General features: G+C 62.9%; 202 protein-coding genes and 5 pseudogenes. 112 read left to right on the top strand and 95 right to left on the bottom strand.

Annotated elements, in window-relative coordinates:
• Positions 1-377: 377 nt before the first annotated feature.
• Positions 378-926 (bottom strand): cysteine hydrolase family protein, encoded by a 549-nt coding sequence (locus tag L1O02_RS03465; RefSeq protein ID WP_060841320.1) that lies wholly within the window; start codon positions 924-926, stop codon positions 378-380.
• A gap of 102 nt (positions 927-1,028) precedes the next feature.
• Between L1O02_RS03465 and L1O02_RS03470 the strand changes: the two genes are divergently transcribed.
• Complete coding sequence (locus L1O02_RS03470) at positions 1,029-2,024, top strand: GlxA family transcriptional regulator (protein ID WP_129406571.1); 996 nt, start codon at positions 1,029-1,031, stop codon at positions 2,022-2,024.
• 101 nt (positions 2,025-2,125) lie between these two features.
• Here the strand turns inward: L1O02_RS03470 and L1O02_RS03475 are convergent, their stop codons facing one another.
• A complete protein-coding gene (locus tag L1O02_RS03475) occupies positions 2,126-6,409 on the bottom strand; it encodes a DEAD/DEAH box helicase (protein WP_235759526.1) in 4,284 nt (1,427 codons plus the stop codon).
• Between the two features lie 243 nt (positions 6,410-6,652).
• On the opposite strand from L1O02_RS03475, the gene L1O02_RS03480 reads away from it, so the two are divergent.
• Together L1O02_RS03480 and L1O02_RS03485 are read left to right on the top strand one after the other, a co-directional pair.
• Positions 6,653-7,537 carry a sugar nucleotide-binding protein gene (locus L1O02_RS03480; RefSeq protein ID WP_060841317.1) on the top strand — a complete coding sequence of 295 codons (885 nt, stop codon included), beginning with the start codon at positions 6,653-6,655 and terminating at the stop codon, positions 7,535-7,537.
• Positions 7,530-8,459, top strand: coding sequence for an NAD-dependent epimerase/dehydratase family protein (locus L1O02_RS03485; protein WP_108546134.1), 930 nt, complete (start codon positions 7,530-7,532; stop codon positions 8,457-8,459). Before L1O02_RS03480 ends, L1O02_RS03485 begins: the two co-directional genes overlap by 8 nt.
• A 60-nt stretch (positions 8,460-8,519) precedes the next feature.
• Here L1O02_RS03485 and L1O02_RS03490 read toward each other — a convergent pair whose 3' ends face one another.
• The 5 genes from L1O02_RS03490 to L1O02_RS03510 all read right to left on the bottom strand — a co-directional run bounded on the left by L1O02_RS03490 (position 8,520) and on the right by L1O02_RS03510 (position 12,596).
• Positions 8,520-9,218 carry an OmpW family outer membrane protein gene (locus L1O02_RS03490; protein ID WP_108546135.1) on the bottom strand — a complete coding sequence of 233 codons (699 nt, stop codon included), beginning with the start codon at positions 9,216-9,218 and terminating at the stop codon, positions 8,520-8,522.
• A gap of 186 nt (positions 9,219-9,404) precedes the next feature.
• Positions 9,405-9,923 carry a DUF3299 domain-containing protein gene (locus L1O02_RS03495; protein ID WP_173655963.1) on the bottom strand — a complete coding sequence of 173 codons (519 nt, stop codon included), beginning with the start codon at positions 9,921-9,923 and terminating at the stop codon, positions 9,405-9,407.
• 25 nt (positions 9,924-9,948) lie between these two features.
• Complete coding sequence (locus L1O02_RS03500; RefSeq protein WP_060841313.1) at positions 9,949-11,214, bottom strand: ABC transporter permease; 1,266 nt, start codon at positions 11,212-11,214, stop codon at positions 9,949-9,951.
• Between the two features lies 1 nt (position 11,215).
• Positions 11,216-11,926 (bottom strand): ABC transporter ATP-binding protein, encoded by a 711-nt coding sequence (locus tag L1O02_RS03505; RefSeq protein ID WP_060841312.1) that lies wholly within the window; start codon positions 11,924-11,926, stop codon positions 11,216-11,218.
• Positions 11,927-11,987: 61 nt separating this feature from the next.
• On the bottom strand, positions 11,988-12,596 hold the full coding sequence (locus L1O02_RS03510; protein ID WP_235759528.1) for a DUF2796 domain-containing protein: 609 nt from the start codon (positions 12,594-12,596) through the stop codon (positions 11,988-11,990).
• Positions 12,597-12,730: 134 nt separating this feature from the next.
• Between L1O02_RS03510 and L1O02_RS03515 the strand changes: the two genes are divergently transcribed.
• Positions 12,731-13,078 carry a hypothetical protein gene (locus L1O02_RS03515; protein WP_060841310.1) on the top strand — a complete coding sequence of 116 codons (348 nt, stop codon included), beginning with the start codon at positions 12,731-12,733 and terminating at the stop codon, positions 13,076-13,078.
• Positions 13,079-13,170: 92 nt separating this feature from the next.
• Here L1O02_RS03515 and trxA read toward each other — a convergent pair whose 3' ends face one another.
• Genes trxA through L1O02_RS03530 form a run of 3 tightly spaced genes read right to left on the bottom strand, consistent with a single transcriptional unit; the run spans position 13,171 to position 15,240 of the window.
• The gene (trxA, locus tag L1O02_RS03520; RefSeq protein ID WP_235759530.1) at positions 13,171-14,043 is read right to left on the bottom strand and encodes a thioredoxin; all 873 of its coding nucleotides are present in this window, start codon (positions 14,041-14,043) and stop codon (positions 13,171-13,173) included.
• A gap of 31 nt (positions 14,044-14,074) precedes the next feature.
• A complete protein-coding gene (locus L1O02_RS03525) occupies positions 14,075-14,785 on the bottom strand; it encodes a 50S ribosomal protein L11 methyltransferase (protein WP_235759533.1) in 711 nt (236 codons plus the stop codon).
• Positions 14,782-15,240, bottom strand: coding sequence for a hypothetical protein (locus L1O02_RS03530; protein WP_060841307.1), 459 nt, complete (start codon positions 15,238-15,240; stop codon positions 14,782-14,784). Before L1O02_RS03530 ends, L1O02_RS03525 begins: the two co-directional genes overlap by 4 nt.
• Before the next feature lie 129 nt (positions 15,241-15,369).
• On the opposite strand from L1O02_RS03530, the gene nrdR reads away from it, so the two are divergent.
• The 12 genes from nrdR to L1O02_RS03590 all read left to right on the top strand — a co-directional run bounded on the left by nrdR (position 15,370) and on the right by L1O02_RS03590 (position 24,040).
• Complete coding sequence (gene nrdR / locus L1O02_RS03535) at positions 15,370-15,834, top strand: transcriptional regulator NrdR (RefSeq protein ID WP_060841306.1); 465 nt, start codon at positions 15,370-15,372, stop codon at positions 15,832-15,834.
• Complete coding sequence (gene ribD, locus L1O02_RS03540; RefSeq protein WP_108546142.1) at positions 15,831-16,964, top strand: bifunctional diaminohydroxyphosphoribosylaminopyrimidine deaminase/5-amino-6-(5-phosphoribosylamino)uracil reductase RibD; 1,134 nt, start codon at positions 15,831-15,833, stop codon at positions 16,962-16,964. Before nrdR ends, ribD begins: the two co-directional genes overlap by 4 nt.
• A gap of 46 nt (positions 16,965-17,010) precedes the next feature.
• Positions 17,011-17,673, top strand: a complete 663-nt coding sequence (locus L1O02_RS03545) for a riboflavin synthase (RefSeq protein WP_060841304.1) — start codon at positions 17,011-17,013, stop codon at positions 17,671-17,673.
• Between the two features lie 16 nt (positions 17,674-17,689).
• Positions 17,690-18,781 (top strand): bifunctional 3,4-dihydroxy-2-butanone-4-phosphate synthase/GTP cyclohydrolase II, encoded by a 1,092-nt coding sequence (ribBA, locus tag L1O02_RS03550; protein ID WP_060841303.1) that lies wholly within the window; start codon positions 17,690-17,692, stop codon positions 18,779-18,781.
• A 91-nt stretch (positions 18,782-18,872) separates the two neighbouring features.
• Positions 18,873-19,349 (top strand): 6,7-dimethyl-8-ribityllumazine synthase, encoded by a 477-nt coding sequence (gene ribE / locus L1O02_RS03555; protein WP_016968455.1) that lies wholly within the window; start codon positions 18,873-18,875, stop codon positions 19,347-19,349.
• The gene (gene nusB / locus L1O02_RS03560) at positions 19,346-19,846 is read left to right on the top strand and encodes a transcription antitermination factor NusB (RefSeq protein ID WP_047306286.1); all 501 of its coding nucleotides are present in this window, start codon (positions 19,346-19,348) and stop codon (positions 19,844-19,846) included. Before ribE ends, nusB begins: the two co-directional genes overlap by 4 nt.
• Positions 19,847-19,864: 18 nt before the next feature.
• Positions 19,865-20,830, top strand: coding sequence for a thiamine-phosphate kinase (thiL, locus tag L1O02_RS03565; RefSeq protein WP_108546143.1), 966 nt, complete (start codon positions 19,865-19,867; stop codon positions 20,828-20,830).
• Complete coding sequence (locus L1O02_RS03570; RefSeq protein ID WP_060841301.1) at positions 20,827-21,330, top strand: phosphatidylglycerophosphatase A; 504 nt, start codon at positions 20,827-20,829, stop codon at positions 21,328-21,330. The genes thiL and L1O02_RS03570 overlap by 4 nt, the downstream gene beginning before the upstream one ends.
• 10 nt (positions 21,331-21,340) lie before the next feature.
• Complete coding sequence (locus L1O02_RS03575; RefSeq protein WP_108546144.1) at positions 21,341-22,096, top strand: transporter substrate-binding domain-containing protein; 756 nt, start codon at positions 21,341-21,343, stop codon at positions 22,094-22,096.
• 113 nt (positions 22,097-22,209) lie between these two features.
• On the top strand, positions 22,210-22,827 hold the full coding sequence (gene ribA / locus L1O02_RS03580; RefSeq protein WP_060841299.1) for a GTP cyclohydrolase II: 618 nt from the start codon (positions 22,210-22,212) through the stop codon (positions 22,825-22,827).
• Positions 22,824-23,243, top strand: a complete 420-nt coding sequence (locus L1O02_RS03585; RefSeq protein ID WP_047306283.1) for a hypothetical protein — start codon at positions 22,824-22,826, stop codon at positions 23,241-23,243. Before ribA ends, L1O02_RS03585 begins: the two co-directional genes overlap by 4 nt.
• Positions 23,243-24,040, top strand: coding sequence for a cobalamin-binding protein (locus L1O02_RS03590; protein ID WP_060844754.1), 798 nt, complete (start codon positions 23,243-23,245; stop codon positions 24,038-24,040). The genes L1O02_RS03585 and L1O02_RS03590 overlap by 1 nt, the downstream gene beginning before the upstream one ends.
• A gap of 67 nt (positions 24,041-24,107) precedes the next feature.
• Here L1O02_RS03590 and L1O02_RS03595 read toward each other — a convergent pair whose 3' ends face one another.
• The 9 genes from L1O02_RS03595 to L1O02_RS03635 all read right to left on the bottom strand — a co-directional run bounded on the left by L1O02_RS03595 (position 24,108) and on the right by L1O02_RS03635 (position 36,552).
• Positions 24,108-26,000, bottom strand: a complete 1,893-nt coding sequence (locus L1O02_RS03595) for a TonB-dependent receptor (protein WP_108546145.1) — start codon at positions 25,998-26,000, stop codon at positions 24,108-24,110.
• Positions 26,001-26,101: 101 nt separating this feature from the next.
• The gene (dxs, locus tag L1O02_RS03600; protein WP_060841296.1) at positions 26,102-28,000 is read right to left on the bottom strand and encodes a 1-deoxy-D-xylulose-5-phosphate synthase; all 1,899 of its coding nucleotides are present in this window, start codon (positions 27,998-28,000) and stop codon (positions 26,102-26,104) included.
• 101 nt (positions 28,001-28,101) lie between these two features.
• The gene (ispA, locus tag L1O02_RS03605; protein ID WP_060841295.1) at positions 28,102-28,989 is read right to left on the bottom strand and encodes a (2E,6E)-farnesyl diphosphate synthase; all 888 of its coding nucleotides are present in this window, start codon (positions 28,987-28,989) and stop codon (positions 28,102-28,104) included.
• Entirely contained in the window at positions 28,986-29,228 is a 243-nt protein-coding gene (locus tag L1O02_RS03610) for an exodeoxyribonuclease VII small subunit (RefSeq protein ID WP_011063724.1), read from the bottom strand. The genes ispA and L1O02_RS03610 overlap by 4 nt, the downstream gene beginning before the upstream one ends.
• A 190-nt stretch (positions 29,229-29,418) precedes the next feature.
• A complete protein-coding gene (locus L1O02_RS03615) occupies positions 29,419-30,588 on the bottom strand; it encodes an MFS transporter (protein WP_235759534.1) in 1,170 nt (389 codons plus the stop codon).
• A gap of 21 nt (positions 30,589-30,609) precedes the next feature.
• Positions 30,610-31,548: a LysR substrate-binding domain-containing protein gene (locus tag L1O02_RS03620; RefSeq protein WP_060844752.1), complete on the bottom strand. Its 939-nt coding sequence runs from the start codon at positions 31,546-31,548 to the stop codon at positions 30,610-30,612.
• A 78-nt stretch (positions 31,549-31,626) separates the two neighbouring features.
• Positions 31,627-33,633, bottom strand: a complete 2,007-nt coding sequence (locus L1O02_RS03625; protein WP_235759536.1) for a CocE/NonD family hydrolase — start codon at positions 33,631-33,633, stop codon at positions 31,627-31,629.
• A 49-nt stretch (positions 33,634-33,682) separates the two neighbouring features.
• Entirely contained in the window at positions 33,683-34,984 is a 1,302-nt protein-coding gene (locus L1O02_RS03630) for an OprD family outer membrane porin (protein ID WP_235759538.1), read from the bottom strand.
• Positions 34,981-36,552, bottom strand: a complete 1,572-nt coding sequence (locus tag L1O02_RS03635) for a BCCT family transporter (protein WP_235759540.1) — start codon at positions 36,550-36,552, stop codon at positions 34,981-34,983. Before L1O02_RS03635 ends, L1O02_RS03630 begins: the two co-directional genes overlap by 4 nt.
• 597 nt (positions 36,553-37,149) lie before the next feature.
• Here L1O02_RS03635 and L1O02_RS03640 point away from each other — a divergent pair.
• From L1O02_RS03640 to nirK, 7 genes are all read left to right on the top strand, one after another.
• Positions 37,150-37,941 (top strand): DUF2135 domain-containing protein, encoded by a 792-nt coding sequence (locus L1O02_RS03640; RefSeq protein ID WP_060844747.1) that lies wholly within the window; start codon positions 37,150-37,152, stop codon positions 37,939-37,941.
• A 37-nt stretch (positions 37,942-37,978) separates the two neighbouring features.
• Complete coding sequence (locus L1O02_RS03645; protein WP_108546150.1) at positions 37,979-39,691, top strand: DUF2138 domain-containing protein; 1,713 nt, start codon at positions 37,979-37,981, stop codon at positions 39,689-39,691.
• The gene (locus tag L1O02_RS03650) at positions 39,676-40,335 is read left to right on the top strand and encodes a DUF1175 family protein (RefSeq protein WP_060841286.1); all 660 of its coding nucleotides are present in this window, start codon (positions 39,676-39,678) and stop codon (positions 40,333-40,335) included. The genes L1O02_RS03645 and L1O02_RS03650 overlap by 16 nt, the downstream gene beginning before the upstream one ends.
• Positions 40,332-44,909 carry an alpha-2-macroglobulin gene (locus tag L1O02_RS03655; protein ID WP_281063661.1) on the top strand — a complete coding sequence of 1,526 codons (4,578 nt, stop codon included), beginning with the start codon at positions 40,332-40,334 and terminating at the stop codon, positions 44,907-44,909. The genes L1O02_RS03650 and L1O02_RS03655 overlap by 4 nt, the downstream gene beginning before the upstream one ends.
• Before the next feature lies 1 nt (position 44,910).
• Positions 44,911-46,554: a DUF2300 domain-containing protein gene (locus tag L1O02_RS03660; RefSeq protein ID WP_060841284.1), complete on the top strand. Its 1,644-nt coding sequence runs from the start codon at positions 44,911-44,913 to the stop codon at positions 46,552-46,554.
• 3 nt (positions 46,555-46,557) lie between these two features.
• Positions 46,558-47,376 (top strand): DUF2135 domain-containing protein, encoded by an 819-nt coding sequence (locus L1O02_RS03665; RefSeq protein WP_060841283.1) that lies wholly within the window; start codon positions 46,558-46,560, stop codon positions 47,374-47,376.
• Between the two features lie 113 nt (positions 47,377-47,489).
• Positions 47,490-48,581, top strand: coding sequence for a copper-containing nitrite reductase (gene nirK, locus L1O02_RS03670; RefSeq protein ID WP_235759544.1), 1,092 nt, complete (start codon positions 47,490-47,492; stop codon positions 48,579-48,581).
• Between the two features lie 53 nt (positions 48,582-48,634).
• Here the strand turns inward: nirK and L1O02_RS03675 are convergent, their stop codons facing one another.
• The 3 genes from L1O02_RS03675 to L1O02_RS03685 form a co-directional block, all read right to left on the bottom strand.
• Positions 48,635-49,711, bottom strand: coding sequence for a dienelactone hydrolase family protein (locus L1O02_RS03675; protein ID WP_235759547.1), 1,077 nt, complete (start codon positions 49,709-49,711; stop codon positions 48,635-48,637).
• Between the two features lie 137 nt (positions 49,712-49,848).
• Positions 49,849-50,304, bottom strand: a complete 456-nt coding sequence (locus L1O02_RS03680; protein WP_060844742.1) for a DUF3828 domain-containing protein — start codon at positions 50,302-50,304, stop codon at positions 49,849-49,851.
• Positions 50,305-50,314: 10 nt separating this feature from the next.
• Positions 50,315-50,686, bottom strand: a complete 372-nt coding sequence (locus tag L1O02_RS03685) for a hypothetical protein (protein ID WP_060841280.1) — start codon at positions 50,684-50,686, stop codon at positions 50,315-50,317.
• Between the two features lie 1,617 nt (positions 50,687-52,303).
• Between L1O02_RS03685 and L1O02_RS03690 the strand changes: the two genes are divergently transcribed.
• The 9 genes from L1O02_RS03690 to L1O02_RS03730 all read left to right on the top strand — a co-directional run bounded on the left by L1O02_RS03690 (position 52,304) and on the right by L1O02_RS03730 (position 59,370).
• Positions 52,304-53,080 (top strand): ABC transporter permease, encoded by a 777-nt coding sequence (locus L1O02_RS03690; protein WP_108546154.1) that lies wholly within the window; start codon positions 52,304-52,306, stop codon positions 53,078-53,080.
• Complete coding sequence (locus L1O02_RS03695) at positions 53,077-53,781, top strand: ABC transporter ATP-binding protein (RefSeq protein WP_108546155.1); 705 nt, start codon at positions 53,077-53,079, stop codon at positions 53,779-53,781. Before L1O02_RS03690 ends, L1O02_RS03695 begins: the two co-directional genes overlap by 4 nt.
• Before the next feature lie 77 nt (positions 53,782-53,858).
• Positions 53,859-54,620 (top strand): glycosyltransferase family 2 protein, encoded by a 762-nt coding sequence (locus L1O02_RS03700; protein WP_108546156.1) that lies wholly within the window; start codon positions 53,859-53,861, stop codon positions 54,618-54,620.
• A 1-nt stretch (position 54,621) separates the two neighbouring features.
• Positions 54,622-55,245, top strand: coding sequence for a phosphodiesterase (locus tag L1O02_RS03705; protein ID WP_235759549.1), 624 nt, complete (start codon positions 54,622-54,624; stop codon positions 55,243-55,245).
• A gap of 27 nt (positions 55,246-55,272) precedes the next feature.
• A complete protein-coding gene (locus L1O02_RS03710) occupies positions 55,273-55,920 on the top strand; it encodes an HAD family phosphatase (protein WP_108546158.1) in 648 nt (215 codons plus the stop codon).
• Positions 55,917-56,651, top strand: a complete 735-nt coding sequence (locus L1O02_RS03715; RefSeq protein ID WP_108546159.1) for a glycosyltransferase family 2 protein — start codon at positions 55,917-55,919, stop codon at positions 56,649-56,651. The genes L1O02_RS03710 and L1O02_RS03715 overlap by 4 nt, the downstream gene beginning before the upstream one ends.
• Complete coding sequence (locus L1O02_RS03720) at positions 56,648-56,974, top strand: hypothetical protein (RefSeq protein ID WP_181321641.1); 327 nt, start codon at positions 56,648-56,650, stop codon at positions 56,972-56,974. The genes L1O02_RS03715 and L1O02_RS03720 overlap by 4 nt, the downstream gene beginning before the upstream one ends.
• A 3-nt stretch (positions 56,975-56,977) precedes the next feature.
• The gene (locus tag L1O02_RS03725) at positions 56,978-58,753 is read left to right on the top strand and encodes a hypothetical protein (RefSeq protein WP_235759551.1); all 1,776 of its coding nucleotides are present in this window, start codon (positions 56,978-56,980) and stop codon (positions 58,751-58,753) included.
• Complete coding sequence (locus L1O02_RS03730; protein WP_235759553.1) at positions 58,750-59,370, top strand: hypothetical protein; 621 nt, start codon at positions 58,750-58,752, stop codon at positions 59,368-59,370. Before L1O02_RS03725 ends, L1O02_RS03730 begins: the two co-directional genes overlap by 4 nt.
• A 2,389-nt stretch (positions 59,371-61,759) precedes the next feature.
• Here the strand turns inward: L1O02_RS03730 and L1O02_RS03735 are convergent.
• A pseudogene (locus tag L1O02_RS03735) lies at positions 61,760-61,975 on the bottom strand (IS5/IS1182 family transposase); the annotation flags it as partial.
• Between the two features lie 71 nt (positions 61,976-62,046).
• Between L1O02_RS03735 and L1O02_RS03740 the strand changes: the two are divergent.
• Positions 62,047-62,538: pseudogene (locus L1O02_RS03740) on the top strand (IS3 family transposase); the annotation flags it as partial.
• Between the two features lie 702 nt (positions 62,539-63,240).
• On the opposite strand, the gene L1O02_RS03745 reads toward L1O02_RS03740, so the two are convergent.
• Complete coding sequence (locus L1O02_RS03745) at positions 63,241-64,203, bottom strand: WavE lipopolysaccharide synthesis family protein (RefSeq protein WP_235759555.1); 963 nt, start codon at positions 64,201-64,203, stop codon at positions 63,241-63,243.
• A gap of 88 nt (positions 64,204-64,291) precedes the next feature.
• Between L1O02_RS03745 and L1O02_RS03750 the strand changes: the two are divergent.
• Positions 64,292-64,476: pseudogene (locus L1O02_RS03750) on the top strand (IS5/IS1182 family transposase); the annotation flags it as partial.
• A 276-nt stretch (positions 64,477-64,752) separates the two neighbouring features.
• Here L1O02_RS03750 and L1O02_RS03755 read toward each other — a convergent pair.
• From L1O02_RS03755 to L1O02_RS03810, 12 genes are all read right to left on the bottom strand, one after another.
• Positions 64,753-65,733, bottom strand: coding sequence for an IS5 family transposase (locus tag L1O02_RS03755; protein WP_235760233.1), 981 nt, complete (start codon positions 65,731-65,733; stop codon positions 64,753-64,755).
• A 65-nt stretch (positions 65,734-65,798) separates the two neighbouring features.
• Positions 65,799-66,137 (bottom strand): hypothetical protein, encoded by a 339-nt coding sequence (locus tag L1O02_RS03760; RefSeq protein WP_235759557.1) that lies wholly within the window; start codon positions 66,135-66,137, stop codon positions 65,799-65,801.
• Positions 66,138-66,710: 573 nt separating this feature from the next.
• Positions 66,711-67,238 carry an inorganic diphosphatase gene (gene ppa, locus L1O02_RS03765; protein WP_011063696.1) on the bottom strand — a complete coding sequence of 176 codons (528 nt, stop codon included), beginning with the start codon at positions 67,236-67,238 and terminating at the stop codon, positions 66,711-66,713.
• A 239-nt stretch (positions 67,239-67,477) separates the two neighbouring features.
• On the bottom strand, positions 67,478-68,290 hold the full coding sequence (locus L1O02_RS03770) for a M90 family metallopeptidase (protein WP_235759559.1): 813 nt from the start codon (positions 68,288-68,290) through the stop codon (positions 67,478-67,480).
• Positions 68,291-68,295: 5 nt separating this feature from the next.
• Positions 68,296-68,952 (bottom strand): DedA family protein, encoded by a 657-nt coding sequence (locus L1O02_RS03775; RefSeq protein WP_060841277.1) that lies wholly within the window; start codon positions 68,950-68,952, stop codon positions 68,296-68,298.
• Positions 68,953-69,189: 237 nt separating this feature from the next.
• Entirely contained in the window at positions 69,190-69,648 is a 459-nt protein-coding gene (locus L1O02_RS03780; protein WP_016966085.1) for a GNAT family N-acetyltransferase, read from the bottom strand.
• Positions 69,649-69,755: 107 nt separating this feature from the next.
• Positions 69,756-70,580, bottom strand: coding sequence for an ethanolamine ammonia-lyase subunit EutC (gene eutC, locus L1O02_RS03785; RefSeq protein ID WP_235759561.1), 825 nt, complete (start codon positions 70,578-70,580; stop codon positions 69,756-69,758).
• A gap of 11 nt (positions 70,581-70,591) precedes the next feature.
• Positions 70,592-71,986 (bottom strand): ethanolamine ammonia-lyase subunit EutB, encoded by a 1,395-nt coding sequence (locus L1O02_RS03790; RefSeq protein WP_060844739.1) that lies wholly within the window; start codon positions 71,984-71,986, stop codon positions 70,592-70,594.
• A gap of 51 nt (positions 71,987-72,037) precedes the next feature.
• Positions 72,038-74,233: an ethanolamine ammonia-lyase gene (locus L1O02_RS03795; protein ID WP_235759563.1), complete on the bottom strand. Its 2,196-nt coding sequence runs from the start codon at positions 74,231-74,233 to the stop codon at positions 72,038-72,040.
• A 29-nt stretch (positions 74,234-74,262) separates the two neighbouring features.
• The gene (locus tag L1O02_RS03800) at positions 74,263-75,699 is read right to left on the bottom strand and encodes an ethanolamine ammonia-lyase reactivating factor EutA (RefSeq protein ID WP_235759565.1); all 1,437 of its coding nucleotides are present in this window, start codon (positions 75,697-75,699) and stop codon (positions 74,263-74,265) included.
• A 25-nt stretch (positions 75,700-75,724) separates the two neighbouring features.
• A complete protein-coding gene (gene eutH, locus L1O02_RS03805; RefSeq protein ID WP_060841272.1) occupies positions 75,725-77,005 on the bottom strand; it encodes an ethanolamine utilization protein EutH in 1,281 nt (426 codons plus the stop codon).
• A gap of 177 nt (positions 77,006-77,182) precedes the next feature.
• On the bottom strand, positions 77,183-78,703 hold the full coding sequence (locus L1O02_RS03810; protein ID WP_060841271.1) for an aldehyde dehydrogenase family protein: 1,521 nt from the start codon (positions 78,701-78,703) through the stop codon (positions 77,183-77,185).
• A gap of 377 nt (positions 78,704-79,080) precedes the next feature.
• Here L1O02_RS03810 and L1O02_RS03815 point away from each other — a divergent pair, with 377 nt between their 5' ends.
• The 4 genes and pseudogenes from L1O02_RS03815 to L1O02_RS03830 form a co-directional block, all read left to right on the top strand.
• Positions 79,081-81,000: a sigma-54-dependent Fis family transcriptional regulator gene (locus L1O02_RS03815; RefSeq protein ID WP_235759567.1), complete on the top strand. Its 1,920-nt coding sequence runs from the start codon at positions 79,081-79,083 to the stop codon at positions 80,998-81,000.
• Positions 81,001-81,121: 121 nt separating this feature from the next.
• On the top strand, positions 81,122-82,471 hold the full coding sequence (gene mpl, locus L1O02_RS03820) for a UDP-N-acetylmuramate:L-alanyl-gamma-D-glutamyl-meso-diaminopimelate ligase (RefSeq protein WP_060841269.1): 1,350 nt from the start codon (positions 81,122-81,124) through the stop codon (positions 82,469-82,471).
• Positions 82,468-83,100, top strand: a complete 633-nt coding sequence (gene ubiX / locus L1O02_RS03825) for a flavin prenyltransferase UbiX (protein ID WP_016966094.1) — start codon at positions 82,468-82,470, stop codon at positions 83,098-83,100. Before mpl ends, ubiX begins: the two co-directional genes overlap by 4 nt.
• A pseudogene (locus tag L1O02_RS03830) lies at positions 83,093-83,377 on the top strand (YceK/YidQ family lipoprotein); the annotation flags it as partial. The gene ubiX and the pseudogene L1O02_RS03830, both read left to right, overlap by 8 nt.
• Before the next feature lie 61 nt (positions 83,378-83,438).
• Here the strand turns inward: L1O02_RS03830 and L1O02_RS03835 are convergent.
• The 3 genes from L1O02_RS03835 to L1O02_RS03845 all read right to left on the bottom strand — a co-directional run bounded on the left by L1O02_RS03835 (position 83,439) and on the right by L1O02_RS03845 (position 86,387).
• The gene (locus L1O02_RS03835) at positions 83,439-84,080 is read right to left on the bottom strand and encodes an oxidoreductase (protein WP_060842018.1); all 642 of its coding nucleotides are present in this window, start codon (positions 84,078-84,080) and stop codon (positions 83,439-83,441) included.
• A 29-nt stretch (positions 84,081-84,109) separates the two neighbouring features.
• Entirely contained in the window at positions 84,110-85,828 is a 1,719-nt protein-coding gene (locus L1O02_RS03840; RefSeq protein WP_060841267.1) for a C13 family peptidase, read from the bottom strand.
• 103 nt (positions 85,829-85,931) lie between these two features.
• On the bottom strand, positions 85,932-86,387 hold the full coding sequence (locus L1O02_RS03845) for a MaoC family dehydratase (protein WP_060841266.1): 456 nt from the start codon (positions 86,385-86,387) through the stop codon (positions 85,932-85,934).
• A gap of 178 nt (positions 86,388-86,565) precedes the next feature.
• Here L1O02_RS03845 and L1O02_RS03850 point away from each other — a divergent pair, with 178 nt between their 5' ends.
• From L1O02_RS03850 to L1O02_RS03860, 3 genes are read left to right on the top strand one after another with little or no spacing between them, the layout of a single operon-like run.
• A complete protein-coding gene (locus L1O02_RS03850) occupies positions 86,566-86,928 on the top strand; it encodes a CidA/LrgA family protein (protein WP_060841265.1) in 363 nt (120 codons plus the stop codon).
• Entirely contained in the window at positions 86,925-87,641 is a 717-nt protein-coding gene (locus L1O02_RS03855; protein WP_060841264.1) for an LrgB family protein, read from the top strand. Before L1O02_RS03850 ends, L1O02_RS03855 begins: the two co-directional genes overlap by 4 nt.
• A 10-nt stretch (positions 87,642-87,651) precedes the next feature.
• Complete coding sequence (locus L1O02_RS03860) at positions 87,652-88,242, top strand: LON peptidase substrate-binding domain-containing protein (RefSeq protein ID WP_060841263.1); 591 nt, start codon at positions 87,652-87,654, stop codon at positions 88,240-88,242.
• A 36-nt stretch (positions 88,243-88,278) separates the two neighbouring features.
• On the opposite strand, the gene L1O02_RS03865 is transcribed toward L1O02_RS03860, so the two are convergent.
• Both L1O02_RS03865 and L1O02_RS03870 read right to left on the bottom strand, forming a co-directional pair.
• Entirely contained in the window at positions 88,279-89,595 is a 1,317-nt protein-coding gene (locus L1O02_RS03865) for a bifunctional DedA family/phosphatase PAP2 family protein (RefSeq protein ID WP_235759569.1), read from the bottom strand.
• 48 nt (positions 89,596-89,643) lie between these two features.
• Complete coding sequence (locus L1O02_RS03870; RefSeq protein WP_235759571.1) at positions 89,644-90,330, bottom strand: DNA-3-methyladenine glycosylase; 687 nt, start codon at positions 90,328-90,330, stop codon at positions 89,644-89,646.
• Positions 90,331-90,505: 175 nt separating this feature from the next.
• Here L1O02_RS03870 and L1O02_RS03875 point away from each other — a divergent pair, with 175 nt between their 5' ends.
• The 13 genes and pseudogenes from L1O02_RS03875 to L1O02_RS03935 all read left to right on the top strand — a co-directional run bounded on the left by L1O02_RS03875 (position 90,506) and on the right by L1O02_RS03935 (position 102,931).
• Positions 90,506-91,771, top strand: a complete 1,266-nt coding sequence (locus L1O02_RS03875) for a glutamate-5-semialdehyde dehydrogenase (RefSeq protein WP_060844727.1) — start codon at positions 90,506-90,508, stop codon at positions 91,769-91,771.
• Positions 91,771-92,415: a nicotinate-nucleotide adenylyltransferase gene (nadD, locus tag L1O02_RS03880; protein ID WP_060844726.1), complete on the top strand. Its 645-nt coding sequence runs from the start codon at positions 91,771-91,773 to the stop codon at positions 92,413-92,415. Before L1O02_RS03875 ends, nadD begins: the two co-directional genes overlap by 1 nt.
• Positions 92,416-92,493: 78 nt before the next feature.
• Positions 92,494-92,898: pseudogene (rsfS, locus tag L1O02_RS03885) on the top strand (ribosome silencing factor); the annotation flags it as partial.
• A 9-nt stretch (positions 92,899-92,907) separates the two neighbouring features.
• Positions 92,908-93,375, top strand: a complete 468-nt coding sequence (gene rlmH, locus L1O02_RS03890; RefSeq protein ID WP_011063671.1) for a 23S rRNA (pseudouridine(1915)-N(3))-methyltransferase RlmH — start codon at positions 92,908-92,910, stop codon at positions 93,373-93,375.
• 12 nt (positions 93,376-93,387) lie between these two features.
• Positions 93,388-95,283 (top strand): penicillin-binding protein 2, encoded by a 1,896-nt coding sequence (gene mrdA, locus L1O02_RS03895; RefSeq protein WP_060841258.1) that lies wholly within the window; start codon positions 93,388-93,390, stop codon positions 95,281-95,283.
• Between the two features lie 31 nt (positions 95,284-95,314).
• Positions 95,315-96,418: a rod shape-determining protein RodA gene (gene rodA, locus L1O02_RS03900; protein ID WP_047306242.1), complete on the top strand. Its 1,104-nt coding sequence runs from the start codon at positions 95,315-95,317 to the stop codon at positions 96,416-96,418.
• 17 nt (positions 96,419-96,435) lie between these two features.
• Positions 96,436-97,446, top strand: a complete 1,011-nt coding sequence (gene mltB / locus L1O02_RS03905; RefSeq protein ID WP_060841257.1) for a lytic murein transglycosylase B — start codon at positions 96,436-96,438, stop codon at positions 97,444-97,446.
• Entirely contained in the window at positions 97,446-98,447 is a 1,002-nt protein-coding gene (locus tag L1O02_RS03910) for a septal ring lytic transglycosylase RlpA family protein (RefSeq protein ID WP_060844725.1), read from the top strand. The genes mltB and L1O02_RS03910 overlap by 1 nt, the downstream gene beginning before the upstream one ends.
• A 186-nt stretch (positions 98,448-98,633) precedes the next feature.
• Positions 98,634-99,791 (top strand): D-alanyl-D-alanine carboxypeptidase family protein, encoded by a 1,158-nt coding sequence (locus L1O02_RS03915; protein WP_060841255.1) that lies wholly within the window; start codon positions 98,634-98,636, stop codon positions 99,789-99,791.
• Positions 99,792-99,872: 81 nt separating this feature from the next.
• Positions 99,873-100,148 carry a DUF493 domain-containing protein gene (locus L1O02_RS03920; protein ID WP_011063665.1) on the top strand — a complete coding sequence of 92 codons (276 nt, stop codon included), beginning with the start codon at positions 99,873-99,875 and terminating at the stop codon, positions 100,146-100,148.
• Positions 100,148-100,795: a lipoyl(octanoyl) transferase LipB gene (gene lipB, locus L1O02_RS03925; protein WP_235759573.1), complete on the top strand. Its 648-nt coding sequence runs from the start codon at positions 100,148-100,150 to the stop codon at positions 100,793-100,795. Before L1O02_RS03920 ends, lipB begins: the two co-directional genes overlap by 1 nt.
• Before the next feature lies 1 nt (position 100,796).
• Positions 100,797-101,819 carry a lipoyl synthase gene (lipA, locus tag L1O02_RS03930; protein WP_016964512.1) on the top strand — a complete coding sequence of 341 codons (1,023 nt, stop codon included), beginning with the start codon at positions 100,797-100,799 and terminating at the stop codon, positions 101,817-101,819.
• A gap of 164 nt (positions 101,820-101,983) precedes the next feature.
• Positions 101,984-102,931 carry an LD-carboxypeptidase gene (locus tag L1O02_RS03935; RefSeq protein WP_108546167.1) on the top strand — a complete coding sequence of 316 codons (948 nt, stop codon included), beginning with the start codon at positions 101,984-101,986 and terminating at the stop codon, positions 102,929-102,931.
• 39 nt (positions 102,932-102,970) lie between these two features.
• Here the strand turns inward: L1O02_RS03935 and L1O02_RS03940 are convergent, their stop codons facing one another.
• The 5 genes from L1O02_RS03940 to leuS all read right to left on the bottom strand — a co-directional run bounded on the left by L1O02_RS03940 (position 102,971) and on the right by leuS (position 109,011).
• A complete protein-coding gene (locus tag L1O02_RS03940; protein WP_108546168.1) occupies positions 102,971-104,293 on the bottom strand; it encodes a lytic murein transglycosylase in 1,323 nt (440 codons plus the stop codon).
• A gap of 63 nt (positions 104,294-104,356) precedes the next feature.
• A complete protein-coding gene (gene arfA, locus L1O02_RS03945) occupies positions 104,357-104,518 on the bottom strand; it encodes an alternative ribosome rescue factor ArfA (protein WP_015637164.1) in 162 nt (53 codons plus the stop codon).
• Positions 104,519-104,633: 115 nt separating this feature from the next.
• Positions 104,634-105,671 carry a DNA polymerase III subunit delta gene (gene holA, locus L1O02_RS03950; RefSeq protein WP_060844722.1) on the bottom strand — a complete coding sequence of 346 codons (1,038 nt, stop codon included), beginning with the start codon at positions 105,669-105,671 and terminating at the stop codon, positions 104,634-104,636.
• A 39-nt stretch (positions 105,672-105,710) separates the two neighbouring features.
• Complete coding sequence (lptE, locus tag L1O02_RS03955) at positions 105,711-106,316, bottom strand: LPS assembly lipoprotein LptE (RefSeq protein WP_060841250.1); 606 nt, start codon at positions 106,314-106,316, stop codon at positions 105,711-105,713.
• 88 nt (positions 106,317-106,404) lie between these two features.
• A complete protein-coding gene (leuS, locus tag L1O02_RS03960) occupies positions 106,405-109,011 on the bottom strand; it encodes a leucine--tRNA ligase (protein ID WP_060841249.1) in 2,607 nt (868 codons plus the stop codon).
• Between the two features lie 261 nt (positions 109,012-109,272).
• Here leuS and L1O02_RS03965 point away from each other — a divergent pair, with 261 nt between their 5' ends.
• Positions 109,273-109,590 (top strand): hypothetical protein, encoded by a 318-nt coding sequence (locus L1O02_RS03965; RefSeq protein WP_060841248.1) that lies wholly within the window; start codon positions 109,273-109,275, stop codon positions 109,588-109,590.
• Positions 109,591-109,714: 124 nt separating this feature from the next.
• Positions 109,715-110,476 carry a YdcF family protein gene (locus tag L1O02_RS03970; protein WP_108546170.1) on the top strand — a complete coding sequence of 254 codons (762 nt, stop codon included), beginning with the start codon at positions 109,715-109,717 and terminating at the stop codon, positions 110,474-110,476.
• A gap of 45 nt (positions 110,477-110,521) precedes the next feature.
• Here L1O02_RS03970 and lnt read toward each other — a convergent pair whose 3' ends face one another.
• The 5 genes from lnt to miaB all read right to left on the bottom strand — a co-directional run bounded on the left by lnt (position 110,522) and on the right by miaB (position 116,095).
• Complete coding sequence (lnt, locus tag L1O02_RS03975; protein ID WP_060842017.1) at positions 110,522-112,045, bottom strand: apolipoprotein N-acyltransferase; 1,524 nt, start codon at positions 112,043-112,045, stop codon at positions 110,522-110,524.
• 185 nt (positions 112,046-112,230) lie between these two features.
• Complete coding sequence (locus L1O02_RS03980; RefSeq protein WP_016965481.1) at positions 112,231-113,070, bottom strand: HlyC/CorC family transporter; 840 nt, start codon at positions 113,068-113,070, stop codon at positions 112,231-112,233.
• Positions 113,071-113,112: 42 nt separating this feature from the next.
• A complete protein-coding gene (ybeY, locus tag L1O02_RS03985) occupies positions 113,113-113,571 on the bottom strand; it encodes an rRNA maturation RNase YbeY (RefSeq protein ID WP_108546171.1) in 459 nt (152 codons plus the stop codon).
• Positions 113,564-114,583: a PhoH family protein gene (locus L1O02_RS03990; RefSeq protein ID WP_060841245.1), complete on the bottom strand. Its 1,020-nt coding sequence runs from the start codon at positions 114,581-114,583 to the stop codon at positions 113,564-113,566. The genes ybeY and L1O02_RS03990 overlap by 8 nt, the downstream gene beginning before the upstream one ends.
• A 183-nt stretch (positions 114,584-114,766) precedes the next feature.
• The gene (gene miaB, locus L1O02_RS03995; RefSeq protein WP_060844717.1) at positions 114,767-116,095 is read right to left on the bottom strand and encodes a tRNA (N6-isopentenyl adenosine(37)-C2)-methylthiotransferase MiaB; all 1,329 of its coding nucleotides are present in this window, start codon (positions 116,093-116,095) and stop codon (positions 114,767-114,769) included.
• A 134-nt stretch (positions 116,096-116,229) separates the two neighbouring features.
• On the opposite strand from miaB, the gene L1O02_RS04000 reads away from it, so the two are divergent.
• The gene (locus tag L1O02_RS04000) at positions 116,230-116,556 is read left to right on the top strand and encodes a DUF1820 family protein (protein WP_007927079.1); all 327 of its coding nucleotides are present in this window, start codon (positions 116,230-116,232) and stop codon (positions 116,554-116,556) included.
• Positions 116,557-116,634: 78 nt separating this feature from the next.
• Here the strand turns inward: L1O02_RS04000 and L1O02_RS04005 are convergent, their stop codons facing one another.
• From L1O02_RS04005 to L1O02_RS04020, 4 genes are all read right to left on the bottom strand, one after another.
• The gene (locus L1O02_RS04005; protein ID WP_016965755.1) at positions 116,635-117,189 is read right to left on the bottom strand and encodes a tetratricopeptide repeat protein; all 555 of its coding nucleotides are present in this window, start codon (positions 117,187-117,189) and stop codon (positions 116,635-116,637) included.
• A gap of 219 nt (positions 117,190-117,408) precedes the next feature.
• Positions 117,409-118,692, bottom strand: a complete 1,284-nt coding sequence (gene hemL / locus L1O02_RS04010) for a glutamate-1-semialdehyde 2,1-aminomutase (protein ID WP_060844716.1) — start codon at positions 118,690-118,692, stop codon at positions 117,409-117,411.
• Positions 118,693-118,710: 18 nt separating this feature from the next.
• Positions 118,711-119,334, bottom strand: a complete 624-nt coding sequence (thiE, locus tag L1O02_RS04015; RefSeq protein WP_060841242.1) for a thiamine phosphate synthase — start codon at positions 119,332-119,334, stop codon at positions 118,711-118,713.
• An 18-nt stretch (positions 119,335-119,352) separates the two neighbouring features.
• Positions 119,353-120,150 carry a hydroxymethylpyrimidine/phosphomethylpyrimidine kinase gene (locus tag L1O02_RS04020; RefSeq protein ID WP_042941299.1) on the bottom strand — a complete coding sequence of 266 codons (798 nt, stop codon included), beginning with the start codon at positions 120,148-120,150 and terminating at the stop codon, positions 119,353-119,355.
• Positions 120,151-120,442: 292 nt separating this feature from the next.
• On the opposite strand from L1O02_RS04020, the gene L1O02_RS04025 reads away from it, so the two are divergent.
• The 4 genes from L1O02_RS04025 (at position 120,443) to L1O02_RS04040 (ending at position 126,820) form a co-directional block, all read left to right on the top strand.
• Positions 120,443-122,809 (top strand): hybrid sensor histidine kinase/response regulator, encoded by a 2,367-nt coding sequence (locus tag L1O02_RS04025; protein ID WP_235759575.1) that lies wholly within the window; start codon positions 120,443-120,445, stop codon positions 122,807-122,809.
• Positions 122,810-122,884: 75 nt separating this feature from the next.
• On the top strand, positions 122,885-124,537 hold the full coding sequence (locus L1O02_RS04030; protein ID WP_235759577.1) for an acyl-CoA dehydrogenase family protein: 1,653 nt from the start codon (positions 122,885-122,887) through the stop codon (positions 124,535-124,537).
• 97 nt (positions 124,538-124,634) lie between these two features.
• A complete protein-coding gene (gene amn / locus L1O02_RS04035) occupies positions 124,635-126,107 on the top strand; it encodes an AMP nucleosidase (protein WP_161799194.1) in 1,473 nt (490 codons plus the stop codon).
• A 146-nt stretch (positions 126,108-126,253) separates the two neighbouring features.
• Complete coding sequence (locus L1O02_RS04040; RefSeq protein WP_162492861.1) at positions 126,254-126,820, top strand: rRNA large subunit pseudouridine synthase E; 567 nt, start codon at positions 126,254-126,256, stop codon at positions 126,818-126,820.
• On the opposite strand, the gene L1O02_RS04045 is transcribed toward L1O02_RS04040, so the two are convergent.
• Positions 126,815-127,024, bottom strand: coding sequence for a DUF2788 domain-containing protein (locus L1O02_RS04045; protein WP_060841238.1), 210 nt, complete (start codon positions 127,022-127,024; stop codon positions 126,815-126,817). The two genes, L1O02_RS04040 and L1O02_RS04045, sit on opposite strands and share 6 nt — an antisense overlap.
• 177 nt (positions 127,025-127,201) lie before the next feature.
• On the bottom strand, positions 127,202-127,681 hold the full coding sequence (locus L1O02_RS04050) for an Lrp/AsnC family transcriptional regulator (RefSeq protein ID WP_016963825.1): 480 nt from the start codon (positions 127,679-127,681) through the stop codon (positions 127,202-127,204).
• A gap of 413 nt (positions 127,682-128,094) precedes the next feature.
• Here L1O02_RS04050 and L1O02_RS04055 point away from each other — a divergent pair, with 413 nt between their 5' ends.
• The gene (locus L1O02_RS04055) at positions 128,095-129,189 is read left to right on the top strand and encodes a DUF6515 family protein (protein WP_235759578.1); all 1,095 of its coding nucleotides are present in this window, start codon (positions 128,095-128,097) and stop codon (positions 129,187-129,189) included.
• Here the strand turns inward: L1O02_RS04055 and L1O02_RS04060 are convergent.
• Positions 129,183-130,079, bottom strand: a complete 897-nt coding sequence (locus L1O02_RS04060; RefSeq protein WP_060841236.1) for a cation diffusion facilitator family transporter — start codon at positions 130,077-130,079, stop codon at positions 129,183-129,185. The two genes, L1O02_RS04055 and L1O02_RS04060, sit on opposite strands and share 7 nt — an antisense overlap.
• A gap of 27 nt (positions 130,080-130,106) precedes the next feature.
• Positions 130,107-130,526, bottom strand: a complete 420-nt coding sequence (locus tag L1O02_RS04065) for a hypothetical protein (protein ID WP_047306214.1) — start codon at positions 130,524-130,526, stop codon at positions 130,107-130,109.
• A 130-nt stretch (positions 130,527-130,656) separates the two neighbouring features.
• Between L1O02_RS04065 and hrpB the strand changes: the two genes are divergently transcribed.
• A complete protein-coding gene (gene hrpB / locus L1O02_RS04070; protein WP_108546174.1) occupies positions 130,657-133,176 on the top strand; it encodes an ATP-dependent helicase HrpB in 2,520 nt (839 codons plus the stop codon).
• 10 nt (positions 133,177-133,186) lie between these two features.
• Here the strand turns inward: hrpB and L1O02_RS04075 are convergent, their stop codons facing one another.
• Together L1O02_RS04075 and L1O02_RS04080 are read right to left on the bottom strand one after the other, a co-directional pair.
• Positions 133,187-134,263 (bottom strand): endonuclease/exonuclease/phosphatase family protein, encoded by a 1,077-nt coding sequence (locus L1O02_RS04075; protein ID WP_108546175.1) that lies wholly within the window; start codon positions 134,261-134,263, stop codon positions 133,187-133,189.
• 87 nt (positions 134,264-134,350) lie between these two features.
• Positions 134,351-135,013, bottom strand: a complete 663-nt coding sequence (locus tag L1O02_RS04080; protein ID WP_108546176.1) for a YciC family protein — start codon at positions 135,011-135,013, stop codon at positions 134,351-134,353.
• A gap of 180 nt (positions 135,014-135,193) precedes the next feature.
• Between L1O02_RS04080 and L1O02_RS04085 the strand changes: the two genes are divergently transcribed.
• The 3 genes from L1O02_RS04085 to L1O02_RS04095 all read left to right on the top strand — a co-directional run bounded on the left by L1O02_RS04085 (position 135,194) and on the right by L1O02_RS04095 (position 137,219).
• Entirely contained in the window at positions 135,194-135,961 is a 768-nt protein-coding gene (locus L1O02_RS04085; RefSeq protein WP_108546177.1) for a DUF2076 domain-containing protein, read from the top strand.
• 139 nt (positions 135,962-136,100) lie between these two features.
• Complete coding sequence (locus L1O02_RS04090) at positions 136,101-136,580, top strand: NYN domain-containing protein (protein WP_060841231.1); 480 nt, start codon at positions 136,101-136,103, stop codon at positions 136,578-136,580.
• Positions 136,581-136,607: 27 nt separating this feature from the next.
• Positions 136,608-137,219: a 3'-5' exonuclease gene (locus tag L1O02_RS04095; protein ID WP_108546178.1), complete on the top strand. Its 612-nt coding sequence runs from the start codon at positions 136,608-136,610 to the stop codon at positions 137,217-137,219.
• A 15-nt stretch (positions 137,220-137,234) separates the two neighbouring features.
• Here the strand turns inward: L1O02_RS04095 and L1O02_RS04100 are convergent, their stop codons facing one another.
• A complete protein-coding gene (locus tag L1O02_RS04100) occupies positions 137,235-137,687 on the bottom strand; it encodes an Lrp/AsnC family transcriptional regulator (protein WP_060841229.1) in 453 nt (150 codons plus the stop codon).
• A 160-nt stretch (positions 137,688-137,847) separates the two neighbouring features.
• Here L1O02_RS04100 and yedA point away from each other — a divergent pair, with 160 nt between their 5' ends.
• Positions 137,848-138,756 carry a drug/metabolite exporter YedA gene (gene yedA / locus L1O02_RS04105; protein WP_060841228.1) on the top strand — a complete coding sequence of 303 codons (909 nt, stop codon included), beginning with the start codon at positions 137,848-137,850 and terminating at the stop codon, positions 138,754-138,756.
• Here the strand turns inward: yedA and L1O02_RS04110 are convergent, their stop codons facing one another.
• The 3 genes from L1O02_RS04110 to L1O02_RS04120 form a co-directional block, all read right to left on the bottom strand.
• Entirely contained in the window at positions 138,757-139,812 is a 1,056-nt protein-coding gene (locus L1O02_RS04110; protein WP_235759580.1) for an alpha/beta fold hydrolase, read from the bottom strand. It abuts the gene before it with no gap.
• 178 nt (positions 139,813-139,990) lie between these two features.
• A complete protein-coding gene (locus tag L1O02_RS04115) occupies positions 139,991-143,197 on the bottom strand; it encodes a discoidin domain-containing protein (RefSeq protein ID WP_235759582.1) in 3,207 nt (1,068 codons plus the stop codon).
• Between the two features lie 338 nt (positions 143,198-143,535).
• On the bottom strand, positions 143,536-145,965 hold the full coding sequence (locus L1O02_RS04120) for a discoidin domain-containing protein (protein WP_235759584.1): 2,430 nt from the start codon (positions 145,963-145,965) through the stop codon (positions 143,536-143,538).
• A gap of 274 nt (positions 145,966-146,239) precedes the next feature.
• Here L1O02_RS04120 and L1O02_RS04125 point away from each other — a divergent pair, with 274 nt between their 5' ends.
• Positions 146,240-147,574, top strand: a complete 1,335-nt coding sequence (locus L1O02_RS04125; RefSeq protein ID WP_108546181.1) for a DEAD/DEAH box helicase — start codon at positions 146,240-146,242, stop codon at positions 147,572-147,574.
• A 59-nt stretch (positions 147,575-147,633) separates the two neighbouring features.
• Here the strand turns inward: L1O02_RS04125 and L1O02_RS04130 are convergent, their stop codons facing one another.
• A complete protein-coding gene (locus L1O02_RS04130; RefSeq protein WP_108546182.1) occupies positions 147,634-148,881 on the bottom strand; it encodes a TIGR03862 family flavoprotein in 1,248 nt (415 codons plus the stop codon).
• Positions 148,882-149,468: 587 nt separating this feature from the next.
• On the bottom strand, positions 149,469-150,389 hold the full coding sequence (locus tag L1O02_RS04135; protein ID WP_108546183.1) for a histone deacetylase: 921 nt from the start codon (positions 150,387-150,389) through the stop codon (positions 149,469-149,471).
• A gap of 75 nt (positions 150,390-150,464) precedes the next feature.
• On the opposite strand from L1O02_RS04135, the gene L1O02_RS04140 reads away from it, so the two are divergent.
• The 3 genes from L1O02_RS04140 (at position 150,465) to L1O02_RS04150 (ending at position 152,596) form a co-directional block, all read left to right on the top strand.
• Entirely contained in the window at positions 150,465-151,034 is a 570-nt protein-coding gene (locus L1O02_RS04140) for a GNAT family N-acetyltransferase (protein WP_108546184.1), read from the top strand.
• A gap of 102 nt (positions 151,035-151,136) precedes the next feature.
• A complete protein-coding gene (gene tesB / locus L1O02_RS04145; protein WP_060841220.1) occupies positions 151,137-152,006 on the top strand; it encodes an acyl-CoA thioesterase II in 870 nt (289 codons plus the stop codon).
• On the top strand, positions 152,003-152,596 hold the full coding sequence (locus L1O02_RS04150) for an HAD family hydrolase (RefSeq protein ID WP_060841219.1): 594 nt from the start codon (positions 152,003-152,005) through the stop codon (positions 152,594-152,596). The genes tesB and L1O02_RS04150 overlap by 4 nt, the downstream gene beginning before the upstream one ends.
• Positions 152,597-152,682: 86 nt before the next feature.
• Here the strand turns inward: L1O02_RS04150 and L1O02_RS04155 are convergent, their stop codons facing one another.
• Both L1O02_RS04155 and L1O02_RS04160 read right to left on the bottom strand, forming a co-directional pair.
• Entirely contained in the window at positions 152,683-153,654 is a 972-nt protein-coding gene (locus L1O02_RS04155; protein ID WP_108546186.1) for a hypothetical protein, read from the bottom strand.
• Positions 153,655-154,542, bottom strand: a complete 888-nt coding sequence (locus L1O02_RS04160) for a neutral zinc metallopeptidase (RefSeq protein ID WP_235759586.1) — start codon at positions 154,540-154,542, stop codon at positions 153,655-153,657.
• A gap of 139 nt (positions 154,543-154,681) precedes the next feature.
• Between L1O02_RS04160 and pcaQ the strand changes: the two genes are divergently transcribed.
• From pcaQ to pcaG, 3 genes are all read left to right on the top strand, one after another.
• Positions 154,682-155,611 carry a pca operon transcription factor PcaQ gene (pcaQ, locus tag L1O02_RS04165; RefSeq protein ID WP_235759589.1) on the top strand — a complete coding sequence of 310 codons (930 nt, stop codon included), beginning with the start codon at positions 154,682-154,684 and terminating at the stop codon, positions 155,609-155,611.
• 103 nt (positions 155,612-155,714) lie between these two features.
• Positions 155,715-156,434, top strand: coding sequence for a protocatechuate 3,4-dioxygenase subunit beta (pcaH, locus tag L1O02_RS04170; RefSeq protein WP_060841215.1), 720 nt, complete (start codon positions 155,715-155,717; stop codon positions 156,432-156,434).
• Positions 156,435-156,444: 10 nt separating this feature from the next.
• Positions 156,445-157,050, top strand: coding sequence for a protocatechuate 3,4-dioxygenase subunit alpha (pcaG, locus tag L1O02_RS04175; RefSeq protein WP_235759591.1), 606 nt, complete (start codon positions 156,445-156,447; stop codon positions 157,048-157,050).
• 70 nt (positions 157,051-157,120) lie between these two features.
• Here pcaG and L1O02_RS04180 read toward each other — a convergent pair whose 3' ends face one another.
• Entirely contained in the window at positions 157,121-157,969 is an 849-nt protein-coding gene (locus L1O02_RS04180) for an aldo/keto reductase (protein ID WP_060841213.1), read from the bottom strand.
• Between the two features lie 311 nt (positions 157,970-158,280).
• On the opposite strand from L1O02_RS04180, the gene L1O02_RS04185 reads away from it, so the two are divergent.
• From L1O02_RS04185 to L1O02_RS04200, 4 genes are all read left to right on the top strand, one after another.
• A complete protein-coding gene (locus L1O02_RS04185) occupies positions 158,281-159,060 on the top strand; it encodes an IclR family transcriptional regulator (protein ID WP_060841212.1) in 780 nt (259 codons plus the stop codon).
• 571 nt (positions 159,061-159,631) lie between these two features.
• The gene (locus L1O02_RS04190; RefSeq protein WP_108546190.1) at positions 159,632-160,684 is read left to right on the top strand and encodes a Gfo/Idh/MocA family oxidoreductase; all 1,053 of its coding nucleotides are present in this window, start codon (positions 159,632-159,634) and stop codon (positions 160,682-160,684) included.
• A gap of 7 nt (positions 160,685-160,691) precedes the next feature.
• Positions 160,692-161,507, top strand: coding sequence for a sugar phosphate isomerase/epimerase (locus L1O02_RS04195; RefSeq protein ID WP_060841210.1), 816 nt, complete (start codon positions 160,692-160,694; stop codon positions 161,505-161,507).
• A 102-nt stretch (positions 161,508-161,609) separates the two neighbouring features.
• The gene (locus L1O02_RS04200; protein ID WP_108546191.1) at positions 161,610-162,488 is read left to right on the top strand and encodes a DMT family transporter; all 879 of its coding nucleotides are present in this window, start codon (positions 161,610-161,612) and stop codon (positions 162,486-162,488) included.
• A gap of 6 nt (positions 162,489-162,494) precedes the next feature.
• On the opposite strand, the gene L1O02_RS04205 is transcribed toward L1O02_RS04200, so the two are convergent.
• Together L1O02_RS04205 and L1O02_RS04210 are read right to left on the bottom strand one after the other, a co-directional pair.
• A complete protein-coding gene (locus tag L1O02_RS04205; RefSeq protein WP_108546192.1) occupies positions 162,495-164,117 on the bottom strand; it encodes a methyl-accepting chemotaxis protein in 1,623 nt (540 codons plus the stop codon).
• A gap of 88 nt (positions 164,118-164,205) precedes the next feature.
• Positions 164,206-165,540 carry an MFS transporter gene (locus L1O02_RS04210; protein WP_060841207.1) on the bottom strand — a complete coding sequence of 445 codons (1,335 nt, stop codon included), beginning with the start codon at positions 165,538-165,540 and terminating at the stop codon, positions 164,206-164,208.
• Positions 165,541-166,067: 527 nt separating this feature from the next.
• Here L1O02_RS04210 and quiC point away from each other — a divergent pair.
• The 3 genes from quiC (at position 166,068) to L1O02_RS04225 (ending at position 169,084) form a co-directional block, all read left to right on the top strand.
• Entirely contained in the window at positions 166,068-167,978 is a 1,911-nt protein-coding gene (gene quiC / locus L1O02_RS04215; RefSeq protein WP_108546193.1) for a 3-dehydroshikimate dehydratase QuiC, read from the top strand.
• Between the two features lie 104 nt (positions 167,979-168,082).
• Complete coding sequence (locus tag L1O02_RS04220) at positions 168,083-168,760, top strand: TetR/AcrR family transcriptional regulator (protein WP_060844695.1); 678 nt, start codon at positions 168,083-168,085, stop codon at positions 168,758-168,760.
• A 99-nt stretch (positions 168,761-168,859) separates the two neighbouring features.
• The gene (locus tag L1O02_RS04225; RefSeq protein WP_060841204.1) at positions 168,860-169,084 is read left to right on the top strand and encodes a hypothetical protein; all 225 of its coding nucleotides are present in this window, start codon (positions 168,860-168,862) and stop codon (positions 169,082-169,084) included.
• Positions 169,085-169,205: 121 nt separating this feature from the next.
• Here the strand turns inward: L1O02_RS04225 and L1O02_RS04230 are convergent, their stop codons facing one another.
• Together L1O02_RS04230 and aroQ are read right to left on the bottom strand one after the other, a co-directional pair.
• The gene (locus tag L1O02_RS04230) at positions 169,206-170,060 is read right to left on the bottom strand and encodes a shikimate dehydrogenase (protein WP_235759593.1); all 855 of its coding nucleotides are present in this window, start codon (positions 170,058-170,060) and stop codon (positions 169,206-169,208) included.
• Positions 170,057-170,506, bottom strand: coding sequence for a type II 3-dehydroquinate dehydratase (gene aroQ / locus L1O02_RS04235; RefSeq protein ID WP_016967261.1), 450 nt, complete (start codon positions 170,504-170,506; stop codon positions 170,057-170,059). The genes L1O02_RS04230 and aroQ overlap by 4 nt, the downstream gene beginning before the upstream one ends.
• Positions 170,507-170,846: 340 nt before the next feature.
• Between aroQ and L1O02_RS04240 the strand changes: the two genes are divergently transcribed.
• The 6 genes from L1O02_RS04240 to L1O02_RS04265 all read left to right on the top strand — a co-directional run bounded on the left by L1O02_RS04240 (position 170,847) and on the right by L1O02_RS04265 (position 176,964).
• Positions 170,847-171,269 carry a DUF4160 domain-containing protein gene (locus L1O02_RS04240; protein ID WP_235759595.1) on the top strand — a complete coding sequence of 141 codons (423 nt, stop codon included), beginning with the start codon at positions 170,847-170,849 and terminating at the stop codon, positions 171,267-171,269.
• Positions 171,266-171,724 carry a DUF2442 domain-containing protein gene (locus L1O02_RS04245; RefSeq protein WP_235759597.1) on the top strand — a complete coding sequence of 153 codons (459 nt, stop codon included), beginning with the start codon at positions 171,266-171,268 and terminating at the stop codon, positions 171,722-171,724. Before L1O02_RS04240 ends, L1O02_RS04245 begins: the two co-directional genes overlap by 4 nt.
• Before the next feature lie 110 nt (positions 171,725-171,834).
• Complete coding sequence (locus tag L1O02_RS04250; RefSeq protein ID WP_060841202.1) at positions 171,835-172,356, top strand: RNA polymerase sigma factor; 522 nt, start codon at positions 171,835-171,837, stop codon at positions 172,354-172,356.
• A gap of 63 nt (positions 172,357-172,419) precedes the next feature.
• The gene (locus L1O02_RS04255) at positions 172,420-173,427 is read left to right on the top strand and encodes a FecR domain-containing protein (RefSeq protein WP_235759599.1); all 1,008 of its coding nucleotides are present in this window, start codon (positions 172,420-172,422) and stop codon (positions 173,425-173,427) included.
• Between the two features lie 131 nt (positions 173,428-173,558).
• Positions 173,559-176,264 carry a TonB-dependent receptor gene (locus L1O02_RS04260; protein ID WP_235759601.1) on the top strand — a complete coding sequence of 902 codons (2,706 nt, stop codon included), beginning with the start codon at positions 173,559-173,561 and terminating at the stop codon, positions 176,262-176,264.
• Positions 176,265-176,346: 82 nt separating this feature from the next.
• Positions 176,347-176,964, top strand: coding sequence for a heme acquisition protein HasA (locus tag L1O02_RS04265; protein WP_235759603.1), 618 nt, complete (start codon positions 176,347-176,349; stop codon positions 176,962-176,964).
• A 236-nt stretch (positions 176,965-177,200) separates the two neighbouring features.
• On the opposite strand, the gene trmA is transcribed toward L1O02_RS04265, so the two are convergent.
• Positions 177,201-178,280: a tRNA (uridine(54)-C5)-methyltransferase TrmA gene (trmA, locus tag L1O02_RS04270; RefSeq protein ID WP_060841198.1), complete on the bottom strand. Its 1,080-nt coding sequence runs from the start codon at positions 178,278-178,280 to the stop codon at positions 177,201-177,203.
• Positions 178,277-179,569, bottom strand: a complete 1,293-nt coding sequence (locus tag L1O02_RS04275; RefSeq protein WP_060841197.1) for an NCS2 family permease — start codon at positions 179,567-179,569, stop codon at positions 178,277-178,279. The genes trmA and L1O02_RS04275 overlap by 4 nt, the downstream gene beginning before the upstream one ends.
• Before the next feature lie 207 nt (positions 179,570-179,776).
• On the opposite strand from L1O02_RS04275, the gene L1O02_RS04280 reads away from it, so the two are divergent.
• Positions 179,777-180,226 carry a DUF4879 domain-containing protein gene (locus L1O02_RS04280; RefSeq protein WP_235759605.1) on the top strand — a complete coding sequence of 150 codons (450 nt, stop codon included), beginning with the start codon at positions 179,777-179,779 and terminating at the stop codon, positions 180,224-180,226.
• A 62-nt stretch (positions 180,227-180,288) separates the two neighbouring features.
• Entirely contained in the window at positions 180,289-180,840 is a 552-nt protein-coding gene (locus tag L1O02_RS04285) for a DJ-1 family glyoxalase III (protein WP_235759607.1), read from the top strand.
• Between the two features lie 3 nt (positions 180,841-180,843).
• Here the strand turns inward: L1O02_RS04285 and L1O02_RS04290 are convergent, their stop codons facing one another.
• The 3 genes from L1O02_RS04290 to L1O02_RS04300 all read right to left on the bottom strand — a co-directional run bounded on the left by L1O02_RS04290 (position 180,844) and on the right by L1O02_RS04300 (position 182,882).
• Positions 180,844-181,134 carry a HigA family addiction module antitoxin gene (locus tag L1O02_RS04290; RefSeq protein WP_016966170.1) on the bottom strand — a complete coding sequence of 97 codons (291 nt, stop codon included), beginning with the start codon at positions 181,132-181,134 and terminating at the stop codon, positions 180,844-180,846.
• Between the two features lie 15 nt (positions 181,135-181,149).
• On the bottom strand, positions 181,150-181,428 hold the full coding sequence (locus L1O02_RS04295; RefSeq protein ID WP_060841194.1) for a type II toxin-antitoxin system RelE/ParE family toxin: 279 nt from the start codon (positions 181,426-181,428) through the stop codon (positions 181,150-181,152).
• Between the two features lie 215 nt (positions 181,429-181,643).
• Positions 181,644-182,882 carry an MFS transporter gene (locus L1O02_RS04300; protein ID WP_235759609.1) on the bottom strand — a complete coding sequence of 413 codons (1,239 nt, stop codon included), beginning with the start codon at positions 182,880-182,882 and terminating at the stop codon, positions 181,644-181,646.
• A 573-nt stretch (positions 182,883-183,455) separates the two neighbouring features.
• Here L1O02_RS04300 and L1O02_RS04305 point away from each other — a divergent pair.
• The 3 genes from L1O02_RS04305 to L1O02_RS04315 all read left to right on the top strand — a co-directional run bounded on the left by L1O02_RS04305 (position 183,456) and on the right by L1O02_RS04315 (position 186,149).
• The gene (locus L1O02_RS04305; protein ID WP_011063588.1) at positions 183,456-184,895 is read left to right on the top strand and encodes a cytochrome ubiquinol oxidase subunit I; all 1,440 of its coding nucleotides are present in this window, start codon (positions 183,456-183,458) and stop codon (positions 184,893-184,895) included.
• Between the two features lie 3 nt (positions 184,896-184,898).
• The gene (gene cydB / locus L1O02_RS04310) at positions 184,899-185,906 is read left to right on the top strand and encodes a cytochrome d ubiquinol oxidase subunit II (protein ID WP_060841191.1); all 1,008 of its coding nucleotides are present in this window, start codon (positions 184,899-184,901) and stop codon (positions 185,904-185,906) included.
• 75 nt (positions 185,907-185,981) lie between these two features.
• Positions 185,982-186,149, top strand: a complete 168-nt coding sequence (locus L1O02_RS04315) for a DUF2474 domain-containing protein (RefSeq protein ID WP_082729298.1) — start codon at positions 185,982-185,984, stop codon at positions 186,147-186,149.
• A 66-nt stretch (positions 186,150-186,215) separates the two neighbouring features.
• On the opposite strand, the gene L1O02_RS04320 is transcribed toward L1O02_RS04315, so the two are convergent.
• Positions 186,216-187,340 (bottom strand): methyltransferase, encoded by a 1,125-nt coding sequence (locus L1O02_RS04320; protein WP_235759611.1) that lies wholly within the window; start codon positions 187,338-187,340, stop codon positions 186,216-186,218.
• Between the two features lie 214 nt (positions 187,341-187,554).
• Between L1O02_RS04320 and L1O02_RS04325 the strand changes: the two genes are divergently transcribed.
• A complete protein-coding gene (locus L1O02_RS04325; protein WP_060841190.1) occupies positions 187,555-188,331 on the top strand; it encodes a ferredoxin--NADP reductase in 777 nt (258 codons plus the stop codon).
• Positions 188,332-188,380: 49 nt separating this feature from the next.
• Here the strand turns inward: L1O02_RS04325 and mscL are convergent, their stop codons facing one another.
• The gene (gene mscL / locus L1O02_RS04330) at positions 188,381-188,794 is read right to left on the bottom strand and encodes a large-conductance mechanosensitive channel protein MscL (protein ID WP_060841189.1); all 414 of its coding nucleotides are present in this window, start codon (positions 188,792-188,794) and stop codon (positions 188,381-188,383) included.
• Between the two features lie 287 nt (positions 188,795-189,081).
• Here mscL and L1O02_RS04335 point away from each other — a divergent pair, with 287 nt between their 5' ends.
• The 4 genes from L1O02_RS04335 (at position 189,082) to L1O02_RS04350 (ending at position 193,426) form a co-directional block, all read left to right on the top strand.
• On the top strand, positions 189,082-190,623 hold the full coding sequence (locus L1O02_RS04335) for a catalase (RefSeq protein WP_060841188.1): 1,542 nt from the start codon (positions 189,082-189,084) through the stop codon (positions 190,621-190,623).
• Between the two features lie 67 nt (positions 190,624-190,690).
• Complete coding sequence (locus L1O02_RS04340) at positions 190,691-191,251, top strand: ankyrin repeat domain-containing protein (protein ID WP_060841187.1); 561 nt, start codon at positions 190,691-190,693, stop codon at positions 191,249-191,251.
• A 45-nt stretch (positions 191,252-191,296) separates the two neighbouring features.
• On the top strand, positions 191,297-192,664 hold the full coding sequence (gene radA, locus L1O02_RS04345; protein WP_011063580.1) for a DNA repair protein RadA: 1,368 nt from the start codon (positions 191,297-191,299) through the stop codon (positions 192,662-192,664).
• Positions 192,665-192,703: 39 nt separating this feature from the next.
• Positions 192,704-193,426 carry a hypothetical protein gene (locus tag L1O02_RS04350; RefSeq protein WP_108546243.1) on the top strand — a complete coding sequence of 241 codons (723 nt, stop codon included), beginning with the start codon at positions 192,704-192,706 and terminating at the stop codon, positions 193,424-193,426.
• A 16-nt stretch (positions 193,427-193,442) separates the two neighbouring features.
• On the opposite strand, the gene L1O02_RS04355 is transcribed toward L1O02_RS04350, so the two are convergent.
• The gene (locus L1O02_RS04355) at positions 193,443-193,811 is read right to left on the bottom strand and encodes a PilZ domain-containing protein (RefSeq protein WP_060841185.1); all 369 of its coding nucleotides are present in this window, start codon (positions 193,809-193,811) and stop codon (positions 193,443-193,445) included.
• A 239-nt stretch (positions 193,812-194,050) separates the two neighbouring features.
• On the opposite strand from L1O02_RS04355, the gene L1O02_RS04360 reads away from it, so the two are divergent.
• From L1O02_RS04360 to yjiA, 3 genes are all read left to right on the top strand, one after another.
• Positions 194,051-196,117, top strand: a complete 2,067-nt coding sequence (locus tag L1O02_RS04360; RefSeq protein ID WP_060841184.1) for a carbon starvation CstA family protein — start codon at positions 194,051-194,053, stop codon at positions 196,115-196,117.
• A gap of 15 nt (positions 196,118-196,132) precedes the next feature.
• Positions 196,133-196,330, top strand: a complete 198-nt coding sequence (locus L1O02_RS04365) for a YbdD/YjiX family protein (protein WP_007937254.1) — start codon at positions 196,133-196,135, stop codon at positions 196,328-196,330.
• A gap of 113 nt (positions 196,331-196,443) precedes the next feature.
• The gene (yjiA, locus tag L1O02_RS04370; RefSeq protein ID WP_108546206.1) at positions 196,444-197,415 is read left to right on the top strand and encodes a GTPase; all 972 of its coding nucleotides are present in this window, start codon (positions 196,444-196,446) and stop codon (positions 197,413-197,415) included.
• 23 nt (positions 197,416-197,438) lie between these two features.
• On the opposite strand, the gene L1O02_RS04375 is transcribed toward yjiA, so the two are convergent.
• The 5 genes from L1O02_RS04375 to L1O02_RS04395 form a co-directional block, all read right to left on the bottom strand.
• A complete protein-coding gene (locus L1O02_RS04375) occupies positions 197,439-198,152 on the bottom strand; it encodes a GntR family transcriptional regulator (protein ID WP_108546207.1) in 714 nt (237 codons plus the stop codon).
• Between the two features lie 37 nt (positions 198,153-198,189).
• Positions 198,190-198,903: a FadR/GntR family transcriptional regulator gene (locus L1O02_RS04380; protein ID WP_060844681.1), complete on the bottom strand. Its 714-nt coding sequence runs from the start codon at positions 198,901-198,903 to the stop codon at positions 198,190-198,192.
• Between the two features lie 79 nt (positions 198,904-198,982).
• Positions 198,983-200,296 carry a C4-dicarboxylate transporter DctA gene (locus L1O02_RS04385; RefSeq protein ID WP_108546208.1) on the bottom strand — a complete coding sequence of 438 codons (1,314 nt, stop codon included), beginning with the start codon at positions 200,294-200,296 and terminating at the stop codon, positions 198,983-198,985.
• Between the two features lie 353 nt (positions 200,297-200,649).
• Positions 200,650-201,903 carry a serine hydroxymethyltransferase gene (glyA, locus tag L1O02_RS04390; RefSeq protein ID WP_060841179.1) on the bottom strand — a complete coding sequence of 418 codons (1,254 nt, stop codon included), beginning with the start codon at positions 201,901-201,903 and terminating at the stop codon, positions 200,650-200,652.
• A gap of 201 nt (positions 201,904-202,104) precedes the next feature.
• Positions 202,105-205,953 (bottom strand): bifunctional diguanylate cyclase/phosphodiesterase, encoded by a 3,849-nt coding sequence (locus L1O02_RS04395; protein ID WP_060841178.1) that lies wholly within the window; start codon positions 205,951-205,953, stop codon positions 202,105-202,107.
• A 282-nt stretch (positions 205,954-206,235) separates the two neighbouring features.
• Here L1O02_RS04395 and ettA point away from each other — a divergent pair, with 282 nt between their 5' ends.
• Together ettA and gdhA are read left to right on the top strand one after the other, a co-directional pair.
• Complete coding sequence (gene ettA / locus L1O02_RS04400) at positions 206,236-207,900, top strand: energy-dependent translational throttle protein EttA (RefSeq protein ID WP_016967012.1); 1,665 nt, start codon at positions 206,236-206,238, stop codon at positions 207,898-207,900.
• 322 nt (positions 207,901-208,222) lie between these two features.
• Entirely contained in the window at positions 208,223-209,560 is a 1,338-nt protein-coding gene (gene gdhA, locus L1O02_RS04405) for an NADP-specific glutamate dehydrogenase (protein WP_060844679.1), read from the top strand.
• Positions 209,561-209,566: 6 nt separating this feature from the next.
• On the opposite strand, the gene L1O02_RS04410 is transcribed toward gdhA, so the two are convergent.
• The 4 genes from L1O02_RS04410 to L1O02_RS04425 form a co-directional block, all read right to left on the bottom strand.
• Positions 209,567-210,061 carry a GreA/GreB family elongation factor gene (locus L1O02_RS04410; protein WP_060841176.1) on the bottom strand — a complete coding sequence of 165 codons (495 nt, stop codon included), beginning with the start codon at positions 210,059-210,061 and terminating at the stop codon, positions 209,567-209,569.
• 70 nt (positions 210,062-210,131) lie between these two features.
• Complete coding sequence (locus L1O02_RS04415) at positions 210,132-210,488, bottom strand: hypothetical protein (protein ID WP_060841175.1); 357 nt, start codon at positions 210,486-210,488, stop codon at positions 210,132-210,134.
• A 99-nt stretch (positions 210,489-210,587) separates the two neighbouring features.
• Positions 210,588-212,441 carry a DUF4105 domain-containing protein gene (locus tag L1O02_RS04420; protein WP_060844678.1) on the bottom strand — a complete coding sequence of 618 codons (1,854 nt, stop codon included), beginning with the start codon at positions 212,439-212,441 and terminating at the stop codon, positions 210,588-210,590.
• A gap of 92 nt (positions 212,442-212,533) precedes the next feature.
• Positions 212,534-213,022 carry a DUF3015 domain-containing protein gene (locus L1O02_RS04425; protein WP_016967017.1) on the bottom strand — a complete coding sequence of 163 codons (489 nt, stop codon included), beginning with the start codon at positions 213,020-213,022 and terminating at the stop codon, positions 212,534-212,536.
• A gap of 276 nt (positions 213,023-213,298) precedes the next feature.
• Between L1O02_RS04425 and L1O02_RS04430 the strand changes: the two genes are divergently transcribed.
• Complete coding sequence (locus L1O02_RS04430) at positions 213,299-215,737, top strand: AAA family ATPase (protein WP_060841173.1); 2,439 nt, start codon at positions 213,299-213,301, stop codon at positions 215,735-215,737.
• A 213-nt stretch (positions 215,738-215,950) separates the two neighbouring features.
• A complete protein-coding gene (locus L1O02_RS04435; protein ID WP_060841172.1) occupies positions 215,951-216,274 on the top strand; it encodes a hypothetical protein in 324 nt (107 codons plus the stop codon).
• Between the two features lie 21 nt (positions 216,275-216,295).
• Here L1O02_RS04435 and L1O02_RS04440 read toward each other — a convergent pair whose 3' ends face one another.
• Positions 216,296-218,128: a hypothetical protein gene (locus L1O02_RS04440; protein WP_108546210.1), complete on the bottom strand. Its 1,833-nt coding sequence runs from the start codon at positions 218,126-218,128 to the stop codon at positions 216,296-216,298.
• A gap of 162 nt (positions 218,129-218,290) precedes the next feature.
• Here L1O02_RS04440 and L1O02_RS04445 point away from each other — a divergent pair, with 162 nt between their 5' ends.
• The 3 genes from L1O02_RS04445 to L1O02_RS04455 all read left to right on the top strand — a co-directional run bounded on the left by L1O02_RS04445 (position 218,291) and on the right by L1O02_RS04455 (position 219,964).
• Positions 218,291-218,779, top strand: coding sequence for a TIGR00645 family protein (locus L1O02_RS04445; RefSeq protein WP_108546211.1), 489 nt, complete (start codon positions 218,291-218,293; stop codon positions 218,777-218,779).
• Between the two features lie 134 nt (positions 218,780-218,913).
• Entirely contained in the window at positions 218,914-219,219 is a 306-nt protein-coding gene (locus L1O02_RS04450) for a DUF6482 family protein (protein WP_060841170.1), read from the top strand.
• A 127-nt stretch (positions 219,220-219,346) separates the two neighbouring features.
• Positions 219,347-219,964 carry an FKBP-type peptidyl-prolyl cis-trans isomerase gene (locus tag L1O02_RS04455; protein ID WP_044465159.1) on the top strand — a complete coding sequence of 206 codons (618 nt, stop codon included), beginning with the start codon at positions 219,347-219,349 and terminating at the stop codon, positions 219,962-219,964.
• Positions 219,965-220,054: 90 nt separating this feature from the next.
• Here the strand turns inward: L1O02_RS04455 and L1O02_RS04460 are convergent, their stop codons facing one another.
• The 3 genes from L1O02_RS04460 to L1O02_RS04470 all read right to left on the bottom strand — a co-directional run bounded on the left by L1O02_RS04460 (position 220,055) and on the right by L1O02_RS04470 (position 221,953).
• A complete protein-coding gene (locus L1O02_RS04460; RefSeq protein WP_016967029.1) occupies positions 220,055-220,324 on the bottom strand; it encodes a hypothetical protein in 270 nt (89 codons plus the stop codon).
• Positions 220,325-220,528: 204 nt separating this feature from the next.
• Complete coding sequence (locus L1O02_RS04465) at positions 220,529-220,870, bottom strand: zinc ribbon domain-containing protein YjdM (protein WP_016967028.1); 342 nt, start codon at positions 220,868-220,870, stop codon at positions 220,529-220,531.
• A 114-nt stretch (positions 220,871-220,984) separates the two neighbouring features.
• Complete coding sequence (locus L1O02_RS04470) at positions 220,985-221,953, bottom strand: polyprenyl synthetase family protein (protein WP_108546212.1); 969 nt, start codon at positions 221,951-221,953, stop codon at positions 220,985-220,987.
• Positions 221,954-222,216: 263 nt separating this feature from the next.
• On the opposite strand from L1O02_RS04470, the gene rplU reads away from it, so the two are divergent.
• The 5 genes from rplU (at position 222,217) to L1O02_RS04495 (ending at position 226,023) form a co-directional block, all read left to right on the top strand.
• On the top strand, positions 222,217-222,528 hold the full coding sequence (rplU, locus tag L1O02_RS04475; RefSeq protein ID WP_003228361.1) for a 50S ribosomal protein L21: 312 nt from the start codon (positions 222,217-222,219) through the stop codon (positions 222,526-222,528).
• A gap of 35 nt (positions 222,529-222,563) precedes the next feature.
• Positions 222,564-222,821 (top strand): 50S ribosomal protein L27, encoded by a 258-nt coding sequence (rpmA, locus tag L1O02_RS04480; protein ID WP_003228360.1) that lies wholly within the window; start codon positions 222,564-222,566, stop codon positions 222,819-222,821.
• 194 nt (positions 222,822-223,015) lie between these two features.
• Positions 223,016-224,239, top strand: a complete 1,224-nt coding sequence (cgtA, locus tag L1O02_RS04485; protein ID WP_016967026.1) for an Obg family GTPase CgtA — start codon at positions 223,016-223,018, stop codon at positions 224,237-224,239.
• Positions 224,240-224,423: 184 nt separating this feature from the next.
• Positions 224,424-225,542, top strand: coding sequence for a glutamate 5-kinase (gene proB, locus L1O02_RS04490; RefSeq protein WP_060841168.1), 1,119 nt, complete (start codon positions 224,424-224,426; stop codon positions 225,540-225,542).
• A gap of 19 nt (positions 225,543-225,561) precedes the next feature.
• Positions 225,562-226,023, top strand: a complete 462-nt coding sequence (locus L1O02_RS04495) for a CreA family protein (RefSeq protein WP_060841167.1) — start codon at positions 225,562-225,564, stop codon at positions 226,021-226,023.
• Positions 226,024-226,071: the final 48 nt, after the last annotated feature.

A 226,071-nucleotide genomic window follows, 5' to 3' on the forward strand; every position in this document is an offset into this window, starting at 1 on the left:
AACAACATGTTCCTGCTTGCTATATGTTTTATTTCTTTTTGTTATATGTGGTTCAAGTAACTCTTGGAAGTAAGTGTGGGGGCTTTTATGCAGTTGTTATGGGACGAAAGTACAAGGTTAAAAGTCTTGGGCAGTATTCCAGATAATGCGCGGGTTAATTGTTTTTATTAGTCAGCTATTGAGTAGTCGGCTTGTTAGTGACGTTGGTTATTGGGTTCTCATGGGTTGTTTGATGGGCGTTATTGCAACAAGTAATGATTTAAAAGTTAATCGGAATCATTCGTAACTATTCGCAGTTGTGGTACTTGCCGCGTCATGCCGTGAGTGATTGCGGTGGGGCGCGCCCACCGCCAGGCCGAAGGGCTTCAAGCCATTCGTTACGCCGCCAGAAACTCGTCAGTGGACAACACGCTGGCGTAGGCGAAGGCCAGGGCCGCCATCACCGCGCTCTGCACTTGCGCCGCGGCCACGCGCTGACCATTGAATTCCAGGTCGAGGGTGGCGCAGGCATCGTGGATCACCTTCACCGGGTAGCCCAGGTCGGCCGCGGCACGGGCGGTGCCCTCGACACACATGTGGCTCATGTTGCCGACGATCACCAGCTCCGCGATGCCCTGCTGCTCCAGGATCGACTGCAGTTCGGTGTCGCGGAATGAATTGACGAAGTGCTTGAGCACCACCGGCTCGTCGCCCTGGTTCAGCACCTTGGGGTGCAGGCGTGCGCCCTCGGAGCCCGGCGTGAAGAACGGCGCGCTGTCGGAGGTGAATTCATGGCGGACATGCACCACCGGATCGGCGTTCCGGCGAAAGGCCTGGATCAGCCGGGCGGCGTTGTCCGCCGCCGCGTCGACGCCGACCAGCGGCCACTTGCCGCCGGCGAAGTAGTCGTTCTGGATATCGATTACGATGAGCGCCTGTTTGGCCATGGGTGTTGCCTCCAAGTGAGTGTTTGCTGTGGGAGCCAGTATCGGCACCCGCTGTCCCTTGGAGGATTGGCCGCAACGACATTAACGGGGGGAAAACTGACAGTGGGCATTCAAGGCACGGTCGTTGAGCTTGGCGTACTGCTGTATCCCGGGGTGCAGATGGCGGCGGTGCACGGCCTGACCGATCTGTTCGAGGTGGCCAACCGGATCGCCGCAGAGCAGCCGCAGGCCGCGCTGCCGCGCTTGCGCGTGAGCCATTGGCAGGGCGACGACCTGCACGCGCCGAGGCGGGTCCATGACAGCCTGCCAGGGCCGGACAACGGCTTGCAGGCCGTGGTGATACCCCCGTCGCTGGCGGGATTTTCCGCCAGTCAGGCGTCTGCCGCCCTGGTGACCTGGCTGCGCCAGCAGCATGCCGCCGGCGCCACCCTCGGCGGCGTGTGCGTGGGTTCGATCCTGCTGGCCGAAAGCGGCCTGCTCGACGGCCGCAGCGCGACCACCCACTGGACCTCGGCCCGGGCTTTTGCCGCGCGTTATCCCCAGGTGCGGCTGGAAGCCGACCAGCCCATCGTCGATGACGGCGACCTGATTACCACCGCCGGATTGATGGCCTGGGCCGAACTGGGGCTGCGCCTGGTGGACCGCATGCTGGGGCCGAGCATTGCCAGCGCCACCGCGCGCTTTCTGGTGATGGAGCACAGCGCCAGTGCCAGCCAGTGCGGCAGCAATTTCGCGCCGATCCTCAACCATGGCGACGGCGCGATCCTCAAGTTGCAGCACTGGTTGCAGGCCAATGGCGCGGTGGATGTGTCGCTGCCGGTGATGGCGCAACAGGCGGGGCTGGAGGAGCGCACCCTGTTGCGGCGGTTCCGCGCGGCCACCGGCCTCAAGCCGACTCAGTACTGCCAGCACCTGCGGGTGGGCAAGGCCCGGGAGTTGCTCGAATTCACCAAGGGCACCATCGATCACATCGCCTGGACCGTGGGGTATCAGGACCCGGCGACCTTTCGCAGCCTGTTCCGGAAAATCACCGGTCTGGCGCCCAGCGAATACCGCAGTCGCTTTGGCGCGGCGCCCGGTGCCAGCAGCCGCAGCTAGTGCGGGCTGCGTTTAACGCAGCAGTTTTCACACCGCCCGGGCCCTGGACCTTGCACCGGGCTCGGGAGGCCAACGGCCGGCAATGAGAGTGTCAGCAAGACTCAGCGCTGTACCAGCTTGTTGCGCAAGGCTTGGGCTTCATGGGGCGCCAGTTCCATCCACAGCTGCTGGGTGCCGGCGATCTCGGCGGCGGCGGGCAGGCCGTCGCGATACACCAGGCGATTGCCGCTGAGGGCCGCTACCTTGGGCCCGGGCAGCAGCGTGCCCGCCAGGTTCAGCGGATCGACTCCGCACACGGCGACCAGGCTGCCGTCATGGGGACGCCGGCGGACTTCCCGCAGCAAGGGGATGGCCTCCGGCAAGGCGAACTGTTCGCCGGCCAGGCCGCTGACAAAGCGTCCACCGCGGATGTCCCCCCGGGCCTCCAGGCGATGGAAGGTGCGCAGCAGATCGCGCCAGCTGGGCAGCCAGTCCGCCTCGCGCTCCAGCAGGCGCCAGAACACTACGCCGTAACGCCGCAGCAAGGTCATGGCCACCTGTTCCAGGGTGGCGGCCGGATCCTCGGGCGTGGCGCGCCGCAGCAGGGCCCAGCGTCCGGCATCGTCCATGCCGCCGACGAAGGCGCCACGGCCGCGCCGGCTGCTGCGGTTCTGACGTTTGCTCGCCGGGGTGATCAGGGCGCGCAAGCCGGCGAAGCTGTCGGCGTTGACCAGACCGGCCCCCACCAGCTCCTGCAGGACGCTTTCCAGCTCGCTGCGCAGCAGGTGGGTTTCATGCAACAGCTCATCGAAAAACAAGGCGCCCTGCTGGCTCAGTACGGCGTGGACCTTCTGGGCCTTGGGCGAGAGTTCGTGCCGCTCGACCGGACAGGTCAAGGCGCTCCAGAGCGCCACCCGGGCACGTGGCAGCAGCACGATCGGTGTGCTGCGCAAGGCACTGCTGGCGGCCTTGCCGGTGCTGTTGATCCGACTCCAGACCACCTTGCCGCTGCGGCACAGTTCATCCAGCCAACTGGCGGAGTAGTCCTTGATCCGTGCTGGCAGCAGGTCGCTGTCCCAGGCCGAAGCCGCGGCCGGGTAGCCTTCGAGTTGGCCGACCACTTCGGCGAGCATGGCGCTGCCCCGGCCCTGGGTGGCGGGTGACAGGTGCTGCCAGTCGAACAGGAAGCGCATGAAGTCCTGCAGCGCCACCGGCTCGATTTCCCGGCGCAGGCGCTTGACCGTGTAGCGATGAATCCGCGCCAGCAGGTGGCGTTCGCACCACTGTTCTTCGCTGGCGCCGGGGGTGAAGTGGCCGCGCAGCACGTAGCCTTGGCTTTCCAGCTGAACCAGGGCCTGGCTGACCTGGGCGCCGGGCAGCGCCAGGGGCGCGGCGATCTGCGTCAGGGTCTGGGGGCCGAAGCCGCTGAGGCGGGCGCGGATCAGCTCCACCTGCGCCGATTCCGCGTCCCAGGCCTGGTCGAAGCCGGGCACCGGCTGCAAGGCCGGTCGCAAGGGGGCCTCGGGGTACAGCGCGCGCAGGCAGGTGATGCGCTCCAGGGCCAGCCACAGATCGCCGGCCGCGCTGTGCAAGCGGCAGGCGCGGCCCTGGGTGGCCAGGGTGTCGAGCCATTGGGGCCAGCGGGGATCGGCCCGGGCTTCGGCCTCGCTGATGGCGGCGAGGCTCATCAGCGCCTCGTGCATTTCATCGGCGCTGGACGGGTTGGGCCAGGCTTCTTCGGCCACCGCGGTTATGGCGTCCGCGTCCAGGGCCGCGAGGTCGTCGCTGGCTTGTGGGTCGCTCCAGCGTCGCGCCAGTACCGCCTGGGTGCGGCGCTCTTCCAGGGGCGCGTCATCGAGAAAGGTGTAGGGCTTGGCGCTGAGAATCTCCGCAGCCAGTGGCGAGGGCGCCGGCAGATCGCGGCTGAGCAGGCGCACCTGCCCCTGTTCCATGCGCCGCAGCAGGTGCAGCCAGCCTTCGCTGTCCATGGCCTGGTGCAGGCAGTCATCGAGGGTCTGCTGCACCAGGGGGTGGTCGGGAATCTCGCGCTCGCCGGCGAGGTTTTCCAGGCAGGCGATCTGATCGGGGAACACGCTGGCGATCAAGTCTTCGCTTTTCATCCGCTGGATCTGCGGCGCCACTTTGCGTCCGCCGCTGTAGCGCGGCAGGGCCAGTGCCACTCCGGCGTTCCAGCGCCAGCGCACGCCGAACAGCGGAGCGTCCAGCAGGGCCTGGATCAGGATGTGTTCGGCACTCTGGCTGTGCAGGTAGCGCCAGACTTCGTCCAGGGCAAAGCTGTGGCTGGTGGACAGCGACAGGACGATGGCGTCTTCGCTGGCGGCGGCCTGCAGTTCGAAATTGAAGGTGCGGCAGAAGCGTTTGCGCAGGGCCAGGCCCCAGGCGCGGTTGATGCGGCTGCCGAAGGGGCTGTGGATCACCAGCTGGGTGCCGCCGGACTCGTCGAAAAAGCGCTCCATGATCAGCGTGTCCTGGGACGGCAGCGCGCCCAGGGCCAGGCGCGCCGGCGCCAGGTAGTCCACCAGTTGCTCGGCGCTGGCCGGGTTCAGCCCCAGTTTGTGATGCAGCCAGTGGATGGCCGGTTGCAGGTGCCCGGGCGTGGCGCCAAGCAGCTCGTCCAGTTGGGCCAGCAGGCGCGCCACTGCGCTGGACAGCTCGGCGCTGCGGCCCGGGGCCTCGCCGAGCCAGAAGGGGATGTTCGGCGGCTGGCCCTGGGCATCCTCGACCCGCACCTTGCCGGTTTCCACCCGCAGGATGCGATAGGACGTGTTGCCCAGCTGGAACACGTCGCCGGCAATGCTTTCCACGGCGAAGTCTTCATTGACGCTGCCGATGTTCAGGCCCTGGGGTTCGAGCAGCACGCTGTAGTCGGCGTTGTCGGGGATGGTCCCGCCGCTGGTGACCGCCGTCAGCCTGGCCCCGCGACGGCCGCGCAGGGTGCGGGTCAGGGCGTCGCGATGCAGATAGGCGCTGCGCAGGCCCTGACGGCCGTTGAACCCTTCGGCAAGCATCTGCAGCAGGGCCTGATAGTGGGCCTGATCCAGATCGGCGTAAGGCGTGGCCCGGCGCAGCAGGCTCAGCAGGGCGGCTTCCGACCACTCCTGGCAACTGACCTCGGCGACGATCTGCTGGGCCAGCACATCCAGTGGCGCATGGGGGATCAGCAGGCTGTCCAGCTCGCCGCGGCGCACGCAGTCCAGCAGGGCGGCGCATTCGATCAGGTCGTCCCGGCTCAGGGCGAACAGCCGGCCTTTCGGCGTGCCGCCCACCTGATGGCCGGAGCGCCCGACCCGCTGCAAAAAGGCCGAGATCGAACGGGGCGAACCGATCTGGCACACCAGGTCGACATCGCCGATATCGATTCCCAGTTCCAGGGACGCCGTGGCGATCAGCACTTGCAGCTCGCCGGCCTTGAGTCGTTGCTCGGCGTCCAGGCGCTGTTCCTTGGCCAGGCTGCCGTGATGCGCGGCCACCGCCGGCTTGCCCAGGCGTTCGCTCAGGTGCCGGGCCAGGCGTTCGGCCAGGCGCCGGGTGTTGACGAATATCAGCGTGGTGCGGTGCTCGCGAACCAGTTCGGCGAGGCGTTCGTACAGCAGTTCCCAGACATCGTTGGCCATGACCGCCGACAGCGGCACGGGCGGTACTTCGATGTCCAGATCCCGCGGGCGGGCATGACCGATGTCGACAATTGCACAGGGCCGCTCATGGCCCACCAGGAACCGCGACACGGCCTCGATGGGTTTCTGCGTGGCGGACAGGCCGATGCGCAGCAGAGGCTCGCTGCACAGGGCCTGCAAGCGTTCCAGGCTCAGGGCCAGGTGGCTGCCGCGCTTGCTGCCGGCCAGGGCGTGGATCTCGTCGACGATCACCGTGCGGGTGCTGGCCAGCATGCTGCGGCCGGAGTCCGAACCCAGCAGCACATAGAGGGATTCCGGCGTGGTGACGAGAATCTGCGGCGCACGCTTGCGCATGGCGTTGCGGTCTTTTTGCGGGGTGTCGCCGGTCCGCACCGCGGTGCTGATGGACAGGTCCGGCAAGCCCATCCGGCGCAGCTGCTCGGTGATGCCGAGCAGCGGCTGCTGCAGGTTGATCTGGATATCGTTGCTCAGGGCCTTGAGCGGCGAGACGTAGACCACCAGGGTGGCGTCCGGCAATCGCCCCCCGGCGGCCAGGCCCTGGCGGACCAGATCATCGATCACGGCGAGAAAGGCGGTGAGGGTCTTGCCTGAACCTGTAGGGGCGGCGATCAGGGTCGAGCGGCGCTGGGCGATCAACGGCCAGGCGCGGGCCTGGGCCGTGGTCACGGCGGCAAAGGTGCGCTTGAACCAGGCGCTGACGGCGGGGTGAAAACCGTCCAGGCCCGGGCTCACGGATTCGGCAAGGTTCATGGAAGGTTTTATGCGGCCGCTACGGCCAACTTGCAAGTACCGCGCGCCTTGCCGCCGCTGCCGTCGCCGTGGACAGCAACTAGAGTTGAGGCAGGGGATGCATCGGCGCGCACCGACACTTTCTCAGTGACGGTTGCGCCACAAACCCGCAAAATGCAACGATTCCGGCAATTCTCGACGGTCGAAACCACGGGATTGGCCGATCCAAACCATCGTTCTGAACAGACTGGGCCTGCTGACTCTATGCGAATGCGCCTTATGTTACTGGGCGGCGGAAATGCCCTTGGGCAGGCGCTGATTCGCCTGGGTGCGGAGGAAGACATCGGTTTCCTCGCTCCCCGTCCCCCGCAAGACGGTTGGGACGCCGCGAGCCTCACGCAACTGCTTGATGACACCCGTCCGGATGCCTTGATCAATCTGGCTTACTACTTCGACTGGTTTCAGGCGGAGACGGTGGGCGAGACCCGCTTGAGCGGCCAGGAACGTGCGGTCGAGCGCCTGGCGGAGCTTTGCCAGCATCACAACATCATTCTCCTGCAGCCTTCGAGCTACCGAGTGTTCGACGGCTCTCGAGCCACCGCCTACAGCGAGAAAGACGAGCCGGTGCCTCTGGGGCTGCGCGGCCAGGCGCTGTGGCGGATCGAACAGAGCGTTCGCGCCACTTGCCCTCAACACGTGCTGCTGCGCTTCGGCTGGTTGCTGGACGACAGCGCCGAGGGCATTCTCGGGCGTTTCCTCGCCCGGGCCGAGTCTGCCGAAGAGCTGTTGATGGCGGACGATCGTCGGGGCAACCCGACCCCGGTGGACGACGCCGCGCGAGTGATCATCTCGGTGCTCAAGCAGCTCGATTGCGCCGCGCCGCTGTGGGGCACCTACCACTATGCCGGCCAGGAAGCGACCACCCCCCTGGCCCTGGGGCAGGCGGTGCTCAGCGAGGCCCGGCAACTGCACCCGCTGGCCATCGAGGCCCCCACCGCCCAGGCCCACGCGGCCTGTGCCGATGCCGCCGAAGAACCGCAGCACGCGGTACTGGCCTGCAAGAAGATCCTTCACACCTTCGGGATCAAGCCGCGCGCCTGGCGTGCCGCGCTCCCGGCCTTACTGGATAGGTTTTATCGTCATGGCTGATGGCCCTGTACTGATCACCGGCGGTGCCGGATTTATTGGCTCGCACCTGAGCGATGCGCTGCTTGCCCAGGGCTACTCGGTGCGGGTGCTGGACGACTTGTCCACCGGCAAGCCGAGCAACCTGCCACTGGACAACCCGCGGCTGGAGCTGATCGAGGGCGATGTCGCCGATGCGGCGCTGGTGAACCGTGCCATGCAAGGCTGCAGCGCGGTGGCGCACCTGGCGGCGGTGGCTTCGGTGCAGGCTTCGGTGGACGACCCGGTGCAGACCCACCAGAGCAACTTCATCGGCACCCTGAATGTCTGCGAGGCCATGCGCCTGCATGGCGTCAAACGGGTGCTGTTCGCGTCCAGTGCAGCGGTGTACGGCAACAACGGCGAAGGCCAGTCCATCGATGAGGACACGGCCAAGGCGCCGTTGACCCCTTATGCCTCGGACAAGCTGGCCAGCGAGCACTACTTCGATTTCTACCGGCGTCAGCACGGCCTGGAACCGGCGATCTTCCGGTTCTTCAACATCTTCGGTCCACGCCAGGACCCGTCGTCGCCTTATTCCGGGGTGATCAGCATTTTCAGCGAGCGGGCCCAGCAGGGGCTGCCCATCACCGTGTTCGGCGATGGCGAGCAGACTCGGGACTTCGTCTACGTCGGTGATCTGGTGGAGGTGCTGGTACAGGCCATCCAAGCGCCGCAGCTGGAAGTGGGGGCGGTCAACGTCGGCCTGAACCAGGCCACCACCCTCAAGCAGATGCTTGCGGCCCTGGCCGAGGTGGTCGGCGAGTTGCCGCCCATCAGCTACGGTCCGGCCCGTGCCGGCGATATCCGTCATTCCCGGGCCAGCAATCAGCGGCTGCTGCAGCGCTTCAGGTTCCCCGAACCCACGCCGATGAGTGTCGGCCTGGCGCGCCTGATGGGGCGTTGAGGGGCATTGCAGACATGAAAAAGGCGCCTTGCAAGGCGCCTTTTTTCATGACTGACGGGCTTAGAACTTGTAGCCCAGACCCACCATGTAGACCATCGGGTCGACGTCAACGTTGACCTTGGCGCGAGTGCCGGGAGCCACGCTGTTGTTGTCCACGTAGGCGGTGGTGTTGATGTCGATGTAACGCACTTGGGCGTTGAGCATCAGCTTGTCGGTCAGCATGTAGTCTGCACCCACCTGCCAGGCCAGGCCCCAGGAGTTCTTGGCGCGGAAGTTATCGAAACCGGCTGCGTTGGCACGGCTGCCGACGTGTTCGTCGTAGATCCAGGTGTAGTTGATACCGGCGCCGACATAGGGTTGGAACACCGACTTGGAGTCCAGCGGGTAGTAGACCACGCTCAGGGTTGGCGGCAGGTGCTTGAGGGTACCGAGCTTGCCGTTGGCCGCGGCCAGGGAGGTGTCCTTGAGCTTCACATCGTGTTCGAACGGAGTGGCGGCCAGCAGTTCGATACCGACGTTGTTGGTGAGCATGTAGGCGAAGTTCAGACCCAGCTGAGTGTCGCTGCTCATGGTGGCCTTGCCACCCAGGTTGGTGCCTTCTGCCGGGCCGCGGTCCACTTTGACGCTGCCGCTGTCGGCTTTCGGATTGACGGTGATGGCACCGGCGCGGACGAGAATGTCGCCCGCTTCGTGGGCGTTGGCAATCGGGGCGGCGATGGCGAGCGCGATCAGGGAAGCGCTAAGCAGAGACTTGTGCATGGGAGCTCCAAAGGACGATTCAAATTGGCTATGTCCAATGGTAAGGATCGTCAAGTTGACCGCCTTGACTCAGCTCAATGAAATGACAAACCCCGGTGGCAGGGCTGAACTATTCTTTTGTTCTGCACTCTTTTGGCCTCGTGCCCAGGCCCTGTCGGCGCCGACTCGCCGGCGCCGCTGCCGCTTTCACTCCTGCAACTCATAGACATAGATCTTCTGCGCCGCCATCTGGTAACCGGCGTCCGCCAGCTCGCTGCTAGAGGGCTTGACCTGCATGTCGCCCTCGATCCAGTAAGGCTGATACAGCTCGTCGAGCTTGACCCCCAGCTCGCTGGTGACGTGGACGATCTGGTTCGACGGCGGTGGCGGCACGTGGATGCAGGCGCCGAAGTAGGGCACCAGGAGAAACTCGGTGGTGCGGCCGTCCTCGTTCACTTCCAGGGGCACGATGTAGCCGGGCAGGCGCACCGACTGGCCGTCCAGGCTCTTCACCACCGGTGCATTGGGCAGGTCCTGCTTGGCGGCGGGGGCCGATTCGGCGGCCAGTGCATCGCTCATCTGCGACAGGTCGTGCAGCGGCTTCATGTTCGGCACTTCCGGCGGCGCGTCCGGCGGGATCATTTCCGACCAGGTCAGATCCTTCGGCGCCGCCGCCCACAGCGGCGAGCTGAACAGCAGCGACAGGGCAAGCAGGGAGCGCAGCAAGCGTTGGGTCTTCATAAGGCAGGGCTCATAAACGAATCGACAGGCCGTCGGCCAGGGATTGCCGGTAGGCGCGCCAGGCCGGCACGCTGCCCATCAGCAAGGCGGCGATCAGGATACCGCCCAGCAGCGTCCACTCATATTGGCTGGGCCAGGACAACGGCAGGTACAGGCCGTAGTTCGATTGCACATAGCCCTGGGCCAGGGCGATGCCCAGGTACAGCAGGCCAAGCCCGGCCAGAACCCCGGTCAGCGCCAGGGCGAACGCCTCCAGTACCAGCAGGGTCGCGATATGCCAGGGCCGGGCCCCCACCGAACGCAGAATGGCCATCTCCCGACGGCGCTCGTTGAGGCTGGTGAGGATCGCCGTGAGCATGCCGATCAGGCCGGTGAGCACCACGAACAACGACACCACGAACAGGGCCTTCTCGGCGGTGCCCATCAGGCTCCAGAGCTCCTGCAGGGCCACGCCGGGCAGGATCGCCAGCATCGGCTCGCCGCGGAACTCGTTGATCTCGCGCTGCAGGGCGAAGGTCGAGATCTTGCTGTTGAGGCCGAGCATGAAGGCGGTGATCGCCTGGGGCGTCAGGTCCATGTTGCGCGCCTGATCGGCACTGATACGGCCATCGCCACGGGCCGGCACGCCGTTGTGCCAGTCGATGTGGATCGCTTCCATGCCGCCCAGGCTGATGTGCAGCGTGCGGTCCACCGGAGTGCCGGTGCGCTTGAGGATGCCGACCACGGTGAAGGGCTTGTCGTCATGCTTGACCAGGCTGATGGCCGCAACGCCATGGGCCAGCACCAGCTGGTCCCCCAGCTTGTAGTGCAGGGCTTCGGCGACTTCGGCACCCAGTACCACCTCGAAAGGGTCGCTGGCGAAAGCCCGGCCCACGGCCAGTTGCAGGCTTTGCTGATGACCGTACTGGTAGTGCTGGAAGTAGGCCTCGGTGGTGCCCATGACCCGATAGCCGCGGTGGGAGTCGCCCAGGGAAATCGGGATCGCCCACTTCACCTTCGGGTTGCTGGCGAAATGCTCGAAGCTGTCCCAGCGGATGTTGTTGGTGGCGTTGCCGATGCGGAACACCGAGTACAGCAGCAGATTCACCGAGCCGGAACGGGCGCCGACGATCAGGTCGGTGCCGCTGATGGTGCTGGCGAAGCTGGCTCGGGCTTCGGTGCGTACCCGTTCCACCGCCAGCAGCAAGCAGACCGAAAGGGCGATGGCAAAGGCGGTGAGGATCGCGGTGAAGCGGCGGTTAGCCAGGCTGGCCATGGCTAGACGGAACAGATACATCTCAGACCTCTGCAGGCTTGGCGGCGCGATTGAGTTCGGCCAGCGACAGGTTGCGATCGAACAGCGGCGCCAGGCTCTGGTCGTGGCTGACGAACAGCAGGCTGGCCCCGGCCTCGCGGCATTCGGCGAAGAGCAGTTGGATGAAGGCTTCGCGGGCGTCGTAGTCCAGCGCCGAGGTTGGCTCGTCGGCGATCACCAGCTCCGGCTGGCCGATCAGCGCCCTGGCCGCGGCGACCCGTTGCTGTTGGCCGATGGACAAAGAGTCGGCGCGACGGCCGAGCAGATCGGGGTCCTTCAGGCCCAGGTGGGCCAGCAGGGTGGACGCGGCCTGATCGACGCTGCCGTGGCGCTGCAGGGCGCGACTGGCCCGCAGTTTGGAGAAGTGGCAGGGCAGTTCGACGTTCTCGCGCACCGAGAGAAATGGCAGCAGGTTGAACTGCTGGAAGATGTAGCCGGTGTGATCGACACGAAAGCGATCGCGGGCCCCGGCGGACAGCTCGGTCAGTTCCTGGCCCAGCAGGCGGATGCTGCCGTGACTGGGTTTCTGTACCCCGCCGAGCAGGCCCAGCAGGGTGGTCTTGCCACTGCCGCTGGGGCCCTTGAGGAACAGCGTCTCGCCGGCTTCCAGGCGGAAGGCCGGGATGTCCAGCAACTGAGGGTGGCCGGGCCAGCTGAAAGTCAGGTCGGACAGTTCGATAAGTGCTTGGGTCATGTTGGGCCGATCATGCAGTGAGTGGTGTAGCCGCCACCGCGGGCGGCTACAGGTGCAGCGCTCAAAACTTCAGGGTGGCAGCCTTGGCCGTGGCTTCGACACCTTGCTGGCCGCTTGGCGAAATCAGTTGTACCTGAATTTTCTGGGTGGCGGGGAAGGTCTTGAAGATCTGCCCCAGATCGAGGCTCTTCAGGGCGTCCGGCTTGGCGCAGGTGAACTGGTAATGAGCGTGGATCTCGCTGTGCTCATGGTGATGCTCATGGCCGTTGGCGCCCTTGGCCTCTTCGTCGTGGTCGTCGTCATCGTGATCATCGGCATCGGGCTTGTCACCGAACAGCGGGCTCTGCAGTTCCTGCTTGGCTACCACGCACGCGGCCGCCTTGGGCAGGCTGAACAGCGCCAGGGGTTGTTCCAGCTGGGCGCGGGCGGCCGCTACCTTGGCCTTGTCGGCGTCGGTGCTGGGTGCGTGCTCGAAGCCCACCAGGTTCATCGCCGGGCTTTCCAGCTCCAGCTCCAGGGCCTGGCCGTCGAGCACCGCGTTCAGGCGGGCGACCCCATGTTCATGGGCGCCGAGGCTGCCGTGTTCATGCTCGTGTTCATGGGCTTGCACGGCCTGAGCAACAGCCAGTGGCAACAGGGCAAACGGCAAGGCGAGGAGCAGACGGCGCATAGCAAGTCTCCAGGGCGAGGATGAAAAAAATGTTATGTGATCTTATAACAGTGGGCCGCAGAGTTTGACCGTCTGCTTGGCGTTGCGCAAGACGCGTGGGAGCATGCTCGTCAGAAAAAATCGGGAGTGCAGCGATGTTGCGAATTCGTGGAAGCATCGGCGACTGGCCGGTGGATTTGACCCTGGAACTGGACGAGGGCGATTGGGCGCAACTGGGCGCGCAGTTGCAGGCGGCCAGGCCTGAAGCGGCGGCACCGACGCCGGTGAGCAAGCCGGCCAGCCAGGACGATGCCTTGTGGCAGACCGCCAAGGATCTGTTGCGCAAGGCGGGCCAGATTAGCGGGCCCGAGTTGCTGGAGCAGTTGGAGGGGCTGACCGGCAGCGCCGCGTCGGGCAAGCGCCTGCTGGTGCGCTTGCGCCACTGCACCGAGGTCAAGGTGGTCAGCGGCGCCGATACGCCGATCTACAGCTGGGTGCAGTGAGCCTGTAGGAGCCAGCTTGCTGGCGAACGCGTTAGGTCTGTCAGAACGCTTTCGCTGGTAAGCCAGCTCCTACACACGCCGGCACATCCTGCTCAGTACAGGGCGGCGAACAGTTTGCGGCGGTAGGCGGTTACCAGCGGATGATCGTTGCCCAGCAGGTCGAATACCTGCAGCAGGGTCTTGTGGGCAATGCCTTCGTTGTAGCTGCGGTTGCGCATGAACAGCTTGAGCAGGGCCTCCAGCGCCGCTTCGTATTGCTGGCGGGCCAGTTGCTGGATCGACAGTTGGTACGTTGCCTCGTCGTCCAGCGGGTCCTTGGCCAGGCGCGCCTTGAGGTCGGCGGCGTCCGGCAAGTCTGCGGCTTGCTTGAGGAAGGTGATCTGCGCCTTGGCGCCGGCCAGGGCGGCCTTATGCTCATCGCTCTTGACCGCGTCGAGCACGGTCTGGGCTTCGTCCAGTTCGCCGCGTTCGGCCAGGCAGCGGGCATAGAGAATCAGCGCCCTGGCGTTGCTGTTGTCTTCACCCAGCAGCACTTTGAGGAGGGCTTCGGCGTCGCCGATACGGCCTTCGCCAAACAGTGCTTCGGCCTGTTCCAGCGGGTCGGCAGCGGGCGGTGGCGGCATCTGCACATGGGGTTCGAGCATGGCCCGCACCGCGGATTCCGGCTGTGCGCCGGCAAAGCCGTCCACCGGCTGGCCGTCCTTGAACAGCACCACGGTGGGCAGGCTGCGGATGCCGAAGCGGGCGACGATGTCCTGCTCGACATCACAGTTGACCTTGGCCAGCAGCAGCTCGCCCTGATAGCTCTCGGCGATCTGTTGCAGCATCGGCATCAGCGCCTTGCAGGGCGCGCACCATTCGGCCCAGAAGTCCACCAGGACCGGCTTGTGGAAGGAGTTCTCGATGACCGACTGGTCGAAGTCGGCGGTGCGGGCGTCGAAGATATACGGCGTGTCCTGACTCATGGGGTATCTCGAATAAGCGGGAATGGAAGCACTATAAAGTTGCCCGGGACAGATCGCTATCGCCTGCGGGCGCCGGTTTGCCGGCCAGTGGCCGCTGCGCGTGATACAGGCTCACCTTGCGAAACTCCCAAGGCTCGGCCAGGTCCGGCAGGGTCAGGGCATTGAGCGTTTCCAGGCGCTGATACAGCGGGTGCTGGAAGTCCCTGACCCGGGAGTCCGCCACCAGGGCCTGGCGGCCACGGCTGAGAAACTGGTCCAGTAGCGGCAGGTTGGCCCGGTCATAGAGCACATCCGCCACCAGGATCAGGTCGAAGCGATCGGCCTCGGCGAAAAAGTCCGTGGAATAACTCAGCTCGACGCCGTTGAGTTCGGCGTTGGCCCGGCAGGCGGCAATGGCCAGCGGGTCGAGGTCGCAAGCCACCACTTCCAGGGCTCCGGCCCAGGCTGCGGCAATCGCCGCCACCCCGGAGCCGGCGCCGAAATCCAGCACCCGCTTGCCTTGCACCCAGTGCGGGTGTTCGGCCAGGTAGCGGGCCAGGGCCAGGCCGCTGGCCCAGCAGAAACTCCAGTAAGGCGGCTCGTGGAGAATGCGCCGGGTTTCTTCCGGGGTGAAGGCGCGGTCCATGTTCCGGGCGTCGATCAGCCAGAGTTTCAGTTGGGTATCGGGCAGCTCGCAGGCCACCAGTTGCGCGTCCCCCAGCAGTTCGCTGAGGGCGTCTTGCAGGTCGAGCGGTGGGTTCATGGGGCTTTGACGAATTGCAGTGGTCCCAGAGCCTGGGTGGTGGGTTGGTCGATGCGTACCGCCGGCAGGTGCAGGATCAACTGGCCGGATTGGCTGGCGCGGCCACGCAGTTCGACCCGGGCTCCGCTCGGGAACGCCTCGGCGGCGAAACGCAGGCGAAACGGCAGAGCCTGACTGGTGCCGTTGAGGTTGCTGCTGGCCAAAAGGCGTTGCGGGCGACTGCGTTCATCGATCACCAGCAGCGCCAGTTCCACGTCGGCGCCGGCTGGCACGCCCTCAAGGGTGCCGCTCAGTTCGCGCTGATAGGCCGGCAAGGGGCCGAGATCGACAGGTTGCTGATTTTTTTTCACCGTCTGTGGCGAGGAGGAGACGGGGGCCGCAGGTTTCGGGGCATCGCTGCTGCAGGCGACCAGCAGGCTGACAAGACTGAGCAAAACGAGCGGTCTGAGCGGCATCTGAAGCTCCAACAAGGCGAATTTCCGTGTGCGAAACATAATAGTCGGTCTGTATACCGTAAAGGCTATGGCTTGTCTTGCCAGTGGGATGCGCTACCATGGCCCTCCCTTTTTATGTTGCCTGCCACCATGCACTGTCCCTTCTGCGGTGCCAACGACACCAAGGTCATCGACTCGCGTCTGGTCGCCGAGGGCGAACAGGTGCGCCGCCGGCGTGAATGCCTGGCCTGTGGTGAGCGTTTCACCACCTTCGAAACCGCCGAACTGGTGATGCCGCGCCTGATCAAGACTGACGGCAGCCGTCAGCCCTTCGACGAAGAAAAACTGCGCGCCGGCATGCAGCGCGCCCTGGAAAAACGCCCGGTGAGTGTCGAGCGCCTGGAAGCGGCGCTGGTGCACATCAAGCACAAGCTGCGGGCCACCGGCGAGCGTGAAGTCAAATCCCTGGTCGTGGGTGAACTGGTGATGACCGAGCTGCAGAAGCTCGATGAAGTCGCCTATATCCGTTTCGCGTCGGTGTACCGGCGCTTCCAGGACCTCAACGAATTCCGCGAAGAGATCGACCGCCTCGCCCGCGAGCCGGTCAAGCCATGAGCCTGTCCCCGGAGCAAGCGGTGCTCGACGCGCACTACATGGCCCGCGCTCTGGAACTGGCGCGCAAGGGGCGCTACTCCACCCATCCCAATCCCCGGGTCGGTTGCGTCATCGTGCGCGACGGCCAGGTGGTGGGTGAGGGCTGGCATGTACGGGCCGGCGAACCCCACGCCGAAGTCCACGCCCTGCGCGCGGCCGCTGACCAGGCCCGTGGCGCCACGGCCTATGTGACCCTGGAGCCTTGCAGTCATCACGGACGCACGCCGCCTTGTGCCGATGCCCTGGTCAATGCCGGAGTGGCGCGGGTGGTCGCGGCGATGCAGGACCCGAACCCGGAAGTCGCCGGGCGTGGCTTGCAGCGCCTGGCCCAGGCCGGTATCGACACCCACAGCGGTGTGCTGGAGGCCGAGGCCCGGGCGATCAACAAGGGTTTTCTCAAGCGCATGGAACACGGCCTGCCTTATGTGCGGGTGAAGCTGGCCATGAGCCTTGATGGTCGAACAGCGATGGCCAGTGGTGAAAGCCAGTGGATCACCGGACCTGCGGCGCGCTCTGCTGTGCAGCGCCTGCGGGCCGAATCGTCCGTGGTGCTGACCGGTGCCGATACGGTGCTGGCCGATGATGCGCGGCTGACCGTGCGCGCTGCCGAACTGGGCCTGGACGCCGAGCAGACGGCCTTGGCCATGAGCCGGCCGCCGCTGCGGGTGTTGATCGATGGTCGCCTGCGAGTGCCCCTCGATGCACCGTTCTTCAAGGCCGGCCCCGCCCTGGTAGCGACCTGCGCGGCGGTGGAGGAGCAGTACGCCAACGGTCCGGAATGCCTGATCGTGCCCGGCCCCGATGGCCTGGTGGATCTGCGTCGGCTGTTGCTGGAGCTCGCCGCCCGAGGTGTCAACGAGGTGCTGGTGGAAGCCGGTCCGCGATTGGCCGGAGCCTTTGCCCAGCAGGGCCTGGTGGACGAGTACCAGATCTTCGTCGCCGGCAAGTTCCTCGGCTCCTCTGCGCGGCCGCTGCTGGACTGGCCGCTGGCGCGGATGAGCCAGGCGCCCTTGCTCAAGATCATCGAAATGCGCGCGGTGGGCGATGACTGGCGAGTCACTGCCATCCCGGCCCCACCAGCGAGCGTATAATTCCCGACTTTCGCCTACCCGGCGGCCCGTTCTCGAGGAGGACTCCATGTTCACCGGCATCATCGAATCCATCGGCAGCATTCGCGCATTGACCCCAAAAGGCGGAGATGTGCGGGTCTATGTAGAAACCGGCAAGCTTGATCTGGCCGACGTCAAACTGGGCGACAGCATCGCGGTGAACGGCGTCTGCCTGACCGCGGTCGAGCTGCCGGGCGATGGTTTCTGGGCCGATGTCAGCCGCGAGACCCTGGATTGCACCGCCTTCCATCAGTTGAAAACCGGCAGCCGGGTCAACCTGGAGAAAGCCCTGACCCCGACCACCCGCCTGGGCGGTCACCTGGTCAGTGGTCACGTCGACGGCGTCGGCGAAGTGGTGGCGCGGGAGGAAAATGCCCGGGCCATTCAGTTCCGTATCCGCGCACCGAAGGAGCTGGCCAAGTACATCGCCCATAAAGGCTCGATCACCGTCGACGGCACCAGCCTGACGGTCAACGCGGTGAATGGCGCCGAGTTCGAGCTGACCATCGTGCCCCACACCCTGGCGGAAACCATCATGGCCGACTACCGGCCGGGTCGGCAGGTCAACCTCGAGGTCGACCTGCTGGCGCGCTACCTGGAGCGCCTGCTGCTTGGCGACAAGGCGGCCGAGGCCACTGGCGGCACCATTACCGAAAGTTTTCTGGCCGCTAACGGCTATCTCAAATCCTGACTCAAGGGGGTGCCGCGTGGCGCTCAACAGCATCGAAGAACTGGTTGAAGACATCCGCCAAGGCAAGATGGTCATCCTCATGGATGACGAAGACCGCGAGAACGAAGGCGACCTGATCATGGCCGCCGAGTGCTGCAAGGCCGAGCACATCAACTTCATGGCCAAGCACGCCCGTGGCCTGATCTGCATGCCCATGAGCCGCGAGCGTTGCGAGCTGCTCAAGCTGCCGCTGATGGCGCCGCGCAACGGTTCCGGCTTCGGCACCAAGTTCACCGTCTCCATCGAGGCCACCGAAGGCGTGACCACCGGCATCTCGGCCGCCGACCGTGCGCGCACCGTGCAAGCGGCGGCCGCCAAGGACGCCAAGCCCGAGGATATCGTCAGCCCGGGCCACATCTTCCCGCTGATGGCGCAGCCCGGCGGGACCCTGGCCCGTGCCGGCCACACCGAAGCCGCCTGCGACCTGGCGCGCATGGCCGGATTCGAGCCAAGCGGGGTGATCTGCGAGGTGATGAACGACGACGGCACCATGTCCCGTCGCACCGAGCTGGAAGCCTTCGCCGCCGAGCACAACATCAAGATCGGCACCATCGCCGACCTGATTCACTACCGGATGATCCACGAACGTACCGTTCAGCGGATTGCCGAGCAGCCCCTGGACAGCGAACTGGGCCAGTTCAACCTGGTGACCTATCGTGATTCCGTGGAAGGCGACGTGCACATGGCCCTGACCCTGGGGGACATCTGCGCAGAGGAACCGACCCTGGTGCGGGTGCACAACATGGACCCGCTGCGCGACCTGCTGATGGTCAAGCAGCCGGGCCGTTGGAGCCTGCGCGCGGCCATGGCCACCGTGGCCGAGGCCGGCAGTGGTGTGGTGCTGTTGCTGGGGCACCCGCTGGATGGCGATGTACTGCTGGCGCACATCCGTGAAACCGCGGAACACCAGCCGGTGAAGAAACCCACCACCTACAGCATCGTGGGTGCCGGTTCGCAGATCCTCCGCGACCTGGGCGTCCGCAAAATGCGCCTGATGAGTGCGCCGATGAAGTTTAATGCGATATCCGGTTTCGACCTGGAAGTTGTAGAATACGTGCCCTCCGAATAACAGCCGGTCGTTTGCGGCTTGAAATTCGCGGTTCAAATATCACTGAAGAGCGTGTGCTAGACACGCTCTGGCTCTTTAAGAGATTTGTCGAATGACCCTGAAGACCATCGAAGGTACCTTCATCGCCCCTAAAGGCCGCTATGCCCTGGTGGTCGGCCGTTTCAACAGCTTCGTCGTCGAAAGCCTGGTCAGTGGCGCGGTTGACGCCCTGGTTCGCCACGGCGTGAGCGAAAGCGACATCACCATCATCCGTGCCCCTGGCGCCTTCGAAATTCCGTTGGTTGCACAGAAAGTCGCACAGAAGGGTGAATATGCGGCGATCGTCGCCCTGGGCGCGGTCATTCGTGGCGGCACTCCGCACTTCGAATACGTGGCCGGCGAATGCACCAAGGGCCTGGCCCAGGTGTCCATGGAGTTCGGCGTGCCAGTGGCCTTCGGCGTGCTGACCGTTGATTCGATCGAACAAGCCATCGAGCGTTCCGGCACCAAGGCCGGCAACAAAGGTGCTGAAGCTGCCCTGTCCGCCCTGGAAATGGTCAGCCTGCTGGCGCAGTTGGAGGCCAAGTGATTAGCGACGAAAGCGATCGTTTCAACCCGCGCGATCCCAAGCCTGCCAACGCCGGCAAGCCATCCAAGAGCGCCAAGCGTCGCGAAGCCCGTCAGCTCGCGACCCAGGCGCTGTACCAATGGCACATGGCCAAGCATTCGCTGAACGAGATCGAAGCGCAGTTTCGGGTCGACAACGATTTCACTGATATCGACGGCGCCTACTTCCGGGAGATCCTGCACGGGGTTCCGGCCAACAAGAACGAGATCGACACCGCGCTCGTGCCTTGCCTGGACCTCGCCATCGATGAGCTGGATCCGGTTGAACTGGCGGTTCTGCGCCTTTCCACCTGGGAACTGCTCAAGCGCGTCGACGTGCCTTACCGCGTTGTGATCAACGAAGGTATCGAACTGGCCAAGGTCTTCGGTTCCACCGATGGCCACAAGTTCGTCAATGGTGTTCTCGACAAGCTGGCACCGCGCCTGCGCGAAGCTGAAGTGAAGGCGTTCAAGCGCTGATCCGCGCTTGCAGCTGCCATGGGCGAGTTTGAGCTGATCCGTCATTACTTCGCTGCCGCGCCCTGTGCGCAAGGCGGCGAGGGTATTGCCCTGGGGATTGGCGATGACTGCGCCTTGCTGGCGGTTGCACCTGGCGAGCAGTTGGCGATTTCCACCGACACCCTGGTGGCGGGTGTGCATTTCGCCGATCCCTGCGAGCCCTTTCTTCTAGGCCAACGCTCTCTGGCGGTGGCTGTCAGCGACCTGGCCGCCATGGGCGCCACGCCGCTGGCCTTTACCCTGGCCCTGACCCTGCCGACGGTGAGCACCGATTGGCTGCAGGCCTATGCCCGCGGCTTGAACCTCATGGCCCAGGACTGTGGCGTGCGCCTGATCGGCGGCGACACCACCCGCGGTCCGCTGACCTTGACCCTGACCGTGTTCGGACGGGTTCCCGGCGGCCAGGCCCTGACCCGCAGCGGCGCCCGTGCCGGCGACCTGCTGTGTGTCGGTGGCGAGTTGGGCAATGCGGCCGGCGCCTTGCCGCTGGTACTGGGGCAGCGCCGCGCCGAGGCGGCGGTGGCCGAGCCGTTGCTGGCCCACTACTGGTCGCCCCGACCACAGTTGGCCCTGGGTCAGGCCCTGAGAGGCAAGGCCAGCGCCGCCCTGGACATTTCCGATGGCCTGCTGGCCGATTGCGGGCATATCGCGGTCGCCTCGGCGGTTGCCGTGCAACTGGACCTGGAAAAACTGCCCCTGTCTCCGGCGCTGCTCAGCTTCCTGGGGCTGGAAGGCGCTCGCGCCGCCGCCCTGAGCGGGGGCGACGACTATGTCCTGGCCTTCACCTTGCCGCCTGCCGAACTGGCGCCGCTGCGGGCGGCGGGGTGGCCGGTGCACGTGGTGGGGCGAGTGCTGGCGGGGCAGGGGGTGACCCTGCTGGATGCCGGCGGCCAGGACATCACCCCCGGTATCCGGGGTTATCAACACTTTCCGGAGACACCGTGACAGATCATCCCAAGCAGGTCCCGGCGGAGTTCGTCCCGCCGTCGGTCTGGCGCAATCCCTGGCACTTCCTGGCTTTCGGCTTCGGCTCCGGCACCTTGCCCAAGGCGCCCGGCACCTGGGGCTCGCTGGTTGCGCTACCCTTTATCCCGCTGTGGCAGATGCTGCCGGACTGGGGCTACTGGCTGATGCTCGGCATCACCATGCTGTTTGGCTTCTGGCTGTGCGGCAAGGTGGCCGATGATCTGCGGGTGCATGACCACGAAGGCATCGTCTGGGACGAAATGGTCGGCATGTGGATCACCCTGTGGCTGGTGCCTGAAGGCTGGTACTGGCTGCTGGCGGGTTTCCTGATGTTCCGCTTCTTCGACATTCTCAAGCCATGGCCGATTCGCTGGGTCGACCGGCATGTGCACGGCGGTGTCGGCATCATGCTCGACGATGTGCTGGCCGGTGTGTTCGCCTGGCTGGCGATGCAGGGGTTGGTGTGGTGTTTCAGCTGAGAGGTTAGGCATGGATGTGCGCCGCGTGCTGCTGGTATTGCTGGTTGTCTGGAGCTGCGGCGTCCGGGCCAATGAGTTGCAGGCGCAACCCCAGCAGATCCGCATCGCCAGTGAAGAATGGAGCCAGTACACCGAAGCCAATGGCGAAGGCCTGGCCTGGGACATTCTGCGGGAAGTGTTCGAGCCCCAAGGGGTGCGCATCGAGCGCAGCAGCGTGCCTTACACCCGCTCGGTGGGCCTGGTGCAGCGTGGTGAAGCGGATGCGCAAGTGGGCGCCTATCGCGACGAATCTCCCGGGTTGCTTTACCCGCGCTGGAACTACGACACCGACCACATCTACTCCCTGGGGCTGGCCAGCCATCCCGAGCTGACCCTGGCCAACCTCGGCAGTTACCGTCTGGTCTGGGTGCGTGGCTACAAGTACCAGGACTACCTGCCCAATGCCCGGCGCTACAACGAGATTCGCCGGCGCATCGGCATCCTGCCAATGTTGCAGTACGGCCGGGCCGACTATTACATCGACGCCCAGACCGAGATCAGCTACGTGCTCGCGCAAGCCCAGGACCCGAGTCAGTTCAAGATCAGCCACCTGGCCGAGCTGCCCCTGTACCTGGGCTTTGCCGACAACCCCCGCGGTCGTACCCTGCTGGCCCTGTATGACCGGCGCATGGAGCAGTTGGTGAAAGACGGGGTCCTGCGCCCGATCTTCCAGCGTTGGAAGCAGCCTTATCCCTTTGACGAGAGCCGGCAGCCGGCGGTCCGTTGATCAAACTTATCGATCTTTATCTCCGATAATTCAGCCTAAGCGTGCAGTAGAGGCTGCTGTTACAATGCCGCCTCTGCGAATCTCCAGTCCTCATACAGATCAGGAGCACAACAGTGCCCGTCGTTTTTGTTGCCGCTTCCAAGCTGCCTACGCCTTTTGCGCAATTCACCATGCATGGTTTTCTTGATGAAGCCACCGGTCGCGAGCACGTGGTGCTCAGCCTGGGGGACATCGCCGATGGCGCGCCGGTTCTCGGCCGCCTGCACTCCGAATGCCTGACCGGCGACGCCCTGTTCAGCCAGCGTTGCGATTGCGGCTCGCAACTGGAAGCCGCGCTGCGGGCCATCGCCCGGGAAGGTCGCGGGGTGCTGCTGTACCTGCGTCAGGAAGGTCGCGGCATTGGCCTGCTGAACAAGATCCGCGCCTACGAGCTGCAAGATGGCGGCGCCGATACCGTGGAAGCCAACGAGCGTCTGGGCTTTGCCGCGGACCAGCGTGACTACGCCATGTGCCTGCCGATGCTCGAGCATCTGGGGGTCAAGTCCCTGCGGCTGATGACCAACAACCCGCGCAAGGTCAAGGCGTTGACCGACATGGGCATCCAGGTTGCCGAGCGGGTGCCGCTGCACACCGGGCACAACCCCCACAACAAGCTGTACCTGGCGACCAAGGCCAGCAAGCTCGACCACATGATGGGCAACGAGCATCAGGGCGAGGTCGACCGCGCGTGACTCGGGGCCAAGTCAAGCGGCGCCTGGCCGTCAGTTGGTGGCAGTACCTGGCCCTGGCCTTGCTGCCGCTGTTTGTGATCAACCTGGTGTTTGGCCAGGGCGAGGCCTTGATGCCGGTGCTGGCGATGCCATTCTTTATCGCCGGTACGGCCTCGATGTTCGTCAGCCTGCGTTTTTTCAATGGCTACAAACATGCCTTGATCGCCGCCGGCAAGGCCCTGGATACCCCTGAGGAGCCTGCCGCCTGGATCACCTTGGCGGCCCGTCGTCGTGCCGCCTTCCTGGCGGCATCCTTGCCAGCCTGGATCGGTGCCCTGGCGGTGTTCGTCGGCCTGGAAGCGGTGCCGCTGATGCTCCTGGCCCTGTCCACCGCCGTGCTGTTCTACCTCTACCGTATTCCTCGTCAGCTCGGCTGATGTGGCGCTGGCTGGCGGTCCTGTGCCTGCTGGTCGGCACACCGGCACTGGCGGCGCAGCGGGTGGTCAGCCTGGCGCCGTCGCTCTCGGAAATCGTCGTCGAGCTGGGGGCTTCCGACTTGCTGGTGGGCGTGCTGGATGCCGGTGAGCGGCCGGCACCGCTCAAGGACCTGCCTTCGGTAGGGCGTTATGGCCAGTTGGATATCGAGCGTCTGCTGAGCCTTCGACCGGATTTGCTATTGCTCTGGCCGGGCAGCGTCGGCCCGGCCCAGCGCGATCAGCTGGCGCGCCTGGGGATCCCCACTTATGTCGCCGAGCCTCATGATTTCAAGCAGCTGACGGCGCAGATCGCCGAAATCGGCGAGCGTCTGGGGCGCTCGGCGGCCGCTCGTAAACTGGCCGCCGAGTTGGACGGGCAACTGGCCGGTTTGCGTGCCCGCTATCACCGCGAACCGGCGTTGCCGGTGTTCTACCAGGTCTGGGACCGGCCGCTGTATACCGTGGGCGGTGGCCAGATCATCAGCGAAGCCCTGAGCGTCTGTGGCGCCCGCAATGTGTTTGCCGACCAGTCGTTGCCGGCCCCCCAGGTCAGCATCGAATCGGTGTTGCAGCGCAATCCGCAGGCAATCCTGGCCACCGCGCAAGGGCAGTTGGATGCCTGGAAAGCCTGGCCGCAGATTGCGGCGGTGCAGCAGGGGCGGTTGTTGTTGGTGAGGGACAAGGGGCTGGAGCGACCCAGCGGGCAGATGATCGCGGCGACGGCCAAGCTCTGTGCGTTGATCGCGCCTGAGCGCTGAGCCCCTTCGCCGGCAAGCCGGTTCCTACGGGTTCTGCAGGAGCCGGTGTGTGGGCGAGGGCGGGGGGTTACAACTCGGGCGACCAGGTCACGCCGAACATCCAGGCGCGGCCTTCGGTGCGGTAGCCATAATCGTTGCCGTCGTACTCGTAGAGCGCGCGGCTATAGGCCTTGTCGAAGAGGTTGTCGAGCTTCAGGTCCAGCTTGAGTTCCTGATTGACTGCCCAGCTACCGCGCAGCCCGAACACGCCGTAGCCGCCCACAGGCACCTGTTTCTTCACGCTCAGGTCTTCATAACTCCTGCTCACCAATTGCCAGCTGGCGCCGAACGCCAGGTCGCCGAATTGCCGGTCCAGATCCAGATTCAAGGTACGGCGGGCTCGACGTGGCAGTTGATGGCCATCCTGACGATTGCGCGGGTCGATGAGCGCGGCACCGAGGCTGCTTTGCCAGCCGAACAGTGTTTGTTTCAGGGTTGCCTCGAAACCGTTGATCCTCGCGGCGCCGACGTTTTCCGGGCGCTGGGCGACGCGGTCATAAATAATCGCGTCCTTGATATCGGTACGGTAGATCGAGGCTTCCAGGCGGCTGTCTGGCGTCAGCTCGCTGCGCCACTGCAACTCATAGCTTTTTGAGTGTTCCGGCTTGAGGGTCGGGTTGCTGAAACCCGGGTAATACAGGTCGCTGAAATTCGGCGCCCGAAAGCCTTCGCTGTAGGACAGCAGCAGGTCGTTGTCCGGATTCAGCGGCAGAGTGAAGGTGCCGCTCCAGGTGTTCTGGCTGCCGTACTGCTGGTTCTGGTCGCGGCGCAGACCCAGTTCGGTGGAAAAACTGTCGCCGTGAAAACGATGCTGAATAAAGGCGGCGCGGTTCCAGCGGCTGCCTTCGGCAAAGCGGACCGGGCTGGTGTTGAGTCGATCCTCGTACCAGTCCGCCCCCAAGATCAGGCTGTTGTCTTCATCCAGGCGCAGATCGTTCTGCCAGTTCAGCGAGTCGCGGTAGGTGTTGAACACGCTGCGCTCATCACTGAGCTTGTCGCGCTTGAGGTCACGGTTTTCGCTGTGTCCGAGCTCGACCCGCGATTGCCAGTTGTCATGGATATTCGCGTCGAGATAGCCGCTGAGGCTGCTGACACTGAAGTCGGTGTAAGGGTCTTGGGCGAAGACGTTGTAGTTGGAGTCGTAGCGTCCGAAAGGGTTGTCATAGCGGCTGCGACCACGGTTATCCAGCAGGTTGAAACCCAGCTCCAGGTCATCGCTCAAGGCGTGGCTGAGGGTCAGGCTCAGGGACCTGTTGCGATAGCCATCGTGGTCGGCATCGCTGGGAAACGACGGGTGAGTCCAGTCGATGCCGGCACTTTCATCCAGGTTGGCGCCGAGGCTGAAGCGGGTCTGGGCGTCGCCGCCGGACAGTCCCAGGCTGCGCTCCCAGGTCTGGTTGCTGCCAGCGGCGACGCGCATGCGCCCGTGCAGTCCCGAGTCGGCGCCGCGCCGGGTGAAGATCTGGATTACCCCGCCAATGGCATCGCTGCCGTAGATCACCGAGCGCGAGCCGCGCAGCACTTCCACCCGCTCGATCTGCTCGACGCTGATGAATTGCAGGTTGCTGTCGCCGGAGGATGAACTGCTGATGCGCTGGCCATCCACCAGCACCAGGCTCTGGGCCGAGTTGGTGCCGCGAATGAAGATGTTCGGCAGGTTGCCGCGTCCGCCGCTCTGGGCAACCTGCACCCCGGGCACCCGTTGCAGCAGGTCGGTCAGGCTGGTGGGTTGCAGGCGGTCGATATCTTCCCGGGTGAATACCGTGTTCGCCGCGCTGCTGTCGTTGCGAGCTTCCACCTGTCGGTTGGCACTGATCAGCATCTCGGGCAGTTTCAGGGCCTGATCGCGCTCAAGGGGCTCGGCCAGAAGTTCGGTACAAGGCAGGAGGCAAAGGGGCAGGGCAAAGCGAGCAAGTTGCATGGCTATTCCATTAGCGCACTGCGGCCTTGGCCGCGGGCAGCGAAAGGGCAGGTCGTGCAGCGGACGCCCGCGTGGCGGGCGTCCGCAGTCGCGTGTGGCGATTACAGGCCCAGCAACTCCAGGCGCTGGCGCACCGAGGCTTCGATGCCGGCTTCGTCGAGCCCGCATTCGGCAAGCATCTGCGCCGGTTTGGCGTGCTCGACGTAGGCGTCGGGCAAGCCCAGGTGCAGGATCGGCTTGAGGATGCTTTCGCGGGCCAAAAACTCGCTGACCGCGCCACCGGCGCCGCCCATGATGGCGTTCTCTTCGATGGTCACCAGCAGTTCATGGCTGCCGGCGATCTCGCGCACCAGAGCTTCATCCAGGGGTTTGACGAAACGCATGTCGACCACGGTGGCGTCGAGCTTCTCGGCCACTTGCAGGGCTTCGGCCAGTTGCACGCCGAACACCAGCAACGCGACCTGTTTGCCCTGGCGACGGATCACGCCCTTGCCGATCTCGATCGGTTCCAGGTCCTTGTCGATCGGCGCGTTGGGGCCGGTGCCGCGCGGGTAGCGCACGGCGGCGGGGCCGTTGTACAGGTGCCCGGTGCTGAGCATCTTGCGCAACTCGTTCTCGTCGCTCGGCGTCATCACCAGCATGCCGGGGATGCAGCGCAGGTAGGACAGGTCGAAGCTGCCGGCGTGGGTCGGGCCGTCTTCGCCCACCAGTCCGGCGCGGTCGATGGCGAACAGCACGTCGAGGTTCTGCACCGCCACGTCGTGGATCAGTTGGTCATAGCCGCGCTGCAGGAAAGTGGAGTAGATCGCCACCACCGGCTTGGCGCCTTCGCAGGCCATGCCGGCCGCCAGGGTCACCGCATGCTGCTCGGCAATCGCCACGTCGAAATAGCGCAGCGGGAAACGCTCGCTGAAGGCCACCAGGTCCGAGCCTTCCTTCATTGCCGGGGTGATGCCCACCAGGCGCGGGTCGGCAGCGGCCATGTCGCACAGCCACTCGCCAAACACGCCGGAGTACTTCGGACCGCCGGCCTTTTTCGGCGCGGCCGCCGGAGCATCCAGGGGTTCCAGCTTGGTGATGGCGTGGTAGCCGATCGGGTCGACTTCCGCCGGGGCGAAGCCCTTGCCCTTCTTGGTCACCACATGCAGGAACTGCGGGCCCTTGAGGTCGCGCATGTTGCGCAGGGTGGCGATCAGGGTCGGCAGGTCGTGGCCGTCGATGGGGCCGATGTAGTTCCAGCCCAGCTCTTCGAACAGGGTGCCGGGCACCAGCATGCCCTTGGCGTATTCTTCGGTGCGGCGGGCGATCTCCCAGGCACCGGGCAGGCGCGACAGCACTTTCTTGCTGCCTTCGCGCATGCTGGCGTAGGTGCGGCTGGAGAGAATCTTGGCCAGGTAGTTGGACAGCCCGCCGACATTGCGCGAGATCGACATGTCGTTGTCGTTGAGGATCACCAGCATGTTGGCGTCCACTTCCGGCGCGTGGTTCAGCGCCTCGAAGGCCATGCCCGCGGTCAGGGCGCCGTCGCCGATCACCGCGATGGCCTTGCGCTCGCTGTGCTGCAGGCGGGCGGCGATGGCCATGCCCAGCGCGGCACTGATGGAGGTGCTGGAGTGGCCGACGCCGAAGGTGTCGTACTCGCTCTCGGAGCGCCGCGGGAAGGCCGCCAGGCCGTCTTTCTGGCGCAGGGTGGCCATCTGTTCGCGACGACCGGTGAGGATCTTGTGCGGATACGCCTGGTGACCCACGTCCCACACCAGCCGGTCGTCCGGGGTGTCGAACACGTAATGCAACGCGATGGTCAGCTCGATGACGCCGAGGCCGGCACCGAAGTGCCCGCCGGTCTGGCCGACCGTGTAGAGCAATTCCAGGCGCAATTCATCGGCCAGGGTTTCCAGCTCGGCTTCACCTAACCGGCGCAGGCCGTCCGGCGTCTGGGCACGGTCGAGCAGCGGCGTGGTCGGGCGTTTGCGGGGAATCTCATGAAACGTCGTGGGCATCAGGCGAATCGTTATAGGTATAGAAAGAGGCGGCAGTTTACCTTATGCATCGCAAGCTGCCCACGCAGAGCGCCGAACTTGGCCGATATGCGGCGCGTCGATCAGTGGCGGCGCTCGACGATATACCGCGCCAGCTCGCGCAGGGGCTCGGCCGCTGCGTCAAACGGACGCAGCGCATGCAGCGCCTGGTCCCGCAGCTCCAGAGCGTATTCCTTGGCCGCAGCGAGACCCAGCAGTGCCGGGTAGGTCGGTTTGTCCCGGGCGATGTCGGCGCCCTGGCGCTTGCCCAGGGTGGCGGTATCGCTTTCGACGTCGAGGATGTCGTCCTGCACCTGGAACGCCAGGCCGACAGCCTGAGCGTAGGTCTGCAGGGATTTGAGCTCGTCTTTCTCGGCCCGGCCGCTGGCCAGGGCGCCGAGGATCACGCTGGCTTCGATCAGCGCGCCGGTCTTGTGCCGATGCATGTATTCCAGGGCTTGCTGATCGAGCTTGAGGCCTACCGAGCCCAGGTCGATGGCCTGGCCGCCCACCATGCCCGCCGGGCCTGCGGCCTGGGCCAGGGTGGTGACCATGCGCAGCCGGATCTCGGCGCTGGCGTCGCTCAGGCCCGGGTCCAGCAGGGCACTGAACGCCAGGCTCTGCAGGCCGTCGCCGGCGAGAATCGCGCAGGCTTCGTCGAAGGCTTTGTGGGTGGTGGGCTGGCCGCGCCGCAGATCGTCATCGTCCATGGCCGGCAGGTCGTCGTGGACCAGGGAGTAGGCGTGAATCAGTTCCACCGCGCAGGCCGCGCCGTTGGCTTGTTCGGGCCGGCCGCCCAGGGCCTCGCAGGCGGCATAGGCCAGCAGCGGGCGCACGCGCTTGCCGCCATTCATCACGCTGTAGCGCATGGCTTCATAAAGACGGGCAAGTTCGGGGCTGGGAGCGGTGAACAGGGTGTGCATTGCAGCGTCGACGCGGGCCTGGCTGGCGGCCTGATAAGCGGCAATCATTCTGGCTGTTCCGCATCGAAGGGTTGTTCGGCCAGTTCGCCGTCGCGTTCCAGCAGGATCTGCACCTTCTGCTCGGCCTGGGCCAGGGCGGCCTGGCAATCACGGGTCAGGCCGATGCCTTGTTCAAAGGCGGTCAACGAGTCTTCCAGCGACAGCTCGCCGTTCTCCAGACGCTCGACCAGGGTTTGCAGGTCGGCGAGGGATTGTTCGAAATCTAAGGCAGCTTTTTTGCGGGCCATGGCGGCTATCCCGGTTGACGTTAAACCGGCGCGACACTAGCAGACACCGGGGTTTCGGGCAAATGAGAAGCGCTCGCTGGCACACCCGGACCCGGGTGGCGCCAGGCGCCCTGCGGGCCGGTGCAAGGAGGCGTTTTGGAGGGGCTTTGGCGAGCGATCCGGCTTGACCTTCACTTGCACCGCGGCGGTATCAGGGGGAACCGGTATCGGCCTCGCCCCGAAATTCCTCGCTGACCTTGCTCGGTTGTACCCGCCAGGCCAGCAACAGGGCGAACGCCGAAAACATCAGGTAGAAGACGTGGTGCCCGTAGAGGTCCATCAGGGCGCCGCTGAGCAAGGGACCCAGGCAGGCGCCAACACCGTGGGTGGCCAGGAGCATGGCGCTCAGGGCCACGCGTCGGGATTGTTCGATGTGCTCGTTGGCCAGGGCGACCGCCAGTGGGTAGAGGCTGAACAGCAGCAGGCCGCTGAGGCAGGCGAACAGCAACATCCAGGTGAACGACAGGCTGAACAGCCCCCACAAAGGCACGCTCACCAGGCACAGCAGCAGTGCGCAGGCGCGGATCAGCCGCGCGCGGTCGAGGCGATCCGAAAGCCAGCCGAGCGGCCACTGGCCGCACAGGCCGGCGAGAATCGCCACGGCGACAAAGGTGCCGGCCTGGGCCGTGTCCAGGCCGCTCAAGGTGATGAACACCGGTGCCAGGGCATAGAACGAACCCACCAGCAGCCCGGTGACAAATACCGTGCTCAGGGCTTGCGGCACCCGCTGCCAGAAAAAGCCGATCTGCAGCGGCGCCGCCTCCAGTCTGGCCGGGTGCAGGCGCCGGGTCAGGGCGACGGGCAACAGGCAGGCGGCGAAACACAGGGCGACGATCAGTAGCGGCTTGAAGTCCAGCTCGGGGCGCCAGATCAGCACCCCCTGGCCGAGGATCAGGCCCAGGGACACCGCCACCATGTAGCCGGCGAATACCGCGCCACGCTGCTGGTTGCCTGCCTGCTCGTTGAGCCAGCTTTCGATCACCATGTACTGGTTCATCATCACCAGGCCGGTGATGAAGCGCAGCGCCAGCCACAGCCACAGCGCCTCGAACAGCATGTGCAGGAGCACGATCATGGTCGCGGCACCTGCGCAGGCGACGTAGGAACGGATGTGGCCAACCGCGGCGATCATCCGATGGCCGAACTTGGCGCCGCCGACCATGCCGGCGTAGTAGGCCGCAGTCAGGCCGCCGATCCACAGTTCACCAACCCCGTCGCCGGTCAGGCGCAGGCCGATATAGCTGAAGAACAGCCCGTTGCCGGTGAGCATCAGGAGGGTGGCGCAGTACAGCGCGGGAAATGTCAGCAGGGTCAGGTTCATGAAGTCGTCAGGTCTGGGCGGTCAAGGACCGGTTTCGTGGGCCAGCTGGGCATGCTCCAGCAGCCATTGGCGAAAGCGGCGCACGGCGGTGGGCGGATTGCGGTGGTGCGGTTGCATCAGGTTCAGGCGCCCGCGGCTGGGCATGCGCTGCGGTAGCGCGCGTTGCAGGCGTCCGGCGGCGAGTTCGTCCTGCAACAGGCTTTCCCAGCCCAGGGCCACGCCCTGGCCCATCACCGCCGACTGCATCAGCAACTGGTAGCTGTTGGTGCGCAGGGCGTGTTGCGGGGAGTGATAGGTCGCGCCCACGGCGCTGAACCAGTCGGACCAGGTCAGCCAGTCGTGATAGTGGTCTTCGACAATCAGCAGCCGGTGTTCCTGCAGCAGGTGTTGCGGGTCGCGAATCGGCCCCTTGCGGCTCAGGTAGTCCGGGCTGCAGACGCAGATCACCTGCTCTCCGGCAAAGACCGGGGTCAGCTCCAGGCCCAGGGGCGCCGGCAACTCGTCCAGGTGATAGAACAGTCCCAGGTCGTACTCGCTGACATCCAGGTGCAAGGGGCTTTCACTGCAGAGGATGCGGATGTCCAGCTCCGGATACAGGCTCTGGAACGCCGGCAGCAGGCGCGCCAGCCAGATCGAGCTGATGGTCGGGGTGCTGGCCAGGGTCAGTTGGCGCTCGGCGCCGCGGCGGCGCAGTTCCGCGGACTCACGGTCCAGCTCGCGCAGCAGGCGCTGGATGGTGCGAAAGTAGCGCTCGCCCGCCGGGGTCAGGCTGATACCCAGGTTGTGGCGGTGGAACAGCGGCCGGGCGAGGTTTTCCTCCAGCCGCTTGATCTGGCGGCTGACCGCGCTCTGGGTCAGGTTCAGTTCCTGGGCGGCCCGGGTAAAGCTCAAATGACGGGCCACGGCCTCGAAAGGCTGCAGGCAGTTGAGAGGGGGCAGATCGACGTTTCGATGCGACATGCGGGTACCAGTCTGCAGGGGGCGGGCGCTGTGTCCTGCGTCCCGCCGTGTCTCGGAGATTGGGCATCCTGCCACGCTTTACAGCGTGGATCGGGCGATCCGTTTGTGCCACTGGCGTTGATGGATCTGCCGGCCATCGAGTCGCGCAATCTGGGTGGCGCGCAGGTAGAACCATTGCGCGTCGGCGTGCAGGCCCAGGGTGCTGTCCACCTCCACCGACCAGGTGCCGCGGCCGGCCCGGTAGTGCCATTGGATGTCGGCCCGGGTCGACAGCGGGTCCCAGGGCAGGGTGCGGTATTGCTCGGTGCAGCGCTGGTCGACCCACAGGCCGTGATCGAGCAAGCGCAGGGCGCCCAGATCGTCATCGATACGCACGCAGACTTCGCCGCTGGCCACGTCTTCGCTGAGGGTGCGCTTGGGGGCGGCGGCGCGGATGATTTCCAGGTTGGCCGGAGGCGCGCTTTGCGGGGCTTCGAACGGACACGCCACGGGTTTGCCGATGAACACCGGCAATTGCACGCTCTGCAGCTCGGGCAGCAGGGTCAGGGTGGTCAGCTCCCGGGCTGGCCACAGCAAGGGGAAACTGGCGGTGCTCAACGCCAGGCGCAGGCGATAGCCGGCCGGCAGGCGATAACCGACATGGTCGAGGTTGAAGCGCACCTGCAGGGGCGCGCCGGGCTCGGGTGGGCTGGCCACGGCGAAGTCGTCGCGCAGCGACAGGTTCAGGGTGCCGTAGGAGATCTGCGCCACCTGACCGTCCGGGGCCACGGCATTGAGCCGGGCGACGATCTGCCCGCAAGGCCGGTCCGAGGTCAGGCGCAGATCCAGGCGCACATCACCCAGCAAGGCCAGGGGCTCGCTCAAGGGCTGGCTGTCGAAGCACAGCGAGTGGGCGTCGTCCCGGCGCTGGTCGGTGGGGCCGTCCGGGCCGAACCAGATGGCGCAGTACTCGCCCTGATGCAGGCCGGTGGTCAGGGGCGAGCAGATGCTGCGTCTTTCGCTCAGCGCTTGCTCTCCTGCGCTGAGCCCGCTGGCGCTGAGGCTGAAGCTCTGCCACTGGATCTGTGGATCGGGCCAGCCGGCAGTCCGGACCCAGACGCCCGGGCGTTCGGCGTAGCTGGCCTTGGGCGGCACGGCGTCCTGCAGGTAGAAGGTGCAGGCGGGCTCGTCCATCACCCCGTTGTCGATGCCCTTGAGCCAGTGGTCCCACCAGCGCTTGGCCTCCTGGAGAAAACCAATGGCCGGGTTGGGCACGGCAAAGTGCGGGTACTTGTGGATCCAGGGCCCGAGCAGGGCTTTCTTCGGGCCATTTAGGTGCTGCATCAGGCGCGGCACGCTGTTCTTGTAGGCATCGCCCCAGCCGCCGATGCAGTACACCGCGGCCTTGATTGCCGCGTAGTCCTCGCACACCGAGCCCTGGCGCCAGTAGTCGTCACGGGTCTGATGCTGCAGCCAGGTTTCCGCCAGCAGCGGCATGGCGTCCAGGCGTTGCTGCCATTGCGCCTGCCAGTCCGGTACCAGCAGCGGGTCGGGTACGGCGGCGCTGAAGTTGAGCATGGTGGCGGCCCAGCCCTGGTTCTCCATCAACAGGTTGCCGCCCTTGTAATGAATGTCGTCGGCGTAGCGGTCGTCGGTGGAGCACAGGGTAATGATGGCTTTCAGCGCTGGGGGTTGATGGGCGGCCACCTGCAGGCCGTTGAAGCCGCCCCAGGAGATGCCCATCATCCCCAGGTTGCCGTCGCACCAGGGTTGGGCGCAGAGCCAGTCGAGCACTTCCAGGGCGTCCTGTTGTTCCTGCGGCAGGTACTCATCGGCCATCAAGCCCTGGGACTCGCCGTTGCCGCGCATGTCCACGCGCACGCAGGCGTAACCCTGGCCCGCCATCCAGGGGTGGGTCAGGGCATCGCGCACGGCGGTGCCGTCGCGCTTGCGGTAGGGCAGGTATTCGAGGATCGCCGGGTAACGCCGGGTGCCGGCATCGGCCGGCAGCCAGATACGCGCGGCCAGTTGGGTGCCGTCACGCAGAGGGATCAGGCAGTGCTCGATCTCGCGGATCGGATGGGGAAAGTCGCGGATGACGTCCATGGGCTACTCCAGTCGAAAAAGGGGCCGGCACCGGGCCGAGCGCGGTGGATCACAGCAGGCTGAAGGGGTATTCGGTGACCAGGCGGATGTGGTCGACATCGCCGTTCGAGGTTCCGTGGATGCGGTAGGTGCCCTGGCGCAGGCTCAGGGACAGGTCCCTGGCGATGCCGCTCTGCACCCGGTAGCTCAGGTCGATGTCCCGCTCCCAGTGGCGCTCCTTGTCGGCGTAGTAGCGGTAGGGGCTGTCCCGGGGGATCCGCCGGCCGTCGACATGGCTGCCACGGATGTAGCGGGTGCCCAAGGACAGGCCGGGCAGGCCCAGGTGCTCCAGGTCGAGTCGGTAACCCAGGCTCCAGGAGCGCTCGCCGGGGCCGTTGAAGTCGGCGATCAGCGAGGCGTTGGCCAGGTAGATCGAGCTGTGGAAGCCGCCGCCACTCAGGGCCAGGTAGTCGAAGGGCTGCTGGCCATGGATGCGTTGGTGGGCCAGGGTCACGGTGTGCGGACCCTCCTTCAGGGCCAGCGCCGCCGACCAGGCCGTTACCGCGATGTCTCCGGCCAGGGCCTTGCCATCGTCCAGGGAACGATAGAGCCGCAAGTCCAGGTTCAGGCTGCGCCGATCCTCGGCGTCCAGGGGCTGGTCGAGGTTGAGGTTGAAGTAATGCTGGCGCCACAGGTCCTGGTAGCGCGAGCTGTAGAGCCCCAGCTCGACCTGGGGATGCAACTGGTAGGTGCCGCCCAGATAGCTGGCGTCGCCGCCCTCGACCCTGGCGTAACCGGCGTGGAAACCGCCCCGATGACCGGTCTGGTTGAAGTCCCGGGAGGCGGTGAAGTGTCCGCCCTCCAGCAACAGGCCTTCCACCTCGCGGCTGCTGAAAGCCAGGCCGGTGGCGGTCGCCGGCATCAGCCGGTTGTCGGCCAGGGCCAGCACCGGGGTCTGTGGCCGCAGGTCGCCGTACTTGAGCTCGGTATTGGACAGGCGCATTTTCAGCGCTGCCCCGGCGGTGGCCGATTCCCGGCGGCTGCTGCCGTCGCTGTCGCTGACCAGCATCATGGTGCGCGCCCGGCCGCCGCCGCTGTCGAGCCGGGTGGCGAAATAGGCATGGGCATCCAGGCCCCAGCCCAGGGTGCCTTGGGTGTAGCCGGAGGCGTAGTCCAGCTGCAGGCCCTGGCCCCATTCGCGGGCATCCAGGTCCAGCTGGCGATGGTCGTTGTTGCGGTAGTTGTTGCGCACCAGGCCGTTGATTCGGCTGTCTTCGACAAAGCCCCGGGATTGCGCCTGACTGGCGTGGGCCAGCGCCGGGCAGAGCAGCGTCAGGCCCAGGCCGCCCAGGATCAGGAGACGGACGTTCATGGGGTAGGCCCTCGTGGCGAGTGGCTTTCCCCGAGCTCGTCCGCTGGCAGCGGCGGCGTCAGCAAGGATGGGTTTTTCATCCAGATGATCAGTGCGCTGCTGGAGAGCAGGACGATCAGCATGCCCGGCAGCCCGCCCAGGTTGGAGAGCATCTTGACCCCGTCGATGCCGACGTAGGCCACCATCACCCAGGACACGCAGCCGATGATCGCGCCCCAGATCACCTTGAGCAGCGGGCTGCCGTCCAGATCGGAATCGGCAGTGACCCCGCGACTGCACAGATTGCCGATGACGTCGGTGCTGGAGTCGGCAGCGGTGACAAAGGAAATGAAGGCAATGAACAGCAGGAAGGCAATGATCAGGCCGCTCGCCGGCAACTGCTGGAACACCTGGTACAGCACGTGCTCCACCCCTTGCTCGTTGAGCACGCGGTTGAGTACCCCATCACCCTGGGCGTCGAAGTACAGGCTGCTGCCGGAGAAGATGCAGATCCACAGGGCGGTGAACAGCGCCGGGTAGAGCATGGAGATGTGGATGAACTCGCGCACGGTGTAACCACGGCCGATCTTGCCGAGGAACATGGCGCTCACCGGGGCCCAGGCGAACCACACCGACCAGTAGAACACCGTCCAGCTCTGGGGCCAGTGGTCGCCACTGGCCGCGCCGGTGAACAGGCTGCGGCCGAAGAAGGTCTGCAGGTAGGTGCCGAAGGACTCGATGCCGAGGCTGAAGATGTACAGGGTCGGCCCGCAGACCAGAACGAACAGCCCCAGGGCCAGCATGATCCAGGTATTGAAGGTGGAGAACTTGACGATGCCCTTCTGCAAGCCGCTGGCGGCGGAGAACACGAAGGTGGCGACGATCACCGCGATGATCAGTCCCAGGCGCAGCGGTGTGGTTTCTCCGCCGATGTACTGGCTCAGGCCGCCGGACAGGGTCAGGGCGCCGGTGCCCAGGGAAGAGGCCATGCCCGCCACCAGGGCGAACATCGCCAGGGTGTCGATCAGCCCGGCATGGCGCTTGACCCATGCCTGGCCGAGCAGGGGCTGCAGCATGGCGCCGATGGAGAAGTGGCCGCGCAGGTTGTAGAAAACCAGGGCGAACACCAGTGAGGGCACCAGATAGATGGCGTAGGGCGTCAGGGTCCAGTGCAGGAACATGCTGGACATGGCGAAGTGCTTGGCTTCGCTGCTGCCGGCTTCGATGTTCAGGCTCGGGGGCGGGCCATACAGGTGATAGAGCGGCTCGGCAGTGGTCCAGAACAGCACGCCGACCGCCAGGGTGGTGCACAGGGCCACCATGAACCAGCGCGGCTTGCTCAGCAGGGGCTTGGCGTCTTCGCCACCGATGCGCACCCGCCCCAGGGGCGAAAAGTAGACGATGGCGGTCAGTACCAGGAGGAAGAAGCTGCCGGCGCTGAACAGCCAGGAAAAGTTGTCGAGGATGATCCGGTTGAGCTGCCTGCTCACCGCCAGGAAGCCCTGCAGATCAAGGTGACTGGCAATCACCGCTGCCAACAGAATCAGGAAGGTGGGCCAGAAGACCCAGGCTCTTAACGGATACTTCATCAGTGAGGCACTCCCGTTGCTTATCTTTTTTATGGCCAGGCGAGGCCGCAGTTGCAGGGCGCCGCCGTGCAGCGCTGCGACGGTCCTAGATAAGCGTTGAGCGATGCGCGGTGGCAATCGACTAATGGGTATGGGGTCATTCCTTGAGGGAATGGGCGATGGCACCCGGCTGCCAGGGGCGATGGCCGGGTCGATGGGCGCAACAGGCATTCCAGAGCGCTTGCCGCAGGGGCCAGCGGCAAGCCTTCGGTAGTTGATGGCCGGACGCCTGCGGGGGCTGAGGAGGCGGACGCTCCGGGGCAGATTCGTACTTGAACTAAGGGCGGAGCTTGGCGGCCTGTGAGGCGGGCAAATAATGGCTTAAAGCCACCTTTCTGCAGGGGTGTGATGTCGCCGTAGTGGCACTTGCGGGGCGGAATTCGGCGGGGTGTCGATTGCCCTGCAAAATCCCTTTTCGCCAATTGTGTAACAGGCACCAAATCGCTAATCTGCGGCCTTTCCAACGCCCGTTGTCGCCGGGCGCTCCCATTGTGAATATTTGCAGCCGCGCCGAGGATCTGGCGCCAGGGTTTCCCCATGCATGGCAGGACGCATTACATGCGCGTTTTCTCCTCCCTTCTGCTGACCTTGCTGCTGGCCGGCACGGCCCTCGCCGAGCCTTCCGCCGAGCTGCAGGAACCCCTGGCCGGCTGGCGCTATTCCGGCTTGCTGGACCGCACCGAGCAGGACCGGGTGGCCTACCCGACGCCACCTATCGACCGCGGCGTCCAGCGCAATCGCACCCTGATCGAGGGCCAGCTCAAGGCCATCGGCCATTTGCGCCAGCCCCACAGTCTGTCGGTCAACGGCAATCCGCTGAATCTGTACACCGACGAACAGGGCCGCTTCGCCCGCCCTTATGCGTTTGGCGCCGGCTCCAACAGCGTCGAAGTGCGCAGCTCAGAGGGCAAGTCCCTCAAGCGCGTGCAGTTCTACGAGGCCAACCCGAACAAGACCCCGCCGCGGATCCGCGTGGTGCTGGGCTGGGACGATCCCAAGGCCGAGCTGGACATGCACATCATCACCCCCGACGGCCAGCACGCCTTCTTCGGCCATCCCGGCCTGACCAATGGCGGCGGCCTGGACCCGGACGGCGTCGACGGCCCGGGCCCGGAGATGTTCACCATGACCGCGCCGCTGCGGGGCACCTATCTGATCTACGTCAACTACTGGGGCAACTTCGGCAGTGGCGGGTACAACTTCGACGAAGGCAGCAATCAGAACGAGGTGATCACCTCGCAGATCAACCTGATCCTTAACGAAAACACCGTCGATGAGAAACGCGAGACCTTTATCGTGCCCATGCGGGCCATCGGCGACCTGTTGCTGGTCAAGTCTTTCAACTATTGAACATCCCGCACCACGGATGAATTGGGCTTTGTGAATCATGAGCGAAAACACCGCATCCCCGGTGGCCGGCGTGCCCGGCCCTGAACAATCCGGCAGCAAACGGCGCTGGCCGGCTCTGGTCGCGGGCCTGTGCCTGGTGGCGGCCGCCATCGCGGGCGTGGGCTGCAAGCCCAAGACCCCGCAGGCCGATCTGGCCGGCGACAAGCTGGGCCTGAGTCGTCCTGACGGGCTGCTGGAAACCCATTCCCTGACGCAACTGCCCAAGGACCTGCTGGCGGTGCCTTTCCTCAAGGAAACCCTGACCGAGGACTTCGTCTTCTACTACCAGGCCCATGCCGACCGCCTGGGGCTGATCGGCAGTCTGCGGCGGATCATCTACGAGCATGACCTGAAACTGCAGGACAACCTGATCGAACAACTGTTCGACCAGCCGGCGGACGTGGCGTTGTGGCGCGGTGCCGACGGGCGCCTCAAGGACTTCCTGCTGGTGATGGACCGCGGCGGCCTGGCCAAGCTGCTGGAGCCTCTGGCCAAGGTCGCCCTGGACGACACGCAACTGAGCAAGCTGGCCGAGCTCAAGGTCGGTGGCGATGCGGTGACGCTGTACCAACTGAACTACAACGCCGGCAAATCCCTGGCGTTCGCCTCCCACGGCGACAAGCTGGTGGTGTTGTCCAACCCGAGCAAACTGTACGACCTGAGCCAAGGTGCCGACGATCAACACGGCGCCGTCTCCACGGCGGCCCTGGAGGCGCTGCTCAATGGTGACAAGCTGTTCCCCGAGGCGTTCGGCCTGGAGGCGCGCAAGCCCGAGGTGCAGCAGCGGCTGGCGGTCAACGCCGGTGTCCTGGCCATGGGTTACCAGCGGTTCATCCCCAACTTCGCCGGTCTGCGTTTCGACATGGACGACAAGGGCTGGCACAGCTATCTGGCCCTGCAGGAGCAGGACAACCAGCCGGACTTCGACTTCAAGCCGATCTGGCAGGCCATGCCCATGGGCGCCAGTGCCTGCGTGGCGCTGCCTCTGGCGGCGGAGCAGCAGAAGCCCTTGCTGGTCAAGCTCGGTGCCGAAGAAGCGATGGCCACGACCCTGACCGAGCACATGGCCGGCACCGCCGGGCTGTGCTGGTACGCCGATTCCCGGCTGTACACGCCGCTGCTGGTGGCCAGCCTCAAGGACAAGGACAACACCCGGCTCGATGGAGAACTGGGCAAGCTGTTCGGCTCCATGGTCGGGGCCCGGGAAAGCAAGGTGCCGGAGCGCCTGTTCCCGGTGGTCGAGCAACACAATGGCGAGGTGCACCAGTGGCAGCGCCAGGTCAGCTCCAACTTCGGCCAGTACCCGGCCAAGGAGGCCAAGGACCCGCAAGCCATCACCGGCCGCGCCTTCATGCAGGTCAGCCTGGCCCGCCACGGTTCGACCCTGGTGTTCTCCCTGGACGACAAGCTGGTGACCAAGGCCCTGGGCACCCTGGACAAGCGCTTCCCGCCCCTGGCCGACGTGGTGCCCAAGGATGCGCTGATGCCGGTGTACCTGGGCCCGCAGTCCCTGGCGCAGCTGATCCAGCAGGAAACCTTCGACAGCCTGCCCCAGGACATGGAGCCGGTGTTCAACAACGCCGCGCAAACCTACCTGGTGCCCAAGCTGCGCACCCTCGGCGGTTATGGCAAGTACGCCCTGACCCTGCCTGAAGGCAGCGAGCCCAACGGCCACTGGCAATGGCTGCCCCTGCAATGGCGCGCGCTGTGAGTGCATGGCGCAAGAGTCTGTCCAGCCTCGGCCTGTTGGCCCTGTTGCTGAGCAATGCCGTGGGCGCGACCCAGGTGCCGCCGCTGGACGTGCAGCAGTCCCAGGTGTTCCGTGCCTGGTTCGTGCGCATTGCCCAGGAGCAACTGAGCCAGGGGCCGAGTCCGCGCTGGTATCAGCAGGACTGCGCGGGGCTGGTGCGCTTTGCCGCCAACGAAGCGCTCAAGGTCCACGACAGCAAGTGGCTGCGGGCCAACGGCTTGTCCAATCGCTACCTGCCGCCGGAGCTGCAATTGAGCGAAGGCCAGCGTGGCCTGGCCCAGCAGTGGCAGCAGGGCGGCGGCCAGACCGGGCCCTACGTCAATGCGATCAAGCTTATCCAGTTCAACAGCCACCTGGTCAGCCGTGACCTGGGCCAGGCGCGCCCCGGCGACCTGCTGTTCTTCGACCAGGGCGACGACCAGCACCTGATGATCTGGATGGGCCGCAACATCGCCTATCACACCGGCACCACCACCCCCACCGACAACGGCATGCGCTCGGCCAGCGTGCAGCAACTGATGACATGGAAGGACACCCGATGGATACCCGACCCCGCCAACCCCAACTTCATCGGCATCTATCGACTGAACTTCCTCACCCAATGAGCGAATCGCGTATGTGGCGTTTTCTGTTTCGACTGACTGTTGTTCTGACCCTCGCGGCCCCCGCGAGCCTGGTCAATGCCGAAGACTCGGTGCCGTCCAGCGATTACGCGGCGGTCTCCGGCGAGAGTTTCTTCCTCCTGGCCGACAGCAGCTTTGCCAGCGACGAGCAGGCCATGGTGCGCCTTGAGGCCCCGGGCCGGGATTACCGGCGCTTTCGCATGGAACCCTACGGCGGCGCGGACATCCGGGTGTACCGGATCAACCAGCCGCTGGACTTCCTCAAGCGCCAGAAGAACCTGCACCGGGTAGTCAGTGACGGTCAGTTCAAGGGCGAGGGCCTGTCCAACACCCTGGCCTACCTGTGGGACAACTGGTATCGCAAATCCCGCCGGGTGATGCAGCGCGCCTTCTCCTACGAGTCGCGCAAGCAGGTGACCGAGGAGGTGCCGGAACTGAAGGTCGGCAACTCCCTGCTGGCGCCCACCCCCTATGACGCACAGCCGCAGTTCGCCCTGATCCCGGGGCTGCCGCTGGTGACCCAGTTCCGTTATCCGCTGTGGCAGGCCAAGCCGATCCAGCCGCCGGCCGGGGTTGACCTGTCCGGCTCCTCCAGCCAGTTCATCAACGTCGCGCCGGGCAACGTCTATATCCCGCTGGGGCAACTCAAGCCGGGCCTGTACCTGGTGGAAGCCTTGGTGGGCAAGTACCGCGCCACCACCATGGTCTTTGTTTCCAATACCGTGGCGGTGAGCAAGATCGCCGGTGATGAACTGCTGGTCTGGGCCGCGGGCAAGCATGAAGGCAACTCGGTGTCCAAGGTCAACGTGCTGTGGACCGACGGCCTGGGCGTGATGAACAGCGGCGCCACCGACGAACAGGGCCTGGTGCGCCTGAAACACGTCAGCCCCGAGCGCTCCTACGTGATCGGCGAGGACCAGGAAGGCGGGGTATTCGTCTCCGAGAACTTCTATTACGACAGCGAAATCTACGACACCAAGCTCTATGCCTTTACCGACCGGCCGCTGTATCGCCCGGGGGACTGGGTATCGCTGAAAATCGTCGGCCGCGAATTCAAGAATGCCCGGGATTCGGTGCAGCCGGGGGCCGGCACGGTGAATGTCAGCGTGCTGGATGCCGCCGGCACCGCGCTGCAGAACCTGACCCTGAACCTGGATGCCAAATCCGGTACCCAAGGCCGCTTCCAACTGCCGGAAAATGCCGTGGCCGGTGGTTATGAGCTGCGTTTTGCCTACAAGGACCAGGTCTACAGCAGTGCCTTTCGCGTGGCCGAATACATCAAGCCGCATTTCGAGATTTCCCTGAGCCTGGCCAAGCCGGATTTCAAGACCGGCGAGCCGGTGAAGGGCAATCTGGTGCTGCTCTATCCGGACGGCAAGCCGGTGGCCAATGCGCGCCTGCAGCTGAGCCTGCGGGCCCAGCAACTGTCGATGGTGGACAACGAGTTGCAGTACATGGGCCAGTTCCCGGTGGAACTGACCAGCGCCGAGCTGACTTCTGACTCCAAGGGCAGTGCCACCCTCGATCTGCCCGCGGCCAGCAAGCCGAGCCGCTACATGCTCACCGTGTTCGCCAGTGACGGCGCGGCCTACCGGGTCAAGACCACCAAGGAAATCCTCATCGAGCGCGGCGCTGCAAGCTTCAGCCTGAGTGCGCCACAGCGCTTCAGCGCCGCCGGCGACAAGGTGCAGTTCAGCTACGTCAACCAGAACACCGGCGAGCAGAGCCAGAAGGTTTCCCCCAGCCGCTACAGTTGGGTGCGCCTGGAAGACCAGTCCACCGGCGAGGGCAAGCTGGGCGAGGCCGACAAGGGCTTTGCCCTGGCCTTCGAGCGTCCCGGCACCTACAACCTGACCCTGAAGGACGAACATGATCGGGTCCTGGGCGGCACCAGCCACTCGGTCACCGGCGAAGGGGTGAAAGCGGTGCCGGGCACCGTGGAAATCGTTCTCGACAAGCCCGAGTACCAGGCCGGTGACGAAGCCCTGGCGCTGATCACCTTCCCCGAGCCGATCAACGATGCGCTGCTGTCGCTGGAGCGCGACAAGGTCGAGGCCACGGCGCTGCTGTCCAAGGGCGGTGACTGGCTGAAGGTGGAAAAACTCAGCCCCACCCAATACCGCGTGCGGGTCCCGGTGAAGGATAGTTTCGCGCCGAACCTGACCTTCTCCGTGCTCTACACCAAGGGCGGGGAATACAGCTTCCAGAATGCCGGGATCAAGGTGCTGACGCCGCAGATCGATGTGGCCATCCACACCGACAAGGACAAGTACCAGCCGGGTGACCTGGTCACCGTGGACCTGTCCACCCAGTTCGCCGGCAAGCCGGTGCCGGCGCACCTGACAGTCAGCGTGGTGGACGAAATGGTCTACGCCCTGCAACCGGAAGTGGCGCCAAGCATCGACCAGTTCTTCTATCACCCACGGCGCAACAATGTGCGCACCAGCGCCAGCCTGTCGTTCATCAGCTACGACGTGGCCCTGCCGGGCAGCCCCACCGCACCAGGCAAGGCCAACCGCAGCGAACGCGGGGTCAAGGTGCTGGAGCGACCACGGCGCGAAGACGTTGACACCGCTGCCTGGCAGCCGGAGCTGGTGACCGATGGCAGCGGCAAGGCGCGTTTCACCTTCCGCATGCCCGACTCCCTGACCCGCTGGCGCATCACTGCCCGGGCCATCGCCGATGACGGCCAGGTGGGGCAGAAGAAGCAGTTCGTGCGCTCGGAAAAAGCCCTGTACCTGAAGTGGAGCGGCCCGACCCGCTTCCGCAGTGGCGACAAGCCGGAGCTGGGGGTGTTTGTCTTCAGCCAGTCCGAGCAGACGGCCAAGGCCGAGCTGGTGGTTCGTTATGCCGGGGAGTCCCAGCGTCTGCCGCTGACCCTCAACAGCGGTATCAACTACGTGGCCCTGCCGGCCATTGCCCCGGGCAACGGCGAGTGGAGCGCCGAGCTGGTGCAAGGCGGCAAGACCGTGGATGCCCTGGCCGTGCGCCTGCTCAGCAGTGCCGCCGGTTGGCAGACGGTGCAGACCCAGAGCCTGGACGTGGCCGGCACCAGCACGCCGTTGGGCCTGCCGGCCGATGCCGCGCAGATCCGCCTGCGCCTGGACGACAGCCCGCAAGCGCTGTTCCGTTCGGCCCTGGACGACCTGCTGGAATACCCTTATGGCGGCGTCGAACAGACCGCCAGCCAACTGCTGCCGTTGAGCGTTGCCTACCCGGCGCTGGCCAGCAACCCGCAGATTCGCGATCGCTTGCGCCTGATCATGCAGAACAGTCGCCTGCGCCTGGTGCACATGGCCGGGCCGGAAGCGGCGTTCACCTGGTGGGGTGAAGACGCCGATGCCGATGCCTTCCTCACTGCTTACGCCTATTACGCCGATTGGCATGCCAGCAAGGTCATGGACCTGAACCTGCCGCCGGAGCACTGGCAGCGGGTGCTGGAGGTCTACGCCAAGCAGGCCGGCAATACGCCGTTGCTGCAACGGGCGCTGATCCTGTCCTTCGCCCGTGAGATGAACCTGCCGATCGCGACGCTGGTCAGGGGCCTGATGGATGATCTGGCCAAGGTCGGTAGCGGTCCGGCTGACAGCGTGGACGCTGGCAGCAGCGACAGCCTGGTGATGGCGGATGCGGATTCGGCCCTCGGTCTGGCCGCTGCCCGGGTGTTGACCGCGGCCCTGGCGCGGGACGCCAAGGTCACCCCGCCACCGGCCTTCGTGGCGCAGTTGGACGCGGCCCAGCAACAGCTCGACCTCAGTTCGCAGCCGTTCGCTCAGGCCCTCAACCTGTCCTTGAAGCCTTTCGATCAAGCGACGGCGCGCGCCCTGCTGCAACGCCTGCTGCCATCGCAACCGACCCTGGACCGGGCCCTGGCCCTGACCTGGCTGCAGCGCAGCGTGGCTCAGGCCGCACCGGCCGTGGCCCTGAACCCGGGGCAGGGCTGGCAACAGCAGCAAGGCGCCAGCGGCGAACGCTACTGGCTGTGGCAGGGGCCGCAGGTGCCTGCGGTGCTGACCCTGGACCCGTTGCCGGAGCGGCCGTTGCGTGCGTCGCTCAGCTACCAGAGCCAACTGGAGGCGGGTACGCCCTTGCCGGTGAACATCACCCGTCGTCTGTTGCGCCTGGTGCCGGGCGACGAGGCGTTCACCTTCAAGCTGGAACCGGTGGGCAACAAGCCGATCGCCAGTGACGGCCTGTACCTGGACGAAGTGATCATCGCCAACGAGAGCAAGCGGCCGCTGCTGTACGGCATGCTGGAAGTGCCGCTGCCGCCGGGTGCCGATGTCGAGCGCACCACCTGGGGGATCAAGCTGGCCGGTCCTGCGGGCACGGAAGCGGCGTCCCTGGAGAAGGCCCGCTTCGAACCCGGGCAGATGAGCTACGCGGTGCCGCTGGATGCCTTGAACGACAGCAGCGAAGTGCGTCTGCGGCACTTGATCCGCTTCTCCCAGAAGGGCCAGTTCAACCTGCCTGCGGCACGTTTCTATCAGGTCTACGCGCCGGAGCATCAGGCTCGGGAGCGCACGCCGGCACTGGGTCAGGTCACGGTCAAATAACATGACGCGGTGTTGGGCCTGGTTGTGCCTGTGTCTACTCCCTGGGCTGGTGACAGCCCAGGACGAGCCTCTGCGCCTGGCCTGGAAAACCGCCCCGGACAGCGAGCTGGTGAGCCTGAGCAAGACCCAGGTGCTGGCTCGCGAGCCGTTGCCCCAGGACCTGCAGGCACCCCTGGGCAGTGTCTGGAAGCTCTTTGTCTATGCCTGGTTGGCGGACACCGGCGCGCAAGAGCCGGCCTATGCCTGCCAGGGCAAATCCAAGGACGAGGTCTATTGCTGCACGGCCGGTGGCAGCATCGCCCGGGATCAGGCCCTGGTCCGTTCCTGCGGGTTGTACTTCGAGCCGCAACGCTTGCAGCTGTCCAGCGCCGACTGGCGCCAGTACTGGCAAGCCCGCCATGCGCCCGAGTGGTTGCGCGATCTCGACCGCCTGCAGCCGCAGACCCGGGTGCCGGTGGCGGAGCTGTTGCAGGTGCTGGCGCAGTTGCCGGCTCAGGAGACGGCACGCCGGGTGCTGCTGGATGTGGTGCTCAACGCCTCCGATGGCGCGGTGTTGGGAGCCTTGGGCGGGCGCCTGCGGGTCAAGACCTGGAGCTGGCTGGCGGACCAGGACCCGCAGTCGCGCCAGGGCGGTTTTGCCGGTTGGCTGGTGGACGGCACACCCCTGTGGGTGGGGGGACGAGGCACCAGTCAGCGGGTGTTGAAGGATTACGCCCAGGTTCTGGACCAGGTACTGCCGCAGCGTCCGGCCCTGGACAAAGGCCGTTGCGTGGAGGTCAGCCTGTTCTCCCGCTATCCGCTCAAAAGCGTCAGCCAGAATGCCCGGGCCGCCAGGCCAGGTGCCCTGCAAGGGGATTACCAGGTGGAATTCGCCAATGGCAATCAATTGGATATCCACAGTGGCGGCGAGCTTTTCCTGCAAGCTGACGCCTCGGCCCTGCAACTGGTGGCCCGCCTGGACCGCGAGGAATACGTGGCCCGGGTGCTGCAGCGCGAGGCCTCCAGCGAACCCCGGGAAGCCGCCAAGGCCCTGGCTGTGGCCATACGTACCTATCTGTTGCAGAACGCCGGGCGCAGTGGTGAATGCCTGAGCATCGATGACAGCAGCAACCGCCAGCGGGTCGCCCCGCGTCCGGCCACCGCCGAGGCGCGGGCCATCGCCGCCTGGACTGCCGATCTGGTGCTGGCCGGAACCCAGGTCACCTACCATTCGGATCTGCAGGCGCCGGACAAACTGTCGTGGCAACAGGCGGTGGAACAGGCCCGGGCCGGCCAGGGCTACGACGCGATCCTGCTCCACGCTTACCCGCGGGCCAGCCTCAGTCGCTGGGACAATCCACAGGCTTCCTGTGAGCCCTTGCCGGCCGCTCAGGACTGGCTGCTGAACCAGCGTCGGCGCTGGCGCCAGCCCCTGGAACAGGAGGTCGGCTACAACGAAATCAGCCAGTTCGCGGTGTGCCGCCTGAGCTTCGGCCGGCCCTACGTCGACCGTGAACGGCAGCGCATCTACGTGCGTGGCGTGCTCTCGCTGCAAGACCGCCTCGACCTGACTCACGAATACCTGCACCTGGCCTTTGAAGCTCATCCCAACGGCCAGGATGAAACCTACATCGAAGGGCTCGCCCGTCATCTTTTATTGGAATAGGCCATGAAACTTCCTGCTCCCCCGGTCCTCCTGTTCCTTTGTGGAATGTTCAGCCTGCCCATGGCTCTGGCCGACAGCGGCATTCGGCTCGACACGCCCAAAGGCGGCTGGCGGACCCGCGCCGTCGATGGCGAGCAATACATGCAGGAGGTCAATTACCCGGCCTCCTCGGTGAACACGCCCCAGGGCCAGGCCGATAGCGCGCGCATCAGCGGGCAGATAAAAGGCGCGCCGAAGGCCAACAAGGCGCCAGGCAAGCTGATCGTCAACGGCGTCAGCATGCCGCTCAAGTTCGATGAACAAGGCGGTTTCGACCGGCCTTACGCCTTCCCCAACGGCAGCAACAGCGTGGAGGTGCGCAGCCCCGACGGTCAGCAGCGCAAGCGCGTGCAGTTCCTCAATACCGGTGGTGGCGTGACCCCGCCCAAGTTGCGCGTGCTGCTGTCCTGGGACAGCGACAACACCGACCTCGACCTGCACCTGGTGACCCCCGATGGCGCGCACATCTGGTACGGCGATCGCGTGGCCCCCAACGGCGCGACCCTGGACGTGGACGTGACCACCGGCTACGGCCCGGAGATCTTCTCCATGCCGGCGCCGCTCAAGGGCCAGTACCTGGTGTATGTGAACTACTACGGTGGCGGCTATCGCAGTGACGAGGATGCAGACGGCGGCCAGGAAAACGCCGTGCAGCCGCTGACCACGGCCCAGGTCACGGTGATCACCGAGGAGGGTACGCCGGATGAGAAGAGCGAATCCTTCATCGTGCCGATGCGTGCCCCCGGAGAGCTGACCCTGGTGCGCAGTTTCAGCTATCCATGATCGGGCTCAATCGCTGCGTCTGCCCGGGCATTGCTTCATTGCCCTGAGACAATACGAGCGCCCGGCGTTTGCCTTGCAATGAAGCACCATTCATTGGCAGGGAAATGCGCAACATGGGTGCTTTTCAATCGTGGTTGAAGTGCTGTGTGATGGCCGGCAGCTGTGTCTCCGGCCTGGTGTTGGCCGCGGGCGCCGACGGGTTGCAGCGGGTCAAGGTGGATCTGGTGACGCCGCCTCAGGTGCATGCCCATGAACAGGTGGTCAGCGGGCCACCGAAGGTCGTGCAGTTCCACATGCAGGTGGAAGAGAAAAAGATGGTGGTCGATGACCAGGGCACCACGCTGCAGGCCATGACCTTCAACGGCTCCATGCCCGGTCCGACGCTGGTGGTGCACGAGGGCGACTACGTCGAACTGACCTTGAGCAACCCGGCCAGCAACAGCATGCCCCACAACATCGATTTTCACGCCGCCACCGGCGCCCTGGGCGGGGCCGCGCTGACCCAGGTCGTGCCGGGCCAGGAGGTAGTGCTGCGGTTCAAGGCCGATCGCAGCGGCACCTTTGTCTACCACTGCGCGCCGTCGGGCATGGTGCCCTGGCACGTAGTCTCGGGCATGAGCGGAACCTTGATGGTGCTGCCGCGCGATGGCTTGAAAGACCCTGCCGGCAAGCCCTTGCACTATGACCGGGCCTACACCATCGGTGAGTTCGATCTGTATATCCCCAAGGACAAGGACGGGCATTACAAGGACTACCCGGACCTGGCCTCCAGCTACCAGGACACCCGTGAAGTGATGCGCAAGCTGACCCCGAGCCATGTGGTGTTCAACGGCCGGGTCGGGGCTCTGACCGGGGCCAATGCGTTGACCGCCAAGGTCGGGGAAAGCGTGCTGTTCATCCACTCCCAGGCCAACCGCGACAGCCGTCCGCACCTGATTGGTGGCCATGGTGACTGGGTCTGGACCACCGGCAAGTTCGCCAATGCCCCTTTGCGCAATCTGGAAACCTGGTTCATCCCCGGCGGTTCGGCGCTGGCCGCGCTCTACAACTTCAAGCAGCCCGGCACCTACGTGTACCTCAACCACAACCTGATCGAGGCCATGGAGCTGGGGGCCCTGGCTCAGGTCAAGGTCGAAGGCACCTGGGACGATGACCTGATGACCCAGGTGAAGTCCCCGGGGCCCATTGTTCCGGCCAAGCCTTGACCTGAAGCCGCGCCGTGGCCGCGGGGTTCAGGCCGTAGCGCCGAAACCTTGCATCAGAGGTTCAGGGCGAACTTCAGGTAGCCCGGGTACGCCTGGCGCCAGTCGTCCTGGAAGGTATGGCCCTCGGCATGCTCATGGCTCTGGACCTGGTTGCCGGGCGCCAGGGCCTGCTGCGTGGTGGCGGTGAGCTTCTGGTTGCTTTCGTGCTCCTGGGCGCCGTGGACGATGACGATGCGCTTGTCCCGGGCCCGGGGTTCGCCGAACGGAATCCGGTAGCCGCCGGGGGACAGCAGCAACGCGCCGCTGTATTGCTGCGGGTACTCGGCGATCAGGTGCGAGGCATGCTCGGCGCCTTGGGAGAAGCCCATCAGGGCGATGCGCGAGCGGTCGATGCGGGTCTGCTTTTCCAGCTTCTTCAGGGCGGCGCTGACCGCCTCCTGGGTGCTGTCCACCGAATGCGGCTGCCACATGAACTGATGCTCGTCGCGCTTGAGGGTGCCGTTGATGCCCACCAGCACCGCCTGCTCGCCCACAAGGTCGGCGCGCATGTCGATGCCGTCGCTGCCTTCGGTGCCGAATCCCGACAGCCAGACCACCACCGGCCAGCCTTCGGCGGGGGCCTTGCCCTGGGGAATGCTGAAGGCCGCCAGGCCGGCATCCTTGGCCTTGGCCGGGTAGTTCTTCTCGGCGCCCTGCAGCAGCTTCTGGTAGGCCGGGGTCTGCTGCAGTGATTGCAGTTCGTCGTCTTCCTTGAGGATCACCCACTGCCAGAAGCCACGCTCGCGGGCCTGATCGAGGAACTCGGCGGCGCGCGTGTTCTTGTTCATGGCGGCCAGGCTGCCAGCTGCCTGGTAGGCGGCGTAGGCATTCTTCGGGTCGAGACGGGCGGCGGTCAGGTAGTAGGCGAGGGCGCCGGCGTAGTTGTCGTGCTGGCTCTTTTCGTTGTCCCCGGCTTCGATGAAATCGGCCGGCGTGGCGTCGTCCAGGTACAGATTGGCCATGGCCGCCAGGCCTTGCCAGCGGCCTTTGGCGACGTCCTGCTGGTCTTCGGCGTGGACGTTGGTGAGGCTGAGGGCGGTAAATAGGCAGAGGAACGACAGCGGCAGGCGTACAGCGGCCGGCAACGACATGACTGAGAGTCCTTTTTCAGTGGAAGACGCCTCGGGCGGGTGCCCGAAACGGCGCGCAGCTTAACATGGCAGGTCGCGTCCCTCGACGACCTGCGCATTTGCCGTTGTCAGTCTTGCAGCGGGGCAGAGCTCGTCGTTCAGTCGCTCTGATCGGTGGTGGAAAGCACTTCGTCGATCTTCCAGCAGCCCTTGTCCTTGATCATCCGTACATCGACGATCTGGGTGGTATCCGGGGTGCTGCCCAGCGTGACCTGTTCCTTGGCGCTGGAACCCTTGATCTGCGGCTCGCTGACCTTGATCTGGGTCAGCCACTCATCCATGTAGTCCTGGGCCTTGAGGAAGTAGTCCTCTTCCAGGCCATCGGGGCTGGCCATCTGCTTTTTGATCTTGGCGATCAGCGAGTCGGAGACGTACTTCTTCATTTCCGGGACGCTGTCGGTGATCGGGTCCTTGTCTTCGCTGAAGGTTTGCAGGTACCAACTGTAGAACGCCTGGGTGACAGGCTTGGGCGAACTGGCGCAGTCGGCCAGGGCCAGTGGCTGATGCAGGGCGACGGCGGCCGCGGCCAGCAGCGAGCAGAACAGCATTCTCATGGAGGACCCCTTACGGATGGCGATAGATTTTGTAGTCGGGCTTGTGCACCCGATAGGAATGCCCTGGGTAGAAACCGTGCAACTGCTTGAAGTCTGACACCCAGAGTGAACCGTTGAACATCGCCATGTGCCCATGGGGATGGCCGGGAATCGGCTGAATGATCACTACATCACCGGCCTGAGGCGTCTGGCCAGCGGGTTGCTCGACGAATCCGGCCGAGGTCAGGGATGAGCCGAAGTCCTTGGCCGAATGCTTCCTGTGCAGAATCACCCCACCGCCGCCAGCCTCGATCGCCTGGCGGGTGTAGGCGGCACAGCGTCCGGTACTGCCGGCGTGAGCATGCGCGTTCAAGTGATCGATAGCGGCTTGTTTATTCCACATTCCTTGTCATCCGAGAGTCCTTGAGAGCGGCGATTTTATTCTTGCGCGGGGATGCCGGAAATACTGGCTAAGTGCCTTGGCTTCGGGCTTTGGGCACGAGGGGGGCAGTTACGTATCCGATTTGTGAAACGCGACGTTCCAACGGCATGCGCATACGCTTGCTGTTTAGGGGCTGCGTTATGAGATTGTTGAAAGCGACCAGTCGTCAGTCTGCGATTTGATTGCTAAAGGTATTTTTGAGTCTTTTGAAATACTCTAGTTCGAACGGACGCAATGAGGCCAACTGCTATCGATGCCTCCATTCGAAATACCTATGAGGTGAATTTATCGAGATCGACAGTATGAAGGATAAGAGTGGGGGGCTTAAGTCATATCATTAATAGCTTTTTTCAGACTCGTGCTCTGATCGATGATGGGGCGTATGTTCTAGAAATTGAGAGGGGACAAGGAGCGTGTGTTGTTGTGAACCCTCTCGTCGTTCAGTTTTGTGCGGCATTGAGGCGAGAATTCACCTTGCCGAAAATCTCAGAAATAGCATGCATATCCTTTTGTAACGCGACTAACAGCATCATGCTGTACAGATGTATCAACGAATACTGCAGATTTTTTGAATAAAAGTAATGAGGGGCGGCAGTCTCTGTGGGTAGAAAATTAAGGCGAACACCATAAGGGGACGGAGATGTGTATGGAATTTCCTAAGTTTTCGCATGCGCCTGGCTCAGGGCGGAGGGTTCATGTTTGTTTCACAAAGAAGGAGCGTAAATGATGTTGGAAGGCTGTACGTTAAATTATAAGCTATTTATATTTTTGTATTTTGAAAAAGCTCGAATAGAATAATGTCTGAAGCTTTTCAGTAAAGGCACAGGGCAGTGGTTGGTTAGAGGAGTCGCCTGCGGATCACATTATCCTAATAATTGTTGTCATTAAATGAGAGCTTCAAACTGGTTATGGCCCTTACTAGATGAAGTCGGTTACGGGTTCAAGGGGGGGGATGAGTCAGGTTCGACATGGAGTTTTATCGATGTGAGGCTTCATTCTAGATGAGGTGCAGCTTGCCTCTCTTGCCTCGAGGTGTCCCCTCCGAATCGCGTTTGCTCGCGCTGGTCTTGGTCGGATTGAGATCACAGAGAATGATGGTATCCACGAATGACGGTTCGGCGCAGCGAGAGTCCTTTTCAATAAAGCTAGCTGTGCATGGGGCAGGCCCGCAGCTTCATTTCCTACGAGTATCGTTCTCTACATCGAGATAGAGGGGGGCGATGAGCATGTGCTGGCAAGGTCGCGTTGGAGGCTTATCTGCTTATGCTTGCTGTGCATTCGTGGTCGGAAAAGCTCATTTGGCTCATGGACGGCCCGGATCAGCTAGTCAGTCGTATCACAGCACGCCTGCGGACTTGATTGGAGAGTTCTTAGGTCTATATGATGACACCCCTGCAGTTTTTGGTGCGTCTCTCAACTGGAGTTATGGATGATCCATCTCGCAGCAATCCGCATCATTGCTGGAGCTAATCCTCCCGGCAAATGTCGCCGCCTCAAATAGCTTGCTTGGACTTAAAATGTTTATGCAGTTATTTTCTAGTGCTGAGTTTATATGGCTCGATCAAGGTTTATAGAATTATGATTAATTATAAATTTTCTGATTTGTTTAAGTGGCGAGATCTTGTTTTTAATCTCGTCGCGAAGGAAATCAAGATTCGCTACATGGGGGCTGCTCTCGGTTTTGCCTGGTCTCTCGGGAATCCGCTGGTTGTGACTCTTATCTATTATATAGTATTTACCTATATTCTTCCTAGTAGTCAAGATCGCTTTGCCTTGCACCTGGTGACTGGCGTATTTCACTGGATGCTTTTTAGTCAGATTGTATTGCAAAGTAGCGATTGGTTGATTGGGAACAGTAGTTTGATAAAGAAGCTACGTTTTCCACGTATTCTATTGCCTCTTTCGGGCGCTATAACGGTCGGCTCATTTTGGCTTGTTGCAATGGCGGTATATGCCGTTTTGTATAAGTTTCTAGGCGGTATCGTAAGTGGTGCCCTCTTTTGGTATCCGCTAGTATTGATTCCGTATGTTGCGATGATATTGGGTCTTGGTTTTGCGGTAAGTGTCTTGCAGATTACCCATCGTGATATTAAGCATGTTACTGAGGTTTTTGTGCCTCTTTTGTTCTGGCTTACGCCGATTGTTTGGGTTACCTCAACCTTGCCGCAAGAAGTCGTGAGAGTGGTGTCATTTAACCCGCTTGCACCATTTTTTAATTGTTTTACCGCGATACTGCATGAAGGCGTCCGACCTTCGTGGGCTGATCTAATGCTTTGCTGGGGTATTGGGTTGTCAACAATTGCGGCAGGGTTGATTGTGTTTAAACGTACTGACAAAGTGGTCGAGCTCCTATGAACAATATTGTCCTTAAAGTTCAAAATCTGAGTAAGGAGTTTACTTTACGGCACAATCGGGGCGGTATGAAACATAAAATTGCGGGTTTTTTTAATCCGAATTTTAAAGAGCGCGTGGAAAGGCTTAGTGCGGTTAGTGATGTATCTTTTACCCTTTGCAAGGGGGAGTCGATTTCATTGGTGGGTCATAATGGGTCAGGGAAAAGTACGCTCTTGCAGTTGGTTAGTGGAATATTGCTTCCGACAAGTGGCTCTGTTGTTTCTTATGGTCGCATTGCGCCACTTATTGAGCTGGGGGTCGGGTTTCATCCGGAGCTTACCGGTGAGGAAAATATATATCTTAATGCCAGTCTTTATGGGTTGAGCAATAAAGAGACGCGTGCTCGTTTCAATGATATTGCGGACTTTTCGGGGCTTGGCGATTTCATTGATACGCCAGTTAAGAATTACTCATCGGGCATGTACATGAGGCTTGGTTTTTCGGTGGCTGTGCATGTGGATCCGCAGGTCCTACTCGCTGATGAGGTTCTTGCTGTAGGTGATGAGGAGTTCCAAAATAAATGTTATCAAAGAATTCGCGATATGCAGGATGATGGTATGGCTTTGATTCTAGTTACTCATTCGAAGGATCAAGGGCAGCTCTTCTGTAAGCGTTATATTCATCTCGAAAAAGGACGTGTTGTCGGTGAAGGGTGCTATTAGTTTGTTTGTGAATTAACGCAGATCCAGTTTGATGTCCATAATACTGGTAAACCCAACTAGACCTTAAAGGTGATCCTGTGCTCCAAATTATTGTCCCCATGGCCGGAGCTGGCAGTCGATTTGCAGTAGCTGGTTATAAAGATCCTAAACCACTTATCCCTGTACATGGCGTCCCCATGATCAAGGTTGTCATCGACAATCTCACTCCACAACGCGAGCACAAGTTTATTTTTATTTGCCAGGCTACGCACGTCGAACAATACGGCCTGCGTGAGAAGCTTGGCGCTTGGGCTCCTGGCTGCCAAATTGTAGAGCTTAATGGGATCACCGAAGGTGCAGCGTGCACCGTCCACGCGGCCAAAGCGCTGATCGACAACGAAAATCCCGTGATGATCGCCAACAGTGATCAGTACGTTGATCTAGATATCAACGACTATCTGGATGCAATGGATAGCGCGTCTGCTGACGGGATCATTATGACCATGAAGGCCGACGATCCTAAATGGTCCTTTGTCGGCTTTAATGAGGCGGGCACGATCAATCGTGTTGTTGAAAAAGAAGTTATTTCTGACGAAGCGACCGTTGGGATCTACAACTTCCGCAGCGGTCACCAATTGATCGAGGCTGTCGAGCAGATGTTCGAGAAGGATCTGCGAGTCAATGGCGAGTTTTACGTCGCGCCTGCTTACAACGAGATTATCGACAAGGGGGCTCGTATTATCCATTACACAGTGGGCTCCGAAGGTCAGGGTATGTATGGTCTTGGAATCCCTGCTGATCTTGATTACTTCCTTTGTAATCCGATCAGCAAGCGGGCTGTCGCCGGCAGGAGCCGCTGATATGGAGATCATCAGTCACCGCGGTTACTGGCTGGAGCCCCATGAGCGAAATCAGCCAGTTGCATTCCACCGATCATTCGATCTGGGTTACGGCACCGAAACCGATGTGCGTGATTGTGCTGGTCGTCTCGTCATTTCCCATGATATGCCCACTGGTCAGGAGATGACCCTAGACGACCTGCTCGATATCATGGGGGGGCGTAACCTTCCCTTGGCAATCAATATCAAGGCAGACGGGCTGGCGCAGGTTTTGGCAGCAAAGTTTAAAGATCGCAACCATACTAATTGGTTTGTATTTGATATGGCTGTTCCGGACATGCGTGGTTACTTCAATGAAGGGGTATGCACTTATACCCGCCTGAGTGATGTCGAGCCCATGCCTGCTTGGCTTGATCAGGCTGCTGGCATCTGGCTGGATCATTTCTCTCATGGCCATTATCCCAACTGCGAGATTGTTAAGTACCTGAGTCATGGCAAGAAAATCTGTGTGGTCTCACCGGAACTGCATGGGCGTGATGTTGCTGATGCTTGGGGTTCGCTGCGCCAGCTGAATACTTTGCCTGGGCTTATGCTTTGTACGGACAAGCCAGAGCAAGCGGATTGTTTTTTCAACAACGCTGGCTGAACAAGAGTTATCTAAAGGGGTGATGATATGATTTCGGCTGTTATTTTCGATATGGATGGAGTCCTGATTGAGGCAAAGGATTGGCACTACAATGCCTTGAACAAAGCACTCAACCTCTTTGGCTACAACATCAGTCGGCATGATCATTTGACTAGCTATGACGGCCTGCCTACGGCTCACAAGCTGAAGATGCTGACTGTTGAGCATGGGCTGCCCATGGTTCTTCATCCGTTCATCAACGAGATGAAACAGGCTTATACGATGGAAATCGTCTACGCCCAGTGTAAGCCCACATTCATTCACCAGTACGCTCTATCTTCGTTAAAAAACCAGGGCTATAAACTTGCGGTGGCATCAAACTCAATTCGCAATACAGTCGAGGTGATGATGGAGAAGTCTTGCCTCAGTCAGTATCTGGACTTAAAACTGTCCAACCAAGATGTGGCCAAAGGTAAGCCAGCGCCCGATATCTATATCAAGGCCATACATGATCTTGGGCTGCAGCCTGAGCAATGCTTGATCGTTGAGGATAACGAGAATGGTATTCGCGCTGCTTGTGCGTCGGGGGCTCATGTCTTAGAGGTCGCTGAAACCACTGACGTGAATTTGGAGAACATTCTCAATAAAATAGCAGAAATAAACGCCCTGTGTAATGCCAAGGAGAGTGCCCAATGAGCAAGAAACTCAATATTGTCATTCTGGCCGGGAAGACTGACGAGTCTTGCCAAGAAGGTGATTTCCCTTACTACCTGTCTGAGTCTGATGGCGTTCCACTTATCCAGGCGCTTATCGAAAAGAGTGCTTCCCTGAATCCCAGCAAAACTATCTGCATGCTGCCCAATTCGGATGTGAGCAAGTATCACCTGCGTAATATGGTCTCTCAGATGCACCCGGCAGCAGTTGCTCACCCTGTACACGAGGCGACTAAGGGGGCGGCCTGTACAGCGTTGCTGGCGAGCGAAGTCATTGATAACGATGCAGAGCTTGTGATTATCAGCGCAAACGAAATTCTTGATGAGCCCTTCGAAAGGATTGTCAACGAATTCCGTAGCCAGGGCCGCGACGCCGGCGTGGTTATTTTCAGATCCTTGCACCCTCGTTATGCCTTTGTACGCCTTACTGATACCGGTGATGTGGTCGAGGCTGCCGAAAAGAACCCGATCAGTCCTCATGCTGTTGCTGGAATGTACTGGTTCAAAAGTGGGGCAATGTTCGTCGAGGCGGTGAAAAACATGATCCGCAAAGACGCAAAGGTAAATGACGTCTTCTATATCGCCCCCGCGCTGAACGAACTGGTCCTCCTGCACAAGAAAGTCGGTGCATACCGTGTTGAGGCATCTCAGTACCGCCCGCTGAAAAGCGCGTCGCAAATCTACGCTTATGAAGTTCAAGGGGGGCGGTCATGAATACTGCGCACTTAGGCAATATGATCAAAGGCTGGTTTGTCGGTGGCTTCAAGCCGACCGCTTTTAGCACCGAAGCGTGCGAGGTCGGGGTTAAAGTCTACAAAGCGGGGGATAGTGAGGTCGCTCACTACCACAAGATCGCTACAGAGATCACCCTGATCTTATCCGGCAGCGTTTCCATGTGCGGTCAGACTTGGACTGAGGGGGATATCATTACTCTTGAGCCGGGGGATGTTACCGCCTTCGAGGCCCTTACCGATGCCACAACGGTTGTGGTCAAGGTGCCTGGTGCTCTTAACGATAAATATGTTGTTGACGAGTAATCGATGAAAACCACTCTTCTCAAGCATCACCGATCACTCGGCTATCTCACCACGCCTAAGCTCATGGAGCTCCCAGGCGAGCTTCAGTTGCCGCACGAATGTTCGACCTTGGTCACCTTTAGAGGTGGAGGGAAGACAAAGCCCAGTGAAGTGATTAGAAACCTGCACGCCGCTGTGCGTCCGGTCAGCATGTTTGGAGGAGGGTCATACTGTTTCTTTGGCATCCAGAGCGACTCCCCGCTTGCACCCCTTTTGCTCTGGGACGGTGCTCACTTCCTCGAGGTCGGGCAAAAACTGACCGTCTTCGAAGACACCGCAATTCCGTGTTACCTGGACAGGGAATATTTCAGGTCCGCCCTTGTTGCTGTGTCGCGCACTCCTACTACAGTGACCTACGAGAAAGTCGCCAAGCTGGCCGCTGAGACTGACGACGACCTCGACAGCTGGACATTCGGTATTCCAGTAGGGCCTGAGGATGCCACTGTGCTGAACGCTGTGGTTAAACGCATCCTGGAAATCGACATCCCCAACAAGGAAATCATTCTCTGTGGTTCACCGGGCGAAAACTTCGCCTACTTCGATCAGGTTCGTATTGTCGGTGAGGATATCACTGCCCCGCCAGTACAAATCTGCAAGAAAAAAAATCGCCTGGCGCTTGAGGCCAAGTACAACAACCTGGTCATTCTCCATGACCGGGTGTTCCTGCCCAAGCATTTCGGGGAAATGGTTCGGCGTTTTGGCCCGCGCTACCCTCTGATGACGCTGCAGAGCATGTTTTTCGATAATCGTATGTCAATGCACCCGCGGCGCTATTCCGATTACCATCTGGCGATGGGCGAAATTTCTCGTGGCCTACAGGGGTTGCATCGGACCTCTGGCGCGGCGGTATCCATTGCACCTTCGATATTCACCGAAGTCGAGCGCACAGGCTTCTGCTTCGCCAATCCTATGCGTTTTACCAACGATTTAAGCTACCCCACTGGTAGTCTCTATGTGTGCCGCAAAGAGGTCTGGAATGCCTTTCCGCTGGATGAAGCGCTCTTCTGGGTGGAGTTCGAGGACATTGAGTTGGGCACTCGTGCAGGAAAAGCAGGTGTGCCGAGCCGGGTGAATCCGTTCGGGATTAGTCAGTCTGTCACATCTAGGGCGCTGTTTGGTGTGCGCATGCCCATTGAAAAGGTGAATGGAAAGCTGGGCTATACTTTTCCGAATTTCTTCTCGATGCTGAGCAAGAAACCTCTGTTAAAGTTATCTACTGTTTTGGCGCTTAGAAAATTGCGCACCTTTGCCAATAAGTATGTCGCTAATCACGAAGGTTTTAGTATTCCGACAGGGGCAAGGAGCATATCGGCCAGTGACTGGGTGAGACTGCTCAATCTCGTTGTTCAGCAGTCCACCTTCGGTAATGATATTGAATCGGTTCGTGAGTTCATCGCGGATTACGAGAAGTTAGTTCTGCTCGATCAGTTATCGAATAACGAGCAGGAAGCCATCATCCATCAGTTCCTTCTTGATCCAGTTGCTGCCAAAGAAAAACTGATCATCAGCAGCCGTGCAATTCGCTGGATGCTCTACCAGCGACCTTATGAGAGCTGGTTCTATGAGAACTTGGCGGACTACTTTCATCACAACTGGCTTTCGTTGCCAGGTATCGTTGTTTCCGCTGTCAGAGCTTATACTGGCAATGGCAAGGTTTTCTATTTCGAAAGCTTATCGGCAGCCGTGAAGGCTATCTATAATTCGACCCCCTTCCGTTCGTATATCGAGAGAGCCAAGTGAAAATCTACGTTGTATCAAACGCAGTTCACGAAGCTAGCGACCTGTTCGTAAAACAGCTCGCCCGAATGGTGGTTCAGCCAAGTAAGGCGTTTCCAGTGATCGTGGTAGATGATCGTTGTAATCTCGATCAGCTTTCCATCGATGATGTTCCTGTGGCGTGCACCTCATACTGCCTTGAAAGCTTTCTCTATGCCAGATATAGCATCGAAGACGGCTTGGTGCTAGTTGATGTCAATGAGGTCGCGAACAGGCTCAATACGCTGTCCACGGAATGGGTGTGCTTCATGTTAGGCCAGAGTGATCTAGCGACAGGCATTGATTTTGTGCGCAAGCTGGCTCGATATAACTATATGACGCCAAAGCTGCGTAATAAAAATGTCGTTTTCTCGGTGCCGGAAATGTATCTCGCATTCTTTGCTCGAACACTGAATGAATCATTCAATAATCTTCCTAGCAGTCACACGGTGTTGGCACGGTCCGGCTCGCTCAGGAGATTGTTTTTATCCATTAGAATCGAAAGGCTACTTCTGGGTTTTCTTGTGTTCGCTAAACCGGTAATTAGAGTGAGGCGAGTGCTATTACTTATGTATAGGCGGCTCAGGAAAAGCGCAAAGTGATCTAGGGTCAGTGCTGCTTACGATTTGGTTTGGGTTGTCAGCTCATCGGAGCGATAGCTCTCGGTGTGGAGATTAATAAGTCGCGAGGGCGTTCTCTCTCATGAGTGTGGTCTCGACTTTTTTGGCTTTAGATATTTATTGTTCCGTAGTGAGATATTGCATAAGGTCCATAAGGCGCCGGTGAGTTTTTGATTTTATGATTTGTGCTGTCGTCATCTAGCGCTTGTCACTCTCTCTCCATTGCTTTTGTTCATGGGTAAGTTTGTCGGTGTTGGAGCTAAATGTTTTGATCGATCTACGTGCGATGGAAAGTAATTCTCTGTGGGTCTTGTAAGAAAATTACTCAAGCTATTAACGATTTATGCGGATATGAGTCTGCGTGCTATTAAAGGCTACTTTCTCCGGTCGGTAACCCTGAGTGCTTTCTGGGGTTGGCTGATGCTATTTAATTGCACTGTTGAGAGCTATAATTCAGCCTGGCTGAATGTTTTTTGTTTTGTAAGGGGGCTTGTGTTTGAACAGGTCGTGGGCAGGTTGAGGCGAAGCATCATACATGGATGTTGAGTTAGGTTCTGATTGAAGTGTTCTTTGATTTTTTGTGTCTCTCCTTATCGATCATTTGAGGCCTTCCAGTGATAAGCGAAAAATGGATTTACTATCTATATGTCTTAGAGTTTCGCGCATTGCTTAACACTGATATATCGATTGTGGGAGCTCGACAACGCTCTACGAAGGACCTGTGTTGACACAAAACTAAGCCCTGCACAGAGGTCCACCTCAGGGAACTGTGCGGGTCGGAGATTGCGTTCAGCTTGCTGGGTTTTCTGGCTTTGTAAAATTGGCCTTGGTCAATGCCTTGGATGTTCAGCCTGCCTAAAGGGGGGACGAGACGTTTCTACTGGATAGTGATAACCTTCATCGAGAGTTATGTAATGACTTTGGAGTGTGCGAACCCGGCCGTAGTGAGAACATCCGATGAGCGGGTGAGGTTGCCAGTAGATGGTCGAGTCTGGCCTCATTTCTCTCTGCTTTTTATTTTTTCCTGCGAGTGGGATAGAAGCATCGCACGCAGATTATTTAGCGAGTTAAAAGTTATTTAGCTCTATATGGCTAAGAATAATATGGTATATGGGGCGGTATCACTAAAAAATTTATCAAAAAGTGTTCGGAAAGGAACTGTCACCAACTTTTCCGGCATTGACTCACTCTACGAGTAGCCTTTACGCCTTGTGTTGAAGGTTGACAAAAATACGCAGTATGTCGACACAGATTCGAGCAACTGTTTTCCCTTATCCAAGTCGAGGCCTGACGACATGCAGTCAAGACTGACACCAGTTCCTTCTGAGCAGATTTCAGTAGTTATTCAAGGCCCTCTGTACCGAGCGTTGGCCCCAGCCAGGGGGATAGAAGCATGTATTTCATCGGTTCGAGCGCATTTGCCCCACGCGGAAATCATTATCTCCACATGGGCTGACGAGGATCTGAGTGGGATTGATGTCGATTTAGTCGTGACACCCACTGATCCGGGCGTCTTGGTCGATTTCAACGGCAACCGACACAACACCAATCGGCAGATCGTATCTACGCTTACCGGGATACAAGCATCTTCTCGTAAGTACACCCTCAAGTTGCGATCTGATCTCGTTTTATCTGGCTCACAGATTGCTGTGCTCGGTGACTACGACGCTACAGTGCCCCCTGCTGACCGCCTATTAAACCAGCCCATCACTCTTACGACGCTGTTCATTCGTAACCCCGCAAAGGTGCCACTGCTGTTTCACCTCTCAGACCTAGTTCAGTTTGGCGCCCGCGAAGACATGCTTAGGTTTTGGGATCAAACTCTCAAGCTTCAGCATGAGGTGTTCAACACGGAGCCTTACAGAAACCCCATTGGGAATTATGTCGGTTACAGCGCAATGCGGAGTACCCCGGAGCAATGCCTGATGCTCGGCCTCATGTCTAAGAAAGGCTATGACATTCAGCTGAAAACCCCGGGGGAAATTTCCCCCGAGCTTGTGAGACTGTCGGAAAAATTGTTGGCCGAGAACTTCACCGTGCTCGATTGGGAGTCCTGCGAGGTAGATTTCCCTGAGCGCTTCCGTAAAACCGGATACTCGCTGAAAACGATCTACAAGGCGAGTGAACTGGCCGACGTAGGGAGGTTGAGTCCAAAAGAGCGGCAGAGTCGCTACAGGCGGATCTGGCTGAACAAATACGTTTTCAATTACGGCCGACTAGCCTGGTGGATTGCGTTGATCTCGATCATTCTGACCTTGGTGTCACCTAGCATCGCCAAGTCTGCGCGGGCGAGAATGCGTAGATTGAGGGGACTTGAGCATCCAAATAAGGACAGAGTTTGAGAGGCTGACTTAAAGCTTCTGTGTAGTGCAGCGTAGCCGAACCAGTTCTGCACCAGATGGACGCGCAGCATCGCCATCAACGGATAGGTCGGACGGCCGCCTTCGTCCTTGGGGTAGTGCGGCCCGATCAGGGCAATCAAATTTTTCCACGGCACCACCTGATCCATCTCGATAAGGAACAGCTCCTTGCGGGTTTGCTTACGCTTGCCGGCGTACTCGGCATCGGTGAAAGTCATCTGCCTCATCGGGAAACTCGGGCAACGGGGTCGGCTTATTTCACCAGAAACGGGAAGTCTTCTTCAGGGCTTCCTTAGGCCCCAACAAAGTTTGGGTCACTGACATCACCTACATTCGTACATACGAGGGCAGGTTGTATTTGGCTGTGGTGCTGGATCTGTTTTTTCGTCAGATTGTTGGCTGGTTAATGAAGTTGCAGATGACCAGTGACTTGGCTATTGATGCGTTATTGATGGCGGTTTGGAGGCGTAAACCGAAACAGGAGGTGATGGTTCACTCCGACCAGGGCAGCCAATACAGCAGCTCCGATTGGCGCAGCTTTTTGAAGACGAACAATTTAGTTGCCAGCATGAGTCGCCGAGGTAACTGCCATTATAACGCCGTGGCTGAGAGCTTTTTCCAGCTTCTAAAGCTGGAACGGATCAAGCGGAAAATCTACACCACATGGCAAGATGCTCGCAGCGATGTGTTCGATTACATCGAGGTATTCTACAATACAAAACGCTGGCATGCTTTCAACAATCAGCTGTCACCGATAGAGTTTGAAAAGCGTTACGCAATGACCTTGTAAGGTGTCTAGAGCCCCCGGGGCGATTCAGTTGCCAGCGCAGGCGACGAAGCTCGGCGCTCTCGCCGCGCTGCTTGCCATTACCCGGAAAGGCATCATCTTGCTGTTCGTACTGGCACTTCCATTTACCCACCAGACTTTCAGCGATGCCCAGTGTCTCGGCTAAATGACGAAGCGAAGTACCAGCAAGCACTTGGCCTAGTGCCTGGCGTTTGAGGGATTCGGGAAAACGTTGTCTGGGCATTATCCACCTAAAGCCCGTGTCCACTCAGACCGGGACTGCCCGTGCCGACAGTTGCTGACGAATGCAGAATAATAGTCGCCGCAAGGTCATCGTGGCAGCCAGAAGTACTGAAATGGGCGGGCAACCTGATCATTCCTGATCAGGTTGCAACTTTCAAAAAACGGCGGAGGCTGAAGTCGGGCCGAGATAGCCCTGTATTTCAGACCATCCTTAGCCGAGAAAGTGATAGCAATACGCCCGCTCTCCAATACCGAACATTTACTCGATGCGTACTTCTGCCACCAGTTGCTTCGAAGCATTGATCTGAACAGCCACGGCTACGGCCAAGGATGTGTCAAACGTGCCCCACACATGTGTCCACCATGTCTCCGGCCCGTACAATATTCCCAGCGACTTTCCGGCGCTCTACTACTGTATATGGCCTACACGAGCAAATCTTAAGTCCCAATCTGCTCCCCGCCTCACAACATACGCCTAACAGATCCTAGCTTCTCGTAAGCGTAATGCAATATTGAATCTAAAGAAACTGCGCCCTCAAGAAGGCCATAGGTTCCATTTGAGAATTTTTTATAATCCTTGAGCCATACAATGTGGCGATATAAACCATGCCACTCATCATTACTGAGTCGCCATTGTTTAAACTCGTATTTTGGCATATCAAAACGCCACTGCCCCTGATCAATGGATATGAAGTTATTTGCAAAAATACTTTCAGAAAGAAGTGCAAGAGACTCGACATTGTCATTCTTGTGCTTGAAGTCAATCTGCATAAATTTCTTTACAAATTGCAGAAATATCCACTGTTCTGGAGGATGGCGCCAAACATGCTCTGGCCAAGGATCTCCTGTTAGCTCGTGAAATCTACCATCAAAATATTGCTGGTCACTTTCAGTCTTTAGTGGGATATCAAAAAGAGAATAGATATCTTTGCGCAAGCCAAAATAAATCCAGTCACCCGGATGAAATACTACCGGCTTACGCTTACTTGCACCGTAATATTTTCTGGAATAGCATGCCGGAACCAAAACTCTTTCAGAAAAAAGAGAGTGCTGGGGGTTTCTACAAGGGAATTTCTTGTAAAAATTTAGAAAATTATTTGATCGCAACACAATATCACTTCTTATCTTTAAGATATACTCCCTGTCACAAGCATTAATTCCGCTAAACGTTGAGACTATTTGCCTGTTTGTATTGTCCATCATATTCTGATGAACATGCGAAACTAGGCCCCCCGGATCATTATTGAGAACAGCCTTATCAAACAATGAATCGCTAAAGCCAGGATCTGACCACGTAGAAATAACAACTTGTGCATCAGGCAGGTAAGTCTTTATTGATTTCAAGCATAAATTCGTGAGCTCTGGAACAATAGGGCCCTGAACTACGACACTTATATTTCCTGAATTTATCGGAGATGCTTTCATAGAAGACTCTTAGGGTAGTTCTGCAAAATTTGCCAACCTAGCTGGCAGTTGTGAGGCAATATCTGCCTGGTATAGATCAGCCTGAGTTACAAGCAGACTCGAGCGCAGGAGCAAGAGGGCGCGCAAGCGCAAGTTTCTCGATGAAATGAACCGGGTTGTACCCTTGTCTGAGCGAGTCGCACTGATTAGCCACATGCTTCAGAGCGCAGCGTCAAGGGCGTTCGCCCTGTATTTTCTTTGGATAACGCACTTATCATCTATTCTTTGCAGCCGTAATTCAACCTGTCGGGCTCTGCGATGAAAGAGGTGTTGTACGACACGCCGATGTTTCGCTAGTGTTCTGTCTCAAAAATATACTTCTCATTTGAACTACTCTTCCATGGTCCGTCTCGACCCGGATTAGGGATGGTCTGAAGTAGTCCGATATTTTTGACCGACTTCCGCAACTGCCGTTTTTGAAAGCCGGGAGTCGATCTAAAACGACCAAATCACCCGCTCACTTCTGTGTTTTTAGCCGCCGCAAACACCTCGCGACGGCTAACAACTGCATCACAGGCACATCTCTCCCGTATTCGTCAGCAGGTGCCGGCGCGCCATCCACAGATTTGAAAGAGCGAATAGCGTGACCAACTGCGCGGTATTTTTTACCAGCCCACGGAAGCGAACCTTGGTGTAGCCGAACTGGCGCTTGATCACACGAAACGAGTGCTCGACCTTGGCGCGCGTCTGCGCCTTGGCTCTCTCGATCTTGCGCTTCATTCGGTACAACAGGCTGCGTTTTTCGTGCTTCTTGTAGGTGCTGCGACGCGCCGCAATCTGCCAGATGACTTGGCTTCCTTCGTGCTCGGGCCGCTTCTCCACCCCGGTGTAGCCAGCATCGGCATGCACCGCCTTCTCTTTGCCATGCAGCAGTCGGTCGACTTGAGTGACGTCCGCCGCGTTGGCCGCTGTGCCTACCACGCTATGCACCAAGCCGGACTCGGCATCCACGCCGATATGGGCCTTCATGCCAAAGTAATACTGGTTTCCTTTCTTCGTCTGGTGCATTTCCGGGGCGCGTTTACCGTCCTGATTCTTGGTCGAACTCGGCGCGTGGATCAGCGTGGCATCGACGATAGTACCTTGGCGCAGCGACAAATCTCGGTCGCCGAGATAGCCATTGATGACGGCCAGGATGCCGGCTGCCAGCTCATGTTTTTCCAGCAGGCGACGGAAGTTGAGAATGGTGGTTTCGTCGGGAATGCGCCCCAGGCGCAGGCCGGCGAATTGGCGCAGGATGGTGGTCTCGTACAGTGCCTCTTCCATCGCCGGATCGCTGTAGCCGAACCAGTTCTGCATCAGATGGACGCGCAGCATCGCCATCAACGGATAGGCCGGACGGCCGCCTTCGCCTTTGGGGTAGTGCGGCTCGATCAGGGTAATCAAACCTTTCCACGGCACCACCTGATCCACCTCGATCAGGAACAGCTCCTTGCGGGTTTGCTTAGGCTTGCCGGCGTACTCGGCATCGGTGAAAGTCATCTGCTTTATCGGGAAACTCGGGCAACGGGGGCGGCGTATTTCACCAGAAACGGGAAGTCTTCTTCAGAATTTCCCTAACGGAAGCTGCCGCACAGCGCATTGCCCTGATAGCTGTGCATAAGAGGGGCGAGGAACATGAAGGGGCCGCAGGCGTAGAAGTCCGAGTCGATCTTCTGGCTTGAGTACAGCAGCGGGCTTTCCACGCCGTCGATGTCTTTGCCATAGAAGGCGGCTTTGTCATAGGACTCGCACACAGGCAGTTTCAGGGGAATGGGCACTATCACCGCCCAGAGGGTGGTACCGCACCATTGCCGCTGGGGCGCGGTCTGTTCCGTGCGGGTGATGACCGGGAGCCTGGAGTGCTCAATGAGCTGCTGATGGGCGGCGGTTTTCGACTCTTGCTTGACTGGCATGTCGACCCAGGCACCGACGCAGCCACCCAGGCCAAGCAGAAGGGGCAGCAGTGCTGCCTTCAGGACAGGCCCGATTGGCTTGAAGGCTTTGTGCTTTAGGGTGAGCGGGGCTCTGGGCTTGACTGAATCGTGCATCCTGCACCTGCCGTTGGAATAAAGGAGTATCCGGATTTCAGGCATTAAAAAGCCGGCTTGTGGCCGGCTTCTCGGGGACTGGCTTGGTTCATTTTTGGTAAACCGCACCAGCCTTCAAAACGTACACCCAGCTCTTGCGGCTGGCTGTGGGACTGGGCGGGAAAGTCATCCGCTTCGTCGGGCGATCTGACCGCAGAAAGGGTCGATGCGCAAATGTGGGGCGCAGCATACGCAGGTTCGCCGGGAATTCCCAGTGCAAAGCGCGATCCAGAGGCCTTGAGGGTGAAAATAGTGCGTGGGAATGTGTTGCGCGATGCGTATTTGGTGCAAGCCCGTTCGCCGGCAAGCCGGTTGCTGCGGGAAATCGCGGGCACAAAAAAGCCCCGATCACTCGGGGCTTTCTCTTGAAGCTTGTCGCTCGAAGCCTGCAGCTGCTTCTCAGCCTTTATAGGCCGCGACCGACTTCAGGATCTCGGCACGGGCCGCGTCAGCGTTGCCCCAACCGTCGATCTTCACCCACTTGCCTTTTTCGAGGTCTTTGTAGTTCTCGAAGAAGTGCTTGATCTGTTCCAGCAGCAGGGCTGGCAGGTCGGTGTATTCCTTCACGTCGACGTACAGCTGGGACAGCTTGTCGTGAGGAACCGCGATCACTTTGGCATCGCCGCCGCCGTCGTCGGTCATGTTCAGGATGCCCACTGGACGGGCGCGGATTACCGAGCCTGGCGCTACTGGGTAAGGGGTCACGACCAGCACGTCGAGGGGGTCGCCGTCGTCAGCCAGGGTGTTGGGGATGAAGCCGTAGTTGGCCGGGTAGAACATGGGGGTGGCCATGAAACGGTCAACGAACAGGCAGTCGCTGTCTTTGTCGATTTCGTACTTGATCGGCGCGTGGTTGGCCGGGATTTCGATAGCGACGTAGATGTCGTTCGGCAGGTCTTTGCCCGCCGGAATCTTGCTGTAGCTCATTGGGCGTTGCCCCCGTTAGTTGACCAAATGACTTGGCCGGATTGACCAAAAAGTGGCGGCGATTATAGACACACTCCGCTACCGATGCCACGTGCCAAGGGTCGTAGAACCTTGGTTGTACTGTCGCGCAGAGCGGTTCGGCTGTACCGCGCGACCGGTGGTTTTACCATCGGTCGCCAGGCGGGGAAGTTGTCTTTCAACCGGCCTGCAGATGAACAACGTAATAGCGCGACAGGAACTTAGTGGTGCGTTTGATAGACCGGGTCTTCAGCCTGAAGTTGCTGTAGCCGGGCCAGGGGATTCTGCCGATAAAACAGCTGCAACTGTGCATAGACTTTCGGATAGGCCGCCACCAGCAAGTCCGGGGCGCTGAAGAAGTATTCGCTGGTGACGGCGAAGAACTCGGCCGGGTTTTCCGCTGCGTAGGGATCGATGGCGGTTTCGGCGTCCGGGTCCTGGTCGAGCTGGCGGTTGAGGTCGTCGTAGGCGTTCTGCATCACTTGCGCCCAGTCGCTGACTCGCATGTCGCTGTGCAGTGGGGGCAGGCCATTGGCGTCGCCATTGAGCATGTCCAGCTTGTGGGCCAGTTCGTGGATCACCAGGTTGTAGGCTTCCCAGCCGCCGCTGGCTTGCACCCCGGGCCAGGCAAGGATGATCGGTCCCTGTTGCCAGGCTTCGCCACTGTGCTCGCCATCCCACTCATGCTCGATACCGCTGGCATCGCGGTGGCGCTGGGGGCTGAGGAAGTCGTCGGGGTAAAGGATGATTTCGTGGAAGCCCTGGTACCAGTTCAGGTCGCCCAGGTGCAGCAGCGGCAGTTGCGCCTGGGCCGCCAGCAGCAGGCGCTGTTCCTGATGCAGTTCCACGCCGGGCAGGGTAGTGAGGTGCTTGTCGTCCAGGAACAGCACGCTGGCTTCGCGTAGCCACTGGTCCTCGGCGGCGCTGATGCCGTCGAGGAACGGTAGTTGCTGGCGTACCCGCTGCCAGGTGTCATCGCTGACCGGATGCTTGGCCAGCCGGCGCTTGCGGCGCCAGGCGCTGAGGGACCACATAAGGTTTAGCGGGTTTCGACTTTTTCAGCACTGCGGGCCAAGCGGCTGCGCAGCACGCCAATGATCATCGGTACCAGGGACAGGAGGATGATGGCGACCACCAGCAACGAAAGGTTTTTCTTGATGAACGGCACGTTGCCGAAGAAGTAGCCCAGGGTCACCAGGCCGCCGACCCAGAGGATGGTGCCGGCCACGCTGAAGGCAAAGAACCGCGGGTAGGGCATGCGGGCCACGCCGGCGACGAAGGGCGCGAAGGTGCGGATGATCGGCAGGAAGCGGGCCAGGGTCACGGTCTTGCCACCGTGTTTCTCATAGAAGTCGTGGGTTTTCTGCAGGTAGTCGCGGCGGAAGATCTTCGAGTTGGGGTTGCTGAACAGGCGTTCGCCCGCCGTGCGCCCGATCACGTAGTTGGTGCTGTCGCCAAGGATGGCCGCCAGCATCAGCAGGCCGCCCAGCAGCACCGGGTCCATGCCGCCGCCCGCAGCGACTGCACCGGCGATGAACAGCAGGGAGTCGCCCGGCAGGAACGGCGTCACCACCAGGCCGGTTTCGCAGAAAATCACCAGGAACAGGATGGCGTAGATCCAGGGCCCGTAGTTGGTCACCAGCATGTCGAGGTAAACATCGAGATGAAGGATTAGGTCGATCGGGTTGAAATCCATGGGGGCACCTGTGGTGACAGCCTGGCTCTGCAGGCCTGTGCGATGACTCGAAGAAAGGGACTACAAGGGGGATGTAGCTTTTCTTACGATCCGAAAAGTTCGGCATTATAAAGGCTGACAGGTGAAATGCGCGTTCAGATTGTAGCCGGGCGTTTCGGTTTGCGAGGGGGAGCAAACGCAGAGGATTTGATGTTCGCCGCAGCTGATAAAGCGGCCCGGAGGCCGCTTTTTTGTGGGTCAGTCATCGCTCAGCGGCAATATGTAGTTCTTGAATTCGGTGTCTTCGCGAAACCCCATGGACTCATAGGTTTTCTGTGCCACAGCGTTGTTGCTGCTGGTGGAAACCCGCAGCCGCACGGCATTGGATTCCTTGGCCATTTTCTTCGCGGTGCGCATCAGGTTGTCGGCCACCAGCTGGCGGCGGGCGTCTTCGGCGACGTAGATGTCGTTGAGAATCCACACGCGCTTGAGGGACAGCGAAGAAAAACTCGGGTACAGCTGGCAAAAGCCCAGCAACTTGCTGCTGTCATCATCGGCCAGGGCCAGGTAGATCACCGATTCCTTGCGTCGCAGGCGCTTTTCCAGAAAGGCCCGGGACGAGTCCGGATAAGGCAGGGCGCCATAGAATTCACGGTATTTGACGAAAAGCGGGGTCAACAGATCCAGGTGCTCGAGGGTTGCTTGAGTAATCCGCATGGGTAGCTCTCAACTTCAAGTGGATGTGACGGCACAGGTTGGATGACTCGGGCAGCCGTGTCCCGATGCTGCCCAAAGCGCTGAAAAAGCGCAATCGTCTTGCAACGTCACGCTTGAGGTGGGTCCAACAGGAAATTGCCCTTCATATTCGCCGGAGAATCGCTGTCCAGGGTCTGTATCTGTGCCTCGTCCTTGAGATTCACCCCCGACAGTTGCCGACGGCAGGCTTCGCGCATCAGGTACAGCAGGCGGTGGGCGGCCATGCCGTAGCTCAGGCCCTCCAGGCGCACGTTGGAGATGCAGTTGCGGTAGGCGTCGGTCAGGCCGACTTTTGGCTGATAGGTGAAATACAGCCCCAGGCTGTCGGGCGAGCTGAGGCCGGGGCGCTCGCCGATCAGGATCACGGTCATCTTGGCCCCTAGCAACTCGCCGATTTCGTCGGCCACCGCCACCCGGCCTTGCTCCACCAGGATCACCGGCGACAGCGACCAGCCCTCGGCGGCGGTCTGCTCTTCCATGCGCGCCAGGAATGGCAGGGTGTGGCGATGCACCGCCAGCGCCGACAAGCCGTCCGCCACCACCACCGCCAGGTCGACCCCGCCGGGATGGGCACTGGCGTAGTCGCGCAGGCTCTGGGCCGATTCATCACTGAGTCGGCGCCCCAGATCGGGGCGTTGCAGGTAACTGTGGCGATCCGTGGCGGCGCTGTGCACCAGCAGGCTGTCACGGCCGCGCTCGGCCAATTGGGAGCGCAGGTTCGCGTGGTCGAAAGGCAGGTGCACCGCATCCCGGGCCTGGGCGTGGGCGAACTGGAAGTCCAGCTGGGCGCCGGTGGGCAGGCTGGTGCCGGTACGGCCCAGGGCAATGCGTGCCGGGGTCAGGCGGCGCAGCTCCAGCCAGGGGTTTTGCGAGTCGCTCGGATGTTTTTGCATGAGCCTGTTCCTTATCCCAACTGGGCCAGCGCCTGGCGGAACGCCGGCGGCAGGTTGTTGCCGAAATGCACCTTGCCATCGGCCTGGGTGAAGATGCCGGTCCTGGCCAGCCACTGCTCGAATTCGGGGGCGGGTTTCAGGCCGAGGGTCTGGCGGGCGTAGAGCGCGTCGTGGAAGGACGTGGTCTGGTAGTTGAGCATGATGTCGTCGGAGCCGGGGATGCCCATGATGAAGTTAATCCCGGCCACGCCCAGCAGGGTCAGCAGGGTGTCCATGTCGTCCTGGTCGGCCTCGGCGTGGTTGGTGTAGCAGATGTCGCAACCCATGGGCACGCCCAGCAGCTTGCCGCAGAAGTGATCTTCCAGCCCGGCGCGGATGATCTGCTTGCCGTTGTACAGGTATTCCGGGCCGATGAAGCCGACCACGGTGTTCACCAGGAACGGCTTGAAATGCCGGGCCACGGCGTAGGCGCGGGTCTCGCAGGTCTGCTGGTCGACGCCGAAGTGGGCGTTGGCCGACAGGGCGCTGCCCTGGCCGGTCTCGAAGTACATCAGGTTCTGCCCGAGGGTGCCGCGGTTCAGGCTCAGGCCCGCTTCGTAGCCCTCCTTGAGCACGTTGAGGTTGATGCCGAAACTGGCGTTGGCCGCTTCGGTGCCGGCAATCGACTGGAACACCAGGTCCAGGGGCACGCCGCGGTTGATGGCTTCGATGGAAGTGGTGACGTGGGTCAGCACGCAGGCCTGGGTCGGGATTTCGTAGCGCTGGATGATGGCGTCGAGCATTTCCAGCATGGCGCAGATCGAGGCGATGCTGTCGGTGGCCGGGTTGATGCCGATCATGGCGTCGCCGTTGCCGTACAGCAGGCCGTCGAGAATGCTTGCGGCAATGCCCGCCGGCTCATCGGTGGGGTGGTTGGGCTGCAGGCGGGTGGACAGGCGCCCGCGCAGGCCCAGGGTGCCGCGAAACTGTGTCACCACGCGAATCTTCTGCGCCACCAGGACCAGGTCCTGCACGCGCATGATCTTCGACACCGCGGCGGCCATCTCCGGGGTCAGGCCTGGGGCCAGGGCCCGCAGGCTCTGCTCGTCGGCGGCGTCGCTGAGCAGCCAGTCGCGAAAGCCGCCCACGGTCAGGTGGCTGACCGTGGCGAAGGCCTGTTTGTCATGGCTGTCGATGATCAGCCGGGTGACTTCGTCGGTTTCGTAGGGAATCAGCACCTCTTCGAGAAAGTGCTTCAAGGGGATGTCCGCCAGGGTCATCTGGGCGGCGACCCGCTCGCCGTCGTTGAGGGCGGCAACCCCGGCCAGAAAGTCGCCGGAACGGGCCGGGCTGGCCTTGGCCATGACGTCCTTGAGGCTGTCGAAGCGATAGGTCTGAGAACCTACGCTGTGGGAAAATTGGGCCATCTCAGTCTCCGTTTCAACGATATAGGGGCGTTGCCGAGTGCTGGCGGATCATCAGGATGCCACCTTCTTCAGCAGGTTTTCCAGGCGGTTGCCGGCAGCCCTGTGCTGGAGGATGGCAAAGGCCTTTTCCGCCACCAGGCTGCCGCCTTCCAGCGGTGGCAGGCCACCGCGGTAGATGTTCGAGATCACGGTGTATTCGTAGCGAATGTCCGGGTTGCCGCTGAACTGCGCGGCGGCGCGGCGGGCCTGGTCGTCCGGCAGGCGGTAGCCCAGGTAGGCGGACATGCTGCGCGAGGCCAGGGCATCACCGCCGGGGCGCTCGCCGATCAGCACGATGATCAGTTGCGGTTGCAGCGCTTCGCCCACCGATTCCGCCAGCTTGACCCGGCCATAGGGCGCGAGGATCGGCTGGCCGATGCGCAGCTCGCGGCTCTGCAGGCCATCCAGCAGCACCGGCAGCAGTTCGGGAATGTTGTGGTGGATGGCTTCGGCGCTGAGGCCGTCGGAAATCACGATCTGCACGTCGTTGTATTCCGGTTGCAGGCGCTGCAGCACCTCCTCGGTCAGCCGCGCGCCCAGCTCCGGGTCTTGCAGGTGAGCCAGCTTGTCCGGGGCCGCGGTGCGCAGCTCGCGCAGAGCAATGGCGGCGATTTCGGCGGGGCGCAGGTCGACGTAGATCGCTTCCCGGGCCACCGCCAGGTTGGCCCGCACCGTGCGCGACACCCTGTTGGCCGGCCGCGGGCCGGCGTTGTCGAAGCCGTAGGTGGCCGGGGTGGATTCCAGCAGGCGCAGGAAGTCGATGTCCGACGCGCAGAAGATCCTCGGATTGCCCCAGTTCGGCCCGCGCTCCACGTTGCCGTGGGCATCCTCCTTGAAAATCCCCTTGCCCAGGGCCCAGCGCAGGTATTCCGGGGCCGGTGCCAGGTCGTGGACTTCGCGCAGGGTCTGGTTGTCGTGGGCGCTGGTGTCAAAGTAGGCGAGCATGCGATCGGTGCTCAGGTACACGTCCATGAAGAAGTTGGCGCCGGCGGCGGTCAGCAGTTCGGTGGCCATCTGCTGGCCTTCCAGGGTCACCTGGGAGTGCAGGGTGTAGCAGGGCGCCATGCCCATGGGCAGCCCCAGCAGCTTGCCCATGAACTGGTCCTGCAGGCAGGAGTAGGTCATCTCGAAGTTGTCGAGGTGGGTTTCCGGGCCGATGAAGCCGGTGACGTTGTTCACCATGTACGGTCGATAACGCCGGGCCAGCCCGTAGCACAGGGCCTCGCAGGTGGCCATGTCGATGCCCTCGTGCTTGCCGTAGGTCAGCTCGCTGCCCTGGCCGGTCTCGAAGTACATGAAGTTTTCCGCCACCTCCCGCAGCGGGCCGCGCTCGGCCATGGTCTGCCAGGCCTGGTCGAGCAACTGCACGGTGACGTCGAATTCGTCGGTCAGGGTGCGTTCGGTGCCGGCCAGGCTCTGGAACATGATCTCCACCGGCGCGCCCTGGTCGAGGCAGGCCAGTTGGGTCTTGATGTGGGAGAGCACGCAGATCTGCGTCGGCGCCCCGGTTTCCCGGCGCAACTTGTCCAGGTGGTGCAGGGTGGCGCTGATGTTCTCCACAGTGTCGATGGCCGGATTGAGGCCGATCAACGCATCCCCCGAGCCCATGCTCAGCCCGGTGTAGACCAGCAAGGTGATGCCGCTGAGGTTGTCGGTGGGATGGTTGGGCTGCAACCGTGACGACAGGGTGCCGGGCAGGCCCACCAGGGTGCGGGCCTTGGCCGCCGCGCCGCTCTTGAGTTTTTTCGACAGCAGGATCAGCTCGTGCACATCCAGCAGCTTGGCCAGGGCCGCCGCCATCACCCCGGTCAGGGCCGTGCCGATACGGCGTATTTCGGTGCCGTGGCTGCGCAGCAGGCGATCTTTCAGGGCGCCCAGGGTCAGTGGGGCGATCTCGTCGAAGACGCCGTGGTCGATGTCGTAGTTGACCTGCATGACGCTGTCGATGCGCCCGTGGCGATCGGTCAGCGGATGCTGGAAGTAGTGATCCAGGGTCAGCTCGGAGAGCACCTTGCGCGCCGCCTCGCGGGTGATTTCATCAGCCGCCGCGAGCCCTGCCACCCGGTCGCCGGCCTTGCTGATGTCGGCGGCGCCGAGCACCGCCTTGAGGCTGCTGAAGGCGATCTCGCGATCCAGCACCCGGGTGCTGTAGCCACGCTCGGCCGGGACGGCGGGAAGGCGGATGTGCTGCAGTTCGGTGAGTGACATGGCAAGAGGCTCCTTGGCCGGCATCGGCATCAGTGCACGCCGTAAAAGGCGACGGGCACGATGTGCCGATGGGGTGTTCCCAGATTGATGAAATGCGCCGAACGCTCGCGCACTTCATCGATGACGATCAGGTTGCAAGAACTGCGCCCCCAATCCGTGGCGTAGTTGCCCAGGACCTTGCCGACGTTGCTTTCCAGCAACAGCACCAGCGGCCATTGAGGTTCGGGTTGGGCGGCGCCCAGGGCCCGGCACAGCAGGGCCCCCAGTTGGCGGATTTCCTCCAGGTCCGGCGCCTGGCCGCTATCGAGCAGTTGCAGGCAGGCACCGTCGCGGCTGCTCAAGGCCAGGGCCAGGGCGTCGTCCAGTTGTTGCCGTGAGGCGTTCATCGGCAGGCGGGCGACGATGGGCAGGTCCTTGAGCGGCAGCACTTCGGGCCGGGGCAGGAACAGGGTGCTGCCGGAGATTTCGGTGTTGTGCAGGGTCAGGCCGTAGACCGTGGCCCGGCCGCGGTTTTCCGGCTGCAGGTGGCCGGCATCCCGGACCAGTCGTGGGTGGCGGGCGATGGCCAGGGCCAGATCGATGCCCAGGTCGCCGTAATAGGTAATGCCCGGCATGGGTTCGCCTTGCAGGTGGCGATAGAGCAGTTCGCCCACACCACCGGAAAAGGTCAGGGCCGGGTGGGCGTTGTGTTCGGGGAGGATCAACGGCAGTTGCTCGGTCAGTTGCCCCAGCGGGCCGGCAAAGAAGGTGCGATCACCTTCGGCGATGGCGACCAGGGCGTCGACGTACCAGCTGACCACCGCATCCCGCTCCGGGTTGTCGAGCGGCTGGCCAACAGTCTTGTGGATCTGCAGGTGATCGAGCAGCGCCCGGCCGAATTCCGACAGCGCGCTGAGGCGATAACCACCCGGCTCGAACTGCAAGTGCCGGGCGCCGATGAAGTGGCAGCCGCTGGCCAGGACATTGCCGTCCAGGCCCCAGGCTGTGTTGGTGGTGCCGCCGCCGATATCCAGGTTGAGCAGCGGTTGCCCCGGATGACAGCGGCTCAGGGTCGAACAGCTGCCCATGAACGCCAGCCAGGACTCCAGCCCGCCGTCGTCGGCGCGGGAGACCAGTACGTTGCCGATCAGTTGCTCCACCCGTCGTGTCAGGGCCTGGGCGTTGTGCCGCCGCGCCGCCAGGCCGGTAATGATCACGCCGGCGGAAAACAGCTGTTCCGGGCGCACCCCGGCCTGCTCAAGCCAGCATTCGATCAGGCCCTGGATCGCCGCTTCATCGATGATCCGCTCCTTGAACGGGGTAAACACCGGCTCGCCGCGAAACAGCACCCGGGGTTCGTTGAGGGCCATGCGTCCGGTGACGCAATGGCTGCTCAGGCTGGCCTGGGCGATCAGCGCGCTGCTGGTGGTGGAGCCGAAGTCCAGCCCCAGCAGCAACACCGATGTGCCGCCCGTGATGGCTTGCATGCTGGCGTTCCTCGCCGCGCCGGAATCAGGCCGTGGCCTTCTGGCCCGCAGGCTCCGGAGTTTCCAGTGCGGTGCCGCCCAGGTACTCGCCCGGGGCGATGATCCCCGCTGCCCGATCCTGGGCTTCCAGTTGCAGCGCCTTGGGCACCGACAGCCAGTAGGCCAGGCCGACGGCGACGAAACCGGCGCTGATCTTGCCGATCAGCACCGGCAGGATGATGGTCGGCTGGAAGTTGGCGGTGAACGACAGGTGGTCCCCCAGCAGGAAAGCGGCGCAGACCCCGAAGGCGATGTTCACCACCTTGTCCTTGGGCGGCATCAGGCGCACCAGGCGGAACATGGCGAGGATATTGGCGATGGTCGCCAGCATGCCGGCACTGCCCACGGCGCTGAGGCCGATCTTGCCGCCGAGGTTTTCCAAAGGCTTGCCCAGGTATTTGCGCAGCAGGTAGACCATGGGGAAGGCACCGGCCAGCATGATGCCGATGTAGCCGGCGGTTTCCAGGGCGCGGGTCTGGTCTTGGGCGTCGGCGATGATCGGGTGGAAGCCCCAGCTGCCGAACACTGCGGAGAAGGCCCCGGTGAAGTACTCGACGATGGAGAACACCAGCACCAGCTTGATCGCCGCGTCCATGGCGCGGCCGAAGATGATGAAGCCCTTGATCATCATGTCCGGCAAAAAGCGCAGGCCCAGGGCCAGGGCCACGACGAAGATCAGGATCGGCAGCAGGTTGGCGAAGATGCTGCTCAGGCCCAGGGCCAGTTGGTAGCTGGCTTCACCGTTGGTGCTCACCAGTTCGCGTACTACCGGGTTGCTGAAGGCCAGGATCAGGCTGGCGATCATCACCCCGACAGGGATGGTGAGGATGCCGGACATGATCCCCAGGGCCATGTACTTGTGGTCGCGCTTGTCGAGCATCGCCAGGCCCATGGGGATCGAGAAGACGATGGTGGCGCCGCCCATGAAGCCGGTGATCAACGCCATCACCAGGGCTTCCTTGCTCGCGGCCAGGGCCGAGGCCAGCTGATAGCCGCCCATGTCCGAGGCGATGATCATGGTCGCTGCCAGGGCCGGGTCGGCGCCCAGGGAGTTGAAGAACGGCCCGAAGACGGTTTCGATGACCACGGTGAGATAGGGGATGGAAGCCATGATTCCCGCCGCCGGCACGAAGATGTAGCCGGTGGCGTGGATGCCTTCCATGAATTCTTTGCCCAGGCCCCGCTCGCTGTCGTAGATGGCGGCGAAGGCGCCGAGTACGGCGCAGAGCATGATGAGGTAGAGCACGTAGTTGCCGATCTGATCCATTGCGTTTGTCCCTTGTTATTGTTTTTCAAGCAGGGTCTGTGCACGACTGGTTTGGCGCAGAACTTCCGACAGCAGTGTCCCGTCCGGCCAGCCTTCGGCACCGGATCAGAGCAGGTGAACAATTGCGGCAAGGCCGCGAAAAGGCCTCCCGGCGACCGGGGTCGCCGGGAGGATCGATCAGAAGAAGCCCAGTGGGTTAATGTCGTAGCTCACCAGCAGGTTCTTGGTCTGCTGGTAGTGGTCGAGCATCATCTTGTGGGTTTCACGGCCAACGCCGGACTTCTTGTAGCCACCGAACGCGGCGTGGGCCGGGTACAGGTGGTAGCAGTTGGTCCACACGCGGCCGGCCTTGATCCCGCGGCCCATGCGATAGGCGCGGTTGATGTCGCGGGTCCAGACCCCGGCACCCAGGCCGAACTCGGTGTCGTTGGCAATCGCCAGGGCTTCGGCTTCGTCCTTGAAGGTGGTGACGCTGACCACCGGGCCAAAGATCTCCTCCTGGAACACGCGCATCTTGTTGGTGCCCTTGAGCAGGGTCGGCTGAATGTAGTAGCCGCTGGACAGGTCGCCTTCGAGTTTTTCCACCTTGCCGCCGGTGAGCAGCTGCGCGCCTTCGTTCTTGGCGATGTCGAGGTAGGAGAGGATCTTGTCGAACTGCTGCTCGGACGCCTGGGCGCCGACCATGGTGTCGGTGTCCAGCGGGTCGCCGCGCTTGATCTGTTCGATCTTCTTCATCACCACTTGCATGAATTCGTCGTAGATCGACTCCTGCACCAGGGCGCGGGACGGGCAGGTGCAGACTTCACCCTGGTTGAAGAACGCCAGCACCAGGCCTTCGGCGGCCTTTTCGATGAACTTGGGTTCGGCCTGCATGATGTCTTCGAAGAAGATGTTCGGCGACTTGCCGCCCAGTTCCACGGTGGACGGAATGATGTTCTCGGCGGCGCATTTCATGATGTGCGAGCCCACCGGGGTCGAGCCGGTGAAGGCGATCTTGGCGATGCGCTTGCTGGTGGCCAGGGCCTCGCCGGCTTCGCGGCCGAAACCTTGCACCACATTGAGCACGCCCGGTGGCAGCAGGTCGCCGATCACTTCCATCAGTACGGTGATGCCCAGCGGCGTCTGCTCGGCGGGCTTGAGCACCACGCAGTTGCCGGCGGCCAGGGCCGGGGCGAGTTTCCAGGCGGCCATCAGGATCGGGAAGTTCCACGGGATGATCTGTCCGACCACGCCCAGGGGCTCATGGATGTGGTAGGCCACGGTGTTGCCGTCGATTTCCGCGGCGCTGCCTTCCTGGGCCCGCAGGCAACCGGCGAAGTAGCGGAAGTGGTCGGCGGCCAGCGGGATGTCGGCGTTCAGGGTCTCGCGCACGGCCTTGCCGTTGTCCCAGGTTTCGGTGATGGCCAGCAGTTCGAGGTTCTGTTCGATGCGGTCGGCGATCTTCAGCAGGATCAGCGAGCGGGCCTGCACCGAGGTGGCGCCCCAGGCATCGGCGGCGGCATGGGCGGCGTCCAGCGCCTTGTCGATGTCTTCGGCAGTGGAACGAGGGAATTCGGCAATCGGCTGGCCATTGACCGGCGACGTGTTGGTGAAGTACTGGCCTTTGATCGGCGCGACGAATTCGCCGTTGATGTAGTTACCGTATTTGCTCTTGAACGAAACGATGGCGCCTTCAGTACCGGGGTGTGCGTAACGCATGGTGGGTATCTCCTGGCTTCTTATGCTTATGGGGGAGGACGCGCTTGAGCGCATGTCAAGCGTAGAGCAAAGGTCGGGCCAGCGTGGTGGGGGCCATGTGCATCAAGGGTTTGCGGATGTTTCACCGGCGCGGCGCAGGCACGCTGTGGCGGAACTGGTACAGCGCGAAGTGACAGTTTGTAACCTTTATGGCACAGCCTGTGACTTGCGGGTCAAACCGGCATTGCAATGCAACAGTGGCTGGAGGATGCTGGTTCGCGTGTCGATTCTTGTCAGACAAATCTGATGAGCATTCACCCTTTTGCGGTCGCTGGCAGTCCGGCTGTGGCGATCGAGTTCCGTCTGAGCGTGACAGCGCAGCAGGAGAATAATAAGAAATGCACAGCAGTAATCACTTGAGCCGACACGCCCAGCAGGTGTTGACGGTGGCCCGGGGCAAGGCCCATCTGCAGGGGCCGGGCAGCGATCCTTCCATCGCCCGTTCCTGGTTGCGTTGCCTGGAGGACTATCACCTGGATCCGGCCCAGGTCATGGCACCCACCGTGCTGGAGCACGGTCGTCTGCTGGAGAGTCGCGAGCGCCTGCAGGATGTCCTGCAGATCGCCGGCACCGAGATGACCAACCTGCATCAGCAATTGTCCGGCGCCGGGCACGCGGTGCTGCTGACCGACGCCCGCGGGGTGATCCTCAACTGCATCACCGCCCCCAGCGAACGCAAGATCTTCGAGCATGCCGGGCTCTGGCTCGGCGCCGACTGGAGCGAGGCTCGCGAAGGCACCAATGGCATCGGCACCTGCCTGGTGGAGCGCCAGTCGCTGACCATTCACCAGGGCGAGCATTTCCGCGGCCGGCACACGGGCCTGACCTGCTCGGCGAGCCCGGTGTTCGATCCCCATGGCGAGTTGCTGGCGGTGCTCGATGTGTCCTCGGCGCGCCAGGATGTCTCCCGGCAGAGCCAGTTCCACACCATGGCCCTGGTCAACCTCTCGGCGAAGATGATCGAGAGTTGCTATTTCCTGCGCTATTTCGAGAACCAGTGGCTGCTGCGCTTTCATTTGCAGGCTGAGTCGGTGGGGCTGTTCAGCGAGGGCTTGCTGGCGTTCGATGGCGAGGGACGGATCTGTGCGGTGAACCAGAGTGCCCTGAATCTGTTGGGGCATATCCGCGGGGGGCTGCTGGGTAAGCCGGTGGATAGCTTTTTTGACTGCTCGCTGGATGAGTTGCTCAGTCGCGCCAGTATCAATGCCAGCGCCAGTTGGCCACTGCGCACCCGGGATGGGCGGCGTCTGTTTGCGCTGTTGCGCGGCCAGCCACCAGCTGCCGCGCAGCCGGTGCTGCGGGCGCCGGTCGGGGTTACGCTGCCGCGCCCTGCGGGTATCTGCCTGGGGGATGAGGGGCTGCAGAACGATTTTCGCCGGGCCTCGCGGGTATTCGAACGGGATGTGCCGTTGCTGATCAACGGCGAGACCGGTTCGGGCAAGGAGGCTTTCGCCAAGGCGGTGCATCAGGGCAGTGCCCGGGCCGAACGGGCCTTTGTCGCGCTCAATTGCGCGGCGATTCCGGAGAGCCTGATCGAGAGCGAATTGTTCGGTTATCGCGGCGGCAGTTTTACCGGGGCGCGCAAGGAAGGCATGCGCGGCAAGTTGCAACAGGCCGATGGCGGCACCCTGTTCCTGGATGAAATCGGCGATATGCCCCTGGCCTTGCAGACCCGCTTGCTGCGGGTACTGGAGGATCGCCTGGTGGTGCCCATTGGCGGCGAGCCCCAGGCGGTCAACGTGCGCATCATCAGTGCCACCCACCGGGATCTGCTGGAACGGGTGCGTGACGGCAGTTTTCGCGAGGACCTGTATTACCGGCTCAATGGCCTGGAGATCGCCTTGCCGGCCCTGCGCGATCGCAGCGATAAATCCCGGTTGCTGGATTTTCTCCTGGCCGAGGAGGCCGGCGAGCAAAGCGTGGTGCTGGACGATGGCGCGCGCCAGGCCCTGCTGAGCTATTCATGGCCAGGCAACGTGCGCCAGTTGCGCAACGTGCTGCGGACCTTGGCGGCCTTGTGCGAGAACGGTCGCATTGCTCTGGAGGATCTGCCGCCGCTGATCCGCGACAACCGCCCGGCGCCGATCAGCGAGCCGGTTGCCGAGGTGCAGGAGCGGCCCCTGGAAGACGCCGAGCGAGTGGCGCTGCTGGCGGCCCTGGAGCAGCAGCGCTGGCACATGACCCACACCGCCGAGCAGTTGGGGGTCAGCCGCAACACCCTTTATAGAAAGCTGCGCAAGCACGGCATCGCGCGCTAAGCCCGGCCCCTCGCCGCTGGTACAGGCTGCCGCCCGCAGGGGCGGCAACCACTCGCTCAGCTAATGGGTGCGATTTGCAGCCCTCTAGGCTAACCTGCGCCGATGTTTTTCGAGGTCGACTATGCACATCCATATTCTCGGTATCTGCGGCACTTTCATGGGGTCGATGGCGGTTCTGGCCAAAGAGCTGGGCCATCGCGTAACGGGCTCCGACGCCAACGTCTATCCGCCGATGAGCACCCAGTTGCAGGCCCAGGGCATCGAACTGACTCAAGGCTATGATCCTGCGCAACTGGATCCGGCGCCGGATCTGGTGGTGATCGGCAATGCCATGTCCCGGGGCAATCCGGCGGTGGAATATGTACTGAACAAGGGCCTGCCCTACGTGTCCGGCCCGCAGTGGCTGGCGGATCACGTGCTGCAAGGGCGCTGGGTGCTGGCAGTGGCCGGCACCCACGGCAAGACCACCACCAGCAGCATGCTGGCCTGGGTGCTGGAGCATGCCGGCATGAGCCCGGGCTTCCTGATCGGCGGCGTGCCGCAGAACTTCGCGGTGTCGGCGCGCCTGGGCGGCACACCGTTCTTCGTGATCGAGGCCGATGAATACGACAGCGCTTTCTTCGACAAGCGCTCGAAGTTCGTCCATTACCGCCCGCGCACGGCGATCCTCAATAACCTTGAGTTCGATCACGCGGACATCTTTCCCGACCTGGCGGCCATCGAGCGGCAGTTCCACCATCTGGTGCGGACCATCCCCAGCGAAGGCCTGGTGATTCATCCCACCACCGAACCGGCCTTGCAGCGGGTGATCGAGATGGGCTGCTGGACCCCGGTGCAGACCACGGGTGCCGGTGGCCAGTGGCAGGTCAAGTTGCTCAGTGCCGACGGTTCGGCCTTTGAAGTGATGTTCGAGGGGGTGAGCCAGGGCGTGGTGGAGTGGGAGCTGACCGGGCAGCACAACGTGGCCAACGCCCTGGCCACCCTGGCCGCCGCGCGTCATGTCGGCGTGGTGCCGTCCATGGGCATTGCCGGCCTGAGTGCGTTCAAGAGCGTGAAGCGGCGCATGGAGAAGGTCGCGCAGGTGCACGGCGTGACCATCTACGACGACTTCGCCCACCACCCGACGGCCATTGCCACCACCCTGGACGGCCTGCGCAAGCGGGTCGGCGATGCCCCGGTGATCGCCATCATCGAGCCGCGCTCCAATTCCATGAAGCTCGGCGCGCATCGTGACGGCCTGCCGGAGAGCGTCAATCAGGCCGATCAGGTGATCTGGTATGCGCCGGCCAACCTGGGCTGGGACCTGGCGGCCACGGCGGCCTTGTGTACGGTGCCGTCGATTGTCAGCGACTCCCTGGAGGGCATCATCGAACGGGTGAAAAGCCAGGCCAAGCCGGGCACTCAGGTGGTGATCATGAGCAACGGCGGCTTCGGCGGCCTGCACGGCAAACTGGCCGAGGCACTGCAATGAGCAACGGCCCGGAACGCATCACCCTGGCCATGACCGGTGCCTCCGGCGCCCAGTACGGTTTGCGCCTGCTCGATTGTCTGGTGCGCGAGGATCGGGAAGTGCACTTCCTGATCTCCAAGGCCGCGCAACTGGTGATGGCCACGGAAACCGACGTCAGCCTGCCACCCAAGCCGCAGTTGATGCAGGCCTTCCTCACCGAGTACACCGGTGCGGCGGCGGGGCAGATCCGGGTTTACGGCAAGGAAGACTGGATGTCGCCGGTGGCCTCGGGTTCCGGCTCGCCGGCGGCGATGGTGGTGGTGCCCTGTTCCACCGGCACCTTGTCGGCGATTGCCACCGGGGCCTGCAATAACCTGATCGAACGCGCGGCGGACGTCACCCTCAAGGAGCGCCGGCAGTTGATCCTGGTGCCGCGCGAGGCGCCGTATTCCAGTATTCATCTGGAGCACATGCTCAAGCTGTCCAACATGGGGGTGACCATCCTGCCGGCCTCGCCGGGCTTCTATCACCAGCCGCAGACCATCGATGACCTGGTGGATTTCGTGGTGGCGCGGATTCTCAATCTGCTGAACATTCCCCAGGACATGTTGCCGCGCTGGGGCGAGCATCATTTGAGCAGCGATGAATAAATCCCTGTTGATCCTGCTGGCTGTCCTGCAACTGGCGGGATGCGCCACGGTGCGGACCTTGAACGCCGCGCAACCGGGCGCGCCGGTGGTGTATTCGGGGACGCGCCTGGACCTGTATGCGATGCAGGGAGGCTGCTGCGCCATGGACCGCTTTGGCGCCGAGGCACCGAGCTATCCGGGGGTGGATCTGCCGGCCAGCGCTGTGCTCGATACCCTGCTGCTGCCGTTGTCAGTGCTGACGGTGTTGGGGGTGGGGTTTCAGGCGACGGGCGGGTTGTACGCCTCGGTGGCAAGCCGGATCCCACAGGCGTGTGCGGGAGCGGCTTGCCGGCAATGATTCATTTACCCAGCTTGCGCAGCTCGTCGGATTCGACGACCCGCGTGCCGTTCTGCTCTTCAAGCGCCAGGCGCCACATGGCCCGGGCCAGCTGGCAGGCTTCGATGCCGCGGTATTTCCCGGGGATCAGTCGAGACAGCGGCCCGGCCAACTGCTCGCCCAGGCGCGGCTCGATACGATCCCCCAGCAGCAATGACGGCCGGCAAATGGTCAGTTGTGGCCAGCCCTGCTGTTTCAGGGCTTCTTCCATTTCACCTTTGACCCGGCTGTAGAAAATCGACGACTTGGGATCGGCGCCCAGCGCACTGATCACTATCAGGTGCCGTGCCCCGAGTTCCCGGGCGCGCTTGCCGAAGGCCACCACCAGATCCAGGTCCACCGCGCGGAAGGCCGCTTCGGAGCCGGCCTGCTTGATGGTGGTGCCCAGGCAGCAAAAGGCGATCTCCACCTTGCCGCTCAATTGCGGCAGGACCACTGCCGGATCGCCAACGGGGTTTTCCAGGCGAGGGTGCTCGCTTAACGGGCGTCTGCTGGGTGCCAGGACGCGAACCACGGTGGGCTCGTTGAGCAGGCGGTCGAGTAGTTGCTCTCCGGTCAGGCCTGAGGCGCCGGCGAGCAGGATGTGCTGAGGCGTCAAGTACATGGTCATTCCCCCCTTGATACGGTTCCAGCTTAGTTGCTCTGTGCTTCCTTGCTGCCTATAGAGACACTTTGCAGCGCTTTTCGTGCCTGCTGTTTACGCAGTTGTTGCCAGTGGGCGATGACCCCCTTGGGGGCCCAGATTTGGGGTTCCGACGCCTCGAAGCCATCTGCCTGTTCGCGCTCGGCGACGGTGGCCCTGGCCAGTTTGAAGGCATGCTCCAGATCGTCCGTCTGGTTCAGCGCCTGGGCGAACAGCGCGTCGCCGAAATAGGTGAAGTCGGCTTCTTCCGAACAGCCGAAGGAGACCCGGTCGGCTTGGGAGGCGGTCATGATCAGGGTTCGCTCATCCTTCAGCGCGGGGATGAAGCCGCCGGAATAGCAGGACGAGATGACGATGATCTTGTCGCGATTTTTCAAGGGGGCCAGGACGCTGGCCAGCTCGTCGGCGGGCAGGTCCGCCAGCTCCAGGCGGGGTTGATCCAGCACCAGTTCGTGTTCGCTGGTGCCGTGACTGGTGAGGTAGATGAACACCAGGTCCTCGGGGCTGCTGCGTTCGGCCAGGGTCTGGGCGGCGCGGCGCAGGTTTTCCCGGGTGGCCATCGGCCTGCTCGTCAGGTGGTCGCGGTGGTTCACCAGGCGGATCTGGCCATAGGCGCCGAAGCGGCTGGCGAGCATGTTGCTGACGTAGTCGGCTTCGCGCAGGAACACGCTCTGCTTGCCGTCGCCGGCCAGGGTCAGGCTGTAGAGCTTGATGCCTGGGGTGGAGGCGGGCACCTCGTCCAGGGCTTTTTGCAGCAAGTGGCCCTGGACCAGCAGGGCGCTTTCCAGCGGGTCGGGCAAGAGCTTGCCGTCGGCATCACGAACCCGCAGGCCGTTGTTCCACACGCCGCTTTGCACGCTGCCATCGCGCAGCACCAGCACGCCACGGCCTTGATAGTTGTCGCTGTCGAAGCCGCCAATGTAGAAGCTGCCGTCACTGAGGTTGAGGCGTCCCTCGCCGCTGAAGCGCCAGTCGCTGAAGCCGCCGATATAGTGGCTGCCGTCGGCACCGATCAACTCGCCCTTGCCGCCCAGGGCGCCTTCCTTGAATTGGCCGATCCACACGTCGCCGTCGGAGTTTTCGTAACGGCCCTTGCCATTGAGCTGATTGTGTTTGAAGCCGCCGACGTAGATGTCGCCCTCGGCGCTGTTGAAGGTGCCGTTGCCTTCCAGCTGGCCGTTGACGAAGTGGCCGGTGAACTGGTTGCCGTTGCCATCGCTGCGCTGGCCCTCGCCATTGGGTTTGCCCTTGGCGAACTGCCCCTGATACTGGCTGCCGTCTTCCAGCTCCAGGCGACCCAGGCCTGAGTACAGGTCGGCCTTGAATTCGCCGCGATAGGTCATGCCGTTTTCTTTGAGGGTGCCTTCGCCGTCCCGGCGGCCGAGCTTGAAGCCGCCGCTGTAGCTGCTGTCCTTGGTGGTCAGGGTGCCTTGGCCATGGAACAGGCCCTGCTGGAACTGGCCGCGATAGACCTCGCCATTGCTGCCGTGCCATTCCCCCTGGCCGTGCCATTGGCCCTTGTCGAACTGGCCGGCGTACCAGCTGCCGTTGGGGTAGTCGATACGTCCCTGTCCCTGGAGCAGTCCATTGACCAGGTCGCCACGATAGCGTCCGCCGTCCGGCAGTCGGGCGTCGGGCGGCAACAGGGATTCACCGTCTCCGCAAGCGCTGAGCAAAAGGGTCAAAACCAGGGGTACAAGTGGGCGCATAACGGGTTCCGGATAATTAGGGGACCGAGTATGCCGCAGCGGTGTGACTTATATATAGAGAGGTTGAGCGAAACAGCGTGAGCTGTTTCGCATCAGGAGCGTTTCAGACGAAGCAGAGCGACAGGGGCTCGGCGATGTAGGCGGGTTTTTCCTCGCCCTCGATCTCCAGGGTGGCGGTGGCCTTGAGCAGCCATTGGCCTGGCTTTTTTTCGGTGACCTCGGTCAGTTCGACCTTGAGCCGTACCTTGGAGTCGACTTTCACCGGCTGGATGAAGCGCACGCTGTCCAGGCCGTAGTTGACCACCATCTTCAGGCCTTCGGGCAGCACGAGGATGTCTTCCATCAGTTTGGGGATCAGCGACAGGGTCAGGAAGCCGTGGGCGATGGTGGTGCCAAACGGGGTCTTTGCCGCCTTGACCGGATCGACGTGAATGAACTGGAAGTCGCCGGTGGCTTCGGCAAACAGGTTGATTCGCTCCTGGTCGATGGTGAACCACGGGGAGCGTCCGAGTTCCTTCCCGACATAATCTTTGAGCTCTGCAACAGGAACATGGGGCATTGAGACTCTCCTTGGATCAACGTTTTTTTAGTATTGGGCGCAGTACTTTGCGCTCCGAAATATCCACTTTAGATCATCATGGCGATCCTTCCCGGTAAACATCCATGCTTTTGGCGAATGCCGGTTCATAGCGCCTGCGTGCTTATAATGCGCGACGGGATCTGGCTGGAGAGGCGGTATGTTGTTACGCGGTTTGACATGGCTGGTGCTGTTCCAATTGCTTGGCACGGCGCTCAATCATCTGCTGTTGCCCGTGCTGCCCGGACCCATCATTGGCCTGTTGCTGCTCCTGGTGTTCCTGGTGCTGCGCGGTGAAGTGGGAGAGCCGTTGAGCCAGGCGGCCAGCAGCCTGCTGCGTTATCTGCCGCTGCTGCTGGTGCCGCCTGCCGTGGGGGTGATGGTCTATGCCCGGGATATCGCCGCGGACTTCTGGGCCATCAGTGGCGCGCTGGTGTTGTCGCTGGTCATCTCCATGGCCTTTGTCGGCGTGCTGATGCAGCGCCTGGTCAAGCGCCAGGCTCGCCGGGAGGACCGCCAATGACCTTCGATTGGCAAGGGGCCTGGGCAGCCGTGATTCATCATCCCCTGTTCGGCATCGGCATCACGCTGGGGGCCTATCAACTGGTGCTCGCGGCTTTCGAGAAGACTCGCTGGATGTTCCTGCAGCCGGTGCTGGTCTCCATGCTGCTGGTGATCGGTGTGTTGCTCGGCTGTGGCCTGAGTTACGCCGAGTACCGCAAGAGCACCGAGATCCTGAGCATTCTGCTGGGCCCGGCCACAGTGGCCCTGGCGGTACCGCTGTACCTCAACCTGCGGCGCATTCGTCAATTGTTCTGGCCAATCTTCACTACGCTGGTGGTGGGTGGGCTGCTGGCCACCAGTCTGGGGGTGGCGCTGGGATGGTGGTTCGGCGCCGAGCACATGATCCTCATGACCATGGCGCCCAAGTCGGTGACTTCGCCCATCGCCATGCTGGTGGCCGAACAGATCGGCGGGGTGGCGGCATTGGCGGCGGTGTTCGTGTTGATCACCGGGGTGATCGGGGCGATCTTCGGCCCGGCCATTCTCGATCGCCTGGGGGTGCATGGTCCCGAGGCGCGGGGCATGGCGCTGGGCATGACCGCCCACGCCGTGGGCACTTCGGTGGCGTTGCAGGAAAGTGAGGAGTGCGGCGCCTTTGCGGCGCTGGCGATGAGTCTGATGGGCGTGGCCACGGCGGTGTTGCTGCCGTTGGCGGTGTCTTTGCTGGTTTAAGGATGGGTGTATGAGCCTGGCACTGTTTCCCCTGAATACCGTGTTGTTTCCCGACTGTATCCTCGATCTGCAGATTTTCGAGGCGCGCTACCTGGACATGATCGGCCGTTGCATGAAGCAGGGCTGCGGTTTCGGGGTGGTGTGCATTCTGGAGGGCGAGGAGGTCGGCCCTGCAGCGCCCGGCTATGCCCTGGTGGGCTGTGAGGCGCTGATCACCGATTTCCACCAGCAGGACAATGGATTGCTGGGCATCAGGGTCAAGGGTGGCCGGCGTTTTCGCGTGCTCAGCAGTGAAGTGCAGAAGGATCAATTGACCGTGGCCCAGGTCCAGTGGCTGCAAGAGGCCAGCGAGCAGCCGCTGAAGGAGGAGGACGCCGACCTGATCGCCCTGCTCAAGGCCTTGGCCGAGCATCCGATGGTGGAGGCGCTGGACATGGGCAGCGAGGCCGAGGGGCAATTGTCCCTGGCCAATCAACTGGCCTACCTGCTGCCCTTCTCCGAGCAGGACAAGATCGACCTGCTGCAACTGGATGATCCGCAGCAGCGGCTCGATGCCATCCAGCAATTGCTGGACGAGCTGCAGGGCGAGCTGTTCGCCTGAGCCGGCACCGGTCGCGGCAGGTGGCGCGCCGATTCGTCAATAGGCGTAGCGCAACAGCGCGTGGGGCAGGTGCCGGGTGGCCATGAAGCCGCACATCAGCAGCATCACCGGCAGCACTATCCACCAGGCCCTGGCCGGCATCGGCCTGAGCGGGGCCTGCCATTGAATCAGGGTCAGGCTGGCGGCACAGACGCAGGTCGCCAGCATCGCACCGGCGAGGATGTCGCTGGGCCAGTGAGCCCCCAGGTACACCCGCGACAGGGCAATCGAGGCCGCCGGCAGGCAACCCAGCAGTAGCCAGGTCAGGCGCATCCTGGGCGGCTGGCCGCGTCCGGCCAATACCGCCAGGGTCAGGAACAGCGCAAAGGAGCCCGAGGCGTGGCCGCTGGGCATGCTGTAGCTGGTGAGCGGATCGCTCAGGACTTCAGGCCGCAGGCGGGCGAAAAACCATTTGCTGCCGGTATTGGCCAGGGCGGTGCACATCAGGGTCGCCCCAGCGAATACCGCGTGGCGCCATTGCCGCAGAGCCAGAAGCAGCAAGGTCAGCACGGCGCTGGTGATGAACATGGCGCGAAACTCGCCGACCTGAGTGATCATCACCATGATCTTGTCCAGGGCCGGGTCCCGGTGTTCCTGCACCAGCGCGATCAGCCCCTGGTCGAATGCCGTGAGATAGGGATAGCCGATGAACAGTCCCGCCAGGACCAGCAGGCTGGTGCCGGACATCAGCAGGGTCGCACGGTGGTGGCGCCGCAGGCTGCTGGTGATGCTCAAGCCGATCAGCAGTGCCAGGCTGCCGGCGACGACACCGGCTTGTGGCCAGAAACCTTCGGGCAGTGGCAGGCGGATCGCCGCACCGGTGGCCCAGCCTGGCAGCAGGTAAGCCACGGACCAGCCCGCCGCGGCCAGCAGGCTGACGGCTATGAAGCGCGGGAAGGGCATGTCGAACATGCCTGCCACCATGGGGAGCATGGGGCGCAGAGGACCGATGAAGCGTCCCACCAACAGGCTGGCGATACCGTAGCGCTGGAAGTAGTTCTCGGCGCCATTGATCCATTCCGGGTGCTGCCGCAGGCCCGGCAGGCGGCGGATGCTCTGATGAAAGTGGCGTCCCAGCAGGTAGGACACCAGGTCCCCAAGCAGGCCGCCGAACAGGCCCAGCAGCAGGGTTTCCCCCAGTGACAGCGCGCCGTTGCCGGCCAGCACGGCAATCGCGAACAGCAGCACCGTGCCCGGGACAATCAGGCCGGCAATGGCCAGGCATTCCACGCAGGCGACGATGAACACAGCGGCGGCCAGCCATTGCGGGTGGGTGGTCAGCCAGGCAGTCACGCTGTCGAGCCATGGGCCCATAAATTCAACTCCATTGTGGTTGGCGGCGGGGAGGCGGATGCCGTTGCTTCAGCCGAGGATCAGGTAGTCGCGCCCTTCGACCTGACCGCGTCGCAGCGGGTTCCGAGTGCAGTAGGGGGCGAAGGCGGCATCGACGAAACGGTACATCAGGTGTTCGTCACGGCCATGGGGAATGCCCAGGCGCGTGGTCTGGATGATGCGCGGCACAATGCTGCCGACGTCCTCGACGAACAGGATTTCATGATCGAAACGTTTTGCATCCCAATTCGGGACTTTGAGGCCCATGGCCTTGCACAGCAGGGTCTGGCCGGCGCAGAGCTTTTGCGCCGGGCGCGGATGACCGCTGGCGTCCGGGTTGTTCAGTTGCATCTGCGCCAGGCTGGCAGGGCCGGAGAGCGGGTCGACCCAGGGGTAGCCGGATTTGATCAGCACCGCGTTGCCGGGGCCCTGGGCGCTGAAGTTCAGCGAGTCGCCGCCACGGGCGTAGTACATATAGATGTGGCCGCCATCTAGAAACAAAGCCTTACGTTTTTCTGTGTAGCCGAGGGAGGCGTGACTGCCTTTTTCCTCGCAGTAATAGGCTTCGGTTTCGATAATGCGCGCGGACAACCAGAGTTCGCCGACCTTGTGGCGGATGACTTTGCCCAGCAGTTCACGGGCGAGCAACTGTGCATCACGGTCGAAAAAGCCGTCAGGCAAGGCTTTGGGCGGCTGCACGGTGGTTGGAATGGGCATGGCGGCGAGGGTTATGGCGAAAAAAGTGACGCAATGGTAACAACTCCAGGCTTAATTCAGGCTGAAGCACGAGTATTTACACTCCATTTCGACCATCCGCCCGTGACCGCTGTCCGTGAACGGGCGCGACAGCTATAATCAGCCGCTTTCCTCTTTGCCAAGACCACACCAGACCATGACTGAGTCCGTTCTTGACTACATGACCCGTTTGGGTCGCGCTGCCCGCCAAGCTTCCCGGGTGATCGCCCGTGCCACCACCGCGCAGAAGAATCGTGCGCTGCTGGCGGCTGCCGATGCCTTGGACGCCGCGCGACCGGAGCTGACCGCAGCCAACGAGCAGGACCTGGCCAACGGCCGGGCCAATGGTCTGGAGCCGGCACTGCTGGATCGTCTGGCGCTGACGCCCGCGCGTATCGACGAGATGATCGAAGGCCTGCGTCAGGTGGCCAAGCTGCCTGACCCCATCGGTGAAATCCGCGACATGCGCTACCTGCCTTCGGGCATTCAGGTGGGCAAGATGCGCGTGCCCCTGGGGGTGATCGGCATCATCTACGAATCGCGTCCGAACGTGACCATCGATGCTGCCAGCCTGTGCCTGAAGTCCGGTAACGCCACCATCCTGCGTGGCGGTTCCGAGGCAATCCATTCCAACCGTGCCATCGCCACCTGCATTCAGCAGGGCCTGGCGGCGGCCGACTTGCCGCCCCACGTGGTGCAGGTGGTGGAAACCACCGACCGCGCCGCGGTGGGGGCGCTGATCACCATGCCCGAATTCGTCGACGTGATCGTGCCCCGTGGTGGCAAGAGCCTGATCGAGCGGGTCAGCCGCGATGCCAAGGTGCCGGTGATCAAGCACCTGGACGGCGTCTGCCACGTGTATATCGATGTGGCGGCGGACCTGGACAAGGCGATTCGCATTGCCGACAACGCCAAGACCCAGCGCTACGCCCCGTGCAACACCATGGAAACCCTGCTGGTTCACGCCGCCATTGCCGAGCGTGTATTGCCGCCGCTGGCCGCGATCTATCGCGACAAGGGCGTCGAACTGCGCGGCTGCGAGCAAACCCGCGCGATCCTGGGGGCCGACGTGCTGCAAGCGACCGAAGAAGACTGGCGCACCGAGTACACCGCGCCGATCCTCTCGATCCGGGTGCTGGACAACCTGGAGCAGGCCATCGAGCACATCAATACCTATGGCTCGCACCATACCGACTCGATCGTCACCGAGAACTTCAGTGATGCCCGGCGCTTCCTCAACGAAGTGGATTCCAGTTCGGTCATGGTCAACGCCTCGACGCGTTTTGCCGACGGCTTCGAGTACGGCCTGGGCGCGGAGATCGGCATCTCCACCGACAAGCTGCATGCCCGCGGCCCGGTGGGCCTGGAAGGCCTGACTAGCGAGAAATACGTAGTCTTCGGCGACGGTCACGTGCGCACTTGATGGGCAAACGTATCGGTCTGCTGGGCGGCACCTTCGATCCAGTGCATATCGGCCACTTGCGTGGCGCACTGGAGGTGGCGGAATCCCTGCAACTCGATGAGCTGCGTCTGGCCCCCAGTGCCAGGCCGCCGCATCGGGATACACCGCAGGTGTCGGCGCTCGATCGTCTGGCGATGGTCGAATGTGCGGTGGCGGGCGTTTCCCCCCTGGTGGTGGACGACCGTGAGCTGAAGCGGGACAAACCGTCCTACACCATCGACACCCTGGAACAGATGCGGGCCGAGTTGGCCGCGGATGACCAGTTGTTTCTGTTACTGGGCTGGGACGCGTTTTGCGGCCTGCCCACCTGGCATCGCTGGGAAGAACTTCTCCAGCATTGCCACATCCTGGTGCTGCAACGCCCGGATGCCGACAGCGAGCCGCCGGATGCCTTGCGCAACCTGTTGGCGGCGCGCTCGGTGAGCGACCCACTGGCCCTGCAAGGGTCGGGGGGACACATTGCATTCGTCTGGCAGACGCCGCTTGCGGTGTCCGCCACCCAGATCCGTCAACTGCTGGCCAGCGGTAAGTCGGTACGTTTCCTGGTGCCTGACGCGGTCCTGGCCTATATCGATGCTCACGGACTTTACCGTGCGCCGAACTGAAGGAACGCTGCCGGCCTGTGCTGAGCGGCGCTCCAAACATACGAGCTGAACGAGTTTTATATGACTAACCAAGTAATGAAAGGCGAAGATCTGGTCAAGGTGGCTGTCGCCGCGCTGGAAGACGTCAAGGCCCAGGACGTCCTGGTGATCGATGTTCGCGACAAGCAGAGCATCACCGACTACATGATCATCGCCACCGGTACTTCCAACCGCCAGATCGGCGCGATGCTGGAAAAGGTCCGCGAAATGGTCAAGGCCCAGGGCGTGCGTCCACTGGGTGAGGAAGGCAAGGGCGACAGTGACTGGGTGCTGCTGGACCTGGACGACGTGATCGTGCACATGATGACCGCCTCGGCGCGCCAGTTCTACGACCTGGAACGCCTGTGGCAGGGCGCCGAGCAGAGCCGCGCGGCCGATGGCAAGCACCACAGCCCGGAGCATGGCCACGAGCACTTCACCAAGCTCAACAAAGACCAGCAATAAGGGACGGCTGTGCGCCTGCGTCTGATCGCTGTCGGTTCACGCATGCCCAAGTGGGTGGAAGAGGGTTGGCACGAATATGCCAAGCGTCTGCCCTCCGAGCTGGCGCTGGAACTGGTGGAAATTCCGCTTAATACCCGGGGCAAGAACGCCGACGTGGCTCGCTTTATCCGTCAGGAAGGCGAGGCCATGCTGGCCAAGGTCGGGCATAACGAGCGCATCGTTACCCTTGAGGTGCATGGCAAGCCCTGGAGCACCGAGCAACTGGCGGTGGAACTGGATCGCTGGCGCCTCGATTCGCGCACGGTGAATTTCATGGTCGGCGGCCCGGAAGGGCTGGCGCCGGAGGTTTGTGCGCGGGCCGATCAGCGCTGGTCGCTGTCGCCGCTGACCCTGCCGCACCCGCTGGTGCGGATTCTCATCGGTGAACAGCTGTATCGCGCCTGGACCGTGCTGTCCGGGCACCCTTACCACAAGTAGCCCGCGCCCCTAATGTCCCAGCCGATCCGTATCAAGGACCACGAAAAAGACGCCCGTCTGGTGCGTGGCCGGGTCGTGTTCGGCGCCATTATGGTGATCTGCCTGATTGGCGTGCTGATTGCCCGGCTGTATTACCTGCAGGTGATCCAGTACGACTATCACTCCACGCTTTCGGAGAACAATCGGGTGCATGTGCAGCCGATTCCTCCGACTCGCGGGCTGATTTTTGACCGCAACGGCGTGGTGGTGGCTGACAACCGGCCCAGCTTCAGTCTGAGCATGACCCGGGAGCGTTCCGGTGACTGGCAGAAGGTCCTCGATGTGATCGTCGAGGTGCTGGAGCTGACTCCGGAAGATCGAGTGCTGTTCGAAAAGCGCATGAAGCAGGGGCGGCGTCCCTTCGAGCCGGTGCCGATCCTGTTCGAGCTGACCGAAGAGCAGATCGCCCGAATCGCGGTGAACCAGTTCCGTCTGCCCGGGGTGGAAGTGGTAGCCCAGCTGGTCCGGCATTACCCTCAGGGCGCGCACTTTGCGCATTCCGTGGGCTACATGGGGCGGATCAACGAGAAAGAGCTGAAGTCCCTGGACCCGGTGAACTACAGCGGCACCCACCACATCGGCAAGACCGGCATCGAGCGTTTCTACGAGCCGGAACTGCACGGCCAGGTCGGCTACGAAGAGGTGGAAACCAACGCTCGTGGGCGGGTGCTGCGGGTGCTCAAACGCACCGATCCGATTCCCGGCAAGGACATTGTCCTGAGTCTGGACATCAAGCTGCAGGAGGCTGCGGAACTGGCCCTCGGCGGGCGCCGTGGTGCGGTGGTCGCGCTGGATCCGAACACCGGTGAAGTGCTGGCGATGGTCAGCCAGCCGAGCTTCGATCCCAATCTGTTCGTGACCGGCATCAGCTTCAAGGCCTATGCCGAGTTGCGTGATTCGATCGACCGGCCACTGTTCAACCGGGTGCTGCGCGGCCTGTATCCACCGGGCTCGACCATCAAGCCCGCGGTGGCGATTGCCGGGCTGGATGCCGGGGTGGTGACGGCGGCGTCCCGCGTCTACGACCCGGGTTACTACCAGTTGCCCAACTACGATCACAAGTACCGTAACTGGAACCGTACCGGTGACGGTTATGTCGACCTGGATACCGCGATCATGCGGTCCAATGACACCTATTTCTACGACCTGGCCCACAAGCTGGGCATCGATCGGCTCTCGGCCTACCTGAGCAAGTTCGGGATTGGCCAGAAGGTCTCCCTGGATATGTTCGAGGAGTCCCCGGGGCTGATGCCGACCCGTGAATGGAAGCGTGCCACCCGGCGTCAGGCCTGGTTCCCGGGGGAAACCCTGATTCTCGGGATCGGCCAGGGCTACATGCAGTCCACGCCGCTGCAGTTGGCCCAGGCCACTGCGCTGGTCGCCAGCAAGGGCAAGTGGAACCGGCCGCACCTGGCCAAGACCATCGAAGGCGAGAAGCCGGTGGATCACAACCCGATGCCGGACATCGTCCTGCGTGATCCCTCGGATTGGCTGAAGGTCAATCACGGCATGCAGCAGGTGATGCACGGTGCCCGGGGCACGGCGCGCAAGGCGGCAATCGGATCGCCGTATCGCATTGCCGGCAAGAGTGGTACGGCCCAGGTGGTGGCCATCAAGCAGGGTGAGAAGTACGACCGCTCCAAGGTTCAGGAGCGGCACCGCGACCACGCCCTGTTTGTCGGTTTCGCCCCGGCGGAAAACCCGAAAATCGTGGTCTCGGTCATGGTCGAGAACGGTGAGTCGGGGTCCGGTGTTGCCGCTCCGGTGGTGCGTCAGGTGATGGATGCCTGGCTTCTCGGCCAGGACGGCCAGCTCAAGCCTGAGTTCGCCAGCCCTATCAGCGCGGAGGCTACGGCCCGTGAAGAGTAATTTTGACCGCATCCTCTCCAGCGAGGATGTGATGCGTCGCCGCGCGACGCTGCTGCAGCGCCTGCATATCGATGGCCCCTTGCTGGTGCTGCTGCTGACGCTGGCCGCCGGCAGCCTGTTCGTGTTGTATTCGGCCAGCGGCAAGAGCTGGGACCTGTTGGCCAAGCAGGCCACGTCCTTTGGCATCGGCCTGGTATCGATGATTGTCATCGCCCAGTTCGAGCCGCGTTTCATGGCGCGCTGGGTGCCCCTGGCTTATGTGTTCGGGGTGGTGTTGCTGGTGGTGGTGGACGTCATGGGCCACAACGCCATGGGGGCGACCCGCTGGATCAACATTCCCGGGGTGATCCGCTTCCAGCCGTCGGAGTTCATGAAGATCATCATGCCGGCGACCATCGCCTGGTACCTGTCCAAGCGCACGCTGCCGCCGCATCTCAAGCATGTGGGGATCAGCCTGATCCTGATCGGCATTCCGTTCATCCTGATCGTGCGCCAGCCGGACCTGGGGACGGCCTTGCTGATCCTGGCCGGTGGCACTTTCGTACTGTTCATGGGCGGCCTGCGCTGGCGCTGGATCCTCAGCGTGCTGGCGGCCGCGGTGCCAGTGGCGATCGCCATGTGGTTCTTCATCATGCATGACTACCAGAAGCAGCGGATCCTGACTTTCCTCGACCCTGAAAGCGATCCCCTGGGTACTGGCTGGAACATCATCCAGTCCAAGGCGGCGATCGGTTCCGGTGGGGTTTTCGGCAAGGGCTGGTTGCTGGGCACCCAGTCGCACCTGGACTTTTTGCCTGAGAGCCACACCGACTTCATTATTGCGGTCATGGGCGAGGAGTTCGGCCTGGTGGGCATCTGTGCGCTGCTTTTGATCTATCTGCTGTTGATCGGGCGCGGGCTGGTGATCACCGCCCAGGCGCAGACGCTGTTCGGCAAGTTGCTCGCAGGCAGCCTGACCATGACGTTTTTTGTTTACGTTTTCGTCAACATCGGTATGGTCAGTGGCTTGTTGCCGGTGGTGGGAGTGCCGTTGCCGTTCATTAGCTACGGAGGAACTTCGCTGGTGACACTACTGTCAGCGTTTGGGGTTTTGATGTCGATCCATACCCATCGCAAGTGGATCGCGCAGGTTTGATTAAGGTGAAGAATTCAATGCAAGCAATGCGTGGCTGGGCCGCTCGGCAAGCGCCGTGGGTCGGTCTGGTAAGCATCCTGGGTGCAGCGCAAACCGCGTTCGCCGGTGATTACGAAGGTTCGCCGCAAGTGGCCGAATTCGTCGGCGAAATGACTCGGGACTATGGCTTTGCCGGGGAACAGCTGATGGGCGTGTTCCGCGAGGCCGAGCGCAAGCAGTCGATTCTTGACGCCATTTCGCGGCCTGCCGAGCGGGTCAAGCAATGGAAGGAATACCGGCCGATGTTCATCACCGACGCGCGCATTGCCCGCGGGGTGGATTTCTGGCGTCAGCATGAGGCGGTCCTGGCCCGCGCCGAGCAGGAATACGGCGTGCCGGCCCAGGTCATAGTGTCGATCATTGGCGTTGAAACGTTTTTTGGCCGCAATACCGGGAATTACCGTGTAATCGATGCCTTATCGACCCTGGGTTTCGATTATCCGCCGCGGGCCGAGTTCTTCCGCAAGGAACTGCGCGAGTTCCTGCTGCTGGCCCGCGAAGAGCAGCTCGATCCGCTGAGCCTCAAGGGGTCCTACGCCGGGGCCATGGGGCTGCCGCAGTTCATGCCCAGCAGTTTCCGCGCCTATGCGGTGGATTTTGACGGAGATGGGCACATCAATATCTGGACCAACCCGGACGATGCCATTGGCAGTGTGGCCAGTTACTTCAAGCGCCATGGCTGGGTCGCCGGCGAACCGGTGGTCAGTCGCGCCGATGTGCGTGGCGATCGCGTGGACGAGGGCCTGACCACGGGCATCGAACCGACCAAGACGGTGGGGGAGTTGCGAGCCCTGGGCTGGTCGAGTCATGATGCGCTGCGCGATGATATGCCGGTCACCGCTTTCCGCCTGGAAGGTGACAATGGCCCGGAATACTGGATGGGCCTGAAGAATTTTTACGCGATCACTCGCTATAACCGCAGCGTGATGTATGCCATGGCCGTACATCAGTTGTCTGAACAGCTGGTCCAAGCACGGGGCGTCAAGTAATGCTGGCAATGCCAATCCGCAAACCCCTGAAGCTGCTGGCTTTTGCCACGTTGTCCTTGCTGGTGGTCAGTTGCTCGACGAGCCGCTCGCCGCAGCAGAAATCCTCGAATGCCGTGCGTTCCATGCCTGGGCTGGACGTCAACCGTGCCCACAAGGATGGCGCGCCCTGGTGGGATGTCGACGTTTCGCGGATCCCCGATGCGACTCCGACCCTGCATACCGGCCCGTACAAGGCCAATCCGTATACGGTACTGGGCAAGACCTACTTCCCGATCCAGGAGTCGAAGAACTACGTGGCTTCCGGCACGGCGTCCTGGTACGGCACCAAGTTCCATGGCCAGAACACTGCCAATGGCGAGGTCTATGACCTGTATGGCATGAGTGCCGCACACAAGACCCTGCCATTGCCCAGTTACGTAAGGGTCACCAACCTGGACAACAACCGCAGCGTGATCCTGCGGGTCAACGACCGCGGTCCGTTCTATTCCGACCGCATCATCGACTTGTCCTACGCGGCGGCGAAGAAACTCGGCTATGCCGAAACCGGCACCGCCCGGGTCAAGGTCGAGGGCATCGATCCGCAGCAATGGTGGGCTCAGCGTGGCCGTCCGGCGCCGTTGATGCTCAACGAGCCGCAAGTGGCGCAAAATAGCGCGCCGGTGGTCACGGCTTCCACCGGTACTGTCGAGCAATGGACCCCGCCGCCTCAGCAACACGCGGCCGCAGTGGTTCCGGTACAAGTGAAAAACACTCCTGCAGCTGCCTCAGGCCAGTATTTGCAGGTGGGCGCCTTCGCTAACCCCGATGCTGCCGAGCTGTTGAGGTCGAAATTGAGCAGCATGGTGAGCGCTCCGGTGTTCATCAGCTCGATCGTGCGCAACCAGCAGACGCTGCACCGGGTTCGCCTGGGGCCATTCGGCACGCCGGGTGAGGCCCAGCAAGCGCAGAACAGCGTGCGCTTGGCTAATCTGGGTCAGCCCAGTGTGGTCACCGCCGAGTAGGAACATTGAAGATTGAAGGTCCGCTCGCGGTATTGGGGGGGGGACCCTGGTTGTTGGCTCGTCGAACAACAAAAGCCCGGCAAGGGTCAGTGAGTGAACAACTGCATACGCGACAGCTCGTCAGAAGGCTGTCTGAAATAGTTTTGCCCTCCGGGGCAAGTTTCCATTAGCAACTTCGAGAGACGGATGAACATCACCACCTTTGCCAAACGCCTGTGCCTGCTTGTCCCGCTGATCATCACGCCCGCCGCCTGGGCGGTCGAAGCGATGCCGTCGCCACCGCAACTGGCCGCCAAATCCTATGTGCTCATGGACGCCAGCAGCGGTAACGTGCTGGTGGAGAACAATGGTGACCAGCGCCTGCCGCCAGCCAGCCTGACCAAGCTGATGACTGCCTACATCGCGACCCTGGAGATCCGTCGCGGTCAGATCGGTGAGAACGACCCGGTGACCGTCAGCGAAAACGCCTGGCGTACCGGCGGTTCGCGGATGTTCATCAAGGTGGGATCGCAGGTCACCGTCAGCGACCTGCTGCACGGGATCATCATCCAGTCGGGTAACGATGCCAGTGTCGCGGTTTCCGAGCACATTGCCGGCAGCGAGGACGCGTTCGCCGACATGATGAACAAGACGGCGGCCGACCTGGGCATGAGCAACAGCCACTTCATGAACCCTACCGGTCTGCCGAATCCCGAGCACTATTCGTCGGCTCACGACATGGCGCTGCTGGCGCGGGCGATCATCCACGAAGACCCGGCCCACTACGCCATCTACTCGCAGAAAGAGTTCTTCTGGAACGGTATCAAGCAGCCCAACCGTAACCTGTTGCTGTGGCGCGACAAGACCGTCGACGGTCTGAAAACCGGCCACACTGACGAGGCCGGCTACTGCATGGTGTCTTCGGCCGTGCGTGATGGCATGCGTCTGATCGCCGTGGTGTTCGGCACCAACAGCGAGCAGGCGCGCGCCGCCGAAACCCAGAAGCTGCTGACCTATGGCTTCCGCTTCTTCGAAACCCAGACCTTCTACCAGAAGGGCACCGAGCTGGCCCAGGCCCAGGTCTGGAAAGGCACCACTCATCAGGTCAAGGCCGGTCTGGCCGAAGATCTGACCATGACCATGCCTAAAGGCCAGCTGAAAAAGCTCGCTGCCAGCATGACCATGAACCCGCATCTGGTTGCGCCGATCGCCAAGGGCGACGTGATTGGTAAAGTCGAAGTGAAGCTGGACGATAAGGTGGTGCACAGCGCCGACCTGATCGCTCTGGAAGCGGTCGACGAAGGTGGTATCTTCCGCCGCATGTGGGATAGCATCCGCCTATTCTTCTACGGTTTGTTCAACTGATATTGTCGACCTGCGTGGCCCTCGCTCCGAAGTGGAGCGGGGGTCATGTCCGTCGCCACGGCTTACGAGGCCGTTACTGCCATGACAGACACTGACGTTAAGTCGCACAAGATTGAATTTCCCGTCGATGACTACCCGATCAAGGTGATCGGTGACACGGTTGTCGGCTTCAAGGACACCGTGATCGAGATCCTTGCCAAGTACGCGAAGCTGGACATCAAGTCCCTGGCCGAGCGTCAAAGCAGCAACGGCAAGTACACAACGGTACAACTGCACATCACCGCCACCGGCGAAGACCAACTGCGTGATATCAATAGTGCCCTGCGTGCTACCGGTGTCGTCCACATGGTGCTGTGATGCCGCAAACGCTGGGCTTTCGTGAGCTTGGCCTGATGGCCTACGAACCGGTCTGGCAGGCCATGCAGCGCTTTACCAATGAACGCGGCGCCAGCGCGGCAGACGAAGTCTGGCTGGTGCAGCATCCTCCGGTGTTTACCCAGGGCCAGGCGGGCAAGGCCGAGCATCTGTTGCTGCCGGGAGATATTCCGGTGGTGCAGGCCGATCGCGGCGGACAGGTGACTTATCACGGTCCGGGCCAGTTGGTGGCCTACTTGCTGCTGGATGTGCGCAGGCTGGGATTCGGTGTGCGTGATCTGGTCAGTCGCATGGAGCAATGCCTGGTGGAGTTGCTGGCCAGCTATGGCGTGCCGGCGGCGGCCAAGCCCGATGCACCGGGGGTCTACGTCGACGGGGCGAAAATTGCCTCGCTGGGCCTGCGGATCCGGCACGGATGCTCCTTTCACGGTCTGGCCTTGAACGTGGACATGGATTTGCAGCCGTTTCGACGGATTAACCCCTGTGGTTATGCCGGGTTGGCGATGACCCAACTGAGCGACCATGCAGGGCCGATTGAATTTGCCGAGGTAAGTGCCCGGCTGCGTGCGCAGCTCGTCAAACACCTCGACTATGCTGAGCAGACGACCCTAACGGGCGGAATCGACTGATATGACTACTGCGCAAGACGCTGTTGAAACCCTGATCCCGACGCTGGATGTTTCCGAGCGGGCGGCCCGTCCGAAAGTTGAAACCGGCGTCAAATTGCGCGGTGCGGAAAAGGTCGCGCGCATTCCGGTGAAGATCATTCCGACCACCGAGCTGCCGAAGAAGCCTGACTGGATTCGTGTACGCATTCCAGTCTCGCCGGAAGTCGACCGGATCAAGCAGCTGCTGCGCAAGCACAAGCTGCACAGCGTCTGCGAAGAGGCGTCCTGCCCGAACCTGGGCGAATGTTTCTCCGGCGGTACCGCGACCTTCATGATCATGGGTGACATCTGCACCCGTCGCTGCCCGTTCTGTGACGTTGGCCATGGCCGTCCGAAGCCTCTGGATGTCGATGAGCCGATGAACCTGGCGGTGGCCATCGCCGACCTGCGCCTGAAGTACGTGGTGATCACCTCGGTGGACCGTGATGACCTGCGTGACGGTGGTGCCCAGCACTTTGCCGACTGCATTCGCGAGATTCGCAAACTGTCGCCGAACGTTCAGCTGGAAACCCTGGTTCCCGACTACCGCGGTCGCATGGACGTCGCCCTGGAAATTACCGCCGCCACGCCGCCGGATGTGTTCAACCACAACCTGGAAACCGTGCCGCGCCTGTACAAGGCAGCGCGTCCGGGCTCGGACTACCAGTGGTCGCTGACCCTGCTGCAGAAGTTCAAGCAACTGGTACCCCATGTACCGACCAAGTCCGGCCTGATGCTGGGTCTGGGCGAAACCGACGACGAAGTCATCGAAGTCATGAAGCGCATGCGTGAGCACGACATCGATATGCTGACCCTCGGCCAGTACCTGCAACCGTCGCGCAACCACCTGCCGGTTCAACGCTTCGTGCACCCGGACACCTTCGCCTGGTTCGCCGAGGAGGGTTACAAGATGGGCTTCAAGAACGTCGCTTCCGGCCCGCTGGTACGTTCCTCGTATCACGCCGACGAACAAGCGAAGCTGGCCAAAGAAGGCCTGGTTTCCTGATATACCCCGCCCGCAAGGTCCAGGCCTTGCGGGCAGCTTTGCCGCTGTTTGGTACGCCTTCTGCGCTGCGCCTCCCTTGTATTCTCCGTGGGTGATTTCCCCTCTTCTGTTTGGTGGCATTCATGGCTACTGTGCTGGGGTGAATTCACACAGGGAGAATCTGCATGCCCATCCAACCCACTGCTGCTCTTCACGCTCATCTGCCGGTGCCGGCATTGGCGGCGGAAGGTGTCATTGGCCTTATCGCCCCCGCCGGTCCTGCAGCTCTGGATACCGAAAAAGCCTGCCAATGGATGCGTTCCAGGGGCTATACGCTGCGGATCTTCCCTGGCGTAGGTCAACAGGATGGTTACCTGGCAGGCAGTGATCAGGTCCGTCTCGATGACTTGCACGGGGCTTTTGCCGATAGCGAAATCGACGCCATTGTGTGTCTGCGCGGGGGCTATGGCAGTCCGCGCCTGCTGGACAAGATCGACTTCGAGTTGCTGCGACGCCATCCCAAGCCATTTGTCGGCTACAGCGACATCACCGCCTTGCACCTGGCGATCAATCGTTATGCGGGCTTTGTCAGCTTTCACGGGCCGATGCTCAATGCCGACCTGCTGGGCGGCAAGCAGGCGCCAACCGAGGCGTCGTTTTTCAATATGCTCAGAGGGCAGGTCAAGAGCGGCAGCCTGCTGCCCCATCCGGTAGCCTTTCCCTTGACCACGGTGGAGCCGGGTATCGCCCAAGGGCCGCTGGTGGGCGGCAACCTGTCACTGATTGCCAGTACCTTGGGTACGCCTTACGAAATCAATACCGGCGGCGTCATTCTGTTTATCGAAGACGTCAACGAGCCGCTGTACCGCATCGACCGCCTGCTCAATCACTTGCGTCTGGCCGGCAAGCTGGAGGGGGTGCGCGGGGTCCTGGTCGGGGATGTGGCCGGTGTGGATTTCACCGCGTTGTGCGCGTTGCTCAAGCAGGTCTTCGAGCCCTTGCAGATTCCGGTGCTGGCGGGATGGCGCAGCGGTCACTGCGATCCGAACCTGACCTTGCCGGTGGGGGCGCTGGTCAAGCTGGATGCAGGGGCCAGGGAGTTGACCCTGGCTCAGGACGTGGTGTTCAGGTAAGGCGCTGGCGAAGGAGCCAGCTCCTTCGCACACGCGTGTCTAGCGGCTGCGCAGGCTTTCCAGCAGCTTGTGGGTTGGGTAGCCATCTGCGGGCCAGCCCAGTGCCTGCTGGGCACTGCGAATGGCCTTGCGGGTATTGGCACCGATGATGCCGTCGGGGTTGCCGGCGTCATATTGGTGGGTGCTGAGCAGGGTCTGCAATTCGATGCGTTCGGAGCGGCTCAGGGGAAGATCGTCCTTGGGCCAACTGCCGTTGATCTGACCAGCGCCGCCAAACCGCTCGGACAGCAGATTGACTGCCAGGGCGTAGGACGATGAGTTGTTGTATTTCAGCACTGCCCGGAAGTTATCCAGAATCAGGAACGCCGGCCCTCGGTAACCCGCAGGCAACAGCAACGAAGCGGACAATTGCTCGGAGCCGTATGGCAGGGCCTTGCCGTTGCTCGTTGTCATGCCCAGGCTCAGCCACTCGGCCACGGTCTTGCGGGTGGAGGCGTCGGCCAGGGCGTAGTCGAAACCGCTCTTGAGCTGGACCTCAACGCCCCAGGGCTGGCCTTTTTGCCAGCCTGAGCTCTGCAGGTAATGGGCTGTGGAGGCCAGAGCGTCGGCCGGGCTGTTCCAGATATCCCGGCGACCGTCGCCGTCGAAGTCCACGGCGTGGGTGTTGTAGGTGGTGGGAATGAACTGGGTCTGGCCCATGGCGCCGGCCCACGAGCCGAGCATCTTCTCTGGCTGGATGTCGCCGTGCTGGATGATCTGCAAGGCGGCAATCAACTGGCTGTTGGCGAAGGCCGGGCGGCGTCCTTCATAAGCCAGGGTGGCCAGGGAGCGGATCACCGACTTGTTACCCTGGAAGTCGCCGAAATTGCTCTCCATGCCCCAGACCGCCACCAATGCCTGGCGATCCACGCCATAGCGCTGTTCGATCCGCTGCAGGATGTCGCTGTACTGGAGCAGCAGGGCCTGGCCCTTGCGTACCCTGACCGGAGACAGGGCTCCATCCAGGTATTCCCAGACCGGGCGGGTGAACTCCGGCTGGCTGCGGTCAGCCTTGATGACGCTCATGTCCGGGGTGACACCGGCGAAGGCTCGGTCGAAGACGTCGGCGCGAATGCCGGCGTTCAGGGCTTCGGTACGGAATGCGTTCAGCCATTCATCGAAGGTCTGTGCGGGCTGGATGTCCAGATTGTCGGCGGTCAATGGTGCGACAGTAGCGGGTGCGGCGAGGGGGGCTGCCTGGAGGGTGGGCAGCGGCTGGGCGTCGGCGGCGGTAGGTTGTTCCGCGCAGGCGACGAGCAGAACGAGGCTGGAGGCAGCGATCAGTTGGCGCATGTGCCAACGACGGGAAAGACAAAAGGGCATGCACAGGTCCAGAGAGAATAACTATCAGGTGCAGACCTTATCATGCCGACGGGGTTCAGGGCTTCAGGCGGCCAGAAAGTAAGAAGCCTCCCAGCTTTTAGACTGGAAGGCTTCGCGGCGGTAGCTGCCTTTGCCCTTGGCCGGGCGTTCCTGACGGCTGCGGAACAGTGGCTGGGCGACAATGGATTTGGCCTTGTTGGGGCCATGCTTGGATGGCTTGCTCATAGTTTTGTACTCGCGGTTTGTAGAGAGAGGCTGCGGCGCGAATCATCGGCCAGAGTGGAGCGGCTGTCCAGCACTCTGCAGCAGGAAGATGCCAGTCGTGAGATGAGCGGCGTGCTTACTCGGCCGGCAGGGCCAGGCGTTGGCCGGCCATCAGCAGCGACAGGCGGCTCAGGCTGCTCCAGGGCGAACCGCTGGCCTGCCCCTTGATCTGCGCATCGATACGCTGGGCATCCAGCAGCAACTGCCCCCAGCGCTGTGCAGAGTAACGTTGCAGCGCCTTGCTCATCAGCGGCTTGCGTTTGTCCCAGACCGGAGGGCGGGCCTGACTGAACACTTTGTCCAATGGCACGCCCTGGCTGAATTGCAGGGCCAGGTTGGCCAACAGCCGCAGTTCTCGGGACAGGGCCCAGAGAATCACGGGAGGTTCGACGCCTTCACCGCGCAACCCTTCCAGCATGCGCAGGGCGTGGGCGGCTTCACCGTTGAGAATGGCATCCACCAGCCCGAACACATCGAAACGCGCACTGTCGGCCACTGCGGCCTGGACCGTTTCGACGGTGATCTGTCCACCTTCAGCCATCAGCTTGAGTTTTTCGATTTCCTGGGCCGCGGCCAGCAGGTTGCCCTCGACCCGCGCGGCGATCAGCTCCACCGCGTCCTGGCTGGCGGACAGCCCGGCTTGGGACAGTCGCTGACGAATCCACTGTGGAAGCTGGTTGGCGTCCACCGGCCAGATCTGTACGAACTGGGTCTGGGCACCTTCCACCAAGGCCTTGCCCCACTTGGTCTTCTGTGCGCTGCCGTCGAGCTTGGGCAGGCTGATCAGCAGCACTGTGTCCTCGGCCGGACGCGAACAGTACTCGATCAGCGCTGCGGCGCCCTTGTCTCCGGGCTTGCCCGAGGGCAGGCGCAGTTCCAGCAGGCGTTTTTCCGCAAACAGCGACATGCTGGCCCCGGCTTGCAGCAGGGTGCCCCAGTCAAAGCTGGCATCGGCACTGAATACCTGGCGCTCGTCGAATCCCTGCTGGCGTACGGCAGAGCGGATGGCGTCGGCGGCTTCCTGGCAGAGCAGGGGATCATCGCCGCTGATCACATAGACCGGCGCGAGTGGACCTTGCAGGTGTTTGCCGAGTTGGGCGGGTGCGAGTTTCATAGGCGGGGGCCAATGGGGCGCGTGAGCGCCCCACACGGCTTACTGGTTCGGCAGTTCCAGGGGGGACTGCTGCGGAGTTTCCGCCTCAGCCTTGCGTGCAGCTTCCAGCGCCTGGGCTTCGGCCTTGGCTTTGGCTTCGGCTGTGGCTTGCAGTTGAGCAAGCTGGTCCGGGGTCAGCAACTGCAGACGGATCAGCATGCGCTGGATCAGGTCGCGGCGCATTTCCTTGCGTGTTTCAGACGATTCCTGATCGGAGCCGGTGATGTTGTTGCCGTCATGCACGAAGACCTTCTGCACTTCCAGCTTGTCGTCGAGCAGATGCAGGTTGTCGTGCGTCAGGATTTCGTACCTGAGTGTTGTGCCGATCTCGTATTCGGCCGAGCTGCCACCGCCGGTGTAACTGAGGGTGCGCTGGGAGTTTTCCTCGTTCAGCAGCACCAGTTTGTAAGGCGCGCCGGCATGGACCCGTACACCGCTGCTTTCCAGTTGTTGCTGGAGCATTTTCACGGTGGGGCCGTAGGCATCCCGGGCGCTCAGGTCGAGTTCCTTGATGGTCAGCTCATGGGTTCCCGTTCCGCGCAACTGGAAGCCACAGGCGCTCAGCAGCACGGCCAGACCCATCACCAGCAGGTTACGTTTGATCATGTATTGCTCCCCTTGAAACCATATGGACCACCTTGTGGCCCTGGAGGTTTTGTTCGGCGCCCGATCCCGGACCGGGCGCCTGATCCAATTAGCTGGCGACGATATTGACCAGTTTGCCCGGCACCACGATGACCTTGCGGATGGTCAGGCCTTCGGTGAAGCGCAGCACGTTCTCGTTGCTGCGAGCCGCGGCTTCGACTTCTTCACGGCTGGCGCTGGCCGGCATTTCGATCTGGCCACGCAATTTGCCGTTGACCTGGATGACCAGTTGCAGGCTGTCTTGAACCAGGGCGCTTTCGTCCAGAACCGGCCAGCCGGCATCGATGATGGCGCCTTCCTGACCCAGCTGCTTCCACAGTTCGTGACTGATGTGCGGAGTGATCGGAGCCAGCAGCAGGGCTACGGTCTGCAGGCCTTCCTGCAACAGGGCACGGTCCTGGTTGCTGCCTTGCGGGGCTTTTTCCAGGACGTTCATCAAGGTCATCACTTGGGCGATGGCGGTGTTGAATTTGTGGTGCTGGCCGACATCCTGGCTGGCCTGCTTGATGGCCAGGTGGATGGCGCGGCGAATGGCTTTCTGTTCGTCGCTCAGGGTGGCGATATCCAGTGCCTGCGGCAGCCCTTGGCTGACATGGGCCTGGGCCAGGCGCCAGACGCGCTTGAGGAAGCGGTGCGCACCTTCGACACCCGAGTCGGACCATTCCAGGCTCAGCTCGGGCGGCGATGCGAACATCATGAACAGGCGGCAGGTATCGGCACCGTATTGCTCGATCATCGACTGCGGATCAACGCCATTGTTCTTCGACTTGGCCATCTTCTCGGTGCCGCCGATTTCCACCGGCAGGCCGTCGCTGATCAGTTTGGCCCCGATGATCTTGGCCTTGCTGTCGCGCTCCAGCTCAACGTCCGCCGGGTTGTACCAGGTGTAGGCGCCATTGGCCTCACGGCGATAGTAGGTTTCGGCAATCACCATGCCCTGGGTCAGCAGGTTCTTGAACGGCTCGTTGGAGCTCACCAGGCCTTCGTCACGCATCAACTTGTGGAAGAAACGTGCGTAAAGCAGGTGCAGGATGGCGTGTTCGATGCCGCCGATGTACTGATCCACCGGCAACCAGTGGTTGGCCGCCGCCGGGTCCACCAAGCCGCCTTCATAATGTGGCGAGGCGTAGCGCGCGTAGTACCACGAGGACTCGACGAAGGTGTCCATGGTGTCGGTTTCACGCTTGGCAGGCTGGCCGCATTTCGGGCAGTTGCACTCGTAGAACTCGGGCATGCGGGCCAAAGGCGAACCGGCACCATCGGGTACCACGTCTTCCGGCAGCACCACCGGCAGCTGGTTTTCCGGGACCGGAACGTCGCCGCAGCTGTCGCAATGGATGATCGGGATCGGGCAGCCCCAGTAGCGCTGGCGGCTGATGCCCCAGTCCCGCAGGCGGAACTGGGTGCGTGATTGACCGAGGTTTTTCTTCAGCAGGGCCGCTTCGATAGCGTCGAACGCGCCAGGGAAATCCAGGCCGTCGAATTCGCCGGAGTTGATCAGTTCGCCGTGCTCGCCGTAAGCGTCCTGCCATGGCGCAGGGGTTTCATCGCCGGCGCTGGTGCGTACCACGGCCTTGATCGGCAGGTTGTACTTGCTGGCGAATTCGAAATCGCGCTCGTCGTGAGCCGGGACAGCCATGACCGCGCCATCGCCGTAGTGCATCAGCACGTAGTTGGCCACCCACACCGGGAGCTTTTCGCCGGTCAGCGGGTGTTCGACGAACAGCGAGGTGGCCAGGCCTTTTTTCTCCTGGGTCGCCATGTCCGCTTCGGCGACGCTGCCGCCTTTGCATTCGGCGATGAACGCCTGCAACTCGGGGTTGTTGCGTGCGGCCAGGGTTGCCAGCGGGTGCTCGGCGGCGACGGCGACATAGGTCGCGCCCATCAGGGTATCCGGACGGGTGGTGAACACCTTCAGGGTGCCGGTTTCGCCGATCGATGCCTGATCGTAGGGGAACTGCACTTCCATGCCGCGGGACTTGCCGATCCAGTTGCGTTGCATGGTCTTGACCTGCTCGGGCCAGCCCGTCAGTTCGTCGAGACTCTCCAGCAGCTCATCGGCATAGGCGGTGATCTTGAAATAGTACATCGGGATTTCGCGCTTCTCGATCAGCGCGCCGGAACGCCAGCCGCGGCCGTCGATCACTTGCTCGTTGGCCAGGACGGTCTGGTCGACCGGGTCCCAGTTCACGGTGCCGTTCTTGCGATAGATCACGCCTTTTTCGAACAGGCGGGTGAACAGCCACTGTTCCCAGCGGTAGTAGTCCGGCTTGCAGGTAGTGACCTCGCGGGACCAGTCCACCGCCAGGCCCAGGCTGCGCAGCTGGGTCTTCATGTAGGCGATGTTTTCGTAGGTCCACTTGGCGGGAGCCACGTTGTTCTTCATCGCGGCGTTTTCCGCCGGCATGCCAAAGGCATCCCAACCCATGGGTTGCAGGACGTTCTTGCCTTGCATGCGCTGGTAGCGGGAGATCACGTCGCCGATGGTGTAGTTGCGCACGTGCCCCATGTGTAGCTTGCCGCTGGGGTAAGGGAACATCGATAGGCAATAGTAGGTTTCCTTGCCTGGCTGTTCACTGACTTCAAAGGACTTTTGCTCGTCCCAGAACGACTGGGCGGCGGCTTCGATTTCACGGGGCTGATAGTGTTCGTGCATGGCTACTTTTGTACTGAATAGGGGTGGCCTAATCCTCTTCAATGCAACCACGGGGAGCGATGACGCCAAATACGGCGATTTTCAGTGCCCGATGGAGCTGGAAGTGGAGTTACAGGAAGCGCCGTAGCATACATGACCGCACTCTGCCGAGGGAAACCTTGATTGCTCGGCCGGGCCGTTGGTCGCAGCGGCGCGACGCTTTCGGTCGTCCGACTAAGCTCAAAAAGGGGAGTGAGTCTTATTCTTCGATGAGGTGAACGGATGCTTGAATCGCAGCGAAAAGTAACAGAACCAGAGGTGTATGAAAGGCTGCTGAATCGACTGGCTCTGGCCCTGGATGCACTGAAGACTGCGGATCGACTGCGTGATGAGCGGCCTGTCGAGTTGGAGCTGCGGGGCTTGAGCAGTGCTGAGTTCGAATTGATCCGGGCCTATCTGGCTCGTAGCCAGCGTGAAATGCAGATCAGCATGCCGGGTGATCGGCAGCAGGAAATGCCCCGTTCAGCCAAGATCATTTGGTTGAAGGATCAGGCGCCCGTCAAGGAATCGGTGAAAGTCCGATCGCATCAGTGCAAGTAGTCTCCGGACTGCGTTTGGGGCCCATGAGGTCGTTGCCGAGGCGTTCATGAGCAAAAGTACTCGGCACTGGTTGTTGCAGCAGGGCTTTGACCTTTAGGCTTCGGGCATCTTTTGGAGATGCCCGATGCCTTTTCGTTATTTCATCAAGCAGTTGTTGTTGCCCCCCGGCATTCTTTTGCTGCTGCTCCTGTTTGCCTGGTGCCTGCGTCACTCCCGTCCGCGGCTGGCGCGATGCTGCTTTGTTCTGGGTTTGGGCGGTTTCTGGCTGATGAGCTTGCCGGTGATGGTGGAGTGGGGCGCGCGCGGGTTGGAGCAGTTGCCTCCTTTGCCTCAGGGGGAGTGGGCGAGCCTGGCCCAGCAGGCGGATGCGATTGTGGTCCTGGGTTCAGGCCGCGAGCGCGGCGATCTGGCCTGGGGTTCTGATCAGCCCACCGGCGTGGGGCTGGAGCGTGAGCGCTACGCCGCGCGTTTGGCCAAGGCATCCGGGTTGCCGTTGCTGACCAGTGGTGGCTTGCATTACGGCACGCCGCCCACCGAAGCGGCGCTGATGGCCGAGTCCTTGCTCAATGACTTTGGCGTGACGGTGCGCTGGCAGGAAGGTCGCAGTCGTACCACCTGGGAGAACGCGCAATTCAGCGCCGAAGTCTTGCAACCCTTGGGCATCAGGCGCGTGGTGGTGGTGACCCAGGCCTGGCACATGCCTCGCGCTGTCTGGAGTTTCGAGCACGCGGGGTTTGACGTGGTACCGGCCCCGGTGGGCTTTCTCGGGGTGGACAACGCCCGTCCGCTGGGCGGCTGGATGCCGGAGTTCAAGTCGATCTGGCAGAGCGGCCAGCTGCTTAACGAGGCGGTGGGACAACTCGGTTACCGAGTCTTCTATCGCTGAGTGGCGCGCCGGCTCCCGCAGGAGCCGGCTGGCCGGGGAAGGGCTTCAAACGGTCTTGGCAATGCGACTGGCCAACAGGGCCCAGCCGAACAGCAGGGTGCAGAGCACCACCAGCGGCCACGAGCGCCACTTCAGGTAAGGCGTCAGATTGTGCATGGGCACCACTTCGCCATACAGGATGCCGCGCTCGAACTGTGGAATCTGCACGGTGATCTTGCCGAACGGGTCGATCAGCCCGGTGACGCCGTTGTTGGTGGCGCGGATCATCCAGCGTCCTGCCTCCAGGGCGCGCATCTGTGCCATCTGCAGATGCTGCAGGGGGCCGATGGAGGTGCCGAACCAGGTGTCGTTGCTGATGGTCAGCAGCAGGTCGCTGCGGGCCGAAAGACCGGCGGCGAACTCGGGATAGACCACTTCGTAGCAGATGAAGGGGGCAATCTGATAGCCCTTGGCCTGCAGCAACGGCTGGTCCGCCGGGCCACGGGCAAAGTCCGACATCGGCAGGTTGAAGAAGTCGATCAGGCCGCGCAGGACTTCCTGCAGGGGAACGTACTCGCCGAAGGGCACCAGTTTTTGTTTCAGGTAGGTGCCGTCGCCTTCGCCGGTCACGGTAATGCCGTTGAAGTAGCGTTTTTCATGGTGCACCAGCTGGCGCACCGGAACCCCGGTAATCAGTGCGGAATGACGGTCGGCGGCAAAGTTGCCCATCATCGTCAGGTAGCCTTCGGCGGATTCCTTGAGCACCGGAACCGCGGTTTCCGGCCAGACCAGCAGGTCCACCCGCTTGCTGCTGAAACTCATGTCGCGGTACAGGGCCAGTTGGGCATTGAGCTGGGCGGGGTCCCATTTCATGCTTTGTTCGATGTTGCCCTGGATGGCCGCTACCGACATGGGGTCTCCCGACGGGCTGGTCCAGGCATGGCCTTTGAGCGCCAGGCCGATCACCCAGGGAGCTGCCAGCAGTAGCAGGCCGGCGACAATGAACCCTTTGCGCCCGGCCTTGATCAGGCGCGGCAGGTTGTAGAGCAGCGCGGCGGTCAGGGCCAGGGAGAAGGAGATCAGCCAGATTCCGCCCACTGGCGCGAGCCCGGCCAGGGGGCCGTCGAGCTGGCTGTAGCCGGAGTAAAGCCAGGGGAAACCGGTGAGGAACCAGCCGCGAAACGCCTCCTGGCCTAGCCACAGGGCAGCAAACGCCAGAGCATCCGCCAGCGGTGCTTCATTGCGCCGCAACCAGCGGGCCCAGAGCCAGGCGGGCAGGGCAAAGAACCAGGCAATGGCGGCGATGAAAGCCAGCATCAGCAGGCCGGCGAGCAAGGCCGATGCGCCGCCGTAGGTGTGGATGCTGACGTAGATCCAGCTGGTGCCGGCGCCGAACAGGCCGAAGCCGAAGCACCAGCCCCGGCCCAGGGCCTGGCGTGGCGTCAGTTCTCGCAGGCCGGCATAGAACAACCCTACCGCCAGCAAAGCCAGGGGCCAGATGTTGTAGGGCGCCAGCGCCAGGGTGGTGATGGCGCCGGCTGCCACGGCCAGCAGGTTGCCGGGCCAGCCGGGTCGGGTTGAGCGCTGCAAGAGGCGTTTCATCAGCTCTTTCCTGTTTCGCACCGGGCAGGGCGCGAGGAGATGGGTGGGTTGGATTCAGGTGGGCATCGCGCCGTGCGGCTCAGCGGCCTGTCCCCGAGAGCCGTCGCCCCGAGCCCGGGGTTCCGGTTTCGGGGCGACGTTTCGTTGTGCAGGAGAGCTGATGCCCCTGGCCCCTAGCGGGAGACGGGAGTCAGGCGCAGCAGATGAATCCGCCGGCTGTCGGCATTGAGCACGCGGAAGCGATAGGCGCCGATTTCAGTGATTTCGTTGCGTTTTGGCAAGTGGCCGAAGGCGCTCATGACCAGTCCGCCGACGGTATCGAACTCGTCATCGGAGAAGGTGCTGTCGAAGAACTCGTTGAAGTTCTCGATCGGCGTCAGCGCCTTGATCAGGAAGTCGCCGCTGGGCAGGGGCTTGATGTAGCTGTCTTCCTCGACGTCATGCTCGTCTTCGATGTCGCCGACGATCTGTTCCAGCACGTCTTCGATGGTCACCAGGCCGGCCACGCCGCCGTACTCGTCGATGACGATGGCCATGTGGTTGTGATTGGCGCGGAACTCGCGCAGCAGCACGTTCAGGCGCTTGGACTCCGGGACGAAGGTCGCCGGGCGCAGCAGGTCCTTGATATTGAAGCTGTCGCCGTTCTCCTTGAGGATCAGCGGCAGCAGGTCCTTGGCCAGCAGGACGCCCATCACGTCGTCATGGCTTTCGCCGATCACCGGGTAGCGCGAGTGCGCGGAGTCGATGACGGCGGGCAGGAACTCCCGGGGTGTCTGGGTCGCCTTGATGCTGATCATCTGCGAGCGCGGCACCATGATGTCCCGGACTTGCAGGTCAGCCACCTGGATGGCGCCTTCGACGATGGCCAGCGCTTCGCTGTCCAGCAATTTGTTCTGATGGGCTTCGCGCAGCAGCTCCAGCAGCTCCTGGCGGTTTTTCGGCTCATGGGCAAAAGCCTGGGTCAGTTTGCCCAGCCATGACTTTTGCCCGTTGCTCGATCGATCTTCGCTCATAGCGATTGCTCTGAATCCTTGGTTGTTACAGGGGGTTGTTGATCAGTTTTCGTCGTCTGCATAGGGGTCGGGATGACCCAGTTCTGCAAGCAACGTTCGTTCCAGTGCTTCCATTTCTTCGGCTTCGTCATCATCTATATGGTCGTAACCCAACAGATGCAAGCAGCCGTGAATCACCAGATGGGCCCAGTGGGCCTGAAGTTCCTTGCCTTGTTCGGCGGCCTCGCGTTCGACCACTGGAACGCAGATCACCAGATCCCCCAGCAAGGGGATATCCAGCAGCTCATCCGGCACGTCGGCAGGGAATGACAGCACATTGGTGGCGTAATCTTTGTGACGCCAGGTGTGGTTCAGCTCGCGGCCTTCGGCTTCGTCCACCAGACGAATGGTCATTTCCGAGTCGGCGGTTCGCTGGCGCAGGGCCAGTTCGCACCACTGGCGGAACTGTTCGTCGCTGGGGGCCGGCTGCTGGCTGGCGCGCTGCAGATCAAGCTCAAGCATCGTGGCGCTGGCCTCTGTCGGCGGAAGCCTTGGCGGTCTCGTCGTCGGCTCGCAACTCGAAGCGCTCGTAGGCTTCGACGATGCGTTGCACCAGCGGGTGGCGCACCACGTCCTTGGGCATGAAGTGGGTGAAGCTGATGCCGGGCACATCCTTGAGCACGTTGATCACCTGGGCCAGGCCGGACTTGGTGCCCTTGGGCAGGTCGACCTGCGTGATATCGCCGGTGATCACCGCGGTGGAGCCGAAGCCGATCCGTGTGAGGAACATCTTCATTTGTTCCACGGTGGTGTTCTGGCTTTCGTCGAGGATGATGAAGCTGTTGTTCAGGGTTCGGCCACGCATGTAGGCCAGGGGCGCGATCTCGATGACCTGGCGCTCGATCAGCTTGGCCACTTGTTCGAAGCCGAGCATTTCATACAGCGCGTCATACAGCGGGCGCAGGTAAGGGTCGATCTTTTGCGCCAGATCACCGGGCAGGAAACCGAGCTTCTCGCCGGCTTCCACCGCCGGACGCACCAGCAGGATGCGTCGCACCTGCTCGCGCTCCAAGGCGTCCACCGCGCAAGCGACGGCCAGGTAGGTCTTGCCGGTGCCGGCCGGACCGATGCCGAAGTTGATGTCGTTGCCCAGGATCTCCTTGACGTAGCGCTGCTGATTCAAGCCACGAGGGCGAATCATGCCTTTCTTGGTACGCAGGGCGATGGCGGCATCAGCCACCGAGGGGTTATCCAGCTCTTCCACAGCGGACTCCTGAAGGAACAGGTGCACCAGGTCCGGCGACAGCTCGGTTCCCTTGGTTTCCCGGTAGAGACGGCGCAGAAGATTTTCCGCGGAGGTGGTGTGCTTGGGTTCGCCGATCAGTTCGAACTGATTGCCGCGATTGCGGATCTGGATCGTCAGGCGCTGTTCGATCAAGCGCAAATGCTCGTCGAATTGCCCGCACAGATTGGCGAAGCGGCGAGCCTCAAAGGGCTCGAGGATGAAACGATGAGGTTCTATGGGTGCGTTCAAGGTCGTTTTTTAGCCGCCCAACGGCAATTAAGATGAATTCAAGGATAACGCCAGCGGCCTGGGTGCGAAAGCTCTTATGCGGAGCGTGGACCGGTGATGCTTTCTTCGTAGGAGCCGGCTTGCCGGCGAAGGCGGTTCTGAAGGCCCCTTCGCCGGCAAGCCGGTGCCTACACAATCCAGTTCTTACGATAACAGCGAGCCGCGCAGCGAGTGGGGCTGCGCCGAGTCGATATGCACGTCGGCGAATTGGCCGATCAGTGTGGGATCGTCGCAACGGAAGTTGACGATCCGGTTGTTCTCGGTGCGGCCCTGCAATTCGCCCGGATCTTTCTTGGAGTAGTCGGTCACCAGGATGCGCTGGGTCGACCCGACCATTTGTCGGCTGATTTCAAACCCTTGCTGGTTCAGGCGGTGTTGCAGCGCGTTCAGGCGTTCCTTCTTCAGTGCTTCCGGCGTGTCGTCGGCCAGGTCGGCGGCCGGAGTACCCGGGCGCTGGCTGTAGACGAAGGAGTAGGAGAAGTCGAAACCGACGTCTTCGATCAACTTCATGGTCTGCTGGAAGTCTTTTTCCGTCTCGCCAGGAAAGCCGACGATAAAGTCCGAGCTGATGCAGATTCCCGGTACCGCCGCTCGCAGCTTGCGCAGCTTGGACTTGTACTCCAGGGCCGTGTGATTGCGCTTCATCGCCGCCAGAATCCGATCCGAGCCCGATTGCACGGGCAGGTGCAGGTGCTTGACCAGCTCCGGCACTTCGGCGTGGGCCTGGATCAGGCTGTCGGAGAACTCCAAAGGGTGCGAAGTGGTGTAGCGAATCCGCTCGATGCCGTCCACCGCGGCAACTACGCGGATCAGCTCGGCCAGGTCGGCCAGGCGTCCGTCGTGGGTCTGGCCCCGGTAGCCATTGACGTTCTGGCCCAGGAGGGTGACTTCGCGCACGCCGTTTTCCGCCAGGTGGATGATTTCGGCAATCACGTCGTCAAACGGCCGGCTGACCTCTTCGCCCCGGGTGTAGGGCACGACGCAGAAGGTGCAGTACTTGCTGCAGCCTTCCATGACCGAGACATAGGCACTGGGGCCGTCGATGCGCGGCTCGGGCAGGTGGTCGAATTTTTCGATTTCCGGAAACGAGACGTCCACTTGCGGCAGCTTGCTGACGCGCGCGGCATCGATCATTTCCGGCAGGCGGTGCAGGGTCTGCGGACCGAAGACCACGTCCACATAGGGCGCGCGATCGCGAATGGCCGCGCCTTCCTGACTGGCCACGCAGCCGCCGACGGCAATCACCATGTCCGGATTGGCCAGTTTCAGCTCGCGCCAGCGACCCAGCTGGGAGTACACCCGATCCTGGGCGCGCTCACGAATGGAGCAGGTATTGAGCAGGATGACATCCGCGTCTTCGGCACGTGCGGTGACTTCCAGGGCCTGATGTTCACCCAGGAGGTCCACCATGCGCGAGCTGTCGTACTCGTTCATCTGGCAACCGTGGGTTTCGATGTAAAGCTTCTTGGCCATGGACCTCAGTCTCACGTGATTCAAAGAACCGCGCATTATAGGGTCCATGCCCACAGGTTCCTAGCGTTGTGCATCGGGTAGCTATGCTATAGTTCGCGCCCTATTTTTATCCCCCGATGTGTTGCCCGCCCACCATGACCAAACGTGAAGCCCCAATCTACAAGGTGATTTTCCTCAACCAGGGCCAGGTGTTCGAGATGTACGCCAAGCAGATCTACCAGAGCGATCTGTGGGGCTTCCTGGAAGTGGAAGAGTTCGTCTTTGGCGAGCGCACGCAAGTGGTCGTCGATCCGAGCGAAGAGAAGCTCAAGGCGCAATTCGAAGGCGTGGTGCGCAGCTTTGTGCCGATGCATTCGATCGTGCGCATCGACGAAGTGGAGCGCCTGGGCACGCCGAAAATCAGCGAAGCCCGTGGCGTGAGCAACGTCATGCCGTTCCCGATGCCGATGCCCGAAAAATAAGCCTGGCTGGCCACTTCTTCGCAAGGGTCCGGTTCGTGTCTGTAGGCGCTGGCTTGCCAGCGAAGGGCATGGAGGCTTTTACGGCAATGGCGAAAAAGGCGAGCGCCCATCGGCGCTTTGCAATTCCATCAGGTATTTGCGGAAAATCTGTCCCAGCACCTGGGTCGCGACTTCCAGCTCGTCGCGCTGCATGTGCTCGGCGACTTCGTCGGCGGTGTCCAGAGCGTCTTCGGCGCCATTGACCGCAGCCATCTTCAGCACGATATAGGCCTGGACATTGTTGGCCGGCACGCCCTCACCGTGGAAGAACATGGTGCCGAGTTTGAATTGCGCCTGAGCGTGGCCTTGCAAGGAGGCTTTTTCGAAATAGCTCAGGGCTTGATTGAGGTCCCGCGGCGCGCCTTTGCCTTCGTAGTAGAACTCACCCAACTCGTATTGCGCCTCGGCGTCGCCTTCGTCGGCGGCTTTCTGGCACGCGGCTAGCGCCTCGGCCTGTTCCTGTGCCTGGGGATCGAGGGTGCAGCGACCCATCGCTGGGATCAACAACGAGTTGCCGCCTGCTTGTGCGTGCGCGAGCAGGGGCTGAAGGAGCAACAGGCAGCCCAGTGTCAGGGCGCGGCCGGTGCGGTTCATGGGAATCGACTTACCTCTGAGGGGCGCGCGGACCCAGCGAGGGGTCCAATAAGCGCGCATTATGAAATAAGCGGGGCCAACCTTACAAAGTCTTTACTCGTTTTTCTGCTGCGTGGCCGCGATATCCGTCGCCTTGCTGGGCATTTGTCCCCTTGGTGGGGAAAAGTCCGAGTAAAGCCTCCGCTGGCGCGGTTGATTACCACGCCAGCCCACCTGTGCTTATTTCAAGGCGGCGAATGCGCGTTCGGCGGCATCCAGGGTCAGTTGCAACTCGGCTTCGCCGTGGGCGATCGAGGTGAAACCGGCCTCGAAGGCACTCGGCGCCAGGTACACGCCGCCTTCCAGCATCAGGTGGAAGAAGCGCTTGAACAGGTTGGCGTCGCTGGCCATCACGTCGTCGAAGGTGACGATGTCATCGGCGCCGCTGAAGTACAGGCCAAACATGCCGCCGGCCTGGGTGGTGACGAACGGAATGCCCGCGGCGTCCGCGCGTTGTTGCAAACCTTCGAGCAGGCGGCTGGTGTAGTCGCTCAGTTCGGCGTGGAAGCCCGGGCGACTGATCAGGCGCAGGGTGGTGAGGCCGGCGGCCATGGCCAGCGGGTTACCGGACAGGGTGCCGGCCTGGTAGACCGGGCCCAGGGGCGCGATGTGCTCCATGATCTTGCGTTTGCCGCCGAAGCAGCCCACCGGCATGCCGCCGCCGATGATCTTGCCGAAGGTCGACAGGTCCGGTGTCACGCCGTAATGGGCCTGGGCACCACCGAGGGCGACGCGGAAGCCAGTCATCACTTCGTCGAAAATCAGCACCACGCCGTGTTGGTCGCAGAGGCTGCGCAGGCCTTCGAGGAAACCCGGTGCCGGCGGTACGCAGTTCATGTTGCCGGCCACCGGCTCGACGATGATGCAGGCCACTTCCTGGCCGACTTCGGCGAGCATCTTTTTCACGGCGGCAATGTCGTTGAACGGCAAGGTCAGGGTGTGTTTGGCGAAGGCCGCAGGAACCCCGGCGGAGCTTGGCACGCCCTGGGTCAGGGCGCCGGAACCGGCCTTGACCAGCAGGCTGTCGGAGTGGCCGTGGTAGCAACCTTCGAACTTGATGATGCTGTCGCGGCCGGTAAAGCCCCGGGCCAGGCGAATGGCGCTCATGGTGGCTTCGGTGCCGGAGCTGACCATGCGCACCATTTCCATGGACGGCACGATGGAGCACACCAGATCGGCCATTTCGGTTTCCATGGCGGTCGGTGCGCCGTAGGACAGGCCGTGTTCCAGCTGCTTGCGCACCGCATCCAGTACGTCCGGATGACTGTGGCCGAGGATCATCGGGCCCCAGGAACCGACATAGTCGACATAGCGCTTGTCGTCTTCGTCGGTGACGTAGGCGCCTTCTGCGTGCTTGAAGAACAGCGGGGTGCCACCCACGCTCTTGAAGGCGCGAACGGGCGAGTTGACGCCACCGGGGATGTGTTTCTGGGCGTTGGCGAACAGGGTTTCGGAACGGGACATGAGCGGGCTCTCAAAAAGTCAGCTGTTGAATAGGGCGTTGAAGGCGCGGGCGCGACGGGTCACTTCGTCGGCGCTATCGGCGCCGAACAGGCCGTGGACCACCGCTAGCAGGTCGGCGCCGTGGTGTACCAGCGGCGCTGCGTTATCCAGGGTGATGCCGCCGATCACGCAGATCGGCAGGTGCAGGCTGGCCCGGGCCTGATCCAGCAACTCCAGGCTGGCCGTGGGCGCGCCGGGTTTGGTGGTGGAATTGAAAAAGCGGCCGAAGGCGACATAACTGGCGCCTTCCTGCGCGGCTTGCTCGGCCAGCGACAATTGGTCGTGACAGGTGGAGCCGATGATCGCCTGGCGACCCAGCAGGGCCCGGGCCGGCGTCAGTGGGCCGTCGGTCTGGCCCAGGTGCACGCCGGCACCAATGCGCGCGGCCAGTTCGGCGTCATCGTTGATGATCAAGCGGGTCTTGTAGCGCTCACACAGGGTCAGCAGGGTTTCGGCTTCCCGCAGGCGGCGGGCCTGATCGTCGCTTTTGTCGCGATACTGCAACAGGGTGACGCCGCCTTCGAGCGCCGCCTCCACGTACTGCAAAAACTTGCCGGCCAACAGCTGGCTGTCGGTGATGGCGTACAGACCACGTAGTTTCATCGAGCGGGCCTCATGACATTACGAGCAGAAATCCAACGGCAAGCGACGTGGGACGAATTGGCCGCGACCCAGTTGTTCGGCGTCGCGCAGGGTGCGCCAGGTGTAATCAAGGGCCGATTTCACGGCGCTGGCCAGGTGCTCGCCTTGTGCCAGGCGTCCGGCCAGGGCGCTGGCCAGGGTGCAGCCGGAGCCGTGATAGCTGCCCGGCAAACGCTGGCAGGTGTAGGTTTCGCGCAGGCCGTCACGGCTGTACAGGCGATTATGCACTTCGTGTTCATCGCCATGGCCGCCGGTGATCAGCAGGTGCTTGACGAACGGCAGGAGTTTTTCGGCGCATTGGTCGGCGCTGCCTTCGGGCAGTTCCGCAAGAATTCGAGCTTCAGGAAGGTTGGGGGTGGCAATGGTGGCCAGGGGCAGCAGGCGTTCGCGCATGGCGTAGCCGACTTCATCCTTGCCCAGCCGGCCACCGCCGCCGGCGCGCAGCACCGGATCGCAGACCAGCGGCAGATGCGGGTGCGCCTGGAGCAGTTCGACCACGGTGTCGACCATCTCCAGGGAGCCGAGCATGCCCAGCTTGACCGCGGCGACCGTGGAGTCGTTGAGCACGGCATTGGCCTGGGCCAGTACCCACTCGCGATCCAGAACGCGGAAATCGCTGACATTGACCGTGTCTTGCACGGTCAGGGCGGTGACAGCCGGAGCTGCGTGACAACCCTGAGCCAGCAGGGCTTCGATATCTGCCTGCAAGCCGGCGCCACCACTGGGGTCGTGGCCGGAGAGACAGAGGACAACGGGGCGAGAGCTGTAGATATTCATGGGCGGCGAGCTTACCACCAATCGCTTTTTTTCGCGGCGCCTGGCGTCTGCTGGAAAATGTCGCCGCGCTGGGCGCGAACGTCTTGACCGATGCAACAGCTCTAGCACGCGGTATTGCGCTGAAAGGCTTGATCTAGAGCCTTTAGACTAAAATTTACAATGGTGTTCATTGGCCATCAGCGGCTATGCTAGAGTGCATTCAAACCAATAACAGGTCATGCCGGTTATACGTCTGCTCAAGGGAAATGGGGGGACTTCCTGACATCACCGGACAAGCCACGCTGGGTCTTTAATGCGCTATTTGCTGCTGTTGCTGTTGAGCTTGCCGATGCTGGTGGGTGCCGCCGAGTTCGACGAGTTCACCCAGCGCCTTCCTTTGGGCCGAGTGATGCAGGTCCTTGAAGACACGGGTGGTGAAGCGACCATTGCCGACGTCAGCTCGGGGCCACTGGCCGAGCGCTTCAAGCCTCACGATAAAGACACCCTCAATGCCGGTTATTCACGTTCGGCGTTCTGGCTGAAGATCGACCTCGATTACCGCCCCGGCAACCCCACGGCGCAGCGCAACTGGTTGCTGGAGCTGGCCTATCCGCCCCTGGATCACCTGGATCTGTACCTCCCCGACGAAAGCGGGGGCTATCGCCTGGCGGAGCGGACCGGCGATGCCTTGCCCTTCGACAGTCGGCAGATCCGCCAGAACAATTACCTGTTCAACCTGAATTTCGCTCCCCATGAGCACAAGACGATCTATCTGCGGCTGGCCAGCGAGGGCTCGATCCAGGCGCCGGTGAGCCTGTGGTCCAATACTGCCTACCTTGAGGCCCAACCCGTGCGTCTCTACGTACTGGGCCTGATCTACGGCGTGTTGCTGGGCATGCTGGTGTACAACCTGTTCATCTACCTCAGCGTGCGCGACACCAGTTACCTCTATTACATCTTCTATATCGCCTCCTTCGGCCTCTATCAGTTGTCGGTCAACGGCGCTGCGGTGGAGTACTTCTGGCCCAACAGCCCTTGGTGGGCCAACGCCGCGACGCCCTTCTTCATCGGTTCGGCCGGGCTGTTCGGCAGCCAGTTCGCCCGCAGCTTCCTGCAGACTGCCGGCCACAGTCCCTGGGTTGACCGCATATTGATGGCGCTGATGGGCTTTGGTGCGCTGGTCATGGCCCTGTCGCTGATGACCAGTTACGCCCTGGCCCTACGCCTGGCTACCACCCTGGCGCTGCTGTTCACCGTAGTGATCTATGTCGCGGGAATCGTCGCCTGGTGGCGCGGGTTGCGGGTGGCGCGCTATTTCATCATCGCCTGGTCGGCTTTCCTGTTCGGTGGGGTGATCAATACCTTGATGGTGCTGGGTTACCTGCCCAACGTGTTCCTGACCATGTACGCCAGCCAGATCGGCTCGGCGATCGAGGTGGCGTTGCTGTCCCTGGCCCTGGCCGACCGGATCAACGCGATGCGCGAGCAGCAGGCTCAGACTCTGCTGGAGGCGGGGCAGAAGCTTGAGGTGCTGAACCAGCAACTGGCCCACAGCAACCGGCTCAAGGATGAATTCCTGGCCACCCTGACCCATGAACTGCGCACGCCGATGAACGGTGTCATCGGTTCACTGGAATTGATGCAGACCCTGGAACTGGACCCGGAGCTTGCGCAGTACCAGCAGACCGCCGCCGGTTCGGCGCGAGACATGATGCGCATGGTCAACGGCATCCTCACGCTGACCGAACTGCAGGCCGGCAAGCTCAGCGCCCAGCGCCAGCCCTTCAGCTTGCGTTCGCTGCTGACCGCGTTGCAAACCCAGTACGCGGCCAGTGCGGCGGCCAAGTCCCTGTCGTTTCAGGTCGATCTGAGTGCGGGATTGCCCGATCGCCTGCAGGGGGATCGCTGCAAGCTCAGCCATTGCCTGGAGTGCCTGCTGGATAACGCCGTCAAGTTCACGCATTCCGGCGGCGTGGTCTTGCGGGTGGTGACCCGTGCCGTCTCGGTCGAAAGGGTCAGCTTGAGTTTCGAAGTGATCGACAGCGGCATAGGTTTCGTCAATCTGGACGAGGCGATGCTGTATCAGCGCTTCTTCCAGCTCGATGGTTCCATGACCCGCGAATATGGCGGATTGGGCATCGGCCTGGCGATCTGCCGCCAGTTGGTGGAACTGCTGGATGGGCAATTGACCCACGAATCCACGCCAGGGCAGGGCAGTTGCTTCCGTTTGCAGGTGGAGTTTGAGGTGCAGGAGCCGATTGCCCGGCTGCCCGCCGCCCATCATCGGCGGACACCCCAGGACTGCACCGTGCTGTTGATCGACGACAATGACGTCGACCAACTGGTGCTGCGGGGCATGTTGCTCAAGCTCGGTTATCGGGTCCGCACGGTCGGCAGCCCAACCGATGCCCTGCAACTGTTGGGGCGCGAGCCGGTCAGCGCGGTGCTGATCGATGGCCAGATCAGCGCGGCGCAGTTAGGGGCGTTTCGCCTGCAGGCTCAGGCGATGCCCGGCTATGCCCAGTTGCCTATCCTGTTGGCCTGTGTTCCCGGCACCGAAGGGGGCGCGGCCACAGCGGGAGCCGATTGTCTCGGCAAACCGGTGAAATTCGAGGCCTTGCAGCTGCTGCTGTCCAAGCGTGTGCTCGCTGTGGAGCAAGGCGAAAGCGCCGACATTTAGGCGGGTATGCCACTTTGTTCAGGGTGGGGCCGGTGCTTAACTTGGGGCTTTGGCACACCCTGAAGGAGCCCGGCAATGAACCTCCACCAGTTCGCTGAAACCCACGAAGTCACCAACCAGCCGCCCGCTCTGGACGGCGTCAACCTCTATCGGATCGATCTGCCGTTGCAGCAATGGATGCAGCGTTTCGATGCCGGTTGGGCCGAATCCCGGGTCGATGCCTACGGTGCATTGGCGGGGGGGCCATTGATGGAGGCGGGGTTCCTGGCCAATCAGAACAAGCCGGTGTTTGCCAGTCACGACCGCTTCGGTCATCGAATCGATCTGGTGGAGTTTCACCCGGCTTACCACCAACTGATGCAGGCGGCCATCGAGGGCGGATTGACCTCACTGCCCTGGACCCACCCGCAAGCAGGAGCCCATGTGGCGCGTGCCGCCATGACCTATCTGCACAGTCAGGCCGAAGCCGGCAGCGGCTGCCCGCTGACCATGACGTTCGCCTGCGTGCCGGCCCTGAAGCTGCAGCCGGATATTGCCCGGCTATGGCTGCCGAAGATCCTCGCCACCGAGTATGACCCGCGCAACGTCGGCATGCAGCACAAGGCCGGGCTCACCATCGGCATGGCCATGACCGAGAAGCAGGGCGGGACCGATGTCCGGGCCAACACCACCCGGGCCTACCCGGTGGGGGCCCCCGGGCCGGGGCAGGCCTATGAGCTGGTGGGGCACAAGTGGTTCTGCTCGGCGCCGATGTGCGATGCCTTCCTGACCCTGGCCCAGACTGACAAGGGCCTGACCTGTTTCCTCCTGCCCCGTCATCGCCCGGATGACAGCCGCAATCAGTTCTATATCCAGCGTCTGAAGAACAAGCTCGGCAACCAGTCCAACGCCTCCAGTGAAGTGGAGTTTCGCGGCGCTCTAGCCTGGATGATCGGTGAGGAGGGGCGCGGGGTGCCCACCATCATCGAGATGGTGGCCATGACCCGCTTCGATTGCATGGTCGGTTCCAGTTCGCTGATGCGCCAGGCCCTGACCCAGGCCAGTCATCACTGCGCCCATCGCCGCGTGGGCGGACGCCTGCTCAGTGAGCAGCCGCTGATGCAGAACGTACTGGCCGACCTGGCCCTGGAAAGCGAAGCGGCCCTGGCCCTGAGCCTGCGCATGGGGCGGGCCCTGGACCATCAGGACGATGCCCGGGAGGCCAAGTTCTCCCGATTGGTGACGGCGGTGGGCAAGTACTGGATCTGCAAACGGGCCCCGGCCATGATCAACGAGGCCGCCGAGTGCATGGGCGGTGCCGGTTATGTCGAGGACAGCATCCTGCCGCGGCTGTACCGCGAAGCGCCGGTGAACTCGACCTGGGAAGGTTCCGGCAACGTGCAGTGCCTGGATGTGCTGCGGGCTCTCTCGAAAGAGCCGGGCGTGCTGGATGCCCTGTTTGCCGAGCTGGGGGACGGGCATGGCGACCAGCGTCTGGCGGCGCATATCGTCGCACTCAAGGACAGCTTCAAGGACACCGCCGACATTCAGTATCGCGCCCGGCAACTGACCGAGGACATTGCTCTGGGCCTGCAGGCCAAGTTGTTGCTGGAGGCGGGCAACGACCTGATCAGCGAGGCCTTTATCGCCAGCCGCCTGGGCGGCCAGGGTGGACGGGTCTATGGCACGCTGCCCCGCGGGCTGGATGTGGCCGCGATCCTCGCCCGCTCCACCCCCCAAGGCTTCTGACCCGCTGCAGGAGCCGGCTAGATGGCTCCTGCAACTCCGCTGTTCCCGTGGGGCGGTGTTGCAGGCAAGATGAACGCCTGCAAGATCAGAACACAGGATGCTTACCGTGACCGAAGCTTTTATTGTCGTTCAAACCGCCGAGCAAGCCGTGGATCGGCTTGCTGCTTTGCATGAGCGGGCCACCACGGCCCTGAGCCAGGCGCTCAAGCGTTACCTCAAGGATCGGGTCGAACCGGATGCCGAGCAGCGTGCGCTGTTTCGCTACCCCGAACTGCGCTTGACCTACCACTGCCACGGCGAAGTCCCACAGACCACCCGGGCCTATGCCAAGGTGCAACTGCCGGGTACTTACAGCGTCACCGTCACTCATCCCGCCGCCTTCCGTAACTACCTGCTCGAACAACTGGTGCCGTTGATGCACGACTTCACCGTCACGGTTGAAGTGGGTGTCAGCGAGCAGAACATTCCTTATCCCTACGTGGTGGAGCAGGGCGACGAACTGGCCGGTTCCGGCGTGACCGCGGCGGCCCTGGCCCGGGTATTCCCCAGCACCGACCTGTCCGCCGCCACCGACGGTATCGCCGACGGCCTCTACGACTGGGAAAACACCCACCCGCTGCCCCTGGCACTGTTCGATGCCGCGCGGGTGGATTTCTCCCTGCGGCGCCTGGTGCACTACACCGGTAGCGACTGGCGCCATGTGCAGCCGTGGATCCTGCTGACCAACTACCACCGTTATGTCGACCAGTTCATCGTCCATGGCCTGGAGCAACTGCGCAGCGATCCGCGTTTCGTACGCATGGTCCTGCCGGGCAACGTGATCATCGACAAGGGCATGGACCACGGCGAGGCCTCGGCGATCGCCGCCGGTGTGGTCTGGCACCGTTACCAGATGCCGGCCTATCACCTGCAGGCCAGCGATGGCCATGGCGTGACCCTGGTGAACATCGGCGTCGGCCCGTCCAATGCCAAGAACATCACCGACCACCTGGCGGTGCTGCGTCCCCACTGCTGGCTGATGATCGGTCACTGCGGCGGTCTGCGACAGTCGCAGACGATCGGCGACTACGTCCTGGCTCACGCCTACATGCGGCGCGACGGCATTCTTGACCGCGTGGTGCCGCCGAACATCCCGATCCCGGCGCTGGCCGAAGTCCAGCTGGCGCTGCAACAGGCTGCAGCCAATGTCACCGGGGAGAAGGGCGAGCAGTTGAAGAAGCGCCTGCGGACCGGCACCGTGCTGACCTACGACGATCGGAACTGGGAACTGCGCTGGGCCGAGGAACGTCCGTTCATCAATCTGTCCCGGGCGGTGGCGGTGGATATGGAGAGTGGCACCATTGCTGCCCAGGGTTATCGCCTGCGGGTGCCTTATGGCACTTTGCTGTGTGTTTCGGACAAGCCCCTGCACAGCGAGATCAAGTTGCCCGGTGCGGCCAATGCCTTCTATGAGCGGGCGGTCAGCCAACACTTGAAGATTGGGATCGAAGCCGTGGACCTGATGCGCAGCGAGCTCAACTCCCTGCACTCGCGCAAACTGCGCAGCTTCGACGAACCGCCTTTCCGCTAGGCGTTTAATCCGTGGTCATTTGGCGATCAGGCCACTAGCATTGTCGGTCCTGATCGCTGAATGTTCCCGCTGCCATGTCCCGTGCACCTCGTCCCGCTTCCCGTCGCCCAGGCGCCAAGCCGTTTTCTCCTTCTTCCAGCAAGCGCGTGGCCAAGGCGCCGCCGGCCGAGCCGAAGCTGATCCTGTTCAACAAGCCTTTCGATGTCCTGACCCAGTTCAGTGATGGCGAAGGCCGGGCGACGCTCAAGGACTTCATCGCGATTCCCGGCGTCTATCCGGCCGGACGCCTGGACCGGGACAGCGAAGGGCTGCTGCTGTTGACCAATGACGGGCAATTGCAGGCGCGCATTGCCGATCCCAAGCACAAGCTGGCCAAGACTTACTGGGTGCAGGTCGAAGGCGAACCCACTGCCGAGCAGTTGCAGCGGCTGCGTGATGGGGTGGAACTCAACGATGGCATGACCCTGCCAGCCCAAGCCCGGCAACTGGAGGAGCCGCAGCTGTGGCCGCGCAACCCGCCGGTGCGTTTTCGCAAGAGTGTGCCCACCAGTTGGCTGGAGCTGGTGATTCGGGAGGGGCGCAACCGTCAGGTACGCCGCATGACGGCAGCGGTTGGCCTGCCGACCTTGCGGCTGGTAAGGGTCAGGATTGGCGACTGGACCCTGGATGGCCTGGATCAGGGGCAGTGGAAGGAAGTTGCGGCGCGCTTATAAGGCGCCGGATTCGATCAGGCCGATCACTACGCTCTTGATGATGAAGGCGGCCACGCCCAGGCCCAGCACGAAGAACAGGATAAAGGAGCCGAAGCGCCCGGCCTTGGACTTCTTGGCCAGGTCCCAGACGATGAAGCCCATGAATATGATCAGGAGGCTGACCAGACCGGTCATCATCCATTCTTCGAATACGGCTGGGTCCATCGATCATCTCCAATGCAGGCAGGGAAAAAATGCCGGGCGAGTATACGCCAACGCTCGCCGGCCTAGCATTGATCTGCATGCGTTATGTCGCCACAGCGTCAGGCCGGCCCGGCTGCAGGAGTCCGGCGAATGCGCCCGGGTACCTGCACTCGCCAGTCGGCTTCGACAGGTGGCCCGTCAATTGCGCAGGTGGGTCAGGGGCAGCTCGGTGCTGTTGAGTACCTGGTTGAGCACGAAGCTGGAACGCACGCTGGTGACACCATCGATACGAGTCAGGTGACCGAGCAGGAGCTTCTGGTAGTGGTCCATGTCCGGCACCACGACCTTGAGCTGGTAGTCGGCATCAACCCCGGTCACCAGGCTGCATTCCAGTACCTGGGGCAGGCTGCGGATCGCTGCTTCGAAATTCTCGAAGCGTTCGGGAGTGTGTCGGTCCATGCCGATCAGTACGTAGGCGGTGAGGCTCAAGCCGAGCATCTTGCGGTCCAGCAAGGCGACCTGGCGGGAAATGTAGCCGTCGTCCTCCAACTGCTTGACCCGGCGCGAACAGGGCGAGGGTGACAGGCCGATGCGCTCGGCCAGTTCCTGGTTGGAGATGCGGGCGTCGCGTTGCAATTCGGCCAAAATACTCAGGTCATAGCGGTCGAGTTTGCTCATCAATCAGGCCTTTCTCATAAGTATTGCGTTGAATTATCTATCTTGGGTTAAAAATTGCGCAAGAGGTGTTTTTGCAAGCAATCTTCGCAATCCTCTGTCGTCGGCCCAGGCCTATTCTTATCACCAGAATCACTGCCCGGACATAGAGTCCACTGCGGCCCGCCGAATCAGGCCTGCCGCGGCCGCCAATCCCACAGGGTTGAGCCGGCCCCCGGGCTACACCCTGTCCAGAAGACGGAGTGAGGTGAGCCGGCGTCAAAAGCGTCGAGCACGGACAAAATCTCAAAGGGCGGCCGACGGGCCGCCCTTTTTTATTGCCTGCGAAATAAGTCTCGTGACTGATAATCTCTAGCAGAACCGCCCTGGGCTTTTTCAGTCTTATCTACAGGCCCCAATCCGCAGTGAGGAATAGCATGAAGTCGCGCATCTGGCGTTTGGCAGGTGTTGGTGTGTTGTGCGTGAGCGTCAGCGCGCAAGTGCTCGCCGATGAGCGAGACGACAGACGACCGCCCCAGCAGGGAGCGCCTTCCGGCGGGCAGCATGAGCATGCCCCGGAAGGGCATGGGGAAGGCAATCAGGGCCGTCCGGGGAGCCCGCCGGAACGGGCGCAACCCGCCCCGCAGCAGCGGCCGCAGAATGAAATCATCCGTGGCGAGAACAGCCGTCAGTTCGAACACAATGGACAGAACCCCGGCGGGCAGTGGCAGAACCGCCCCCCGCATGATCCCAACCAGCAAAGCCGGCCTGCGCCGGCGCCGCAGCAACAGCCGCAGGCAGCACCCAGCCTGCCGATCCAGGGGCGGCCCGACACCGTGCGCCAGACCCAGGAGCCCCAGCGTGGTTACTACCAGGACATTCCCCGGCGCAACGACTACAACCAGCACTGGCAGGCCGGTGGGCCGGGTTCACGGCCGGACTATGGCCGTCCCAATGATCATCGCTGGCCGGGACGTCCCGATGGGCATGGCAACGGTTGGGGACCAGGGCCGCAGTACCGCCCGGGCTACGTGATCGACCGTTTCCCCGAGCGCAACTACCGGGTGCCGTACCGCGGCCAGGACTACTTCTTCTCGGGTGGCTACTGGTATCGCCCGCAGGGTTCCCGCTATGTGGTGGTGCATCCACCCTATGGCATTCGAGTGGGATACCTGCCCGATTACGCGCGGGAAATCTGGATCGGCAGCGCGCTGTTCTTTCTCGCCGCCGGGGCCTACTACAGCTACGAAGCGGACACCCAGCAGTACGTCGTGGTCGAACCGCCCGTGGGCGTGCCGCCGCCGGATCAGCCGCCGGCTGGCAATGGCTATGACGTTCTGGCTTACCCGGTCAACGGCCAGTCGCCGCAGCAGATCGATCAGGATCGCTACGATTGCTATCGCTGGGCGGTGCAGCAGAGCGGTTTCGATCCGGCCGGCGCGACCTATCAGCCCGCTCCGGAGGTGGTGCAGGCCTACCGTCAGGCCCAGGGCAACTGCCTGAGTTCGCGGGGGTATCAGGTCACTTACTGAGCTTTGGCGGCCTCGACCACTTCCTGCGGATCGGCGTGTACCAGCACTTCAGCCCGTGGATAGGCCTGGTGGATCGCCTCGGCGGCCTGATCGCTGATGGCGTGGGCCACCGACAGGCTCAGGTCGCCAGGCAATTCCAGGTGCAGTTGGACGAACCAGTGGCTGCCGGAAATCCGCGTGCGCAGGTCATGGGCGCCCAGCACCCCGGGCACACTGCAGGCCAGTTCCAGCATGTGCTGGCTGACATCGGGGGGCAGCTCCTCATCCATCAGCACCGAGAAGCTTTCCCGGGCGATGTGGATCGCGCTCCAGAGAATGTAGGCGGCGATCCCCAGGCCGAACCAGGCGTCCACCTGATGCCAGCCGAAGGCCGCCAGCACCAGGGCCAGGAGGATGCTGCCATTGAGCAGCAGGTCGGAGCGGTAGTGCAGCGAGTCGGCCCGTACCGCATTGGAGCCGGTTTCGCGGATCACCCGATGTTGCAGGATCAGCAGCGCCACGGTCAGCACCAGTGACAGCCCGATCACCCCGATGCTCAGCCAGGGCGCGCCCACCGGCTCCGGGTGCTGCAGGCGCTCGAACGCCTGAAAGGCAATCAGCACCGCACTGCCGGCGATGAACAGCGCCTGGGCCATGCCCGCCAGCGACTCGGCCTTGCCGTGGCCGTAGCGATGATCGTCATCGGCCGGGCGCAGGGCGTAATGCACCGCCAACAGATTGAGCAGCGAGGTGAAGCCGTCGAGCACCGAGTCGGTCAGGCCCGCCAGCATGCTCACCGAGCCGCTGAGCCACCAGGCGATCGCCTTGGTCACAATCAGGATGCCTGCGACGGTGACCGAGGCGCGGGTGGCCAGGCGCAGGAGGCGAGCGTGTTCCGGGTTGCCAATCATCGACGGCGGGTTCCTTGAGTCGGGGGGTCAGGCGGCGGGCTGCAGGCCATACAGGGCCAGTTGCTGCACGCTGCCCTTGTGCTGGATCAGGCGCGGGTCATCCAGGGGGAAGTGGCCCCCCAGTTCGCTTTCCAGAATGGCCTGCAGTTTACGGTTGTCGACTTTACCGTCGGCGCCAATGGCCTGCTGGAGTTTTTCCGGGGCGATCTGCGCGGTCTTGCCGGGCTCCAGGTAGATCGCCCCGGTGGCGAAGTCGACGCCAAAGGCGATCAGCCCCGGGATCACATAGAACAGCAGGCCAACGGCATCCAGTACCACGACCACCGGATCGATCTTGCCGTCGATCTGGCCGCGCCGGTCGGGGAAGAAGATCGAACCGCAGGCAGTCAGTTGGGTCAGCAGGGTGGTGATCAGGACGCCGCCAATGACACGGTGGGGAATACGCATGGAAATCTCCTAGCAAGCACGAAAGCAAAGAAGGATGGAGCGGGGTGTTGAGTCTTGTCGATCAGCACTCAGACCATGATTAACCCCAGGCAGTTCGCCGTTATACTCGCGCCTCTGTTTGGGAGCCAGCATGAATTCTTTGCCAATTGATGAAGTTTTGCCTGCACTGCGCGAGGCCCTGGCGGCGCGCCATGAAGCGGTGCTCGAAGCCCCGCCCGGGGCCGGCAAGACCACCCGCGTGCCCCTGGCGCTTCTGGATCAGGACTGGCTGGCAGGACAGACCATCCTCATGCTCGAGCCTCGGCGGCTGGCGGCACGGGCCGCCGCCGAGCGTCTGGCCAGCGAGCTGGGGGAGAAAGTCGGGGAAACCGTGGGCTACCGCATCCGCCTGGACAGCAAGGTCGGCCCGCGCACCCGTATCGAAGTGGTCACCGAAGGCATTCTCACCCGTCGCCTGCAGGACGACCCGGCCCTGGAAGGGGTGGGGCTGCTGATCTTCGACGAATTTCACGAGCGCAGCCTGGATGCCGATCTGGCCCTGGCCCTGAGTCTCAATGGTCGCGAGCTGTTCCGTGACCAGCAGCCGCTGAAGATCCTGTTGATGTCGGCGACCCTGGAGGGCGAGCGGCTGTCCACGCTGCTGGGCGATGCGCCGATCCTGCGCAGTGAAGGGCACATGTTCCCGGTGACCCAGCGCTGGGGGCGCCCGTTCCAGCCTGGCGAGTTCATCGAGCCGCGAGTGGTGCAGACGGTTCTGGAAGCCCTCAATGATGAAAGCGGCAGCCTGCTGGTGTTTCTCCCCGGGCAGGCGGAGATCCGCCGGGTCCATCAGCAACTGGCCGAAGCCCTGGGGCCGCGCGACGATATCCTGCTGTGCCCATTGCACGGCGAGCTCGACCTGGCGGCCCAGCGCGCCGCCATCGACCCTGCCCCGGCGGGCCAGCGCAAAGTGGTGCTGGCCACCAACATTGCCGAAACCAGCCTGACCATCAACGGTGTACGGGTGGTGGTGGACGCGGGACTGGCGCGGGTCCCGCGCTTCGACCCCGGCAGCGGCATGACCCGCCTCGACACCCAGCGCATCTCGCGCGCCAGCGCGACCCAGCGCGCCGGTCGGGCCGGGCGCCTGGAACCCGGCGTTTGTTATCGCTTGTGGTCCGCCGATCAACAGGAACAACTGGCCGCCTATGCCAGTGCGGAGATTCTCCAGGCCGACCTGGCCGGACTGGCCCTGCAACTGGCGCGCTGGGGCGTGGCGCCGAACCAGCTGGCTTGGCTGGACGCGCCGCCCGGCGCCGCCTATGCCCAGGCCCAGGACCTGTTGCGGCGCCTGGGAGCGCTCAACGACGACGGCACCTTGACCCGCCACGGCCAGGCCATGGCCGAGTTGCCGGCCCATCCGCGCATTGCCCACTTGCTGTTGCGTGGCCAGTCCCTGGGGCTGGCGCAGATGGCCTGTGACGTCGCGGCGCTGTTGGGGGAGCGGGACATTCTGCGGGGGGCCGGTGCCGATCTGCACAGTCGCCTGGTGCTGCTTTCGGGAGAGGAACGGGCGGCCCGCGGTGCTCAGGGCGGCGTACAACGAGCACGGCAACTGTCGCGTCAATACCGCAGCTACCTGCGTGGGCAGGCAGAGTCCGCCGTCAGCGATCCCGAGCATCCGCGTTGGCTAGGGGCTCTGCTGGCCCTGGCCTATCCCGACCGCGTGGCCCAGCAGCGGCGTCCCGGTGGCGCCGAGTATCGTCTGGCCAACGGCCGCGCGGCGCAGTTCAGCGAAGCCGACAACCTGATGAAGCAGCCCTGGCTGGTGGTGGCCGACCTGGGCAGTCGCCAGGGCCAGCGTGAAGAACGCATCTACCTGGCAGCGGATTTCGATCCGGCGCTGTTCGACAGCGTGCTGGCGGAGCAGGTGCGGACGGTCGACCAGTTGGACTGGGATGAGCGCGAAGGTGTGCTGCGCGCCGAGCGCCAGCGCAAGGTCGGTGAGCTGGTGCTCGACCGTGAGCCCCTCAGCGGCCTGGACGAAGCTGCCCGTTGCCGGGCCCTGGTCAATCTGGTGCGGCGCAAGGGACTGGAGCTGTTGCCCTGGACCCCGGAACTGCGCCAGTGGCAGGCCCGGGTGATGTTGTTGCGCCAGCTCGAGCTGGCGGACAAGGGTGAGAGCCAATGGCCGGATGTCAGCGACGGCGCCTTGCTCGAAGGCCTGGAGCAATGGCTGCAACCCTTCCTGGGCAAGGTGTCGCGCCTCAGTCATTTTGCCAATCTGGAGTTGGCCAGCATCGTTCACAACCTGCTGCCCTGGCCGCTGCCCCAGCGCCTGGACGAACTCGCGCCGCACCATCTGACGGTGCCTTCGGGGTCGTCGATCCGCCTGGACTATAGCGAGCAGCCGCCGATTCTGGCCGTGCGCCTGCAGGAGCTGTTCGGTCTGTCGGACACCCCGCGGATTGCCGGCGGGCGCCAGGTGGTCAAGTTGCACCTGTTGTCCCCGGCGCGGCGTCCGGTGCAGGTCACCCAGGACCTGGCCAACTTCTGGCGCAGCACCTATGCCGAGGTCAAGAAGGACCTCAAGGGGCGTTATCCCAAGCACTACTGGCCGGATGACCCGTTGATCGCCGAGGCGACGGCCCGGGTCAAACCGCGCAAATAGAGAGCAAGGCTTACTGGGCCGGTAACAGAAAGCGCGCCAGCACCGGCAAGTGATCGGAGATGCGCAGGGTATCGTCCTGGCGCACCCGGGATTCGACCCGCTTCAGGCGCGGGCTGTAGAACAGGTAGTCGACCGTGCGATCCGGGCCGTCCAGGCTCGGGTCGTTGGGGTAGTGGGTCAGCCAGCGCGCACGGTCGACGCCGCTGGCCTGGGTGTTGCTGGGGATCATCGGGTACTTGTCCCACAGCAGGTGCAGCGGGCTGTCGATCTGATACGGCGCGCGCTGTGCCTCGCTCAGGCGTTGGTACTGGCCCAGGGGCAGCAGGTTGAAGTCGCCACCAATCAGCCAGGGCGTGCCGCGGCTTTCCAGCTTGTCCAGCACCTTGGCCATGGCCGTCACTTGCCTCTGTTGTGTGTCGTCGGCCCGCTGCGCACGTTCCAGGTGGGTATTGAGCACCACCAGTTGGCCGCCGTCGCTCAGGGGCAGGTAGCTCAGGAGCAGGGCGTCCTTGGGCTGGAATTGCCGGCTGATGAGCGGCTGTGGGGCAATCGGCAGTTGCAGGCGTTCGGCGTGTTCGATGCGGTAGCGGCTGAGGGTCGCCAGTTGCCGGCCGACGCTGCCAAAAATGTGCAGGGAGGGCACGAAATCGGCCTTCCAGTCGTAAGCCTGGGTGCTGCAGGGGTACAGATCGGTGACCCGCTCCTGCAGCAGCTTGAGCTGATCCTGGTAGGCGCTGGCCTTGGCGCCGTTGTCCACTTCCTGCAGCAGCACCAGGTCCGGTTGTTCGTCGCGGATCACCCGGGCCACTTCGTCGAGGCTGAAGGCCATGTCTTCCAGGGTCGGGCGTTCATCCTCGCCCCGGGCCTGGTCGTTCCAGAACACGTAGCGCTTGCCGGCCAGGTATTGCAGGTTCCAGGTCATCACCTTGAGCGCCTGGCCCGGCACCAGTGGAGCGGCCTGGGCGCTGCAACTGACCGTCAGGGTTTCCTTGGGCTGCGGACGCCAGGTCAGGCTGTAGATCAGGCTGGCCAGCACCAGGCCGATCAGTAGCAGGCTCAACAGGGTGATGCGCAGTAGACGGGTCATCGGCTCGGCTTATGGCGTTGCGGGATGGGCCGGAGCATAACCGAGTGCGCCGCCCTCACCCAAGGGGCAGAGCGGTTGCGCAGCGTTTCAGCGCTGGTCCGACTGCTCGTTGATGAGCATGAACAGGCGGAACAGCACCACGCTGGTGAACAACTGCAGGAAGCTGTAGGCACTGTCCAGCACCAGGCTCAGGATCGGGTTGTGCGGTTCGGGATAGGCGGCTTCGCTCGCCCCCTTGAGCAGCCACAGCGGGGCCATGACCGCCAGGATGCACAACAGGATGCGCAGGAAGTGCCCGCGGCTCAGGCGCAGGCTTTCCTTGATCGCCGCCAGGGGCGCCAGGCCCTTGAGCACCAGCAGGTACTCGGCGAAGGCCAGCACCACCATCAGCCACAGCCCCGGCAGGAAATACAGCGACAGCCCGAGCAGAATCAACAGCGTGCTGACCGCGGTCAGCAGCGCGAAGCGCGGCCACAGGCTCAGGGCCATGGCCCACAGATCGCGATTGCGGGGCGACAACCCGCGAGTGCGGGCATCGAGAAACAGGATCAGCGCGCCGGTGTACAAGGGATACAGCAACAGGCCCACCACCACGCTGGAGCCGGGGAAGGCCTTCTCGCCCAGGGCGCTGCTCACGCCCTGCTGCAACAGCGCCTCGAGAATCACCAGAGGCAGGCACAGTTGGGCGATACGGCCGAGATTACGCTGGAAGAAATAGAAAGAGTCGCGCAGAACATCTAACGGAGTCATTGATGGGGATCGCAGTTGACCAAGCGGTTTGACACTTTAACCGATGCAGGCCCTCCGGGAGCAAACGTAAACCTTGAGTAAAGACCATTGAAAGTCGTCGCCCCAGCCCCATAACTGGTGCGTACCGCAGCCCTGTGGGGGCGCGGACCAGATTTTTACCGGCAATCTAAAGAGGTCGCCATGAACAGCGAAGAGCAAACCCTGATCGATGGACTGTTTTCACGGTTGCAGCAAGCCGAAACGGATTCAGCCCCGCGTGATGCCCAGGCCGAGGCGCGGATCAAGGAGCATCTGACCCGCCAGCCTGCGGCCGGGTATTTCATGACCCAGGCGATCCTGGTGCAGGAGGCTGCCCTGAAAAGCCTCGACCAGCAGAACAAGCAACTGACCCAGCAAGTGCAGCAGCTGCAGGCCGAGCTGCAACAGGCCCGTTCCCAGGCCGCAGCGCCAGCTCCGGCGGCGAGCGGCGGTTTTCTGTCGAGCATCTTCGGTGGCTCCCGCGAGCCGCAGCCGGCGCCCGCGCAGGCCCCGAGCGTGGCGCCATCCTCCGGCGGAGGCTGGCGTGAGCCGTCGCGTTCGTCCTTTGGTGCACCGGCCCAGCAGGGTTTTGGCGCGCCGCAGCAGAACTATGCGCCAGCACCTGCTCCGGCCGCGGCCGGCAGCGGCTTCCTGGGAGGCGCCTTGAAAACCGCTGCCGGCGTGGCCGGCGGGGTGATGCTGGCGCAGGGCATCAGCAGCCTGTTCCACAGCAATCAGCAACCCCAGGAAATCGTCGAAGTCATCAAGGAAGAACCGGCGCCGGCCAGCGACAACAGCGGCTGGGGCAATGACGATCAGCGTCTGGCCAACAACGACGCCTGGGGCGGCAACGACCAGGGCGGCTTCAGCAACGCCGACTACGGCAGCGACGACAGCTCGTTCTTCTCCGACGACGACTCCTTCGTCTGACCCACCGTCGGTCCGGGGCAGGTGCCTGCCCCGGACCGATTATTCGCGGAACATTCCTCGTGACTGGCATACTGGGCGACTTTTTTCGGGTCTTGAGCCCCGTTCCAGCCCCCGCGCTGCTGCGCCATGAGGATTAGCGGTGAAAAAAATCGCTGTGTTCGCCGATGTCCAGAACCTCTACTACACCGTTCGCCAGGCCTATGGTTGTCACTTCAACTACGCGGCGCTGTGGGCGGATATCAGCAAGCAAGGGCAGATCGTCGAAGCCTATGCCTATGCCATCGATCGCGGTGACAGCAAGCAGCAGCAGTTTCAGCAGATCCTGCGCAACCTGGGCTTCACGGTAAAACTCAAACCCTACATTCAGCGCAGCGACGGCTCGGCCAAGGGCGACTGGGACGTGGGCATCACCATCGACATCATGGACGCCGCCGCCCAGGTCGACGAAGTGGTGTTGGCCTCCGGCGACGGCGACTTCGACCTGCTGCTCGAGCGCATCATCCACAAGCACGGGGTCAGCGCCGTGGCTTACGGCGTGCCGGGCCTGACCGCCAATTCGCTGATTCGCGCCGCCACGCGCTATGTGCCGATCGAAGGCGCCCTGCTGCTCAAGAGCTGATCATTTTTCATACGGAGCTGCACAGGTTTGGAACGTATTGCCGTCATCGACTTTGAAACCACCGGAATCTCCCCGAGCAGCAGTTGCCGGGCCACGGAAATCGCCGTGGTGATGCTTGAGCAGGGGCGCATCGTCGAGCGTTACCAGAGCCTGATGAACGCCGGGGTGCGGGTGCCGGGCTTCATCGAACAGCTGACCGGCATCAGCAACGCCATGTTGCGCAGCGCACCGTCGGCGGAGCAGGTGATGAACGAGGTCAACGAGTTCGTCGGCACCACGCCGTTGCTGGCCCACAACGCGGCGTTCGACCAGAAGTTCTGGGATTTCGAGCTGGGGCGGATCAAGCGCACCCGTTTGCAGAATTTTGCCTGTTCGCTGTTGCTGGCCCGACGCCTGATGCCGGCGGCCCCCAACCACAAGCTGGGCACCCTGACCCAGTACGCCGGCCTGCCCCACACCGGCCAGGCGCACCGGGCCATGGCCGATGCGGAAATGGCCGCCAACCTGGTGGCGCACCTGGCGGGCGAGCTGCGGCACACCCATGGCGTGCGTGAGCTGTCCCACGACTTTCTCTGCAAACTGCAGAAAGTCCCGGCGGCCAAGATCCCCGAGCACCTCAAGCGTCAGCGCAGGGGCTGAGCCCAGGCTCCGGATTCATTTGCCGTTGCTTTCCAGTTGCCCCAGGGGCACCCGCCGTTCGATGGCGCTGGACAGCACGATGGAGGTCTTGCTGAATCCGAACTGGGCCACACGGTTGATCAGCTCTTCCAGCTCCGGCATCGAGCCCACTGCCGCCTGCATGATCACGCAAGGATCGCCGGTCACCCGATGGCATTCGGTGAGCTGGGGGATCTTGATCAACTCGTCATAGTTCTTCTGGTTGCCATGCTGGGCCAGGCGCAGTTCGATCACGCATTGGATCGGCAAGCCGACCTTGGCCATGTCGACCTTGGCCTGGTAGCCGGTGATCACCCCGCTGGCCTCCAGCTTGGCGACGCGCTCGGCCACCGCCGGCGCCGAGAGGTTGACCTTGCGCGCCAGCTCGGCGTAACTCGCCCGGCCGTTTTCCAGCAGGCTGGCCAGGAGCAAGCGGTCGTATTTGTCCATGGATGGCTCCTGATCGGACCGACTTTCGAAAGCACGGTATTTAGCGCAGAACTCCATGCTTTGGAAAGTGTACTGCCCTTATAAACAGGTTTTGTAACTTAAGTTCACCAGGTCGCCTTTCTAGAATAGTGTTCCTCCTGCCTGCTCCGAGCTGCCTCCCATGCCTGGCCAAAGCCGTTTTTCCCTGCCGTTGATCGCCGCTTTCTTTGCCTTGTACGTGATCTGGGGGTCGACCTACCTGGTGATCCGCATTGGCGTCGAGTACTGGCCGCCGCTGATGCTCGGCGGCGTGCGCTTCATCATCGCCGGCAGCCTGATGTATGCCTTCCTGCGCTGGCGCGGGGTTCCGGCCCCGACCTGGGCGCAATGGAAGGCCGCCGGGATCATCGGCGTGCTGCTGCTCAGTTGCGGCAATGGTGCGGTGACGCTGGCCGAACACTCCGGGGTGACCTCCGGCGTGGCGGCCCTGGCGGTGGCCACGGTGCCGCTGTTTACCCTGCTCTGCGGCTACTTCTGGGGCGCGCGCAATACGCGCCTGGAGTGGGCCGGCATCCTCCTCGGAATGATCGGCATCGGCATGCTCAACCTGGGTTCCAACCTGCAATCCAGCCCGTTGGGGGCCGCGCTGCTGCTGTTCGCCGCGGCGGCCTGGGCCTTCGGTTCGGTGTGGAGCAAGCACCTGCCGCTGCCCCAGGGAGCCATGGCCAGCGCGGCGGAAATGCTCGTCGGTGGCGTGGTGCTGATGATCGGCAGCACCTTGAGCGGCGAGCACCTGGACGCCATGCCGCCCCTGGAAGGCTGGCTGGCCCTGGCCTACCTGGCCGGCTTCGGTTCGATCATCGCCTTCAACGCCTACATGTACCTGCTCAAGCACGTGCGGCCGGCCGCGGCCACCAGCTATGCCTACGTCAATCCGGCGGTGGCGGTGCTGCTGGGGATCGTCTTTGTCGGTGAAACCATCGGCATCGAAGAGGCCCTGGCCATGCTGGTGATCATCAGCGCGGTGGTGCTGATCGGCCTGCCCCAGTGGCGCAAGCCGAAAGCCGCGGTGCAGCAAGAGGTGGCCTGATCAGCCGGCTGGTGCCTGGCCGGCAAGGTTCTGGCGGAGAAAGTCGCCGATCAATTGCGCCGCCTGCCGGTGCAGGGCCTGGCGATCCGCGCCATCGCCATCCCGGCAGATGATCTCGTCCCCAGGCGCCTGCTCCTTGAGCAAGGCTGCGGCGTCCGGCTTGCACAGCTGCATGAAGCTGAAGTGGCTGGCATCGGCCAGGACCTGATAGCGCGAAGGCGGGGACGCCAGATGGGCGTTCAGATAGCCCGACTCTTCTTCCACCGGCATGTCCGCGATGTTCACTCCGGCCCCCAGGACCAGGATCGGTGTCTTCAGCGTCGACACACTCTCGGGGGTAAAGCCACGGGCGAACCCCAGGTCCAGCGCGACGACGGTCTTGACTCGCGGGTCCCGCAGGTCTGCGCCGAGAGGGCCTTGGTGCTCCGGGGTTATCCCCAGTTCGGGCGCCAGTCCGCACAGGCGCGGATTGGGATGCAGCCGGCATTCCTCCAGGTAGCCTTGCGGGCTGTAGCGGGCACCGGCCAGCGCGGTGACGGTCCAGCCGCCCAGGGAGTGGCCGATGGCGGCGATGCGCTGCGGGTCGACCGTGCCGGCCAGGCTGTTGTCGCGGCTGAGCTCGTCGATGACCCGGCTCAGGTCGCGCGGGCGTTCCCAGAGCTTCGCGGCTTCTGCCGGGCGCTGGTCGAATGTGCTGGTGCCCGGGTGATCGGGGGCCGCGACTATATAGCCCTGGTCGACCAGCTCGGGTACCAGCCAGCTGAGGTTGCGCCAGTTGCCGCGGTAGCCGTGGGACAGCACCACCAACGGGTGTGCGCTGCTGCTGGGCGGGGCATCCTGGATCGTGGTCAGGCCCTGGAAAATCCGGTTATCGGCCGAGGTCAGGGCGGGGGAGGAGGCCGTGGTGGGGTACCAGAGGGCGACATGCAGGGGGCGCTGCTGACTGGCGTCCGCCAGCGTCACTTCACGAAAGCCGATGAGTTCGGCGGCCTGCACCTGGGACAGACACAGGGAAAGGCCCGCTAGCATCCATGCGGACAGGGCAGATTTGCGCATTCGGATCTCCATTGGCAAAGCATCGGTGTTCTGCCAGTGGGGGCGCGCCTTGGAGGAGTCGACGGCGTTCAGCGGCAGAGGGCGGACGACGACTGATGGCAGTCGCCGCCCATCCTTTTACCTGAAGTGGCCGGGAAAGGGTGACCGGATTGCGGAGCAAGCGGTCACGCCTCTGGCATCAGTTACAGGCGCCGGCGTCGCGCCAGACCTTGCCACTGCCTTCGCCACCGACAGTGGCAGCAGACGGCTCGTTGCCTTTGGTCCACCAGCGGGCGATGTAGTAGCGGCCGTTGTGGCTGACCTTGTCGTTGGCCAGGTAGGTGCCTTGACGGCTCCAGGCGCCCAGGCAACCGGCTGGCGTTTCCACGCTGTCGGCCAGCACGGTCACGCTATGGTCGCGGCTGACCGTATGGCTGCCGTTGCCCAGGTTCAGGGTGAAGCGGTAGCTGATGTCCTTGTCGCTCTTGGGCGCGACAAAGATCAGTTTCGACCCCGAGGCCTGGAAGGCGACGCTGGGCGTCACGGTCCATTGGTAGCTCAGCGCCAGGCCGGCCGGATCGCTGGAGCCGGCGGCGTCCAGGGTCACTGTTTCACCGCCCTTGGCCTGGCTGACGCCGGCGATGCTCGCCAGCGGCGGCTTGACCGGCGCCGGCTTCTCGGCCAGCACCTTGACCTGATGCACTCGGGTAGCGCTGTGCTTGCCGTTGTTCACTGTCAGGCTGACGTTGTAGATCACGTCCTGGGCAGCCCTCGGGGCGACGAACTTCATCAGGTCGCCAGCGGCTTCAAAGGCGACGCTGGGGCTGATGCTCCAGCTGTAGCTGAGCTTCAGGCCCGCCGGGTCGCTGGACCCGCTGGCGTTGAGGTAGACCGTTTCGCCCGGCTTGGCCTGGCTGGTACCGCCGATCACGGCTACCGGCGGTTTGACTTCCTCCACCGGTGGCTCGACCGGTTTCTCACCCTCGCTCTGGCACGGGCCCAGGTCCCGCCAGACCTTGCCGGCGCCGTCCGGGCCGGTGGTGCTGGCCAGGCCCGGCTCGGCGCCCGATGTCCACCAGCGAGCCTGGTACTGACGACCTTTCCACTGCACCACATCGTTGCCGACGTAAGTGCCCCTGAGCGTCCATTCCGGTTTGCAACTGGCGGTGCCGGCCTTGCCCTTGATCAGCATCTCGTGGGTCCGGGTGCTGCTCTGCTTGCCGTTGCTCAGGGTCAGGGTGAAACGGTAGCGGGTGTCTTCCTGTAGTTCCGGCGCGGTGAAGCTGATGCGCGCGCCGTCGTAGTCGAAGTCCAGGCGCGGCGAGGCTTCCCAGGCGAAGCTCAGGGCATTGCCCTGGGGATCGCTGGAGGCCGAGGCATCGAGGACGATCCTGTCCCCGGCGTTGGCTTCGGTCTTGCCGCTGATCACCGCCACCGGAGGTTCACCGGCATTCACCGGCTTGAGGGACGCGGCCTTGACCTCGTTGTCGGCGCTGAATTCGCCGTCGGCCAGCAGGGTCCAGGCGCCGTTGGCACTGCTGCTGCCATAGACCTGATAGCCCTTGATGTTGCCGCTCAGGCCGGCGTCCTGGCGCGGCAGGTAGTGCAGTTGCGAGAAGCGGCTGTCGGCCCCCAGGTCGATCAGTATTTCATGGGGGTAGCGCGCCCCCGCCGCCGTGCTCCAGTAGGAGTTGGGGTTGCCGTCGATGGCGTGGTTGCCGACCGCTGCGCCAGGCACCGCGCTGCTGGTGGACACAACCTTCCAGCTCTCGCGGGGCAGGGCCTTGCCCTTGGCATCCACCAGCAGCAGTTCGGCGACGCTGGCGTTGTCCTTGCCGTCCACCGCGGAGGTGGCGACGAATTTCAGGTAGCGGCCCTGGGCCGTGTCCTGGGTCAGACCATAGGCGTGGCCTTCAAGCACCTGGTCATGAGTGGCCCGGTTGTCGGTGTTGACCGCCAGGTACCAGCGTCCCGGCTGCGGGTCGTTCACCCCCAGGGACACGTTGTGGCTGCGTGCCGAGCGGTAGTCGTAGCTTGAGCCGCTGGGCTGGGCGCCGCGCTTGAGCAGCAACTGGATCTGGCCGGCCTTCTCGGTGAGTTCGCCGTCCACCACGGTGAATACCAGGCGCCGGGTGCCTTCGGGCACATCCACCGGGAAGTAGCGGGTCTGGCCGCTGGCCAGGCTGACTTTCTGGTTGAGGATCGAGGTGCTTTGCTCCTGTTCGAGCGGGACCACGGAAGGGCTGTAGGCCGACATCAGCGCCGCGTTTTCCCGCCAGACCCGGGCCATGTTGGCGGTTGTCGCGTTGCCCAGCGGCACGCCGCGGCTGTCCTTGACGTCCGGGTTGGAGAAATAGCCCACATGGTTGCCGCAGAGGATAGTGCCGACCCGACCGTTGTTGTAACCGAAGCGGTAGTGGCTGCCATCGGAGCAGTGGCTACCGCCGATGTTGTGGGCCAGTTCGTGACGGAACACGGTGGACGATTTGATGGAGTTGATGGTGTAGCGCCCGGGTAGCTGGCCCCAACCCACAGCGGTGTTCTCCCCGGGGATGCCAACGACGAAGCTGGCGACCACGTCCGGGCTGTAGCGGCGCATGCCTTCGGCGAAGACGTTGCGCACCTGATTCACGTTGGGGCTGGTGATGGCGACATCCTTTGGCACAACTTGAGTGCCCACCAGGCGCAGGCGCACGCCCTGCACCTTGGACTGTTGCAAGGCGCGGTTGACCGAGGCCACCTGGACCAGGGCGTAGGCTTCGTGGTCACCGATATAGTCGGCGGCGGCCTGGGAGAACCCGGCCAGCAGGTCGATCACGGTTTCGCCCTGGACGTTGCGGTCGACCTGGAAACTGCGCAGGCCGCTGCGTGATTCCTTCTGGGCTGGCGGCTCGCTGCCGTCATTGGCGATGTAGTCGACGCTCGACGGGTCAAAGGCCGCCCCGGGGTCGAGGTGGATCAACGACTGCTGGCCGTTGGCGTCGCCGCGAATGATCGCATTGGCGTCCGGCAACAGGGCGAGAAAGCTGCCGTCGGGACGCGCGGCGAGGGTCATCTCTCCGGGGGCGCTGAGGGTGCGGGCACGTCCTTCCAGCTGGCCGGTCATGACCCGCAGGTCCTTGAAGGTATCGTCCTGTTGCGGGACCAGGCTGCGGATGCGCATCCCGGTGACCTGTTGCAACTGTTCGGTACCGGTTTCGACCGCGCTGAATGGCATGGCCCTGGCACCGGGCATCGGCAGGTTGATGAAGTGACCCTGGATCACCGTCGCGCCCTGAGTCGCATCGGGAGTGGGCTGGCCGACATCGGCCTGCACCATGCCCAGGGGCAAGAGCAGGGCGGCGCCCAGGCTGGCGCCCCAAAGGCGGGTAGCGCGGGACAAGGCAGTCAATCTGAAGCTCGACATAACTATTCCTGGAGAGTCTCGGCGCGGTGCGAAACCTGGCGAACAGGACCGCTAAAGCGTCCGCGCTGAGAAGGTGGATAAGGAGTTGTGCCGGCGGAGGGCATCATAGGCAGGGGCGCTCCGGGCGTACATCGAACAGGGGGCTTTTCGTACCGGTCCTAGGCGCCCGGGTGGGGCGCTGCTGGGGGCGGGGCGCCAATCGTCCTGGGCGGCCAAGCACTGACATGCAGCGCGCTGCAGGGGCCTCGGCGAGGTCACGCAGACGGCAGCCGACAAGGGCCGCCGTCTGCGCGGGGGGAGGGGGCTGGTTGCCGGGGGCGTGAAGCCCCCGGTGAAAGTCAGTGACAGGGCCCGAGGTCGCTCCAGACCTTGCCGCTGAAGTCCGGCCCGGTGAACGCCGGGTTGCCCGGCTCCTGGCCTTGGGTCCACCAGCGGGCGAGGAAGAAGCGCCCGTTGTGGCTGACTTTCTGACCGCCCAGGTAGGCCGTGCTGCGATTCCAGGCACTTGTGCAGCCGGGCGCCGTTTGCGGCGGGGCGAGGACCGTGACGCTGTGCTCGGCGGTGGTGGTTTTCTGGCCGTTGTCCACGCTCAAGGTGAAGCGATAGCGGGTGTCCTGCTTGAGCCGCGGCGCGCTGAAGCTGATGCGCGCGCCGTCAAGCTCGAAGTCCAGTGCCGGCGTGACATGCCAGGCAAAGCTCAAGGCTCGGCCTTGCGGGTCGCTGGAGCCCGAGGCATCCAGTTGCACCCGTTCATCGGCGTTGGCCTGGCTGCGACCGCTGATCACGGCGACAGGTGGCTGGATGGCCGCGACCGGCTTGAGGGCAACGGACTTGACCTCGTTGTCGGCACTGAACTCGCCTTTGGCCAGCAGCGCCCAGGCGCTGGTCGGGCTGTCGCCGCCATACACTTCGTAGCCCTTGATGTTGCCGGCGGCATCGTTGTTTTGCCGCGGCAGGTAGTTCAAGGAGGAGAAGCCCCGCTCTGCTCCGAGGTCGATGATGATCTCGTGGGGATAGCGGGCGCTGCCCGAACTCCAGTACGAGCTCGGTTTGCCATCGACGAACCACAGGCTGTTGTCGATGCCGGAAGTCTTGCCGTTGACCGAGTGGACGCGCCAGCCGCTTCTTGGCAGCGGCTTGCCCTTGGCGTCGGCCAGCAGCAGTTCGGCGATGCTGGCGACGTTGCTGCCGTTGATCGACGACGTGGCGACAAAGCGCAGGTAGCGAGCCTGGCTGGTTTCCCGGGTCTTGGCGAAGACATGGCCTTCAAGCAACTGGTCGCTGGCGCTCTTGTTCTTCTCGGCTCGTACCCCGACGTACCAGCGTCCGGGCTTGGGATGATTGACCCCCAGGGCGACGCCATGGTTTTCCAGGGTGCGGTAGTCATAGTCGCTGACGCTGGGGCGGGCGCCGTGCTTGAGCAGCAGTTGCACCTTGCCCGCACGTTCATGGCGCGGGCCGTGGTTGATCGACAACGCCAGGCGCTCGGTGCCCTCGGGAATGTCCAGGGCCTCGTAGTGGATCGCGTCCCGTCGCAGGTCGATGGATTTGCTCAGCAGCGGTTGGGCTTCCTCGTGATCCATGGGAATCACCGCCGGGCTGTAGGCGGACATGCGCTGGGCACCTTCACGCCACAGGCGGGCCATGTTGGCGGTGCCCAGCTGGCCCAGGGGTACGCCCAGGTTGTCCCTGACATCCGGGTTGGAGTAGTAGCCCACGTGGTTGCCACACAGGATCGTGCCCACCCGGCCGTTGTGGTAGCCGAAACGGTCGCTGCTGCCGTCCGAGCAATGGTCGCCGCCGATGTTGTGCCCCACCTCATGGCGGAAGGTGGTGGGGGACTTGATGTTGTTGATCGAGTAGCGGCCGTTGATATTGCCCCAGCCGAGCATGGTGTCGACCCCCGGGGTGCCGACGAAGAACCCGGTCACCAGGTCGGGGCTGTATTGCCGCATGCCCTCGGCGAACAGGGTGCTGACCTTGCGCATGGTGCCGTCGGGGCCGGAGGTGATCGGGTGATCCTCGGCAATCACCTGGGTGCCCACCAGGCGCAGGCGCACCCCGTCGATCAGTGACTGGCGCAGGGCATGGTTGACCGAGGCGACCTGGGCCAGGGCGTAGGCTTCGTGGTCGCCGATGTAGTCGGCGGCGGCCTGGGAGAAACCGGCCAGCAGATCGATGACGGTTTCGCCCTGGGCGTTGCGGTCGATCTGCAGGCTGCGCTGGCCGTCACGGGTTTGCAGCAGGTTGGGCACTGGCGGTTCGGCGGGCTTTTCGTAGTCGATGTTGCCGGGAGCGTGCGAGTGTCCTGTCTCGGCCGGGATCAGCGTCTGCCGACCATCGGCATCACCGCGAATGGTGGCGTTGGGCAGCAGGGCGATGAAGCTGCCATCGCTGCGCGTTGTGACCACGACGTTGCTTTCGTTGTACGCCAGGCGGCTGGGGCCCTGGGCCCGGCCCACCAGGACCTTGATGTCCTTGAAGCGATCGTCCTGGTCCAGGCGCAGGGCGCCGATGCTCAGGCCGGTGGCCTGGGTCAGGCGCTGGGTACTGGCGGCCGGTGCATTGCGCAGCCGGGGATCGGGGTTCAAGGCCTGGATGTCGATGAACGGGCCGCTGATCGCCGCGGCGCTGTCAGCGGCAGGTGTGACGGGGGATGTCTCGTGGGCCAGGACCGGATTGGCCAGGGGCATGAGCAGGACGGCACCCAGGCCGGCTGCGCGGATGGCATCGGCCAGGGAAAGGGAAGGCAATGTGCGATGAGGCATGACCACTCCGGGAAAGGCACAGCGCAGCGCGAAACCTGTATTGGGAATCGTTGAGTGACGGGCGCTGATGGGATGGATTCGGGAGGTTTGCCGGCGCGGTGAATGTTATGAATCGACCTGTTGCTTGTACATGTCCGCCAGGCCTTTTCGGTCATGTACGAGGCGGTGGATGGCCGGCGATGCCAAGCGGCGGTCGGGAAAGCAAGCGCGCAAAAGTGCGGTAAACTGCCGGCCATTGCCTCTTCTGTGCTGACTTTTTCCTACGGTACCCCCAATGACATTCGCCACTCTTGGCCTGATCGAACCCTTGCTGCGCGCCCTTGAAACCCTCGGCTACCAGACCCCGACCCCGGTACAGGCACAAGCCATTCCGGCGGTCCTGGGCGGGCGTGATCTGATGGCCGCGGCCCAGACCGGCACCGGCAAGACCGCCGGTTTCGCCTTGCCGCTGCTGCAGTTGCTGACCATGGAAGGGCCGAAGGTCGACAGCAATTCGGTGCGTGCGCTGATCCTGGTGCCGACCCGGGAGCTGGCCGAACAGGTTCACGAAAGCGTGCGCCAGTACGCCGAGCACCTGCCGCTGCGCACTTATGCGGTGTACGGCGGGGTCAGCATCAACCCGCAGATGATGAAGCTGCGCAAAGGCGTGGACCTGCTGGTGGCGACTCCGGGGCGTCTGCTGGACCTGTACCGGCAGAACGCGGTGAAGTTCAGCCAGCTGCAGACCCTGGTGCTGGACGAAGCCGACCGCATGCTCGACCTGGGCTTCTCCGAGGAGCTCAAGGACATCTACGCGGCGTTGCCGAAAAAGCGCCAGACCCTGCTGTTTTCCGCGACCTTCTCCGACGCCATCCGCCTGCTGGCCGGGCAGATGCTCAAGGACCCGTTGAGCATCGAGGTCAGCCCGCGCAACGTGGCCGCCAACACGGTCAAGCAATGGGTGGTGCCGGTGGACAAGAAGCGCAAGCCGGAGCTGTTCAGCCATCTGCTGCGCAAGAACCGCTGGAAGCAGGTGCTGGTGTTCGCCAAGACCCGCAACGGCGTGGACGCCCTGGTGGAGAAGCTGCAGGGCCAGGGCGTGAACGCCGACGGCATCCACGGTGACAAGCCCCAGGCCACGCGCCAGCGCGCCCTGGACCGGTTCAAGGCCAGCGAGATCCAGATCCTGGTGGCCACCGACGTGGCGGCCCGTGGCCTGGACATCGAAGACCTGCCGCTGGTGGTCAACTTCGACCTGCCGATCGTCGCCGAGGACTACATCCACCGCATCGGTCGTACCGGCCGTGCCGGCTCCACCGGCGAGGCGATCTCCCTGGTGTGCGCCGATGAAGTCAACCTGCTGTCGGCGATCGAGATGCTCACTCGCCAGACCTTGAAGCGCCATGAAGAGCAGGATTTCGAGCCCGAGCACCGGGTGCCGGAAACCGACGCCAGCGGTCAGGTGGTGAAAAAACCGAAAAAGCCCAAGAAACCGAAAACGTCCGGCGGTGGCGGCAAGCGCAACCTGGGCAAGTGGGTGGACAGTGGCGAAGTGGCCGAAGCCCCGGCGGTGAAACCGGTGCGCAAGGTCCCAGCGTTCAACACTGGGCCGCGCAAGCGCAAACCTTGAAAGCAGCTACAAGCTGCAAGTTGTAAGCGGCAAGTTCAGGTGAGCTTGCCGCTTGTAGCTTATGGCTTGCCGCTGCTGTTCAGCCATTCGAGCATCCCCAGCCCGGCCCGCCGTCCGCTGGCAAAGCAGGCGGTCAGCAGGTAACCGCCGGTGGGGGCTTCCCAGTCGAGCATTTCCCCGGCGCAGAACACCCCCGGGATTGGCGCCAGCATCAGCCGTTCATCCAGCGCTTGGAAGGTGACGCCGCCGGCGCTGCTGATGGCTTCGTCCAGTGGCCGCGGGCGCACCAGGGTCAAGGGCAGCGCCTTGATCGCCGCCGCCAGGCGTGCCGGATCGTTGAAGGTGTCGGCGCCCGTCAGCTCCCGCAGCAACCCGGCCTTGACCCCCTCGATCCCCAACTGACTCTGCAGGTGCTTGGCCATGGAGCGCGAGCCACGCGGCTTGGCCAGGGCCGCCTGCACCTTGTCCCGAGGCTTGCCCGGCAGCAGGTCGATATGAACGGTCGCTTGCCCGTGCCGGACGATGCTGTCGCGGATCGCTGCCGACAGGGCATAGATCAGGCTGCCTTCGATGCCGCTGGCGGTGATCACGCATTCACCCAGCCGAGGGATGTCGTCATTGAGGCCGATGGCCACGTTCTTCAGCGGCGCCCCGGCGAATTTGCTGCGCAGCAGCTCGCTCCAGGCACTGACCTCGAACCCGCAATTGCTCGGTTGCAAGGGCGCCACCTGCACGCCGCGCTGTTGCAGCAGCGGCAGCCACGCACCGTCTGAACCCAGGCGCGACCAACTGCCTCCACCCAACGCCAGCAGGGTGGCATCGGCCTTTACCGCGAGCTCGCCGTCGGGGTGCTGGATACGCAGGCTGCCGTCGGCATTCCAGCCCAGCCAGCGGTGGCGGGTGTGGATAACCACCCCGGCGTCGCGCAGGCGCTTGAGCCAGGCGCGCAGCAGTGGCGCGGCCTTCATGTCGGTGGGAAACACCCGCCCGGAGCTGCCGACGAAGGTGTCGATGCCCAGGCCGTGAATCCACTGGCACAAGGCCTCGGCGCCGAATTCGCGCAGCAGCGGGGCGATGTACGGCGCCCGCTCGGCATAGCGCGAGAGGAAGGCCGGGTAGGCTTCGGAGTGGGTGATGTTCATGCCACCGACCCCGGCCAGGAGGAACTTTCGGCCCACCGATGGCATGCCGTCGTACAGATCGACCCGAACGCCGGCCTGGCTCAGTACCTCGGCCGCCATCAGGCCGGCGGGGCCGCCGCCGATGATTGCGACGTGGTGGGGCGTGGAAGAGTGCGATGCAGTCATGGCAGAGGCGGGGCTGAGGAAATAGGCCGGGCATTCTACCCGAGGTGCAGGGGGCTTGCTGGACCGATGCAGCCTGGTCAAAAACTGAGCATCGGGCTGGATGCCTTGTGTGCCGTGGGCTGGCGCGACTTTCGCGCAGGTTGTCCACAGGCAGCTCCACAGGGATTGGGGGTAAGCGGCCCACACCTGGATGACACCCTGATGAAACTGATCAAAAACTAGTCGATTGTCTGCAGGCCTTGCGCCGCGTGGGCTGTGGCGACTTTCACGCAGGTTGTCCACAGGCGGTTCCACAGCGATTGGGGGTAAGCGCTAGGGCGTCGCCGAACGCCAGATGCCGCTGATCAAAAAACAGGCACCGTGCTGCAAGCCTTGTCGATAGAGGGCTGCAGCGTGTTTCGCGCAGCTTATCCACAGGCGGCTCCACAGGGATTGGGGGTAAGCGACCCACAACACTGTGACCGTCTGATGGCATTGATCAAAAAACAGACGATTGCTCGCGGCCCCCGGAAAACATGGGCTGGCGGGGCTTTCTCCCAGGTTATCCACAAGCGGCTCCACAGCGGATGTGGGTAAGGCCGCCAGGTTCAGTAGCAGCCCGAGGATTCCCAGACCCGCTGTGCACTGTGATGGAGGATGCCGTGGCGCCGGGCCAGGGCCTGGCGGTCCTTGCTGTAGCCGCCGCCGATCACCCCGACCACGGGAATGTCGCGGCCCAGGCAATGGCGCATGACCCGTTCGTCGCGCTCGGCCACACCGGCATCGGTGAGCTTGAGGTAGCCCAGGGCGTCGTCCTGGTGCACGTCGACCCCGGCGTCGTACAGCACCAGGTCGGGCTGATACAGCGGCAGCAGGTAGTTGAGGGTGTCGTCCACCACCTTGAGGTAGTCGGCGTCGCCCATGCCCATGGGCAGTGGGATATCCCAGTCGCTCTGGGCCTTGCGTGCGGGGAAGTTCTTTTCACAGTGCAGCGAGACGGTCACCGCATCGGGGGTATGTTGCAGGATCCGTGCAGTGCCATCGCCCTGGTGCACGTCGCAGTCGAAGATCAGCACTCGCCCCACGCGCCCGCTTTGCAGCAGGTAATGGCTGATCACCGCCAGGTCATTGAAGATGCAGAACCCCGCCGGATAGTCGTAGTGGGCGTGATGGGTGCCGCCGGCCAGGTGGCAGGCCAGGCCATGTTGCAGGGCCTTTTCGGCCGCCAGCAGGGAGCCGCCGACAGCGCGCACGGTGCGCCGGGCCAGGGCTTCGCTCCAGGGCAGGCCGAGGCGCCGCTGGTCTTCCCGGGACAACTCGCCGCTCATGTAGCGCTCGATATACGCGGGGTCGTGGGCCAGGGCGAGGATGTCGGCCGGGCACAGCTCGGGGCGCAGCAGGTCGGCGTCGTGGGTCAGGCCGCTGTCCACCAGGTGATCGCGCAGCAGGCGGAACTTGTCCATGGGGAAGCGGTGTTCCGGCGGAAACTCGGGGCTGTAGTCGTCGTGATAGATCAGTGGCAATGACATGGCATTTTCTTAGAGGAACCCGTGAAGGATCCTACCAGCGATGTAGACTTGCACCCATGGAAACGGAGGGGCCCGATGGAGCCAATATTGCAACTCGAAAGCGCGCGCCTGTTGCTGCGCCAGTGGCGTGATGATGATTTGCCGGCATTTGCCGCGATGTGTGCCGATCCGCAGGTCATGCGCTACTTTCCCGCCCCCCTGAGTCGTCTGGAAAGTGCGGCGCTGATCGGGCGGATCCGTGGGCATTTCGCCGAGCACGGCTTCGGGGCCTGGGCCCTGGAGCGCAAGGACACCGGTGCGTTCATCGGTTTTACCGGCCTGGGCGTCGTCGGTTTCGAGGCGTCGTTTACCCCGGCAGTGGAAATCGCCTGGCGCCTGGCTCGCGAGCACTGGGGCCTGGGTTACGCCAGCGAGGCGGCCTGGACGGTCTTGCGTTGCGGCTTCGACCGCCTGGCCCTGGACGAAGTCGTGGCCTTCACCACCCGCAACAACCTGCCGTCGCAGAAGGTCATGCAGGCCATTGGCATGCATCACGCCGTCGAGGACGACTTCGAACACCCGAACCTCGCCGGCGATCACCCGCTGCGCGAGCATGTGCTGTACCGCATTACCCGCGAACAATGGCTGGAAACCTTGCATGGATAGCAGGCGCGCACGTTTAGAATGTGCCGACGAGATACCTGGCCCCAATTGATAGACCGCCGCAGCCGAGATTGCGCGGTTTTGCCCTGTGTGAGGAGAGTCTGAATGAGTCATGTGCTGGATGATCTGGTCGATCTGTTGACCCTGGAAGCCATCGAGGAAAACCTGTTTCGCGGTCGCAGCCAGGACCTGGGTTTTCGCCAGCTGTTTGGCGGCCAGGTGCTCGGCCAGTCGTTGTCCGCGGCCAGTCAGACGGTGGAGGAGGCGCGCCATGTGCACTCCATGCATGGCTACTTCCTGCGTCCCGGCGACGCCGCCTTGCCGGTGGTCTACCAGGTGGATCGGGTGCGCGACGGCGGCAGCTTCAGTACCCGGCGGGTGACCGCGATCCAGAAGGGCAACCCGATCTTCACCTGCAGTGCTTCCTTCCAATACGACGAAGAAGGTTTCGAGCACCAGAACAGCATGCCCCAGGTGGTCGGGCCGGAAAACCTGCCGTCGGAGCTGGAGATCACCACCCAGCGCGCGCACCTGATTCCCGAGCACATGCGCGAGAAACTGCTGTGCCCCAAGCCCATCGAAGTGCGCCCGGTGACCGAGAAGGACCCCTACAACCCGCAGCCGATGGACCCGGTGAAGTACGTCTGGTTCCGCGCCGACGGCGCCCTGGCGGACATCCCGGCGCTGCACAAATACCTGCTGGCCTACGCCTCGGACTTCGGCCTGCTGACCACCTCGATGCTGCCCCACGGCAAGTCGGTGTGGCAGAAGGACATGCAGGTCGCCAGCCTCGATCACGCCCTGTGGTTCCACGCCGACCTGCGGGCCGACGACTGGCTGCTGTACGCCATGGACAGCCCCTGGGCCGGCAATTCCCGGGGCTTCTCCCGGGGCAGCGTGTTCAACCGCTCCGGGCAACTGGTAGCCTCGGTGACTCAGGAAGGGTTGATCCGTCATCGCAAGGATTGGGCATGAGTCTTTCAGAGATAAAACACTGGGTGTTCGACATGGACGGCACCCTGACCATCGCCGTGCATGATTTCGCGGCGATCCGCGAGGCGCTGTCGATTCCTCCAGAGGACGACATCCTCACGCACCTGGCGGCCTTGCCGGCGGACGAGTCCGCGGCCAAGCATGCCTGGCTGCTGGAGCACGAGCGCGACCTGGCCCTGGGTTCGCGCCCGGCGCCGGGCGCGGTGGAACTGGTGCGGGACCTGGCCGGGCGCGGTTATCGCCTGGGCATCCTCACGCGCAATGCCCGGGAACTGGCCCACGTGACCCTGGAAGCCATCGGCCTGGCGGACTGCTTTGCCAAGGCCGATGTACTGGGGCGCGACGAGGCCCCGCCCAAACCCCATCCCGGTGGTTTGCTCAAGCTGGCCGAGGCTTGGGACGTGGCGCCGCAGCGCATGGTGATGGTGGGTGACTACCGCTTCGACCTGGACTGCGGACGCGCCGCGGGAACGCGCACGGTGCTGGTGAACCTGCCGGACAACCCCTGGCCGGAGCTGACCGACTGGCATGCCCGGGATTGCGCGCAGCTGCACGAACTGCTGTCGGCCTGAAGGCCTGCTCTCCGGCAAGCCGGCTGCTGCCCGCCCCGTAGGCGCCGGCTTGCCGGCGAAAGCGTCATCGCTGGCAGCGCCTTGGTCTAGTTGAACAGCGCCGCCTGCCCTTCGGCTGAGGTGAACATTCGGTCGCCGTCATGCCCGACGCCGGGTACTTCCACCAGCCGTTGTGGCAAGCCTTGGGGGTGACGCCGCATCAGGTAGTCGAAGTAGTTGCGTCCGCGAATCAGCCGGTAGGCCCCCTGAGTCTCGGCCGCGCAGCTCTTGTCCAGGGCCGGGTGGTTGGGGTCGACGTCCTGCTGGCCCAGCAGGTAGGTGATGTCGCGCGCCACGTAGCCCTGTTCGAGTTGCGCCGGGGACTGCCCGGCGGCATAGGCCGGCAGCCGGTTCAGGCCATATTTCCAGTCATTGAAACCCGGGCAGTTGACCGGCGCGAATGCCACCGGGCGTGTGGCATCGAAGTAGGCGTAGGACGACGGATTGGCGATCACGAAGCGCAGGCCGATGCCGAGCTTTTCCAGCTCGGAATGCTTGCCGCTGGTCAGGGCATAGCGCTGCACCACCTGAGCGCCACCGGAGTGACCGGCGATCACCACTTCCTTGAGTGCGGGAAAGAGCCGGCGGTCCTGCAGGCGCCGGAGGATGGCGTCCAGCACCGCATAGGAGCTGATGGCCACGGGGCCGGCAGCGGGTTCGCCGGCCATCCAGGCATTGCCCTGCCAGCGCAGCAGGGTGGCCGGCAACGGATGGCGGGCGCTGTCGCCCTGGTTGAGAAACTGTGGGGCGATCACCAGGGTCGCGGCGCTTTGCCCGGCCCGTGCGGCAGCATTTTCGCCGCTCTTCAGGTAAGTCTGGGCGTTGCGCAGACGACCGTGAACGATGATCAGCGCCCGCTGTACGCCGGGCAGCGGCTGGCGCCAGTCCTGGCTCAGGCCCAGGGCCAGCTGCCCGCCCTCCAGGGGCAGGCGCCCGGGGCTGATGACCTTTACCCCGTGTTCAGCGGCCTGGGCGCTCAGGCTGCCCAGGCACAGCAGCAGTGCCAGCAGGCGACGCATCTACAGGCTCTTGGCGGCGAAGGTGTCGCACTGGCCGACCTGGCCCTGGCTGAAGCCGGTCTTGAACCAGCGCACCCGTTGCGCCGAGGTGCCATGGGTGAAGGAGTCCGGCACGACCCGGCCCTGGCCTTGCTGCTGCAGGCGGTCGTCGCCGATGGCGTTGGCGGCATTCAGGGCTTCTTCCACGTCCCCCGGTTCCAGCCAGTTCAGGCGTTGCTGGGCGTGGTAGGCCCAGACCCCGGCCAGGCAATCGGCCTGCAGTTCCTGGCGCACCAGCAAGCCGCCATCGCCTTCCATCTGCCGCCCTTGCTGACGCGCCGCCTGGATCTTCGCCGACACCCCGAGCAGGGTTTGCACGTGGTGCCCGACTTCGTGGGCGATCACATAGGCCTGGGCGAAGTCGCCGGCGGCGGAAAAGCGCTGGGCCATTTCCCGGAAGAAGTCCATGTCCAGGTACACCTGGCGATCGGCCGGGCAGTAGAAGGGCCCGCTGGCGGAAGTCGCCGCGCCACAGGCGGAGTTGACACGGCCACGGAACAGAATCAGCTTGGGCGCCTGGTACTGGCGGCCGGCCTGCTGAAAGATCTGGCCCCAGGTGTCTTCGGTATCACCGAGGATGGCGCGCACGAATTCCGCCTGCTCATCGTTGGCCGGGGGCGCCTTGCGCGACTGGGGGGTGGCCGGCGCCGAGGTCTGGCTGCTCTGGCCGAGCAATTGCCCGAGAATCTGCAGCGGGTCCTGGCCGGTGGCCCAGCCGATACCGACGATCAGCACGATCGCCGTCAGGCTCAACCCCTTGCCGCCGCCAAACCGCATGCCACCGCCACTGCTGCTGTCATCTCGCACATCGACGACGTTGTCGCTGCGCCGGCCTTTTTTCCAAAGCATGGGGGAGTCCTCGTTTTTGCTGCTGGTCAGTGTTGCTGGTGGCTCAGACCGGCGCCAGTCCGGTCGTCAGGGATTTTTGCGCACGCTACCATGGCCCGGCGCCGGATCGATCCGGTCCAGACTCATTCGGGGCTTGCTATTGAACATCGATACCCGCATCAAATTCCGTCACCTGGTGTGTTTTCTTGAAATGGCCCGCCAGGGCAGCCTGGCCCGAGCCGCCGATAGGCTGGCGGTGAGCCAGCCGGCAATGTCGAAAACCCTCAAGGAACTGGAGGCCCTGCTGGAAACCCGGCTGTTTGCCAGGAGCAAGGCCGGCCTCAGCCTGACCGAGGCCGGGCGGGCCTTCCTGCGTTACGCCGGGCCTTCGGTGCAGGCCCTGCGCGAGGGCGTCAGCAGCCTGCGCGGCGGCGAATATGCCGCCGGGCTGGTCCGCATCGGCGTGCTGTCCACCGTGGAAAGCCTGCTGCTGCCGGAGGTGATGCGGCGCCTGCACCAGCGGCACTCGGCATTGACCGTGAGCGTGGTGACCGGCCCGAGCGCCTATCTGCTGTCACAGTTGCGGGTCGGCGATCTGGACCTGGTGGTGGGCCGCATGACCGAGAGTCCGGAGATCCAGGGCCTGAGCTTCGAGCACCTGTACAGCGAATCCATGACCCTGGTGGCTCGCCCCGAGCATCCGCTGGTGGTCGGTCCCTTCACCCGTGACGCGGTGAGCGAATATCCCCTGGTGCTGCCCCTGGCCGGCACCAGCATCCGCAAGCATGCCGACAGCCTGTTCGTGCAGTGCGGCATTGCCCAGTCGGCACAGCGTCTGGAAACCCTGTCGGTGGCCCTGAGCCGGCGTTACACCCTGTCCAGCGATGCGCTGTGGATCGCGCCGCTGGATGCGGTGCGCCTGGACCTGGCCAATGGCGAACTGCAGGAACTGGACCTGGGCCTGCGCGAGCCCGGCGGTTCGCTGGGCATCTCCAGCAACACCAGCCTGCCGCTGTCCCTGGCGGCGCAATGGGCGGTCGAGGTACTCAGGGAGGTGGGACAGGCCTATCGCGAAGGCTGTTATCCATAACCATTTGGTTATGGGTTGAGGGCGGCATTTCAATTTTCCGCGCTCCTGATTTGTTTGAAACTGCACCCGCTGCGCTCCATAAATCAAACAACAGGAGAACGACATGTCTGATGCAGACAGCAGTCGCTTCGTGATTCGCGACCGTAATTGGCACCCCAAGGCCCTGACCCCCGACTACAAGACCTCCGTTGCCCGCTCGCCGCGCCAGGCGCTGGTGAGCATTCCGCAATCGCTGAGCGAAACCAGCGGCCCGGACTTTTCCCACCTGCGCACCGGGCGCTTCGATAACGACCTGTTGCTCAACTTCAATAACGGCGGCTTGCCGGTAGGGGAGCGGATCATCGTTTCCGGGCGGGTCTGCGACCAGTACGGCAAACCCATTCCCCACACCCTGGTGGAGATGTGGCAAGCCAACGCCGGCGGCCGTTACCGGCACAAGAACGACCGCTACCTGGCGCCCCTGGACCCGAACTTCGGCGGCGTCGGCCGGGCCCTGACCGACCGCGACGGCTACTACAGCTTCCGCACCATCAAGCCCGGCCCCTACCCATGGCGCAACGGCCCCAATGACTGGCGCCCGGCGCATATCCACTTCTCCATCAGTGGCCCGTCGATTGCCACGCGCTTGATCACCCAGCTGTATTTCGAAGGCGATCCCTTGATTCCGCTGTGCCCGATCGTCAAGTCCATCGCCAATCCGGATGCGGTGCAAAGCCTGATCGCGCGCCTGGACATGGGCAACGCCAATCCCATGGACTGCCTGGCCTACCGCTTCGACATCGTGTTGCGCGGCCAGCGCAAGACCCACTTCGAAAACTGCTGAGGAGCCCGCCATGCCTGTTCAACTGCTGCCTGAAACCCCCTCGCAAACGGCCGGCCCCTATGTGCACATCGGCCTGGCCCTGGCGGCGGCGGGTAACCCGACCCGCCCCGAGGAAATCTGGAACCAGATGGCCAAGCCCGATGCGCCGGGCGAACGGATCCTGCTGATCGGCCATGTGTACGACGGCAACGGCCACCTGGTGCGCGATTCCTTCCTGGAGTTCTGGCAGGCCGATTCTGCCGGGGTCTACGACCCGGTGTTCGACACCGAAAAGCCGTTCAACTGCTTTGGCCGCACCGCCACCACCTTCGATGCCGGGGAATGGACCCTCAACACGGTCAAGCCCGGGGTGGTGAAGAACGCTGCCGGGGTGCCCATGGCGCCGCACATCAACCTGTCGCTGTTTGCCCGGGGGATCAATATCCACCTGCACACCCGGCTGTACTTTGCCGATGAGCCGGAGGCCAACGCCCTGTGCCCGGTGCTGAACCTGATCGAGCAGCCGCAGCGCCGGGAAACCCTGCTGGCCCATCCTTGCGAGATCAATGGCCAGCGCGCCTACCGCTTCGACATCCGCATTCAGGGTGAAGGCGAGACGGTATTCTTCGACTTCTGAAACATCGCCGGGCCGCCCCTCCAGAAACCTTTCCCTGACGCCGCGTCGTGGCGCCAGGGAAGGGTGGGCATCAGTGGTCGCAAGCGTCCCAGGCCGGGGCGAAGTCCGGACTGACCTGACGCTGATCCTTGGGCAGGGCGGCGATCAGCGCCCGGTCTGCATCGTCCAGGCGGATCTTCAGGGAGTCCAGGTTGGCCAGTTGGTTGGCCCGGCTGCTGGCCTTGGGGATCGCCGCGACGTTGTCCTGATCCAGCAACCATTTGAGTGCCACCTGGGTCGGCAACACGCCGTGCTTGGCGGCGATCTGCTGGATCTCGGCCACCTCTGAAACCTTGTTGCGCGCCAGCGGGGTATAGGCGGTCAGCACCATGTCGCGTTCGCGGGCGTAATCCAGCAGGCCGCGCTGCCCCAGCAGCACGTGGTACTCCACCTGGATCGCCGACAACGGCGCGCCCAACTCCTCGACCACCCGGCGCAGCAGGGCCAGGGGAAAGTTGGCCACGCCAATGTGCTTCACCCAGCCTTGTTCCTTGAACGACACCAGGGTGTCGATGCTGCGCTCCAGCTCCCAGTCGCTGGCGGGCCAGTGGATGTGGAACAGGTCGACGTAGTCGCTGCGCAGGGCTTTCAGGCTGCGCTCCAGCGAGTGGCGCATGGCATCGGGCTGCAACTGGTCCCACCAGACCTTGGTGGTGACGTGGATCTGCTCCCGGGGGACCGCGCTATTGGCCAGGGCCAGGCCCACGGCCTCTTCGTTGTGGTAGGCCTGGGCCGTGTCGATGTGCCGGTAACCCAGCTCCAGGGCCTGTTCCACGGCGCGGGTGCATTCCAGATCGAGCATCGGCCAGGTGCCCAGGCCGAGCTTGGGCATGTGCAGGCCGCTGTGGGTCAGGACCGGGCAATCTAGGGTGTGAGGCATGGGCAATCTCCCTGTGGATAAAACAGCGCAGCCGGGGGCGACAGGTCGGCGCGGTGGCCGGCGGTTGAGGGGCGTACAGCACGCTTGGGCGGACGATGCCCGGCCAATAGGGCTGTGGCGCAGTCGCTGGATGCTGGATTTGTGGAAAGTGGTTCCAAAAAATATACGGGCTCGGCTAACCTGCGCACAAGGCGTTGTGCCGGGCCCCGGGTCCGGCCGCGTCGATTCTGGGCGGTAATCGAACCCTGCCGCGCAGTTCCCCAACCGGCCCGTTGTCACTAGAATCGGCCAAATTTTGTCGGGACCCGACCATGGCTGGCAGTCAAATCGAACGCGTCTTCAGCGTTCTCGAACGTCTTACCGGTGACCCCCGCGGCCTGCCCCTGCAGACCCTGGCGGAACAGCTGGAGATCCCCAAAAGTGCAACCCATCGCCTGCTGGCGGAGTTGATTCGCCTGGGTTACGTGCGCCAGAACCCGGACAACCTGCGCTACCAACTGTCCACCCGGTTGGTGGCCATGGGCTTTCGCTACCTTGCGGTCAGCGGCGCCGACATTGTCCAGCCGGTGCTCGATCGGCTGGCCCAGGAGGCCGGCGAGCTGGTGCGCCTGGGCGTGATCGAGGGCGAGCGCCAGACCTGGATCGCCAAGTCCCAGGGCGCCCGTTCCGGTCTGCGCTACGACCCGGACATGGGCCGCGAGGCGCCGCTGTTCTATACCGCTTCCGGGCATGCCTGGCTGGCTACCCTGAGCGATGCCGAGGCCTTGTCGCTGGTGGAGCGCCAGGGCGTGGAGCCCCCGGCGGACCTGGGGCCCAATGCACCGCGCTCGAACATCGAGTTGCTCGAACGCCTGCGCCTGGCCCGCGAGCAGGGCTACGCCTGGGTCGAGGAAAGTTCGGCGGTCGGCACCTCGGCGATTGCCGCCGTGGTGCGTCATCCCATCGATGGCCGGGTGGTGGGCGTGCTCAGCATCGCCGGTCCCAGCGCGCGCCTGCCGTTGGCACGGCTGCACCAACTGGCGCCGTTGCTGCTGCGTTTTGCCGAAGAGCTGTCGGCCGCCAGCCAGGCTTCCGAACTGTTCAACCTGTAGCCGCTGCCGAGCCTGCGAGGCTGCGCAAAGGCCCGCAGGGCCTTGCCTGGCGATCTCCCGTCGAGCAGGTGGTGGCCTTGATATCGCCGCGTCTGTTGCACAGCCGTTCGCAGCCTGCGGCAGCGGCTACAAAGGCTTCGGTATGTCCTCTGTAGCCGCTGCCGAGCCTGCGAGGCTGCGCAAAGGCCCGCAGGGCCTCGCCTGGCGATCTCCCGTCGAACAGGTGGTGGCCTTGATACCGCCGCGTCTGTTGCACAGCCGTTCGCAGCCTGCGGCAGCGGCTACAAAGGCTTCGGTATGTCCTCTGTAGCCGCTGCCGAGCCTGCGAGGCTGCGCAAAGGCCCCTAGGGCCTTGCCTGGCGATCTACCGTCGAGCAGGTGGTGGCCTTGATATCGCCGCGTCTGTTGCACAGCCGTTCGCAGCCTGCGGCAGCGGCTACACGAGCCTCGGCTCGGCACAAAGCCGTTCGATAATCGGACGGTATTTTTTATCCCTCTTGTATGAAAATGGACCTGGGTTCTAAATATTTGGAATTCATCGTCCCTATAACAATCACAAGAGGATCTTCCATTGAACCCGCCACTGCGCATTGCCCTGATCGGCGTTGGCAACATGGGGCAGCAGCACTACCAGCACCTCAAGACCCTGGCCGAGGCCCGGCTGTGTGCCGTGGCCGATCCCGGCCCCGAGGCCTTCGCCGTCGCCGCGCAATGGCAGGTGCCGCATTTCAGCGATCACCGAACCTTGCTCAAGGACATTCGCCCGGACGCGGTGATTGTCGCCAATCCCAACAATCTTCACGTCAGCACTGCCCTGGATTGCCTGGCCGCAGGCGTGCCGGTGCTGCTGGAAAAACCGGTGGGCGTGCACCTGGATGAAGTACGCGAGCTGGTGGCAGCATCGCGCAACACGGGCGTGCCGGTGCTGGTGGGCCACCACCGGCGCCACAATCCATTGATCGCCCGCGCCCATGCTCTGGTACACAGCGGCGCCCTGGGCCGCCTGACCAACGTCACCGCGCTCTGGCAGTTGCGCAAACCCGAGAGCTACTTCGATATTCCCTGGCGCCGCGAGGCCGGGGCCGGCATGTTGCTGACCAACCTGATCCACGACCTGGACCTGCTGCGCCACCTGTGTGGCGAAGTGCGACAAGTGCAGGCCATCACCAGCAACAGCGTGCGTGGCTACGCCAACGAAGATTGCGCCGCGGTGCTGTTGCAGTTCGACAACGGCGCCCTGGGCAGCCTGACCGGTTCCGATGCCGCGGCCGCGCCCTGGAGCTGGGAGCTGGATGCCGGGGAGAACCCGGTGTATCCGCGTCAGGCCGACCAGCCTTGCTACCTGCTGGCCGGCACCGAGGGCGCGCTGAGCATTCCCCAGCTCAAGCACTGGCATTACGCCGAAGCCGGGGAGGGTTGGCATCAACCCTTGCTGATGCAGCAGGAAGCCTTCGAGCCGGGCGAGGCCCTGCGCTTGCAATTGCTGCACTTCGTCCAAGTCGTCCGCGGCGAAGTCGCGCCCCTGGTCAGCGCCGCCGATGCCGCGCGCACCCTGGCGCTGGTCGAAGCGATTCGCCAGGCCGCGGCCACGGGTCGCGCCTGCACCCCAACCCCGATTGAGTGAACGACTGATGAGTGAACGGATTTTTTCCCTGGCCAGCCTGACCGTGCTGGAGCTGTCGCCACCGGAGATGGTGGAGGTGGCGGCACGGGCCGGCTACAGCCATGTCGGCCTGCGCCTGGAACCGGCGACCCCGGAGGAGCATCACTTCCCGCTGGTGGCGGATGCCGGCTTGCGTCGCCAGACCCTGGCGCGCCTGCGCGATAGCGGCGTGCGGGTGCTGGATGTGGAGATCCTGCGGCTCAAGCCGCAGACCCGGGTGGGGGACTTCGAAGCGCTGCTGGCGGTGGGCGCCGAGTTCGCCGCCAGCGAGTTGCTGGTGGCGGGCAATGACCCGGACGAGGCGCGCATGACCGACAACTTCGCCGCCCTGTGCGATCTGGCGCGGCAGTACGGGTTGCACCCGCACCTGGAGTTCATGCCCTGGACCGACGCGCGCAACCTGGAGCAGGCCGTGCGGGTGGTGGAAAACGCCGGTCGTGACAATGGCTGCGTGCTGGTGGACGCCTTCCATTTCGACCGTTCGGGTTCGCGTCTGGCGGACCTGGCCAAGGTTGATCCGGCGCGCCTGCGTTACGCGCAGTTGTGCGACGTGGCCGGGCCGCGTCCGGACGACATGCAGGAGATCCTGCGCCAGGCCCGTAACGAGCGGCGCTTTCCGGGGCAGGGCGATTGTGATCTGGCGGGGTTGCTCAAGTGTCTGCCGCCGGAGTTGCCCCTGAGCCTGGAAATTCCCACGGTGCAATTGCTCGAACAGGGCGTGAGTGCCTTGCAGCGGGCACAGATGGCGCTGGATGCAACTCGCGCGCTGCTGGCCAGGACCTGAGTGGGCGGGAGGGCTTTCGCCGGCAAGCCGGCTCCTACAAATACCCGCTAGGAGCCAGCTTGCCGGCGAAGCTGTGTCTTCAATCACCTTCAAGGAATGCCCATGACCCGCAGCACGCCCCTTTCCGGGGTCAATCAGCCTTTCAAGGGCATCCTGCTGATCGTCCTGGCGACCTTCCTGTTCGCCAGCCACGATGCCCTGTCCAAATACCTCTCGGGGTTCTTCCCGGTGATCATGGTGGTCTGGGCCCGATACCTGGTCCACACCTTGCTGATGGCCGGGATCTTCCTGCCGCAATCCGGCCTGCGGGTGCTGCGCAGCAAGCGACCGCTGCTGCAAGTGCTGCGGGCCTTGTGCCTGCTCAGCACCAGCTTGCTGTTCACCTCGGCGCTGCTGTTCATCCCCCTGGCCGAGGCCACGGCGGTCAACTTTCTCGCGCCGGTGCTGGTCACCGCGTTGTCGGTGCCCTTGCTCGGCGAGCAGGTGACCCGCGGCCAGTGGCTGGCGGTGATCTGCGGTTTTGTCGGGGTGCTGATCATCGTCCACCCGGGCGGTGAACTCTTCACGCCGGCGGTGCTGCTGCCGTTCTGTTCGGCGCTGTTCTTCTGCTTCTATCAACTGCTGACCCGCAAGCTGGCCGAGCACGACAGCCCCACCACCAGCAACTTCTTCGCCGGGTTGTGCAACACCCTGGTGATGACGGCGCTGGTGCCGTTCTTCTGGCAGACCCCGGGGATTGTCCATGGCGTGCTGATGCTGGCGCTGGGGGCCTGTGGCATGTGCGCCCACCTGTTCCTGACCCAGGCCTTTCGCCATGCTGCACCGGCGCTGTTGGCGCCCTTCGGCTATTGCCAGATTGTCTTTGCCGGGCTGCTGGGCTGGCTGCTGTTCAGCCACACGCCGGATGGGATTACCCAAGTGGGCATCGCCGTGATCTGCCTCAGCGGGCTGGCGGCGGCCTGGCAGCAACGCCGCCGCTGAGACGACTCAGAAGCGGAAGCGCACCACCAGGTTCTGCAGGCCGGCCGCCAGGTGCGACAGCTCCTGGCTGGTGGCGTTGGTGTGCGTGGCGGCATCGGCGCTTTCCAGGGACAGGTCGCGGATGTTCAGCAGGTTGCGGTCCACTTCACGGGCCACCTGGGCCTGTTCTTCCGAGGCACTGGCGATCACCAGGTTGCGCTCGTGGATCTGCTCCATGGCCCGGGTGATTTCCCCCAGGGCCAGCCCGGCCTGTTCGGCGATGGACAGGGTCTGGGCCACCCGCTGACTGTTGCCGTGCATGGACTGCACCACGCTGTCGGTGTCGCCCTGGACCCGGCCGATCATCTGTTCGATTTCCTGGGTCGACTGCTGGGTGCGATGGGCCAGGGCCCGCACTTCGTCTGCCACTACGGCAAAACCGCGCCCGGCTTCACCAGCCCGCGCGGCCTCGATGGCGGCGTTCAGGGCCAGCAGGTTGGTCTGTTCGGCGATGGCGCGGATCACGTCCAGCACCTTGCCGATTTCCCGTGACTGCTCGGCCAGGGTCTGCACTTGCTGCAGGGCGGTGCCGACATCGCTGCTCATGGCCTGGATCGAGTCCAGGGTCTCGATCACCCGGGTCTGTCCCTGGGCGGCCTGGGCGGTGGACTGGCGGGTGGTGTCGGAGGTGGACACCGCGTTGCGCGCCACTTCCTCGACGGCCGCGGTCATCTCGTTGACCGCGGTGGCCGCTTGCTCGATTTCGTTGTGTTGCTGCTGCAGGCGGCTGGAGTCCTGGTGGGTGCTCTGGCTCATCTGTTGCGCGGCGGCGGCCAGTTGGGTCGAGGTGCTGCTGATCAGTTGCAGGGTTTCACGCAGGCTGGCCTGCATGCTGGCCAGGGCCTTGAGCAGGCGCGCGGTTTCATCGCTGCCCTCGCTGTGGATCGGGCGGCTGAGATCACCGGCGGCCACTTGTTCGGCCACGCCCACGGCCTGGCGGATGGGCATGACGATGCTGCGAATCAGCAGCCAGGCCAGGCACAGGGTCAGCACGGCGACGGCCAGCAGGGCGCCGATCACCGTGACTTTGACCTGGGTGTACAGCGCGTCGGCACGCTGGGCCGACTGGCTGACTTCCTCGGCGGTCAGGTTCATCAGTTCGGTGAACTGGTCGCCGGTCTGGGTCGAGTAATCCTGGATCTTGCCGTTGAGCAGGGCCGTCATCTCGCTGCTGCGATTGTCCCGGGACAGGGCTTCGTACTCGGCCAGGGCCTGTTGGTAGCTCTTGACCGTGGCGAGGAATGTCTCGTACTGCACCCGGTTGTGATCGCCCACCAGCGGCGCGAACCTGGCCAGGGCCTGGTCGAGCCAGGCTTGCACCTGATGCAGGCGGGCAATGGTGCTTTCCAGCACTTTGGGTTCACGGTTGAGGGCCATGCGCAGGCTCAGCACGCGGATGCTCAGCACGTAGTCGCGCACTTCTCCCAGGTAGCGGGTGCTGGGCAGGGAAATGTTTTCGGTGTGCTGGCCGGTGGCGCGGACTTCGGCCACTTGCTTGAGGGCGAACAGCCCCTGCAGCAGGACCAGCAGGGCAATCACGCCGAAGCTGATCACGGCGCGCTTGGCGATGCTCAGGTTACCCAGCGTCATGGGACGATCTCCGAGTGTGGGAAAACAAAAGGGGGCACAAGCAGATAAAAAAAACGCAGGCCCTGGGCGGGCCTGCGTGAAAGGAGCATCAGTCTTCTACTTGCGGAATCTTGCGAGGGGCCATGAAGTACATCCAGGTCAGGGCAATGAAGTACATGGCCGGGATCAGGGTGAACAGCACGGTGTAGTTGTTGTTGGTGGCGGTGAGGATGTGGCCGACGATCTGGGTCATGAACATGCCGCCGATGGCCGCGCACATGCCGCCGAAGCCGAACACGGTGCTCATCATGTGCTTGGGCGTGTAGTCCATCACCAGGCTCCAGATGTTGGCGGTCCAGGCCTGGTGGGCGCCGATCCCCAGGGAGATGGCGAACACGGCCAGCCACAGGTTGGCGGTGCCGGCGGCCATGATCACGCCGATGATGCAGCAGGCGAACATGAACATCGACAGCAGCCGCGCCTTGATCGGGTTCATGCCGCGACCAATGAGGAACGAGGAGAGGATGCCGCCACCGACGCTGCCGAAGTCGGCGGTCAGGTAGATGATGATCAGCGGGATGCCCATCTGGGTCACGTTGATCCCCAGGTTGTACTGCTGGTTGAGGAACGGCGGCAGCCAGTACAGGTAGAACCAGAACACCGGCGCGGTCAGCGAGTAGGCCAGGGCGAAGGCCCAGGTGCCGCGCATGCGCAGGATGCGGCTGAAGGGCACGCGGGTTTCCTCGGGTTCCGCTTGTTGCTGGATGTAGGCCAGCTCCGACGCTTTGACGCTGGGGTGATCTTCCGGGTTGAAGTATTTCAGGCCCCAGAACAGCAGCCAGATGCCGCCCAGTGCGGCCATGCACAGGAACGCCGCCTGCCAGCCCCAGGCATGCAGGATCAAGGGCAGCAGCATCGGCGTGAACATCGCACCAACGTTGGTCCCGGCGTTGAAGATGCCGGTGGCCACCGCACGTTCACCGGCCGGGAACCACAGGCGCGTGGTCTTCACGCAGGCCGGGTAGTTGGCGGCTTCGGTGAGCCCGAGAATGAACCGGCAGACCATGAAACCCGCCGCCGAAGTGGCCAGGCCGTGGGCGCCGGTGGCCAGGCTCCAGAGCAGCACGGCAAAGAAGAACACCCGCTTCACGCCGATCCGGTCGATCAGCCGGCCCTGGAGCACGAAGCCCACGGCGTAGCCGACCTGGAACCAGAAGTTGATGTTGGCGTAGTCCATCGCCGTCCAGCTCATTTCCTTGGCCAGGATCGGCTGCATCACGCCCAGGGCGGCGCGATCGATGTAGTTCAGGGTGGTGGCGAAGAACACCAGGGCGAGCATGCCCCAGCGGGTCTTGCCGACGGCCATGGCGCCGCGGATCTTGTCGCCGATACCGCCGGCAACACGCAGGCTCGGGGCGATGCGAGAGCTTTGAGAAGGAATCATGTAAGCCATCCGTTCAGTGACTGACGAGCCAGGGCTCGTCGGAACTCTAAGGCGCGTGATCAATCGTCAGCGAGGGCATGTGCGCCGGGGACTGGGTGATTGATCGGCTGGGTAGGTTCGTCGTTGCGGCGTTGCTGCAGGTGGACGAACGTCATCGGGACGACCGCAGCTCAGGGCTGTCGCGTGTCGTGATCCAGGGTGCCGGTTGAGGTCGTTCCAGGCGCAAGCCAAAGGGATGAGCAGCAGGGCGGGGCGTTGAGTGCAAGCATGAGGGTGTACCCGATTTTTGAAATTTTTATGGTCTGTTCTGGGTCTGGGTGATTGAAGCCGCGGTTTCCGGGGCAGCTCAATGTGTTGTCGATGGTGCGCAGTGGCCGAAAAATCGTCAATTCGCCAATCGGCATTCTGTTCGATAATCGAACACAAAACTAACTGGTTCGTACACTTTAAATCATGCTGTGGAATAATCCGCTCCATCGAATAAAAGGCTCGGGCGCCACCGGCCGTCATTTCCCGGGAGTTGAATCATGCAGCGTTCCATTGCCACCGTTTCCTTGAGCGGCACCCTGCCGGAAAAACTCGAAGCCATTGCCGCCGCAGGGTTCGATGGGGTGGAGATTTTCGAGAACGATCTTCTCTACTACGACGGCAGCCCCCGGGAAATCAGGCAGATGTGCGCCGACCTGGGGATCGCCATCACCCTGTTTCAGCCGTTTCGGGATTTCGAGGGCTGCCGCCGTGATCGCCTGGCGCGCAACCTGGAACGCGCCGAACGCAAATTCGACCTGATGCAGGAGCTGGGCACCGACCTGGTGCTGGTGTGCAGCAACGCCCAGGCCGACAGCCTCGGGGAGCGGCAGATCCTCATCGACGACCTGCACCTGCTGGCCGAGCGGGCCGGCGCCCGTGGCTTGCGCATCGGCTACGAGGCCCTGGCCTGGGGCCGTCATGTGAATACTTATCAACAGGTCTGGGACATCGTGCGCAGCGCCGATCACCCGAGTCTCGGGGTGCTGCTGGACAGCTTCCACACCCTGTCGCTCAAGGGCGACCCGGCGGCGATTGCCGAGATTCCCGGGGACAAGATCTTCTTCGTGCAGATGGCCGACGCGCCGATCCTGGCCATGGACGTGCTGGAGTGGAGCCGGCATTTTCGCTGCTTCCCCGGCCAGGGCGAGTTCGACCTGCCGGGCTTTCTGGCGCCGATCATCAAGAGCGGCTACACCGGGCCGCTGTCCCTGGAGATCTTCAACGACGGTTTTCGCGCCGCGCCGCCGCGGGCCAACGCCGCCGATGGCCTGCGTTCCCTGCTGTACCTGGAGGAGAAGACCCGCGAGCGCCTGCTGCAGGAAGCGCAGCCGGTTCCCAACCTGGACATCCTGTTCGCCCCGCCGGCAGTTGAAGCCTATGGCGGCACCGAGTTTCTCGAGTTCGCGGTGGACGATGCCCTGGGCGCCAAGCTGGGGAGCTGGCTGGAGCGCCTGGGTTTTGCCAAGGCCGGACAGCATCGTTCCAAGAACGTGAGCCTGATGCGCCAGGGCGATATCAACCTGATCCTCAACGCCGAGCCCTATTCCTTCGCCCACAGCTTCTTCGAGGCCCATGGCCCGTCGGTGTGTGCCACGGCCATCCGGGTCAAGGACAGTGCCAAGGCCCTGGCGCGGGCGGTGGCCTACAAGGGCCAGCCCTATCGCGGCCTGGTCGGTCCCAACGAGCTGGAGCTGGCAGCGGTGCGCGAGCCCGATGGCAGTCTGATCTACCTGGTGGACCCGCAGCAGGGTGGCCAGCACCTGTACGCCACCGATTTCAACCTGTACGAAGGGGTGCAGGCCAAGGGCGGCCTCAAGCGCATCGACCACATGGCCATGGCCCTGCCGGCGGACAGCCTCGACAGCTGGGCGCTGTTCTACAAGAGCCTGCTGGATTTTGAAGCCGATGATGAAGTGGTGCTGCCCGATCCCTATGGCCTGGTGAAAAGCCGGGCCCTGCGCAGCCGCTGCAGCTCGATCCGCTTGCCGCTGAACATCTCGGAAAACCGCAACACCGCGATCTCCCATGCGCTGTCCAGCTATCGCGGCTCGGGGGTGCATCACATCGCCTTTGATTGCGACGACATCTTCGCCGAGGTCAGCCGGGCCAAGCAGGCCGGGGTGCCGCTGCTGGACATTCCGCTCAACTACTACGACGACCTGGCCGCGCGCTTTGACTTCGACGATGAGTTCCTCAGCGAGCTGGCCTACTACAACGTCCTGTATGACCGCGATGCCCAGGGCGGTGAGCTGTTCCATGTCTACACCGAGGCCTTCGAAGGGCGCTTCTTCTTCGAGATCATCCAGCGCAAGAACGGCTACGCCGGTTATGGCGCGGCCAACGTGGCGGTGCGTCTGGCGGCCATGGCCAAGTCCCGCAGTGGCGCGGTGCGTCAGGCCAAGTTGTAGCGGATTGGTAACCGGAGGCGGCAAACCGCCGCCTCTGTGCTTTCTTTCGCGACAGGACGCGGCCCATAATCGCCCGCGTGTGCAGTGATGGCCGTGAGCCCAGAATGACAATGACCAGTGAACGCTCGATTGCGCCCGATGAGCCAGCTCTCGAACCGCGCAAGAGTCGCAAGAACAACCCGGAAAAGACCCGCGAGAACATCCTTCAAGAAGCCATTGTAGAGTTCGTCCAGCAGGGCCTGTCCGGCGCGCGGGTGGATGCGATCGCCGAGCGCATCCACACCTCCAAGCGCATGATCTATTACTACTTCGGCAGCAAGGAGCAGCTGTACGTCGAGGTGCTGGAGAAACTCTACGGCGATATCCGCAGCACCGAGAGCCGCCTGCACCTGGCGGAACTGGCGCCGCAGGAGGCGATTCGCCGGCTGGTGGAGTTCACCTTCGATCACCACGACCGCAATGTCGATTTCGTGCGTATCGTCAGCATCGAGAACATCCACAAGGGCGAGTACGTCAAGCAGTCCGGCGTGATCAAGGCGATGAACAACACCATCCTCCATGCCCTGGGCGAGATCCTCGAGCGTGGCGCGCAGGAAGGGGTGTTCCGCAGCGGCCTGGATCCGCTGGACGTGCATTTGCTGATCAGCTCGTTCTGTTTCTATCGGGTGTCGAACCGTCATACCTTTGGCGAGATCTTCCAGATCGACCTGCCGGACGAAGCCATCAAGCAACGGCACCGGGAAATGATCTGCGAGTCGGTGCTGCGCTACCTGCAAGCCTGACGCCACTGCCGGTAGGAGCTGGCTTGCCAGCGAAAGCGTCCGTAAGATCGCCATCGCCACCCCGGCTCCTACAACATCCCCCTCGACAAGGAAGGCACCATGGGCAACCCCGTTCCCACGCTGAAAATCATCCTGATCCTGATGATCGTCGTTGACTCGTTCTGGTTCGGCGAGCGCCTGCTGTCCCTGACCGGGTTCAGCGTATTCGACTGGCTGCCGAGCGCGCTGATCAATGTGGTGGGCCTGTTCGGCAGTCTGCTGATGATTCTCTTCAACGTGCTGCTGATCGGCCTGCTCTCGCGCCTGCAGCTCAAGCCCGAGTAGGCGCAGTACCTGTAGCCGCTACCCAAGGCTGCGAACGAGCCGCAGGCTCGCCAGCTTCCCGACGGATGCCGAGGCCCCGGCGAGGCCTGTCGCAGCCTGCGGCAGCGGCTACAGGCGCATTTCAGCCATTCATGCTCTGGAAGTGCGCCAGCATCCGTTGCGGGTCGGCGCTCCGGCCGCTGAACAGCTCGAACGCCTTGACCGCCTGGAACACTGCCATGGTGCCGCCGTCCAGGGTTCGGCAACCCAGGGCGCGGGCGTTGCGCAACAGCTCGGTTTCCAGTGGGAAGTAGACGATCTCGGCCACCCACAGGTCTGCCCGCAGCAGTTCCAGCGGCACCGGCATGCCCGGCAGCTTGGCCATGCCCATGGGCGTGGTGTTCACCAGGCCGTCGGCGCTGGCCAGGGTACTGGGCAGGTCGGTGCCGGCCCTGGCCCGACCGGCACCGAAGTGCTGGTTGAGGTTGTCCGCCAGACTCTGCGCCCGCTGGTTTTCCACATCGAAAATGCTCAGGTGTTCCACGCCCTCACTGAGCAGGGCGTGGGCCACTGCCGCGCCGGCGCCACCGGCCCCCATCTGCACCACGCGGCGTCTGGCCACGCCTGGCAGGCCACGGCGGAACCCTTCGGCAAAACCCAGGCAGTCGGTGTTGTGGCCGACCCGCTTGCCGTCCTTGAGCACCACGGTGTTGACCGCGCCAATGCCGCGAGCTTCCGGGGACAGCTCGTCGAGCAGCGGCAGGATGCTCTGCTTGCAGGGAAAGGTGATGTTCAGTCCGGTGAAGTTCATCCGTTCGGCGGCCTGGAGCAGGTCGGGCAGGGCGCTGCTGTCGAGCCCCAGTTGGTCCAGGTCGATCAGCCGGTACAGGTAGCGCAGGTTTTGCGCATCGCCTTCGTGTTCATGCAGGGCCGGGGTGCGCGAAGCCTGGATGCCGGCACCGATCAGTCCGGCGAGTACGCCTGTAGGGCCTGTCATAGACCTTGCTCCTTGAACCGCAGGCTGAAGTGTTCCAGCGCCAGGCGATAACCGTGGCTGCCGAAGCCGCACATCACCGCCAGGGCGATGCCCGAGACAAAGGAGTGATGGCGGAAGGGTTCGCGGGCGTGGACGTTGGACAGGTGCACTTCGATCACCGGCAGCTCACTGGCTACCAGGGCATCGCGGATCGCCACCGAGGTGTGGGTCCAGGCGGCAGGGTTGATCACGATGCCGGCGCAGCGGCCGCGGGCGGCGTGGATCCAGTCGAGCAATTCGCCTTCGTGGTTGGTCTGGCGAAATTCCACGGCCAGGCCGAATTCCTCGGCGGCACGGCCGCACAAGGCAGAGACATCGGCCAGGGTTTCGTGGCCGTAAGTCGCCGGTTCACGAGTGCCGAGCAGGTTCAGGTTCGGGCCGTTGAGCACCAGAACGATAGGACGCATGGGGGTAGATCTCCGTTGTTATTGTCAGCCTCGGGAGAAGGTACGAGGCGCTGGGGAGGTAAATTGTACTAACTGGTTAATTTGGTCAATTGATGGCCGAGAGCCGAGGCCGGGAAGGTTGATTAAGTGTTCGATAATCGAACGCTGTTATGGGCGATGGCCGTGGCAAGGCCCTGCCCGGCAATAAATGCTGACGACTTTGCAACTGCCGTAAGGCTGCCCTGGCCCTCTCCGGGGCTAACCTCAAGCAGGTCACCTCCTGCTGCTCTTTCAGGCCAGTGGTCGGATTAATCATGGAAACATGAGTCTTTGGACTCAATAACCTAACGGATGGGTTAGCATGAAAGTGTTCGTTTACAAGGGCTATGCGGTCGTCGTCATGTTGCGTGACGAACATTGCCCACCCCATGTGCATGTGGATGGCGGTCGTTGGAGTGCCCGTTTTCGCTTCAGCTTCTGGCACAACGGCGTCGAGCTCTGGGACGTTGTCCCCCATGGTCGTCGCCCGGCGCTGGCAGTCCTTGAGGGCTTGCGCCAGGCCTTGACGCAACGGGTGCATCTGGCTCGGCGTATCTGGTGGAGCAAGCTGCGTACCTTGTGCCTTGAGCAGCAGTTGTGGGATTGGCAAGCGAACGCTGTGGTGGAACGTTCAAGCGCCGGCTGCAGGGTGTACCTGATCGAGTCGGCGCACTACGTGGAACAACGAAACCTGACGCGCCTGACCCTGGTGGGCGCGGCGCAAGGAGTGGAGATCGAACTATGAAAGTCATCAAAGCAGCGGTGCCGGTCGATGTGCCTTTGACCCAGGCGTTGCTGGATCAAGCGGTCGAACGCGGTGAAGCGCGTCATGACGCGGGTTTGCAAGTCAGCACCTTGAGCTATGCCGCCGGGTGCCTGTGCCTGGGCTTTGCCGATGGCAGTTCGATTCATCTACCGGTGGACAACTATCCCGAGCTGGCGGCGCTGAGCGACACCCAGTTGCAGCAACTGCAGCTGGGCTTTTCCGCCACGGCGGTGTGCCATGAGGCTGTTGACCTGCAGGTGTCGATTGTCGGGCTGCTGTCTGCCAGCGAGCCGCTGATGAAACTGGCGACCCAGTTGGTCGCGTCCCGCAACGGTCGGCAAAGCAGCGCGGCCAAGGCTCGGGCGGCGCGCCTTAACGGCAAGAAGGGCGGCCGGCCGCGCAAGGTGGAGGCGCCGGCCCAGGCGCCGGAATGAGGTTGACCGGCGCCAGAGTGGATCGCCAATGAATATTGATATCAATTGAAAATCATTCTCGACTGATCTTAAGATGCCCGGCAATTTCCTTCATGTTCCAGGGAGTAGGTTTGTCGGACGTGGATCTCAAGGGACTGTTTCTCAAGCATGCCGCTGCCTTGCGTGGGTATCTGGCGCGCAAGGTACGGGACCCGCAGTTGGCCGCAGATCTGGTGCAGGAGAGTTTCCTGCGGCTGGCCGAGCATCGGCACGGCGAGCGGATCGACAACTCCCAGGGCTATCTCTACCGCACGGCGAACAACCTGCTGATCGACCATGTACGTCAGGAAGCGCGGCGCAAGACACAGACCGTGCCCCATGAAGTGCTGGCCGACATCGAGGATGAGGCGGCCGGGCTGGAGGCTCAGGCGATGGCGCAGCAACAGCGCAAGGCACTGAAACAGGCGATCACGGAACTGCCGCCGCGGACCCGGGAAATCTTTCGCCTAAACCGCATTGAAGGCATGACCCACGCCGAGGTGGCCCGGCACCTGAACATTTCCGACAGCTCGGTGCAAAAGCACCTGGCCCGGGCACTGGCCTATGTGATGCAACGCCTGCAGGCTACCGACGGTCGGCCGGTTGACCAGTGAGTTACGGTAAAAGTCGGGGTCAGACGTCACTGCTTATGTATAACGAGAAATCGAGATTCACACGTGAATAGCCAGGGTCCGCAAGAGCGCAGTATCACCGAGGCCGCTGCCGACTGGGCGGTGCGTTTGCAGGCGGGAGGGCTGAGCGCCGTCGAGCAGGCGCAGCTTGCCCAGTGGCAGGCCGCCGACCCGCGTCACCCCGAGGCCCTGGCGTTTGCCCGGCAGACCTGGGAAGCCCTGGGAGAGCTGCGCCTGGACCCGGAGCTGGCCGGCACGGCGCCGCCACGGCGTCAGGCAGGAAGGCCGGCGGCGCATCGAGCGCGCCGCCGGCGTCTGCTGCCACGAGTTGCCAGCGCGGCCGTGCTGGTGCTGGCGGTCGCCCTGGGCTGGCTGCAAGGGCCGCAGGCGCTGCTGTACCTGCAAGCCGACTACCTGACCGGAAAAGGCCAGGTGCGCGGCGTGCAACTGGCCGATGGCAGCACCGTGGAGCTGGATTCGGACAGCGCCATCAGTCTGGATTTCAGCGACGAGAAACGTCAGGTCCAGCTGTTGGCCGGTTCCGCGGTGTTTGACGTGGCGCCCATGGTCGGCGAGGAAAAGCGCCCCTTCATCGTACGCAGCGCCGGTGGCCAGACCCGGGCCCTGGGCACCCGTTTCGTGGTCGGTCGGGAGAGCGACCAGCAAGCCTGGGTCGGGGTGTTGCAGCACAGTGTCGCGGTGAGCCTGGATGCCCCGGCGCAGGGTGGCACTGGCGAGCAGGTTGTGCAGCAAGGGCAGAGCGTGCGCTATGACCCGCAGTCAGGCGTGGTCGCCCTCGATGGGCTCGACCTGCAACGGGCCACCAGTTGGCGGCGCGGTGTGCTGGTGTTCGATCGCCAGCCCCTGGGCGTGGTGGTGGAGCGTCTGAATCGCTATCGCCCCGGGCGGGTGGTGCTGGCCAACAGGGCCCTGGCCCAGCGGCAGGTCAGCGCGGTCTTCCGCCTGGACATGCTCGACGCCGCCCTGGTCACCCTGACCCAGGAGCTGCAGGTGCAACGTTTCGACCTGGCCGGCGTCAGCCTGATTTACTGAGGCCTGCGGGCCTCTTTCCCTATCCCTGAAAAATAATCGGAAAAAACCTTACTGAGTTTTCCGGCCTGGCACGTCTAGCTAATTGAGATGCATTCGCATAAGCAAAAATAGCCAGCGCAGGAATCAGGGACATGAGGGTAGGCCGTCGCACTCGAGTTCACGCCGCAAGTCGGTTGGCCCTGGCCATCCACTTGGGCGTAGCAGGACTGTTGGCGGGAAGCGCTCTGCTGCACGCGGCGGAGCCTGTCGGCTCTGCCCCGCTGCGTGCCCAGCAGCCACGCGAGCTGGATTTCGATATTCCCGCCCAGGCCCTGGGCAGTGCCGTGCTGCTGTTTGCCGAGCAGGCCGGGGTGCAAGTGCTGTTCGACAGCCTGCGCCTGCATGGCTTGCACAGTTCGCCACTCAAGGGGCGCTACGGCGCTGAGGACGGGCTGGCCCGCCTGCTGGGCAATGCCCCAGTGGAGTACCGCTTTAGCGGTGAGCGCCAGGTGACCCTGAGCCGGGTGGAAGCCGTGCGTGATGGCGCCCTGGCCCTGGCCCCCACCACGGTTTCCGCTGACCCTGAAGGTCGCCAGAGCGACTGGGTATACAACGCGCCGCGCTCGGTGAGCATGGTCGGCCGCGAGCAACTGGATCGCAATCCACCGCGGCATGCCGCCGAGATGCTGGAGGAAACCTCCGGCGTGTACTCGGCCGTCAGCCAGCAGGACCCCGGCTTGTCGGTGAACATCCGCGGCCTGCAGGACTATGGCCGGGTCAACATGTCGGTGGACGGCATGCGCCAGAACTATCAGCAAAGCGGCCACCAGCAGCGCAACGGCACCCTCTATGTCGACCCCGAGCTGCTCTCCGAAGTGGTGGTGGAGAAGGGCGCGACCTCGACCATGGGCGGCGCCGGGGTGATCGGCGGAGTCGCCAACTTTCGCACCCTTGAGGCCCGCGACCTGCTCAAGCCCGGCCAGGAGCTTGGTGGCCGGATCCGCCTGACCACGGGCCTGGGCGGCCGCAGCAACGGCACTCACTTCATCGGCAGCTCCGCCTTCGCCATCGGCACCCAAGCCTGGGACATGCTGCTGGCCGCCAGTGAGCGGCACCTGGGCGACTACCGGCCGGGGACCCGTGGCGGCATCGGTGAATTGCGCACCGGCAGTTGGATGGACCCGTCGATCAATGACCGGGTGAAGCACTCCAAGGTGGCCTATTCCGCTTCGGTGATGCGCTCACGCCTGGCCAAACTGGGGCTCAACCTGCCCCAGGACCAGCGTCTGCAACTGAGCTACCTGAGCACCGAGGTGGCCTACGACGACGCCAACATGATGAACACCGAGAACCAGGAGCGGCTCTGGGAAAAGCTCGGCAGCAGCAAGGTGCATTCGCAGAACGTCGGCCTCGACTACAGCTACACCCCGGACAACCCGCTGATCGATTTCAAGGCCAAGCTCTACTACGTCGACAACAGTAACGACCAGAGCACCCTGACCCGCCGCAGCAGCCCGGGCTATTCGATCACCTACCAGACCGACACCTACGGTGCGCAGGCGCAGAACACCTCGACCTTTGCCCTGGGGGAGTTGTCCACGCTCAAGGCCAACTACGGCCTGGAGTTCTTCTATGACAAGGTCCGCCCCGACTCCAGCCAGCCGGTGCCCAAGGGTTCGGCGGTCAACGCCTCGCCGGCGGCGAGCATGACCCCCGAGGGCGACCGGGCCCTGGGCAGCCTGTTCACGCGGCTGGATTTCGACTACGACGGCTGGCTGAACCTCAATGCCGGGCTGCGCTACGACCGCTACCGCCTGCGGGGCGAGACCGGGATCAACACCCGCACCTTTGTCATCGGCAAGACGCCGCAGCAGGTCTCGGTGCCCGTGGCCTACGACATCGACAGCCAGGAAGGGCGCTTCTCGCCGACCTTCGGCCTGTCGCTCAAGCCCGGGGTCGAGTGGCTGCAACTGTTCGCCAGCTATGGCAAGGGCTGGCGGCCCCCGGCGGTGACCGAAACCATGATCAGCGGCCGGCCCCACGGCGGCGGCTCGGAGAGCACCTTCCCCAACCCGTTTCTCAAGCCGGAGCGCTCCACCACCTGGGAAGCGGGGGTCAACGTCTTCAAGGAAAACCTCTGGTTCAACGATGACCGCCTGGGAATCAAGGTGGCCTACTTCGATACCCGGGTCGACGACTTCATCTATATGGCCATGGGCGTGCAGCCCCCCGGCTACGGTTCGCCCGGCATCGGCAACAGCGCTTACGTCAACGACCTCAGCAGTACCCGCTTCAAGGGCGTGGAATACCAGCTGGACTATGACACCGGCCGCGCCTACGGCCAGCTGAACTACACCCACATGATCGGCGACAACGATTTCTGCACGAAAGTCGCCTGGCTGGGAGGCGTGACCCAGCCGGTGAAGAGCGGCACCGGGCGTGGCGCGATCGTCACCGGTATGCGCCCCGATGAGGCCGCCAACCAGGCCAGCCGCTGCAATGCCGCGATCCTCGGCTCGGCCGAACACATGCCCATGGACCGCGGCACCCTGACCCTGGGCGCGCGCTTTTTCGAACGCAAGCTGGATATCGGTGCTCGGGCCCGCTACAGCGCCGGCTACTCGATCGCCGGTTCCGCCACCGGCACCGTGAGCCAGACCGGCGTCTACCCGGCCGACTGGAAGCCCTACACCGTCTACGACCTGTATGGCAGCTACCGGGCCACTGAAGACTTGACCCTGCGCCTGGCCATGGAAAACGTCACCGACCGCGCCTACCTGGTGCCCCTCGGCGATGTCCTGGCCTTCACCCTCGGCCGCGGCCGGACCCTGCAGGGCAGCGTGGAATATCAGTTCTGAGCGCTTTTGCCCGTTGCCGGGCAAAACCGCAGCAGGCATTGGCGTGCTGCGGCCATGACCCACCTATGTATTGGAGTTTTGCATGAGCATTTCGATCTCTTACAGCGCTACCTACGGCGGTAATACTGTTGCGCAATACCTGACTGACTGGTCGGCCTACTTCGGTGACGTCAACCACCGCCCAGGCGAAGTGGTCGATGGCACCAACACCGGCGGCTTCAACCCGGGCCCGTTCGACGGCACCCAGTACGCGATCAAGAGCACCGCCAGCGACGCCGCCTTCGTTGCCGACGGCAACCTGCACTACACCCTGTTCAGCAACCCGAGCCATACCCTGTGGGGCTCGGTGGACACCCTCTCCCTGGGCGACACCCTCGCCGGTGGTGCGGGCAGCAACTACCACCTGGTCAGCCAGGAAGTCAGCTTCAGCAACCTGGGCCTCGACAGCCTGAAGGAGGAAGGGCGTGCAGGCGAAGTGCACAAGGTGGTCTACGGCCTGATGAGCGGTGACAGCTCGGCCCTGGCCGGCGAGATCGATGCCCTGCTCAAGGCCATCGACCCCAGCCTGTCGCTGAACTCGACATTTGACGACCTGGCCGCGGCCGGCGTTGCCCACGCCACCCCGGCTGCCGCAGTCGCGACCGATATCAGCCTGGTGGGCGTACCGGGCATGGCCCTGGACTGGGCCCTGGCCGCCTGAGTGTCGGCTTGATACACCGCCGTCGCCCGCGTTTTACACAGCCAGGGGGCGGCGGTGGTCAATGCTGGGGCGCGTCAGGCCTGGCCTTGTAGGCGCTGGCTTGCCAGCGAAAGCACCCGCCAGCACGGCGCATGTCCCAGGGGGCCCATCGCCGGCAAGCCGGCTCCTGTGCAGGGGGCGGGCGGCAGAATGCCAACAGCCGTCGCGAGGACGGCTGTTGATTGACGCAGGGCCGATCAGCGGCGGGTCAGCAGGACCCCGGATTCCATGTGGTGAGTCCAGGGGAACTGGTCGAACAGCGCGCAGCGGGTGATGCGGTGGCTGTCGTGCAGTTGGGCGATGTTGGCCGCCAGGGTCTCCGGGTTGCAGGAGATGTACAGGATGTTGTCGAAACGCCGGGTCAGTTCGCAGGTGTCCGGGTCCATGCCGGCCCGGGGCGGGTCGACGAACACGCTGCCGAATTCGTAGCTCTTCAGATCCACGCCTTGCAGGCGGCGGAACGGACGCACCTCGTTCAGGGCTTCGGTCAGCTCTTCGGCGGACAGACGCACCAGGGTGACGTTATCCACCGCGTTTTCGCTGAGGTTGCTCAGCGCGGCGTTGACCGAGGTCTTGCTGATCTCGGTGGCCAGCACCTTGCGCACCCGGGTGGCCAGGGGCAGGGTGAAGTTGCCGTTGCCGCAGTACAGCTCCAGCAGGTCGTCCTGGCGTTCGCCCAGGGCTTCATAGGCCCAGTTGAGCATCTTCTGGTTCACCGTGCCGTTGGGCTGGGTGAAGGCGCCCTCGGGCTGGCGGTAGCTGAAGGTACGCCCGCCGACGTCGAGCTTTTCCACCACGTAGTCCTGGCCGATGACTTCGCGCTTGCCCTTGGAGCGGCCGATCACGCTGACGTTGAGGTCGGCGGCCAATTGGCTCGCCGCCTTGTGCCAGTGCTCGTCCAACGGGCGGTGGTAGCACAGGGTGATCATCGCGTCGCCCGCCAGGGTGGTGAGGAACTCCACCTGGAACAGCTTATGGCTCAGGGGCGCGCTGGCTTGCCAGGCGGCCTTGAGCCGGGGCATCAACTGGTTGATGCGCTGGCTGGCGATGGGGAATTCCTCGATGAGGATCGGCGTGCGCTTGTCGTCCTGGGAGAACATCGCGTAGTGCCGCTCACCGGCTTCGCGCCACAGGCGGAATTCGGCACGCAGGCGGAAGTTCTGCAAGGGCGAGTCGAAGACCTGGGGCTCGGGCGCATCGAAAGGCGCCAGCAGGTCACGCAGGCGCGCGACCTTGTCGTTCAACTGGCTGTTGTAGCTTGCGGCGTCAAAAGTCATGCGGGGTAACCGAGCTTGATCACGAACAGGATCGACAGAATCACCAGGGGCGCGTTCAGCTCACGGGCGCGGCCCGACAGCAGTTTGATCACGGTCCAGGCGATAAAGCCGAAGGCAATGCCGTTGGCGATGGAGTAAGTGAAAGGCATGGCCAGGGCGGTGACCACCACGGGAGCGGCAACGGTGATGTCGTCCCAGTCGATTTCCGCCAGGCCCGAGGTCATCAGCACGGCCACGAACAGCAGGGCCGGCGCGGTGGCGAAGGCGGGCACGCTGGCCGCCAGTGGCGAGAAGAACAGCGCCAGCAGGAACATGATCGCCACCACGATGGCGGTCAGGCCGGTGCGGCCGCCGGCGCTCACGCCCGCAGCGGATTCGATGTAGCTGGTGGTGGTCGAGGTGCCCAGCAGGGAACCGGCCATGGCCGCGGTGCTGTCGGCGATCAGCGCCCGGCCCATTTTCGGCATGTGGCCGTCCTTGCCCATCAGTCCGGCGCGCTTGGCCACGCCGATCAGGGTGCCGGAGTTGTCGAACAGATCGACGAACAGGAAGGCGAAGATCACGCTGATCAGTCCGATGTCCAGGGCGCCCTTGATGTCCAGCTGCAGGAAGGTCGGGGCCAGGGACGGTGGCATCGAGGTCACGCCGCCGAACGGGGTGACGCCCATGAGAATGGAGACGAGGGTTACCGCGAGGATGCCGATCAGCACGGCGCCGCGCACTTTCAGGGCTTCCAGGGCCACGATCAGGGCAAAGCCCAGGGCCGCGAGGATCGGGGCCGGTTTGCTCAGGTCGCCCAGGCCCACCAGGGTCGACTTGTTGCCGATCACGATCTCGGCGTTATGCAGGGCGATCAGCGCCAGGAACAGGCCGATACCGGCGGCAATCGCCGAGCGCAGGGGCAGGGGGATGCTGTTGATGATCCATTCGCGGATCTTGAAGATCGACAGTATGAAAAACAGCACCGCCGAAATGAACACCGCACCCAGCGCCACTTGCCAGGTGTGGCCCATGTGCAGGACCACGGTGTAGGTGAAGAAGGCGTTCAGGCCCATGCCCGGTGCCAGGGCGATCGGGTAGTTGGCGATCAGGCCCATGACGGTGGAACCGATGGCCGCCGCCAGGCAGGTGGCAACGAAAATCGCGCCTTTGTCCATGCCCGTTTCGCCGAGGATGCTCGGGTTGACGAAAAGGATGTAGGCCATGGCCAGGAAGGTGGTGACGCCCGCAAGAATCTCGGTGCGCACGTTGGTGTTGTGTGCCTTGAGTTGAAACAGCCTTTCCAGCATGTCTGCTCCCCGTGGCGCCGCCGGGCGCCGTGAATGTATCGACTCCAACAGCAAAGCACAGACTTTATAAGGTGCCTGCGGATTTGCCCTGGGTCGGAAAAAGCCGCGCATCATACCAGCAGCGTGGGCCAATGGCTGCGATCGTCGGCGATGTTTTGCCCCGCTGGCAAGTAGCGCATACTGCGCCCTGCTTTCAAGGGAGGATTTATGCGCAGCACAGTGAAAATGATCGCGTTGGCGTTGGTGGGAGCAGCGGCCTGCTGGCTGACGACTCCGGCCTTGGCTCGCTCGGCGCCACCCTTGAGCCGGGTGGAGATTCTCAAGGTGCTGTCACCTTCCTGCGGCCTGGAGGACGTTTCCGACGGCCGTGAACGGACCCAGTGCGATCACAGCGGACCGAACATCAAGGTCTATGTGCTGGAGATCGGCTACGGCCGCGAGCCCCATGTGACCCTGGACGGATTTGAAGTCGACGGCACCCGTTCGGCCGTGTGCGAGGACGGTTCCAGCTATGTGCCTTGCGGCAACTCCGGGATCACCGTCGGCTACATCTATGTGTTCGACCTGGCGGGCAAGCAGGAAGGCACCTTCAGTTTCCGCAACACCTCGATCAACGCGCCGGGCAATACCCTCGGCGCGCAGATCTACATCAGGTAGCGGCGAACGGTTCGGGGCAAAGCTGACTAAGCTCTGAAGACGTTCCTTGTGGAGTCATCCCCATGACCTTCAGAGCCTTGGTCACCCTTGCCGAAGGCATCGATGATCTGCAAAGCGTGACCCTGATCGATGTCCTGCGCCGTGCCGAACTCGAAGTGCTGGCGGCCAGCGTCGAAAACCGGCGCATGCTCACCTGCGCCCGGGGCACACGGCTCACCGCCGACGCCATGCTGGTGGATGTACTGGCCCAGCGCTTCGATCTGATCGTATTGCCTGGCGGCGCGGTGGGCGCCCAGCACCTGGCGAGCCACCAACCGCTGATGCAACTGGTCAAGGACCAGGCAGCAGCGGGGCGCCTGTTCGCCGGCATCGCCGAAGCGCCGGCCCTGGCCTTGCAGGCCTATGGCGTGCTGCGCCAGCGGCGCATGACCTGCCTGCCCAGTGCCAGCCATCAGCTGCTGGGCTGCAGCTTTGTCGACCAGCCGGTGGTGGTGGATGGCAACTGCATCACCGCCCAGGGTTCCGGCGCCGCCCTGGCGTTTGCCCTGGCCTTGGTGGAGGCGCTGTGCGGTCGCGCCAAGCGCGCCCAGGTGGCTGGAGAGTTGCTGGTATAGGGCTCAGCCGACATGGGCCGCGATAGGCTCGATCACCGGTTGCAACTCCTGCTCGGTGTGCCAGATGTCGTAATCGGCCTGCACCGCCAGCCAGACCTTGGCCTTGCCGATTCCGGCGCGTTCCAGGCGGACCGCCAGTTCCGCGCGGATCGGCGCATGGCCGTTCAACACCTTGGACAGATGCGGGCGGGCATAGCCGATATGCCGGGCCAACTCCGTCACGCTGATGCCCAGCTCAGGCAGGACATCCAGGCGCAGGGTGTCACCGGGGTGGGGTGGGTTGTGAATGGGCATGATCCTGCCTCCTGTTCAGTGGTAGTCCAGATAATCGACCAGTTCGATATCCGAACCTACGAAACGAAAGATCACTCGCCAGTTGCCGGACACCACCAGGGACCAATAGCCGTGCAGGTCGCCCCTGAGTGGGTGCAGCCGCCAGCCCGGCAGGTTGAGGTCTGCCGGTTCGCTGGCGTGATCCATGAACGACAGCTGGCGGGCCAGCCGGCGTGCATGCTCAGCCCGTATTCCACGAGTCGATCCGGTTTCATAGAAGGCGCGCAGGCCTTTGTGCTGAAAGGACTTGATCATGGGGAGCGAGTGTAAGGCGATACCTTACACGCTTCGTAGCGGTTTTGTATTGCAGAGAATGATCAACAAGCTGTTACGAGGTGGTTGCGTGCGCTGATTCTTGTTGGAGAGGGCTGGCTACAGCGACCTGCTGGAGGCGGCGAAATGGCGAGCCGCTGCTGAGGCTCAGCCCAGCCACTGAGGCTTGAACCTGGCCGCGCCCGCCCGGCGCGGCTTCAGGCCTTGGATTCCTCGACTGATTCGATCATCCGGTCGCGTTGGGCCAGGGTCGGGAACAGCTTGATCCAGACCCCGGTCACGACCAGCGTGCCGACCCCGCCCAGCACCACCGCCGGCACGGTGCCGAACCAGTGGGCGGTCAGCCCGGATTCAAATTCCCCCAGCTGGTTCGAAGCACCGATGAACAAGCCGTTCACCGCGCTGACCCGGCCGCGCATTTCGTCCGGGGTTTCCAGCTGCACGAAGGACGCGCGGATCACCATGCTGATCATGTCCGCCGCCCCCAGCACCACCAGCACCGCCAGGGAAAACCAGAACGAGGTCGAGAGGCCGAAGGCGATGGTGGCCACGCCGAATACCCCGACCGCGGTGAACATCACCCGCCCGACCTTGCGCTCGACGCTAAAACGCGCCAGCCACAGCGACATCAGCAAGGCCCCCACCGCCGGCGCCGAACGCAGCAGCCCGAGGCCCCAGGGGCCGGTGAGCAGGATGTCCTTGGCGAACACCGGCAAGAGTGCGGTGGCACCGCCCAGCAGGACCGCGAACAGGTCCAGGGAGATGGCGCCGAGAATGTCCGGGCGGCTGCGGATGAAGCGGATGCCCGCCAGCAGCGAGTCGAGGGTGGCCTTGCCCTTGTTCAGCGGCGTCTGCCGCGCCGGCAGGTTGAGCATCAGCAGGCAGGCGATCAGGTACAGGACCACGGTGGGGCCGTAGACCCAGACGCTGCCGAAGGCATACAGCAACCCGCCCAGGGCCGGGGCGACGATGGTCGCCGACTGTTGCGCCGATTGCGCAGCGGCCACCGCCCGGGGAAACAGCGCCGCGGGCACGATGCTCGGCAGCAGGGCCTGGGTGGTGGGCATCTCGAAGGAGCGGGCGCCGCCGAGGAGGAAGGCCAGGATGAAGATCATTTCCCGGGTGACGCTGTCGGTCAGGCTGCCGACGGCCAGGGCCAGGGCGATCAAGGCTTGCAGCGACTGGCAGATCGCCGCTACCCGGCGCCGGTCGTAGCGATCGGCCACATGCCCGGTGTGCAGCATGAACAGCACGCGCGGGGCGAACTCCACCAGTCCCACCAGGCCCAGGTCGAGCACGTTGCCGGTCAGTTGGTAGAGGTTCCAGCCGATGGCCACGGTGAGCATCTGGAAACCGCTGGCGGTGAAGATCCGGGCCAGCCAGAAAGCGATGAACGGGCGATGGTGACGGAGTAACAGAGGCGTTTGGCTGGGCATCGGGCGGTCAATCTGAGCGGGAGTGCAACGAGGTTATCACCAAGATGTAACCAATAGTTGCGGTGCGCGGGAAAATCGTTAGCTGCGCATCTATCTTCTTTTTTGCTCCCATGCCGGGCCGCCAACCCTTGTAGCCGCTGCCGCAGGCTGCGAACGGCTCCGGAGGAGACGCCAGGATCTTGAATACGCCGCAGGTTCGACGGGCAATCGCCAGGCAAGACCCTGCGTACCGAACGCGGCCCGGCCTTTCGCCGCGTCGCAGGCTCAGCAGCGGCTATAGGCGTTTTGCGTGGGAAAACGCCGGGAAAACCCCGAACTTGAGAGGGTGAGGCAAGCTGTCACGCGGCAAATAACCACAGAGTTGTGCGCCGAAAATAGGACTACTCTTTTAACGTTGCTTGACCCAGATCAAAACCTTTTCCAGTGGTTTGATGTGGCGGCCCAAGGGCCAGAATCCCTACGTTGCGATGGTTTAAAAAAGAACGAATCCGAATTCGCCGAACTCCATATCCGTGGGGGCAGTAGGCGCTGGCCCTTGGCCCGCAGCCGGTATTACCTGATAGAGGAAAGCTTATGTTCGGTTTAGAGGCGCTTGATCTCGCCCGAATTCAATTCGCGTTCACCATCTCGTTCCACATCCTGTTCCCGGCGATCACCATCGGCCTGGCGAGTTACCTGGCGGTACTCGAGGGCCTGTGGCTGAAAACCCGCGACGACACCTACCGTGATCTCTACCACTTCTGGTCGAAGATCTTCGCCGTCAACTTCGGCATGGGTGTGGTTTCCGGCCTGGTGATGGCTTACCAGTTCGGCACCAACTGGAGCCGTTTCTCGGACTTTGCCGGGTCGGTCACCGGCCCCTTGCTCACCTATGAAGTGCTCACGGCCTTCTTCCTGGAAGCCGGTTTCCTCGGTGTGATGCTGTTCGGCTGGAACAAGGTCGGGCGCAAGCTGCACTTCTTCTCCACGGTGATGGTGGCCATCGGTACCCTGATCTCGACCTTCTGGATCCTCTCGTCCAACAGCTGGATGCAGACCCCGCAAGGCTATGAAATCGTCAACGGCCAGGTGATCCCGGTCGACTGGCTGGCGGTGATCTTCAACCCGTCATTCCCCTATCGCCTGGCGCATATGGCGGTCGCCGCGTTCGTTGCCACGGCGTTCTTCGTCGGCTCGTCGGCAGCCTGGCACTTGCTACGGGGCCGCGACAACCCGGCCATTCGTCGCATGCTGTCGATGGCGATGTGGATGGCCCTGATCGTGGCGCCGGTGCAGGCGGTGATCGGCGACTTCCACGGCCTCAACACCCTCAAGCATCAGCCGGCGAAAATTGCCGCGATCGAAGGCCACTGGGAAAACGTCGGCAACGAGCCGACCCCGCTGATCCTCTTCGGCTGGCCGGACATGAAGGCCGAGAAGACCCGTTTCGCGGTGGAAATCCCCTACCTGGGCAGCCTGATCCTCACCCACTCGCTGGACAAGCAGGTGCCGGCGCTCAAGGAGTTCCCGCCCGAGGACCGGCCCAACTCGACCATCGTCTTCTGGTCGTTCCGGATCATGGTCGGCCTGGGCATGCTGATGATCTTCACCGGCCTGTGGAGCCTCTGGCTGCGCAAGCGCGACACCCTCTACACCTCGCGCCCGTTCCTGTACCTGGCGTTGTGGATGGGCCCATCCGGGCTGATCGCGATCCTCGCGGGCTGGTTCACCACCGAGATCGGCCGTCAGCCGTGGGTGGTCTATGGCCTGATGCGCACGGCGGATGCCTCGTCCGGGCACAGCTTTGTGCAGATGAGCATCACCCTGGCGCTGTTCGTGGTGGTGTACTTCTCGCTGTTCGGCGTGGGTATCGGCTACATGATGCGCCTGGTGCGCAAAGGTCCGGTCACCAACGAAGGTGCCGAAACCAGCCACGGTGGTCCCGGGCAGAAACGTACCCCGGCCCGTCCGCTGTCCGCAGCCGACGATGACCACGACGCCGACCACGGCACCCGCCTGAACAAGGGGAACTGAGTCATGGGTATTGATCTTCCGCTGTTATGGGCCGTGATTATCATCTTCGGCATCATGATGTACGTGGTCATGGACGGCTTCGACCTGGGGATCGGGATTCTCTTCCCGTTCGTCAAGGACGAGCGCGACCGTGACGTGATGATGAACACCGTCGCCCCGGTCTGGGACGGCAACGAAACCTGGCTGGTGCTGGGGGGCGCGGCCTTGTTCGGCGCCTTCCCGCTGGCCTATTCGGTGGTGCTCTCGGCGCTCTACCTGCCGCTGATCCTGATGCTGGTGGGGTTGATCTTCCGCGGCGTGGCCTTCGAGTTCCGCTTCAAGGCCAAGGACGACAAGCGCCATATCTGGGACAAGGCCTTCATCGGCGGTTCGCTGGCGGCGACTTTCTTCCAGGGTGTGGCCCTGGGGGCGTTCATCGATGGCCTGCCGGTGGTCAACCGGCAGTTCGCCGGCGGCTCGCTGGACTGGCTGACCCCCTTCACCCTGTTCTGCGGCCTGGCGCTGGTGGTGGCCTATGCCTTGCTCGGCTGCACCTGGCTGATCATGAAGACCGAAGGCAAGCTGCAGCAGCAAATGCATGACATTGCTCGGCCCCTGGCCTATGTGGTGCTGGCGGTGATTGGCATCGTCAGTATCTGGACGCCGCTGGCCCACGCCGAGATCGCCGCGCGCTGGTTCACCCTGCCGAACCTGTTCTGGTTCCTGCCGGTGCCGATCCTGGTGCTGGTGACCATGTACGGCCTGCTGCGCGCCGTGGCCCGCAATGCCCACTACACGCCGTTCCTGCTGACCCTGGTGCTGATCTTCCTCGGCTACAGCGGCCTGGGCATCAGCCTGTGGCCGAACATCGTGCCGCCGTCGATCTCCATCTGGGACGCCGCCGCGCCGCCGCAGAGCCAGGGCTTCATGCTGGTGGGGACCTTGTTCATCATCCCGTTCATCCTGGGCTACACCTTCTGGAGCTACTACGTGTTCCGCGGCAAGGTCACCCACGAAGACGGTTACCACTAGGCGGGAGCCGGCTGCTGGCGCTTTCGCTGGCAAGCCGGGCCCTACGGGAATTCGGGTTAGGCAGGAGTTGCAATCATGAGCGGTAAACACTCTTTGCAGGAAATCGAACAGGCGGAAAAGAAACCGCTGTGGCAGCGCCTGGGCTGGCTGGCGATGATCTGGGGTGGCAGCGTACTGGCCCTGTTCGTGGTGGCCAGCCTGATGCGCCTGTTCATGAATGCTGCGGGCCTGACCACCCACTGATCATCCCATCCCGTTGCCTTGCGGCACGGTTTCAACCCTCCGCCTGCGGAGGGTTTTTTTTGCCTGTTACTTGCGTGCCTTGAGGATCACGAACTTGGGCGTCGCCGCCACTTGTTCGACGCCGCGGAACAGCCGCGCCAGCTTGCTGTGATAGCCCAGGTGGCGGTTGCCGACGATATACAGCGCGCCGCCCACCACCAGCGCCTCCCGGGCCTGCTGGAACATGCGCCAGGCGAGGAAGTCGCCCACCACCTGCTGCTGGTGGAACGGCGGGTTGCACAGCACCACGTCCAGGGACTGCGGCGCCTGCCCGGCCAGGCCATCGCCGGCACGCATCTCGGCTTCACGATCGCCGAGCAGCGCCTGCCAGTTCTCCCGGGCCGACTGCACGGCCATGAAGGACTCGTCCACCAGGGTGTAGTGGGCCTGGGGGTTGTCCAGGGCGCTGGCGATGGCCAGCACGCCGTTGCCACAGCCCAGGTCCGCGACCCGGGCGCTGCCGAGGTTCTGCGGCAGGTGCGGGAGGAAGGCGCGGGTGCCGATGTCCAGGCCTTCGCGGCAGAACACATTGGCGTGGTTGAGCAGCTCGATGGCCGGCTGCTCCAGGCGATAGCGGGTCGGGTAGGGCGACACCACCGCCGGCCTGGCTTCTGGCGTGGCGATCAGCAGGCGGGCCTTTTTCACCGCCAGGGAGGCCTGCACCGGGCCGATGTAGCGCTCCAGCAAGTCGCCGGCGGCGCGGGGCAGGTGTTTGATCATGGCCGCCGCCACGACCTGGGCGCCTGGGGCCAGTTGCCCTTGCAGGCGGATCAGTTGCTCTTCCAGCAGGGCCAGGGTCTTGGGCACGCGGATCAGCACCCGGTCGAAGGGACCGTGCAACGGCTCGCTGGCCGGTATCACCCGCAGGGCGTCGAAGGGCAGGCCGTTGCGCGCCAGGTTCTTTTCCAGGGCCAGGGCGCCCAGGTACGAATCGCCACTGCTGCTGACCTGGACCTTGCCCTGCAGGCTCGCGGCCAGGGCGCCAAAGCTGTCATTGAGGATCAGCACCCGGCTGTCGCTGGTCGGTTGCTGCTCGGCCAGGTGGTTGAGCAGGTATTCGTCCGCCGCGTCGAAGGCTTGCAGCGGCTCGTTCTGCTGTTCGGGCTGGCGGATCAGGTCGAGCTGGGCGAAGGGGCTTGCAAGCAGGGGCATGGGGCGGACTCTAGGTAATCGGTGAATGTCCCGGCGGTGGGGGCTGTCGCGCGCACGGGAACCCTCGAACAGCGGCGGTGCGGGCCGTTCGAAGCGGGGCTAAATGGTACGTTTTTTTGCCGGGGATTGCCCGCGCTCTATGCCACTACAAACCGCCGGTGTTTCTGTCCGGCGCTTTGCGGGACACTAGAGCATCGCTTTTGTGGAGCCCGTCATGACCGCCAGTGAAGAAAAGTACACGCGCCAGACCCTGCTGGAGGTCCAGCCGTTGACCTCTAGCCTGTTTACCCTGCGCACCACCCGGGACGCGGGTTTTCGCTTTCGTGCCGGGCAGTTCGCCCGTCTCGGGGTGACCAAGGCCGATGGCAGTACGGTGTGGCGCGCCTATTCCATGGTGTCGTCGCCGTTCGATGAATTTCTCGAGTTCTTTTCCATCGTGGTGCCCGGCGGCGAGTTCACCAGCGAACTGAGTCGCCTGGCAGTGGGGGACAGCCTGCTGGTGGATCGCCAGGCCTTCGGCTACCTGACCCTGGACCGTTTTGTCGACGGTCGCGACCTCTGGCTGCTATCCACCGGCACCGGGATTGCGCCGTTCCTGTCGATCCTGCAGGACTTCGAGGTGTGGGAGAAATTCGAGCGCATCATCCTGGTCTACAGCGTGCGCGAGGCCAAGGAGCTGGCCTATCAGCAGTTGCTCGCCGAGTTGCCCCAGCGTGAGTACCTGGCGGAAGTGGCCCACAAGCTGCAGTTCATCAGCACCGTGACCCGCGAGCAGCATCCGGGCAGCCTCAACGGGCGCATCACCCAACTGATCGAGAACGGCGAGCTGGAGCGTGCCGCCGGCGTGGCACTGACCCCCGAACATTCGCGGGTGATGCTCTGCGGCAACCCGCAGATGATCGATGACACCCGTGCGCTGCTCAAGCAGCGGGGCATGAACCTGAGCCTGAGCCGGCGGCCGGGGCAGGTGGCGGTGGAAACCTACTGGTAAGCAAAACGGCGCCTTGAGGGCGCCGTTCCTTGTAGTGCTGAAGCCTGTTTCAGGGCTTGTTGTTCTGCGCCTTGAGCAGATCGCGGATCTCCCCCAGCAGTTCTTCTTCCTTGCTCGGTACCGGCGGCAGTGTCGGGGCCACGGCCTCTTCACGCTTCAGGCGGTTGATCACCTTGACGCCCATGAAGATGGCGAAGGCAATGATGATGAAGTCGATGATGCTCTGGATGAACTTGCCGTACGCCAACACCACCGCCGGCGTATCGCCCGCCGCGGCCTTGAGCGTGACTGCCAGATCCCCGAAGTTCACCCCACCGATCAGCAGGCCGATGGGGGGCATGACCACGTCGCCGACAAAGGACGAGACGATCTTGCCGAACGCAGCGCCAATGATGATACCCACGGCCATGTCGACCACATTGCCTTTGACCGCGAAGGCCTTGAACTCACTTAGCACGCCCATAGGTTATTCCTTGTTACAGATGAGGTTGGTTACGGCAGTGTAATTCAGCAAAAAGCATTTTGCCGACACAACTTTTAACAGCTTGCGGGCTTATTGACCGATAAACAGGCAAAGAGTTTATTCAAAGTGCCAGCAGATCGCGCGCGATATACCCCGCATCAGATGAGATAACCAGAACATTCTGTCAATCGAGTGGTTGCGGGCTTTCTATTTATCATTCAAATAGTTAGCCACTAGCCTCTAGCGAGCGCATCGGGATGCGCCTTATATAACTAGAGGAATTCAACATGACCGCTTCTCTTGGCCTTGGGAGTCTTTCCCAGCGACGCATACTGGGCGTGCTTGCCGCCAGTCTGCTTTCCCTTTCCGTACAGGCTGCCACGCTGACCCGCGACAATGGCGCGGCAGTGGGCGATAACCAGAATTCACAGACTGCAGGCGCCACCGGCCCGGTGTTGCTGCAAGATGTGCAACTGATCCAGAAGCTTCAGCGGTTTGATCGCGAGCGCATTCCAGAGCGTGTGGTACACGCCCGTGGTACCGGCGCCCACGGCACTTTCACCGTCACCGACAGCCTCAGCGACCTGACCCGTGCCAAGGTCTTTGCCGCCGGTGAGACCACTCCGGTATTTGTCCGTTTTTCCTCGGTGGTGCACGGCAACCACTCCCCGGAAACCTTGCGCGACCCACGGGGTTTCGCCACCAAGTTCTATACCGCAGAGGGTAACTGGGACCTGGTCGGCAACAACTTCCCGACGTTCTTCATTCGCGATGCCATCAAGTTCCCGGACATGGTGCATGCGTTCAAACCCGATCCGCGCACCAATCTGGATGATGACTCGCGACGTTTTGATTTCTTCTCTCATGTTCCCGAAGCCACTCGCACATTGACCGAGCTGTATTCCAACTCCGGAACTCCGGCCAGTTACCGGGAAATGGATGGTAATGGCGTGCACGCCTACAAGTTGATCAATGCCAAGGGCGAAGTGCATTACGTGAAGTTTCACTGGAAGAGCCTGCAAGGCCTGAAGAATCTCGATCCGAAACAAGTGGTCGAGGTCCAGGGGCGTGATTACAGCCATATGAGCAACGACTTGGTAACCCACATCAATAAAGGGGACTTTCCCAAGTGGGACTTGTATGTCCAGGTATTGAAACCCGAAGACTTGGCCAAGTTTGATTTCGACCCGCTGGACGCCACCAAGATCTGGCCGAATGTGCCCGAGCGCAAAGTCGGGCAGATGGTGTTGAACCGCAACCCGGCCAACGTGTTCCAGGAAACCGAGCAGGTGGCCATGGCCCCGTCCAACCTGGTGCCGGGAATCGAACCGTCGGAAGACCGTCTGCTGCAGGGCCGGGTGTTCTCCTACGCCGATACCCAGATGTACCGCCTGGGCGCCAACGCCCTGCAACTGCCGATCAACGCGCCGAAGAGCCCGGTGAACAACGGCAACCAGGACGGCGCCATGAACCTGGGCCACACCAGCACCGGGGTCAACTACCAGCCGAGCCGCCTGATGCCGCGTGAAGAGCCGCAAAGCGCGCGCTACAGCCAGATGGCGCTGTCGGGCAGCACCCAGCAGGCGAAGATCCAGCGTGAGCAGAACTTCAAGCAGGCCGGGGACCTGTATCGCTCCTTCAGCAAGAAAGAGCGCCAGGACCTGATCGACAGCTTCGGCGGCTCCCTGGCCACCACTGACGACGAGAGCAAGCACATCATCCTGTCGTTCCTTTATAAGGCCGACCCGGAGTACGGCAGCGGCGTGACCCGCGTGGCCAAGGGCGACCTGGCCCGGGTCAAGGCCCTGGCAGCCAAGCTGAGCGACTGATCGCGTCAGCCTCACCTCGTCACGCCCGTCCGGGCGTGACGTCTTTTTCCGACAGAGGAGTCGCGCCATGCGTCTTTTTATAGCGCTGTTGTCAGTGGCCTGGTCGTTTGTCGCCTATGCGCAGCCGGCGGCCGAACCAGCGGCGAGTGCCGACCCGGTGGCGGTCAAGGTTCAACTGGAACACTACTATTTCGATGCCGCGCGCCGGGGCGACGTGGCAATGCTCGACACCTTCATCGAGGCCGGTTACGCCCTCGATACCCAGGATGAAAAGGGCTACACCGCGCTGATCCTGGCCGCCTATCACGGCCAGGGCCCGGCGGTGGAGCGCCTGCTGGCCGCCGGCGCCAATGCCTGTGCCCAGGACAAGCGCGGCAACACCGCATTGATGGGGGCGATCTTCAAGGGCGAGGTGCAGATTGCCCGGCGCCTGCTGGCCGCCGATTGCAGCCCCGACCAGCGCAACGGCGCGGGGCAGACCGCCGCCATGTATGCCGGGCTGTTCCAGCGGGAGGAATTGCTTCAGGCCCTGGCGGCCAAAGGCGCGGACCTGAATGCCGAGGATCCCCTGGGCAATAGCGCCACGCGGCTGGCTAGCGGGCAGATACGCACCGCGCCGCCGCGCTGATCCGTTCCAGCTGAGCTATCATCGCGGTTTTTGCCGGGGGTTCAGATGGCCAAGGCCAAGCGCATGTACGGCTGCACCGAGTGCGGCTCCACCTTTCCCAAATGGGCCGGGCAATGCGGTGAGTGCGGGGCCTGGAACACCCTGACCGAGACCATGATCGAAAGTGGCGGCGCCGCGGCACCTGCCGGGCGCACCGGCTGGGCCGGGCAGCAGGCGCAGATCAAGACCCTGGCGGAAGTCAGCGTCGAGGAAATCCCGCGTTTCTCCACCGCCTCTGGCGAACTCGACCGGGTGCTGGGCGGTGGCCTGGTGGACGGATCGGTGGTGCTGATCGGCGGCGATCCGGGGATCGGCAAGTCGACCATCCTGCTGCAGACCCTGTGCAATATCGCCACGCGCATGCCGGCGCTCTACGTCACCGGCGAGGAATCCCAGCAGCAGGTGGCGATGCGCGCCCGGCGCCTGGGCCTGCCCCAGGATCAACTGCGGGTGATGACCGAAACCTGCATCGAAACCATCATCGCCACGGCCCGGGTGGAAAAGCCCAAGGTCATGGTGATCGACTCGATCCAGACGATTTTCACCGAGCAGCTGCAATCGGCCCCGGGCGGCGTGTCCCAGGTGCGCGAGAGCGCGGCCTTGCTGGTGCGCTACGCCAAGCAGAGCGGCACGGCGATCTTCCTGGTGGGCCACGTGACCAAGGAAGGCGCCCTGGCCGGGCCGCGGGTGCTGGAGCACATGGTCGACACCGTGCTGTATTTCGAGGGGGAGTCCGATGGTCGCCTGCGTTTGCTGCGGGCGGTGAAGAACCGTTTCGGTGCGGTCAATGAACTGGGCGTGTTCGGCATGACCGACCGCGGTTTGAAGGAAGTCTCCAACCCTTCGGCGATTTTCCTCACCCGCGCCCAGGAAGAGGTGCCGGGCAGCGTGGTGATGGCCACCTGGGAAGGCACCCGGCCGATGCTGGTGGAAGTTCAGGCGCTGGTGGATGACAGCCACCTGGCCAACCCGCGCCGGGTGACCCTCGGCCTGGACCAGAACCGCCTGGCCATGCTGCTGGCGGTGTTGCATCGCCACGGCGGTATTCCGACCCACGATCAGGACGTGTTCCTCAACGTGGTGGGCGGGGTCAAGGTGCTGGAAACCGCGTCCGACCTGGCGCTGATGGCGGCGGTGATGTCGAGCCTGCGCAATCGTCCGCTGCCCCATGACTTGCTGGTGTTCGGCGAGGTGGGGCTGTCCGGCGAAGTGCGTCCGGTGCCCAGCGGTCAGGAGCGCTTGAAAGAGGCGGCCAAGCATGGCTTCAAGCGGGCCATCGTGCCCAAGGGCAACGCACCGAAGGAGGCGCCGCCAGGCTTGAAGATCATTGCCGTGACCCGCCTGGAACAGGCGTTGGATGCGCTTTTCGAATAATCGGCACGGGACTCGCAGGGAAGGAGGCAGGGGATGGGCATGACAAGGTTGAAGCGCTGGATGCTGGGCGCGGGGCTGTTGGGCTGTTCGGCGCTGGCCATGGCCCAGCAGGCTGAAGTACCGGAAGGCTATCGGATCGCCCAGCAGGTGCTGGTGGGGGACGGCTCGGTGCTGGAAGTACTGGAGGATCTGCGTATCACTCCTGAGTTGCATGCCAACAGCTGGGGCAATGGCCTGGACGCCGACAGTCTGCTCCCGTCCGACGACGATCACCCGGTTGCGCCGTTGGGGGCGCTGGCGCGCCTGGTGTCCGATGGCGGCGAGGTGTTGGCGCAGAAGTCCCTGGACTACCCGATGGCCACGGTGGAAAAGGCTCCGCTGAACGGCCTGCCGTCGCCGGCGTTTTTCCTGACCATTGACCAGACCGCGCCCATGGGCAGCTACAGCGGTCCCCTCACTGAAGTACTGACGCCGGAACAGAGTCAGCTGGATCCGGTGCTGTGCCAGGGGGAGGGCGGCGAGAAGCAGCCGCTGGTGTTCGCCCAGACCGGCAAGGCCGCCTGGCAGATCGTGCCCTCGGACAAGGGCGGCACCGAAAGCATCCAGCAGGTGTCGTCGGCGTCGTCGATGGAGAACGAAGAGTTCATCACCACCTATCGCACCTTCCGTTATGTCGACGGCCAGTGGACCGTTGCCTCGCGGCAACAGGCGGGTTACTGGGACATGGAAAGCGAGTTTCCCGAACCGGCGCTGTTTCCCTGAACAGCAGTGGGGCCGATCAGATATCGATCAAGGCCCCGAGCTCCCGCTCCAGTTCCTCGGGGTCTGCCAGGTTCAGCTCGATCAGGCGCCTGAGGTGTTCGATGGACTCCAGGCCGATGTGCAGGCAGACGAATCCCAGCTGGCCATGATTGTCATGGGCCAGTTGCACGTCCATGCGCACATCGGCATCGGGCCCGAGGTGGATATCGGCTTCGAAGATGCGGTTGGGGTCGCCCAGCCAGGGATCGGGGCGCTCGATCAGCAGGCCCTTGAGGGACAGGTCCAGCAGTTGCACCGGCCAGCGGTGGGTGCCCTGGCTCAGTTTGGTCTTCGCATCGAAGGCGATGCGCTTGAAGCGTCGACGGTCGGCGTATTGCTCGCTCATGGGCTGGCCCTCTGCATGGTGCACTGACTATAGACCGCGGTTTATGACTGTCGCCACAGGCGGCCTGCAAGCGTGCGACGGCGTTATCGGTCAGTGTTGCCCGAGTTGAAAAAGTTTCGAAAAAAAACCTGCTCATTCGTTAAAAGAAGGCTCTAGACCAACGTGGGGGGTGGTCTTTGAGAGCAGTAGCGCTACACTCGAAACGCTGTCTTTCTGTCCACCCTGGCTGGAATAAAAAAATGAAAAATAATAATAGCCTGCTGCGCCATGTCCCCTGGCTGCTGCTGGCAATCGTAGGAGCGTGCGCCCTCGGCGTAGTTGCATTGCGCCGCGGCGAGGCGATCAACGCCTTGTGGATTGTGGTGGCCGCGGTGGCCATCTATCTGGTGGCGTACCGGTATTACAGTCTGTTCATTGCCACTAACGTCATGCAGCTGGACCCGCGTCGGGCCACTCCGGCAGTGATCAACAACGACGGTCTGGACTATGTGCCGACCAACAAACACATTCTCTTCGGTCACCACTTTGCCGCCATCGCCGGCGCAGGCCCGCTGGTGGGTCCGGTCCTGGCGGCGCAGATGGGCTACCTGCCCGGCACCCTGTGGCTGATTGCCGGTGTGGTCCTGGCCGGTGCGGTGCAGGATTTCATGGTGCTGTTCCTGTCCACCCGGCGTAACGGCCGCTCCCTGGGCGACATGGTCCGTGAGGAGATGGGGCGTATCCCGGGAACCATCGCGCTGTTCGGCTGCTTCCTGATCATGATCATCATCCTCGCGGTGCTGGCGCTGATCGTGGTCAAGGCCCTGGCCGAGAGCCCGTGGGGCATCTTCACGGTCATGGCGACCATCCCGATCGCGGTGTTCATGGGCGTGTACATGCGCTACATCCGCCCGGGCCGCATTGGCGAGATTTCGCTGATCGGCGTGCTGCTGTTGCTGGGCTCCATCTGGCTGGGCGGCCAGGTGGCTGCCGATCCGGTGTGGGGCAAGATGTTCACCTTCACCGGTATCCAGATCACCTGGATGCTGATCGGCTACGGTTTCGTCGCCGCGGTACTGCCGGTGTGGCTGATCCTGGCTCCGCGGGACTACCTGTCGACCTTCCTCAAGATCGGCACCATCATCGCCCTGGCGATCGGCATCCTGATCACCATGCCCGAGCTGAAGATGCCGGCCCTGACCCAGTTCACCGATGGCACCGGCCCGGTGTGGAAAGGCGGCCTGTTCCCGTTCCTGTTCATCACCATCGCCTGTGGCGCGGTGTCGGGCTTCCATGCGCTGATCTCCTCGGGGACCACGCCGAAGCTTTTGGATAACGAAGCCAACGCCCGCTACATCGGCTACGGCGGCATGCTCATGGAGTCCTTCGTGGCGATCATGGCCATGGTCGCGGCCTCGGTGATCGAGCCTGGTGTTTACTTCGCCATGAACAGCCCGGCGGCCATTGTCGGCGGCGACGTGGTGGCCGTGGCGCAGACCGTCAGCAGCTGGGGGTTTGTGATCAGCCCGGAACAACTGCAGGCGGTGGCCAAGGACATCGGTGAAAACACCATCCTGGCCCGTGCCGGCGGTGCACCGACCCTGGCGGTGGGGATTGCGCAGATCCTTCACCACGTGCTGCCGGGTGAAAACACCATGGCGTTCTGGTACCACTTCGCGATCCTGTTCGAAGCGCTGTTCATCCTCACCGCGGTGGATGCCGGTACCCGTGCCGGTCGCTTCATGCTCCAGGACCTGCTGGGGTCCTTCGTTCCGGCGCTCAAGCGCACGGAATCCTGGACCGCCAACCTGATCGCCACCGCCGGTTGCGTGGCCCTGTGGGGCTACCTGCTGTACCAGGGCGTGATCGATCCGCTGGGCGGCATCAACACCTTGTGGCCACTGTTCGGCATCTCCAACCAGATGCTCGCCGGTATCGCCCTGATGCTCGGCACGGTGGTGCTGATCAAGATGAAGCGCCAGCGCTACATCTGGGTCACCCTGCTGCCGGCGGTCTGGCTGCTGATCTGCACCACCACCGCGGGCTTCATCAAGCTGTTCGACGCCAACCCGGCGATCGGCTTCCTGGCGCTGGCGAAGAAGTACAGCGATGCCCTGGCCAATGGTCAGATTCTCGCTCCGGCCAAGGACATCACCCAGATGCAGCACGTGATTTTCAACGCCTACACCAACGCGACCCTGACCGCCCTGTTCCTGCTGGTGGTGTTCAGCATCCTGTTCTACGCGCTCAAGGTCGGTGTTGCGGCCTGGGGCAGCAAGGAACGCACGGATAAAGAAGCGCCCTATCAGGCGGTGCCGGATGCGTAATCGAGGATTGCAAGCATGTTCAACGACCTGAGTCGCCTCGGTAAATACCTCGGGCAGGCCGCGCGCCTGATGGTCGGCATGCCCGACTACGACAACTACGTCGAGCATATGCAAACCAAGCACCCGGACAAGCCGGTGATGTCCTACGAGGCGTTCTTCCGGGAGCGCCAGGAGGCCCGCTACGGCGGCAAGGGCGGTCCGAAGTGCTGTTGAAACACAACGTTTGAGCCACACCCAGGCAGGAGCCGGCTTGCCGGCGATAGCGATTCTTCGGACGCCATCGCCGACACGCCGGCTCCTGCGTTTTTTGCGTGGGAGATCCTGTTTTGCAAAATCCTATTCCCGTCACCGTGCTCAGCGGTTTTCTCGGTGCTGGCAAGACCACCTTGCTGCGGCACCTGCTCAAGGCCGAGCACGGCTTGAAGATCGCCGTGATCGAGAACGAGTTCAGCGAGGCCGGCATCGACACCCAGTTGCTGGGGGAGCAGCCGGTCCAGGTCATGACCCTGTCCAACGGCTGCGTCTGCTGCACCATCCACACCGACCTGACCAAGGCCCTGTATCTGTTGCTGGAGCGTCTGGACGGTGGCGAGATCGCCTTCGACCGGCTGGTGATCGAGTGCACCGGCCTGGCCGATCCGGCGCCGGTGGCGCAAACCTTCTTCATCGATGAAGAGTTGCGCGAGCGCTACATTCTCGACGGCATCATCACCCTGGTGGATGCCAAGCATGCCGAGTTCCACCTGACCCAGACCATCGCCCAGGCGCAGATCGGCTTTGCCGACCGGTTGCTGGTGAGCAAGCGCGACCTGGTGGATGAGCAGACCTTCGATGCCCTGAGCCAGCGCCTGACGCGGATCAACCGCCGGGCGCCGATCCGGGTGGTGGAGCACGGCCGGATCGACCTGGCCGAACTGCTGGATGTGCGCGGCTTCAATTTGAATGCTGATCTGGGGGGCGGCATCAGCCTGCGCCCGGTGAGCCAGGCACCCTCGGTGGACCGGATCTCCAGCCTGGTGCTGCGCACCGAGCAGGCCCTGGATCTGGATCGCCTCAGCGAGTTCATGAATGAGCTGCTGGAGGATCACGGCAAGCAGCTGCTGCGTTACAAGGGTGTGCTGAATGTGATCGACGAGCCGCGGCGCATGGTGTTCCAGGGCGTGCTCAAGCTCTATGGCTTCGATTGGGACACCGAGTGGGCCGAAGGCGAGGCGCGGGAGAGTGTGATGGTGTTCATTGCCGATGATCTGCCGGAAGAGAAGATCCGGCAGGGCTTCGACAGGATGCTGGGCCGCTGAAGCCTTCGCCGGCCAGCCGGCTCCTACCGCCGGGCCTCGGCGGGTGTCGTGCCTAGCAGGCGGCGCTCCAGGTGATCCAGGTGCCGGTGCATCAGGGCTTCGGACTGCTCGACGTCGGCCGCCTGCAGCGCGTCGATGAGCGTTGCGTGCTCTTGCCAGGCACAGCAGTGGCGGGTGCGACCTTCGAACTGGGCGATGGCCAGGGATGTCAGGGGCACCAGGCTGCCGAGAAACTGCGCCAGCGGGCCGTTGCCCGCCACTTCTGCCAGTTGCAGGTGGAACTCCCCGGACAGGCGGATGGCCGGTCCGCGCTGGTCGCGCTCGATGGCTTCACGTTCCCGGGCGATCAATTGCCGCAGAGGTTGCAGTTGGCGCCGGGGTTGTTGGCAGGCCAGGCGCACCAGGGTGATTTCCGTCAGGCGCCGGGCGTGCAGGATCTGCCGGGTCTGTTCCCGGTCCGGGGCGGCGACCTGGGGCCGGTGATTGGGCCGCAGGATGATCACTTGCTGATGGGACAAGCGTGCCAGGACCTGGCGGATGATGCTGCGGCTGACGCCGAAGGCCTGCCCCAGGCTGTCCTCGGTGAAGCGGCTGCCGGGGGCGATGCGCTGTTCGAGGATGGCATCGAAGATCTGCGGATAGACGTCATCGACCAGCAGTTTTTTTTCGCCGCACTGGCGCCGCGGCAGGCTGGCTACCAGGGTGAAGGGGTTGTTTTTCAGGGCGTAGCTGACCATGGCCTGTCTCCAGTCCAGTTGCTGACTCGGGGGTTGATTACGGGGCGTTGCTGCCCAGGTGATCGTCCGGAATGTTCAGTTCGATGCCCATGCGCTGGCCTTCCTGGAGAATGTGCCGACGCATCTCGGCGCTGGCCAGGGCGCTGTTCTTGTTGCGGATCGCCCGCACCACCGCTTCATTTTCTTCCAGGCGTTCGGCCAGGTGCTCCGGCGAGTTGCGCAGGATCTGCGCACTTTGCTTGAGGGCATTGCTGGTCTGTTGCACCACGTTCTGGAAGATCGGGTTGCTGGTCAGGGTGAACAGTTCCTCGTGGAAGGCGATGTAGGCATTGACCCCGGCCTCGCTGTCGCCGGCCTCCAGGGCCTCGCGCATGTCCATCAGGGTCAGGCGCAGCTGGCCGACTTCCTTGCTGCTGATGGATTGCGCCACCAGCCCGACGATGAAGGGCTCCAGGGTGTAGCGCAGTTGCAGCACGTCCTCGAGGCTGGCACCGGCCACGCCGCTCTCGGCTCCCTGGGCTTCGCCCTGGGGGGCATCCAGCACTACCACGCCTTTGCCGGGCATGGAGCGCACCAGGCCCAGGGTCTCCAGGACGATCACCGCTTCGCGCAGGCTGGGGCGGCTGATGCCCAATTGCTCGGCCAGTTCACGTTGCCCGGGCAGCATGTCGCCGGAGCGCCACTGGCCACGGGCGAGGGCGGCCCGGAGCTTTTCTACCACTGAATTCACAACCGTTGACGAGCTGATCACTGTTGACTCCATGAGCTATCGGTAGCGCGCCGTTGCCGCGCTGATGGTGGTGCCTGCCGTGGGCAGGCACAGGGCTGGATTAAAATTCCTGCTGGTGGGCAGCGGCCACCGGTTTGCGCGCCTGGAAGGTATAGCCCTGTTGACCACTGAGCACCTTGTTGGCCCGTTGCACGTCGATGTCCTTTTCCCAGCGGGCGATGGCCACGGTGGCCACGCAGTTGCCGATCAGGTTGGTCAGCGCGCGACCGATGCCCATGAACCAGTCCACCGCCAGCACCAGCACCAGGCCCACCACCGGGATCGCCGGGATCGCGGTCAGGGTCGCGGCCAGGATCACCAGGGCCGAACCAGGGATCCCGTGAGCGCCCTTGGAGGTGATCAGCGACACCAGGAGGATGGTCAACAGGTCCGACATGGACAACGGCGTGCCGGTGGCGTTGGCAATGAAGACAATGGCCAGGGTCAGGTAGATGGAGAAGCCGTCCAGGTTGAACGAATAGCCGGTGGGAATCACCAGGCCCACGGTGGAGCTGCCGATGCCCAGGTGTTCCAGCTTGCGCATGATCTGTGGCAGCACCGCGTCGGAGGAGGCGGTGCCGAGGACGATCAGCAATTCTTCGCGCAGGTATTTTAGGAAGGGCAGCATGCGCAGGCCGGACACACGCATCACCAAGCCGAGGATCACCGCGACGAAGGCCAGGCAGGTCAGGTAGAACAGGCCCACCAGGCTGCCCAGGTGCTGCAGTGAATCCAGGCCGTACTTGCTGGTGGTGAAGGCGATGGCGCCGAACACGCCGATGGGCGCCAGGCGCACGATCATGCCCATGATGCGAAAGATCACGTGGCTCAGCTCGTTGATCAGCCGGGAAATGCCCGAGGCCGCTTCGCCCACCAGGTTCAGGGCGCTGCCGAACAGCACCGAGAACAGCAGCACCTGGAGAATGTTGTTCTCGGCAAAGGCGCCGATCACCGAGGTGGGGATCAGGTCCATGAGGAACTGGGTGGTGGTGTGCATGTGCTGGCCGCGCTGGGCGATATCGCCCATGTCGGCGGCGGACAGCTGTTCCAGGTGAATATTGGCGCCGCTGCCGATGCCGGTGCTGAAGGCCATGACCAGGCCGATCACCAGGGCGATGGTGGTAAGGATCTCGAAGTAGATCACCGACTTGAGGCCGATGCGTCCGACCTTCTTCAGGTCGCCGGCGCCGGAGATACCGCTGACCACCACGCAGAACACGATCAGGCCGATGAGCATCTTGATCAGCTTGATGAAGCCATCGCCCAGTGGTTTGAGTTGTGAGGAGTATTCGGGGAGGGTGAGGCCGCAGACGATGCCAAGCATCAGTCCGAGCACAACCTGGAGGAAAATCGAACGCGAGCACCATCTGAGCATGGGGAGGAATCCTGGTCGGTGTCCTGTCTGCCGTGCGCATGGGGGGCGCAGCGGATGGAGGACTTAATTATTGTGGTCTTACCGGTATGTCCAGTGCAGGCGCAGTCTACGCTCGGCTTTTAACGGTTTACAAGGGGGCTGACGCAAATTGGCATGACCGGTCTGACCAGTGGTTTTTCCTCCCCAAGTCACTGTAGCCGCTGCCGTAGGCTGCGATCGGCCGGAACGGCCGCCCGAGTATCTTGCGTTCGCAAGACCTCGCAGGCTCCTTTCAGCGCCTGGTGTGGCGGCCATCCAGGCACAAAAAAGCCCGGCGCTGGGCCGGGCTTTTTCTGTTGCGGTCTGCGGGCTGATTAAGCGCCGTATACCGGCAGCTTCTTGCAGATGGCCTTGACCTTCTCACGCACGGCGTCGATCACCGCTTCGTTGGACAGGTCCGCCAGGATGTCGCAGATCCAGCCGGCCAGTTCCTTGCACTCGGCTTCCTTGAAGCCACGGGTGGTCACGGCCGGAGTACCGAAGCGCAGGCCGGAAGTGACGAACGGGGAACGTGGGTCGTTAGGCACGGAGTTCTTGTTCACGGTGATGAAGGCTTTGCCCAGAGCGGCGTCGGCGTCTTTACCGGAGATGTCCTGCTTGATCAGCGACAGCAGGAACAGGTGGTTCTTGGTGCCGCCGGAAACCACGTCGAAACCGCGTGCGATGAACACTTCGGCCATGGCCTGGGCGTTCTTCACCACTTGTTCCTGGTAGGCCTTGAACTCAGGCTGCAGCGCTTCCTTGAAGCAGATCGCTTTAGCGGCGATCACGTGCTCCAGCGGGCCGCCCTGGGCGCCTGGGAATACCGCGGAGTTCAGCTTCTTCTCGATGTCGGCGTTGGCGCGAGCCAGGATCAGGCCGCCACGTGGACCGCGCAGGGTCTTGTGGGTGGTGGTGGTCACGACGTCGGCGAACGGCACCGGGTTCGGGTAGACGCCAGCGGCGACCAGACCGGCCACGTGGGCCATGTCGACGAACAGGTAGGCGCCAACCTTGTCAGCGATTTCGCGGAAGCGCGGGAAGTCGAGGATCTGCGAGTAGGCGGAGAAACCGGCCACGATCATTTTCGGCTTGTGCTCGAGGGCCAGGCGCTCGACTTCGTCGTAGTCGATCAGGCCGTTGGCGTCGATGCCGTATTGAATGGCGTTGTACAGCTTGCCGGAGGAGGAAACGGCAGCACCGTGGGTCAGGTGACCACCATGGGCCAGGCTCATGCCCAGGATGGTGTCGCCGCCCTGCAGCAGGGCCAGGTAGACCGCAGCGTTGGCCTGGGAGCCGGCGTGTGGCTGGACGTTGGCGTAGTCGGCGCCGAACAGCTCCTTGGCGCGATCAATGGCCAGTTGCTCAACCACGTCGACGTATTCGCAACCGCCGTAGTAGCGCTTGCCTGGGTAGCCTTCGGCGTATTTGTTGGTCAGTACCGAGCCTTGAGCTTCCATCACCGCTGGGCTGGTGTAGTTTTCCGAAGCGATCAGCTCAATGTGCTCTTCCTGACGCTGAGCTTCTTGCTCCATGGCGGCAAAGAGATCGGCGTCGTACTTGGCAATAGTCAAATCACGGCTGAACATGGCGGTCCTCAAGGATCGGGGGGCAGAAAGGGGAGGCATTCTAACCCAATGGGTTTTAGATGGCATATGAAAGGACATCATGTCGCACAGAAGCAGCGCTCAAGTGACGAAATGCAAGCCGCAAGCCGCAAGCCGCAAGCTCCAAGCCGCAAGCCGGCAGCGGATCGCTTTTCTCTTGCCGCTTGAAGCTTGCCACTGCCTTTAGTCGAACATGAACAGGGCGTCGTTGCTGAATTGCGCTTCGAAGCGATTGGCCGGCATCGGCCGGCCGAACAGGTAGCCCTGGACCTCGTCGCAGCCGTGTTCGCGCAGGAACTCCAGCTGCTCGTGGGTTTCCACGCCCTCGGCGATCACCGCCAGGTTCAGGCTGTGGGCCATGGCGATGATGGCGCGGGCGATTTGCGCATCCTGCTCGCCGGATGGCAGGCCGTCGACGAAGGTGCGGTCGATCTTCAGCACGTCGATGGGGAACTGCTTGAGGTAGTTGAGTGAGGAATAGCCGGTACCGAAGTCGTCGACCGCGATGCTCAGGCCGAGATTCTTCAGGCCGTCGAGGATCTGCATCGCCTCGCTGACTTCGCGCATCAGGATGCTTTCGGTCAGTTCCAGTTCCAGGCACGCCGGCGGCAGGCCGGTGTCCTTGAGGATGGTGGCGATGCGCATGCCCAGCTGGCCGTCGGAGAACTGCCGCGCGGAGATGTTCACCGAGACCTTCGGCACCCGCACCTTGGCCTGGTGCCAGGCCTTGAGCTGGCGGCAGGCTTCGCTGATCACCCAGTCGCCGACATCCACCACCAGGCCCAGTTCTTCCAGGACCGGAATGAAATCCCCCGGCGGCACCAGGCCGCGCCGCGGATGCCGCCAGCGCAGCAGCGCCTCGGCGCCGGTCAGGCGCTTGCCGTCGCCGCTGAACTGCGGCTGGTAATAAAGCACGAACTCTTCCTGCTCCAGAGCGTGGCGCAGGTCGCTTTCCAGCTCCAGGCGCTCCAGGGCGCTGGCGTTCATGTCGGCCTGGTAGAACTGGAAGTTGTTCTTGCCGCGTTCCTTGGCGTGGTACATCGCGGTGTCGGCGTTCTTCATCAACTGGCTCAGTTCGTTGCCGTCCTGCGGACTCAGGGCAATCCCGATACTGGCGGTGACAAAGAACTCCCGGCCTTCGAGGACGAAGGGCTTGACCAGGCTGGCGAGGATCTTCTCGGCCACGTTGATGGCCCGGTTCAGGGCTATTTCGCGACTGGAACGGGGTTGCAGGAGCAGGGTGAACTCGTCGCCGCCCATGCGCGCCACGGTGTCGTCATCGTCGACGCAACCCAGCAGGCGAGTGGCCATTTCCTTGAGCATGCGATCCCCGGCGGCGTGGCCCAGGGAGTCATTGATCGGCTTGAAGCGGTCCAGGTCGAGGAACATCAGCACCACCCAGGACTTTTGCCGCTCCGCCGATTGCAGCGCGGTGTGCAGGCGGTCCTGGAACAGGGTGCGGTTGGGCAGGTGGGTCAGGGCGTCGTAGTAGGCCAGGCGGTGAATCCGCTGTTCGCTGGCCTTGCGCTCGCTGATGTCGCTGAAGAAGCACACGTAGCTGGCCAGGTCGCCTTCGTCGTCGAGCACCGCGGTGATCCCGACCCAGGCCGGGTAGTGTTCGCCATTGCGGCGTTTTAGCCAGACTTCGCCTTCCCAGGTGCTGTGCTGGTGCAACTGCTTGAGCACGTAGCCCAGGTGGGCTTCCTGCTGCTCGTCGACGGTGAGCATGTTGGGCAACTGGTCGAGTACCTGGGACACGGCGTAGCCGCTGACCCGGCTGAAGGCTTCGTTGGCCTGCACGATGTAGCCGGCCGGGTCGGTGATCAGGATCGCCGAAGTCGAGTGCTCGAATACCGTGGCCGCCATGCGCAGGTCTTTTTCCGCCCGGCGCTGCTGGCTGATGTCGCGGCCGACCCCGAGCACGCCTTCGAAGGCGCCGTGCTCGTCCCACACCAGGACCAGGCGCAGTTCGATGGGGATCTTGCGGCCGTCGGCCCGCAGGCAGTCGAACAGGAACAACTGGGTCTGCACCTGGCTGCGCAATTGCGCCAGTTGCTCGGGTTTGTCCAGGGCCTTGCTGACCCGGTCCATCAGGGCATAGATGCCGGTCAGTTGCTGCGGGTTGGCGATGGTCGACTGCCAGCCGTTCTGGAAGATCCACTCCACGTCGTAGCCCAGTACGGCATGCACCGAGGGGCTGACGTAGTTCAGCGAGAGCTTGCTGTCGGTGGAGAAGATCACGTCGCTGATGCTCTCGGCGAGCATGCGGTAGCGTTGCTCGCTGTCACGCAGCGATTCGCTGGCCTCGATCTGGTCGGTGATGTCCTTGGCCACGCCGATGATGCGCGTCACCTGGTCGTAGCGGTCCCGGGCCAGGGCCTGCTCGCGGATTTCGAAGCGCCGCCACTGGCCGCTGCGGTGGCGGAAGCGCAATTGGCATTGCAGGAGCTGGGCGTAGGCCGAGTGGCGCTGCTCCTGGCGCAGGCGGTGATAGAGGTCGGCGTCTTCCGGGTGCAGGAGAATTTCCCAGAAGTATTCGCCCATCTGGTGCAGTTCGGTCTTGTTGTAGCCCAGGGTCTGGCCCAGGTGGTGGTTGCTGAAGATCATCCGCTGGCTGATCACGTCCTGCACGTACAGGTGATCGGGCACGGTGCGCACCACGTCGGACCAGAACCCCTCGCGCTCCAGCAGCGACAGCTCGATCAGCTTGCGACTGGTGATGTCGCTGATGCTGAGGATCACCGCACTGTAGTCCTCGACGGCCTCCGGCAGGCGCAGGACCAGCCACAGGTGCTGATCATTGCCCTGGGCGTCGCTGAGCTTGATTTCCAGTTCCAGCTGTTTCTGCTGGTTGACCACCGCTTCCAGCAATTGGCAGCCGATCGCGTTGCCGTTATTCGGGTTGCCTTCTATCAGCAGTTGCCAGGCCTGCTCGCTGGACTCGACGTTGAGCAGGCGCAGGGCCACTTGGTTGACTTCGGTGATGCGCAATTCACTGAGCAGCTGCTGGCGATGATCCGGGTGGCTGGCTTGCCAGCGCTTGAGCTGGTCGCTGTTGTGCACATGGTGCTTGTCGAGCAGTTCCGGGAGCCCGGCGATATCCATGACGCACAGGGCCACGCCGGTGCCTTCGAAGATGTCCTGGTAGCGCCGCCGGCCTTCGTGCAACTGGCGCTGGCGCCGGCGCATGTTCAACAGGGCGATCACCGGCAGCAGGGAGAAGGCCAGGCCCAGCAGGCATTTGCCGATAAAGGCCGGCAGCAGCTCCTCGATCACGGCCTGCTGGTCGAACAGGCCGCGCAGTTGCCAGTCACTGTTGCTCAGGGGCACCAGCAGTACGCTGTCGGCCATTTCACCGGGATCCAGCATGCCCGGGGTCGGGGTGCTGTGCTCGTCGCGCTTGATAACCTGGCGGCTGAGACGGTTCTCGATCACCCAGGTGGGCTTGAAGCTTCCTTCGCTCTGGCGCACCAGGGTCTGCAGGAAGCTCGGCGCCAGGCGCAGAACCCAGTAACTGGGGGTGGCGCCGCTGGACTGGTGCAGCAGCACGTGCACCACCGAACCGTCGGCGGGGTTGCTGTAGTAGTAGCGCTGCAAGTGGCTGCGCTGGATCAGTTCGGCGAGCCAGGGAGCGTCATGGCTGTCGCTGGCGCTGTCGCTGAGAATCTGTCCGGAGGCATCCAGCAAGGCAAAGCTGCGCACATCCGGCAGGGAACGCTGGAGCTTGTGCAGTAATTGCTGCTGTTGCTGGCTGTCCTGTGGCGATTCGACGATCGGTAGCAGATTGAGGGCGATCTGCGCATTGAGCGCCAGGTTCAGGCTCAGGTGGTCGGCCAGTTCGGCACTGTAGTCGATGGCGTGCTGGCGTTGGTCCTTGCGGGTTTGCTGCAGTTGGTCGAGCAGTTGCCAGAACAATAGAGCCAGGAGGAGCAGCACCAGCGTTGCCAGTGCGCCTTTGAGTGTGCCCCGCAAAGGATAGGCCGACGCGGAGGCTCTAGCGCGCGCGGGCTGTGGCGAAATAACGTTGGACAAGCTGTGATCCTGCGGTTTGGCTGGGCTGGCGCGACGTGCACTATAAGCCGGACGCCCGAAGGGCGGCTAGCATGCCTTGAGTTGTGGCAAAGTGCCAGTCCCGCTTGGCTGGACCTGGATCGTGCATTGAGGTAGTTTTGCCGGTTACGCGGGAGCGTTCCAGCTCCAGACAATCAGGCTTTTTCCGCCCGCCGGTATTGATCATGGTCAATGCCGGCGCTGCGCATGGCCTGGCCCGGGCCCGGCCCGTTCTATTCATCAGTCACTGACGCTAGGTTCACCATGGCTCAATACGTCTTCACCATGCATCGGCTGGGCAAAGTTGTTCCGCCGAAGCGGGAAATCCTGAAAAACATCTCCCTGTCTTTTTTCCCCGGCGCCAAGATCGGCGTGCTGGGCCTCAACGGTTCGGGCAAGTCCACACTGCTGAAAATCATGGCCGGCGTCGACACCGAGTTCGAAGGTGAAGCCCGTCCGATGCCGGACCTGAACATCGGCTACCTGCCTCAGGAACCACAGCTGGATCCAACCAAGACCGTGCGTGAAGTGGTCGAGGAAGCGGTGAGCGTGATCAAGGACGCCCAGGCACGCCTGGACGAAGTCTACGCCGCCTACGCCGAGCCGGATGCCGACTTCGACAAGCTGGCCGCCGAACAGGCCAAGCTGGAAGCCATCCTGCAAGCCAGCGACGGCCATAACCTGGAGCGCCAGCTGGAAGTGGCTGCCGACGCCCTGCGCCTGCCGGCCTGGGACGCCAAGGTCGAGCACCTGTCCGGTGGTGAAAAGCGTCGTGTGGCCCTGTGCCGCCTGCTGCTGTCGGCCCCCGACATGCTGCTGCTGGACGAACCGACCAACCACCTGGACGCCGACTCGGTGGCCTGGCTGGAGCATTTCCTCCACGACTTCCCGGGCACCGTGGTCGCGATCACGCACGACCGTTACTTCCTCGACAACGTCGCCGGCTGGATTCTCGAACTCGACCGCGGCGCGGGTATTCCATACGAGGGCAACTACTCGGGTTGGCTGGAAGCCAAGTCCGCGCGTCTGGCCCAGGAATCCAAGCAGCAGTCGGCCCATGAGAAGGCCATGAAGGAAGAGCTGGAGTGGGTGCGCAAAGGCGCCAAGGCCCGCCAGTCGAAATCCAAGGCACGTCTGCAACGCTTCGAGGAAATGCAGTCCCAGGAATTCCAGAAGCGCAGCGAAACCAACGAGATCTACATCCCGGCCGGTCCGCGCCTGGGTGACAAGGTCATCGAGTTCAAGAACGTCACCAAGGGCTATGGCGATCGCGTCCTGATCGACAACCTGTCGTTCTCCATGCCCAAAGGCGCCATCGTCGGCGTGATCGGCGGCAACGGTGCCGGTAAGTCGACCCTGTTCCGCATGATCATGGGCAAGGAAACCCCGGATTCGGGCAGCATCGAGATCGGCGAAACCGTGCAGCTCGCCTGCGTGGACCAGAGCCGCGAGGACCTGGACGGCAGCAAGACCGTGTTCCAGCAGATTTCCGACGGGTCCGACCAGATCCGCATCGGCAACTACGAGATCCCGTCGCGCACCTACGTCGGCCGTTTCAACTTCAAGGGCGGCGACCAGCAGAAGTTCGTCAAGGACCTCTCCGGTGGTGAGCGTGGCCGTCTGCACCTGGCCCTGACCCTGAAAGAGGGCGGCAACGTCCTGCTGCTCGACGAACCGTCCAACGACCTCGACGTTGAAACCCTGCGTTCCCTGGAGGAAGCCCTGCTGGACTTCCCGGGCGCCGCCATTGTGATCTCCCACGACCGGTGGTTCCTGGACCGGGTGGCCACTCACATCCTGGCTTACGAAGACGATTCCCAAGCGGTGTTCTTCGAAGGCAACTACACCGAGTACGAAGCCGATCGCAAGAAGCGCCTGGGCGAAGCCGCAGCGCAACCGCACCGTGTGCGGCACAAGAAGCTGGCCTGACCGGCTCGCTGCTTGAAACAAACGGAGCCTTCGGGCTCCGTTTTTTTTGTTCGTCGGCAAGCCGGCCCCTACAAAAAAACGGTTGTTGCGCTGTGCGTCGACTGGCCGGTGAAGGGTTTTCTGCGGCTCCCCAAAAGCGTGCAGGCCTTGGAATTTGTGCCACCAAATCCGTGCACAAAACCCCTGAAAATCGTCGTCATTTATATCTAATGCACCATTTAAATTCATATCTGCGACATTTTGCGCTGTCGCGGTGCGAGTTGAATTGATAAAGTCCCGGGCAAATCTCCCCTTAACGACAATAAATTTGCCGAGACTTCCCATGATCGAATCCGTCGAAGACTTCCTCGCCCGCCTGAAAAAGCGCGACCCGGACCAGCCCGAGTTTCACCAGGCGGTGGAAGAGGTTCTGCGCAGCCTCTGGCCATTTCTCGAAGCCAATCCGCACTACCTGAGCTCCGGCATTCTCGAGCGCATCTGCGAGCCGGAACGCACCGTGGTGTTTCGTGTGTCCTGGGTCGACGATCAAGGCAAGGTCAGGGTCAACCGCGGCTTCCGCATCCAGATGAACAGCGCCATCGGTCCCTACAAGGGCGGCTTGCGCTTCCATCCGTCGGTCAACATGGGGGTGCTGAAATTCCTCGCCTTCGAGCAGACCTTCAAAAACTCTCTGACCTCCCTGCCCATGGGCGGCGGCAAGGGCGGCTCGGACTTCAACCCCAAAGGCAAGAGCGATGCCGAGGTCATGCGCTTCTGCCAGGCCTTCATGACCGAGCTGTACCGGCATATCGGCGCCGATGTGGACGTGCCGGCAGGCGACATCGGCGTTGGCGCCCGGGAGATCGGCTTTCTCTTTGGCCAGTACAAGCGCCTGAGCAACCAGTTCACTTCGGTGCTGACCGGCAAGGGCATCAGCTACGGCGGCAGCCTGATTCGTCCGGAAGCCACGGGGTTCGGCTGTGTGTACTTCGCCGAGGAAATGCTCAAGCGTCGCGGTGACCGGGTCGAAGGCAAGCGAGTGGCGATCTCCGGTTCCGGCAACGTCGCCCAGTACGCGGCCCGCAAGGTCATGGACCTGGGGGGCAAGGTGATCTCCCTGTCCGACTCCGAAGGCACCCTGTATTGCGAGTCCGGCCTGAGCGAGGAGCAGTGGCTGGCGGTGCTGGAACTGAAGAACGTGCAGCGTGGGCGGATCAGCGAGCTGGCGGCCCGCTTCGGCCTGGAGTTCCGGGCCGGCAAGACCCCGTGGGACCTGGCCTGCGATATCGCCCTGCCTTGCGCCACGCAGAACGAGCTGGACGCCGAGGCTGCTCATGCCCTGCTGCGCAACGGCTGCACCTGTGTCGCCGAAGGCGCCAACATGCCGACCACGCTGGAGGCTGTGGATATCTTTATCGACGCGGGCATCCTGTTTGCCCCGGGCAAGGCCTCCAACGCCGGTGGCGTGGCGGTGAGCGGCCTGGAGATGTCGCAGAACGCCATGCGCCTGCTGTGGACCGCCGGTGAAGTGGACAGCAAGCTGCACGCCATCATGCAGTCGATCCACCATGCCTGCGTGCATTACGGCGAAGAAAATGGCCGGATCAACTACGTCAAGGGCGCGAACATCGCCGGCTTCGTCAAGGTGGCTGATGCCATGCTGGCCCAGGGCGTGGTCTGAGGCGTCTCAGGCCGGTTCGATACGGATGATCTCGATCAACTGATTGCCCGCCGGCCGTTGCCACAGCACCTCGTCACCGGGTTGTGCCCCCAGCAGGGCACGACCCAGGGGCGAGGCCCAGTTGATCAGACCCCGAGCCGCATCGGCTTGATCCTCCCCGACCAGTTGCACGCTTTGCTGATGATCCTGTTCATCGACGAAGGTCACGCGGCTGCCGATCTGGACCTTGTCGGTCGAAGTGGCTGCCGTCACCACCTGGGCGCTGTGCAGGCGCTGGGTGAAATAACGCAAGTCGCGCTCAAGTTCGGCCACCCGCTGCTTGTCGGCGGCGTCCCCCAGATCATTTTGCTCGGTATGCTGGCTGTGCAGCAGGGCAACTCTGGCCTGCAATTCGGCAAAGCCCTGGGGCGTGACGTAGTTGGGCTGGGCGCTGATCTGGCGCTCCACGGGCTGCTCGGCCTGGGCAGCGGCCTGATCTTCATTGACGAAAGCGCGGCTCATGATGTTCTCCTTGAGTGGAGGGGAGGCCATGGTTGCAGGCTTTTAAGCCGGGCGGTTGCCTGAAAGCGACCTACTGCGAGCGATAGGCCCGGGCCGCGTCGCGGTCCTTTTCCTGTTGCCAGGCCCGTTCCCGCTCGTCCCAGTGCCGCGTTCGATAGTCGTTGCGGTCCTGATTCTCCAGCATCGCCTGGCATTGGCGGAAACCGTCGTCCCAGCCTTCGGCGTATTGCGGGTCCTTGAGGTAGCGCGGCACGTCCTTGCGGAACTCCCCGCGTATCGACCCCGCTGCCTGGCGTCCACTGACGCAGCCCGCGTCGAAGCCGTCGACAAAGGCCGGCGGATAGCCTTGCTTGAGCAAATACTCGTGGTTCGACTCACAACCACCGATCAGGGCCAGCGCCAGCACAGCCCAACCATAGCGCCACATCCAGATACTCCCGGGCTTCACTTGAGTGAAGTCTAGAAGGGCAATTGCCGGCGAGGCGTGAAAACCTTGTCGCGAACCGCTTGAAGCTTGTGGCTGCTCTTAATAGTGATACCACTTGAGTTCGAGCATCACTTCGTTCACCGGAGTCGCCAGTTGGCTGAATTCCCGTTGCGCGCTCAAGCGCAGGCCGAGGTTGCGCGACAGTTCCCACTGCTGGTTGAGGCTCAGGCTGCGACGCACCTCGCCGTTGGTGAAGTAGTCGCCCTTGGCTTCGAGGCTGAAATTGCCCAGCGGGTTTTTCCACAGCAGTCCGGAGTTGAAGCCTGCCGCCGGGGCGATGAAACCGGCGAAATCGGCGTTGTGCTCGACCCGCACGGTGCCCAGGACAAAGCCCAGCGTGTCTTCGCCCAACTGCCAGGTGCCACCGGCACCACCGTTGACATGGCTGACGAGGGTTTCATCGTCGTGCTTGCCCGGCACCCGCTCCAGGCCGCCGGTGACCTGCCAGGACCAGGGCTGCAGCAGCTCGTTGCGCGGGGTCAGGGAGCGGATGGTGGCCAGGTCCAGCTGCTGCAGCTGCCAGTGGTTGCCTTCGTACTGGCGCAGTTTCATCTGCAGGATCTCGATCTGCGCCCCCAGGGGAAAGCCTTCGGCGTTGTCGTTCAGGTCGTGGTAGGCCATGCGCAGGCCGTATTCGGCGAAGGCCCGGTCGTCCCGGGTGCCGACGCCCAGTTGCCAGGTGCGGGACTGGTGGCCGTCTTCCGGCAGGCCGGGCCGTTGGATCTGCAGCTCGGGCGCCGGGTTCTGGTTGATCGCCCGCAGCAGTTCGAAGCTGCGCTGGGAACGCTCGGCATCACGCTCCAAGCCGTTGGCCCGATAGCGTTCGAGGCGGTAGGCGGCATCGACGATCAGGGCCTGGCGATCCCGGGGCAGGGCCTTGAATTCGCCTGTCTGCAATTGTTTCTGATCGGCGCTGACCTTGAGTACCCACTGCTGTTCGGCGTGGCTCAGGGGCTGGGCGCGGCTGAGCAACTCGCGTTCCCGGGAGGGGCGATAGTCGATCCGCTCCACCAGGCCGGCGTCCTTGACGGCCTTGACCGTGTCGGTGGGAATGGCCGTCAGGGGGAATTGGCCGGTCAGGCGCAGGCTGGGGCGAGCCACCTGCAGCAGCTCCAGCAGGCGGTAGGAGCAGTTCTCGTCGAAGAAGAAGTAGTCGAACTTGATCTGCTTGAGTTCCCAGACGTGCTCCACCATGCGTTCGGTTTCGGCTTGGGTCAGGTTCAGCCGGTATTCCCACAGGTCGCGGTTTTCCAGGCTGCGGTATTCCGAGAGCTTTTCCTGGTAGGGCACCAGGGCGAACAGCCCCGGGTAGCCGCCCATCAGGCCTTTCCAGGCGTACAGAATGCTGTTGTCGGAGCCTTCGATGTAGGCGCCGAAGTTGATCGCGTAGCTGAGCAGGGCGGTGTGGTTGCTCTGCACATCGGCCTGGTCGATGCGCAGCAGGGTGTGGCCGAACATCGACGAGGGGCTGTTCAGGTACGCGGCGGGAAAGATCATCACCGTGCTGTGGGGCGAGACGTCCTTGAACCACTGGGTGAATTCGGCGCAGTCCACCCGCGGCAAATCGTTCAGGCCCAGTTGTGCCTTGAGCCAGCGGGTGCGGGACGGGTAGACGCACTGGGCATGCCGGTCACCGGCGTCGGCCGGGGCATAGAGGGCTTTCAGGGTCGCGGCCAGCTCGGCATCGGGATGATGGGCTCCGTCGGCCGCCAGGAAGAACTTCGGGTCGCTGACGTAACTGCGCCAGCCACCGAGCTTGGCGGTTTCGTAATGACCTATGGAAATCCAGAAGGGGTCATGGGCCAGTTGCTGCAAACGTTGAGGGTCGATCTGGGGTGCGGCATACAACGGGGCGCAGACACAGAGCGCCAGGTAGGCAAGGCGTTTGAGCATGGTGGGCAACTTAAGTCGGAAATACAAAGACCCAAGATGGGCAAGGTCCGGAAAATAAAACCCGCTCCCCGGAGGAAGCGGGCGGGTCGAGCTTAAGCGGGAGTGGCGTATTTCGCCAGGCGCGCATCGTTCTTCAACACGGCCAGGGTATTGGTGTGCACATCTTCCGCGGTCACGTCAGCCTTGCTGAAGATCTGTTGGAAGTGTTCGTGGGTGACCGCGGCGAAATGCGCACGGTCTTCAGGTGCCACGCCGAGGACTACGGCATAGGTGGTCAGGGCTTCGCCTTGACCCTTGGCCATGTCTTCGGAGAGCTCGTTCATCATGCCGTTCATGGCGAACCAGGATTTGCCGCCATAGGTCAGCGATGCGTTGGTGGAGCAACCGTTGGTACCGGAGGTCATGCCAAAGGTGGCGTTGCCGGAGGTGCCGTTGGTGGTGGAGGCCAGGAAGTGCGCCGGAGTGCCACGCTGGCCTTGGAACAGCATGTTGCCCCAGCCGCAATCCGGACCACCGGGCGCTTGAGCCATGGCGTTGAGGGATACAGCGGTGAAAAGAGTACCGAGAAGAATCCGTTTCATAGCGTTGTTCTCTTTGTGTGCATACCAATGGACGGGGGAGACTGGCCCGTGGGGGCACCAGTGGGCCGGTTATCTATCCAGCCGCGCAGTTTGGAGTTTAGGCAGGTTCCCCGGGTTCCGTGATTTTTTACAAACAGTGTCGGAAACAGCAGGTTTTATTTGTCGCGGGGGACAGTATCCGGCTTGTCTATGCTTTCCCCTGAGGCGCGCCTTGCCAGCCGGGCATACCCGGCGCCAGAATGCCGCCATCTGCCCCGCCTGATGTAAGGAAGCCCGATGCCTGATCCTGTTGCTGCCAGCCTGCGTCTCGCGCCTGAAGCGCTGACCCGCCCTTTCTCTGCTGAACAGTTCAGCTTCTCGACCACCAATGATTTGGAGCCCTTTCGCGGTGTGCTTGGCCAGGAACGTGCGGTCGAAGCCTTGCAGTTTGGCGTGGCCATGCCGCGCCCCGGTTACAACGTGTTTGTCATGGGCGAGCCGGGCACCGGCCGCTTCTCCTTCGTCAAGCGCTACCTGAAAGCCGAAGGCAAACGCCTGCAGACCCCGTCCGACTGGGTCTACGTCAACAATTTCGACGAGCCCAGGGAGCCCAGGGCGCTGGAGTTGCCCGCCGGTGCCGCCGGCAACTTCATCAGCGATATCAACGGCCTGATCGACAACCTGCTGGCGACCTTCCCGGCGGTTTTCGAGCATCCATCCTATCAGCAGAAGAAGAGCGCCATCGACCGTGCCTTCAACCAGCGTTATGACCGTGCCCTGGATGTGATCGAGCGCCTGGCACTGGAAAAGGACGTGGCGCTGTATCGCGACAGCAGCAACATCGCCTTTACCCCGATGTTCGATGGCAAGGCCCTGGACGAGGCCGAGTTCGCTCAGTTGCCGGAGGCTGATCGCGAGCGCTTCCACGAGGACATTTCCGCGCTGGAAGAGCGTCTTAACGAAGAGCTGGCGAGTCTGCCGCAATGGAAGCGCGAGTCGAGCAACCAGCTGCGCCAGCTCAATGAGGAAACCATCACCCTGGCCTTGCAGCCCTTGCTCGCGCCGCTGTCCGAGAAGTACGCGGAAAACGCCGCGGTCTGTGGATACCTGCAGGCGATGCAGGTCTATCTGTTGAAGACGGTGGTCGAGCAGTTGGTGGACGACAGCAAGACCGACGCGGTGGCGCGCAAGCTGCTGGAGGAGCAGTACTGCCCGAGCCTGGTGGTGGGTCACCCGGCCAGTGGTGGCGCGCCGGTGGTGTTCGAGCCTCATCCGACCTACGACAACCTGTTCGGCCGGATCGAGTACAGCACCGATCAGGGCGCGCTCTACACCACCTACCGGCAGTTGCGCCCCGGTGCCTTGCATCGGGCCAATGGCGGCTTCCTGATCCTGGAAGCCGAGAAGATGCTTAGCGAGCCCTTCGTCTGGGACGCCCTCAAGCGTGCCCTGCAGTCGCGCAAGCTGAAGATGGAATCGCCTCTGGGCGAGATGGGCCGCCTGGCCACCGTGACCCTGACGCCGCAGATGATCCCGTTGCAGGTCAAGGTCATCATCATCGGTGCCCGCCAGCTGTATTACACGCTGCAGGACCTGGATCCGGACTTCCAGGAGATGTTCCGGGTACTGGTGGATTTCGACGAAGACATTCCGATGGTGGACGAGAGCCTGGAGCAATTCGCCCAACTGCTCAAAACCCGCACCTCGGAGGAGGGCATGGCGCCGCTGACGGCCGATGCCGTGGCGCGGCTGGCCACCTACAGTGCGCGTCTGGCGGAACACCAGGGGCGCCTTTCGGCGCGGATCGGCGATCTGTTCCAGCTGGTCAGCGAGGCCGACTTCATCCGTCACCTGGCCTCGGACGAAATGACCGACGCCGGGCACATCGAACGGGCACTGAAAGCCAAGGCCACGCGTACCGGTCGGGTGTCGGCGCGGATTCTCGACGACATGCTGGCCGGGATCATCCTGATCGACACCGACGGCGCGGCCGTGGGCAAGTGCAACGGCCTGACGGTGCTGGAAGTCGGCGACTCGGCGTTCGGGGTGCCGGCGCGGATTTCCGCCACGGTGTATCCCGGCGGCAGCGGCATTGTCGACATCGAGCGTGAGGTCAATCTGGGCCAGCCGATTCACTCCAAGGGGGTGATGATCCTGACCGGTTACCTGGGCAGTCGCTATGCCCAGGAATTCCCACTGGCGATTTCCGCCAGCATTGCCCTGGAGCAGTCCTACGGTTACGTGGACGGTGACAGTGCTTCCCTGGGAGAGGCCTGCACCTTGATTTCGGCGCTGTCGAAAACTCCGCTCAAGCAGTGTTTCGCCATCACCGGCTCGATCAACCAGTTCGGCGAAGTGCAGGCGGTGGGTGGGGTCAACGAGAAGATCGAAGGTTTCTTCCGGCTGTGCGAGGCTCGCGGTCTGACCGGAGAGCAGGGGGCGATCATTCCCCAGGCCAACGTGGCCACCCTGATGCTCGACGAGAAGGTGCTGCAGGCAGTGCGTGCCGGGCAGTTCCATGTGTACGCGGTGCGTCAGGCCGACGAGGCCCTGAGCCTGCTGGTGGGTGAGCCGGCCGGTGAGCCGGATGCCGAAGGGCAGTTCCCCGAAGGCAGCGTCAATGCGCGGGTTGTGGAGCGCCTGCGGGTCATCGCCGAGATGATCAGTGAGGAAGACCTCAAGGAGGCGGAAAAGGAGTTGGCGCAAGAGGCGCTGAGCGAAACCAAGCCTGCGTGATGGCTGTCGATGGCGAGGGCAGTGTCCCTCGCTGTCGGCGTCGGGAGTCTGACGTCAATTTGACAAAATAGACCATTCGGCGCCTGTTGGATCGCTCAACTTTGTTTATCAGGCTTTTCTTCTATTCTCAGGGCAAGGAGAACGACAGTCGTCGCTGGATCGAAACAGCCCTCAATTGAAGGCTGAACAGTGGTTCTACCGAGGGTCGCCGCCATGTCGCGCAACCTTTGTCTCACCCGCCAATGCCTTGGCCTGGTTACCCGTATCGAATGCAGCGTCCGCCCACTGGCGGGGGACAACGGTATGTGGACTCTTCTCTTCGCCGCCGGAATGGCCGGTGAACAACCCTCGGCGATCAAGTCCCAGGGACCGTTCTGTGGCCCCGTGGTTGCCGAATCGATTCTCGACTCGATCGTTGAAAGCCTGACCACCCACGGCTATCAACTGGCCGACGATCCGCAGATCTGGTGCCTGCACCTCCAGGCCCAGCTACGTCAGATCAATGGCGAACGGGGACGCAGCGCCGGCGACTTCTAGTTCCAGCCCGAGCCCTGATCCTCAGGAAGCCGGTGGTGTCGACTCGCTTTTCTCCAGCTTGACCTCGAAGCCGTACTCCACGGTTTCGAGGTCGCTGCGGGTATAGGTCTCCAACTGGCTGGGCTGGCCGTAGAAGTAGTGCACGTCGAACAGTGCCGGACCGTCGGCCGACGCGGTGTGGCTGGTCGCGAGAATCTCCTTCAGGTACTGGCCGCTGTCGTCCTTGGCATAAAAGCGCCAGGCGTCCGCGGGGAAGAGTTTCTGGTCCACGATCAGGGCATTGCCCTTGAGTTCGAGCCCTTTGGGCAACTGCCGGGTGCTGATGCTGTCCTTCTTGATGCTGGCCAGGAACAGTGGAATGGAACCCACGGCGTAAGCCGGGGTTTCCGGGAACAGGTTGAGGTCGTAGGTGATGACGCCGCGCAGCGGGTCGATCTCGAAAGCCTCGTCGGGCAGTTCGATCGGCTCGCCACGCTGGCCCTTGTCGTTCTGGGTGAAGAAGGTCAGGGGTGTATCGCCGGTGCTGAACTCCGAGCCCAGCAGTTCGTCATTGAAGGTCCGTGGGTGGCTGAACTCAATGCGCATTGCGCTGGCATCCTCCACCGATTGGCTGATGGTCACGGACTTCTTCAGTGTTTCCTCGTCGAGCTGAGCGCCCTTGAGGTAGTTGGCCGCCTGATCGTCATAGACCACCACCGGCATGGGCAGCGGCTGGACGTTCTTGTCGGTGGTGCTGCGGTCGAAACGATGCACCGGCAGGTCCAGGTCCTTGCGTGTGACGCTGGCCTGAGCGAAGTCGAGCACCGCCACCTCGAGCTTGTCCACCACGCCGTTGAAATACACCTTGGCGTAATGATTGGTGTGTTGTTGCTCGAAGGCCTTCTGTTCGTTCTCCAGTTGTTTCTCGAAGTCGTCGCTCCAGCTTTTCTGCTTCTGCATCTCGGCCAGTTGCTGTTGGTAAAAGGCAATTTGTGCCGCGCTCTCGTTGATCGAGCCGGAGCGGGAGAGGATCTGACCGGTACTGTCCCGGGCTTGTGTCAACAGCGGGTTGAGCGAGGTGTCGTTGGCCTCTTCGGGGAGCGGGCTGCTGTTGTTCAGTTCGATCTCGGCGACGTTTTTCTCCAGCGACAGCAGGGTCAGGCGGATGTTGCCGTCTTGGCGCGGCTTGCCGATATCGGCCTTGGTCAGCTCGAAGGTGAGTACGCGACTGGGGGCGATCACTTCAAGCTTGCCCAGCAGGGAGACGGGTTGCGGCTGGTTCTTGTTGTCGACCTCCAGGCCCTCGATAAAGGGGTAGGTTACGGTCAGGTCGTCCGGGTTGGTCAGGTTGGAGCTTGACGGGCTCAGTTGAATCCCCGGATCGGTCTCCGACCATTCAGGTTGGAAGGGGACGATTTTCTTGTTGCTCAGGGTGACCGACTGCCACTCCAGGCCGTGGGGAAAGGGGAACTGCGCGGACAGGTCGAAGCTGAACGGAAACACCGGTTGCAGGTCGGTCAGGTAGTCCGAGCTGGAAGGCTTGCGCAACACGAACAGGCCATTGACGTAGGTATCCACCAAGGCTTGTGGCGTGGGGTAATGCTTGAGCAGGGCCAGGCTGTCCTCGCCGTATTCGGTGTCGATCGGCTTGCTGGCAAGCTTGCCTTGCGCGCGCTCCAGAAGCAGCAGCGAGCCCCCGAGATCGCTGACGGCTTCTTTGAGCTTGGGATCCTGGATAGCGTCCAGGGAGGCTTCGAACTGCCTGGTTCTCTCTTCGAGGCTGGCCTGCTTGTGTTCGTCGCTGGGTGAACAGCCGCCGCTGATCAGCAGAACCAGGCCAAGGCCAATGCTTGTCAAAGGCAATCGCAAATCCATTTTCCAGTCTTCCTGTCCAATGTCGGTGAGTGGTAGGAACGGTTCGACACTAGCAGAAAAAACGTGCGGAAAAACCCGTATAAACGGGGATTGCCTGTGGTTTATGGGCATTTGGCGCGCTGATATACTCGCCGCCGTTTTTTACTCCAGGTGCGAGATTTAATGGAACGTTTTATCGAAAATGCAATGTATGGCTCACGCTGGCTGCTGGCGCCGATCTACTTCGGTTTGTCCCTGGGCCTGCTGGCGTTGGCATTGAAGTTCTTCCAGGAAGTCTTCCACGTCATTCCCAATGTATTTTCGATGGCTGAGTCGGACCTGATCCTGGTCCTGCTGTCGTTGATCGACATGGCGCTGGTGGGCGGTCTGCTGGTGATGGTGATGATCTCCGGCTATGAGAACTTCGTATCGCAGCTGGACATCGATGAAGACAAGGAAAAACTCAGCTGGCTGGGCAAGATGGATTCTTCGTCGCTGAAGATGAAGGTGGCGGCTTCTATCGTGGCGATCTCCTCGATTCACCTGTTGCGGGTGTTCATGGACGCCAAGAACACTCCGACCGAGTACCTGCTGTGGTACGTGGTGATTCACATGACCTTCGTGATCTCGGCCTTTGCCATGGGTTACCTGGACAAGCTGACCAAGCACTGATTGCTCCTGCTGGATCAATAGCCGCCGCCCGTGCGTTGCAAAACGGACGGGCGGTGTTGTTTGTGGCTTGTGCTTTTCTTGACCGAGGAATATCCATGTAGGCGTCGGGGGTTTCCAATGCACGAGGTGCGCTTATGAACCTGCAGGAAATGAATGCCTACGCCATCGCCGGAAAAGTCGATGAATTGAACCTGATCTCCCTGGAAGGCGGGATCTATCTGCTCGAGGCGCGCATGCACGGGGCTGCTTACCCGCTCAGCGACGCCCAGGGACAGATGTTTCATCTGCGTTCGGTAGAGCATGCCCGTGAGGTATTGCAGTCCTTTCCCAAGTTGCCTTTCAACCTGATTCACACTTCGGTGCACGATGAGATGTGCGGTTTGTCCGCCAGTGCCGAAGAAAGCCTGAAGGTACCGATCACTATGCGCTCCGCCTGGTAATGGCGGGGTTGCGCTGATTATCGCCGAACTTCTGTGCTAGTCTGCTCGCCCTTTTGATTCCGGGCGCTCCGGGAGGCCCTGTGTTTCTGCGGCCTTCCCTGAGCCGTCCGCACAGCGGAGCAGTGTCATGTCCGAAGTAAATCTGTCCACCGACGAAACCCGCGTCAGCTACGGTATTGGCCGTCAGCTGGGTGACCAGCTGCGCGACAACCCGCCACCGGGTGTGAGCCTGGACGCAATCCTGGCGGGCCTGACCGACGCATTCGCCGGTAAGCCAAGCCGTGTGGGTCAGGAAGAGATGTCCGCCAGCTTCAAGGTGATTCGCGAAATCATGCAGGCCGAAGCGGCTGCCAAGGCTGAAGCGGCTGCTGGTGCCGGCCTGGCTTTCCTGGCGGAAAACGCCAAGCGTGAAGGCATCACTACCCTGGCTTCCGGTCTGCAATTTGAAGTGCTGACCCAGGGCGACGGCGCCAAGCCATCCCGTGAAGACAGCGTGCGTACCCACTATCACGGCACCCTGATCGACGGCACCGTGTTCGACAGCTCCTACGAGCGCGGCCAGCCTGCCGAATTCCCGGTAGGTGGCGTGATCGCCGGCTGGACCGAAGCGCTGCAACTGATGAACGCCGGTAGCAAATGGCGTCTGTACGTGCCGAGCGAACTGGCTTACGGCGCACAAGGCGTGGGCAGCATCCCGCCGCACAGCGTTCTGGTGTTCGACGTCGAGCTGCTGGACGTTCTGTAACCCGTGTAGGGGCCAGATGGCTGGCAATGACGGCCGCGCACGCGCGGTCCGTTCATCCTCGGCCAGCTTGCCCCTTTCTCGGTTCTGGTTTCATAGACGGATTTTTGCGCCCAGGCTCTGGCCATCGGCGCCGGTTGGCCGCAAGGCTCTGGCGTAGCAGAACAAAAACAGGTTGCGCACCAACTCCTTGAGTACTAGCGGCTCGCTGGAGCTCAAACCGTTCAGGTCCAGATCTCCCTGGTCCTGCAGCTCGCTCAGGGCTTCCTCTTCCAGCACAGCACAGACTTCCCCGGTTTCCCGATGCAGGATTCGCAGGTAGGGGTGTGGGCGGTCCAGCCAGGCATCAATCAAATAAGTCATGGGTGTCATCTCCTTGAATGGGGTTCAATGAGAATAATTCTTATTCAATGAATAGCAAGCACCTATTGGCGGTTTCTGCTTTTTTCTGTGTGGAAATTGTTTTCGATCAAATCGGCTGGCTTTTCGCTAGCAGGTGTATGGATCAAGCATGGCGGGGGGATAGGTGGGAAACCCTCTCGCGGCAGGCGCGAGAGGGGGTAGGCGTCAGACCTTGCGGACGAACTCGGATTTGAGCTTCATCGGGCCGATGCCGTCGATCTTGCAGTCGATGTCGTGGTCGCCATCGCACAGGCGGATGTTCTTGACCTTGGTGCCAACCTTGACCACCAGGGAGGTGCCCTTGACCTTGAGGTCCTTGATTACGGTGATGGTGTCGCCGTCTTGCAGCACGTTGCCCACCGAATCTTTCTTCACGGCTTCATCGGATGCGGCTTCGGCTTCGCCGCTGGCGGACCACTCGTGGGCGCACTCGGGGCAGATCAGCTGGGTGCCGTCCTCGTAGGTGTATTCGGAATTGCATTTTGGGCAGGGTGGCAAAGTGCTCACTTAAGCTCCTCAAAGTCAGGATGGCTAAAAAGCGCACATTGTATAGGGTTTTGTCGGGGAGGGGGCGCTGGGAAGTTGCGCCGGCTCCTGCGCACAGGCAGGAGCCGGTGCATTTTAGTGGGTGCGGGCGACGGCGAATTCGCTCAGTTCCACCAGAGCGTCGCGGTATTCGCTGGGTGGCAGGGTTTCCAGGCAAGTAATGGCGCGAGCCACGTAGTCGCGAGCCAGCTGTGCGGTGTAGTCCAGGGAGCCCGACGCCTCAACCGCGGCACGGATGCTTTCCAGGTCCTCGATACCGCCTTTCTGGATGGCCTGGCGCACCAGGGCAGCCTGTTCCGGGGTGCCTTCGCGCATGGTGTAGATCAGCGGCAGGGTCGGTTTGCCCTCCGCCAGGTCGTCACCGACGTTCTTGCCCAGGGTTTCGGCATCGCCACGGTAGTCCAGCAGGTCGTCCACCAGTTGGAAGGCCACGCCCAGATGATCGCCAAAGGTGCGCAGGGCTTCGGACTGTTCCGGTGTCGCACCGGCCAGGGCGGCGGCGCTGTGGGTCGAGGCTTCGAAGAGCATCGCGGTCTTGCCGCGGATGACTTCCATATAGGTTTCTTCGGTGGTGCTGGCGTCACGCACCTTGGACAGTTGCAGCACTTCGCCTTCGGCGATGATCCGCGTGGCCTGGGACAGAATGCGCATGACCGGCATCGAGCCCAGTTCGACCATCATCTCGAAGGAGCGCGAGTACAGGAAATCGCCCACCAGCACGCTGGGAGCATTGCCCCACATGGCGTTGGCGGTGGAGCGGCCACGGCGCATGCCGGACATGTCGACCACATCGTCATGCAGCAGGGTGGCGGTGTGCAGGAACTCGATGGTGGCGGCCAGCAGGCGCAGGTCATCGCCTTCGCGGCCCAGGGCCTTGCCACATAGCAACACCAACAGCGGGCGCAGGCGCTTGCCTCCGGCCGAGGTGATGTAGTCGCCGATTTTCGAAACCAGCGGTACTCGGGAAGTCAACTGTTTCTTGATGATGCCGTCGACGGCGCTAAAATCGTCCGCCACCGCGCGGTAGAAAGCTTGGGGTTGCATCAGCGACAGGTGCTCCAGAAGGGTTGCGCGGCATGCTAGGACCCGCGTCCGCAGGTGTCAAGGCGCGCTCCCGGCGGTGCTTGGCGCCGCCTGAACGGCACTTGCATCGCTATTGTGCCTTGCGTACAATCGCGCACCCTGAACTTCCTGGGCAGCACCTGCCTTACGCAATTGCACTTGGGCCGTTCCAGCCCCATGCAGCCATGCCAGCCAATACCTCTTCTTATAAAGAGCTGGGTGAGCAGGATTATCGGAGAAATACCATGTACGCAGTAATCGTTACCGGCGGTAAGCAATACAAGGTCGCTGAAGGTGAATACCTGAAGATCGAAAAACTGGAAGTCGCCACTGGCGAATCCGTGACTTTTGACCGCGTTCTGTTGGTCGCCAACGGCGACGACGTGAACATCGGCGCACCTGTTGTTGCTGGCGCAACCGTCAAGGCTGAAGTGATCTCCCAAGGTCGTCACGATAAAGTCCGCATCATCAAGTTCCGTCGCCGTAAGCACCACATGAAGCGTATGGGCCACCGCCAGTGGTTCACCGAGATCAAAATCACCGGTATTCAGGCTTAATTTCAGCCTAATTCCTCACTAGGAGAATTGAACTCATGGCACACAAAAAAGCTGGTGGTAGTACCCGTAACGGTCGCGACTCAGAAGCCAAACGCCTTGGCGTGAAGATGTATGGCGGCCAGGTCATCAAGGCCGGCAACATCATCGTGCGTCAGCGCGGCACCCAATTCCACGCTGGCTACGGCGTTGGCATGGGTAAAGATCACACCCTGTTCGCGAAAATCGAAGGCGTGATCAAGTTCGAAGTAAAAGGCGCCTTCGGTCGTCGTTACGTGAGCGTTGTCGCGGCTTAATTGCGCGATCGCTGGAAAAGCCCTGTCTCGCGACGGGGCTTTTTCGTTTGTGGGATGAGTCTCTTGCAAAACTGTTTGTACGAGCTGGCAGCGTTGGATGTTTCGGTCGTTGATTGAGGTCGCTGCGCTCATTTTTGCAAGAGTCTTATGTCTTGGTTTCTTCAGCTCGCCCGTGCGGCGAGAGGCGTTTGATCATGAAGTTTGTTGATGAAGTTTCGATCCGAGTAAAAGCTGGCGACGGCGGCAATGGCTGCATGAGTTTCCGTCGGGAAAAATTCATCGAGAACGGTGGTCCCAACGGCGGTGATGGTGGTGACGGCGGCTCGATCTATATGGTTGCCGACGAAAACCTCAACACCCTGGTGGACTACCGTTACACCCGGCATTTCGATGCCGAGCGTGGCTCCAATGGTGGCAGCACCGACTGCACCGGCAAGAAGGGTGAGGATCTGGAGCTGCGGGTTCCGGTCGGCACCACCATCATCGATGCCGGCACCCAGGAGGTCATTGGTGACCTGACCAAGGCTGGTCAGCGCCTGATGGTGGTGCAGGGTGGCTGGCACGGTCTGGGTAATACCCGGTTCAAGTCCAGTACCAACCGTGCGCCGCGCCAGACCACTCCGGGCAAGCCGGGTGAGCAGCGCGATCTCAAGCTGGAGCTGAAGGTGCTGGCGGACGTCGGTCTGCTGGGCTTGCCGAATGCCGGCAAAAGTACCTTTATTCGCTCGGTTTCCGCGGCCAAGCCGAAGGTGGCTGATTATCCGTTCACCACGCTGGTACCGAACCTGGGTGTGGTCAGTGTCGATCGCTGGAAGAGCTTCGTCATTGCCGATATTCCGGGTCTGATCGAAGGGGCTTCCGATGGCGCGGGCCTGGGGATTCGCTTCCTCAAGCACTTGGCGCGCACGCGCATCCTGCTGCACCTGGTGGACATGGCGCCGCTGGATGAAAGCAGTCCGGCGGATGCGGCGGAGGTGATCGTCAACGAGCTGGTCAAGTTCAGCCCGTCCCTGGCCGAGCGCGAGCGCTGGCTGGTGCTGAACAAGAGCGACCAGATTCTTGAGGAAGAGCGTGAGGAGCGCGTCAAGGAGATCGTCGATCGCCTGCAGTGGACTGGCCCTGTCTACGTGATCTCGGCCATTTCCAAGGATGGCACCGAGCGTCTGAGTCGCGACATCATGCGTTACCTGGAGGATCGCGCTGATCGCCTGGCGGCCGACCCGGCCTACGCCGACGAGCTGGCCGAGCTGGATCAGCGTATCGAAGACGAGGCGCGCGCCCAGTTGCAGGCGCTGGATGACCAGCGTGCTCTGCGTCGCAGTGGCGTCAAGAGCGTCCACGACATCGGTGACGATGATTGGGATGAAGAGGATGTGGATGACGAGGACGGTCCGGAAATCATCTACGTCCGCGACTGATCCTGTCGTCGCGGGCTGGTCCGCGAAGACGGTTTATCTGGCCTGGCGCGGTGTTATCATCGCTGCCAGCCAGCTCTCAAGGCGCCGCTCATTCGAGCGGCGTTTTGGTATCTGCAAGCTGTGAATACGAATAACCCCATGAGTGGCGCTCGGTCGCGCCGCTCGCTGGCAAAGGTTGAATAAGATGCGGAGCAAGGTGACGGGTGCGCAACGCTGGGTCGTGAAGATCGGTAGCGCGCTGCTGACGGCGGACGGCAAGGGGCTGGATCGCGCTGCAATGGGTGTATGGGTCGAGCAGATGGTGGCCTTGCATGAGGCCGGCGTCGAGTTGGTATTGGTTTCCTCGGGCGCTGTGGCGGCCGGGATGAGCCGCCTGGGCTGGACCGCACGACCGAGTGCGATGCATGAGTTGCAGGCGGCCGCTGCCATTGGCCAGATGGGGTTGGTGCAGGCCTGGGAATCGAGTTTTGCCGAGCATGGCCGGCATACCGCGCAGATTCTGCTGACCCATGACGATCTGTCGGATCGCAAGCGTTACCTCAATGCGCGCAGTACCCTGCGGGCGCTGGTGGAGCTCAAGGTGATTCCGGTGATCAATGAAAACGACACCGTGGTCACCGATGAAATCCGCTTTGGCGACAACGACACCCTGGCGGCGCTGGTTGCCAACCTGGTGGAGGCTGATCTGCTGGTGATTCTCACGGATCGCGATGGCATGTTCGATGCCGATCCGCGCAGCAATCCCGATGCTCAGTTGATTTACGAGGCGCGTGCCGATGATCCGGCGCTGGACGCCGTGGCTGGAGGTACCGGCGGCGCCCTGGGGCGTGGCGGCATGCAGACCAAGTTGCGGGCGGCGCGGCTGGCGGCGCGTTCCGGTGCGCACACCATCATTGTGGGTGGGCGTCTGGAGCGGGTGCTGGATCGCCTCAAGGCCGGCGAGCGCATAGGTACCTTGTTGTCGCCGGAGCGCGGCATGCTGGCGGCTCGCAAGCAGTGGCTGGCCGGGCATCTGCAGACCCGTGGCACCCTGGTGCTGGATGAAGGGGCGGTGTCGGCGCTCGCTCAGGGCAACAAGAGCTTGTTGCCGGTTGGGGTCAAGCAGGTCCAGGGTGGTTTCCGGCGTGGCGAAATGGTGGTTTGCGTGGCGCCCGACGGTCGTGAGATCGCCCGTGGCCTGGCCAACTATAGTGCGCTTGAGGCGCAGAAGATCATCGGTCAGCCTTCTGATGCAATTGTGGGTGTCCTGGGTTACATGGCTGAACCGGAACTGGTTCACCGCGACAACCTGATTCTGGTGTAAGCGATCTAAGGAAAAGCGAATGCGCGTAGCAAAAGGATTGTTGGGCTTGCTCTTGGCGATGCCGTTCATGGCTTCGGCCGAGGAAATTGGTCAGGTGTCCACGGTGTTCAAGTTTGTCGGGCCGAACGATCGCATCGTGGTCGAGGCCTTCGATGATCCCAAGGTGGACGGTGTGACGTGCTATCTGTCGCGAGCCAAGACCGGTGGCCTCAAGGGTGGCCTGGGTTTGGCGGAGGATCGTGCCGAGGCGTCCATCGCTTGTCGTCAGGTGGGGCCGATCGCGTTCAAGGGTGAGCTCAAGGATGGTGAGGAGGTCTTCAAGGAGCGTACTTCCCTGGTGTTCAAGACCATGCAAGTGGTGCGTTTTCTCGACAAGAAGCGCAACACCCTGGTGTACCTGGTCTACAGCGATCGGGTGATCGAGGGCAGTCCGCAGAATGCGGTGACGGCGATTCCTATCCTGCCTTGGCCGCATCAGTGAAATATTGAATCTTGGCGGGTCGGCTCCGGGTGGGGCTGGCTGGTCGAG

This window comes from Pseudomonas sp. BC42, assembly GCF_021560055.1.
In the GTDB taxonomy this organism is placed as follows: domain Bacteria; phylum Pseudomonadota; class Gammaproteobacteria; order Pseudomonadales; family Pseudomonadaceae; genus Aquipseudomonas.

What these genes read in the sequence shown, in the direction of transcription:
- L1O02_RS03475 (WP_235759526.1), bottom strand. Translation starts at nt 6,409, where the DNA reads ATGAACCTTGCCGAATCCGTGAGCCCGGGCCTGGACGGTTTTCACCCC.
- ribD (WP_108546142.1), top strand. Translation starts at nt 15,831, where the DNA reads ATGAGCCTGTCCCCGGAGCAAGCGGTGCTCGACGCGCACTACATGGCC.
- L1O02_RS04265 (WP_235759603.1), top strand. Translation starts at nt 176,347, where the DNA reads ATGAGCATTTCGATCTCTTACAGCGCTACCTACGGCGGTAATACTGTT.
- L1O02_RS03760 (WP_235759557.1), bottom strand. Translation starts at nt 66,137, where the DNA reads ATGCCAGTCAAGCAAGAGTCGAAAACCGCCGCCCATCAGCAGCTCATT.
- L1O02_RS04325 (WP_060841190.1), top strand. Translation starts at nt 187,555, where the DNA reads ATGACCGCCAGTGAAGAAAAGTACACGCGCCAGACCCTGCTGGAGGTC.
- ybeY (WP_108546171.1), bottom strand. Translation starts at nt 113,571, where the DNA reads ATGCTTGAGCTTGATCTGCAGCGCGCCAGCCAGCAGCCGGCCCCCAGC.
- L1O02_RS03485 (WP_108546134.1), top strand. Translation starts at nt 7,530, where the DNA reads ATGGCTGATGGCCCTGTACTGATCACCGGCGGTGCCGGATTTATTGGC.
- L1O02_RS04440 (WP_108546210.1), bottom strand. Translation starts at nt 218,128, where the DNA reads ATGGATTTGCGATTGCCTTTGACAAGCATTGGCCTTGGCCTGGTTCTG.
- L1O02_RS03720 (WP_181321641.1), top strand. Translation starts at nt 56,648, where the DNA reads ATGAATACTGCGCACTTAGGCAATATGATCAAAGGCTGGTTTGTCGGT.
- L1O02_RS03865 (WP_235759569.1), bottom strand. Translation starts at nt 89,595, where the DNA reads ATGGGCCCATGGCTCGACAGCGTGACTGCCTGGCTGACCACCCACCCG.
- L1O02_RS03910 (WP_060844725.1), top strand. Translation starts at nt 97,446, where the DNA reads ATGCTGGCAATGCCAATCCGCAAACCCCTGAAGCTGCTGGCTTTTGCC.
- gdhA (WP_060844679.1), top strand. Translation starts at nt 208,223, where the DNA reads ATGATCGAATCCGTCGAAGACTTCCTCGCCCGCCTGAAAAAGCGCGAC.
- mltB (WP_060841257.1), top strand. Translation starts at nt 96,436, where the DNA reads ATGCAAGCAATGCGTGGCTGGGCCGCTCGGCAAGCGCCGTGGGTCGGT.
- proB (WP_060841168.1), top strand. Translation starts at nt 224,424, where the DNA reads ATGCGGAGCAAGGTGACGGGTGCGCAACGCTGGGTCGTGAAGATCGGT.
- leuS (WP_060841249.1), bottom strand. Translation starts at nt 109,011, where the DNA reads ATGCACGAACACTATCAGCCCCGTGAAATCGAAGCCGCCGCCCAGTCG.
- ribE (WP_016968455.1), top strand. Translation starts at nt 18,873, where the DNA reads ATGACCCTGAAGACCATCGAAGGTACCTTCATCGCCCCTAAAGGCCGC.
- L1O02_RS03675 (WP_235759547.1), bottom strand. Translation starts at nt 49,711, where the DNA reads ATGTCGTTGCCGGCCGCTGTACGCCTGCCGCTGTCGTTCCTCTGCCTA.
- pcaG (WP_235759591.1), top strand. Translation starts at nt 156,445, where the DNA reads ATGCCTGTTCAACTGCTGCCTGAAACCCCCTCGCAAACGGCCGGCCCC.
- L1O02_RS04080 (WP_108546176.1), bottom strand. Translation starts at nt 135,013, where the DNA reads ATGACTCCGTTAGATGTTCTGCGCGACTCTTTCTATTTCTTCCAGCGT.
- L1O02_RS03815 (WP_235759567.1), top strand. Translation starts at nt 79,081, where the DNA reads ATGCACAGCAGTAATCACTTGAGCCGACACGCCCAGCAGGTGTTGACG.
- L1O02_RS04385 (WP_108546208.1), bottom strand. Translation starts at nt 200,296, where the DNA reads ATGCTCAGATGGTGCTCGCGTTCGATTTTCCTCCAGGTTGTGCTCGGA.
- L1O02_RS04435 (WP_060841172.1), top strand. Translation starts at nt 215,951, where the DNA reads ATGTCGCGCAACCTTTGTCTCACCCGCCAATGCCTTGGCCTGGTTACC.
- L1O02_RS03465 (WP_060841320.1), bottom strand. Translation starts at nt 926, where the DNA reads ATGGCCAAACAGGCGCTCATCGTAATCGATATCCAGAACGACTACTTC.
- L1O02_RS03640 (WP_060844747.1), top strand. Translation starts at nt 37,150, where the DNA reads ATGCGCGTTTTCTCCTCCCTTCTGCTGACCTTGCTGCTGGCCGGCACG.
- L1O02_RS03940 (WP_108546168.1), bottom strand. Translation starts at nt 104,293, where the DNA reads ATGCCCTTTTGTCTTTCCCGTCGTTGGCACATGCGCCAACTGATCGCT.
- L1O02_RS03615 (WP_235759534.1), bottom strand. Translation starts at nt 30,588, where the DNA reads ATGAACCTGACCCTGCTGACATTTCCCGCGCTGTACTGCGCCACCCTC.
- L1O02_RS04350 (WP_108546243.1), top strand. Translation starts at nt 192,704, where the DNA reads ATGACAAGGTTGAAGCGCTGGATGCTGGGCGCGGGGCTGTTGGGCTGT.
- mrdA (WP_060841258.1), top strand. Translation starts at nt 93,388, where the DNA reads ATGTCCCAGCCGATCCGTATCAAGGACCACGAAAAAGACGCCCGTCTG.
- L1O02_RS04335 (WP_060841188.1), top strand. Translation starts at nt 189,082, where the DNA reads ATGACCGCTTCTCTTGGCCTTGGGAGTCTTTCCCAGCGACGCATACTG.
- quiC (WP_108546193.1), top strand. Translation starts at nt 166,068, where the DNA reads ATGCAGCGTTCCATTGCCACCGTTTCCTTGAGCGGCACCCTGCCGGAA.
- L1O02_RS04130 (WP_108546182.1), bottom strand. Translation starts at nt 148,881, where the DNA reads ATGACTGCATCGCACTCTTCCACGCCCCACCACGTCGCAATCATCGGC.
- L1O02_RS04355 (WP_060841185.1), bottom strand. Translation starts at nt 193,811, where the DNA reads ATGAGCGAGCAATACGCCGACCGTCGACGCTTCAAGCGCATCGCCTTC.
- L1O02_RS03715 (WP_108546159.1), top strand. Translation starts at nt 55,917, where the DNA reads ATGAGCAAGAAACTCAATATTGTCATTCTGGCCGGGAAGACTGACGAG.
- L1O02_RS03850 (WP_060841265.1), top strand. Translation starts at nt 86,566, where the DNA reads ATGTTGTTACGCGGTTTGACATGGCTGGTGCTGTTCCAATTGCTTGGC.
- L1O02_RS03680 (WP_060844742.1), bottom strand. Translation starts at nt 50,304, where the DNA reads ATGAGAATGCTGTTCTGCTCGCTGCTGGCCGCGGCCGCCGTCGCCCTG.
- mscL (WP_060841189.1), bottom strand. Translation starts at nt 188,794, where the DNA reads ATGGGCGTGCTAAGTGAGTTCAAGGCCTTCGCGGTCAAAGGCAATGTG.
- L1O02_RS04160 (WP_235759586.1), bottom strand. Translation starts at nt 154,542, where the DNA reads ATGCTTTGGAAAAAAGGCCGGCGCAGCGACAACGTCGTCGATGTGCGA.
- amn (WP_161799194.1), top strand. Translation starts at nt 124,635, where the DNA reads ATGCTTACCGTGACCGAAGCTTTTATTGTCGTTCAAACCGCCGAGCAA.
- L1O02_RS04075 (WP_108546175.1), bottom strand. Translation starts at nt 134,263, where the DNA reads ATGACCCGTCTACTGCGCATCACCCTGTTGAGCCTGCTACTGATCGGC.
- L1O02_RS04050 (WP_016963825.1), bottom strand. Translation starts at nt 127,681, where the DNA reads ATGAGCAAACTCGACCGCTATGACCTGAGTATTTTGGCCGAATTGCAA.
- holA (WP_060844722.1), bottom strand. Translation starts at nt 105,671, where the DNA reads ATGAAACTCGCACCCGCCCAACTCGGCAAACACCTGCAAGGTCCACTC.
- L1O02_RS03790 (WP_060844739.1), bottom strand. Translation starts at nt 71,986, where the DNA reads ATGGCCCAATTTTCCCACAGCGTAGGTTCTCAGACCTATCGCTTCGAC.
- L1O02_RS03970 (WP_108546170.1), top strand. Translation starts at nt 109,715, where the DNA reads ATGCCTTTTCGTTATTTCATCAAGCAGTTGTTGTTGCCCCCCGGCATT.
- ispA (WP_060841295.1), bottom strand. Translation starts at nt 28,989, where the DNA reads ATGATTGCCGCTTATCAGGCCGCCAGCCAGGCCCGCGTCGACGCTGCA.
- L1O02_RS03725 (WP_235759551.1), top strand. Translation starts at nt 56,978, where the DNA reads ATGAAAACCACTCTTCTCAAGCATCACCGATCACTCGGCTATCTCACC.
- L1O02_RS03510 (WP_235759528.1), bottom strand. Translation starts at nt 12,596, where the DNA reads ATGCGCCGTCTGCTCCTCGCCTTGCCGTTTGCCCTGTTGCCACTGGCT.
- L1O02_RS04125 (WP_108546181.1), top strand. Translation starts at nt 146,240, where the DNA reads ATGACATTCGCCACTCTTGGCCTGATCGAACCCTTGCTGCGCGCCCTT.
- L1O02_RS03650 (WP_060841286.1), top strand. Translation starts at nt 39,676, where the DNA reads ATGGCGCGCGCTGTGAGTGCATGGCGCAAGAGTCTGTCCAGCCTCGGC.
- L1O02_RS04460 (WP_016967029.1), bottom strand. Translation starts at nt 220,324, where the DNA reads ATGACTTATTTGATTGATGCCTGGCTGGACCGCCCACACCCCTACCTG.
- L1O02_RS04055 (WP_235759578.1), top strand. Translation starts at nt 128,095, where the DNA reads ATGAAGTCGCGCATCTGGCGTTTGGCAGGTGTTGGTGTGTTGTGCGTG.
- lipB (WP_235759573.1), top strand. Translation starts at nt 100,148, where the DNA reads ATGCCGCAAACGCTGGGCTTTCGTGAGCTTGGCCTGATGGCCTACGAA.
- L1O02_RS04240 (WP_235759595.1), top strand. Translation starts at nt 170,847, where the DNA reads ATGAAAGTGTTCGTTTACAAGGGCTATGCGGTCGTCGTCATGTTGCGT.
- lptE (WP_060841250.1), bottom strand. Translation starts at nt 106,316, where the DNA reads ATGATCAAACGTAACCTGCTGGTGATGGGTCTGGCCGTGCTGCTGAGC.
- aroQ (WP_016967261.1), bottom strand. Translation starts at nt 170,506, where the DNA reads ATGCGTCCTATCGTTCTGGTGCTCAACGGCCCGAACCTGAACCTGCTC.
- L1O02_RS04410 (WP_060841176.1), bottom strand. Translation starts at nt 210,061, where the DNA reads ATGAGCCGCGCTTTCGTCAATGAAGATCAGGCCGCTGCCCAGGCCGAG.
- L1O02_RS04445 (WP_108546211.1), top strand. Translation starts at nt 218,291, where the DNA reads ATGGAACGTTTTATCGAAAATGCAATGTATGGCTCACGCTGGCTGCTG.
- L1O02_RS03505 (WP_060841312.1), bottom strand. Translation starts at nt 11,926, where the DNA reads ATGACCCAAGCACTTATCGAACTGTCCGACCTGACTTTCAGCTGGCCC.
- L1O02_RS03935 (WP_108546167.1), top strand. Translation starts at nt 101,984, where the DNA reads ATGCCCATCCAACCCACTGCTGCTCTTCACGCTCATCTGCCGGTGCCG.
- L1O02_RS03705 (WP_235759549.1), top strand. Translation starts at nt 54,622, where the DNA reads ATGGAGATCATCAGTCACCGCGGTTACTGGCTGGAGCCCCATGAGCGA.
- L1O02_RS03515 (WP_060841310.1), top strand. Translation starts at nt 12,731, where the DNA reads ATGTTGCGAATTCGTGGAAGCATCGGCGACTGGCCGGTGGATTTGACC.
- L1O02_RS03635 (WP_235759540.1), bottom strand. Translation starts at nt 36,552, where the DNA reads ATGAAGTATCCGTTAAGAGCCTGGGTCTTCTGGCCCACCTTCCTGATT.
- L1O02_RS03855 (WP_060841264.1), top strand. Translation starts at nt 86,925, where the DNA reads ATGACCTTCGATTGGCAAGGGGCCTGGGCAGCCGTGATTCATCATCCC.
- L1O02_RS04200 (WP_108546191.1), top strand. Translation starts at nt 161,610, where the DNA reads ATGACCCGCAGCACGCCCCTTTCCGGGGTCAATCAGCCTTTCAAGGGC.
- hrpB (WP_108546174.1), top strand. Translation starts at nt 130,657, where the DNA reads ATGAATTCTTTGCCAATTGATGAAGTTTTGCCTGCACTGCGCGAGGCC.
- eutC (WP_235759561.1), bottom strand. Translation starts at nt 70,580, where the DNA reads ATGCAAAAACATCCGAGCGACTCGCAAAACCCCTGGCTGGAGCTGCGC.
- L1O02_RS04220 (WP_060844695.1), top strand. Translation starts at nt 168,083, where the DNA reads ATGACAATGACCAGTGAACGCTCGATTGCGCCCGATGAGCCAGCTCTC.
- L1O02_RS03620 (WP_060844752.1), bottom strand. Translation starts at nt 31,548, where the DNA reads ATGTCGCATCGAAACGTCGATCTGCCCCCTCTCAACTGCCTGCAGCCT.
- L1O02_RS04415 (WP_060841175.1), bottom strand. Translation starts at nt 210,488, where the DNA reads ATGTGGCGCTATGGTTGGGCTGTGCTGGCGCTGGCCCTGATCGGTGGT.
- L1O02_RS04245 (WP_235759597.1), top strand. Translation starts at nt 171,266, where the DNA reads ATGAAAGTCATCAAAGCAGCGGTGCCGGTCGATGTGCCTTTGACCCAG.
- L1O02_RS04135 (WP_108546183.1), bottom strand. Translation starts at nt 150,389, where the DNA reads ATGTCATTGCCACTGATCTATCACGACGACTACAGCCCCGAGTTTCCG.
- L1O02_RS04020 (WP_042941299.1), bottom strand. Translation starts at nt 120,150, where the DNA reads ATGAATATCTACAGCTCTCGCCCCGTTGTCCTCTGTCTCTCCGGCCAC.
- pcaH (WP_060841215.1), top strand. Translation starts at nt 155,715, where the DNA reads ATGTCTGATGCAGACAGCAGTCGCTTCGTGATTCGCGACCGTAATTGG.
- L1O02_RS03795 (WP_235759563.1), bottom strand. Translation starts at nt 74,233, where the DNA reads ATGTCACTCACCGAACTGCAGCACATCCGCCTTCCCGCCGTCCCGGCC.
- thiE (WP_060841242.1), bottom strand. Translation starts at nt 119,334, where the DNA reads ATGAAACTACGTGGTCTGTACGCCATCACCGACAGCCAGCTGTTGGCC.
- L1O02_RS04225 (WP_060841204.1), top strand. Translation starts at nt 168,860, where the DNA reads ATGGGCAACCCCGTTCCCACGCTGAAAATCATCCTGATCCTGATGATC.
- eutH (WP_060841272.1), bottom strand. Translation starts at nt 77,005, where the DNA reads ATGGATCAGATCGGCAACTACGTGCTCTACCTCATCATGCTCTGCGCC.
- hemL (WP_060844716.1), bottom strand. Translation starts at nt 118,692, where the DNA reads ATGTCCCGTTCCGAAACCCTGTTCGCCAACGCCCAGAAACACATCCCC.
- L1O02_RS04305 (WP_011063588.1), top strand. Translation starts at nt 183,456, where the DNA reads ATGTTCGGTTTAGAGGCGCTTGATCTCGCCCGAATTCAATTCGCGTTC.
- L1O02_RS03775 (WP_060841277.1), bottom strand. Translation starts at nt 68,952, where the DNA reads ATGGATTTCAACCCGATCGACCTAATCCTTCATCTCGATGTTTACCTC.
- L1O02_RS04340 (WP_060841187.1), top strand. Translation starts at nt 190,691, where the DNA reads ATGCGTCTTTTTATAGCGCTGTTGTCAGTGGCCTGGTCGTTTGTCGCC.
- L1O02_RS03575 (WP_108546144.1), top strand. Translation starts at nt 21,341, where the DNA reads ATGGATGTGCGCCGCGTGCTGCTGGTATTGCTGGTTGTCTGGAGCTGC.
- L1O02_RS03710 (WP_108546158.1), top strand. Translation starts at nt 55,273, where the DNA reads ATGATTTCGGCTGTTATTTTCGATATGGATGGAGTCCTGATTGAGGCA.
- L1O02_RS03875 (WP_060844727.1), top strand. Translation starts at nt 90,506, where the DNA reads ATGACTGAGTCCGTTCTTGACTACATGACCCGTTTGGGTCGCGCTGCC.
- lipA (WP_016964512.1), top strand. Translation starts at nt 100,797, where the DNA reads ATGACTACTGCGCAAGACGCTGTTGAAACCCTGATCCCGACGCTGGAT.
- trmA (WP_060841198.1), bottom strand. Translation starts at nt 178,280, where the DNA reads ATGACTTTTGACGCCGCAAGCTACAACAGCCAGTTGAACGACAAGGTC.
- L1O02_RS04110 (WP_235759580.1), bottom strand. Translation starts at nt 139,812, where the DNA reads ATGCGCAAATCTGCCCTGTCCGCATGGATGCTAGCGGGCCTTTCCCTG.
- nrdR (WP_060841306.1), top strand. Translation starts at nt 15,370, where the DNA reads ATGCACTGTCCCTTCTGCGGTGCCAACGACACCAAGGTCATCGACTCG.
- L1O02_RS04025 (WP_235759575.1), top strand. Translation starts at nt 120,443, where the DNA reads ATGCGCTATTTGCTGCTGTTGCTGTTGAGCTTGCCGATGCTGGTGGGT.
- L1O02_RS04320 (WP_235759611.1), bottom strand. Translation starts at nt 187,340, where the DNA reads ATGCCCCTGCTTGCAAGCCCCTTCGCCCAGCTCGACCTGATCCGCCAG.
- L1O02_RS04425 (WP_016967017.1), bottom strand. Translation starts at nt 213,022, where the DNA reads ATGAAACGGATTCTTCTCGGTACTCTTTTCACCGCTGTATCCCTCAAC.
- L1O02_RS04280 (WP_235759605.1), top strand. Translation starts at nt 179,777, where the DNA reads ATGCGCAGCACAGTGAAAATGATCGCGTTGGCGTTGGTGGGAGCAGCG.
- L1O02_RS03800 (WP_235759565.1), bottom strand. Translation starts at nt 75,699, where the DNA reads ATGCAAGCCATCACGGGCGGCACATCGGTGTTGCTGCTGGGGCTGGAC.
- L1O02_RS04030 (WP_235759577.1), top strand. Translation starts at nt 122,885, where the DNA reads ATGAACCTCCACCAGTTCGCTGAAACCCACGAAGTCACCAACCAGCCG.
- L1O02_RS04260 (WP_235759601.1), top strand. Translation starts at nt 173,559, where the DNA reads ATGAGGGTAGGCCGTCGCACTCGAGTTCACGCCGCAAGTCGGTTGGCC.
- mpl (WP_060841269.1), top strand. Translation starts at nt 81,122, where the DNA reads ATGCACATCCATATTCTCGGTATCTGCGGCACTTTCATGGGGTCGATG.
- L1O02_RS03590 (WP_060844754.1), top strand. Translation starts at nt 23,243, where the DNA reads ATGTGGCGCTGGCTGGCGGTCCTGTGCCTGCTGGTCGGCACACCGGCA.
- L1O02_RS04285 (WP_235759607.1), top strand. Translation starts at nt 180,289, where the DNA reads ATGACCTTCAGAGCCTTGGTCACCCTTGCCGAAGGCATCGATGATCTG.
- L1O02_RS03595 (WP_108546145.1), bottom strand. Translation starts at nt 26,000, where the DNA reads ATGCAACTTGCTCGCTTTGCCCTGCCCCTTTGCCTCCTGCCTTGTACC.
- L1O02_RS04060 (WP_060841236.1), bottom strand. Translation starts at nt 130,079, where the DNA reads ATGATTGGCAACCCGGAACACGCTCGCCTCCTGCGCCTGGCCACCCGC.
- L1O02_RS03840 (WP_060841267.1), bottom strand. Translation starts at nt 85,828, where the DNA reads ATGCGCCCACTTGTACCCCTGGTTTTGACCCTTTTGCTCAGCGCTTGC.
- L1O02_RS03780 (WP_016966085.1), bottom strand. Translation starts at nt 69,648, where the DNA reads ATGCGGATTACTCAAGCAACCCTCGAGCACCTGGATCTGTTGACCCCG.
- rplU (WP_003228361.1), top strand. Translation starts at nt 222,217, where the DNA reads ATGTACGCAGTAATCGTTACCGGCGGTAAGCAATACAAGGTCGCTGAA.
- L1O02_RS04180 (WP_060841213.1), bottom strand. Translation starts at nt 157,969, where the DNA reads ATGCCTCACACCCTAGATTGCCCGGTCCTGACCCACAGCGGCCTGCAC.
- L1O02_RS03480 (WP_060841317.1), top strand. Translation starts at nt 6,653, where the DNA reads ATGCGAATGCGCCTTATGTTACTGGGCGGCGGAAATGCCCTTGGGCAG.
- L1O02_RS04000 (WP_007927079.1), top strand. Translation starts at nt 116,230, where the DNA reads ATGACCAAACGTGAAGCCCCAATCTACAAGGTGATTTTCCTCAACCAG.
- cgtA (WP_016967026.1), top strand. Translation starts at nt 223,016, where the DNA reads ATGAAGTTTGTTGATGAAGTTTCGATCCGAGTAAAAGCTGGCGACGGC.
- L1O02_RS03665 (WP_060841283.1), top strand. Translation starts at nt 46,558, where the DNA reads ATGAAACTTCCTGCTCCCCCGGTCCTCCTGTTCCTTTGTGGAATGTTC.
- L1O02_RS03845 (WP_060841266.1), bottom strand. Translation starts at nt 86,387, where the DNA reads ATGCCCCATGTTCCTGTTGCAGAGCTCAAAGATTATGTCGGGAAGGAA.
- nadD (WP_060844726.1), top strand. Translation starts at nt 91,771, where the DNA reads ATGGGCAAACGTATCGGTCTGCTGGGCGGCACCTTCGATCCAGTGCAT.
- L1O02_RS04420 (WP_060844678.1), bottom strand. Translation starts at nt 212,441, where the DNA reads ATGCTCAAACGCCTTGCCTACCTGGCGCTCTGTGTCTGCGCCCCGTTG.
- L1O02_RS03525 (WP_235759533.1), bottom strand. Translation starts at nt 14,785, where the DNA reads ATGAACCCACCGCTCGACCTGCAAGACGCCCTCAGCGAACTGCTGGGG.
- ettA (WP_016967012.1), top strand. Translation starts at nt 206,236, where the DNA reads ATGGCTCAATACGTCTTCACCATGCATCGGCTGGGCAAAGTTGTTCCG.
- L1O02_RS03490 (WP_108546135.1), bottom strand. Translation starts at nt 9,218, where the DNA reads ATGCACAAGTCTCTGCTTAGCGCTTCCCTGATCGCGCTCGCCATCGCC.
- L1O02_RS03915 (WP_060841255.1), top strand. Translation starts at nt 98,634, where the DNA reads ATGAACATCACCACCTTTGCCAAACGCCTGTGCCTGCTTGTCCCGCTG.
- L1O02_RS04290 (WP_016966170.1), bottom strand. Translation starts at nt 181,134, where the DNA reads ATGCCCATTCACAACCCACCCCACCCCGGTGACACCCTGCGCCTGGAT.
- L1O02_RS03810 (WP_060841271.1), bottom strand. Translation starts at nt 78,703, where the DNA reads ATGCGTTACGCACACCCCGGTACTGAAGGCGCCATCGTTTCGTTCAAG.
- L1O02_RS04155 (WP_108546186.1), bottom strand. Translation starts at nt 153,654, where the DNA reads ATGCGTCGCCTGCTGGCACTGCTGCTGTGCCTGGGCAGCCTGAGCGCC.
- L1O02_RS04300 (WP_235759609.1), bottom strand. Translation starts at nt 182,882, where the DNA reads ATGCCCAGCCAAACGCCTCTGTTACTCCGTCACCATCGCCCGTTCATC.
- L1O02_RS03685 (WP_060841280.1), bottom strand. Translation starts at nt 50,686, where the DNA reads ATGTGGAATAAACAAGCCGCTATCGATCACTTGAACGCGCATGCTCAC.
- L1O02_RS04375 (WP_108546207.1), bottom strand. Translation starts at nt 198,152, where the DNA reads ATGGTCAGCTACGCCCTGAAAAACAACCCCTTCACCCTGGTAGCCAGC.
- L1O02_RS04085 (WP_108546177.1), top strand. Translation starts at nt 135,194, where the DNA reads ATGAACAGCGAAGAGCAAACCCTGATCGATGGACTGTTTTCACGGTTG.
- radA (WP_011063580.1), top strand. Translation starts at nt 191,297, where the DNA reads ATGGCCAAGGCCAAGCGCATGTACGGCTGCACCGAGTGCGGCTCCACC.
- L1O02_RS03695 (WP_108546155.1), top strand. Translation starts at nt 53,077, where the DNA reads ATGAACAATATTGTCCTTAAAGTTCAAAATCTGAGTAAGGAGTTTACT.
- L1O02_RS03530 (WP_060841307.1), bottom strand. Translation starts at nt 15,240, where the DNA reads ATGCCGCTCAGACCGCTCGTTTTGCTCAGTCTTGTCAGCCTGCTGGTC.
- nirK (WP_235759544.1), top strand. Translation starts at nt 47,490, where the DNA reads ATGGGTGCTTTTCAATCGTGGTTGAAGTGCTGTGTGATGGCCGGCAGC.
- thiL (WP_108546143.1), top strand. Translation starts at nt 19,865, where the DNA reads ATGGGCGAGTTTGAGCTGATCCGTCATTACTTCGCTGCCGCGCCCTGT.
- L1O02_RS03745 (WP_235759555.1), bottom strand. Translation starts at nt 64,203, where the DNA reads ATGAAAGCATCTCCGATAAATTCAGGAAATATAAGTGTCGTAGTTCAG.
- miaB (WP_060844717.1), bottom strand. Translation starts at nt 116,095, where the DNA reads ATGGCCAAGAAGCTTTACATCGAAACCCACGGTTGCCAGATGAACGAG.
- L1O02_RS04045 (WP_060841238.1), bottom strand. Translation starts at nt 127,024, where the DNA reads ATGGACCCAGCCGTATTCGAAGAATGGATGATGACCGGTCTGGTCAGC.
- L1O02_RS03835 (WP_060842018.1), bottom strand. Translation starts at nt 84,080, where the DNA reads ATGTACTTGACGCCTCAGCACATCCTGCTCGCCGGCGCCTCAGGCCTG.
- yedA (WP_060841228.1), top strand. Translation starts at nt 137,848, where the DNA reads ATGCCTGGCCAAAGCCGTTTTTCCCTGCCGTTGATCGCCGCTTTCTTT.
- dxs (WP_060841296.1), bottom strand. Translation starts at nt 28,000, where the DNA reads ATGCCCACGACGTTTCATGAGATTCCCCGCAAACGCCCGACCACGCCG.
- L1O02_RS04185 (WP_060841212.1), top strand. Translation starts at nt 158,281, where the DNA reads ATGGCTGGCAGTCAAATCGAACGCGTCTTCAGCGTTCTCGAACGTCTT.
- L1O02_RS03870 (WP_235759571.1), bottom strand. Translation starts at nt 90,330, where the DNA reads ATGCCCATTCCAACCACCGTGCAGCCGCCCAAAGCCTTGCCTGACGGC.
- rpmA (WP_003228360.1), top strand. Translation starts at nt 222,564, where the DNA reads ATGGCACACAAAAAAGCTGGTGGTAGTACCCGTAACGGTCGCGACTCA.
- L1O02_RS04195 (WP_060841210.1), top strand. Translation starts at nt 160,692, where the DNA reads ATGAGTGAACGGATTTTTTCCCTGGCCAGCCTGACCGTGCTGGAGCTG.
- cydB (WP_060841191.1), top strand. Translation starts at nt 184,899, where the DNA reads ATGGGTATTGATCTTCCGCTGTTATGGGCCGTGATTATCATCTTCGGC.
- L1O02_RS04315 (WP_082729298.1), top strand. Translation starts at nt 185,982, where the DNA reads ATGAGCGGTAAACACTCTTTGCAGGAAATCGAACAGGCGGAAAAGAAA.
- arfA (WP_015637164.1), bottom strand. Translation starts at nt 104,518, where the DNA reads ATGAGCAAGCCATCCAAGCATGGCCCCAACAAGGCCAAATCCATTGTC.
- L1O02_RS03645 (WP_108546150.1), top strand. Translation starts at nt 37,979, where the DNA reads ATGAGCGAAAACACCGCATCCCCGGTGGCCGGCGTGCCCGGCCCTGAA.
- L1O02_RS03690 (WP_108546154.1), top strand. Translation starts at nt 52,304, where the DNA reads ATGATTAATTATAAATTTTCTGATTTGTTTAAGTGGCGAGATCTTGTT.
- ppa (WP_011063696.1), bottom strand. Translation starts at nt 67,238, where the DNA reads ATGAGCTACAGCAAGATTCCGGCGGGCAAAGACCTGCCGAACGACATC.
- rodA (WP_047306242.1), top strand. Translation starts at nt 95,315, where the DNA reads ATGCGTCGCCGCGCGACGCTGCTGCAGCGCCTGCATATCGATGGCCCC.
- L1O02_RS03770 (WP_235759559.1), bottom strand. Translation starts at nt 68,290, where the DNA reads ATGTGGTCCCTCAGCGCCTGGCGCCGCAAGCGCCGGCTGGCCAAGCAT.
- L1O02_RS03655 (WP_281063661.1), top strand. Translation starts at nt 40,332, where the DNA reads ATGAGCGAATCGCGTATGTGGCGTTTTCTGTTTCGACTGACTGTTGTT.
- L1O02_RS03920 (WP_011063665.1), top strand. Translation starts at nt 99,873, where the DNA reads ATGACAGACACTGACGTTAAGTCGCACAAGATTGAATTTCCCGTCGAT.
- trxA (WP_235759530.1), bottom strand. Translation starts at nt 14,043, where the DNA reads ATGAGTCAGGACACGCCGTATATCTTCGACGCCCGCACCGCCGACTTC.
- L1O02_RS03500 (WP_060841313.1), bottom strand. Translation starts at nt 11,214, where the DNA reads ATGTATCTGTTCCGTCTAGCCATGGCCAGCCTGGCTAACCGCCGCTTC.
- glyA (WP_060841179.1), bottom strand. Translation starts at nt 201,903, where the DNA reads ATGTTCAGCCGTGATTTGACTATTGCCAAGTACGACGCCGATCTCTTT.
- L1O02_RS04210 (WP_060841207.1), bottom strand. Translation starts at nt 165,540, where the DNA reads ATGATTCCTTCTCAAAGCTCTCGCATCGCCCCGAGCCTGCGTGTTGCC.
- L1O02_RS03545 (WP_060841304.1), top strand. Translation starts at nt 17,011, where the DNA reads ATGTTCACCGGCATCATCGAATCCATCGGCAGCATTCGCGCATTGACC.
- L1O02_RS04120 (WP_235759584.1), bottom strand. Translation starts at nt 145,965, where the DNA reads ATGCCTCATCGCACATTGCCTTCCCTTTCCCTGGCCGATGCCATCCGC.
- L1O02_RS04495 (WP_060841167.1), top strand. Translation starts at nt 225,562, where the DNA reads ATGCGCGTAGCAAAAGGATTGTTGGGCTTGCTCTTGGCGATGCCGTTC.
- tesB (WP_060841220.1), top strand. Translation starts at nt 151,137, where the DNA reads ATGAGTCATGTGCTGGATGATCTGGTCGATCTGTTGACCCTGGAAGCC.
- L1O02_RS03860 (WP_060841263.1), top strand. Translation starts at nt 87,652, where the DNA reads ATGAGCCTGGCACTGTTTCCCCTGAATACCGTGTTGTTTCCCGACTGT.
- L1O02_RS03610 (WP_011063724.1), bottom strand. Translation starts at nt 29,228, where the DNA reads ATGGCCCGCAAAAAAGCTGCCTTAGATTTCGAACAATCCCTCGCCGAC.
- L1O02_RS04455 (WP_044465159.1), top strand. Translation starts at nt 219,347, where the DNA reads ATGTCCGAAGTAAATCTGTCCACCGACGAAACCCGCGTCAGCTACGGT.
- L1O02_RS04430 (WP_060841173.1), top strand. Translation starts at nt 213,299, where the DNA reads ATGCCTGATCCTGTTGCTGCCAGCCTGCGTCTCGCGCCTGAAGCGCTG.
- L1O02_RS04115 (WP_235759582.1), bottom strand. Translation starts at nt 143,197, where the DNA reads ATGTCGAGCTTCAGATTGACTGCCTTGTCCCGCGCTACCCGCCTTTGG.
- L1O02_RS04005 (WP_016965755.1), bottom strand. Translation starts at nt 117,189, where the DNA reads ATGAACCGCACCGGCCGCGCCCTGACACTGGGCTGCCTGTTGCTCCTT.
- L1O02_RS03625 (WP_235759536.1), bottom strand. Translation starts at nt 33,633, where the DNA reads ATGGACGTCATCCGCGACTTTCCCCATCCGATCCGCGAGATCGAGCAC.
- L1O02_RS04365 (WP_007937254.1), top strand. Translation starts at nt 196,133, where the DNA reads ATGTTCAACGACCTGAGTCGCCTCGGTAAATACCTCGGGCAGGCCGCG.
- L1O02_RS03965 (WP_060841248.1), top strand. Translation starts at nt 109,273, where the DNA reads ATGCTTGAATCGCAGCGAAAAGTAACAGAACCAGAGGTGTATGAAAGG.
- L1O02_RS04230 (WP_235759593.1), bottom strand. Translation starts at nt 170,060, where the DNA reads ATGACAGGCCCTACAGGCGTACTCGCCGGACTGATCGGTGCCGGCATC.
- L1O02_RS04065 (WP_047306214.1), bottom strand. Translation starts at nt 130,526, where the DNA reads ATGCGTATTCCCCACCGTGTCATTGGCGGCGTCCTGATCACCACCCTG.
- L1O02_RS04140 (WP_108546184.1), top strand. Translation starts at nt 150,465, where the DNA reads ATGGAGCCAATATTGCAACTCGAAAGCGCGCGCCTGTTGCTGCGCCAG.
- L1O02_RS04100 (WP_060841229.1), bottom strand. Translation starts at nt 137,687, where the DNA reads ATGGACAAATACGACCGCTTGCTCCTGGCCAGCCTGCTGGAAAACGGC.
- L1O02_RS04275 (WP_060841197.1), bottom strand. Translation starts at nt 179,569, where the DNA reads ATGCTGGAAAGGCTGTTTCAACTCAAGGCACACAACACCAACGTGCGC.
- ubiX (WP_016966094.1), top strand. Translation starts at nt 82,468, where the DNA reads ATGAGCAACGGCCCGGAACGCATCACCCTGGCCATGACCGGTGCCTCC.
- L1O02_RS03630 (WP_235759538.1), bottom strand. Translation starts at nt 34,984, where the DNA reads ATGAACGTCCGTCTCCTGATCCTGGGCGGCCTGGGCCTGACGCTGCTC.
- L1O02_RS04205 (WP_108546192.1), bottom strand. Translation starts at nt 164,117, where the DNA reads ATGACGCTGGGTAACCTGAGCATCGCCAAGCGCGCCGTGATCAGCTTC.
- L1O02_RS04150 (WP_060841219.1), top strand. Translation starts at nt 152,003, where the DNA reads ATGAGTCTTTCAGAGATAAAACACTGGGTGTTCGACATGGACGGCACC.
- L1O02_RS04470 (WP_108546212.1), bottom strand. Translation starts at nt 221,953, where the DNA reads ATGCAACCCCAAGCTTTCTACCGCGCGGTGGCGGACGATTTTAGCGCC.
- L1O02_RS03980 (WP_016965481.1), bottom strand. Translation starts at nt 113,070, where the DNA reads ATGAGCGAAGATCGATCGAGCAACGGGCAAAAGTCATGGCTGGGCAAA.
- L1O02_RS03660 (WP_060841284.1), top strand. Translation starts at nt 44,911, where the DNA reads ATGACGCGGTGTTGGGCCTGGTTGTGCCTGTGTCTACTCCCTGGGCTG.
- L1O02_RS04295 (WP_060841194.1), bottom strand. Translation starts at nt 181,428, where the DNA reads ATGATCAAGTCCTTTCAGCACAAAGGCCTGCGCGCCTTCTATGAAACC.
- L1O02_RS04360 (WP_060841184.1), top strand. Translation starts at nt 194,051, where the DNA reads ATGAAAAATAATAATAGCCTGCTGCGCCATGTCCCCTGGCTGCTGCTG.
- L1O02_RS04450 (WP_060841170.1), top strand. Translation starts at nt 218,914, where the DNA reads ATGAACCTGCAGGAAATGAATGCCTACGCCATCGCCGGAAAAGTCGAT.